Raw genomic sequence first — 230,686 nt, forward strand, 5'->3', positions numbered from 1 at the left:
GAGTGAAGGTTACTTCACCCGTTGAAGGATTAATCGTATAAGTTCCTTCCCCTTCAACTGTTACAGATGGCGCATCAGTAGTGAGACCTGTGGCAGGATCTACCAACTTAGCAGGATATTCTGCACTTGGAGTGATTGCAATCTTGTCACCATTTGAGTTAGTCGCAGTTGTGTTAAAGGCCGGAGTTTCTTTTTGAGTCGCACCTTGAACATCAGTTGAAGTTTTGTCAACTCCTTCGATTTCAATTGGAGTGACTGTTGGAACGTATTGACCATCCATGGTATTCAACTGACCATTAATGTTTGGTTCTTGATCTGGGAATTTTGTTGACCAACCAGTATCATAACCGTTGTTATCTGAGCGACGGATAGAAATACCATCAGCTGTTCCAAGGAAGTTATCTTCTGGGATAAATTCAACGTCTACGTCCTTACCGTTGGCAGTAATCTTGTACTTACCTTGTCCTGGAACGACATAGTAACCGTCCGCATCAAGAGTTGCACGGTTGCCATCTTTATCAACGATGTATGGTTCTACCATTTCGTCAATAACGGCACTAGAATTAAGCTCATACTTGTGTTCTCCACGTGCTGTAAAGATTACAGTTGCAGTTTGCTTCGCCCCTTGAAGACCACTTGTTTCCTTGAATTCCCCTTTTGGTGGGTGAGTGATTTGGGTTCTGAAGTCTTCTACTTCCCCTGAGAAGGCCATACCAGTTGGGCTCTCAATCTCGGTAGCTTTCTTGGCAATACGAACACGAGCACCTAGTTCTTTAACGCTAGGGTCGATATAAGTCTTGCTCTTTGCAAAGGTCAACTCAACGGTGCCGTCATTTGTGATTCTTGCAAGATCAGAGCGTTCATCTTCATCAAAGGTACCATTTTGGTTAAAGTCTATCCAACCGTAGATATAAGCTTCTGAAGCTCCATCTGTATGGGCTTCTATTGACAACTTGTAGTTACCTGGGCGTGTACGATCCATCTTGATCATCTCATTGGTTGTACCTTTAAGCTCATCTGGAAGCAATTGGTCAATTCCTTCATCGGCCGTAGTTGCCTTATCATCACCGAACCAGTCAAGAGCAGTATTCTCATCCATATCTGGGCTCACATTACCAAGATATGGTTGATTTACTTTAGCACCAGTTACACCATCTACAGTTGCAATGGTATGCATAGCTTTTCCGTATGACTCAGGAGCATCCCCTTCATCAATTGGGAAGAATCCTAGCATTGCTGACTGTTTACCACCTGAAGCGACATAAAGCCCCACTTCAGAGGCACCACGCGTCATCACAATTGGAACTGTTCTATTTCCTTCAGAAATGTTAGGTCCAAATATACCGGTTCCTAGACCACCCGTAACTTGGTCAGGATTTCCAAAATACTTCCAAGCTACTGGTTTCTTTTCTGGTCCAACTTCAGTAGATCTACGAAGTTGGTTTAAGTTGGTATTATTAAATTTAGGATTAGGTCCAAAAAGATTTTCAGTATCTTGTGGTTCATAAGTTACAGAAGTTTTTGGTCTGGTAAACTTTTTCCATTCTCCAATATGCTGCCAACCTTCTCCATTGGTAGTAAACATAACTAATTCACCTGGGTTAGCAGACTCCCCATCAGCCATAACAATAGCTGGCTTAACTGTCTTACCACGGAAGGTTGCAGAGATTTCAAACTGAACTCCAATATTTCCACCATTCAAAGCTGAACTTATGGTAGTCTTCTTGGTTTTCGTATCAATGTTCTCAAATCTGATTTCAGTCCAATTATTTTGCGCATCAGCTATGACTTTGGCCTCTTCACCATTGTTAAAAGCTTGCCTAGCAGCTGTTGAAGTGACTCCACTTACATAACCATTTTTTGCATTTGGATCATAGGTTGCTTTTTCTACTTCTGTAGCCCCTTGATTTTCCATCCGTTTCTTATAGATTTCAGTCGCTTGGAAAGGTTTCAAGGATTTGACTTTTACAGTAACTACATAACCAGGCATGATTTCCTTGGTATAGGTAGACCCAACTTGAAGAGCCAATTTTTCTTCTAAGTCCTCAGTTGGTTTAGTTTCACTTTTAGGAACTAATACTGTAGTAGTTCCTGTCCAGTTAGCTACATCTCCAAAGTCCAACCATGAGATTTGGCTAGCCATAGATTTGGCATCAATATCTGTTGTAAATCCTGGTTTTTCAACTTTTGGAGTTGAAGTTGCGTCTTCAACGTCATCCCCAATCAAGCTTGGATCATTTGGGTCACCCACAGCACGACGAGTACGACGGCGAGAAGTGTTGGCTGTCTCTTCCGTTGCGACTGTATTGTTTGCTGTTGCACCTTGTCCAGCTGAAAGAGTTGTTTCTTCTTTCTTATCTGTAGTGGTTGAAGCTGTTTCTGCTGCCTTGTTTGCTGGCGTAGCTGCTTCTAATTTTGGTGTTGCAGCGGTTGGTGTAGCTGCAGTTGCTGAGGCTGCTGTACTTGTGCTACTTGCTTCACTAGTTGAAGCAGGTGCTGTTGAAGTTGATGCTGCAGTAACAGCTGGGCTTGCTTCATACGTTGTGGCTACTGTGCTAGTTGTTTCAGAAGTTGATGCTGCTGAAGTAGCTGTTGAAGTTGCGGGCGTTTCTGACGCTGTTGCAACTGCTGCTACACTTTCACTTGTCGTATCTGTATTTTCTTCTGCTGCTGCACTTGCGGAAGTCCCAACCATGACAAGTGTCCCCAAAAGTACTGAGCAAACACCCACATTCAATTTACGAATCGAGAATCTGCTAATACGATCATTAAATAAGTCTTTCCCCAATTTAATAGGCCTCCATCTTTATCTATTAATTAACTTTCTTATTGTAATTGTTTTGTTTTTCAAAACCTTATCTATTTTAACAAAAACCGAACGATACTTAAAACATTTTAACTCAAAAATGAGTAAAAATTTTTAGCGCTGATTCTGTTTACTGTAAAATAAATTTCCTCATAGATAGAGGTATAAAAAGCATTAATTTATCACTAGATCGCAAGATCGAACTTCAATTGTGGCTTCACTGGATCGTAATCGACCAGTTCAAAATCTTCTGGTTTGATATCAAAGAAACTGGTTCCATCTGCTACATTTAAAACTAAGTGTGGCTGACAATCTGAAGGCTCCCGACGGAGTAACTCTTCAGCCTGTTCAAATTGATTATCATAGATATGAAGGTTATTAATGAAGTAAAAGAACTTTCCGACCTTCCAGCCAAAGTGCTTGGCAATCATCATCTGAAGAGCTACATATTGCATGGCATTGATATGGTGGGCTACCAACATATCATTTGAACGCTGGGTCAGGGTCGCATCTAGATAGATCTCTTCATCAACCCGACGCACGTCAAACATGGTCTGAAAAGCACATGGTAAGAGTCCTTCTGTCTCCTCAAAAGCATCATAATCCCAGAGCGAGATGATGTTGCGGCGATTCCAAGGATTGGCTTCTAATTGCTTGAGGATTTTATTCGTAATGTCATGCTTTTTGACAACAGCTCCGTAGCGTTGTCCAATCGTCCGGCTATCTCCCACTTCCCAGTCACTCCAGTAGTGGACATTGTACTTGTCTTCTAAAAGATCCAAGCTATTCGACTGATCCTGGTAGATCCAGAGCATCTCTTTGATGGCTGATTTAATCGCGATGGGACGAAGGGTCGTAATAGGGAACTCCCCTTTTGCGAGGTCGAATTCCATAAAGGCTCCCGTGATGTACTTGGAATTGGCTGTCCTGCCATCCTTGTACTTAGGACGGGCTTGCTCTGACCAGACTCCTTCTTCCATGATTTTTCGAATGTTTTCTTTAAAAATTGTATCTGCTTTTGTCATATACTCTCCTTGAATCCAGTTTTGTCTTCATTATATCACAGGAGACAGAAAAAAAGGAGATCCCAGCACGAGCCAGATCTCCATTTCATCTTATTGTAATACAAGGGATGCAGCACCGATAACACCGGCGTCATTTCCCAAAGTAGCAAGTGCCAATTGAGTAGATTCACGTACTTGTGGGAATGAGTTTTCTTCAAAGACCTTGCGCACACCATCCAAGAGGAAGTCTCCAGCAGCGGAAACCCCACCACCGATAACGATCTTAGATGGGTTCAAGGTTGAACCGATGTTTGCAGCAGCAAGTCCAAGGTAACGTGAGAAGTTCTTGTATACGATCAAAGCAAGAGCATCGCCTTCTTTTGCCAGGTCAAAGACCGTTTTAGCCGTTACTTCTTCTCCGTTGTCGATCAAGACTTTCAATTGAGAGTCCCCTTCGTACTCATCGGCATAACGACGAGTCAAGTTGACGATACCAGTTGCAGATGCAACCGTTTCAAGACAGCCTTTCTTACCACAGGTACATTGGATTGGATCATCAAAGTCAACAGTGATGTGACCAAGCTCCCCAGCAGCTCCACGTACACCGTGCAAGAGACGACCTTCAGCGACGATACCACCGCCGACACCTGTACCAAGTGTCATGAAGACGACATCTGGTTGGTTTTCACCAGCCCCTTTCCAACGTTCACCCAAAGCAGCAACGTTGGCATCATTATCGATAAAGAATGGAATATGAAGGGCACTTTCGATCTTTTCTTTGACTGGTTGAAGGGTCTTCCAGTTCAAGTTGTAGGCACCGATAACTGTACCTTTTTCACGGTCAACGACACCAGGTGATCCCATTCCAATTCCTTGGAATTCAGAAGCATCAAGCTCAAGCATCTTCAAACGATGCGCAATTGATTCGATCATATCATCTACGATATGGCTACCTTCATCCAAGATATTTGTTTTAATAGACCATTTTTCTTGAACTTCCCCATCCAAAGTAAGGATGGCAAACTTAATTGAAGTTCCCCCTAGGTCAATCCCAATAATTTTTTTAGACATCTGTAACTCCTTTCAAACTTGTAAACACTTACAGATCTATTATATCAGACTTTTTATCAAACGCAAAGGTTTGCACGTAACTTTTCTTAACTTTTTAACAAGAGACTAAAGGATTGAAATCCTAAAATGAGGAAAATCAAGCCAATAATATTTAATAGAAAGACGCTAATCGAAAGCGGACTAACAATTAAGAATAAACCGATGAAGAGCTGTAGCAAGGCAAAGAAAATATAACGCTTGGACAGTTCCTCAACCTTCCTCGAGTAGAAATTGGCTTTTCGGAAGTTTAGAATCGAACGGTAGATGAGCCAAATTCCTAAAGTGACTGGAAAGACAATCGGCAAGGTCTTGTAGCCATAGAGCAGTAAGTAGACCGCAAAAACCAAGGCGACCATACTGTGAAAGAGCTGTTGTTGCTGAATGATACCAGCTTGCCGCAATCGGTAATAGCGTGAAAAACGCGAAAGGGATATTAAAAAGAAGCCACAGGAAATCAACCAGCTAAAAGAGCCAATGTGCTCAATTGGATTAATAAACAAGACGATACCGATAATGGTAAAGATAATGGCTGAAATCCCAAGGGATATCCGGTTCAATTGATTCATAGGGCCTCCTTATTCATCTAATTCGCTCAGGTATTCATAGCGATCGTACTTCTCAAGTAGTCGCTCATTTTCCTTATCCAATTCCTTTTGAAGGGCTGACAATTTGCCAAAGTCAGAGCCGTTTTCATTCATCTCCACTTCAATCTCTGCGATCCGATTTTCAATGGCTTCGATATCTGCTTCAATGCTCGCCCACTCTTGCTTCTCTATATAGCTCATGCGTTTCTTCTCTTCTTTTGGCTTGACAGATTTCTCTTTTTCAACCTTGTGACTGGCCGTTACTTGAGATGCTTCAAAGGCTTTTTCATCTAGGTAATCCGTATAATTTCCAAAGAACTCACGAATGCCCCCATTTTCAAAAGCCAGGATCTTGCTTGCAACTTTGTCCAGGAAATAGCGGTCGTGGCTAACGGTAATGACGGGACCTCCAAAGTTTTGAAGGAAGTTTTCCAAAACCGTCAAGGTTGCGATATCCAAGTCATTGGTTGGCTCATCGAGGAGAAGCACATTGGATTTTTCGATCAAGAGTTTTAAGAGAAAGAGCCGCTTCTTCTCCCCACCGGAGAGTTTTTCAATTAAGGTTCCGTGCATGGAACGTGGGAAGAGAAATTGCTCCAAGAGATCTGTAATCGATGTCGTTCCAACGGTCGTCTTCACTTCCTCAGCAACTTCCTGGAGGAAATTAATCACGCGCTTACTCTCATCCAAACCATCAATCTGTTGAGAGAAATAAGCCACCCGCACAGTTTCCCCGATGATGACTTGCCCAGACTGTGGCTGTAGTCGCTCTGCGATCAAATTGAGTAGGGTGGACTTGCCGACGCCATTATCCCCAACGATCCCAATGCGATCCTTATTCTGCACCAAGAGGTTAAAATCCTGTAAAATCGGCTTGTTTTCAAAAGCAAAACTCACATCTTTAAACTCGATGACTTTCTTTCCAATTCGGCTGGTCTCAAAGTTCATCTCTAAATCCGTCTGGTTGCTTTGACCAGACAAGTCTTGCTTGAGATCATGGAATCGATTGATCCGCGCCTGTTGCTTGGTCGCACGCGCCTGGGGTTGACGCCGCATCCAGGTCAACTCCTGCTTATAGAGTTGCTGCTTCTTATGAAGAAGGGCCGCATCACGCTCGTCTTGCTCAGCCTTTAAGCGGACATAATCCTGGTAATTGCCCTGATACTCGATCAAGCCAGCTCGATCCAACTCAAAGATCCGCGTCGAGATATTATCCAAGAAATAGCGATCGTGGGTAATGAAAAGCACGGTTTTCTTAGCGTTCTTCAAGAAATTGGTCAACCATTCGATAGTATCAATGTCCAGGTGGTTGGTCGGCTCATCTAGTAAGAGCAGGTCGTGATGGGACAGCAAAACCTGTGCCAGTTGCACACGACGACGCAAGCCCCCAGATAGATCCCCAACTTTGGCGTTCAAGTCTTCAATTCCAAGCTTTGAAAGGACTGTCTTAACCTGACTCTCGATTTCCCAAGCATTGAGCGAATCCATCTCCGCCATGACCTTTTCAAGACGTGCTTGGTTCTCTTCTCGGTAATCCGCCATCAAGAACTCGTAATCGCGAATCAGCTGCATTTCGCGTAAATCACTAGATAACACTGTATCAAGAACCGTCTTTTGATCATCAAAGTCTGGTTCCTGCGTCAAATAACCAATCGTATAATCACTCTTTGCAGAAAAAGGACTCACATCTCCATCAAAGCCGGAGCGACCTGACAACACATCTAACAGAGTGGTCTTTCCAGTCCCATTGACCCCGATCAATCCAATCCGATCCAAGTCGTGAATGATAAAGGAAATCTCACGAAAGACGGTCTTATCTCCGACAGATTTGGTTAATTTATCGACAATAAAATCGCTCATTTTTCCTCCCCTTTTGCTTGTTGGATATAGGCGATGATGGCTTCTTTCTCATTGGCCAGTTCCCCATCGACAATGGCATATTCAATTTTTGTCAAAATCTCTCCCAAGGCTGGACCTGGTTGAAAACCATAGTCTTTGATCAACATACCGCCATTGACCACCACTTCATGCTTATCATGAATGGTCAAGCTATCATAAACACGCTCGATGGCCAAATAATCCACACTCAAGGCATACGCTTCCCGGAGCTCTTCTGCCACTAGCAACAAATGCTTCTCATACTTGTAGCAGGCACGCTTGTCTAGACTTCCATTTTCTCGGAGCTTAAGAATCTCCACGATCTGCTCCACCGTCTTGGCAAACTCTCTAGAGGTCTTCCATTTCTTAAAGAATCTTGGAATATCTTGAATCTCTAGTGCTAAGACCAAAGCAGCCCAGGCTTGCTCAGAAGTTGAAAAGGTATATTCCAACTCTATGTCAAACAAACGCTCGATCGCTTCTTTGCGATCCTTCATCTCTGGCAGATAGTGATAGGCTCCACTTGCTAGCATAGCCTCCAAGCCTTGTCTCCAGTATGGGGAAAGCAAGAGTTTATCAAACTCGATAAAAGTGCGCTCTACGGAAATCTTCTCTAGTAAGGGAGCACACTCCTTCATGGCATCAAAGGTCGCCTCTTCTAATTTAAAACCGAGACTGGCCTGAAAACGAAAGCCTCGCATGATCCGGAGCGCATCTTCGTTAAAGCGTTCATGAGGAAGCCCAACTGCCCGGAGGACCTTGTTTTCCAAATCTTCTAGTCCATGAAAGAGGTCAACAATTTCTCCTTTTTCATTTAAGGCAAAGGAATTAACCGTAAAATCACGACGCTTGAGGTCTTCTTCCAGCGAGCGCACAAAAGAGACGGAGCTTGGACGGCGATAATCGACATAGACATCCTCCGTCCGGAAGGTCGTAATTTCATATTCTTGCCCATTTTCAAGGACCAAAACGGTCCCATGTTCGATACCGACATCAACTGTTCGATCAAAAATCGCCTTGGTCTCTTCTGGGTATGAGGAGGAAGCGATATCGACATCGTGAATTGGACGATCCAAGAGGGCATCTCGGACAGAACCCCCTACAAAATAGGCCTCAAAACCAGCTGCTTTAATCTTCTCTAATATTGGTAAAGCCTCCTGAAACTCAGAAGGCATCTTTTCTAATCTCATAGTAAGTGTTCCAAACCATAAACAAGCTCATGACGCTTGACAACTTCTTTAATTCCTAGATTTACTCCTGTCATGAAGGAAACACGATCATAGGAATCATGTCGGAGAGTCAACCCTTCGCCTTGGCTACCAAAAATCACCTCTTGGTGAGCGACTAGGCCAGGCAATCTAACTGAATGGATGCGCATCCCTTCAAACTCTGCCCCTCTTGCTCCAGGCATCAACTCTTCTTCATCTGCTGCACCTTGCTGGATTTTCTCGCGCTTCTCAGAGATCAACTCAGCGGTTTTAATTGCTGTTCCACTCGGTGCATCTTTTTTCTTGTCGTGGTGCAATTCGATGATTTCCACATTCGGGAAATACTTGGCTGCTTGCGCTGCAAATTGCATCAAGAGCACAGCTCCGATAGCAAAGTTCGGCGCGATCAAGCCACCCAATCCCTTTTCACGTGAAAGGTCTGTCAATTCTTGGATCTGCTCAGAAGTGAATCCAGTCGTTCCCACAACAGGCGCAAAGCCATTCTCAATTGCAAAGCGAGTATTTTCGTAAGCGACCTTGGGCATGGTAAAGTCGACCCAAACATCTGCCTCTAGACTCACGACATCTTCTTTGCGGTTAAAGACAGGGACTCCTGCAACCTCTGTCTCATCAGTAAATGGATCGATCAAGCCAGCTAATTCTAACTCAGGATCTTCAGAAACCATCTTGTAGGCTGCTTGTCCCATTCTTCCCTTGAAACCTGCGATAATGACTTTAATGGACATAGAATTCTCCTTAAACGATAGGGATATACCCAACTGCTAAGCTATGGTCACCTAAGTGCGTCCCGATAACCCCTCCAAAGGTAGCAAAAGGAATGTCACCTTCTACTCCTTCTTCCATGAGTAGTTGGCGAAGTGCTTCTGCTTTTTCAGGGACATTGGCATGGATGACAAAGACTTGGTAATGACCATCTGCGATATCTGATACAACAATCTCTACCAAGCGTTTCATGGCTTTCTTTTCCGTCCGGACTTTCTCAAAGACCTCAATCACGCCTTCATCATTAAAATGAAGAATAGGCTTGATGCTCAAGAGGTTCCCAAGAATGGCAGCCCCATTTGACAGACGGCCACCTTTAACCAAGTGGTTCAAATCATCTACCATGATATAGGCAGAAGTTCCATCAATCTGGTGTTGGACATTGGCAACAATCTCATCGAAAGAACGACCTTCACCAGCCCATTTCAAGCAGTCTTCTGCCATCATTCCTAGAGGAGCACTGGTGATTTTTGAATCCGGAAATTCGACGGTCAAGGCTTCAAATTCGTCCTTCAAATATTGGATATTTTGGTAGAAACCAGAAATACCGGATGACAAGAAAAGACCGACAGCATGCGTATAGCCCTTAGCTGTCAAACCAGATAAGACTTCTTCTAACTCTGCAACACTCGGCTGGCTAGTCTTTGGCAATTCCTTAGAGGCAGACATCTTTTGGTAGAACTCATCGTGTGTCAGGTTCTTCCCTTCAACATAAGACTCCCCATCTATATAGATCGGGATCTCTAAAATAAATAAGTCGTCGTGATGGAGCACGTCTTGCGTTAAATAGGCAGACGAATCCGTGATCACTGCTAATTTCATTGATTAAAACTCCAAATTAATACCCGGTAAATCGAGGGCAATTTCTGTGACTTCATAAGTCAAACGGTTGAGCATATTCAAGCAAGGGCGAGCCAATTCTTCTACTTCGTCTTTGCTGAATTCGCTTGGTTCATTGACATAACGACCAAACAAGTGGTTGATTTGAGTGATGGTTCCGCTGATCACAAAACCGTCAAAAACGATCATGTAGCTCAAGATCACAATCAAAGAAGTCGTGTTTTGTTCTTGATCACGATTGATCAATTGAAAGTTTACATCTACTTTTGTTTCAGGGATGCCATTTTCTTTTTCCCACTCAAAATTACGAGCATCATAGTGGTATTGGCTGACAAATTCTTTTTCACGTTGAATATCCATTTTTATTCTCCTAAAAATATGCGATAGGCTTATTATATCATAATTCAGCTCAAGATACCAACGCCGAATGAGGGGATTTTTTCGCTAGTACAAGAAGAAAAGGCCGAGGAAGTTTGGCCTTTCATAAGACAGAGGATAACGAATTTTGCTCCACTAACACACAGCTTTATTAAGTCGATTATCTTTTTTAGTGTAGTAATGTTAATAGAATTTATATTTCGTTCTCGTTTCTTATTTTCTAAATTTTATTTTCTTCTAACTTTCTATAGAAATTTTTATTCTCTTTAGAACGTAAGTCCAATACATCTTCAATGCGAGCATTATACAATTTACGATAGTTATCCAAATTTTCCTCAATTTCAAAAATGTAGGATTGTATTTCAACAGCATACTCCCCTCTACATGCATAGGAAACAGACTCTATTATATTCTCTGTGTCTCTGTCAAACCTATGATAATAGTAATCTAAATCAAACTCCAGACGTTCTAACTCACGTAGTTTATACATGTGGTCGTCTTCTATTTTCTGTAGTTCTTTTTTATCCATTACTAACTTTCTCAACTTTCTTATTCAGGATTTAATAGGACTTTTTAGATCAGGCTTTTTCATTGTCTGAGTCAAATAGGTCTCTGTAGCTTCTGCTGCCTTCCCTTCAAATCCTCCCTTAATATTATTTACAAAAGTCTTAGACGTATACTCCTGCATCTCAGAAGCTATGTCATCTAATTTCTTTGATAACTCTACTCCTTTAGCTATAATCAGGAGTGTCTTAACTGCTATAATAGCACGAATCGCCTGGCGTTCCTGTTCTTTCATCCTTTCTCTATATTCTCTTTCTAGACTCTCTTTTGTTAGCAAAGAATCATCCAGCATCAACATTTTTACTCCTCCATTTATTTTTTACATCTGCTAGTAAACTATTAAAATCCTCTGCTTGTTGTGTATCCACAACTTCAAATGTACCACTAGCTCTCACCAAAGTTGTACCCAATTGCTCAATTTGCGTTAGAAAAGCTCCAGCTGCTTTTTCCGTTTTACCCTCAATTCCTTCATCCCAAAAACGTGAGATATTGAAATCAGAGAGCAAAGCTGTGACTTCTGAGCTCGTTAAATAAGTGGCTAACCCTATTGCTTCCGAGTTTGTATTATTTAAAATGGTTTGAATTTCTTCTTTAGCATTTGAAAGGTAACTCTTTACATTCTCAACCTTATCTTCTGTCTCAAAAATAGCTAACTGTGAGGATGTCTGAAGTAAACGAGCTCGAATCAAAATTCTTTCCTCACCTGTCAAATTTCCACTTCTCAGTTGTTCCTGATATCTAGGGATAGCTTCACGATCCCATTTAATAGATTCTAAACGTGCTTCCCTAACGATTTCTCCATACTGCTTTTTAAAATTCTCATAGACTGAAATTCCAAGAGGGAGCCTGATGCTAATGTCACCTGTAACAATTGAACTGAAAATATTTAAAGCTACATTTCCTTTAATTCCTAACTTTTTTGCAGCTTCTAATGACGATGCAATCAAACGAGCAAACTTTTCACCAGCCCTAAGCAACTCCGGATGAAAATCTTCTGAAGCTGTTAAGAAATTCCCTTTTCCATCCGGTTGATAAACACCAAAATCATGAGAACTTTCTGCATCAAAACTTTCAGTATAATAGAGGGGGACAATGATATTGACTTTACCAACAGGCTTTTTAAGAGGCTCATTCCCATCACCAGGTAATTTAGTAATAGTATGTTCTCGATTGAGCATACTTACCATATCAAAGGGATTGACATAGTATTCTACTTTATCACTGATTAATTTGATTTTTTCATCACTAAGGCCCATTTTCTTTAAACTCTTTGTCGTATCTGGACCATCAAGCAAAACTACTTTGCCAATTTTGTTCAACTCTTGATTACTTAGATCAGCTATTCCTTGGACAGAAACCATAGTCCCGAGTGAGTGAGCGGCAAGGTCCATTTGAGCATTTGGAGCTTTTTTGCTCATTTCAGCTATTTTTTCTTTCAATCCTTTTGTAGCCAACTTCGCTTGTGGTATATGACTATCATTAATCGCAAACTGAGCGTCGTTATCGACCCAGTCGTTCCAAGTAGACAATCTCATTCCATCACTTCCTCGAATGGCCATGTAGGTTTTCTTAGTATCTTTACCTAAGGTTGGAGTATCTGTTAAATAATAGGCATTAAACCCTGCTTTCTCATCAGTTAAAAGACCCTTCTGATAATGATTGACGGTATATGTTTCTTTATGATATCCACCATTAGGATTTGGGACCTGAAGATCCAACGTCTCTTCTACAGTATGCAAACCAGAATCTGGCTGTAAATAGACTTTTCCACCATTAGGAAGATTTTTACCTCCGGTGGTGATTTCCCATTCTTTTTTATCATCGTTATAAAATTTATTATCACGTGAAAAATCATATTCCAACGCTTTCCCTGAATCTAATACTTTTATTTCCTCTTTAGTCAATCTTTCATAAGCAAAAAGATTCGGACGTCCTCGATAAGCTGACTGAGCTAAATTTGAGTAAAAATTATCAAAAGTTCTTAAATTACTATTAGTCAAGCAGTTCACCTCCAATACGTAAAGGGCTACCCATTCCGATATAATCAATTAAAATTTTTTTATCCTTAAACTTAATAATCGCACTCCAGCTTGAGTTTGATATATTATTAAATCCTCCATAGACCTGAACAATTTCGCCACCTCCTTGTGGAGTACCATTTCCTATCTCATCCCATTTTGTCTCTTCCCAATCAATTTGAACTGATTCGATCTTTGGGTTTTGAGATTTTACAAAATTTTCGATTTTGTATTCGTGTTTCTGTAAATAAGCCAATTGCTTCTCTTTCGTGCTAAGTTGCTTGCTTTGTTGAGTACCATTTGAAAAGATATTTTGTTTCTGAATAGACATAATTGTACCTCCCACTAACACAGAAGTTATTGCAAAAAAAATGACAAGTTTTCTTTTTTTCATTATCTCGCCTCCTTGATAAAGAAAAGTTATTGCAATTATATCGAAATCTATAGAGATAAGCAACTTCATCACTAGTTGGTGTTTTTGTGCAATAAAAAGGGAGTGGGAAAGAACTCCGTAAAATAAAAAAAGTTGAAAAGGTTCCCCAAACCTTTTCAATCTTCCCACCCCCGCACAGTTGATTAGGTCATCTTTGGAGCTTTTAAAGTGAACAAAGATGCCAATCAACCACTGCGTCATATATTTATTTCTATCAGACTTCAAAGGCTGGACGATTTTTGCCCAGCCTCTTTTAGGTATGATTAGTTTTTAGGTTTGCGAAGCAATCCGAACAAGATACCACTTACAACTGCACCGATCAATACGAACAAGATGTAAAGAAGTGGATTTGATGTAAGGGCGATAACGAAGATTCCTCCGTGAGGAGCCATGAGTTTCAAGCCTGCAAGACCAACAAGAGCACCTGTCAATGCTGAACCTGCGATGAAGCTTGGGATGGCACGAGCTGGGTCAGCTGCACCAAATGGAATGGCACCTTCTGTGATGAAAGAAAGACCCATGACAATGTTTGTCAAACCAGAATCGCGTTCTTCTTGTGTGAATTTATCTTTAAACAATACAGTTGCTACGAATACTGCCAATGGAGGAACCATACCAGCTGCCATAACAATAGAACCACCTGAAGCAACAGATTCAGCAAGTGTACCTGTAGCGAAGACATAAGCGGCTTTGTTAACTGGTCCACCCATATCGACAGCCATCATACCGCCGACGAGAAGTCCAAGAAGGACAGCTGAGCTACCTGACAAGCTTGAAAGGAAGTTGTTAAGACCAGTATTGATAGCAGCCATTGGAATATTGATGAGGAACATCAAGAATCCTGTCAAACCAACACCAAGCAATGGCAAGAGAAGGATTGAACGGATACCATCAAGAGAACGTGGAAGACCTGCAAGAGCTTTACGAAGAACTAGAATCACTCCACCTGCTAGGAAACCACCAACTAAGGCTCCAAGGAAACCAGATGATACGGCTGCTGGTAATTCACCTTTAGCAGCACCGTAGGCGATATTTCCAAATGCTGACCCTGAGCTAGCAATAGATCCAGCGATAAACCCTGCTACAAAACCAGGTTTTTCAGCGATTGAGAATCCAATGTAACCTGCAAGTACAGGAAGCATGAAGCCAAAGGCTACTCCACCAATTGTTTTAAATTGTGCTGCTAATACATGATAAGAACCAAGACTAGACAATTGATCTTGAGGCACACCCAGAACTTGGTCAATCAAGAAGGCAAGGGCGATCAAGATACCACCACCGATAACGAATGGAAGCATTTGAGAAACCCCACTCATCAAGTGTTTGTAGAAGGCTCCACCTAAGCTCAATTTTTCTTGGCTAGCGCTAGCTTGTGCAGCATTTTCAGCGTGGAAGACATCTGCTTTGCCATCCAAGATGGTTTGGATCAATTCTTCTGTCTGACGGATACCGGCTGCGACTGGTTTAGAGATCAATTTTTTGCCATCAAAACGAGCGGTTTCAACTGCCTTATCCGCTGCAATGATGACCCCTTCAGCTTTTGCGATTTCTTCAGCTGTCAAGCGGTTGCCGACACCAGATGCACCGTTGGTTTCAACGCGGACTGTAACACCCATTTCTTCCCCTTTTTTGATGAGGGCTTCTTCTGCCATGTAAGTGTGGGCGATCCCTGTTGTACATGCTGTAACAGCAACGATGAGAGGTTTGTCAGATGAAGCTGCTTCTTTGACCGCTTCTGCTTTTTTCGCTTCTTCAGCTGCAGCTTCTTGCTCTTCTGCATCAAAGGCTGCGATCACTTGATCAGGAGTGCTGGCTTGGCGAAGTTTGTCCGCAAAACCTGGTTTCATCAAGTACTTAGACAATTCAGCAAGGGCTGCCAAGTGAGTGTCGTTTGCTCCTTCTGGAGCTGCGATCATGAAGAACAAGTCTGTTGGTTGGCCATCAAGTGATGCATAGTCCACACCCTTGTTTGATTTTGCAAACAAGACTGTTGCTTCTTTGACTGCTTCATTTTTGCTGTGGGGCATGGCAATTCCGTCACCCAAACCAGTTGAAGTTTGTGCTTCACGGTTCATGATTCCAGCCTTGAAGGTATCAAAATCTGTCACCACACCATTGTCAACGAGCGATTGAACCATCTCATTGATCACGCCCTCTTTATCTGTTGCTTGAAGATCAAACAACATCACGTTTTTATTTAAAACGTCTTGAATTTTCATAGTTTTTCTACCTCTACTTTTTCATAAGTTTCTTTTATATAGTCAGCTGTCGCCAAGTCATCCGAGAAGGTGGTCGCTGTTCCACAAGCCACGCCCCATTTGAAGGCTTCGATGACATCTCCTGTTGTTGCGAGCTTCCCAGTGAAGCCTGCCACCATGGAATCTCCAGCCCCAACAGAGTTCTTCACTTGTCCTTTGATTGGTTTTGCGAAGTAAGTTCCGCTTGGACTGACAAGGAGAGCACCATCACCCGCCATGGAAATAATGACGTTTTGTGCTCCTTTGGCCAAAATCTCTTTAGCATAACGTTCAATTTCTGGCAATTCCGTCAAGGTAACGCCAAAGATATCTCCCAATTCATGGTTGTTTGGTTTGACCAATTGGGGATTGAACTCTAAGGAATCAATCAAGGTTTGCCCTTCAAAGTCACAAACCACTTTCGCACCTGTCGCACGTGTTGCTGCGATCAATTGTTTGTAAACGGCATTCCCAAGTGAAGATGGGGCAGATCCTGCAAAGACTACCACATCATCCGCTGTTAAGCTCGATAAGATGTTGAGCAATTCTTTCAACTGAGCTTCCGTCACTTCTGGGCCATTCCCATTGATCTCTGTTTCTTCATCAGCTTTAATCTTGACATTGATCCGTGTATCTTGGTCCACTGTCACAAAGTTGGTTGAAATGGCCTCGCTAATCAGTACGTCTTCAATGAAGCGTCCTGTGAAACCACCGATAAATCCAGTCGCTGTGTTCTCGATATCGAGACGCTTCAAAACACGACTGACATTGATTCCCTTACCACCGGCGAATTTATCTTCTGAAGCCATCCGATTGACCGCTCCGGTCTCTACATGATCGAGACGGACAATATAGTCAATTGCTGGATTCAGTGTTACTGTATAAATCAAACCTCTATAACCTCCGTTTTTTCTTTTAAAACCTTTAATCGTTGCGGTTCACATTGATTGGTAATAATCATGGCTCGCTTGATAGGAGCCACTTTGACAAAGGATGTCACCCCAATTTTCGAATCATCCGCTAGGATATAGGTCTTTTTCGCATTTTCGATAATCGCACGCTTGACAGATCCTTCTTCCAGGTCTGGAGTGCTGTAAAATTCATCATCAATTCCATTCATTCCAAGAAAGGCCTTGTCAAAATTCAACTGACCGATCTGATTGAGCGCGATTCCTCCGATACTAGCATCTGTAGAAGATTTTACCTTCCCACCGATGATGACCGTTGGAACATTTCGCTCGACCAACTTGGTCGCATGGTGAATAGAGTTGGTCACCACGGTTACCGTTGGATTGACAATTTCTTGTACTAAAAGTTCATTGGTCGTCCCGGCATCGATAAAGATCACGTCATGATCTTTGATCAATTCCGCCGCTTTTACCGCGATTTTTGACTTAACTTGAATGTTTTTGATAGATTTTTCTTTATTGCTTTCTTCCTCTTGAAGAAAATGCAGGCTTTCCGCACCGCCGTGAACCCGGCGAAGTTTACTTTCAGCTTCTAATTCATCCAAGTCACGTCGAACCGTTGATTCAGACGTCCCCAACTCTTGTACAAGGGTTTCTAAGGAAACAAACTTTTCCTTCAGTACCTTCTCGAGGATGAATTGTTTTCGTTCAGACTTAAGCATTTCTCCTCCTTTTGCAATCGATTACAGGGACTATTATACTCCATATTCAAAAAATGTCAACACTTTTTATCATTTTCTATCATTTTCTTTCAAAAATTCTAAAATTGTACAAAAAAAGAGCAGGAAAGAACTCATTTTGTTAAGCGAGTTCTTTTCCCCCCCTCATCAATCTTCTTTGAAGAGTTTAAGCAATAAAGTGTCTAAGCATCCACTCTATCTTCGGTATGTCTTAATCATTTTTTGAAGATTGTTTCTTTTTCTTGAAACCAAACAATCCAGCAAGTAGCCCGACGGCAACACCTGTTGTTGCTGCTACATATTTGGAGGAATCAGATCCAGCCACAGCTTGGCTGTTTTCTTTTTTTGATTTGATTTCTTCTACTTTGGCTTCTTGTTTTGGAGCTGGAGTAGCTGTTGGTGCTTGCACTTGTGGACTATTGTTATTTGTTGGAAGAACCGTTGGTCTATCCGGGAAAGTTGTTGGATTGCTTGAGCGGATATCCATTGGCATATCTGCTGCTTCTAAAATAGCTGGATCTATCCGTGAGGCTAGATCTTCATATTGGGAATTCAACAGTTCCACGACACTTTGATAAGATTGAAGGGTTGTGAATTCTGCTTCCAATTTTTCTTTTTTATTCTCTAAATTAGCCACCGCAGCTGATAAAACGGATTGGGCTTTGACCAATAATTCTGGAGCATTTTTAAAGTCAGAAAGACGTTTTTCAGCAGCAACCAAGCGCTCTTGAGCCGCCTTCAAGCCCTCATGCGCTTCTTGAACGACTTGGGCTTTTTCTGCTTCTTCCGCTTTTAAAAGATCTAATTTCTCACGCGCAGCTGCTAACAAATCTTTCGCTTTTTGAAGTGCTGCTTCTTTTGGTTGGATAGTTGCTTCAATCCGACCTCGAGATACATCAAGAGTCGCCTTCGCCTTTTCAACCGCATGGTCCTTGCTAACAAGAAGAATCTTGTAATTTTGGATGGTCTTTTGGACATTGGCCATCTCCGCTTCCATCTTCGAATTTGCATGGTGGGCATCTTCTAGTTTGCCTTGCAAGATAATGATTTGAGACTCTTGATTGGCCTTGTCTAACTTGAGATTAGCTACTTCATCAGATTTTGCTTTCACATCTGATCTTGTCGTCGTTGCCCCAGCTCCCTGACGCAATTGGTAAGCGAGTGCACTGGTTGACACTGCTGAATTGACCGGGCTGTGTAAGAAAGCTGCTTCTGACATGGCATTGCTTGGGTCATAAGCGACTGATAAAGCTGTCGCTTTGTTGTCTACCATTTGGAGGTAGTGACCAACCTTAGCAAAGGCCTCAGCCCCAATTTTCATATAAATGTCATTGGCATCGATTTGTGTTTCGTCTGTTGGTAGACCATATTGAGCCGCTACTTCCTGATAAGCCGCTTTTTCATTGTACCAAAAGTCAACCGCACCAGCAGGTGAGAAGCCATAAGCGATGTTTTCATTTGGCAAATACTTAAACATATGCCAATTGGCTTTTTTGAAGTATTCCAACTGTACTTGACTGGCTGGAAGGGAATAGGGATCCAGTTCCAATTCAGGCAAGCCGGCATTGCGACGATAGCTATTGATGGCATCCGCAATTTCAAGAGCTCGGAGGTTAGCTTGCAAGGATCCAGACTCTCCAACCGTTAAGCCGTCTTCTTCCCGACCACGCTTGTAGAGGGCTAAAGCACTCGCTGCAGCTTCATTGCCATTGTCAGCTAAGTGTTGCAAATAACCTTCATAAGTCGCTTGACTCAACTGAACTGGGCTATTGGCCGCAGCTTGTTCTAAGGCTGCCAATTCTGCTTCCTTGGTTGCGATGACCGCTTTCAAATCTGTCAGACGCGTTTGAGCCAGTTGAATATCGCTCTCAATTTGAGCCACTGTATCTGAGCCAGTTTGCTGACTCGCTTGCAAGGTTGCAAGGTAATTCTGAGATTCTCGGATACTATGCTCGACTTGACTTTGCTCCAACAAGGCTTGGTTGAGCACATTCTCATCATTTGAAATCGGTGCTTTGGCTTGGTTCAATTCATTTTGTGCTACATCGACCAAAGATTCTTGAGCTGTAACTTGATTTTCCTGTTGACGAACAGCTTCTACGACTTGGTCATGGGCAGCTTCTGCTTCTCGAACCTTATTTTCTTCGATAGTCACATAGGCTTGAGCCACCTTGACGTCATTTTCTGCATTTTGAACTTGGGCATCTGAAGTCGTTGCGATCAGGTTTTCTGCATCCGTCACTACTGCTTTCTTTTCTTCCAGCTCTTGCCCAGCCACCTTGACTTCCGTTTGAGCATCGATCACTTTTTGCTCTTGGTAGTGGACATCTTTCACCACTTGGCCTTTTTGAGCTGTAATTTGCTTCAACTCATCAACCGTAATTGGTTTTTCGACTACTTCCGTACTATTGGTTTCTGCATTTTCATTTTGCTTCACCTCTTCCGCACTAGCCTTGTGATTAAACATACCAGATAGGACCGTTGTTGCGGCAATCCCAGTCGTGAAAACCGATTTTCCTAATTTCTTTCCCATTAAACTCACCCCCAAAACTGAATCATTTTCTTGAAGTTTCTCTACCCCTTAGCATACCACATTTTGTTACCAATAACTAGTAGGTTTAAAAAGTTTTTTTCATAAATTTTTGAGGCAAAAGAAAAACAGCTGACGCTGTTAGTCTTCTTGTTTAATTTGTTCCAACATCTTCTCTTCTTCTGCTGTCAACTCATAGTTTTCTAGCAAGTCTGGACGACGTTCTAAGGTCTTTTTCAAACTCTGATAGAGGCGCCACTGACGAATATTTTCATGGTGGCCACTCATGAGGACATCTGGAACTGTCATCCCTCTGTATTCATAAGGCCGTGTGTATTGAGGATATTCTAGAAGACCTGATGAGAAACTGTCGTCTTGATGACTGGACTCTTTTCCGATCACTTCTGGAATCAAGCGAACCGTCGCATCAATCATGGTCATGGCAGCTAGTTCGCCACCTGTTAGTACATAATCTCCAAGAGAAATCTCATCCGTCACCAAGGTCTTGATCCGCTCGTCGTAGCCCTCATAGTGACCACAGATAAAGATCAATTCTTCTTCCTGAGCCAACTCTTCTGCATAAGATTGATCAAAGGTCCGACCAGCAGGATCCAGCAGGATCACGCGCGGATGCTTTTTCTCAATGGCATCAAAGGCATCAAAAATCGGTTGAGCGCGTAGAAGCATGCCTTGCCCGCCCCCATAGGGTTCATCGTCCACATGGCGCGCTTTCTCCGCGTTTTCACGGAAATTATGGTAGTTGATCTCGAGAAGTCCCTTCTCACGCGCCTTTCCGACGATAGAATGCTCAAGAGGAGAGAACATCTCTGGAAAGAGGGTTAAAATATCAATCTTCATCGTCTAACCCTTCTAAGATTTCTACATCCACCCTGTTTCCTGGGATATCGATATTGAGCACCACTGGTGGGATATAAGGCAAGAGAAGGTCACGTTTGCCTTTTCGTTTCACGACCCAGACATCATTGGCACCTGGTTGCAGGATTTCCTTGATCTGACCGATTAGCTGGTCATTTTCGTAAACATCAAGGCCGATGATCTCATGGTAATAAAACTCGCCATCCTCCAAATCCGTCAAGTCTTCTTCTGCAACCTTGAGGCTAAAGCCCTTGAATTTTTCGATAGCATTGATATGGTACATATCCTTAAACTTGATGATGTCGAAGTTCTTGTGCTTGCGATGACTGGCAATGGTCACCGTCTGGACAAAACGATCCTTCTCATCAAAGAGGGCCAATTCAGCTCCTTTTTTAAAACGCTCTTCCGCAAAGTCTGTCACAGACAAGACCCGCATTTCACCTTGTAAGCCTTGGGTATTGACAATTTTCCCAACATTAAAGTAATTCATGATTTCTCCAGTGTAGTTTATTCACTCTATTTTATCACGTTCAGCAACAATTCTCAACGGTGCTCCCTGAGTGCTCCAACAAAAAAACGGGACAAAATCCCGCCTTTTTATTTTTCGTCAATAACAATTCTTACTTTTTTATCTTCAGTTGGGACAGAGTAGACAATCGTTCTTATCGCAGAAATGGTGCGACCTTTTCGACCGATTACACGACCAACATCGCTAGGATCAAGGTCAAGATGGTACTCCAAGAATTCAGGAGTATCTTCGATCTTGATGGTTAAGGCATCCGGTTGTGAAATCAAGGGTTTCACAATTGCAATAATGAGATTTTCAATCGTATCCATACATCAACCTACTTAAAAAATTATTTTGAGAATTTAGAATCGTGGAATTTCTTCATCACACCAGCTTTTGAAAGGATGTTGCGAACTGTATCTGAAGGTTGAGCTCCATCAGCCAACCATGCAAGAACGCGGTCTTCTTTCAAAGTTACTTGGTTTTCTTCAACAAGTGGATTGTAAGTTCCAACTGTTTCGATGAAACGTCCATCACGTGGTGAACGTGAATCTGCTACGTTAATACGGTAGTAAGGTTTTTTCTTAGAACCCATACGAGTCAAACGAATTTTAACTGCCATTTTTATAAGTCTCTTTTCTATATTTTAATTTTCGGTGAAATAGACAAGCTATTTAGCACATGATCTATTGTAACACATTTTATAGAGTTGTCAAGAAAAAAACTTGACAGTATTTAAAATTTTTTATTTTATCAGTAAATCGGCGATTTCTTGATAGTTGCTAACGGTATAAGTCGGCACTACCTGACTGGTATTTTCCTTATGATTTGGGTTATACCAGACGGTATCGATCCCCGCAGCATGGCCTCCTGCGATATCCGCCGTCAAGGAATCACCGATCATGAGGGTCTCTTCCTTGCTGAAACCTGGAATCAGTTGGCCGACCTTGTCAAAAAATGCAGGTTCTGGTTTCTGAGTATGAAGCTGCTCAGAGATAAAGACCTCTTTGAAATAAGGTACGATTGTAGAATGAACTAAGCGTCCTTCTTGAATGGCAGTCACTCCGTTCGTTGCACCATAGAGCTGGTAACCTGCTTTTTCAAGTCGAGCCAGTAAGTCCTCCGCACCGGGGAAAGACTGCCCCTGAAGACTAATGTAATCTTGGTAGCGAAGAGCTATCTCAGCCCCATCAACCGTAATCCCAAAGTGGGCAAACCCAATCGCAAACCGACTATCCACGAGCTCTTGCTTGGTTAATTTCTTTTGCTCCAAATCCTTCCAGAGCCCTTGGTTCATGGGTTTGTAGTAATCCTTAAAGGCCTGTACATCTGGAAAATTCATGTCTTCTAACATCTGCGTCAAGGCTGTCTCTTCAGCAGATTCAAAGTCCAACAAGGTATGGTCCAAATCAAAAAGTAAAAATGTATATGCCATTACAAACGATCCTTCAATTTTTCTACAAATAAATAAGCCGCTGGGCAAGTGAGGGTATTCTTGATGGTCAGATGGTTGATCTGGTAGATCTTCTTGCGATCTGTATGAGGAAATTCCCGACAGGCTTTCGGACGAACATCGTAGATGGAACAGAGATTGTCTCCACCAAGAAAGGGGCAAGGCATGGATTTAAAAACCTTGTCCCCATCTTCGTCAACTTGAAGAAATTCTGCCTCAAAAGCAGGAAGCTTCATCTTGAAATATTTGGCGATGCGCGTGATATCGGTTTCCTTAAAATCTGGACCTAAGGTTTTGCAGCAATTGGCACAAGCCGTACAATCGATTTCTTGGAAAACTTCATCGTGGATTTCTTGCGCTATTTTATCTAAATTCTTAGGTGGCTTCTTCTTGAGATTCGCCAATACCTTGCGGTGCTCCTTTTGCTTTTGGAGAGCTAACTGATGGTATTTTTCAATATCAATTTCCTGTGTCATCCTCTATTTCCTCTTCTAAACAATAGAAAGATTATACCACAAAGACTGTAAAAAAGGGAGTGGGACAGAACTCCGACTAATTAAGAAGAGTTCGTTTTCCCACCCCCGCACAGTTGATTAGGCTATCTTTGGAGCTTAAAATGCGAACAAAGACTTGGGAAACTTGCTTCGCAAGTCCTATCCACCACCTCAAAGCAGTGCTCTGAGCAATCAACCACTGCGTCATACTGTTATTCTTATCAAACATCGAAGACTGGATAGTTTAAGCCAAGCTTCCTCTTCATCAATCCTTTACAGCACCTGTTCCATCTAGACTCCAAGTGTTTTCGACATAAGGAGTAAATTGAGTTATTGTTTTCTCAAATCCTTCAACAACAATCAAATAAACCTTATCATCTTTTTGGAATACCCACCCAGAAGCCTGCAGGCCTGTCTTGAGAAATATATGTATTTTAAGCGATTCATTTCCTCCAACAGTCGTCGTAGATTTTGTCATTTTCTCAACAATTTTATAATCATTCCACCTGGTCTCAAATCTTTTAGCTATTAGCTCTGCATTAAATTCCACTCCTTCGGGGACATGTGCTTTTTCTCTAGTGGCAGCATTTAAAACAATAATATTGAAGGCATTTTTATCTGTGTACTGAATGTTATCCCCAACTTGGATATTGTCATTCTTTTTCCAGTCACTTGGAATATTAACATACCCATAATCTGCCGAACCAATTCGTTTCGTTTTCACATTCCCCTTATCACTATCTGATATTTGTTTCTTTACATTGCTACTTGATGTTGTTGTCTCTTTCACCACATTCGTAGAACTAGATGCTGCCGATGATTTACTAGGCTCTTTCTTTGGACTGGTACAAGCAGAAAGACTAACAACAGACAAAAACGTAACAGACGCGAGTAGAAACTTATTTTTCATATTCTCTCCTCAATGATGTATTATCTTTCCTCTAGTCTACCATGAAAGATGATATTTTAAAATAGGATAAGTGTTACATCTGATCAAACTTTTCTAATTCAGTCTATTTCTTTTGAACATAAAACAAAAGTGCCCCTTTGAGGCACTTTAAATGTTATTCTTCATCCATTGACAAGACAGATAAGAAGGCTTCCTGTGGTACTTCTACAGATCCAATGGCCTTCATCCGTTTCTTACCAGCTTTTTGCTTTTCAAGAAGCTTGCGTTTCCGTGAGACGTCCCCACCATAACACTTGGCCAAGACGTTCTTACGAAGGGCCTTGATATCTGTACGAGCCACGATCTTATGACCGATCGCTGCTTGGATAGGCACTTCAAACTGTTGACGAGGGATAATCTTCTTGAGTTTCTCAACAATCAACTTACCACGTTCATAGGCAAAGTCCTTATGAACAATAAAGCTGAGGGCATCGACGGTATCGCCATTGAGAAGGATATCCATTTTGACCAATTTAGAAGGACGGTATTCAGACAACTCGTAGTCAAAGCTCGCATAGCCACGAGTAGAGGATTTCAATTTATCAAAGAAATCAAAGACAATTTCCGCAAGTGGGATTTGATAGATGACATTAACCCGATTTTCATCGATGTAGTCCATGGTCACAAAGTCCCCACGTTTGCGTTGGGCCAATTCCATGACAGCCCCGACAAACTCTTGTGGCACCATGATTTGGGCTTTGACATACGGTTCTTCGATCGAAGCGATCTTGGTTGGATCTGGAAACTCAGAAGGGTTGGAAACATCCAGTACTTCTCCATCTGTCAAATTGACCTTGTAGATTACAGACGGAGCTGTCATGATCAAGTCAATATTGAACTCGCGCTCCAAGCGTTCTTGGATAACGTCCATATGAAGGAGACCCAAGAAACCACAACGGAAACCAAAACCAAGGGCTTGAGATGTTTCAGGCTCAAATTGAAGACTAGCGTCATTCAATTGCAATTTTTCCAAGGCTTCACGAAGATCGTTGTATTTGTTTGATTCGATTGGGTAAAGACCGGCAAAGACCATTGGGTTCATTTGCTTGTAACCATGAAGGGGCTCACTTGCTGGATTGGTCGCTAGGGTCACCGTATCCCCGACACGGGTATCCGCAACAGTCTTGATAGAGGCCGCAATATAACCAACATCTCCTGTCGCAAGGAAATCACGACCAACTGCTTTAGGAGTAAAGATTCCTACCTCAGTCACATCAAAGGTCTTACCATTGCTCATCAACTGGATGGTGTCGCCAGGCTTCACCATACCATTGACCACTCGGACCTGAAGGATTACTCCACGATAGGCATCATATACAGAGTCAAAGATCAAGGCTTGAAGAGGAGCTTCAACATCCCCAGTCGGTGCTGGAACTTTCTCAACAATCTGCTCCAAAATCTCTTCAATCCCGATACCAGCCTTGGCAGAAGCTAAGACTGCCTCACTAGCATCCAACCCGATGACATCTTCTACTTCTGTGCGCACACGTTCTGGATCTGCAGCTGGCAAGTCGATTTTATTGATAACTGGCAGGATTTCCAAATCATTGTCCAGCGCTAGGTAAACATTGGCTAGAGTCTGGGCTTCAATCCCTTGAGCGGCATCCACTACAAGAATTGCACCCTCACAGGCAGCGAGCGACCGCGAAACCTCATAGGTAAAGTCCACGTGTCCTGGTGTGTCAATCAAGTGGAAGATATAGGTTTCCCCATCTTTAGCCGTGTAGTTCAACTCGATAGCATTAAGCTTGATGGTAATCCCACGTTCCCGCTCCAGGTCCATACTATCTAAAAGTTGGGCTTGCATCTCCCGACTAGACACGGTTTCGGTTTTTTCTAAGATTCGATCGGCCAAGGTTGACTTTCCATGGTCAATATGGGCGATGATCGAGAAGTTCCGAATCTTCTCTTGTCGTTTTTTTAATTCTTCAAAATTTGGCATAATCATCTTCCTAGTAAATTTAATCGTACTCTTCATTATAACAAAAAAGATAGGCCTTTGCCTATCTTAATTCATTATTTTCAAAAATCGCTTCTGCGTTTTATTACCCTCATAGCCTATTCGTTCGTAAAAGAGATGAGCTTCTTTTCGATGAGAGGCAGAATTTAAACGGATAAAAGCAGAATGCTTACTTTTGGCAAGATCTTCTACTCGCTCCATCAATTGGCGACCGATCCCACGTCCTTGAGCAGATGGAAAAACCGCAAGGCCCAAAATATTTAAACCAGCATCACTATAGAGGCTTTCATAGACTTCCGCTTCCACATAACCAAGAATATTTCCTGTTTGGTCCTCTTCATAAACAAAGCAAAAATGATCCGAATCTGGCGAATTAAATTTATCAATCTGAGCTGCCACTTTTTCAAGGGTCGAATCATACCCCAATGCTTGGTGACATAAATCTCTAATTTGACCTGCATCTTTGACTTGAACGCTACGAATCATAGCTTCACCTCCATGAACTCTTTGGTATTATCTTAGACCTTTATCCTCAAAAAGTAAAGGAAGACCTGATAAAATTTAAAAAGATAATCCGATTTAGATCAAATTCGTCTTTTTTCACATTTTTCAGGGATTTCTATTTACTTTTTCGATTTAATTCATTATAATAGTAAGGGTAAATACAAGGAGGTGAGTACGTTGGCCAGAGGTCGTGGAAAAGCAAGCCCTCAAGACAAAGAGGCATTACGGATTATATCGGAAAAAATCAGAGAATTACTGAAAGAACAGGGAAAAAAACAGATCGAATTATCTCGTATTACTGGAATCCCTGCAAGTACCCTGACTGGATATGTAAAAGGAACTTCTCTTCCCGTTCCTGAAAATTTAGAGAAGATTGCAGCCTTTTTCCAGGTAGCAGTTGCTGAAATTGACCCTCGATTACGCAATGATTTTGTGGTTATTGATTCAGAGATTGAACGATTGTATAAACAGCTCGATGAAGGAAATCAAGAAAATCTTCTTTCTTATGGAAAAAGTCTCTTAACCCATCAGAAAGAAAGACAGAAGATTGAAAAGCAATACCACTCATATTCTGTCTATGATTCTTTTGCAACTTACCAAAATCAAAAACAAGCTGATATCGTTTGGTTTGATCAAAAGATTCCTTACGATTTGGCTTTTTGGATTCATACGGATTCCCTCGAGCCTAAATACGAAAAAGGGGCCGTTGTGTTAATCAAGCAAACCTATTACGATCAAGCAGGGGCTATTTATGCCATTGATTTTGATGGGCAAACGTTAATCAAACGTGTCTTTCGTGAGGCCAACGGTATTCGACTGGTTTCCCTCAATAAGAAATATAGTGATCAAATCATTCCACTAGATGAGGAACCTGGGGTGATTGGAAAAGTGATTGATGGCTTTGTTCCTCTTGATTTGGAGGAAATCAAATGATTCAATTAATCGCGATTGACTTGGACGGAACTCTTTTGCATGAGGATAAGACTCTATCTAAAGGCAATATTGAAGCTCTTCACCGAGCCCATGAAGCCGGCTATGATATTGTGATCTGTACTGGGCGACCCTTAGCAGGTGTACGGCCCATCTTTGAAGAGATTGGACTCCCTGACGGCAACTACTATATGATTATCAATAACGGGTGTACAACCTTGTCTACTAAGAATTGGGAAATCATTGGCAAGGAAGAATTGAGCCTTGAGGACATGCACCAGTTGCATGTTTTGACGGAAGATACAGACGTCCAGCTAACCTTATTTGACATGGATCACTACCTAGTGGTCGCACCTGAAGCCAGTGAACTTGTCACGATGGATGCGGGTATTGTTAATAGTAAACCGACACCTATCTCAGAAGAGGATCTACCCAACCTTGTTCCTATTTTTCAAGCTATGTACGTAGGAGATCCTTCTGCTATTGATGCCTTCCAAGCTCAGCACGAGGCTGCATTAGAAGCCGATTTTAACACTGTTCGTTCACAGGATATCTTGTTTGAAATCCTGCCAAAAGGCGCAAGCAAGGCTTCTGCTCTTCAAGCATTAAGTCAAACATTAGGCTACAGGAGAGACCAGGTCATGGCTCTTGGAGATGCCAATAATGACCTTGAAATGCTACGTTTTGCTGGTTACAGCGTCGCTATGGGAAATGGCAATGCTGCTGTCAAGGAAATAGCAGACTTCATCACCCTGACCAATGATGAGGATGGCGTGGCCTATGCTATTCACAAATTAATTGAATCTGAAAAAGGAGAATGATTATGAAATACCAAAATTTGTTGGACCGTTTTATTACCTATGTAAAGGTTAACACACGTTCAGACGAAAATTCTACAACCACTCCAAGTACCCAATCACAAGTTGATTTTGCAACAAACATCTTGATCCCTGAGATGAAACGCGTGGGTCTTCAAAACGTCTACTATTTACCAAACGGCTATGCTATTGGAACACTTCCAGCTAATGATCCAAGCTTTACACGCAAGATTGGATTTATCTCTCACATGGATACCGCTGACTTCAATGCCGAAAATGTTAATCCTCAAATCGTTGAGAATTATGATGGGGGTGTCATTGTCCTCGGTGACTCTGGTTTCACACTCGATCCAGCTGATTTTGCTCATTTGAACAACTACAAGGGACAAACCTTGATCACAACTGACGGTACTACTCTTCTGGGTGCAGACGATAAGTCAGGTATCGCTGAAATCATGACAGCTATTGAATACCTGACAGCTCATCCTGAAATCAAACACGGAGAAATCCGTGTCGGCTTTGGTCCCGATGAAGAAATCGGAGTTGGGGCAGATCAATTTGATGCAGAGGATTTTGACGTAGACTTTGCCTATACTGTCGATGGGGGTCCTCTTGGAGAGCTTCAATACGAAACCTTCTCAGCAGCTGGGGCTGAAATTACCTTCAAAGGACGCAATGTCCACCCAGGTACAGCCAAAGGTCAAATGATCAACGCTCTTCAATTGGCCATTGATTTCCATAACAAACTCCCTGAAGGAGCACGTCCAGAATTAACCGAAGGCTATGAAGGCTTCTACCACTTGATGAACATCGATGGAACTGTCGAGGAAGCAAGTGCCAGCTACATCATTCGGGACTTTGAAACTGAAAGTTTTGAAAAACGCAAAGACCTCATGAAATCTATTGCTGATCAGATGAATGCGGAGCTCGGTAGCGAACGCGTTCTCCTCACCCTCAAAGATCAGTACTACAACATGAAGCAAGTGATTGAAAAAGATATGACGCCGATTACCCTTGCTAAGGGAGTCATGGAAGATCTTGGTATCACTCCAATCATTGAACCGATCCGCGGTGGTACAGATGGATCTAAAATTTCCTTTATGGGAATTCCAACACCAAATATTTTTGCCGGTGGAGAAAACATGCATGGTCGCTTTGAATACGTAAGTCTCCAAACCATGGAACGCGCAGTTGATACCATTATCGGTATTGTGACCAAAAAATAAGAAACAAAAAAAGGATTCGGATAGGTTGTCCGGATCCTTTATTGTCTATTAGAAAGCTTGACAATATCTTTGACCTGATCAATTTTCTGAATCAGGCGAAGGCTTGTCTCATTGATCGAAAGATAATAGACTTTATCTACCAATGATTCTGTAAAAGGACGATTTGTGAGTAAGATAACCTGTTGTCCTTTTTCTTTCAGCTCTTTAGCCTTCTTTCGCACCTTTTGGTAAAAACTCTCATCGCAGATTTCTAGATCATCCACCAAGACACAAGCAGCCTCCAAAGCCAATGATTCATTGGTTCCGTTTTGGGTCAGATAATAGGCTGCTCCCGCTTTGACCTCATATAAGCCAGCTGATGGCTCAACCGGAAGAAAGGCTGGACTTGTCTCAGCCTCTACTCCTTTATCTAACTCCACTAGATTGGCCAAGACCTGCAAATAAACAGGTGCTAATTTACTCAAATCCAAGAGTTCCTCAAACTCAAAACCACGTTTTAAAGCTTCTAAGATATAGAAGAGCCGGTGTGGCATATGACGAGCAATTTTCTGGATTAATTCATCATCGCTCATTTCCTCAGGAAGGATGGTCAGCAAGTTCTTATCTTTAATGGTTTCTAGGGCTTGTTGATAAGCTTCATCGATTCTCTTCCCAAATCCATAAACTGCCCCATAAGAGTGAATTTGGGTATTGAGGCAGGCATTTTTAGCAGCATCAGAAAAAATCGGGATCTTAAAGAAGATATAGTCCAAACTCGGTTCGTAAACGGCCTTTAAATCCTTTAATAAGGGATGAGGCAAATGCTCGAGAGATCGCCCTAATTGTAGCTGAACTTCTTGCTCAAATAAGGAATAACCCAAGCCCATAGAGGCCATTGAGATACTGTCTGAAGCAAATGGATTAACTTCTAGGATATAAAAAGCATAACTCGTCGGATCTAGAGCAAACTTGATCGAAATGGCTCCTGTCAGCTTCAAATAGCGACTGATGTGGATCGCTGCTTCACGAAGATTTTGAAACTCTCGGTCAGTCAGGGTGACAGCTGGCATAAATTGATAAGAGTCACTAGAGTGGATCCCGACAGGATCAATGCTTTCAATAGAGGCCGCCAGGTAGTGATTGTCTTCGCGATCGCGCATGACGACAAAATCCAATTCCTTAAAGCCATAGGTCGAAAACTCTAGCAAACACTGCTGACTTGGAGAGACTGAAAGTCCCGTTTCCACTGCTTCGCACAGGTCATCTAGATTATGAGCAATCTTTCGTCCCTGCCCTTGCTTACTCGCTACCGGCCAGATCATAATGGGAAATTGAATGCCTTCAGAAAACTCAATGGCTTCTCGAACAGAACCAACCAGTGCGGAAGCGGGTACCTGATAGCCCAGCTCTTGAAAAAGGCGTCGTTGATCCGCTTGCTGATAAAAGGTCCGGTAGCGTTGGAGACTCGGCCCGACAATCATGATCGATACTTCTTTGAAAAATCCAATTTCTTCCAATCGGAACAAGAGATTTAAAATCTGTTTATCCGCAAAGGTTAGGAGCAAGCGAGATCCAGTATAGGAAAGAAGAGTCGTCCTAAGAGCATCCAGTTTGAGCTTACTGACTACAACCTGTTCTCCAGCTTCTTGTGTGATAGCATTTTCTTCTCCCAGATAAAGGACAAGAGCATTCCCATCCTTGGCATTGAGTTTTTGTGCTTCATTTACCGCAGCCAAGAGGCTAATATCCTGATAAGAATCTCCACATAGGAGAAGCAATTTCTGGTTTTCTTTCATCATTCCTTCTCCCTTCTACTTTCGTGAATTTTGGCATCAATCAATTCTAAAAATTCATCGTAAAAATAGAGATTTTCCCTTGTCCCTGGACTAGCATCCACTTGGAATTGAACCCCTAAAATCGGTTGGTAACGATGACGAAAAGCTTCAATACTATGGTCATTGACGTTTTCATGCGTGACCAATAAATCATGGGGTAGGCTATCGCGTGCGATACTATACAAGTGATTTTGACTCGTTATCTCGATTTTTCCTGTCGCAATTTCACGCACAGGAATATTTAAACCGAAATGCCCAACTTCCATGGGAGCTAGTTCAGCCCCGTAAGCTTGAGCCAGCAGCTGAGCTCCCAAGCCCATGCCCCAGATCGGAATCTGACCATTGAGCTTTTTGATCAAGCGGCAAAGCTTTTTCACCTGATGGGGATCTCCAGGCCCACTGGATAAAATAACGCCATCGGGCTGCTGTTCCATCAGTTCATCATAAGAGATATCATAGGGATAGACCGTGACATTACAGTCCCTTTGACTCAGCTGACGCAAGACAGAGTGCTTGACCCCTAGATCAATCAAGGCAATACTCTTTCCAAAACCCGGTACAGCATAGGCCGTTTTTGTCGAGACTTGACGCACTTGATCTTTGGGAAGGACTGTTGCTCGCAACTGATCCAGGATATGCTCGATCGAATCCCCCTTGTTAATGACAGTCGCCTTCATCCGTCCATACTTGCGGACAATTTTTGCCACCTGTCTCGTATCAATCCCTACAATACCAGGGATTTTTTTTCGCTTCAAGAATTCATCCAAGGTCATCTGTTGCCGCCAATTGCTTGGCATCTCCACTAGATGCTGAACAACTACTGCCAAACAGGTGGGCGTAATCGATTCAGAATCGTCCCGATTGATCCCTGTTGCGCCAATAACTGGAAAGGTAAAAGAGAGTATCTGGCCACTAAAAGCCTGATCCGTGATCAATTCTTGATAGCCTGTCATGGCTGTCGTAAAGACCAATTCACCAGTCACATATAGGTCTGCACCAAAGGCTTCCCCTTCAAATACAGTCCCATCCTCTAGGACCAATAATCGTTTCATCGAACCCCTCCCTTCTTTTACACTAGTCCAATTTTATCATAGTTCCTCAAAAAAAGGAAAGTCAGATTCCATGTAGCTCTCTACTCTGTCCTCTTCCTTTCCTTTCAATGAATTGTCAGTTATCTTATTTTGCACCGCGACCTTTAAGGACGGCTTCAATGATGGCCATACGAACAAAGACACCGTTGGTCATTTGTTCTACGATACGTGATTTAGGAGCTTCTACCAAGTGGTCCGCAATTTCAACGTCACGGTTGACTGGTGCTGGGTGCATCAGGATCGCTGTATCTTTCATACGGTCATAACGTTCTTGAGTCAAACCATGAAGACGGTGGTAGTTTTCTTTAGAGAAGAGTGATTCGTAATCATGACGTTCGTGTTGCACACGCAAGAACATCATCACATCTACTTCTTCAATGACTTCATCGATAGTGACGAAACTTCCATAGTCTTCAAATTCCGCACTTCTCCATTCGTCTGGACCTGCAAAGTAAAGGGTTGCTCCCAAACGTTTCAAGATTTGCATATTTGATTTTGCCACACGTGAATGATCCAAGTCCCCAGCGATACAAACTTTCAAGCCATCAAAGTGACCGAATTCTTGGTAAATGGTCATCAAATCAAGCAAGCTTTGGCTTGGGTGTTGACCTGAACCGTCCCCACCATTGACGATAGAGGCTGTGATCGTTGGGCTTTCAACCAATTCTTTGTAGTAGTCCACTTCAGGGTGACGGATGACACAGACATCTACTCCAAGAGCTGACATGGTCAAGATGGTATCGTAAAGTGTTTCCCCTTTGTTCACAGAACTTGTCTTCACATCAAAGTCAAGGAGATCACATCCCAATTTCAACTCTGCCACTTCAAAGGCTTTGTGGGTACGAGTTGAAGGTTCAAAGAAAAGGTTTGAGATGATGTGTTGGTCTTCGTAGGATGCTTTAGCTCCGTTTTTGAACTCAACCCCACGTTTGATCAGTGCCATTACTTCTTCATTGGTAAGAGTTTCCATTGAGACAAGGTTTTTAAGAGCGATTTGATTTTCAGACATGTTGATTCTCCTTTTATAATGTGAATGCAAATAATTTACAATTTGTTTAAGCTTCTTTGATGAGGACGCGGTCTTGGCCGTCTAGCTCCACCATCTCGACAATGATTTCCTCTGACTTACTTGTCGGGATATTTTTCCCAACAAAGTCCGGACGAATCGGCAACTCCCGATGCCCACGGTCGACGAGAACCGCCAGACTCACTCGAGCAGGACGACCGTGACTGACCAGGTTGTCAATGGCAGCGCGTATCGTGCGACCTGTATAGAGGACATCATCGATCAAAATGACTTCTCTATGAGCGATATCAACTGGTAAGACCGTCGTATCTTCTGTCGCCTTCATGTCATCTCGGAAAGGCTTGGTATCTAGTTCTGCTACAGGGACATCGATTTGTTCCAGCTGAGAGAGGCGTTCTTGGATCCGGCGAGCGATGTAAACACCACGCGTCTTGATCCCCACCAGCACAATCTGGCTCAAATCTTTGTTTCGTTCAATGATTTCGTAGGTGATCCGGGTAATGGCCCGTTTCATCGTCAAATCATCAACGACTTCTTTGGTTTTCATTCAGTCCTCCTTAGTTGTAAAAGAAAAACCTCCTTTTTCAAGGAGGTTCAGCAAATGGATGGTCTAAGAGGATAGAGTCTCGCCCTATGGTCCTAGCCATTGTTTTCACAGTCTCCTTGCCTGCCTCACGGGACAGGATTAAAGGATTTATTTAATTGAGATAACTATATCACAGTTTCAAATGACATGCAAGAAAAAACTCAACTTTTTTTCAAAAAAATTTAAAAACATGACTTTTCGTCTGAATAATGTTCGTCTTTTACTAAGAAACAGCCGATTTCCGCTTGATATTTTTAATCCCATAGAGCACATAGCCAGCCAAGAGGTAAGCGATAAAGATGATCACCACCCATTTGCCAACAAAGGCCCAGCCGTATTTATTAACATTGATAAAGAAATAGGCAAAGGGACTATCTTTTGCACCTGGAATTGGCCACTTCAAGACCAAACCATTGAGAAGAGCAAAGAGCATGTAAGCTAGGGGAATCAAGGTCCAAAGGAAGGGATCGAGCTTACGGTATTGCTTGGCTTTGTCAATCACTAGGGTATCAAAGAAGAACATCAAAGGAACGATGTAATGACAAAGGAAGTTTTCCAAACGATAAAACTTCTCTGGTGTCGCAATAGGCGCCAACATAAAGTGGTAGATGACACAGGTGATCATAATGGACATGGTAACTGCGCCTTTCATACGAAGGTAGCCCTGAGTCTGGGTCGAACGCCCTCGAACCATGCGCCAAACCATGTCTCCCATAAAGAACATGACCAACATGTTAGATAAAATGGTGTAATAGAGCATCATGCCAAAGCCACCATGCTTGGTGAGTTGCAGATAAACGCCAATAACACTTAAGATAAACAATAGAAAACGATAGCTAAATAATAATTTGAATTTCATAGTATTCTCCTGAAAGAAAAGAGGCAAGGCCCTCCTTCTTTTCTTTAGATTTTCTTCACAAATTCTGATTTTAGTTTCATTGCACCAAAGCCATCAATCTTACAATCAATGTTGTGGTCTCCTTCAACGATACGGATATTTTTCACGCGCGTACCTTGTTTCAAATCTTTCGGTGCACCCTTCACTTTCAAATCTTTGATCAAGGTCACTGTATCGCCATCAGCCAATTTGTTTCCGTTGGCATCAATCGCTACGACACCCTCTTCTTCTTCGATTTCAGCTGGGTTCCATTCATACGCACACTCTGGGCACACCAAGAGCGCTCCATCTTCATAGACGTATTCAGAGTTACATTTTGGACAGTTTGGTAAGTTATTCATTTTTATCTCCTTATTCAAATTAACTTTCATAGTATACCATGAAAGCGAAAATTTGACAAATTCTGTTCGACTGTAGCATTTTCATGGAAAAAGGAGGCGACTTGGCATCCCTACTTGGATGATATTTTTCAATCTTCCTGCAATTCTTGAATATCTCGAATCACGCGCACGCCTGCTTGATTCTTCTCGCGCAGTTCAGCATCAGAGTAGGGGAAGGTATTGATCAAGATACTCTCCATCCCGATACTTTGGGCAACAGCGACATCCGTCGTAAAGTCATTCCCCACCATGACCGTTTTCTCAGGGTTCAACTGGTGTTCTTTCATCACTTCCAAGAGAAACTCTGGTTGAGGTTTGCGAATACCTGCATCAGATGACAAGTAAATGTCATGGAAAAGTTCTCTCAAACCAACCAAATCAATCTCCGGATTGGTAAAATCTGCTTGGGCATTGGATAAGAGAAAGATTCGGCAACCTGCAGCTTTCATATCCTCTAATACTTCTTTCGTGTGAGGATAAAGCTCCAACCGTTTGCGAGAAAGGACACGGAAAGTCCGCGCAATCAAACGTCCCCACTCTTTGAGGTGGACAACACTATTCCCGCTTGGATAGCCTTCTAAATACAATTGCACAAAAATGACCGTTAGATCAATCTCTGGGTAGGCAACTTGTTTTTCCTTAGCCAAGTCTTCTTCGGCTTGTTGCACCAACTCTCTATAACGCAGGCGCAGACCTTCTCCTGTGTAGCTTGCCCCGTAGGATTGGTAAATCTGAGCCATGGTATCCCATAAAATGGGACTCGACTCATCCGTTTCGATGTCGACCAAGGTTCCATAAAAATCAAAAATATAGTTTTTAAATGCGTACTTGTGCGGATTCATCTCTCACTCCCGTAACAAACATCGTAAAGGTTGCCTTGCAGACATTTGCCCCGTCTTGATTGGTAATATCGACATCCACAACTCGGGTCGTCCGTCCACTATGGACACATTCGCCATGGATCGTGAGGACATCCCCCAGACGCCCTGCTTTCAAGTAATTGATCGAGGATTGCAAGGTCACCCCATCGACCCCTTGAGAAACCACGACCAAACCACTGACTTGGTCACACAGGGTAAAGAGATAGCCTCCGTGCGCATTTCCATAATAATTGAGCGAGGATTCCACGACCTTGGTTGTCACCACTACATGGCCATCTCTCATCTTTTCGATTTCGTAATTTTCAAATGCAGCAATTGCATCAAAGTGAAAATCTTTCATATACTTGCCACCTTTTCTAGCATCTTTTCAACTCCTCTATCATACTACAATTAAGGAGTAGATACAAGCGAAGGGGCAATTCCTTAGAAGCAGAAAAGGAGACTCCAACTAAGTAAGAAGACGATACTAGGAACAATATATTTTCTTGGGTGCTTCCAACATTCTCTCTTTAAATTCCATTTTCTTAAAGGGAAATAGATTTCAATAAGTAAGTGCAAAACAGCTTCAACAACTGCTAGAATCATCACTCCTAGTAAAAATAGGATCCCCAAGTCAGGCATGACCACCATTTTTAATAAAAGAGCAACAAATAGATTCACAGATAGGAAATAGGTCAGCAATACACGGTAATACATCAGGTAAAAGAACAGACTCTTAGGAAGAGACTTAACATGATCGATCAAATCTTTATCAGCGGAAATGAGGGTGGTTAATGGCGTATTGACAGAAGCAATCGTTAAAAGGATGATGATTTTTAATGGAGCCTCATAATCCTGTATCAGAATGAGTAAGAGGAAGATGAGAGTAAAGACAAAATTGATGGAAAAATAGCGCTCTTGAAACAAGGAAAGCCAAAAATAATTGCCACTTCTTCTCTTTGCGACAAGCAACTGATCATTTTTTGAAATCTCGACCAGGTCCTCGTTTTTAAAAATAAAGATAGCAACGAAGGTTGAAACTAAGATCATATAGGACACTTGTTGGACCCATAAAGAAGATACTGTAAGAACAGTCGTTACAGAAATGAGGACTCCTCCTAGAAAACTAGGCCTGGTATTGAACTGGATAAAGACATAAAACACACTCAATACCACCAGTAAAGAAAGGAGGACGAGCTTAAAGGATTGTAGCAGGTCTAACCTGACTCCCAAAAAGAGGATCAATAACAGCACGCGCTCTAGTAAATTGAGAAGAAAGGTTACCGTCAGAAAAGACCCTTTAAAACGATTGAGAGACAAAGGAAGCTGGTAGTAGGCCTGAACCCTGTCCATCGAAAAGTAGGAATAGAGCAATTGAAAGGTTGATAGAGCAGTAACAATAGCCGTACTGATCAGCAAGACTTGAAAGCTCGTAGAAAATTTTGCCCCAACAAGATGGTAATAAAGAGCAAAAGCTAAGGAAGTCAAGAACAAGAAGAGCCGATTTTTGGATACCAAATCTCTAAAAATAGCTAGTAGCATGCTCTACCCCCTCTGACGATTGACGTCACGAAACCAATCTTCTAAATTCGATTCGATCGCGTCTAGGTGACCATCATCAATAGAATAAGCTGTATCACACACCCGAACGATACTCTCTGCGATATGCGAACTCATCAGAATAGAGCCTTCTTCTTTATACTGCAATAGCAAACCATATAGAAATTCTGTCGCATCAAAATCTAGGCCATCAAATGGTTCGTCCAAAATAAGGAGGAGAGGTTTGAGATAAAAAGCTGTGATCAAGAAGACTTTCTTCTTATTCCCCGTTGACAAACTACCGATATCGGTGTTGAGAAATTCTTCAAAATGAAATCCTGAGATCAGGTCCTGCAATAACGTATCATCTCTCTTTCGATGATACAAACGACAGACAAAATTAAAATAGTGAACAAAATCCCAGTTTAAAAAACTATTGTTTTCAGTAAAAACTGTATAGGTACGGCTCTTATAGAAATTCGTATGAAAAGAGGTCGCCTTGTCTTCTATGGTAATAGACTCAACTACATACTGCCGATGATCAAAGACACTACTTAAAGCTTTTAACAAGGTTGTCTTCCCTGCTCCATTTCGACCAATCAACCCTACTACAGAATGATTGGACACAAGCAAATTCGTATCTTTTATAATGGGCTTGTCTTTTTTATACCAAACGTTTAGCCCCTTGATGTTTAAACACTCACTCTTCATCGACGCACTCCTTTATAAAGGTAAGAAGCCCCAACTAAAAGCAACAGCAAAGCGTATAACCATTCCTTTTGAAAAGCAAAGACTAAGGCACCTATCAAGAAGCAAATTCCTATAAGGATTCTAAATTGTAATTTCATATCTTGCCTTCTTTCTATTCACAGTATGAAAGATTACAATTGTATTTTATGCTTATACTATAGTACTTTTTCTGAGCAGATTCAAGCACGAATGAATATTCTTTCTTCTTTTACCTTACAAGCAAAAAAGCTAGATACCTCTAGCCCTTTGCTTAAAATCTTAATTTTTCCCAATCATCGTCTGTTCGTTTGCGATAATAGTACTCAGACAAATCTGGGTCTTCCATCACTTCCAGCAGAGGCAGCATATCGTAGGACAAGTCTAACTGATCTAATTGATCCTTCTCAACCCAAGAAACTTCTCCTTCTTCAGATGATCTGAGCTGGCCTGTAAATTCTGTCGCTTTGTAGCAAAAGACGATGTAGCGGCCGCCCTCATCTTGTGGCCAGTCTTTGACTGCGACCAGTTTTGGATTTGTAATTGTAAGTCCTGTCTCTTCGTAGATTTCACGAATGACGGATTCTACAAGGCTTTCTCCTTCTTCGATATGGCCACCTGGAAAAGCATAGCCAGCCCAGTGAGTCTTTTCAGGTGAGCGGTATTGGAGGACTACTTTCCCATTTTCAAGATCTTCGACCATGCAAAGATTGCACAGTGTAGTAGGCGTTGTACGTGACATATATTTCCTTTCTATTATTTATTCCTCTTTGTTTCGATATATTTCATAAGCAAAATCGTTAAAGCAGACACAGTAAAAAAGACCAGATAGGTTGCTATAGGGAACCAAATATAGCGGTGATCTAGGGATAAGAGTGAAGGCAGGAGCCCCTTACTATTTTTCCCACCAACCCCGATAAAAAGATGGACCACTAAACCGATACTATTAAGATAAATAAATAAATCTGCATATCTTTTTATTGTCATCCTTGTCCCAGATAAGTCTAGGAACCAATAGTCAAATAATCGATACACCAGACAAAAAAGATTTATATATAATGGAAAACTATAATTGATATCTCTATAGGGCGACGGAATAGGAAGACTCTTAAAAATAAGATTGATACCTATTCCTATTCCTAAGATTAGACCAAATACCAAGAAGAAGCCTAATAATTTATGCGAATCCATCCAAAACCGAAAACTTTCTCTCCTTGATAGATTCTTTTTTGTATTTGATTTTCTTTGATTATTTTTCATTTGTGTGGATTTAAACCATTTTCTTCTTCTCTCTTTTTATTATCAAGATGCTTGGAAATTAAAATTATCAACATAGCCACAAGAAAGAAGATTACATAGGTAAGAATAGGAAACCAGATATAGTGGTGGTCTAGAGTTAGCAGGGGAGGAATACTCTTTCTATTTCGACCCATTATTCCAAAAAACAAATGAAACAGAAAACCTACTCCATTTAGGTACAAGAATGGATCTGCAAAATCTTGTACTGTAAGCATTCCATCAAAAGTATCTCTAAAAACACCGTGATAAAGCATGTTCACTAAGAATACAAGATTCATATAAAGTGGAAAGACATAATAAAAGTTTTGATAGGGTTTTGGAACAAAAGTTGTCCCAAGCAAGAAATAGAGTATCCCAAAAGCTGATAAAAAAAATATACTACTATCTAATAGAAAAGCTATTTTTGAATGCTGTAGCAACCATAATTTTACTTTATCTAGCCAGCTCATTTTTCGATTTAGTTTATGGTATTTTTTTAATTTTTTCTGTGCCGTGACTTTCTTTTTCATTCGTTTCTTAATCTTTCGTTCCATTTACGCCTCCTTCTTCTCTTTTCTATCCGTATAACCAAAAGCAGAATGCCCAGCCCTAAGAAAAAGAAAAATAGATAACTTACAATAGGAATCCAGACATAGGCCGGATCCATAGAAATTATAGGAGGGAAATTCGTTGACTTACGACGTCCTAGCCAATTCAGTCCTACCAAGAGATGAAAAGGAAAAAGAGAACCATTGAAACCAATAAATATCCATGAAAAGTAACGCCATTTCTGAAGTGTATCACTTCCAGAATGAAAGACAAGGCAATAGGTTGAGAAGATCAGAAAGAAAAGATTGAAGCTTAAGGGAGAAAGATAGTTTAAGCTTGGGAGTTGATAACCAATGAAAGGGGCGGCAAGAAATGATACATACAAAGATCCAAATAACACACTCGTATCCAGGAGTTGACCAATCCTTCGGTGCCTTTCCATCCAAAGAGAAAACCTCTTAGTCCAAGAAGACTTTTCTTTTGTCTTGTACTTCATTTGTCTACTCATCTTCATTATCATCTACTCCTTTTTTTGAACCTTTAGAGAGAAAGAAGATTGCCAAAGTTAACATCAAGACTAGAAGGTAGATGACAATAGGAAACCAGATATAAGCTGAGTCAAGTGAAAATAAAGACGAAAGGACGACTTTCCCATTTTCAAGATCTTCGACCATACATAAGTTGGTCAATATAGTAGACGTTTTACGTGACATAAACTACCTTTCTATGATGGTAACAATTAATCAATATATACTTTCTTCTCTATTTCTTTTTTCATGACAAAGGGATTCACCAGCTCATGGTATTCATCAAAGGCATCTAAAAGGGAGCCTCTTTGAAAGACAATTGACTTCTCTTTTAAATAATATTCCGAGTGAATCGTTACCGAACCATGACCATCAAAACTAAAGAAAAACACAATGAATAATACTAGGAGCAGGCTAGCAAAGAAACTAAACAGTAGCCCCACTACATTCTTCCAATTGACTGTGTGAGTTCGATAGAAGCGATACCAGATGTGACTAAAAGCCGTTACAGCTCCTAGATACAGCCAGGGATTCCAAAGAAGTGGCGTAAATGCGTAGCCAAACAATTCTAAAAGGAAGTTGGCAAACACGAAAAGTAAAAGAATAAGATACACAATCCTAAACAGGTACAAATACTTTCCCATCATTGACCTCTCCTATGTAAATATTGGTTCAAAGCTAAAAATCCAATAATCTTCTTATCTTAGATAATGATCAAGAGTACATGGACTGCCAACCGTAGCCAATGATCAATTAGGGGCGCATCCGGATCACTTTTTTTGCTGTCTAAGAATAGACTTAGTGATAACAATAGTAATGCAAGGGCAATAACTAGTTTGAGAGATAACACCATACTACCAAGAACAAGAGAGGCTAGAAAACCAAAAAATGGCAAAGGGGAAAATAAAAATGCCAAAAACCTGAAATACATCATAATCAATGATAAAACCAATAAACCAAAGACGACAATCTTCGTAAAAATAGAGACTCTTTTTCCTTCTCTTTTCATTTTTGATAGTGAATAAATGACATAGATCATATAGATAAAAAGCAACATATGGAATCATTCCTACATTTTATAGATTATGTTAATAGTTTAACCAAAAGCCAATTAAAATACAACTAAAGACACTAACTTATCAGTAGTAACCCATCTCTGATCAAAGTTTCTTCACTTCTGCTGCTACCTTTTGGAGATGGTGTTCTCGAATGCTAGCGGTGTTCACATCCCGGCCGACTTCTCCCAAAATGCAGACACGCTTGGTTTTAATCCCACAGTGGTTCAAAACGGCATTCTTCAAAACAGAGATGCCATAACTATCCGGAATGTTGAAAGGACCTGAAAAGATCTTATACCACCAAGTAGGCGCCATGGAGGTCGCATAAATACTGGCCGTTTTTCCTTTGAGCAACTTATTGAATTGCTTGCCTCTCAGGTAATTCCAGATAAAGCTACCCTGATCATTGGCTGAGTAGGCAATCCCCGGTGTAAAGACCCGATCAATCCAGCCTTTCAGAAGGCTCGGCATACTACTCCACCAGATGGGATAGACAAAGATCAGGTGATCCGCCCACTGGATCCATTCTTGAGAACGAAGGATAAAGGGATCTTCTTCCATCCGTTTTCGGTAACCATAGCGAAGGACCGGATCAAAGTCCTCTTCATTGAGACTGATCACTTTAAGCTCGTGGCGATTTGAGTCAATAGTTTCGACAATGGTTTGAAAAATAGCCTGACAGTAACTTTCCTTATCTGGATGCCCATTGATGACTAGAATTTTCATTCGGCTTCTCCTTCATTTCTTTGGTTCTTTCTATCTCTTTTATTATTTTACTTGATTAATTGATAATGGTTCAAAGATTGATAGATACGTCCTTTAGGAATTTTTATTTGAAGAACACATCATCCGCAATTCCTTAACAGGTTTTCCAAGTTCAAGTATTTTTTCTTGGCCATCAAAAGTAAAACCCATTTTTTGATAGAAAGCAATGGCTCGCTTATTATCTTTCAATACCCATAAATAAATTTCAGAGAAATGATCGAGAACAGCAAATGCAGCATGCATTAACTGTTCACTCACACCTTTTCCATAGTAATCTTTTAAAACATATAAGGCGATGATTTCACCAGCTTGAATGGCATCATCACGAAAATTTCCATAGCTGATAAATCCAACGACCTTCTTTCCATCCATCGCAATCAAGGTATTTTCTGGATACTTTTGACTAAAGAAACGACATCTATCTAATGTCATCGTCTCCTGATATTCTGCGGGTAAAAGATTGTCATAAGCCTCTCTCCACGTTTGCCAATGAACGAGAGATTTTCCTTCTATCTCTTCAGGAGTTTCCATTGTTTTAATGATAATCTTCATTCGCCTTATCCTATCTAATCCAAGGCCTTAACTTCCAACATCATATCCCGGATTTGCGCTGCCAGCTCGAAATCAAGCACTTCGACAGCTTCTTGCATTTGGCCTTGCAGTTTCTTGACCAGTTCCTTGCGCTCTTGGCGGTTGAGACTGGTGATATCCATTTCCTTGTCTTCTTCCTTGGCCACCGCCTTGGTAACAGAGATCAGGTCACGGATTTCCTTCTTAATAGTTTGTGGCACAATGCCATGCTCTTCGTTATAAGCCATCTGGATTTTCCGACGACGGGCTGTTTCATCGATGGCTTTTTGCATAGACTGGGTCATGGTGTCCGCATACATGATCACATGTCCCTCACTATTACGGGCAGCACGACCGATGGTCTGGATGAGGCCACGTTCATTTCGGAGGAAACCTTCCTTGTCAGCATCGAGAATAGCAACTAGACTGACTTCAGGTACGTCAATCCCTTCGCGAAGAAGATTAATCCCAACCAAGACATCAAAAACGCCCAAACGCAAGTCACGGATAATCTCTGTCCGCTCCAAAGTCTTAATGTCCGAGTGCATGTATTTGACCTTAACCCCCATTTCCTTGAAGTAGTCGGTCAAGTCTTCTGCCATCTTCTTGGTCAAGGTGGTTACAAAAGTCCGCTCTCCACGTTCTACACGCGCATTGATCTCACCCAAGAGATCGTCCATTTGTCCCATGGTAGGGCGCACTTCCACCTCAGGATCGAGTAGTCCTGTAGGACGAATGATCTGCTCGATGATAGTATCGGTTTGTTCCATCTCATAATCACCCGGTGTCGCAGACACATAGACAATCTGATGGACATGGCTTTCAAACTCCTCCCGACGCAGTGGCCGGTTGTCCAAGGCAGACGGTAAACGGAAACCATAGTTGACCAGCATTTCCTTACGAGAACGGTCTCCATTGTACATGCCCTTGATCTGTCCCATGGTCATGTGACTTTCATCGATCATGATGAGGAAATCTTCTGGGAAGAAGTCAAGCAGGGTGTAAGGCGGCTCTCCTTCACTCCGGCCATCCATATGACGAGAGTAGTTTTCGACTCCATTGGTGTAGCCCATCTCCCGTAGCATTTCAATATCGTACTCGGTCCGTTGTTTCAAGCGTTGAGCTTCTAGCAACTTGCCTTCTTTTTCAAAGACTTTCAACTGCTCCTCAAGTTCTGCCTGAATCTTGGCAATGGCTACTTCCATATGGTCGTCGTTGGTCACGAAGTGAGTGGCTGGGAAAATTGCTAAGTGGTCCACATCTCCTAGAACTTGGCCCGTCAGAGCTTCAATCTCACGAATCCGCTCAATCTCATCCCCGAAAAACTCCACCCGGAAGGCATGTTCATCACGCGAAGCTGGGAAAATCTCGACCACATCCCCACGAACACGGAATTTTCCCCGTTGAAAGTCGATGTCATTACGCTCAAACTGGATATCCACCAGGTCATTGAGCAGTTTATCACGAGAAATCTCCAGACCTGGACGCAGACTCACCACGCTATCGGCATATTCCTTCGGCGAACCCAAACCATAAATACAAGAGACGGAAGCTACAACGATGACATCGTTACGCTCCAACAAAGCTGATGTCGCGGAGTGACGAAGCTTATCAATCTCATCATTGACCGAGCTATCCTTTTCGATATAGGTGTCGCTCGATGGCACATAGGCTTCTGGCTGGTAGTAATCATAGTAAGATACGAAGTACTCGACGGCATTTTCAGGGAAAAATTCCTTGAACTCTCCATAGAGTTGGCCTGCTAGGGTTTTATTGTGGGCGATGACCAGGGTCGGTTTATTGACCTGGGCAATGACCTGGCTCATGGTGTAGGTTTTCCCTGTACCAGTCGCCCCCATTAAGATTTGGGCCTTTTCTCCACCCTCGATATTATCCACCAACTGCTCAATGGCCTGCGGTTGATCCCCAGACGGTTGGTATTTTGATACTAGTTTAAATTTGTTATCTGTTACTCGATTAATCATACTTTCTTCCTTTGATTATACTTCCCTTATTTTACCACAATAGACAATATTTCACTGACTTTTGGGGATAGAATCCTCACATAGAAAAAGACCAGGCTCAAGTCCCGCTCTTCATTTTTATCATCAATTCTAGTCAATCATGACACACTTGTTCATTAACAACTCTTTCTCTCCTCTCCCCTAAGCGATAGACAATCACTAGGGATACAAGAAGAACTAGGGTGGTGATGATCGATCCTTCTGCACCAAATGTCCCACCGGTCAACCAATCAGGACCAGCTCCCATGATAAAGCTAAAGATAGACGCATCTGCGCCTGTGCCACTGACTTGAAAACCAAGGAGATTTCCTTGTACATAGTTCCAAGTGCCGTGTTGGGCGACCACTAGCCAGATACTATCGGTATAGATAAAAAGCAGACCAGCTAGCACCCCATCGAGGATGATATTCAGAACGGATAAGAAGGTCACTCCTGCATTTCCCATATGCAGAATGCCAAAGAGACTACTAGAAATCGCGATCGCTAAAGGCAGATTAGTTCTTGCAGCAATCCGAGTCAGAAGCCAACCTCGCGTCGCTACTTCTTCCGTCCCCCCTTGCAGAAGCCAAAATGGAAATAATCCTAGGATAAAAAGCAAGGGCTCTAAACTGAGCTCATTTAACACAAAAGACCCGATGCCACTTACTTGGTAGACAAGCGCTATCACTCCCATTTGAACAAGTGAAATCATGATCCCCCAGACTAGATACTTGAGCCAATTTCTTTTTACAAAGCCTAAGCTTGATAAAGCATTCTTCTCTATGATCTTCACCCAAAAAATAAAGAGAAATAGTATGATTACAAAACTGAAAAGCTCATAATAGAGAAGATAATGGTAGAAAAATTCTTGAATACTTGCTGTCCCATTTCCTGGCGAAAAGAACTCCACTAGAAAACCTATAACTAAGGAAAATGGCCCCACAAGTTCACTACCAATCCAAAGGCCTCCTTCTATAAAGAGAGATGCTAATAATACATAGAATAGTGTAGAAATAAGAACTGGCCATGAGGTGTTAGTTTTTATATCCTGAATCATCTTTCCTTTCTTCATGATCAACCTCCATTTATCTGATAGGTCCATTGTAGCAAAGAAAATCTAGAGCTGCAATATCGTTTCATGTTAGAAAACCTAACATCAAAACTGGATTTTTCTTGCAAAGCAAACTATTTTCTGATATAATAGCTTTTGTAGAAAAACATAAGACCATTCATACTCGTTTTGGTATGAATGATTTGTTTTTTTAAGGCCATCCTTTGGTCAATGTGCTCATGGGTCAAATACCCAAAGAGAAAAGAATTAAAAGGAGACAGAAATGAAGAAAAAATTACTAGCATGTTTGCTTTTCTTATTTCCATTCGTTGCATTCGCTGGTCATGCTCATGCTGAGACGATCAAGGTTGTTTTCGACACAGCATATGCACCGTTTGAATTTAAGGATTCAGATCAAACCTATAAAGGAATTGACGTAGAGATCTTGGACAAGGTCGCTGAAATCAATGGCTGGGATTTGGACAAATCCTTCCCGGGATTTGATGCAGCGGTCAATGCAGTTCAAGCTGGTCAAGCGGATGCCATCATGGCAGGGATGACCAAAACAACCGAACGTGAAAAAGTCTTCACCATGTCTGATACTTACTACGATACAAAAGTTGTCATCGCGACTACGAAAGCCGATAAAATCACGAAGTACAGCCAATTAAAAGGGAAGACAATCGGTGTTAAAAACGGAACTGCAGCCCAACGCTTCCTCGATAAAAACAAGGACAAGTACGGCTACAAGATCAAGACTTTTGATACCGGTGATCTCATGTACAACAGTTTATCAGCTGGTGCAGTGGATGCAGTCATGGATGACCAACCTGTTATTCAATACGCCATCCAAAAGGGTCAGGACCTAGCTATCAATATGGACGGGGAAGCAGTCGGTGGCTTTGCCTTTGGTGTTAAAAAAGGTGGATATCATGAAAAGTTGATCACCGAATTTAACAAGGCTCTCGCTCAAATGAAAGCTGACGGGACACTTGATGAGATCATCAAGAAATGGACAGGTGAAAGCCAATCATCAAGTAACAGTGCCGTTCCAGAAACCACTACTCCTGCCGGTCAAAAAGCAACTCCTAAAAAATTAAAATATAGTATTTCAAGTGATTCTTCCTTTGCACCATTTGTCTTCCAAAATGGAAAAAACAAATACACAGGAATCGATATGGACTTGATTAAGGCGATTGCCAAAGACCAAGGATTTACCATCGAGATTGATAACCCTGGATTTGACGCAGCGGTAAGTGATGTCCAATCCGGCCATGCTCAAGGAATGATCGCAGGGATGACTGTGACAGATGCTCGGAAAGAAACATTTGATTTTTCTGAACCATACTACACAGCCAATTCTATTCTAGCCGTTCAAGAAAGTAGCAAGATTGATTCATATGATGACCTAAAAGGGAAGACAGTCGGAGTTAAAAACGGTGCTTCCTCACAAAACTTCCTTGAAGAAAACCAAAAGAAATATGGTTACAAGATCAAAACCTTCTCTGATGGGGCTTCTATGTACGACAGTTTGAATTCTGGTTCTGTTGCAGCGATTATGGATGATGAACCTGTTATCAAATACGCTATTAAACAAGGACGTAAATTCAAAACACCTATCGAAGGAACTCCAAGTGGTCAACTAGCATTTGCCGTTAAGAAGGGTGAAAATCCTGAATTGATCGAAATGTTCAATAACGGTCTTGCAAACTTGAAGAAAAGTGGCCAATACCAAAAGATCCTCGATAAATATCTTAAAGCAGATAGCAAGTCAAGTACTTCAAGTACAACAGCAGATGAAACAACGATCTGGGGCTTGCTTCAAAACAACTACAAACAATTGTTAAGTGGTTTGGGTGTTACTCTTGCCCTTGCACTTCTCTCTTTCGCCATTGCTATGGTGATCGGTGTTATCTTTGGGATGTTTAGTGTTAGCCCTTATAAATGGCTCCGCTGGACAGCTGAGATCTTTGTCGATGTTATTCGTGGGATCCCACTCATGATCCTCGCCGCCTTCATCTTCTGGGGAATTCCAAACTTGATTGAATCGGTCACAGGTCATCAATCCCCAATCAACGACTTTGTCGCAGGTACCATCGCCCTCTCTCTAAATGCTGCTGCCTATATCGCAGAAATTGTTCGAGGAGGGATTCAAGCAGTGCCTGCTGGTCAGATGGAAGCCAGCCGAAGCCTTGGGATCTCTTATGGTAAGACCATGCGCAAGATCATCTTGCCACAAGCAACCAAGCTCATGCTTCCAAACTTTGTTAACCAATTTGTCATTGCGCTAAAAGATACGACGATCGTATCTGCGATCGGATTGGTGGAACTCTTCCAGACTGGTAAGATCATCATCGCCCGAAACTACCAAAGTTTCAAGATGTATGCGATCCTTGCCGTCTTCTACCTCGTGATTATCACCTTGCTAACACGATTTGCAAAAAAATTAGAAAAGAAGGTTAACTAATGGCTAAATTAAAAATTGATGTCCATGACCTCCACAAATACTATGGTGAAAATGAGGTCTTAAAAGGAATCTCAACAAAATTCTACGAAGGGGATGTGGTCTGTATTATCGGACCGTCCGGTTCTGGTAAATCGACCTTCCTTCGTAGTCTCAATCTCCTCGAAGAAGTTACAAAAGGTCAAATTACAGTTAATGGATATGATCTAACCGATCCGAAAACCAATGTTGATTTGGTCCGTGAAAATATCGGGATGGTTTTCCAACACTTCAACCTCTTCCCTCACATGAGCGTCCTTGAAAACATTATGTTTGCACCAGTAGAGCACAAACTGATGACCCGTGAAGAGGCTCAAAAAGTCGGGATGGAATTGTTGGAAAAAGTTGGACTCGCAGATAAAGCTGATGCCAATCCAAACAGCCTTTCCGGTGGTCAAAAACAACGTGTGGCCATTGCCCGTGGACTTGCCATGAATCCAGATATTATGCTCTTTGACGAACCGACTTCTGCCCTTGACCCTGAGATGGTTGGAGATGTATTGAACGTTATGAAAGAGTTGGCAGAGCAAGGCATGACCATGATCATCGTTACCCACGAGATGGGATTTGCCCGCCAAGTAGCCAACCGCGTCATCTTCACCGCAGACGGTGAATTCCTCGAAGACGGCAAACCAGACCAAATCTTCGACAACCCCCAACACCCACGCTTGAAAGAATTCTTGGATAAGGTTCTAAACGTTTAAAAAATAGTGGTTTTTGAAGCATCTAGCAATTTTGCTAGATGTTTTTTAGACCCAAAAAAGCATTTTCAAATCTGAAAATGCTTAGATTGAAGATAAAGACATATTAAAAACTTTCCTTAGGTGAGTACGGACGTCAGCGAACTTCTGCGAAGTTCCAAGACTAATTATTGAGCCTAAAGTCTCAATAATTCCGAGTGCCTAAAACTAAATTGTTTCAGGCACTTTTCTCACAGCGGAAAGTTTTAATGTTCTCTTAATTCGTTATACAAATTGGGTAGATATTTATTTCTTTGCAGAATCACTATACTTATTTTACATTAAAAATGGTTTGTTTACATTCTAACTAATCTGTTGCTGAGCTGTCTGCATCTTGTAGTAAACACCTTGCGCTTCCATTAGCTCTTCATGAGTGCCATGCTCAACAATATCGCCATCGACCATGACAAGGATCATATCAGCATTTTGAATGGTCGACAAGCGGTGAGCGATGATGAAGCTGGTCCGTCCCTTCATGAGCTGATGAAAGGCATCTTGAATCAAGACCTCAGTCCGAGTATCGATGGAGGATGTCGCCTCATCCAAGATTAAAATCTTAGGAACTGAAAGGAAAACCCGCGCAATCGTTAAGAGTTGGCGTTGTCCTTGAGACAAAGACTCTCCAGCATCTGAAAGATAGGTATCGTACCCTTGTGGCAACTGCCGGATAAAGAAATCTGCATTGGCTGCTTTGGCTGCTTCTATGACTTCTTCTCTAGTTGCATCTGGACGAGAAAAGGCAATATTTTCATGAATCGTTCCGACCTTGAGCCAGGTTTCTTGCAGGACCATACCAAACTGTTGGCGGTAAGAAGCAAGAGTGTAGTCCGTAATTGGTACCCCATCAATCGTGATCTCTCCAGAATTAACAGGGTAGAAACGCATGAGCAAATTAATCAAGGTCGATTTTCCTGCTCCTGTAGGCCCTACAATGGCAACCTTACTGGCAGCTGGAACCTGAATGGTTAGATCTTTGATCAAAGTCCGCCCCAAATCATAGCCAAATGTGACGTGTTCAAAACCAATCGCGCCTTTAACATCCTGACTTTCCAGAACCTGATGGCCTGTCTCTTCGACCTCAGCTTGATCCAAGACGCTGTACAAGCGCTCTGCACAGGCAAGAGCACTTTGGAGTTCTGACAAGACGGAGGAGATATCATTAAAGGGCTTGGTGTATTGGTTGACATAATTGAGGAAGGTCACCAATTGACCAACAGTAAAGTGAGATCCCGAAATAATGCGTACAGCACCAAATCCAGCCACTAATGCATAAATCAAGGAATTCACAAAACGAGTGGCAGGGTTGACAGTTGAAGAATAAAAGACAGCGGATTGGGAATAATTGGCATAGCTTTCATTAGTCCCCTTAAAAGCCTTACGGAAATGATCCTGAGCGTTAAAGGACTGGATCAAACTTTCCTGAGTCAAGGACTCTTCAATCAACTGAGTTTGAAGACCACGCGCCTTGGTCTGCTTTTGGAAAAGCGTATAAGAACGCTTGGCAATAAAACGAGCAATCAAGAGGGATAAAGGGGTCAAGACCAGAACCGCCACCATCATAAAGAAATCCAATTCTGCCATCGTCACGATGGTGACAAGAATGGTTAAGAGGCCAACAAAGAACTGGTTAAAGACCATCAGAAGACCGCTATTGAGTTGCTCTACATCGGTCGTGAGACGACTGACAAAGTCCCCGCTCCCTTGTTTATCTAGATAAGACAAGGGCAATCGATGTACTTTTTCCATCACTTCTGCTCTCAGACTTTGGCTAAACCGATAGACCAATTGATTGTATAACAAGGGATTGATCCATTGGATCAAGGTATTGGCCACAATGACCAGAACCATTTGGATCAAAACAGGCCATAAGACTGTCATCCCTTGAGGATTGATGGCTAAATCAACTGCATGTCCGATCAGGATCGGTAACCAGACCGTTAAGCCAACTTGAACGATAGTTCCGATACTGGCTAGAATCAAGAGCCCGGGATGGTGAGCAAAATCTCTAAACAGACGTTTTAAATAACTAGAACGTTTTTGACTCATGCTTCCTCCCTCCCGTGTTGTGAATAATGAATTTCTTGATAAATCTCATTGGTAGACAAAAGGAAATCGTGATTTCCCAGTCCTACTTGATGTCCCTTGTTCAAGACCAAAATCTGATCAGCAGACTTAAGACTATTGGTTCGTTGAGATACTAGGATCAAACTCGTATCACTCAATTCTTCTTTAATCGATTTTAAGAGACGAGCTTCCGTCAAATAATCCAAGGCGGAGGTCGAATCATCCAAAATCAAGAAAGGAGCCTTCTTCAAAAGGGCACGCGCAATGGTCAACCGCTGACGTTGGCCTCCTGAGAAATTTCGACCAAAGGCTTCCACTGGCTCATCGAGTTGTCCTTCTTTTTCACTGACAAAATCAGCCGCCTGAGCTGTTTCTAGTGCCCACCACAAATCATCATCCGATAGATTTTCTTCCATCCCTAGTAAGAGATTAGAGCGGATAGTCCCTCTAAAGAGCTCTGCCTTCTGTGGGACAACAGCTACCCACTCCCGCCACTCCTTGAGAGTTTTAGGAGAGTGACCTTGATGATAGAGGGCTAATTTCCCCTGACTCACGGTATACAAATGACTCAATAACTGAACCAGGGTAGACTTCCCAGAACCTGTACCACCGATAATTCCCAACATCTGTCCATGATCCAGATCAAAGGAAATATCTTCTAGGGCTGGGCTTGAAGCCGTTGGATAAGTGAAAGAAACTTTCTCTGTGCTGATCGCTTCTTGCTCTCTTGCAGTTTCTTCCGGCAAAGCTTCTAAGAGGTCTTCTTCCTTCAAATCAAAAATCTCTTGCACACGCTTGGCTGAAATATAGCTGACATTTAAAGACGTGACCAGCATCGCGAGTTTGATCAATTCTGTTAAAATTTGTAATAAATAATTGACCAAAGCGACCAACATCCCTTGGGTTAGAAGGCCAGCAGAGATATTCAATTGTCCTTGCCAAATGACACAAACCAAGGTCGTATTGACCACAAGGAAGGTCAAGGGACTCACCAAACTAGACCAGATACCAGCGCGAATTTGCCAGATCTTATAGTCTTGATTGACTTCTTTAAATTCGTCCAATTCACTCACTTGCTGTCCAAAGGCCCGAATCACCCGCATCCCTTGAAATTGCTGACGCGTCACCGTAACCATTCGGTCTGTGATATTCCGAATCTTAGCAAATAGCGGATTGACAATCCGTGACATGGTAACAATAATCAAGGTTAAAATCGCCACCATCCCCAAGAACCAAAGGGTTAATTTGGGACTGATGGTGAAGGCCATGATGATAGAACCAAAGACAATGATCGGTGCCCTCAAAAAGAGGCGCAAGAATTGGTTGATCCCAACCTGGATTTGATAGGTATCCGAAGTAAGACGGGTTACCAAACTAGAAGTCCCGATCCTATCTCGTTTGTCCTTTGGAAGCGACAAGATCTTCTCATACAAATCCTTGGTCATCTCGCGGGTAAAGCCGACAGCTGCTTTAGAAGAAAAATACTGGGCCGTAATAGCTACGACGACACCAAAGCTCGCAAATAAAAACAAAACACCGACCGTCATCACCACTGTGCTCGTTTCCTTTTTCGGAATGACCTGATCGACTAAGTGGGCGATGATTAAGGGGACACACAATTCAAAAATAGCTTCTAAAAGCTTAAACACGGGCCCTAGAAAAGTTTCCCATAGATAGCCCTTAAAATACTTCAATAATGATTTCATACGACTCGATTCTTTTTTTAATGGATATACATATTTTACCACAAATTCTTAAGATGAAAAAACTCTCCCTGCAGAGCAGAGAGAGTTGAATACTGACCAGATGAAGGTCAGCAATCTTATTCCTTCTTTGTTACCTTGCTTAAGATCTTGCCCATTTTCCCCAACCCAAACATCAAGAGAGGGAAAGAGAATAGCGTTATAAGGCCTAGCACAAGAAACACTGCTACAAATCCACAGCTATCAATGAACCACCCAGTCAGTGGGAAAATGACAATCATAGATAGACTAAACATCATAGAATTGATACTCAGCATGGTTGCTCGTACACTGGAAGGCAGATAAGCCTGTAAATCATTGTAGTAGATGGGTTGATAAACGGCATAAAGAGCATTGGTCAAGAGATAGACACTCAGATATGCGAATGGAGTCTTTACACCTACCAAAAACAAGGCCAACCCTGTCAGTGAAACTAGAATCGGAAAGACTTGATTACTATTCCATTTTTTCCCGATTTGACTGGCCAAATAAACCGCTAGGAGATTGAAGCCACTACCAATTAACATGATGAGCGAAACTTGCCAACTAGCTAAGTCACTAATTTTTTGTTGATAGTAAAAATAAAACATACACATGATGGTCCCTACCAACTGATAGGTGAGCATCCAATAAAACAAAACTGGTTTTTCCTGCCATTCTTGTTTCACTACCTCCAATATCCGCTTTAAGGTCAAGTGACTTCTTTCATCACTCTTGCTCTCAGGCTCCTTCATTAGAAAAATCAAGAGAATGGAAAGCAAGGAAAGCCCAATAGCAATATAATAGGTCCAAGCCAATGCTCCGTGAATAAAGAAGCTTGCCACAACTGTACCTAAAGTTCGGGTGACTTCGGCCACCCCAGACAAGAAGCTAGAAATCTGAAGATAACGGTCTTTTTGACCTGCTTCCACAGCTGAATCAAATAAGAAAGCTGTACTGGTCCCCGAGTCAAAATTATAAGACCAAGCATTAACCATCATGGCAATGGCATAGATCCAAAAATTCCCCCGGCCAAATAAAATCAAGATAGAAGATCCAATACTGGACAAGCGAGCCAAATAGAGATTGGTCTTGTAGCTAAAGCGATCGGCTAACATCCCAGATGGGATCTCACACAAGAGACTCGTCCCATGAAAGATACTCTCTAATAGACCAATCTGAAGTAAAGAAAGACCATTCTGAAAAAAAAATAAAATCCAAAAACTGGTAATTCCAAAATAAGATGTAAATTCCAAACCTGCTAGGAGTGGAATATTGCGTTTGTAAGTTCTTTTAAACATTGTTTTCTCTCTTTCAATATGTAATATGACTGTTTCTAAAAGACTTACTTAGATTTGCCTACATTTCATCCACCTCTTTCATTTAAAGTAAAAACGCCATCTGGCGTTTTTATGGTTATTAAGGTTTGATACGATGCAACATACGTGGGAATGGAATAGCTTCACGAATGTGTTTTGTACCAGCCGCGAAGGTAACCATACGTTCAATCCCGATACCAAATCCACCGTGTGGAACTGTACCGTATTTACGAAGGTCAAGGTAGAATTCATACTCTGTACGATCCATGCCAAGAGATTCCATCTTCGCAACAAGGGCGTCGTAATCTTCCTCACGCATAGATCCACCGATGATTTCTCCGTACCCTTCTGGTGCGAGCAAGTCTGCACAAAGCACGCGGTCTGGATTACCAGGGACTGGCTTCATGTAGAAGGCCTTGATGTCTGCTGGGTAGTTGATTACGAAGGTTGGTACACCAAAGTGGTTTGAAATCCATGTTTCATGTGGTGAACCAAAGTCATCTCCATGTTCCAGATGCTCATAATCCGCATCTTCATCATTTTCATGCTCTTGCAATAGATCAATCGCTTCATCATAAGTAATCCGTTTGAATGGCTCAGCAATGTAGCGTTTCAAGAGCTCCGTATCACGGTCCAATGTTTCCAAAGCTTGAGGAGCACGGTCCAAAACACCTTGAAGAAGAGCTTTGACATAAGCTTCTTGCAAGTCAAGTGACTCATCATGTGTCAAGTAAGAGTACTCAGCGTCCATCATCCAGAACTCAGTCAAGTGACGACGAGTTTTTGATTTTTCAGCACGGAATACTGGTCCAAAGTCAAAGACGCGACCAAGGGCCATAGCACCTGCTTCCAGATAAAGCTGACCTGATTGGCTCAAGTAAGCTGGCGTTCCAAAGTAGTCTGTTTCGAAAAGTTCGGTAGAATCTTCTGCAGCATTACCTGAAAGAATGGGGCTATCAAACTTCATGAAGCCATTCTTATCAAAGAACTCATAAGTTGCATAGATAATGGCATTACGGATTTGCATGACAGCGACTTGTTTGCGTGAACGCAACCACAAGTGGCGGTTGTCCATCAAGAAGTCTGTCCCGTGTTCTTTAGGAGTGATTGGGTAATCTTGGGATTCACCAATGACTTCGATGTCCGTAATATCCAACTCGTAGCCAAATTTAGAACGCTCGTCTTCTTTGACAATCCCTGTTACAAAGACAGAGGTTTCTTGGCTCAAGCGTTTGATGGTGTCAAATTTTTCAAGCCCCACTTCTTCGCCGAATTTTTCGATAAAGTTTGGTTTAAAAGCCACACCTTGGAAAAAGGCAGTCCCGTCACGCAATTGCAAGAAAGCAATTTTTCCTTTACCTGATTTATTGGCCACCCAAGCACCGATGGTCACTTCTTGACCAACGTAGTCTTTTACTTCGATAATTGTTACACGTTTTGTCATCATTTATCTTCCTTTTCTCGTTAAACTTGTCCGAAGACATTATCTTCTTAATTGTATCATAAAAAGGCTTTCAGTGCTAGGCTCTACCTGTGGAAACCAGATTTTTTTTAAAGAAAAAGATCCTCAGCTCATTACTAAGGATCTTACGATTTTATTTTTCCATAAAGGCCTTTAGTCGGCGAACAGCTTCTTTCAGGGTATCCAAATCTGTCGCATAAGACAAGCGAACATTTTCAGGGGCACCAAAGCCAGCTCCCGTTACTAAAGCAACCTCTGCTTCTTCTAAAATTGCTGTGGTAAATTCCGTCACATCCGTATAGCCCTTCATCTCCATGGCTTTCTTGACATTTGGGAAGAGATAGAAGGCTCCTTGAGGTTTGATGGCTTCAAAACCAGGTACTTCATTCAACAAAGGATAAATAGTATTCAAACGCTCCTCAAAAGCTTGGCGCATGATCTCAATAGAAGATTGGTCTCCTGTGAGGGCTTCGATTGCGGCATATTGGGAAACGGTTGTTAAGTTGGAAGTTGTTTGGCTGATCACCTTGGCCATAGCTCCGATAATCTCAGTATCTCCTACAGCAAAACCAACCCGCCAACCAGTCATAGCATAGGTTTTAGAAACTCCGTTAATCACGATGGTTTGCTTGCGAATCGCTTCAGAAAGGCTAGAAATTGGTGTAAAACTATTGCCATTATAAACCAAACGACCATAGATATCGTCTGCCAAAATCAAGATGTCATGTTCGACAGCCCAATTTCCGATTGCTTCGAGTTCTTCTTTACTGTAGATCATTCCTGTTGGATTGGATGGCGAATTCAGCAAGACAACTTTGGTCTTGTCTGTCCGAGCTGCTTCCAGTTGCTCAACCGTTGCCTTGAAGTGATTTTCTTCTGTTGTTTGGAAAGTAACAGGTGTGCCTTCTACCATCTTGACCTGGTCTACATAGGAAACCCAGCAAGGGGTTGGGATGATGACTTCATCACCTGGATTGATGACAGAAGTAAAGAAGGCATAGAGGATAAACTTAGCACCAGTACCGACCATAACCTCATTTCGGTTCACTGCATAGCCATAAAACTCTTTCATATAGTCGCTAATGGCATCCTTCAATTCTGGAAGTCCAGATGCGACCGTATAAAAGCTAGCGCGGCCATCCTCGATGGATGCGACTGCTGCTTCTTGAATATTTTTTGGAGTCGCAAAGTCAGGTTGACCCAGGGTCAAACTTAAGATATCACGACCTTCTGCTGCCAAAGCTTTGGCACGCGCATTTGCAGCCAAGGTCACACTTTCTTCCATTTCCAATACACGATTTGATAATTTCATATTTCCTCCTCAAATCTTAAAAAACACCGGTGACTTTCCCAGTCTTGAAATCCACCACATAATAAGAGCTCCCAGCCTTGACTTCCCAGATCGGTTTGCCTTTAAAGCGTCCAAAAGTTACCCCATCAATCGCGTCCTGACTCTTCTCTTTGACGACAAAAGCTGCCTCTTTAGAACTAACTCCTTCTTTCAAAGGGTAGGTATAGACTGCATCATCCACCTGCCCTACTAAGACCGCTAGTTCTTTCCCCTCTTGGTCCTTGCCAATAAAGGAAAGATAGGCTTCTTTGCCATGAAAGAAACTCTCCGTCTCAATGCTAGCAATCGAAGAGTGAGACAGAGCTATTTTTCTTGATTGCGCCATTTGATCCTGCAAGCGATCAGAAGTTTTTTCAGCAAGAAATAACCAAGAAAAAAGCACCGTCAGCACTAAGATACAGACTCCTATTATATGTTGCCATATGATAAAAAGATTATTTTTCTGTTTCACTCCCCCATTATACACCAAACCTACCTAGAATTCTATAGATTTTCAAGAAAGAATTGTTACTAATATTTCATACCTGTTACAATGTTTTAGTATAAAATTGTTTGATAAACAAACTAAAATTAACACCTTGTATATTTTATGTTCATAGTTCAATAAATTTGTCACAATTTTGTAACTAATTTGAAAATAAAATTAAACGACAGAAACACTATTTATTGATAAAATATAGATATGGAAAATTTAAAGAGATTATTCAAAGAAGCAAACGTAGATTTAAAAACCATGATCGTCTTCCACAAGGCAGAACGATTGATCCGTGCGTCTGAGGCTCATATCTTTAAAAAGCACCAGTTGACACCAACTCAATTCTCTGTTCTTGAGACCTTGTACAGCAAGGGCGATCTCCGCATTCAAGATCTGATTGATAGCATTCTTGCGACCTCTGGAAATATGACTGTGGTTATTCGTAATATGGTCCGCGATGGTTGGATTACACGCGAAACCGATCCAGAAGACCGCCGTGCATATGTTGTATCTATTACCGATGCCGGTCGTAAAAAGATCGAAGAAGCTCTTCCAGATCATATTAAAAATATTCAACGCTTGATGCAAGTCTTTAATAGTGGCGAGCAAGCTGAGTTGACAGAACTCTTGAAGAAATTCAAACACATCGCCTAAGCCTACTGCTCAAGACGATTCTGACTCCAAAATCCTTTATTTTGGAGTTTTCATCGTGCATTCTCTTTATCTAACAGATCAAAAAATATTCCTGACGCTTCTCAGGAATATTTTTATTTATTCTTTCACAAAGACCCATTCTTTCTCTTGCGATAAATCCTCACGATAAGAGAAACCTGCTACGTCTAATGATTTCAAATCTTCTAGATGGGTGATTTCTTCCTTCATCATAGCCGTCACCATGGCCCCACGTGCTTTCTTTGAAATCGTTGAGTGAACCTTCAGTGTCCCGCCACGATTCTCCATGAATTTGATCCGAATCATTCGCTCACGTATGGCTTTTGAAAAGACTTGTTCAAACTCAGAAGACAAAAGAGATAAGATCTGTTCTTCACCTTCTACTGCCCGATCATAGTCCTCTTTCCAGAGTGACTTTAGAGACTTTCCAGCTGGTTTTAGCTTCATCATAAAATCTAAGCGATGGGGAGCAATCCCTTCATAGACAGGTAGCACACCGTATAAAGCAGTCGTGATCAACAAATGCTCCTGCAGATAAGCCTGCTCTTTTTCAGATAAGCCTTGACGCTCGATGCTCCGATACATGAGGCCATCAAACAGTTCCAAAGCAGGATAGGTTTTAGCACTCCCATCTATCAGAGCCTCAATTCTTTCCTTTTCTACTAGGGCTCTTTCCTCTGAGATACCGTAAAAGGTCGCTAATTCTTCTAGCGAGAATGCCTTCAAAGCTTGGAGGATGGTTTTTGTGTTCTCTGACAAGGGTTGGGGCTCGACGATACGAGCCTGTTCGTTCAGTTCTTTGGCGGATGGAATTAATAGTTTCATAGGTCTATTGTACCATATTTTTCAAATTTTCTTGACAGGAGTTTTTATTAATGTTATTATCTAGTTATGAAAACTAGATTAAAGAAAGATGAAGATTTCGTGTCCACTTTTTCCTATCCAACGTGGGAGCAACTGCCTGAGCTAGACCTCTATCTCGATCAGGTCCTTCTTTATGTCAATAAAACCTGTGCACCTGTTCTCTCTTCTTCAGACAAGGGCTTGACGGCTGCCATGATCAACAATTACGTAAAACATGGCTATGTCGAGAAACCAGATAAGAAGAAATACCAGCGTAGACAGGTGGCCCGCTTGATCGCTATTACAACCTTAAAAACGGTCTTTTCTATTCAGGAGATTGCTTCTACCTTGAATTTCTTGCAGGACCAGGCAAGCTCAGATCTTCTCTATAATAGCTTTGTCGCTTATCTCAATGAGCAAAAAGAGCCAATCGCTCCTATCATTCGCTCTGCCTGTCAGACAGTTCAACTTTATCTTGAAACCCTATCTTATATTCAACCAGTAAAAACGGAGGAAGAAACTGATGAATTACACCATGAAACTAAGTAAAAAATTATCCTTTGGAGAAGAGATCGCAAATAGCGTAACCCATGCTGTTGGCGCCCTCCTCATGTTGATCTTACTTCCGATCTCAGCAGTCTATAGTTTTGAGCAACACGGTCTTCTCAGTGCTTTCGGGACTTCTATCTTTGTTATCAGTCTCTTTTTGATGTTTCTGTCTTCGACCGTCTACCATGCTATGTCTTACGATTCACCTCAAAAGTATGTGCTTCGTATTATCGACCATTCCATGATCTACATTGCGATCGCAGGCAGTTACACACCAGTTGTCCTCACCTTGATGAATAACTGGATGGGCTACAGCATTATCTTGATCCAATGGGGGACCACCATCTTTGGTATTCTCTACAAAATCTTTGCCAAAAGAGTCAATGAAAAGTTCAGTCTCGCTCTTTACTTGATCATGGGCTGGTTGGTCATCTTTATCATTCCCCAAATCGTTAGTCAAACCAATCCGATCTTCTGGGGTCTCATGCTCATGGGCGGCCTGTGCTACACGGTTGGAGCTGGCTTTTATGCTAAGAAAAAACCATACTTCCACATGATTTGGCACCTCTTTATACTGGCAGCTTCTGCTCTTCAGTATTTAGCCATCGTTTACTTTATGTAATACTGCTACCACTCTTGGGAGTGGTTTTTTTGTGTTTTTTTCTGTACAATAGAAAAAAACTGTATGGGGACAGTCAGAATGAAGACAAGCAAATACAAAGAAATTATTCATGTTTTAAAAAAAGGTATTCAAGATGGTGAACTAGAAACTGGACAGAAAATTCCTTCTGTTCGTCAATTAGCCAGTCAATTTTCTTGTAGTAAGGACACGGTGCAACGAGCCTTGCTGGACTTGACTTACCAGCACTTCCTCTATGCTAAGCCTCAAAGTGGCTACTATGTTTTGGAGCAAGAACCGAATCGACATGAGGATCTTCCACTAAAATTAGAGAAAGATCGCAACCAGTCTTTTGAGGACTTCCGAACCTGTATCAACGAAACCTTGATTGGACGGGAGAATTATCTCTTTAATAACTTTTCGGACCAAGCAGGGTTAGTTGAAGTACGCCAATCCATTCAAGGCTTATTGAAGGAAGAAGGTATTTATACGACTGCGGATCAGATTGTTTTGACTGCTGGTACCCAGCAGGCCCTTAATATCCTCAGCCAGATTGACTTTCCCAATAAAAAATCTCAGATCTTGATCGAGCAACCGACTTATCATCGGATGAACCAACTCTTAGATTCGCAGCAACTTGCCTACCGTACTATTCAACGTAATTTAACGGGGATTGATCTCGAGGAACTTGAAGAGATTTTCAAAAGTGGCCATATCAAATTCTTCTACACGATTCCTCGTTTTCACTATCCGCTAGGTCATAGCTATTCGACCAAGCAGAAAGAAGCGATCTTGCAACTAGCTGACCAATATGATGTCTACCTTGTTGAGGACGACTATTTGGGAGATCTTGATGGCAGTAATGCTCCATCTTTTCATTATTTGGATCAAAAGAACCGGGTGATCTACATCAAATCTTTTTCGACCAATCTCTTTTCTGCTCTTCGCATCACTTCCATGATCCTTCCTCAAGACCTTCTAAAGCCGGTCTTAACCTATAAGACGATTCTGGACTATGATAGCAATCTGATCATGCAAAAGGCCTTAAGTCTCTACATTGATAATGGTATGTATCTGACAAATAAAAAGCGACTCCTAGCCAGAAAAAAAGAGGAAGAAGCCAGTCTAAAGACCTTGATGGCCCAGTCTCCTCTTCTTCCCCATCTGACCCTGACCCACGATGGGATCCTTTTAGAACTCGGCCAAGTTCAATCACTTGCTGCCTTAAAACACAGTGGACTCCCGCTTGATTTCTTTGAAGCAGCCTACATCACTTCTTGTCCTTATCAACTCGCCAAGATCCAATCAGCAGATGTGGCCAACGTTTTACCAAAACTTACAACTTTTTTTGAATGAGAAACCCTCGTACAGATTATACGAGGGTCTTTCTTATTTCTTTAATTGCTCATAGATAAGTTTGGCATTTTGAAGGCCGATCCGATAATCGAGGCGAATCAGGCGAATCGCTTCCATCTCTGGTTCTTTGAGGTACTTCTCTCTTTGTTCCTTGGAAATACTACCTGGTATTAGAAGATAGTGGGTAAATTGATTTCTGACTTTAGTAAGCTCAACTTGAAGGGTGAAATAGAGTCCAAATAAGACAATCACAACTCCCATCAGGATCAGATCGTTTGACATGGTGTATGCTCCCTTTTTCTGTTCTTTTCTTTATTGTACAGCTTTCAAGAAAGAAAAACAAGGTTAAATTTGGATTTAGACCTTGTTTGTCCTTATTTCATCATACCGGCCTGGAGGTCATACATTTTTTTATACGTTCCTCCTAGAGCAATGAGTTGATCGTGATTGCCCGATTCGATGATTTTTCCTTTATCGAGAACATAGATGCAATCGGCATCTTGGATGGTAGAAAGACGATGGGCAATGGCAATGGTTGTCCGCCCTTGGCGCATCTTCCTCAGAGAATTTTGGATCATCTCTTCCGTCTCTTGGTCGATATTGGCAGTGGCCTCATCCAAAATGAGGATCTTAGGCTGGGCAGCAATCGTTCGGGCAAAAGCCAGAAGCTGACGCTGACCGGTCGATAAGGTAGAACCCCGTTCTGTTACCGGATGATCATAATCACCAGGTAGACTCTCAATAAAGTCTGCTACATCCACAAATGCAGCTGCTTGTCGGATTTCCTCATCTGTCAGTTCTTCATGATACATTCGGATATTAGAAGCAATGGTTCCATGATAGAGGAAGGGTTCCTGCAACACTAAACCGATGGACTTGCGCAAGGCTTCCTGGCTGTAGTCCTTGATATCCTGTCCATCAATTAAGATCTGGCCACGATCAAATTCATAAAAGCGCATGAAGAGATTGATAATAGAGGATTTACCAGAACCAGTATGACCAACAAAAGCGATGGTTTGTCCATTTTTGACATCAAAGGAGATATCTTTTAGGACATCCCGTTTGCCATCATAAGAAAAAGATACATGCTCAAAACGAATATCTCCCCGCTCAATTTCTTTCAGACTACCAGCTTGCTTGGGCTCGTAGTCGTCTCGATCCATCATCTCAAAGACACTACCAGCAGAAATGGTTGAGGTCTGCAAGGTTGCAAAATTTTGAGTGACATCAATCAAAGGCTGGAAAAGCTGGCTAACATACTGGATAAAGGCATAGATAAGACCTGCTGTAAAGCCAGAGGACTGCCAATTTAGGCCGAAAAAGGTTAGAATAACCGCATAAGCCAGGACCTGTAACAGGGTCATAGCTGGCCTCAAAAAGAGGGAATTGACATCCACAGATCGGTTGGCGTAATCCAAATGTTCCCCATTAATCTGTTCGAATTCATCCGTCAAGCGCTTTTCTTGACGAAAGGCCTGCACGATCCGCATTCCTTCAATGGATTCCGATAATTTCACATTGATATCTGATAATTTTTGTCGGGTCATCTTGACCAAGCGATTGGATAACTTGCGATAGAGACGAATAGAAAACCAAATGATGGGAAGAAAAGGCAGGATCCAAATGGTCAAATGCCAGTCCAAGCTAAACATAGTTACCAGGGTGACTAGAAAGAGTAAAAAGGATGAAATCAGGCTTGAAAAGACCGTAGAAAACATATCTGCGACTGCCTGTGTATCATTGGTCACACGTGAGACAATCGAACCTGCTGCTGTCTGGTCATAAAAGGACATGCCCAGCCTTTGAAGATTTTTGAAAATATCTAGACGAATGTCTCTTACGATAGAATTGGATACACGCGCAAAGGTTAATTGACTCAGATAAGTTGCTAGCACGCGCCCAATGAATAACCCATAGTAGAGAATCAAAAACTGAAAAGCTGTCATAACTGGTGAGCCTGCTTCTGTTGGATCCACTAGGTGGTCAATGTACCAGCGTGCTGCAAGAGGGATCGCAGTCAATAACAGACTAGTCAGGAAGGTAAAGGCTAAGGCTAGGGCTGTTAACCATTTATAACGCCACATATAAGTCAAGAGCCGCTTCATCACATGAACTTCAGATGTTTTCATTCAGCTCTCCCTCCATTTCTTCTGATAATTGTTGGGCTTGGTAGGTTTCATAATACCAACCTTTTTGAGCCATTAATTCCTCGTGATTTCCTCGCTCCTTGATCTGTCCATTCTCCATTACCAGAATCAAATCCGCATGAACGATCGCTGATAGGCGGTGGGCTGTGATGATGGTTGTTTTCCCTTTGCGTTCCTGCTTCATATTTTTAATGATCTGATGCTCCGTTTTAGCATCTACTGCAGACAGGGAATCATCCAAGATCAAGATCTCAGGATTCATGACCAAAGCACGACTCATGGCAATCCGTTGCTTTTGTCCGCCAGAAAGAGAGACCCCTCTCTCTCCCAGCACTGTCTCCATCTGGTCTGGCATGGCCAGAATATCTTCATAGACTCCACAAGTTCTCAGAGCTTTTATCACCTCTTCTTCCTTGATCTGTGGATCTGAAAAAGCGACATTCTCACGAATGGTCATGGCAAAGAGGATCTGATCTTGAGGGACATAGCCGATCAAGTTTCGAAGATCTTCTAAGCGATAATGTTTGATGGAGATCCCATTTAGCAAGATAGCTCCCTGCTCCAAGTCGTGCTCTCTAAGCAAGAGACGCAACAAGGTGGTCTTTCCAGATCCAGTTGGTCCTACAATTCCAAGGGTTTGTCCTTTTTCTAAATGAAAGGCAATCTTCTCAAGGACAGACTCTTTCTCATAGGCGAATTCTTCAATGTCATATTCCAAATCTCCGTTTTGAATGACTGTAACTGGTTGACTTGGATCTTGGATATCAGGTGTTTCTGCTAAAAGTGTCTCAATCCGATCATAGGAGACGCTAGCACGCTGACTAATATTAAACAAGAAGCCCATGGCTTGAAGGGGCCAGACGAGCATATTAAGATAGGTAATAAAGGTTACGATTTGTCCAACCGTCAGGCTCCCTTCCTGAACAAATAGCCCTCCAAAGTAGAGCGACAAAACATAGGAGAGACCGACAAAAAGAAGAGTAGTCGGATCAAACAAAGCATTGTAACCGGCTGAAGTCATATTCTTTGAAAAGACCATTTGATTGGTTTTTTCAAAAGCCCGAATCTCATCTGCCTGAAAACCAAATGATTTGGTCACCTTGACTCCTGATACGGATTCCTGAACAAAGTTGTTGAGCTCCGAGAAGCCTTCTTGGGCCTCTTTGAAGGCTTTGTGGTTTTTGCGTCCAATAGCTGAAGTCACTACCACCATAACCGGTAGGGGCAAAATAGCTAAGAGGGTTATGCGCCAATCAATCATAAAAAACATGCTGACCAGGGTCACCAAGGCTGTCACGGAAGCATCCACTGCAGACATAACCCCGCCACCGGCAAACATGGTTACCGCATTGATATCATTAGTAGCATGGGCCATGAGATCCCCTGTGCGATAACGCTGATAGAAAGATGGAGACATGAGCGTAAATTGCTTAAACAAACGGTAACGCAAGATCCGAGCCAACTTATTTGCCGTCCCAAAAATATAGCGTCTCCAGACAAAACGAAGGCCATACATAGAAAGAGCTGCTAGGACCAAAAGGGCAATATCCATAACTAACTGCCCCAGAGTCAACCTTCTTTTATCGATCAAATCGATCACAAGCCCCATGATTCTTGGAGGAATGAGGTTTAAAAAACTAACCAAGATCAAGGACCCTATCCCGATCAAGTATTGCTTCTTCTCTAAATTAAAAAACCAAAATAATTTCCTCAACAGATTCATCTTATTTCCCCTTTTTGGTGAGTTGCCAGCTACTATCCACCAGAGCAAACAAGTCCTCATCAGCAATTGTTCCATCTAAGGGGATACTCACCCAATATTTTTTATTCATATGAAAAGCTGGATAAATCCCTTTCTGCTGGATGATATGGGCTACTTGATCAGACTTAACATTCAAAACTTCTATTTTCCCAGACTTGCCAGCATCCAGTTTTTTCCAATCAATGGTCATAAAGACACCATACCACTTGAGGGTGTCTCGGTGGCGAATGGCACCGGATTCCGGAGATCTCTCCCACAAATACTCAATCGTTCCCTGATAGTGCAGGGAGATATAGGCCATGAGACGCTTGGCTTGAGGATAGAGAAATTCTTCTACCTCAAAACAAGCTTGCCGGATCCTTGCAAGACTTTCCTGACAGGCTTCCCTGACTTGGCCAACGAAATTTCCTTGTAGCTGTTCCAGATGGATCTGGATATACTCGTCCCCTGTATCCTGATCATAGACCTGAAAATAAATCTTCTGGTCGCAGACACGGACCTTTAAGAGAAAAGTGTCCGATAAGACGGGGCACTGGTACTCATAGCCTGCCCCTTTCTTCTCAAATCCGTAAGCCAATCCCTTTTCTGGCTGAAAGGTGTACCGGTCAAAATAATGCTCTAAAAACATTTTCTCTCCCTTATTCATTTTTGCACTAGAAGAGGCTGGAAACAACGTCCCCAACCTTGATAACGGATCTTCAAAACTACTTCAAGCAGTGATCGTTTCTTTTTTAAAACACAATGCGTGTGCCATGCAGTTGACAAACGCCCAATTGCTCCAAAAAGAGCTGACGATTGTCAAGGGTCACACCTCCACCTGGCAGGATCTGAATCTTTCCCTTAGCCGCATCTAATAAACGATGATAGTGTGCAAAACGTTGCTCTAGTGGGTCACCTGGACTTCCAGCTCGTGTTAAAATGCGGGCTACACCCTGATCAGAAAGCCACTCAATCGCTTCTAGCTGATCTGTATGAGCTAACTCATCAAAGGCCATATGAAAGACCACCTCTGCCTCTCCACAGGCTGCTAGTAAAAGCTGCATGACCCTCTGGTCCAACTTTCGATCGCTCGTCAGCGCACCCAGCACAAAACAAGTAACCCCTATTTCTTTCGCAGCACGAATATCCGTCAGCATAGTTTCGACTTCCAGATCAGTGTAGACAAAATCGCCACCACGGGGCCGGATAATGACACATAGATCCACGGACTTCTCTCGTGTCAGTTTGATTGCTTCATTGATCACACCTATACTCGGTGTGGTCCCTCCTACTGCCAAGTTGTCGCACAGTTCAATGCGACCTGCCCCAGCAGCAATCGCCTTATCAATATAAGTTAAATTCTCTGCACAAAATTCAAAGACTAGCATGACAACTCCATTTTCAAAGACTTAAAACAAGGATATACTAACGGTTACCTTCGCATTGGCATTTTCTACTCTCGCTTTTGAGATACTATAGCCCGCTTGAGGAATCTCAAGGGTGATTTGATCACCATTCACTGTGAAGCCGCCTCCATTTTGATTGGATTGATCCTTCAAATAGTTGAGAACCAAGAATTTTGGAATAGGCATTTTCCCTAATTTAGCACCTGTCACGGTCAAATTCATGACATTGTTTTCGATTTGACCGGTCATGGTTAAATCTAGATAGCTATCAACTGGCCCTAATGATACAGGAACTTTGACGTGAAGGTCATTGCCATCCATTCCTAGTGCCATCTTTTGATAGTCAGAATTGTCAAGGGCGGATCCAGCACTTGTTTTTACGACCTGACTCAATTGCACAGAATTGAGACTCAGCTCCGTTGAGAGTCCTTCAGTGCTCAAAGAGGCATTTGAAACCGCATTTTGAGCCAGTTCAATCAAAGAACTCCCTGCCTGCACATTTCTCAGCTGCTCCCCTTCAGGGATAGATCCAGGAACCAACAAGATCACTAATAAAATAAATAAAACGATCACCATGCCAATCAGGCGTCTCATCCACTTAAACATCTGCTCCTCCAATACGTGAAAAGTTGTATTCTTATTGTACCCTAAATCTAAAGAAATTGCGACTAAGAGGGGCCTTTACAAAGCAAAAGAGACCGAGGAAACCTCGCATCTCTCTGTGCATTATTTCGATTTAATGTAGTTAACACCATCTGCTTTTGGCGCAACTGCTTGTCCGAAGAAGGCTGCCAAGACAACCATAGTCAAGACGTACGGCGCAATTTGCAAGTAGATGGATGGGATACCTTTAAGCAAAGGCAATTGATTCCCGATAACTGCCAAACTTTGTGAGGCTCCAAAGAAGAGACTAGCCAGCATGGCCCCGATTGGGTTCCATTTCCCGAAAATCATAGCTGCGAGGGCGATGAACCCAGGACCAACAATAGTAGTCACCGCAAAGTTAACGGAAATAGATTGAGCGTATATGGCTCCTCCAATACCAGCTAGGGCACCTGAGATCATGACTCCTAAGTAGCGCATTTTATAAACATTGATTCCCAATGTATCTGCTGCTTGTGGGTGTTCCCCAACTGAACGAAGACGCAATCCAAATTTTGTCTTGAACATGATGAACCAAGCAAAGAATGAGAAGAGAATCGCAACCCAGCCGATGATGCTGGCATTGTTGAAGAAAATATCCCCAATTACCGGAATTTTAGATAAGACCGGAATGGAAGTTTTCCCAAAGGCAACTTTGATATTATCCGTTTGCCCCTTGTTGTACATTGCTTTAACAAGAAAGACGGCTAATGGAGGAGCCATCAAGTTTAATACTGTACCTGAGACAATATGGTCAGCACGGAAATGAATAGTTGCCACCGCGTGAATCAAGGAGAAGAGTACTCCAATCCCTGCAGCAACAATTAAGGACAACCATGGTGTCAAATTCCCTAAGGTAGGCTCAAAAGTCAAGTTAAAGATAATTCCTGAGAAGGCTCCCATAACCATGATTCCTTCAAGGCCAACGTTAACAACCCCAGCATGCTCTGAGTAAGCTCCTCCGATACTTGTGAAGATCAGCGGCGCCGCATACACAATCATAGAGGAAACAAGAATACTTAAAATCGTTACAATACTCATTAGTTTGCTCCTCCTTTTTTAGCTGAACGCATCGAGATCATCTTTTCGATAATGTAGTGAGCACATACGAAGAAGATAATGGATGCTGTCACAATTTGAACGACTTCTTCAGGGATTGCAGCTGGCTTCATACCAACTCCCCCAATTTGAAGTGCTCCAAACAAGAAGGCAGCAAATGGAATCCCAATTGGTGAATTCATCGCAAGAAGGGCAACGGCCATTCCGTTAAATCCAACACTCATCGAGCTGGTTTGAACGTAGACATTTGAGTAAATCCCCAGACCTTCTGCTACCCCACCGATACCAGCAAGAGCACCAGAAATGATCATAGAAAGGATAATGGTCCGTTTTGCAGACATCCCTGCGTATTCCGCCGCATTCGCATTGAGACCGACGGCACGGATTTCAAAACCAAGTGTTGTTTTCTTCATCAAGAACCAGATGACTACCACTGCGATGATAGCAAAGAAAATCCCAATGTTCATTTGTGATTTGTCCGTCAAATTACGCAACCACTCCGTCTGGTAGACAGCGTTGGCTCCCACATCAATAGTTGAGTCCTTGTTTTTCATCAAGGAAGCTGGGAAGCTATGGATCAAGGCATTCCCACCATAGAGAACAATATAGTTCATCATAATGGTGATGATGACCTCACTGGTTCCAAGATAGGCACGAAGGAAACCAGGAATCGCTCCAATAAATCCACCTGCGACAGCCGCAATCAAAACGGTCATCGGAATCATCAGTAAGCGAGGCATATTTGGGAAGGAAAGGGCAAACCAAGTCGCCATGATCCATCCAGCAAAAGCCTGACCAGGAAGTCCAACGTTAAAGAAGCCGGCCCGGCTAGCTACCGAAAATCCAAGAGCAACTAAAATCAGTGGCCCCATAGCACGGGAAATATTACCCCAACTCTTAATCGAACCAAAGGCTTTCTTAAACAGCAATTCATATCCCCAAAGGGCATCATAGCTGAAGGCCCACATAATAATGGCACCCAAGACCAATCCTAAAAGGACAGACACCAATGGAACGGCAATTTGTTTTAAATTCTTATTCATTTGATGCTCCTTCCTTTACTTGGCCTCCTGCCATGAGGATTCCAAGTTCTTGCTTATTCGTTGTTTCAGGGGTTACGATCCCTTGGATCTTCCCATCATGAATAACCGCAATACGGTCAGAAACATTCAAAATTTCATCTAATTCAAAGCTGACAACCAGAACAGCTTTTCCATTATCCCGTTCTTGAATCAAACGTTTGTGGATATATTCAATCGCTCCAACGTCCAATCCACGAGTTGGCTGGCTAACGATCAAGAGATCTGGATCGCGATCGATTTCCCGCGCGATAATGGCTTTTTGCTGGTTTCCTCCAGAGAGAGCCTTAGCTGGTACCACTTCACTAGCTGCACGAACGTCAAACTCTTCCATGAGCTTCTTGGCATAAGAGGTAATATTTGGATAATTCAAAATACCATTCTTGCTAAGAGGTTCTTTGTAGTAAGTTTGAAGAGCCATGTTTTCAGAGATCATCATATCAAGGACCAAACCATCCCGGTGACGGTCTTCAGGGACGTGCCCTACCTTCATTTCTGTGATTTGACGTGGACGTAGTCCTACAACATCCTTGCCTTTAATCTTAATTGAACCCGATTTTACCTTCCGTAGACCTGTAATGGCTTGGATCAACTCAGACTGACCATTTCCATCAATCCCTGCGATCCCAACGACTTCACCAGCACGAAGTTCTAGCGAAAGATTCTTAACAGCTGGGACTCCCCGGTTTTCGTTTACAACCAAGTTCTCAATCGACAAGACCACTTCTTTCGGTTCAGAAGGACCTTTTTCAGTCTTAAAGGAAACAGAACGACCGACCATCATTTCGGCCAAGTCTTGGTTCGTAGCTCCACCAATCTCGACTGTTTCAATAGATTTCCCGCGACGGATAACCGTTACGCGGTCTGAAACAGCACGGATTTCATCCAACTTGTGCGTAATCAAGATAATGGATTTTCCTTCATTCGCCAAGTTCTTCATGATTGTCATCAATTCTTCGATTTCAGCTGGTGTCAACACTGCAGTTGGTTCATCGAAGATCAGGATGTCGGCTCCACGATAAAGCGTCTTTAAGATTTCCACACGTTGCTGCGCACCAACGGAAATATCCTCAACTTTAGCATTTGGATCTACTGCCAAGCCATATTTTTTAGACAAGTCAAGGATATCTTGGCTGGCTTTTTTAAGGTCCAAAACACCATGTTTAGTGGTTTCAGAACCAAGGATGATATTTTCAACAACAGTGAAGGCTTCAACCAACATAAAGTGTTGGTGCACCATTCCAATTCCTAAAGAAGCTGCTTTTGAAGGTGAGTCTAGGTTAACAGTATTTCCATTTACCACAATGTCTCCGCTTGTTGGTTCCAACAAACCAGCCAGCATATTCATCAGGGTAGATTTCCCTGCACCATTTTCTCCAAGAAGTGCATGGATTTCACCTTTGCGCAACTGAAGATTAATCTTGTCATTTGCTACAAAGTCACCAAATTTTTTGGTAATCTCACGCATTTCGATGACATATTCATGTGTCATGTGGGTGTTTTCCTCTCAAAATTTTTTTATTTCAATAAAATCTGCTAGAGAACTAACAGATTTTATTGAGACAAAAATGTCTCACTTTAAAAGAAACGGCCCTTAAAGGGAGGGCCGCCCAATCAAATATTATTTTTCAGGAACTTTAAGAGATCCATCAAGGATTTTAGCTTTGGCATCTTCGACAGCTTTTTTAGCATCTGCAGAAAGGTTGTCAGTTGTCAAATCAACTCCACCATCTTTCAAGCTATAAGTAATCACTTTACCGCCAGGGAATTTACCGTCAGCAGCTTTCTTAGCCAAGTCTTTTACAGATTCTCCGACTTTCTTCAAGCTTGAAGCCAAGACAAAGTTAGATTTTTTACCATCTTTAGAAGTGTATTCACCTTCAGCTTTTTGGTCACGGTCAACACCAAGAACCCAAACTTTTTCGTCTTCATTTTTCTTCTCGTTCAAGTCTTTTGCTTCAGAGAAGACACCTGCTCCAGTACCACCAGCTACTTGGTAGATAACGTCTGCACCTGCAGCGTATTGTGCAGCAGCAATTGTTTTACCTTTAGCAGCGTCACCGAATGAACCAGCGTAGTCTACTTGAACTTTGATAGATGGGTCAACAGATTTAACACCAGCTTCAAATCCAGCGCGGAAACGAGTGATAACTTCACTTTCCATACCACCTACAAAACCAACTTGTTTAGTTTTTGTAGTTTTCGCAGCAGCGATACCAGCAAGGTAACCAGCTTCGTTGTCGGCAAAGACAGCAGATGCTACGTTCTTTTTACCTTCAATACGGTCGTCAATGATAACAAAGTTTGTTTCTTCGTTGTCAGAAGCCGCTTTTTCTACTGCATCACGCAAGGCAAAACCAACACCAAAGATCAATTTGTAGTCGTTAGAAACAGCTTCATCAAGGTTTGTCGCATATTGAGATTCATCTGTTGATTGGAAGTAGTCAAATCCGTTCCCTTTAGAAAGACCGTTTTCTTTCCCCCAAGCTTGCAAACCTTCCCAAGCAGATTGGTTGAATGATTTGTCATCCACACCACCAGTATCGGTAACGATAGCAGCTTTCAAATCAGTTTTTGATTCTGAGTTAGCGCTATCTTTTTTAGACGCACGATTTCCACATGCTGCAAGTCCGATAGCAGCGACAGTTACTAGACCAAGGCCTAGCCATTGTTTCTTGTTCATTACTGAACCTCCTAAATTATTGTGCAACATTGTTGCGAAGTATTGAAAGGGTCAAAAGACCGCCTCACAGACCTATTAAGTCAAGTCTGTAAAGGAATATGGAAGTAATTCCTTGACCGTCATCACGACCGTCGATTTATCTTTAGATACTAAGGTTACAGGAAGGTCTGGCTCAAAAAATTCAGCCATGACCTGGCGACAAGCACCACATGGAGAGATGGGCTTTTCTGTTTGCCCGTAGATAATGAGTTCTTGAAACTCGCGAGCTCCTTCAGAAACAGCTTTAAAAATGGCTGTCCGTTCTCCACAGTTGGTCAAACCAAAACTGGCATTTTCGATATTGACACCTGTATAGATTTCTCCATCCTTCGTTAGCAGTACAGCTCCAATTGGGAAATGAGAGTAAGGCACATAGGCTTGTTGACTCACTTCAACTGCTAAGTCAATCAACTCAGTAGTCGCCATGAGCCACCTTTCCTTCCATGATGGCTACACCAGAAGAAGTCCCGATACGGGTCGCACCTGCTTCGATAAAAGCAAGAGCATCTTCATAAGAGCGAGCACCACCAGAAGCCTTAACACCCATGTCGGGTCCAACAGTTTGACGCATTAAGGCTACATCTTCTACCGTTGCTCCTCCAGTTGAGAAGCCAGTTGAAGTCTTCACAAAGTCTGCGCCAGCTAACTTAGCAATTTGACAAACAACGATCTTTTCATCATCGGTTAAGAGACAAGTCTCAATGATGACTTTGACCAGCTTATCACCGCTCGCTTCGACTACAGCTTGGATATCTTCCTCAACTAGTGCTAAATTCTTAGACTTAAGAGCCCCGATATTAATGACCATGTCAATCTCATCAGCACCATTTTGAATCGCATTTTTTGTTTCACACGCTTTGACAAATGGTGTATTTGCTCCTAAAGGAAAACCAATGACGGTACAAACTTTAACATCTGAATCGCGCAAGCCCTCAGCCGCAAAATTCACCCATGTCGGGTTCACACAGACACTCGCAAAATCATAAGCCTTGGCTTCTTCGATCAGCTTTTCGATCTGTTCTTGTTGTGCATCTGGTTTTAAAAGAGTGTGATCGATATATTTATTTAACTTCATACAATCTCCTGAGCTGCTTAAGATATTATTTCAATAATTTCTTTAACGCTTTCAGCCCTTTCTAGTATTTTAACATTTTTTTTGAATTCTGTAACTCTTTCTTGTGAATTTTTTTCATTCATGAAAATGCGGGCAATGCGTTCCCCTTTTTTGACGTGCTCTCCCACTTTTTTGTCAAACACAATCCCTGTTTCATAATCGAGGGGATCCGATTTGACAGCACGACCAGCACCCAGCCGCATAGCAAACAAACCAAACTCCATGGCAGGTAAAGCAGCAATGACGCCATCTTTGTCCGCTGTTACTTCAAGGACCTTATCCACTTTAACGGGACGATGCAAATCTTCTAAGTCTCCACCTTGAGCCACGACCATTTCTTCAAACTTCGCTAAGGCTTGTCCATTGCTCAAGTGTTCATGGATGGCTTCAATCGATTGATCTACATTGGCTAATTTCAACATGATTTGCGCTAATTCACAAATAAACTCTGTCACATCAGCGCGTCCCTGTCCTTTTAGAATATCCAAGGCTTCCAAAATCTCTAAACGATTGCCAATGCTAGTTCCCAAAGGTTGGCTCATGTCTGTAATGACAGCGATAGTTTTCCGACCCACTGCATTTCCAAGATCCACCATGGTACGTGCTAAGCGACGAGCATCCTCAATATTCTTCATGAAGGCACCCTCGCCCACCGTCACGTCCAAAAGAATAGCATCCGCACCAGCAGCGATTTTCTTACTCATGACGGAGCTAGCAATCAAAGGAATGGTATCCACTGTCGCTGTCACATCACGCAGAGCATACAAGAGTTTGTCTGCCTTCACAAGTTGGTCGGATTGACCAATAACCGATAAGCCAATCTCCTGAACCTGCTGGATAAATTCCTCTTGGGTCCGTTCAATTTGGAAATCTTTAATGGATTCCAACTTATCGATGGTCCCACCTGTGTGGCCTAAGCCACGACCACTCATTTTAGCAACCGGCACTCCGAAACTTGCAACCAAAGGCACCAAGACCAAGGTCACCTTATCTCCAACACCACCAGTCGAGTGTTTGTCCACCTTGATCCCTGGAATAGCTGACAGATCAAACTGTTGCCCTGTTTGGACCATCTTCATGGTCATATGAGAAATTTCTTCCGTCGTCATCCCTTTAAAATAAACGGCCATAGCAAAAGCAGACATTTGGTAATCTGGTACTGTTCCAGCCACATAGCCCTCAATCAGCCATTCAATTTCTTCCTTGTTTAAAGCAAGACCATCTCTTTTTTTCTGAATGATATCTACTGCTCTCATGATTCTTTCTCACTTCTTAAAATATAATAGCCTTTGTCTTTTTTTACTGTCTCACAATTGCCAAACTTCTCTTCCATCTTGGCCTTAGCACTTGGAGCCCCTTGTTTTTTCTGAATGACAATAGTCAAGTCTCCACCTGGTTTCAAATGTTCAAAACTGCCGGTGATTACTTGGTGAACCACTTTCTTACCAGCTCGGATCGGAGGATTACTGATCACATGGTCAAAGACCCCTTCTACTGCTTCATAGACATCCGAAGAAAAGATCTGAGCTTCAACACCGTTTCGGCTGGCATTTTTCTTAGCCAAGTCCAGCGCCCGCTCATTAACATCGACCATGGTCACAGCGACTCCCTGGGCTTTAGCTAGAGAGAGGCCGATCGGACCATAGCCACAGCCAACATCGAGGACACTTTCTCCTTCTTGAAAATCCAGGGTTGATAAGAGCACCTGGCTTCCATAATCAATCATTTTTTTACTAAAGACGCCCGCGTCCGTATAGAAATTCATCTTTTGCCCCAATAAAACAACAGCCAGATCATGAATATCATGGGCTGCATCTGGGTTTACATCGAAATACATTTTACTCATAAGGTTATTTTATCATAATTCACTCCTTTTTTAAATCGTTTACATGGCCTCTAAAAATTGGTATACTAAAGACTACAATAGGAGTGACATATGGATAAAGAATTTCTACATTTTGAAAAAATCAATCGGGAAACCTGGCAAAATTTGCATCGCAAAACCACCCCGCCTCTCTCTCAAACAGAGCTTAATTCTATTAAAAGCTTTAACGACCGCATCAACCTCCAGGATGTGCGTGACGTCTACCTGCCTTTGACAAACTTGATCGGAATATACAAGCGTTCCAAAGAAGATTTGGCCTTCTCAAAAGGAATTTTTCTTCAAAAAACCAGTGAACGTCAACCCTTTATCATTGGGGTTTCTGGGAGTGTCGCTGTTGGGAAATCGACTACTAGCCGTCTTCTCCAAATCTTACTTTCGCGGACCTTCGAAGGCTCGACCGTAGAATTGGTGACAACAGATGGCTTTCTCTATCCAAATGCTATCTTAAAAGAACAAGAGCTCCTCAATCGAAAAGGATTTCCTGAAAGCTATGACATGGAATTGCTTCTTGATTTTCTCAACCAAATCAAAAACAACAAAAATGTAGAAATCCCTGTCTATTCCCACGAAATTTACGATATTGTCCCAGATGAGAAGCAAACGATTTTACCGGCTGATTTTGTCATTGTAGAAGGAATCAATGTCTTTCAAAATCCACAAAATGACAGTCTCTATATGACCGATTTCTTTGATTTTTCAATCTATGTGGATGCCGCAGTCGATGATATCGAATCTTGGTATATCGATCGCTTCCAAAAACTCCTGGCATTAGCTCAGAATGATCCCAATAACTACTACTATCGATTTACAGAGCAACCCCTAGAAGAAGTTTTAAGCATGGCCCATCAGGTCTGGGAATCCATTAATTTAGTCAACTTGCAACATTACATTCAACCAACCCGTAACCGGGCTGATCTGATTCTCCATAAGGCAACCAACCATGAAATCGACGACATTTATCTCAAACGCTAGAGAAAATGGCCTTTTACCGGTACTTTTTTAAGGAAAAGCTATTTTAGGCTTGTCAAATCATAACTTTTCATATATAATGAGATAGTTAGATTATCAATGGAGGTGAATAACTTGGCAAACATTAAATCAGCTATCAAACGCGCTGAATTGAACGTTAAACAAAACGAAAAAAACTCAGCTCAAAAATCAGCTATGCGTACTGCAATCAAAGCTTTTGAAGCAAACCCATCTGAAGAACTTTACCGCGCTGCTAGCTCAGCTATCGATAAAGCAGAAACTAAAGGTTTGATCCACAAGAACAAAGCTAGCCGTGATAAAGCACGTCTTGCAGCGAAACTTGGTTAATCAAGAACAGCATAAAAATCAAGCTCTCCGGAGCTTTTTTTGTTCCTAAATTTTTGAGAGGTGCTTATGAAAATTGTTATTATCGGCTATTCTGGATCTGGAAAATCTACCTTGGCTGGAGCCTTATCTCGCTACTACTCCATCCCCAAGCTTCATATGGATACCCTCCAATTTCAACCCGGCTGGATAGACAGTGAACGGGATTGGATGGAGGGACAGATGAAACAGTTTCTCAGCGCTAATAGAGACTGGGTCATTGATGGAAATTATTCATGGTGTTGCTATGAGGAAAGAATGGAGCAAGCAGACCACATTATCTTTCTCAATTTCTCTCGTTGGAACTGCCTCTATAGAGCCTGGAAACGATTCCGCCGTTATAAGGGACGCGTTCGCGAGAGTATGGCAGCAGGCTGCCCTGAACGCTTTGACTGGGAATTCATCCGTTGGATCCTTTGGGACGGTCGCCAAGCCAGACAGGTCATACGCTATCGGACTGTCAGCCAAACCTATCCAGACAAATTTATCTCTCTCAAGAATCAAAAAGAGCTAGATGCATTTCTAAAAACAATACGATAAAAAAGGTTGGGATTAAAATCCCAGCCTTTTCTTATTTATCAACGTAATCTCCGCCAGTGAAGCCATAGTATTCTTCCAGACTCAAGCCTGAATCAGCGATATCTTGTGCTTCTTTTCCGATATAGCGGAGATGCCAGCTTTCTGGCATGTAGCCTGTTACTTTTTCTTTTCCTTCTTGGTAACGAACCACAAAGCCATATTTAGCGGCATTCTTGAGCAACCACTTACTTGGTCCAGGTTCTGTCACCAGATTACCACTAGTATCGATCAAATCAAAGGTCAAACCAGTTTGGTGTTCACTATAGCCTGGTCTTGCGGAATAACGATCTGCGGCTTCTTGACCATCTTGATTGACATAGTTTTGATAGAGTCCAACTTGGGTATCGTAGCTACGAAAACCACTATATTGGTCACTGATCGGATAACCCTCTGCCTGCATGGCTGCAATCAATTCATGAAGGGCCGAAACAGCTTCAGGATCTTCACCTGGGTTAAAGTCCGGCGCCAAAGGATAATGTTTGTTGGCGATCATCACCTCACCATATTTTCCTTTAACACTATAATAAGAACCATTGTAGCTAACACCAGAGTCCACTTTCACATCTGACTTACCAGCTTTTGACGACTCTTCTTTGCCAGTCTCTTTTGACGTATCCTTTGCAGCAGACATTTCTTTGGAAGACTTGGTTTGCGTTTGCTTGGTTTCTTCTTTTGAAGAGGATGCTGAACTGCTGGATTGAGATTGGGAGCAAGCTGTCAGGGTTAACAAGGCAACTGTCACCAACGTTAATTTGGAAAATCTTGCTTTCATGGGGAATCTCCTATGATTCTTTTGTTACGACAATATCCGTAATCACATAACTTGCACCTACTTTTTTCAAGGTGTAGGTCTTGTACTTGCGGTTTTGTGAATCTGGATGACTATCTGTATAATGCACGGTAAAGTCTTCATAAGTCTTGATGGTCACCACACCATTTTCTTCAGTGACACTTTGAATATCCAAAGCTCCTGGAGTATAGTAGTCAATTTTAGCCTTTCGAACACCATCACCAGTTGTGAATTCTACCATGTCTTTGTAGGCTTGACTTTGTGTGTCATAGTATTTAGAGTAAGTGTTATTTCGATTTGAAACGGAGCTAAAGACAGCGTCGCGGTACTCTTTCAAGAACTCTTCTGCCAAGGTCCGATTTTGTTCTTCTTTGGCTGCTTGCGCTTTCTTAGCATCTTGAGCACTCTTGATGCGTTTTAAGGTATCTTTGGCTAGTTTGAGTTCGATTGGATCGTTCTCACCCTCTTCAATCGTCACCTTAGCCTTTTCAGTTGTGTAGGTTTCCCCATTCATATTGAAGACGGCATGTACTTCAATTTCTTGATAAGGGATGCTATCTACCTCAAAGGTCGTGCTGGTTCCGACTTCTTTGCCGTTGACCACAACCTTCACATCCGTTGGGTTTTCAACCTCATCTGGGAACTCAACTTCTAAATTGCGTTTTTCAGAATTCAACTGCAATTCTAAATTATTCTTGGTTGCTTTTTTAGGATTGAGATGGATCTTAGAAGTAACATTTCCGACTTCAGTTTTAGCAGTCAATTCCATTTCTTTTGTATTGTAATGGAAAGAACCAAGGTCTGTCACTGCATCTTTCTTCAAGGTCACCGTTTTATTGGCAGCCACTTTGAGTTTGGCTTGGTCCAAATTGGTCTTGACCTTGACTTGCACTGGATAGCTGGCCACACGATATTCTTGGAAGATCCCAAATTTCTTGTCCGCTTTTTCCAAACCAAAGATCTTGTTTCCAGATTTATCCGTATAGCTGCCTTCTCCATCATTATCAATGATCTTGTTCAACTCTGTGCCGATATCGACCCCTTGATCTTCCATGCTGGTAATAAAGCTTTCGGCTTCATCCTTTGTCCATTTATCGTTATCGGTTGAAAGCAGATCTGCTGCTTCGCGATAATCCTTGGTGTCCACTGCCTTGATGAATTTATCTGCAGTTACTTCGACACGCGTTGTTGACTGAAAGTAAAAGAAGGCTGCTACCAAAGCGATCACAAGGACTGCAATAGCAGAAATAATCCCAATTTTCTTCTTGGAAAGTTTCTTTCCACCCTTCGTTTTAGGAGCCTTTTGTTTTTTCTGAGCTGGAGCTGCTTCTGTAACATTTGGACCAGCAAAGACCTGCGTTTGCTCAGCAGCAAGTGGAGCCGTATACGCTTGAGTCGGCTGTTGAGGCACATATTCCTGTGTTACTTCTGTTGCATCTGGGTTCGCAAATTCTGCTTCAGGCACAGGTCCTACAAAAAACTCAAAGTTTTGACTTTTAGCCGCGGTAAATTCTTCTGCACTTGGCTTGCGCCCATAGGTTTCTTCAAAATGTTGCAACCAAGCCTGACGAGCTGCTAGAAGTGGATCAACATTCTTCACTTCTTCAACTGGTTCAACCACTGGTTCCTCAACAGGAGCTACTTCCTCTGCTGGGGCATTCCCTGCGATAGACTGAATTTGTTTCAAATCAAATCCACAAGCTTTACCAGCCATAAACTCTTCTGGTGACGGTTTGCGACCGATCACTTTTTCAAATAATTCAACCCATTTCTTTTGCATGGATCTCTTCTCCCTCATTATAAAATAGGGAAAGTGGGTCCCCCCACCTTCCGTTTTGTGATATTGTTAGAATCCAAAGTTAGAGAAATTTGGAGCACTAGGAATAAATCCTACGGCTACTTGTTCTAAAATACGAGCATTCACATAAATGACAAAGATGGAAATGAGAAGCAAGACAAAAGATGATGCTACTAGAATCAAGAATTTATCTGCTTTAAAGCTTGTCTTGTTCAATCCTTGATGAACAACATAGCATGTTCCAACAAAGAACAAGAAGAAAATAAGGAAGTTTACAAAGCCATAAAATTCATAAACTTTTACAAGACCTACTAGGAAAGCAAGGAGGGCAAGTGGCAAAGTGTAAACAGACAAACGTCCAAATTCTTCAAATGAACGACCATAACTGTATTCCTTATCTTGAAGAAGTACACGGCGAACAAAGAATCCTGCTACTTGGAAGGCGTAAACGCTAAAGAATAGGGAAATCAATGTCAACATAAAGGCACGGAAATCCATTCCATAACCGCCTGTAAATCCACTAGCAGTGAAGAAAGTTGATAGGGTCAAGACAAAGGCAGTTAAGACATACTGTAAAATTCCGTTAAGAGCTTTTGGATTTTCTACAGCTGTTGGACGTTTCAAAGCTGAAAGGAACCAATTCCAGTAACCCCCAACGGCTACACCAAATTGACTTGGTTGGGTAGGATAGGGTTGTCCTGGTTGACCTTGGTAAGGAGCTTGTTGATAAGCTGCTTGAGTAGGTTGTTGGTAGGCTTGTTGTGGAGCTTGTTGGAAAGCAGGTCCATTCGTTGGAGCAGCCTGAGGAGCCGGTTCTTGAACTGGAGCTACAACTGGTTCTTCTGCAGGAGCAGTTGGCGCTGCGACAAACTCTGGAGCTTGTGGAGCTGCGACTGGTTCTTCCACAGGTGCAGTTGGTGCTGCGACAAATTCTGGGGCTTGTGGCGCTGCGACTGGTTCTTCAACAGGGGCAGTTGGCGCTGCAACAAATTCTGGAGCTTGAGGAGTTGCGACTGGTTCTTCAACAGGGGCAGTTGGCGCTGCGACAAACTCTGGGGCTTGTGGAGCAGCAACTGGTTCTTCCACAGGAGCAGTTGGTGCTGCGACAAATTCTGGGGCTTGTGGGGTTTCTGGAACCACTACTTCTTCTTGAAATTCTCCTGCAGCCAGAGCTTGAGCAATTTCTTCTGCACCAGCAGAACGACCATTTACGGCTTCGAAATAATCCAGCCAATCTTGTTTTGACATAATGAATCTCCTTAACTATTGTTTATACTAGGGTATTATACAAAATTTCTGAACCATTTTCAATGAAAGACTGGAAAATCCCTGTAATATCTTTTGAAAAACATACAAATTCTATACATTTTTGGAAATTAGTAAAGAAAAACGCCTCTTTTCAGAGGTCGTTTCTTAGGATTCAAATGCATCCATGCCACCTTGGACATTGGTCACATCATAGCCTTGCTCTTCTAAAAATTGGCATGCGCGTGCTGAGCGTCGACCAGACTTGCAGATGACATAATAGGGCTGATCCAACTCTAGTTCTTGGTAGCGATCTGCTAACTCAGATAGGGGAAGAAGACGAACTCCATCTAAATGAAGCACATCATACTCCTCCTGCTCGCGTACATCAAGAACGTGTAAATCTCCTTTTTGATACGCTTGGTAAAAGCTTGAAAATAGAATTTCTTTCATGATTTCTCCTATATGGTATGTTATGGAAGGGTTAGAATTTCATAGTTAAAGCTAATTGACTCTAAAAAACGGAACAAGTCTTGGGTTTTAATAAAGATGGTTTTTTCATTGGTATTGGGATGGAAAGTCATGATCTCCTCTGACACAATGTCTTTATCGAAATAGACTCGAATATCTTTTTCTTCATTGTTTAATAAACCAAATGGAGAAACCGTTCCTGGCGGTAATTGCATTTTTTTAACTAAAGAATCTGCTGAAGCCATGCGGATCCGGTTGGCTTCCACTTGCTCTTTGAAATCATCCATATCCAATGGTTTCTTGTCGTCCATGATAAGGAGATAGAATTGGGTTTTCTTCTTGTTGGTCAAAAACATGGACTTGGTCCGGACACCTTCTAAGCCTTCAATGTAAGAATCGGCCTGCTCAGTTGTGAATGCAGGTGGGTGTTCCACCACATCAAATGAAATGCCGAGTTCTTCCAATTTGTCTTTAACTTGTTGGTATGCATCCATCTCCGATCTCCTTTATTTTTGAATGATCTCTTGTACTAATGATTGCAATTCTGGCACCACCTCTGCCTCAAACCAAGGATTCTTAGCCATCCAGATTTGATTGCGAGGGGAAGGATGAACTAGTGGAAAATAGGTTGGTAAATAGTTCTTAAAATGCTGAACCCGTTCGGTTACCTTGCCACTAACCTTTTCATGAAGGTAGTAAGCTTGCGCATATTGTCCAATCAGGAGGGTCAACTCAATATCCGGACACTCCTTGAGAAGTTGAGGGTGCCACTTTTCCGCAAAACCTTTGCGAGGGGGAAGGTCACCAGATTTTCCATGCCCTGGGAAATAAAAGTCCATGGGAATAACTGCAAACAAACCAGAATTGTAAAAGGTGTCTTCGTCAACTCCTAACCATTCGCGCAAGCGGTCACCACTCTTATCCTTCCAGTAAATCCCAGCTTCCTCCGTCTTCATCCCAGGAGCCTGTCCGATAATATTGATACGAGCAGTTTTTGGAGCTGCAAAGAGTGGCTCGATTCCTCTTTCCGTATAAGCTTTATTTTGAGGATCCATCATAATGGCTTGTTTAATAGTTTCAATCCTTGACATAAGTCCTCCTTCTATGGAAAAACTCAGCCAGAAAAACTGGCCGAGTAGTGGATTATTTGATTAATTCGTAGATGGCTTCTGCGTAAATAGCTGCTGCACGATAGAGATCTTCAACATCTGCGAATTCATTAGCTTGGTGCATGGTATTGACATAATCTGGGAACATAGCTCCAAAGGCAACACCACGTTTCAAGAGGCGACCAAAGGTACCACCACCGATCACTTGTTCGTGTCCTTTGAGACCAGTTTGTTTTTCATAAACACGCAAGAGAGTGGATACCAATTCATCATCCATCGGAACATAGTGAGGTGTGTGACCATGGGCTGACAAACTCACTGTAGCCACTCCATCGATCTTTTCAAGGATGGCTTTGATGGTTTCAGGATCTGTTCCTTGAGGGTAACGGATATTGAGGGCAATGGTATTGTCTGCTTGGCTTTCATCAAAATGGAAGACACCTGCATTCATACTCAATGGTCCCATTTTGGCATCTGTATGGGCAATACCTAATTTTTCGCCGGCAAAATCTTCGTGAAGAAGCGAAGCTGTCACATGAAGGTAAGCCTTAGCAGCGCCACCAAAATCAAATTGGTTCAACAAGAGCGCTAAGTAGGTTGCACCATTGATTCCATCTTCAGGAGTTGATCCGTGAGCCGATTTCCCAATAATCGTAACGGTATAGGTTTCTTCATCCACGGTTGAGATTTCATACTGAAGCTGGTGTTCCTTGGCAAAGGCATCTAAGAGGCCAGCAAGATCTGGAAGTTGTCCAGAAACGACTGCCGTCGCAGACTCTGGCACCATGTTTTCACGAAGACCACCTGTAAAGCTATGAAGTTTAGCCTTCCCAGTGTTGTCATTTCCAAAATGAAGGTACTCCGTGATGTTTCCTTTTTCCCCATTGATGATTGGGAATTCCGCATCTGGAGAGAAGCCAAAATCTGGCTCTGGAAGACCGACATGTTTGAAATAGTAGTCCATGTCAGCCCAACCTGATTCTTCATCCGTTCCGACTACAAAACGCACGCGCTTAGAAACTGGAAGTCCTAAGTCTTTAATGATCTTCAAACCATAGTAGCAAGCCATTGTAGGCCCTTTATCATCAGATGAGCCACGCGCATAGAGCTTGCCATCGATAATTTCAGGTTTGTAAGGGTCTGTCTTCCAACCACTACCTGCAGGCACGACGTCCATATGGGCAAAGATCCCGAGCTCTTCTTCTCCTTCACCAAAAGTAAAGTGACCGGCATAATTGTCCACATTCTTGGTCTCATAGCCATCACGATTAGCAATTTCCAAGAATTTTTCAAGAGCTTTTACAGGACCAGGTCCAAAAGGATGCTCTGCATCTGCCTTGCTGTCATCACGTTCCGAATTGATTTCCAAAAGGCTGTATAGGTCAGCCATCATCTCTTCGCGACGTTTTTCTACTTCTGCTTTAAAATCAACTGTTGTCATGCATTCCTCCTCTATCTTCTATTTGCTGAATGGCTTAGCGTTTTTCAATGATTTCGTCTACTGGCAAGCGGTAGCTAGGTTCTACCTTCTCAGCAGCATAGCCGACCGTAATCAAGACTTCTGGACGGAAACGCTCTTCAATGTCCAATACTTCATTGATTTTTGATTTATCAAATCCCAAGATAATATTGGTTCCAATACCTTGGTCCGTCAAAGCAAGTACCAAGTTCATAGCCACAAGACCGGCATTCAAAGCCAAGTAATCACTTGTTTGTTGGACATCATAGCGAGCAAATTCAGCAGGAAGATTTTGCATAAAGTATTGCAACTGCTCATCTGTGAAGTTCTTAACCCCACCGACACGCGCAATCTTGCGAGCCCGTTTTTGCAAATCGGTATCTGTAAAGAGGGCGATGGTCACAGGGGCTTCCATGACTTGATCGTAGTTTGCACCATAGGCTAATTTTGCCAATTCTGCATTTTTTTGACGAACGACCACAAATTTCCAAGGTTGGCTATTGTGAGCACTTGGAGCTAAGGTCGCAATTTCAATAGCGGTCCGTACATCCTTTGGATCGACCGGCTGGTCAGTAAAATGCTTGATCGCATGACGTTTTTTGTTGAGTTCTAGGAATTTCATAGTCAACTTCCTTTTCTAATTCTATTACCTCTATTTTAACACAAAATGAAAGAGCTTGCAGGGTTTTACAGCCCAAGATTGTGAAAAAAGAAGCGGACATTTTGAAGATCCGCCTCTTTTTGGAAAGGTTAAATACACAAGAGATCCACCTAGGATTCATTGGAAAGGTCAAAATAGGCAGCTACTTCCTTGGCATAGTTGTATTTCTCATTTAAGCTAGCTAGCAACTCACTATTATGGCCCCGATAGTTATCCTCGCGTCTCAATTCTTCGTACATTTCAATAAAAGGAAGTTCCTTGTCCTTGGCATCTTGGAGCTCTGCTTCATAGTCATAGGCTACCTTCCGAAATTGCAGGTTGGTCACCCCATCTTCTTCAACATCGATCAGCGCATACTGGGCTCTATGGTTTTGTAGGGGCATCCAGTCAAAATAAGGCATGCCAATGGTTCCTGGATTAAGAATCTGCTGGCCCTGACTGCCATAGCGAAGCAACTGCTTGTGGACATGACCGTAGATGGCCATATCTGTCTGGTCATCCAGCAGTTGGTCAAAGTTCTCCGTCGCATTAGCCGGACGCAAGTCCCCACCATAATTCTTTTCTGGCAAGTTGTGGCTTAGTGAAAAGCGAATACCATTGACCTCCTTCTTCTCTACCAATGGAAGGGAGCGAAGCCAATCGATCCGCTTGGGATCTAGTCCTTCCATGAGGTACTGAGTGAGGCGAAGAAGTTGGATCTCCTGCGGATCCTCAAGTCCGTACTCGCCATCCAAGGCCTCTAGGACACAATCATCCCAATTTCCACGAACAGCCGCTGTAATAGGTATCGCATCCAGCAATTCAAAAAGGTCATCTCTTCCAGGACCCGGAAGTAAAATGTCCCCTAAAAGCCAGAATTCCGTCGCGCCTAGAGCACGCGCATCCGCAATCACTGCCTTAAGGGCTCTTGTATCTCCGTGAATATCAGATAAAATAGCGATTCTATTGTTCATTATAAACTCCTTATGATTGGTATGGTTCAGAATCCTCCGCCACTTCCACCAAGGGACTTGCTTCTTCTTGCTTTCCTTGATGGAGCTTGGCTTGCACTGCCTCCGCGACTGGTCGTGGGATACCGACCGTGACGATCTCATCTACAGTAGCTTCTTTGATCTTGGTCAGTGATTTGAAGTGTTTCATCAGCAACTGCTTGCGTTTTGGTCCCAAGCCTTCGATGCCGTCCAGCTGGGAGGAGAAGGAATTCTTAGACCTTAGCTGGCGGTGAAATGTGATGGCGAAACGGTGGACTTCATCTTGGATCCGTTGGAGGAGGAAAAATTCCTGTGAGGTGCGCGAAAGTTCAATGATTTGGAGAGGATCGCCAAAGAGCAATTCATGGGTCTGGTGCTTGTCATTCTTTTGTAGGCCTGCAATGGGAATATCCAGCCCCAACTCTTCTTGGATCACCTGTTTAGCGATATTAACCTGGCCCTGACCCCCATCGATAACGATCAGATCAGGTGGCGTCAGGCCATCCCGCATGACACGGCTGTAGCGTCTGCGAATGACCTCCCGCATGCTGGCATAGTCATCTGGTCCGACGACGGTCTTGATCTTGTACTTGCGGTAGTCCTTTTTGCTTGGCTTCCCATTGACAAAGACCACCATGGCTGAAACTGGACTGGTCCCCATGATGTTGGAGTTGTCAAAGGACTCAATGCGCACAGGAGTTGGAATTTGCAGGAGTTTTCCAAGATTTTCAATGGCACCTTGGGTCTTTTCCATCGATTTTTCAAGGAGATTGAACTTCTGCTCCAGACTGACACGTGCATTCTTAATGGCCAGATTGACCAACTGCTTCTTCTCCCCACGCTGGGGCTTAAGGACCTTGGTATCTACTAGGGCCTTGACCGCTTCCTCATCGATGTCTTGAGGGATCAAGATTTCATTGGGGATCAGGTGAGATTTCTCCTGGTAAAACTGCCCCACATAGGTCAAGAAATCCTCGTCCGGATCATTATAGTAAGGGAAGAGATTGACGTCGCGCTCGATCAGCTTGCCCTGACGGACAAAGAAGACCTGCACACACATCCAGCCCTTGTCCACGTAGTAGCCAAAGACATCCCGGTTCTGCAAATCCTTGGCCATGACCCGCTGTTTGGTCCGCAGGGTCCCAATAGCCTGGATCAGATCCCGATACTCGGCTGCCCGCTCAAATTCCATGTTTTGCGCAGCGGTAGTCATCTTGAGCTTGAGCTCATCGATAATCTTGTCATCCTGCCCCTTGAGGAAATCAGAAACCTCCTGGGCCATGCCCTTAAAATAAGCCTCGTCCTTGTGGCAGACTGTGTGGGCCATACATTGCCCTAAATGGTAGTAAAAGCAGACCTTGGAAGGTGGATTGGTACACTTGCGGAATGGGAAAATCCGATCCAAAAGCCGCTTGATCTCATTGGCCGCTCCTACGTCTGGATAAGGACCGAAATAGAGCCCACCATCCTTTTTGACCTGGCGCGTGATGATGAGGCGCGGATAGCGCTCATTGGTAATCTTGATGAAGGGATAAGACTTGTCGTCCTTGAGCATGATATTGTATTTGGGCTTGTTCTCCTTGATGAGGTTGATCTCAAGAAGCAAGGCCTCAATATTGGACTCGGTGACGATAAATTCAAAATCCACAATCTCAGATACCAGCGCTTCTGTCTTGGTATCGTGGCTCCCTCTGAAATAGGAACGCACCCGATTGCGAAGATTCTTGGCCTTCCCCACATAGATGATGGTACCGTTCTTGTCTTTGTGAATGTAACAGCCCGGACTCGTCGGCAAGAGCTCGAGCTTGGATTTAATCAAGTTATTCATACTCTCTATTATAGCAAAAAAGGGAGGGGTTAGCCTCTCTCTAGTATGTTTGTATTATTGTTATCCACCTTCACCAAGTAAAAAATAATTATTAAATAGTATATCAGACCCTCATCCTCAATCCTTCATCTTCACTTGGCCTTTCTCATATGCTGAATACCAACTGCTATCTGGACTGACATACTCAGGTAATTCCTTTTGCGGCTGTTCTCCTGAAAGGGTTAGAAGCCCATCATGTATCAAACAAGTGTACTTCTCTGAGTCTCTAACAAATTCATCATTTTCAGGATCATATGAGTAAGTACGTTCTGAACTCCCTTCCTTCACAGTGATCTGCTCTCCTTCTATTTTAATCCATGAAGTTTTATCTAGTGAGGCTGTTTTAGTAGATTCATTTTTTACTGTCAGATAATAAATTCCATCCTTTGATTTCATCTCATCAAGAGTAGTCGTGATAATTCCTAAAATCATCAGTGCAGGGATTATCAACAGAAACCATTTCCATTTTTTAGATGTATTTTTCATCAGTAGACATTGCTCCATTTTAAATTTTCGTTACTATCTATTATAGCAAAAAGAGGGTGGGACAAAAGTCCTAGCCTCTTAATTGTTTTTAGATTGTCAAGCAAGACGCAGTGGTTGAGTGGACTCTACTACGCTGATTTCATCAGCTTTTACAGCCCTACTCAACTGTGCGGAGGTGGGACGACGAAATCGAATTCTAACGAATTACCGATTTCTGTCCCACTCTCTTGATAATACTTATCCTTTGAAATTTGCCATCTGGAAGAGCGGAATCACATAAGGAACAATAGACATCAGAATAGTGAATAGCACGAAGAACCAGAACCAGAAGGAAGCGAGGGCACGCTGGAAAACTCCTGGCTGTGGTTTATTGGCCTGAATATAAGCCTTGATAGCTGGCCATTTGGTCGCAAGAACCACTATCATGACAATGGAACCAATGGCTAAAACACCGATTTGGAGCCAATTCGCTAGTCCCTCGTCCACATGATAAGCTACATAATGCAAACCTTGGGAAATGACAAAGTTATTGAAAATGTGATAGAAAATTGCCCACCAGATATTGTATTCAAAGGCAATGTAGCCGAATCCTAGACCAATGATACCCGCGAAAAAGAGCTGGTCAAAATTGGCATGGAAGAGGCCGAATAAAATAGCCGTCATGACAATGGCAAAGATTTTGCCATACCGTTCCAAGCCTCGCAAGCCAGCCCCACGGAAGAAGAATTCCTCTGTGATAGGACCAAAAAAGCCAGCATACAAGAGCATGGTCCAAGATCGCTCAATCGTATCTCCTAGATCTGGTGTTGGAGAATGAAGGCCAATGGTCTCAAACATGCGCTCAATCACTTGTGTCATCACAGATGAAAAGACTTGAGAAAAGCCTAGAAAGGCGAGAAGAATAAAGAAGACTGAAAGTGTCATCTTACGTCCCTTGTGCTTAAGATCATATTTATAAAGGGCCTTCTTGCGATAGGCATTAAAAAGAAAGAGTCCAATGGAAATAGAGATGAGGTAGGGAATACCAGCCCAAACATTCAGGGCGTTTAGTTTCTCCGTTACTTGACTTGGATCTTTTCTGAGAGAGCCTGCTAGGGTTAAGCCTAAGAGGACTTCCCACAGGACGGTTACTAAGGTCATTACTAAGAGATAAATGGCAAGTGTCCCAGAATACCTTCCTATATCTTTTTTAGGGTCTAATAATCGGTTATATTGGTTCATTTCTTCCTCCTAGAAAATAGATAAAAACTCGCACAGACTCCTTCGTATAAGACAAAGAAAATCAAAAAGGCATGCATAAAGTAGTCTTCTGGTAATGCAAGAATAATCGAATCCACGCGCGGATCAAAGAGCCAAGTATTGTCCCCAGCAAATAAGACCTGATGAAAGAGCGTAAAGAATTGATCAAAGCCAATTATAACAGTCATCACTGCAAGCACTACTGGTAAAACCATCATCCAAAAGAAGAGACTACGGTACAGGGCCAGGTAGCCATTTTTGACGATTGTACGCATAAACTGGATAAAACCAGGTAGAGTGACCAAGAAAACGACCGTCACCAAATGAAACAGGTACTTGACGGCCTCAAAATGGTGCAAGCCATTTTTGGAAGAGGGGAATTGAGGCATCTTCAACACCCATTGAAAAGGATTGGTCAAGTAGTTCATCAAGACATTAAAATTCTTCATGATGACTGAAGCCGAAAAACCAGTTCGGCTTTGAATCCCCAACCAATGAATCTCCATGGGATAGAGGACCCAAGCCAGAGCAATGGTGAGAAGGATCGTAGCTGACAAGATAAAGAAAAATTGGTTGATTGATTTTAAACTTTTAAGCATCAAAATCCCACTCCGCTAAACTGGAAACAACATGTGTCGGTGCAATTGGTAAGGTCGGAACTTCTTCTGGTTTGGTAAAACCTGTCGTCACCAAAAGAGTTGGAATCCCATTGTCAATACCTGCACGAATATCTGTTAGATAATTGTCCCCGACCATAACGACTTCTTCTCTTTCAAGACCCAGGTGTTCAATTGCCTTATCCATGATAATGGCCTTTGGTTTTCCAATGATCACAGGCTCGACCCGTGTCGCTGCTTCGACAAGGGCAATCAGAGATCCTGCTCCTGGCATCAAGCCACGCTCTGTTGGAATGTTCAGGTCTGGATTTGTCCCAATAAAGTGAGCTCCTTTTTGAATCGCCAAGGTCGCAATAGCAAACTTCTCATAATCCACTTGCCAATCGAGGCCAATCACCACATAATCAGGTGCTTCTTCATCGATGATATAGCCAGCTTCTTCAATAGCATCTTTGAGCCCCGCTTCTCCGATCACATAGACCTTTTTGCCCAAATTTTGGTCATTCATGTAGTCAATGGTCGCAAGGGTAGCTGTATAGATAGTCGAAACTGGGGTTTCAATATTGAATTGAGTGGCCAGCATATCCCGGACAGTCTCTGGTGTGCGGGTTGTATTGTTGGTCACAAAGAGATAGGGAATCTCACGCGCCTGCAGTTCATGAACAAAAGCTTCTCCTGCAGGAATTCGTGATTTTCCTTTGTAAATAGTGCCATCCAAATCAATCAAATAGCCCTTATAGTGCATTTATTCTTCCCCTTCTGTGTTAGCTTCTTCATGCAACTTCTCTGCATCGACTCGTCCACCAGAACCATATAAGAGCAATGCTCCAGCATAGAGGACAAATTGTAACACCAAACCTGTAAAATTAATCCCTTGACTTCCCGATTGGGTGAACAAGAAGGATGCTACCATGAGGATCACAATGGTCAATAACAAGCCTATCACGGTTGCCTGATCCACACTGATTTGATAAACCGTGCGTTTGGTGCTCCGATTTTTCCCGTCAGACTTAGTTTCTGGTTGCAAATTCTCCACAAAATCCGTCACCAAGGTCGCAGCGAGGCTGACTGTTGTGCTAAAGAGCACGCCTTGGGACAAGCGGTGATAGAAATTGGACCAGAAGGATCCTGATTGGCTAGTAATCCCAATCGAGAAGATCATGACCGGTAAAAGAAAGGCCAAGGTGAAATGGATCCAGACCCGATACCAGCGTACATCTTCTCTTAAAAAGCGATTAAAACTCTCTAAATTCAAGCGATAGCGGAAAAATTTATAAATTTCCTCTACCAGGATGATGCCCAAAGCACAAAGAGTCAAGAGCCAATCTCCCAACATGTACAAAGGGTTCTTTTGACGCTTGGCATAGGCCACAACCCGTTTTTGATAGCTTTCAAGTTCCTGTTTTTTATTTTTTAATCTTCTACTTTCCATAAGTCCAACCCTTTTCTTCTACTTCTTCCCACTCAATTTCAGCTTGGGCATTGATCTGACCATCTGAAGTAATTTGGTGCTGAGTTTTCAAGCCCTCTTGTTCATATTGAGAGGTGATGAGACCTCCTGCTAGCACTTCTTTGACATATTTCAGATGAACTTTTTTAGGGACATGATGGGTCAAGAAGTCTGCTCCCATCACCTCAAAAACCCAGTCCAAGTACTTGCTATTGTTGACATGTCCGTTCATATCCAAGTCGTAAAACCGAACCCGGTATTCTTGTTCGACGCCGCCTTCTAATTCTTTGAAACGGGGACCGCGGAGCATGGTTTTTGAAAATTCAGAGTCAAAGGGATCCGTGATTTCACTCATAACAGGATGAACCTTGCGCGTATCCCGATCCATCAAGACAAAGGTCGCGACCATCTCAATGATGGTATTTCCTGCTCCGTCCTTGATATTAAAAGCCCGGTAGCAGAAAAGGCGATTGTGACTCTTGGCATAGGTTTCGATAGTGATTTTCTCATCAAAAACAGGGAGACGCTCGATCTTCATATTGTAATCCGTGATAATCCAGACCAGGTTGTAGTTCTCTAAAATGTACATATCACTCATACCCAGCTCAATCGATTGCATGCCCGATACCTGTAAAGACAGCAAGATCAATTGGGGAATCTTAATATAACCATTGACATCACTCATATCAAACGGAATTTTCATGCTGTATTCAAATGTTTTTGCCATCTTCTACTCCAAAATAAACTTCTCTGCTACAGTGTCTCCTAAAAAGAGACCTTTCTTGGTCATTCGAACAATGTCCTTGTCAGGTACCAAAAGTCCCTGCTGGGTCAATTCCTCAACCACTAGTCCATATTGTTGGTCAAAATTCACACCAAACTTTTCTTCAAAACGCTTCTTGGAAACGCCTGTTTTCTTACGTAGTCCTAGAAACATCTCTTCTTCCATCATTTCTGTCTGAGTCAAGTGCTCTTCTTGGACACGCGCATTTCCCTCGTCAACAGCCTGCATATAGTGACGGATAGGCCCATGATTCTTGTAGCGAACACCGTTGACATAGCCGGATGCACCAGCTCCTAAGCCATAATACTCGGCATTATCCCAATACATGAGGTTGTGGCGACTTTCAAAACCAGGCTTGGAGAAATTAGAAATTTCGTAATGCTCAAAGCCTGCACGCTCCAACTCCTGAATGATGTATTCAAACATCTCCGCTTCCAGCTCCTCTTTAGGTAGTGGAAGCTTGCCCCGTCTCATGCGGTTCATAAAGACTGTGTGATTCTCCAGAATCAAGCTATAAAGACTCATGTGGGGAATGTCAAGGGCAAGAGCCTTAGCGACATTTTCCTTGACCTGCTCCATGGTTTGCGTTGGAAGCGCATAAATGAGGTCGATCGAAATATTGTCAAAACCAGCCAGCTTCAGACGGTCGATATTGTCATAAATGTCCTGCTCTTGGTGGCTTCGACCAATCTTCTTGAGCAAGCGATTATCAAAAGTCTGCACGCCCAATGAAACCCGATTAACCGGCGAATCCTTCAAGACCGCAATCTTATCCGGATCCAAATCACCAGGATTGGCCTCGATGGTCAACTCCTCCATCTGAGAAAGATCAAGTGACTTGGTCAGCTCCTTGAGCAGATAGGCTAGCTGATCCGCAGTTAAGGCTGTCGGTGTCCCACCCCCAATATAGAGAGTCCGTAAATTTGTGATTTCTTCCCGACGAAATTCTTGGATCAAATGATCCAAATAAGCATCGACCGGTTGGTTCTTAATAAAGACCTTCGAAAAATCACAATAAAAACAAATCTGGGTACAAAATGGGATATGGACATAAGCGGACGTTGGTTTTGTATGCATACCTCTAATTATACCATAAAATCCCCCTAAGTCCGAGAAGAAAAGGGTGGATGACGCAAGGATTTCCTTGACAAGAAGGAATAAAAGGAATAGAATGAATTTAATCATATTCGGAGGTAAGGAGATATGAACAACTAAGTTTCGTTAAATAAAATACTTTATTTAGTGGACTGCTTGTTCTATCTCTTTTTGTGTACCCTCTTGCCTATTTTCCAACTTTTTTTGGCTAAATAAGGTCTTTTTCTGCCTGGGTTCCACTTGAATACAGCTCTACTAAATAGGTAGAGCTGTTTTTTTGCCCCAGTAGAAAGGAATCTTATGCTAAAACTATCCCACCTCACCATCCGCCATACAAAAGATTTACGCGATTTGGTTCGCGATCTGTCCTTAACCATTCATGAAGGAGAAAAAGTTGCCATTATTGGCGAAGAAGGAAATGGAAAATCTTCCTTACTTCACGTCCTCATGTCCCCAAAATCCCTACCGGATTATCTGACAATAGAAGGCGAAATCACCACTTCCTTTCACTCCTATGCCTATATTCCCCAGTCTTTGCCAGAAGCATTGAAGGGAAAAACATTGGAAGAATATTTTTTTGGAGAAGACGAGCTAGACTATGCCATCCTCTACAGACTGGCTGATCAATTGCAGTTTGATAGCGACCGCTTTGCAAGCGACCAAGCTGTTGGAAGTCTATCTGGAGGAGAAGCCCTCAAAGTCCAACTGCTTCACGAACTTTGTCGTCCTCATGAATTACTATTTTTAGATGAACCTTCAAACGATCTGGATTTGGAAACCCTAGACTGGCTCCAGCAGATGATCCAAACGAGCCCCCAAACCATTCTATTTATTTCCCATCATGAGGATTTTTTGACTCAGACAGCGGATACGATCATCCATCTAAGACAGGTCAAACACCGCAAGGAGGCTGAAACCATTGTAGAGCACCTAGGCTATCAAGACTACAGTAGCCAGAGGGAGCAACAATTCAAGCAGCAGTCCCAGCAAGCTGCAAACGATCAACGAACCTACCGAAAAACAATGGAGAAGCATCGTCGCGTCCGTCAGCAAGTTGAAACATCCTTACGAAACACCAAGGATAGCACTGCTGGACGTCTCCTGGCAAAGAAAATGAAGTCCCTCCTCTCACAAGAAAAGCGCTACGAGCGAGAATTCCAATCCATGACTCCCCAACCCTATGATGAGGAAGTCATCAATCTGCATTTCCCTCCCCTCACTCCCTTGTCTCCTCAAAAACGAGTCCTTCTATTAGATCAGGAAGAGCTCGCAATTGGTGACCGTGTCCTGATCAAGAACCTATCCCTTACACTTCTAGGACAGGATAAAATAGGGATTATCGGTTCCAACGGTGTGGGGAAATCCACTTTCCTAAAAATGATATGGAAAAGTCTACAGAAGAATGAAAGTATCCGCACTGCCTATATGCCTCAAGATTACACTGAATGCCTCCCTCTGACTCGGACACCAGTTCAATTCTTACAGCATTCAGGTGATCGCGAAGAAATCAATACCATTCAATTGCATTTAGCCTCTCTAAATTTTACCTATTCTGAAATGCACCATCCGATCTCTGAACTTTCTGGTGGCCAGCAAGGAAAACTCATTCTCCTTCAATTAGTGCTCACATGTCCCCAGTTTCTGCTCTTGGACGAGCCTACTCGCAATTTTTCCCCCACTTCCCAACCAGAAATTCGACGCCTATTCGCAGACTACCCAGGCGGACTAGTCACAGTCTCCCACGACCGGACCTTCCTCAAAGAAGTCTGCCAAAAAATCTATCGTCTGACCGAAAACGGTTTGGTAGAAATAGATTCGCTCTAACGTAAAAAAGATTGGCCAAAACCAATCTTGGAGAACATAGAAAAAATGTTCTATTATACAAATCCTATAAAAATATATTAGTCAGTGTTATCCAATCCTCAGTTGAAACTTTCCGCCGTGAGAAAAGTGCTAGAAACACTCTTGTTTCTAGCACTCGGAATTATTGAGACCTTAGGCTCAATAATTAGTCATGTCCTTCGTTGCCTCTTGTCCCATCTCTTGGGTGCGTTTATAGGCTGCTTCCACTCCTGCAATGATATCGCCCCGCAGGCCGACTTGTTCTAAGCGGTTGACTCCTGCGATGGTAGAGCCGCCTGGGCTACAAACTGCATCTCGCAAGTGGGCTGGGTGTTCTCCTGTTTCTAGGACCATACTCGCAGCTCCTTTGAAAGTCTGTGCAGCCATCTGCAAGGCTTGCTCTCGTGAAAGTCCTAAGCTTACTCCTGCATCTGCCATGGCTTCAATCATCTGATAGACAAAGGCTGGACCACAGCCTGCGACAGCCGTTGCAGGATCCATCAATTTTTCTTCGATCTCATAAAGAACTCCAGCTCCTGCTAAAAGCTGGTTGACTTTGGCTACTTGCTGGTCTGTCACTGCTTGGGAGCGGGCCAGACTGATGACACCCTGGCCAATGGCTACGGGCGTATTGGGCATGATGCGAATTAGCCCTAGATGGTCGTTCTGGATCACGTCAGCCATCTTTTCTAGTTCCAGGCCTGCAGCCATGGACACTAGCAAGAGATTAGAGTGTTGGGCCAAAATGCCTTGGTACTCTTCTAAGAGAGGGCAAATCTGATAGGGTTTGACACCTAAGAAGATGACCTCCGCCTCTTGAAAGACTTGTTCAAGATCAGACGCCGTTCCCCCATACTGGCTGATAAACTCTTCCACCTTTTGTGGGGAACGGTTGACCAAAAGCAGGTCTGTGCTAGCCACTTCTTTTACGACCGCTTTGGCCAGACTAGCTCCCATATTTCCAAGACCGATAAATGCTACTTTCATGACTTACCTCACTTGACCATTTCCACTGACGATATACTTGTAACTGGTCATCTCCCGCAGTCCCATTGGTCCACGCGCATGGAGTTTTTGGGTCGAGATCCCCATTTCACAACCTAGGCCAAATTGACCCCCGTCTGTAAAGCGTGTAGACGCATTGACATAAACGGCTGCTGAATCTACTTGCTTGGTAAAATAAGCGGCTGTCTCAGGATTTTCAGTCACAATGGCATCCGAATGATGGGTGCTATGAGCTTCTATGTGGCCTACCGCTTCCTCGACTCCATCAACAACCTTTACTGCTAATATATAATCTAAAAATTCGGTATCAAAATCCTGCTCCTGCGCTGCTGTCCCCGAAATGATAGCCTGTGCGTCCTCATCTAGACGCAACTCAACCGATCTTTCCCGCTCATCCACTAAGCGCTCTTTGACCAAGGGCAAGAAATCAGACGCGATCGCCTGATCGACCAACAAGACCTCCATAGCATTGCAGACGGATGGGCGACTGGTCTTGGCATTTTCAACAATCGCTAGGGCTTTCTGGAAATCAGCCTCCTTGTCCACATAGACATGGACAATACCAGTTCCTGTCTCGATCACGGTGACAATGGCATTTTCAACAACTGCTTGGATCAAGCCAGCACCACCACGTGGAATGAGCAAGTCCAGATAGCCCTTAGCCTTCATCATAGCAAGACTAGAAGCTCGACTCGTATCTTGGATCAATTGGAGAAGATCTGGATTGAGTCCAGCTTCTTCCAATCCAACCTTGAGGGCTGTTACGATCGCTTGGGCAGAATGAAAGGCATCCTTTCCCGTACGAAGAACCACTGCATTGCCACTCTTGATGGCAAGCGCTGCAGCGTCCGACGTCACATTTGGACGGCTTTCATAAATGATCCCAATGACGCCCATAGCGACTCGAACTTTCTGGATTTCAAGGCCATTTTCCAAAACTTCAGTATCCAGCACTTCCCCAATCGGATCTGGCAGATCGATTAAAGCACGGATACCTTGTGCCATCCCTGCAATCCGCTCTTGATCAAGAAAGAGGCGATCTAGCATGACTTCAGAGATCTTCCCGCGTGCCGCTTCCATATCGATCTGATTGGCTGCTAAAATGGCATCCGTCGCTTTCAGAAGCTGGCTGGCCATTGCTTCCAAGGCCTGATTTTTTTGGGCTGTATTAGCTGTATTGATGCTTTTCTTAGCTGATCTCGCTAAGGCTAATTGTTCTTGTGTTGTTTCCATACATTTTCCTTTAGAATTCTGTAAAGAGTAAGTCAATCTCAGGAGTTACCGAGATCCAATCATCCCGGTGGATGAGGATTCCCTTGGCTTTTTTAGATTGGAGCATATCGCGCACAGCCGACTGGCCGAGACGAACTTTCCCTTTCCCTAGTAATTGTCCTGACTCTTGATGATAGACACTGACGATGTCTTGATAAGAAAAATCCCCTTCTGCCTTGGTCACTCCAGAAATTAATAAGCTCTTTCCGTATTGCAACAAGGCCTCAGCCGCTCCAGCATCCACCCAAAGAGCTCCTTTACTTTCTGCATAAAAGGCTAGCCATTGCTTCTGGGTTTTTAACCCCTTGTCCTCTGCTAGGAAGTAACTGCCATCTGCTTGTTCTTGCGCCGCTTCGATCAAGGCATCAGGCTTGAGAGACGAGCAAATATAGACGGGAACTCCTGACTCTGTCGCCAGGGTCGCTGCCTTAAGTTTGGTCAGCATTCCGCCAGTTCCATTGCTACTACCCGCACCTCCAGCCATCTCGATCATCTCACGAGAAATGTGTTCGATTCGATCCAAGCGCTTAGCAGTTGGATCCTGAGAGGGATTGGCTGTATATAGGCCATCGACATCCGTCAACAGCACCAAAAGATCCGCTTGGGCCATGGCTGCAACCTGCGCACTCAAGGTATCGTTGTCACCAACTTTTAGCTCAGCGATAGAGACCGTATCATTTTCATTGATAATCGGAATCGCCCCACGGTTGAGCAAGACAGAAAGGGCCTGGTGGGCATTCTTATAGCGACGTTGATCCGCAAAGTCATCTTGGGTTAATAAAATTTGTGCAGAAACAATGTTGCGTAAAAGAAGATTAGAGGTATATTCTTCCATCAATAAGCCTTGACCAACTGCCGCAGAGGCTTGCTTGTCTGCCACCTTAGTCGGCCGTTTCTTAAAACCAAGGGCACCAAACCCAGCAGCAACCGCCCCCGATGAGACCAAGATCAACTCATAACCCGATTCGTGTAAGAGAGCCAACTGCTGGGTAATGACCTTGACCTTCTGTCTGGAGAGACTCCCATCGGGATTGGTCAAAGACGAGGTCCCTACTTTAAAGACGATTCGTTTTGCTTTCATCTCTATGTTTCTTTCTAATACTATTTATTTCGTATGTAATGAAAGTGACTGAATCTCCATTCAGCCATCTTCATTATCCTTTTCGAAGGTCTTCCAGCGTTTTCTCAAAGATTGCTGGCACTTCTGCTGTAAATTCCAAAGTCTCTCCTGTGCGAGGGTGGGTAAAGCCGAGTGTCCGCGCATGAAGAAACTGTCCTTTCCCTTTGAGTGTCTTCTTAGGACCATAAGCAGGATCTCCAGCTACTGGATGGCCAATATAGGCCATGTGCACCCGAATTTGGTGGGTCCGACCAGTCTCCAGTTGTAACTCTACCAGCGTGTAATCCCCAAAGCGCTCCAAGACTTGAAAACGGGTCACTGCAGGTTTTCCTTTAGCCGTAACCGCTTGTTTTTTCCGGTCCTTTTCACTGCGACCAATTGGTGCTTCGATCATGCCCCGATCGTTAGGAAGATTGCCATGGACAATGGCCCAATATTTCCGGAGAGATTTTTTGTCTTTTAGTTCCTCTGCTAAGGCGACGTGGGCTTGGTCATTTTTTGCGACCATCAAGAGGCCTGACGTGTCTTTATCAATCCGGTGGACGATTCCTGGACGCAATTCTCCATTGATCCCTGAAAGGTCTTTGACATGGTATAAGAGCGCATTGACCAAGGTCCCGCTGGTATGACCCGCACTGGGGTGAACAACCATGCCCTGTGGCTTATTGACCACCACAACATCCCGGTCCTCATAGACGATGTCTAAGGGCAGATCTTCTGCTTCATAGCTGACCTCTTCCACTTCTGGGACTTCATACTGGATGATGTCTCCTTCTTTGACCGTATACTTAGCCTTTTTCACAGTTCCATTGACCAGAACTTTTCCTTCTTTGATCTGCTCATTGGCTACAGCTCGTGACAAGGGAGTCAAATCCGCCAAAGCCTTATCCAGTCGCGCACCGGCTACTTCGATTTTAATTTCCATGCATTTCCTCTTTCAACATCAGGATCAGGAGCAAGAAAACTCCAACTGTCAAATAGCTATCCGCCACATTAAAAATGGCAAAATTCATAAAATCCAGGTGGAACATATCGACCACAAAGCCCTGACGCAGGCGATCGATAAAATTCCCCAAGCCACCTGCAATTACCAAGGTCAAGCCAGTCACCATCCAAAGCGATCCTTTGAGGTGCTTATAGAGATAGTAAAAGGCTCCCGCCATCACTAGGAGCGTGATGATGGTAAAGAACCATTGCTGATTTTCAAGAAGCGAAAAAGCTGCACCTGTGTTTTGAAGATAGGTCAGGCTGACCACATGGGGAATAAAAGACTTAACGATACCCAGTGGAATGTTCTTGACTACATACCATTTGACCAACTGATCCAGTAGGACCAATAGCACGATTGCTACCGGAACCATTGTTTTTCTCTTCATTTCTTACCTCTTTTGATCAAAATACTCTACCATGACCTCGACAAACTTCTCTGCTACAGGTGAGAGATCCACCTCTTCGCGTTTGACATAGACCATCTTATTGTCCAAGTTGTCTTCTAAAGGAATCACAGTAATGCCATTCACTGACTGGCTATCTAAAAAGCCTGATCCTGTCGCATAAGCATCTGTCCGCTCCAAGATCCCATTCAAGGTAGCCCGGTCGGTTACATTGAACATTTGGGAGCTCGAACTGGTATCGACAAAATTCTCTGAATAATAGAGATACTCATCTTTTTCTTGGGTAAAGCGAACAGTTGGCAACTGAGCTAGATCTTCCATGACCAGTTTTTTCTTCTTAGCCAGAGGGTGTCCCTTGCGAAGGTAAATATGAGTCTGAAAAGGAATCAAATCCACCACTTCAAGCCCTAATTTATCAACCCGTTGCATAATCCCCTTGGTATTTTGACGGTTGAGATAAATAATCCCCAACTCACTATGCCCTTGAGCCACTTCATCCAAAATTTGGACCGTCGTTGACTCAAAGATGCGGAAGTTTTTATTTTCCGGATAGCGGATCGAGAATTCCGTCATCAATGGTGGCAAGAAGTCATAGTGTTGACTAGAAATGGAGAATTCATTCTTCTCTTCTTCAGGACTAGCATATTGATTTTGAAAAATATCAAACCCTTTGACCACATCCTGCGCTTTTTCATAAAATTCCATTCCTCGACGGGTCAAAAAAGTCCCAGAACTGGTCCGACGAAAAATCTTAAAGCCCAGTTCTTTTTCCAGATCTCTGACGGATATGGACAAGCTCGGCTGACTCACATACATTTTTTCAGCAGCTTCACGAAAAGTACCACTATTGGCAATCGCCACTACATATCGTAATTGTTGTATATTCATTCTATTTTCCTTATTACAGTATCGATCTATTATACCATAAATTAGGGGCTGAAAGAAGAGATGGGTTTAAGAGACCTTCATCAAGTGAAAATAAAAAAACTGGAACTAAAACAGTTCCAGTTGATACTTATTCAATTACTTGAGTTTCAGCTAATTTCTTGTACCAATGAGCCGATTTCTTAGGATAACGTTCTTGTGTATCGAAATCAACGTAGAAGAGTCCGTAACGTTTTTCATAACCATTAGACCATGAGAAGACGTCCATGAGTGACCAGATGAAGTAGCCCTTGACGTTTGCACCATCAGCAATCGCATCCGACAAGACTTCCAAGTGTTGTTTCACATAATCAATCCGGCCATCATCGTAAACTGTGTTGTCCACAAATTCATCTTTGTATCCCAGTCCGTTTTCAGTGATGTAGATCTTCTTGTAGTTTGGATAATCTTTCTTGACGCGCATGATTTGGTCATACAAGCCTTGCGGATAGATGATCCAGTCCCAATCTGTCCGAGGGACATAGTCAGGAGCCACACGACGTCCAACACCTTTGATTTGGTACTTAGAGCTTCCTTTTTCCCCTTTACCATTGTGGATGATTTCAGTTTCGCCATCAAAGGCTTCCATCCAGTCACTCATGTAGTAGTTAATTCCAAGGAAGTCGTTCAAATCTTTAGCTGCTTCAAGTGCTGCAAAGTCTTCGTCCCGAAGATCCAAGCTACCACCATTGACGGATAAGATGTGGTTTACCCCTTCCATGGTTGCATCTGAGTAGTGTCCAAGGTAGGTTGCATCCAAGATAAATTTGTTGTGGATGATATCTTCCAACTCAGCCGCCCGAACGTCTGCAGGATTTTTAGGATCCAATGGATACTTAGTTGGAAGGGCGTGAACAACCCCGATTTCGCCTTTATAACCTTTGTCTTTATACAATTTCACAGCACGCGCATGCGAAACCATCATATTGTGGTGTGATTGGAAAACTTTGGCAAGGTCATACTGAATACCTGGTGGGAATTTACCGACTAAGTATTGACCATCACCGATTGGGCCAATTTCATTAAAGGTTGTCCAATAGTTGACTTCTGGGAATTCTTCAAAACAGAAAGCAGCATAATCTACAAAGTGTTCGATATTTTCACGATTTAAGAAGTCTCCATTTGAGTGAAGAGCTTCAGGAGTATCAAAGTGGTGAAGAGTTACGAATGGTTCTACATGACGTTTATGACATTCTGCAAATAACTTATGATAGAATTCTACCCCTTTTGGATTGACTTCACCATAGCCAGTTGGGAAAATACGTGACCAAGCAATAGAAATACGAATTCCGTTTACGCCATATTCTTCCGCCAACTGTAAGTCTACTGGATATTTATGGTAGAAATCACTCGCTGGTTCAGCAGTATACCAATAGTTGTCTGCTAAATATTTATCCCATGCAACTGGTCCTTTTCCGTCAGTATGAGTCGCACCTTCTGCCTGGTAAGCTGCTGTTGCGCCACCGAAAATAAAATCTTTAGGTAATGTTTTTGACATAAGTTTCCCCTTCTCAATCATAAAATAAAAATAAAGCAAGATGGAGAGGAGTAAGTGAGCAATCCTTCTCCATCTCACTTTAATCAACAGTAAATGTATTTATTATTGAAATTGTTCTTGAACGAATGCAAGAGCGCCTTTACCATCACGAGTCAACTTGATGTATTGAGCTCCTTCAGTCTTAGCCAATTTGATTCCAAGTTTATCTGTTTCAGCCTTCATATCTTCATAGTTTGAAGCTACTTGAGGAGCAAGAATAACAAGGTCAAATTCTGGCAACATTTCACGGTGAGCACCGTAACCACCAGCAGCAGCCTTCACAGGAACATTGTATTCTGCAGCAGCTTTATTCAAAGCGTTGGCAAGAAGTCCACTAGTTCCACCACCGGCACAAAGAACCAATACGTTAGTTTCTTTTGTGATATTGTTTTGAACTGGTTCACCTTCAACACCAGCTTTTTCAAGAATCGCATCTGCTTTTGCAGTGTTAAAGTTTGCAGCTACTTTTTCTTTTAATTCATCATTAGCTTTACCTGAACGTTCTTCTTCAAGAATTTGTTCATCATAAACCTTGAGGAATGGATAGTAGATAGCAATATCTACTACAATTAACAATGCTGCAAGAGCGAATGATAAGAACTGGAAGTTTGTACCAAGAACAATACCAAGAGGTCCTGGTGTAGTCCATGGAAGGTTGGCAGTAAATGAGTTCATGCCAAGTGTTTCAATAAAGAACTTAAAGATCCATACGTTTGCAATTGGTGCAAAGATGAATGGGATAAAGAAGATTGGGTTCAAAACAAGTGGTGCACCAAACAAGATTGGTTCGTTTACACCGAAGAATGTAGGAACTACTGAAGCGCGTCCAATAGCACGATTTCGTTTCGATTTACACAACCACATAAACATGAATGGAACCACAAGAGTTGCTCCTGTACCACCCATAGTGACGATGAACATTTGTGTACCAGATGTAAGGATCTTATCAGCGTGCATACCTTGTTGAAGGAGGTTCAAGTTGACTTCGGCATTTGCATAAGTGATCGCTGCAATCACAGGCTCAACGATAGATGGGCCGTGAATACCAATAAACCAGAAGAAGGCATAAGCACCAAAGATGAAAGTAATACCGAGGTATCCGTCTGCAGCTGAGAATAGTGGTGCAAGAAGAGTACCGATTGATTCAGCAACTGTTACATGAAGGCTTGCTTTCACAACTAATTCAAGTGCATACAAGAGAACAATTGAAACTGTAAATGGAATCAAGTCTTTAAATACTTGTGAAATATTTGGTGGAACCTCGTCCGGCATGCGAATCGTCACATTGTTTTTCACACAGACCTTATAAACATTAACTGTAACAAAGGCTGCAATAAAGGCTGTTAGCAACCCTTTAGTCCCCATGAATGCTGTTAAGAATCCGCCATCTTTAGCAGGTTCAGCAGCCATGAGCAAGAAGCCAACCATAGAAGCCAACATTGTAGAAATGAAGTTGATTTGGTTGGTTGCTGGGAGGTCACGGTTCATTGAATCAGTCAAAGCCTTAGCCGTTGTCCCACCAACGAAGAAGGCCAAGATGCCCATAGAATAGCTATATGGAGTCATCAAGAGAGTTTCAATATCTTTAGACCAATGGAATCCCCAAGCGTTTGGTACATACGCAATTAGGATGAAGATAGATGAGAATAAGATTACAGGCATCCCTGCAATGAAACCATCCCGAATCGCTCGCAAATATTTGTTTCGAGAAATCTTTTCAAAGAATGGTTTCCCTTTTTCAATCAGTTCAATCAGTTTATTCATTATTTCGCTCCTCTTTTATATAGTTCAATCAGATGGTGAATCACGTCTTTTAATAGGATTGTTGTCATGAGATGGTCTTGACCATGCATCATGGTAATGCTATAGGGGATTTCTTCTCCTGCTGCTTCATGCGCTAGCATGGTCGTTTGAGATTTGTGAGCCTCAGCGATACAAGACCCTGCTTCTTCTACTAAGGATTCTGCTTTAGCAAAATCACCATTTTCAGCAGCTTTTAAGGCTTCCACTAATTTTGATCGAGCGTCACCGGCATAAGCGACAATTTCAAACCCAAGTAATTGGACTTCTTCTTTATTCATGTTGGTTCCTCCTTATGATACCTTTTGAAAATTTTTATAATAGACGTTGAATATGAAGGGCTAAATAGACTCTTTCATTAGGAGATATCTTGGCTCCTGTCTGTTCAGCGATGGTTTGGTAGATTTGATGACTAATCTCATAAGCCTTTGGATAACTTAGCTGGATCAGTTGTTCCATCTCGCTCAAACCTTCTGGATCTTCTCTTCCCTTATCTAGCGAATCTAGGAAATAATTGAGATGGATCATAAAGCGATCATAGAAATGACTGTTTTCTTCTTTCCGTTTCAATCCATTTTGAGCTAGTTTTTCTTCTACAGCTTTCAAAATAACTTGTCGGTCCTGGACATCTGGATCTTGCTCATGAATCATTTCCCCTTGTGCATTAATGAAATGATAAGCGATGCGATTCACTTCATCGTCAGGAAATTGATCCAAGAGTCGCTTTCGAAAGATCTCAATCGCTTCTTTTGCGATTTTATAGGGAATTGGATGCATAGCAGACGCATCAGGAAGGTCACTGTGTTTGTATCTTCCCTGTTGAACTGCCTGGTAAGAACAAAAGATGTGATCTGTTAATGTCACATAGATATATTCTTGAACAGGATAGGCATATTTCTTAGACAAGGTATCAATCACTTCATAAGTGGTTGTAATGAAATCAAGAGGAACATCCTTTAGAAGGGCCATAAAGTTTTCTCTTGACTCATCCGTGTTTAAACGAAATACTTTTTCGACCTTATCATCAGCTACTAGATCATTTTTCTTTTTCCCAAAAGCAATCCCACTCCCAACAACAATTAACTCTTGTTGTAGTTCATTTTGAACCAAAGCAACATTATTGTTCATTGGATGGATAATACGATACATGAGGCTCTCCTTTGTAAAATTTGTTAAAAGCAAATAAAAATGACCACGAAGCAACTGAAAAAATTAGCCTACACTAATTGTTCAGTCTACTTGTGGTCACGCCTAATCTAACTTAGTAACGCTCACTGCTATTCAACTTTATAAACTTATTCTATCATAAGCTTTTTGTTTTGTAAACCCTTACAGCGAAAATTTTTAAACATTTTTTTATAAAAAAGAAACAAGACCTTAAAATAATGAAGAGGCTGGGACAAAAGTCCTAGCCTCTCAATCATCTTTGGATTGTCGAGCAAGACGCAGTGGTTGAGTGGGCTCTACTACGCTGATTTCATCAGCTTTTACAGCCCTACTCAACTGTGCGGAGGTGGGACGACGAAATCGAATTCTAACGAATTACCGATTTCTGTCCCACTCTCTAACTGTTGCTTTAGGAGGCAATCATCATTTGAATCTTATACGCGTTCTGTCCAAGGTGTCGCTACTTTAGCCAAGACGTCATTTAATTCTTCAATATTTTGTCGACCTTCTGTACGAAGCCATTCACGAGCAGCTGCTTCTCCATCTTTGATGTAGGCTTCTACTGAACCTGCCCATGTCGCACGTCCACAAAGAACACCGTTGAAGTTAGCACCAGACTCATGCGCAAATTCCAAGGTTTCTTGGAAGAGTTTTGCAGATACACCAGCACTGAGATAGATGTATGGAAGGTTAGTTGCTTCTTCTTGTTCTTTGAAGAAAGCAGCTGCTTCTTCACGACTATAGACTACTTCTCCTTCTCCAAATCCTTCCACGAAGTTCACATTAACTGGAACTTCCACTTTCAAGACATCGATATTGAAACGAGGATCTGAGAAGACTTTCATAGCCTCAATCACCTTACGAGGTTTCACTTTCGCATATTCAGCAGAGGTTGCATCTGCAATTCCTTCATCATAAGCCAAGATTTCAAGGAAGAATGGAATATCTTCAGCAGCGCATTCAGAACCGATGCGTTCGATATAAGCTTGTTTTTCTTGGTTGAGTTCATCTGCACTGTCTACATCATAGTAGAGCAAGAATTTCACAGCATCTGCGCCTTGTTCTTTGATGCGTTTTGCTGACCAAAGGTTCAAGCAGTCTGGCAAGCGCTTGGTGCTTGATGTATCGTAACCTGTTTTTTCATAGGCAAGTAAGAGACCAGCATCTTTGTCCAAGGCTTTTGTAGCAGGTAGACCATATTCTGGGTCCAATAACATAGATGAAGCATATTTTGTCAATTCATCAGCTACAAGGACTTTTAATTCTTCCATTTGTGCTACTGTTGGTTCTGTGTCTTGGTATTTGGCCATCAAGCGTTTCAAAGCCCCACGTTGGTCGAAAGCCAAAGCTGAAATAACACCGTCTTTTGTACTAAGACGTTCCAAATAGTTGCGTTTTTGTTCTGTTAATACCATTTTATACCTCTTTTACGATTAATTGTTGATACAAGGCATCATAGTGCCCCATGTTGACATGTCCTGTTTGTGCTTCTTGCGCATTTAACATTCCAAGAACATTTGCTTTCTTGAGCAAGTCTGCGTCACTCTCATGATGATAGAGACCAGATGCAATCCCTGCAACAGTCGAATCACCAGATCCGACTGGATTGACGACATCGATCTTAGGAATATCTACCTTATAGAAGACATCCCCATGCTTAGCGAAAGCGCCATTTGCACCAAGGGAGACAATCACCCATTCGATGCCATCAAAGAGAGAATCCTGAAGAACTTCTTTTAAATCTTCCACATTCTTACTCACTTCTTTTCCTAACAACTGTGATAATTCTTCATTGTTTGGTTTAATGACCGTAGGCTTGACAGCTGCTTGAATGGCAGCTTCTAAAGAAGCTCCCGAGCAATCAAGTACGACTGGTTTCCCAGCTTCCCTTGCAATCTTGACAAGGCTAGCATAGTAGTCCACTGGTAAACCAGCAGGAAGACTTCCAGAGATGGCAACAACCTCTACTTGTTCAACCAAGTGACGATAATGGTCGAGAAAGTCTTGGCCTTCTTTCTCAGAAATGGTTGGACCTTTTTCTAAGATTTCTGTTTGCTTGCCTTCGTGAAGGATGGCGATACAATTACGTGTATCACCAGCAATTTCAAAGAAACGTTCCTCTATCCCTTCTCCTAAATGATCGAGAATGAATTGCCCCGTTCGACCACCAAGTAGGCCAGTCGCTGCCACTGGATCCTTTATCTCAGAAAGTACACGAGTAACGTTAAGACCTTTCCCACCAGCTGTCTTACTCACCTCAGCCACACGATTGACAGTATCCAACTGGAGTACATCCAAAGGATAAGAAATATCAATCGAAGGGTTCATCGTGACCGTTAATATCATACGTCACCTCTTAGTCGTGGTATTCACCACGGTCCCATTTTTCAAGGAATTCTGTAAAGAAATCAGCATCCGCTTGATGAGCATTATGGGTTTCCACATGTTGGATCTTAGCGATCAATTTTTTATTTTCTTCAGTTGGTTTGTATTCAGCGTGGATGAATGCTTCAATGATATCGCACATGAGCAATTCACCAGTAATTTTACCACCAAATCCGATGACATTTGCGTTCAATTCTTCTTTAGCATAGAGAGCAGTTGTCATATCGCGTACCAAGGCAGAACGGATACCAGGTACTTTGTTAACCGCATTGTTAATCCCAACACCAGTACCACAGATACAAACACCAAGATCTGCTTGGCCACTTGCTACGGCTTCACCGACTTTCTTACCAAAGATTGGATAGTGGGTACGTGTATGGTCATAAGTCCCAAAGTCGAGCACTTCGTATCCTTTTGATTTCAAAAAATCAGAAACAGCCATTTTTTCATTTGTCACAATGTGATCACAACCAATTGCAATTCTCATTTGAATTCTCCTCTCATTAGCACATCTTATTCAACATATCAACACGGATTTGGTGACGGCCGCCGTCGTATTTACCATTGACGAAGCCTTTGGCAATGTTTTTCGCCAATTCATCTCCAACAATTTCAGCTCCCATGGTAATCATTCGAGAATTGTTGTGTCCACGTGTCATATAAGCAGAACGTTCATCTGAAACTTCTGCTGCCACCATTCCTTTGATTTTAGTCGCAACCATAAATGGACCAGCTCCATAAGCATCAATCACGATTCCAAGATTTTGATCGTTTTTGTTCACTTCGCTCGCAACTGCAAGTGTCACATCTACAAAATCTTGACCTTCAGCGGTTACATCTACAACATCGAAGTTTTCTTTTACAAGAAACTCTTTCACGAGATCTTTTAATCTTAATCCTGCAGCATCTGCACCAATTACAATAGACATGTCCTGTCCTCCTTTTGTTTGTTTCAGCAAATATTCCTGTTGTTAATTTTTCACAAAGAAACATTTTCTTACTTTTGATATTATATTACACCTATTTTGAACGAAAGTCAACATTAAATTGTTTATTTTCGAACATTTTTTAAAAATAAAAACACCATATCTAGAAAAGATATGGTGTCAGTTTTCAAACTACATGCAACGATTATTTTGCATTTGCAGCATATTCTTCGTTACGTTTGATCATTTGTTTTCTGTACCAAGCGAAGATTCCGATATAGAATGCCAAGAAGACAACTACACCAAGGATAGCTTTGATATCACCAGTTGTTGCGTTACCGATTGTCCAACCGAGCAATTTTTCAACTGGTCCTTCAAGAGTTGAGTGAGTGATCAATTGAGTAGAAGCTACCCCTTTAGGGAAGGCATCAACACTCTTAGCCAATTGAGTTGCAAATGGTGCAATCAATGTACCTGAAAGAAGGAAGAGTGGCAAGAGAAGGCTTCCGAAGATGATCATACGGATCAATTTACCGCGTGTTACAACCAACAAGGCTGGAGTTACACCCATAGCGATGATACCAGCAAGTGGCAAGATACCATTTCCGACTTTAGAAAGAAGCACTGCTTCGATCAACATGATTGGTGCAAGTACGTTGGCACAAGCCCAGATTTCAGCACGACCAGCGATAAATGGCCAGTCCAAACCGATGTTGAATTTACGTCCTTGAAGACGTTTCGTAGCAACGTTTGTAATACCTTGTGACAATGGTTCTACCGCTGCGATGAACCAAGAACCGATCAATGAGAACAATTCCAAGCAGACACCGGCAGTCAAACCAAGGCTCAACCAACCTTTAATAACTAATTCCCATTTGTCAGCATCTTGCACACCAGCAACTGGATGTGGAGTACCCATGATACCGATGACGATACCAAGAAGGAAACCGATGAAGAATTTAGATCCCCAGAAACCGATCTTCTTGTTCAATTTAGCAGCGTCGAAGTCGTATTTGTCAAGACCTGGGAAGAATTTGTCAAAGATTTTATCCAAGACCATGATGATTGGGTTCATCATGTAGTTCATGTGAGTAGATGTCATAGGTGATGAACTTGGTGCATTCAACAAATCATCAAATGTTGGTTTCATCAAGTCTGAGTTGATGATTTTCATAACCCCTACAAGGACAACGGCAAGAGTTGCAACGAAAAGTGAAACTCCTTGGCTGACACCGTTATTGTCAGCATACCATTTGATCAAAAGACCAGTGATAGACAAGTGCCAGATATCGAAGATATCGACGTCAAGTGTATCCGTTTTCTTGATCGCAAGCATGATAACGTTGACGATCAACATAATCAACAAGAAGTAAAGTGTCCAGGCAGACCCCCAAGTAATGGTCGCAAGAGGCGCCCAACCAACGTCTGTGATATTCAATTGAATACCAGTATTCTCAACGAATTTTGCAAGAGATGCTGAGAAAGCTCCATTCAACATACCGATGATAGCACCGATACCAGTAAGGGCGATGGCAAGTTTAATACCACCTTCAAGGGCTTTAGAGAATTTCACTCCAAATAAGAGAGCCAATAAAGTCAAGACGATCAACATGATGATCGGAGCACCCATGTCTAGGATGGGTTTGAAAAATTTATTGGCAAAATCAATAATGCCATTCATAATAAATCCTCCCGATTTATGAATTTTTTGTAATTTACAGCAGAAAGTGTTCCCAATTTTATAATTGGATAACGCTTACAATCACGTTTAAAAAAATATTAACTTAATCCATGTTCTTTAATGGCAGCTTCGATGTTATCGAAGACTGGCGCACTCATCGCTGGAATACGGAACAAGATTGGTCCTGCTTCTACCACTGGAATACCAGGATCGAATCCCAAATCAGTTGCAGCAATTGGAGTAAAGATGTCATAACCAGAAATCAAATCTTCATTGACGTCTTTGACCATGACAGCGTCACAACGCACATCATAACCACGGTTTGACAACTCTTCTTCCAACGCATTCTTAATTTGGTGGCTAGAGTTAACGCCTGCACCACAGGCAGCTAAAATTTTAATCATTTGGATGTCCTCCATTATAAATATTTACGAATGTTTTAGGAAATAGTTTCCGTAATGTATTGATAAAGCTTATCTTCACTATCTAATTTCGATAGAGCTTCGAGATTTCCATTGGATGTAAAGAAATCCATCAGCTGGGCCAAAATATTGGTTTGGCTTGAGCTCGTATTATTGATAATAAAGAATAAGAGTGAAACTTGAACTTCCTTATCTGGAGCAATCATATTATGGAAAGTTACGGGTTGATCCAAACGAACCACGACCACATTCTCAGTGAGATTATGGACAATGTCTGTATGCGGGATCGCCACATTTGGTAAGTCCTTACCAAGAAATTCCATGTCTAATCCAGTCGGGAAAGACTTTTCACGCTCAATCAAAGCGGAACGATAGGTTGGTGTCACAATCTGTCGCTCTTCCAATAAGCTTGCTACCTGCTCAAAGAGATCTGTTTGATCCTTGGCATGTAGGCAAAATACAAGATCTTTGTTAAAGAGTTGATTTAATCCCATTGTTGCCACCTCCTTATCTAACTATTTATTTTATAGCTTCAGTATATCACTATATTGATTGAGTGTCAATCATTTTTTGTCTAAATTTGTTTAATTTTGTTTGTATATCGCTCTAAAGCGCTTTCTATCCGTCATTTTCCAACATCATTAAATCAGTAAAAAGAGAGTGGGACAGAAATCGGTAATTCGTTAGAATTCGATTTCGTCGTCCCACCTCCGCACAGTTGAGTAGGGCTGTAAAAGCTGATGAAATCAGCGTAGTAGAGCCCACTCAACCACTGCGTCTTGCTCGACAATCCAAATACAATTGAGAGGCTAGGACTTTTGTCCCAGCCTCTCATTTTATATGATTTTCGTATACAAGGCATATTTGTCTTTGATCTTCTTTGGAATACTATCATCAGTAATAATGGCATTCAGGTCTTCCACTCGATAGAAACTATAGAAAGAATAGCTATCAAACTTACTGTTATCAGCAACCACATATTTCTCAATTGCGTTGTTTAGAATAATAGCATTACCATTTCCCTCTTCTTCATTGGCTGTGGAAACATGATGCCCATCGATGCCATTGACCCCGATGAAAGCTTTAGAAACCTTGATTTCTTTCAAGAGTTTATTGGCAAATTGACCGACAAAAGTTTGTGTCTTCACCCGGTAGCGACCTCCAACTAAGATCAAGTCATAATTTGGAAAATCTTTTAGCTTTTCAAAAATGGGGAGGGAATTGGTGACAATACTGATTTCCTTTCCTTCTAAATAGTCGCCGATAAAATCTGTTGTCGTACCAGACCCAATAAAGACGGTATCCCCATTTTCGATCAAGTCTGCACATTTTTTTGCAATGGTTCGTTTCTCATCAATATTGATGAGATTTTTCTCACTGTGAGAAGCCTCTAACAAGCTATCTTTTACCTTTTTGTGGGCTCCACCATGTACACGAACTAAAAGACCTTGTTTTTCAAGATCGATCAGATCACGACGAATGGTCATGTCTGTCACCCCAAAGAGTTCCTTGAGTTCTTTGACTGATACCACACTTTTTCGATCCAGTTCCTGAAGAATTTCAACATGTCTGCTATCTTTCATGGTACTACTTCCATTCCTACTATATTTGTCTCTATTATACTATATTTTTCAAAAAACACAAATTCAAACATTATATTAACAAGGGTAAACATGATATTTTTAAATAAATAAAAGAAAAAAGCCTTCTGATAAATCAGAAAGCTTTAATTTTGCTATTTCTAGCTTCCTCACCTTTGGATCAAGGCTCGGGACAAAAAGGTTTAGAAAACCTTTTTATTTTGCGATTGGGTAAACAGAAACTTGTTTTTTATCGCGACCTTTACGTTCGAAGCGTACTACGCCTTCAACTTTTGCGAACAAAGTATCGTCTCCACCACGTCCAACGTTCACACCTGGGTAGATGTGTGTTCCGCGTTGACGGTAAAGGATAGATCCACCTGTTACAGTTTGTCCATCAGCTGCTTTAGCTCCAAGACGTTTTGCTTGTGAATCACGTCCGTTTGATGTAGAACCTCCACCTTTTTTGTGGGCGAAAAGTTGCAAGTTAGCAAGATTCAATTTCAACATAATTGTTTTCCTCCATGTTAGTTTTCTGTGATAACTCTTGTTTGGACGAACTCTGAAGAGTTCTCCGATAAGTTTGCCATCCCTAAGAAAAATGATTCAAAGAATAGTTGGGTCATTTCTCTTTGATGTGGTGGAATATCTGTCGGGATTGTGACCCGAAGGAAGCCACCTTCTTCTTCGTTTAATTCTAGATCCGGTTCGTAGCCTGCAAATTTCTCAACAGAGTTGACAAAGTTAATGGCTAGAGTCGAAACCGATGCACACACGACATCAAAGCCATATTCACCGCTTCCAGCGTGCCCAGTGATTTCTGCACTCCTCAGCTCGCCATCTTCGGCTCGTTCAAAGACTGCTTGTATCATGTGTTCTCCTAAAAATTAAGCGTTGATAGCGTTGATGACAACTTTAGTGTAAGGTTGACGGTGACCTTGTTTACGGTGGCTACCTTTTTTAGGTTTGTACTTGTAAGTAACAACTTTCTTTTGTTTTCCTTGTTTTTCAACAGTTCCAACAACAGTAGCTCCTGAAACAAGTGGAGTTCCGACAACAGTGTTTTCACCACCAACAAGAACAACTTCGTTAAATGTAACTTCTTGACCAGCTTCAACGTTCAATTTTTCAACGTAGACTGCTTGACCAACTTCAACTTTAACTTGTTTTCCGCCAGTTTTAATGATTGCGTATGTGCTCATTATGCACCTCCTATGTATTTTTGGGTTTCCCCGTATTTTTGTGAAGACTCGCCTAGCATCGTGGGACGAACCACTTACTCTCATGGAAATGAGCGACGATGTTCGAGCGGTTGCACAGGCATGTGCATAGTCAACTCTCTAAGTATATCACTTCTATCAGACAAAGACAAGTATTTTTGCGCTTTGAAAGCGAATTTTCTTTGAAAAATCTATTTTTTGTATCTTGTAGTTTAAGATCGCATTCAAAACCTGCCTTCATCTACTTATCCTTAAATTTAAAGTCATTGAAGCTCATTTTGGCTTTAGACGAATCGTTCATCCCCTTCATTTTTTCTTCTTGTTCCTTAGTAATTTTTATCGGAATCGCTGCAGCAGTATTGGGTTTTAACACACCCGATTCGCTCACTTCATAGTCAACTGTGACATCTTTGAAAAGTGGCTCTCCATCATATTCCAAATTCAGGACAAAGGATCCATCACGATCGATGGTTGTGGTGGTGCGATTCACGATAAAGAACAAGGCGAAGCGGTTTTCCTCATTTCCAAAGGTATAGCCTGGGAAAAAGACAAATAATTTTCCAGGTTCTCCAAGCGTTGGATGTTCCTTGATAAATTTCTCAGATGCTTCCAAGACTTCGTTGTCCTGGTCTTTGTACTGGTCGGCTCTGACAAATGTGAGGGGTTCTTTTTTACTGCTGGTTGACTGGCTGGTCTTTTCTTCTTTTTTTGGGCCAGTAAATGATACTTTGACACAGCCTGTCAACAGTAACAAACTTGTCATTAAAACGATAATTTTTTTCATCTTGTCTCCTTTAAGTTGGTTAGAAAAAGAGGCTGGATACTCCCAGTCTCTCCTATAGCAAATCCTCGATCAGGTCATCGACCTCATCTTTTTCTGCTTTTGGTGTGATCTCTGTTACGATAATGCCTGCTACCGCACGCTCAACCAAAGCTTCCACATCCATCCGTTGCTCATACTGCTCCGCATTTTTGAGTTTCGGATTCGTCTTTGGACGGTCTGGCGCAAAGATGGTACAACAGTCTTCGAATGGCTGGATAGAAATTTCAAAGGTATCAATGGCTTGGGCAATATCGATGATTTCCAATTTGTCCATGGTCACTACCGGACGAATAACCGGCGTATTAGTCACTGCATTGATGGCCTGCATACTCTCTAAGGTTTGGCTAGCCACTTGTCCCAAGCTTTCACCATTGATAATCACCAAACCACCGCGAACCTCGCGAATGCGGTCTGTAATGCGCATCATAAAGCGACGAGTCAGGGTCATGAGGTAAGCTTCTGGCGCTTTTGCCTTGATTTCCTCTTGGATCTCTGTGAAGGGCACCTCGATAAATTGGATATTGCCCCCAAACTTGGTCAACTTCCGTGTTAAATCATGGGCTTTTTTAAGAGCTCCAGGGCTGGTATAAGGTGGGCTAGCAAAGTGTACTGCCTCAATGTCCACACCCCGCTTCAAGGCTAGGTAACCAGCTACTGGAGAGTCGATCCCACCAGAAAGCATGAGCATACCCTTGCCAGACGTACCAACAGGAAGGCCACCTGCTCCTTTAATGGTTTCATAAGAGATGTAGGCTGCTTCTTCTCGAATTTCAACTTGCAAGTTGATATCTGGTTTTTTCATCTGAGCTTGGATGGTTGGGATCGCTTCAAAGACCGCACCTCCCAAGGTTTGGTTGAGCTCGCGACTATCGAGTTCAAAGGTATGGTCACTGCGTTTACTTGAGATTTTAAAGGTCAAGCCTTCCTTGTAAATCTCCTTCATAATCTCTTGCACTGCCGCTTTTAAGGCTGGTACTGATTTTTCAATCTTGTAAACAGGTGAAAAATTTTGGATTCCAAAAACCTGCTTGAGGGATTCGGCTACTGGCTCATAATCCGTCCCATGCAGATAAGCATGCGCTCGATCGCGGTCCGCTGTCACTTTGACAGCTGGATAGATAGATAAAACATCTTGGATATTATTGCGAAGTTTATTGATAAAACGCATGCGGTTCTTTCCTTTAGTAGAAAGCTCTCCATAGCGAATCATAATTTCTGAATAGGTTAAGGTCATGTTGATTTCCTTCTAAAATTAACGTACTTTTCGTGTTTGTTCGTAAATCAGTTTGAACTTGGTCAAGAATTGCTCGACTTGGCTCATGTCATTTTCAAGATCGAGGCTCAAGCGGACAGCTGTCTGTGCAATGCTCTTGTCCACTCCCATAGCAATCAAGGTTCCAGCTGGCTTACCAGCTTTGGACGAGCAGGCACTGGTGGTCGAGATGTAAATATCAAACTCTTCAAAGGCATGGACCACTACTTCTCCACGAACTCCCTTGATCCCGAAAGTCAAGATGTGAGGCGCAAAGTGATCCTCACCAGAAAAGATAGTGACATCTGGATAGTTGGACAATTCTTTGCGAATGACTTCTTTCATCTGCTGGGTCTTGCTGGCAAAAGCTTCTTGGTTTTCCATGGCTAAGCGTAGGGATTTTGCTGTTGCTGCGATACCTGCCACGTTCTCGGTTGTCGAGCGCATTTCTTTTTCTTGACCACCTCCGGTTAAGAGAGGGGTGATCTTTTTACCTTCTTTGATGTAGACAAATCCAACTCCGCGAAGTCCATGGAATTTGTGACTAGAGAAGGTCGCAAAGTCCACGCGCTCTGGTAGATAAACTTCTGTAGCTACCTTTGCTAAAGCTTGAACCGCATCGACATGGAAACTAACCGTTGGACGATCTTCCAGAAGAGCCGCGATGTCATGGATGGGCTGGATGGAGCCAATCTCATTGTTGACGGCCATGACAGAAACCAAAGTCGTATCTGGACGGAGAAGGTTAGCCAAGGCATCCACCTTGACAAAGCCACGCGCATCCACAGGAGCGTAATCCACTTCGAATCCCTGTGTCTTTAACCAAGCAGCCGATTCCTTGATGGCAGGATGCTCGATGTCAGAGACAATGATATGCTTGCCATAAGGAGCTTTCTCAAAGGCGACACCTTTGAGGATCCAATTGTCCCCTTCTGTCCCACCAGACGTGAAGTAAATTTCCTCAGTTTTCTTGCCAATTAGCTCCGCAATTTGTTTCCGAGAAGCTTCCAAAATACGAGTAGCTTGACTACCTAGATTGTGCAAACTAGAAGGGTTGCCCCAGATCCGAGTCGCTACTTCTGTATAAGTCGCAAGGGCTTCTGGATAGGGTTTAGTCGTTGCTGAATTGTCAAAATAGATCATGTCCTACGCATCCATCACTTTCTTTTTACGTAACTTCTATTTTATCATTTCTAACCGCTTGGGACAAGGATTTGATAAAGAGAGACGCAGCAAAATCACTCTATAAAAATCAGTTCTTTTTAGACATTTTTCAGAAAATGACATATAATAGGAAAGTGTTAAAAAACAATTTTTGATAGAAAGAGAATGAACATGTCACAATATTCAAGAAGTAACAAAAACCAAAAACCTGAGGAAAAAGTTGATACAAGACCATCTCGCGGTGAGAAAGTCAAACAAGGTTTGTCCGTATTTCAAACGGTTGTAGCTACGATTGCCAGTCTCCTAGGGATTATCGTCACTTCCTTTACCATCATGAGCCTGCTCAATAAAGATAATCAAAAAACAGAAGACAAACCATCTAGTAGCACCAGCGTTGTCGTGGTTCACGATAAGGGATCTGACTCAAGCGCTACCAATACAGATACCAACACCAATACACAAACCAATTCAAGCAATACAGAAACAAGTTCACAAAAAGAAACCGATAGCTCATCTGCTACAGAAACCAGTTCATCTGCCGCACAAGACCAAGGTTCCACAGCAACAGACAGTGGCGCAGATACAGCCACATCTGGATCCAACTAAAAAATCAGTAAGGACAACCTTACTGATTTTTTTTGGCTTTCGATGCCAGCTTTTTCTGATTTTTATAGAAAGCATCTATCTCATTGTCGTACTCCCATTTGAGCGTTGAGTGATCTTCCTGGATTTGATCCAATTGTTTATATGGAAAGTTCATGGGCCTATCACGATAAGTTGATTCAGCTAATGAACCATATAGATTGTCAAAACTTCTCAAATGCCAATTACTCAAGTAATCTCCCCCCTATTCTAATGTCGGATCCTATATACATCTCATCTAAATTTAATGTATTGTCCTCATTAATTGGGATATCTACTCCCCAACTCGATTCTTCAATATTATTTATACCTCCATAAACATTCATATAATATTCAGGAGTTGTCAGTCCACCATCACTCCATTGTGTCTGATCCCAATCAATCTGAACGGATTCAACTTTTGAATTTTGTGCTTTGACTAAATCAATAACCTTCTGTTCGTGTTCTTTTAGGTAGTCAAGTTGTTCTTTTTTTATTTCTTCATCTGGTTTTTGTACGACTTTCTTCGAAGACGAGGCCGTTATCTTCTGTTCGGGTCTTTTGGTCAGGGTCATGATTTTTCCTCCAAGAAAAACCAGTCCTAGGATCGGTAACAAAATAATCAAAAATAGTTCCAGTTGTCTCTTCATAAATCCTCCTTACAGGCTTTGAATCTTCCAGTTCTTACTCAATATAATCACCCTTAATACTAATATTATAGCCCATACTGAAAGTCATCTTTTGATCAGAATCAAATACAACATCCACCCTCCATCCTGAATCTTCTAGCTGATTGACGGTACCAAAAATTTCTATGACCTCATCTCCACCTTGTGGTGTCCCATTTCCACCCTCAATCCATTGCGTTTCGTCCCAATAAATTTGAACAGATTCAATCTTTGAACTCTTCGATTTCACAAAATCGACGATTTCTTGCTCGTGCTCTTTGAGATAAGCGAGCCGTTTTTGTTTGATCACTTATATATCTTCTTTGGTGGAGGAAGTGGTGACAGTTTGTGCTTGTTTCTTATGAGCTTTTTGCTTTACAGTACAACCTCCAATACTTGTGAAAATAAGCATTAAAGCTAATAACTTAAGTGTACATTTCATTTTACTTTTCATTTTCCTCCTAACACTAATACTTCTATTTACTTAGGAAAAAATTTTCCAGCCACCATTTTCTTCGATATAGATATCATTAAGCATGCCCATTTTTTTGATAGTTGGTATGCTATTTTGATCTTCTAGGTAAAAATCAACGGAGAATTTTGTATTTTCTAATTGATTAATCTTACCAGAAATAGATAAATTGTATCCACCACCCTGAGGCGTTCCATTCCCAGACTCTTCAATTTGCATACTGTTCCAATCAATCTGAACGGATTTGATTTTCGGACTTTGACCTTTCACAAAATCAACAATTTCTTTTTCATGTTCTTTCAAATAGGCAATTTGTTTTTGCTTCGTCGCTTCTTTATCTTCCTTGGTTGTCGAAGGGGTTGCAATGGGTGCTGGTTTCGTTTGCTCTTTTGATTTTATTGTACATCCTCCTATACTTGCAAGGAGAGCTAATGTAGTGATTAATTTAAACGCCGTTTGTTTTATCATGTGCTATCTTTTTCTAAAACAGTTCTTTTTCAAAATGCATTATACTTGATCAGGAAATAGGCTTTCCGTCAATCGTAGGTTCATGGAGCATAAACATTTCTCGTAGCTTAATTGACTGATCATCATTAATTGGAATATCCACTCCCCATCCTGAGTTCTCGATATGATTAATGCGTCCAAAAATATTCATATAATATTCGGGAGTTGTAAGCCCACCATCACTCATCTGAGTTTCATCCCAATCAATCTGAACGGATTCGGCTTTCGGATTTTGGGCTTTCACAAAATCGATGATTTCTTGCTCGTGTTCCTTGAGAAAAGCGATTTGTTCTTTTTTTATTTCTTCTTCTGATTTTTGTACGACTTTCTTTGAAGAGGAGGCCGTTACCTTCTGTTCGGGTCTTTTGGTTAGATTCATGATTTTTCCGACAAGAAAAACCAGTCCTAGGATCGGTAACAGAATAATCAAAAATAGTTCCAGTCGTCTCTTCATCTCTTCTTCTCCAATCCTTCCTTTCATGACTGAATGGGACAGTCACTTTCCTTACTATTATAGCATCTTTCATTTGAATCTCAATCTAACTCACTAGTTAGAGACTATATGCAGCAATCATAAAAGAACTTTCGGGGTTCTTCTAGAATATAGGTAATCCTTTTTTACAAATAACAACCTAAGTGATGCTAAGAATTCAAATGTTGCATTTATGTAGAGTATCTAAATATATAATGAAACTTTCCGCTGTGAGAAAAGTGCTAGAAACACCATTGTTTCTAGCACTCGGGAGTTTTGAAACTTTAGGTTCAAAACTAAGTCATGGAACTTCGTGGATTGCTGAAATCATCCACTGGATAATTTCACCTAACGTCCGTATTCACTTAAGGAAAGTTTCTAAGAGGAGTTTATCTTCAATCAAAAAGGAACCCGAAGGTTCCTTTTTGTTATTTTCGATACATCTTGACCTGAAGGTAAAGATCGTTATAGACTCCAAGCAACTTCTTGCCTAATTGTTGATAGACTTCCAAATGGTCCAGTGTTTCATCGCTTGGATAGAAGGATTGGTCATCTTGGATTTCTTTTGGCAACATGGCTTTGGCTTTTTTATTTGGCGTTGAGTAGCCGACATAAAGAGCATTTTTCAAAGCATTTTTAGGACGAAGCATGAAGTTAATAAAGGCATATGCTGCTTCTTTATTTTTCACTGTTTTTGGAATGACAATGTTATCAAACCAAAGGTTGCTGGCTTCAGTTGGGACGACATAGCGAAGATCCTTATTGGCTTCGAGCATTTGGCTAGCCTCTCCTGAGAAAGTAACCCCAATAGCCGCATTGTTTTGGATCATATAGCCTTTCATCTCATCGGCCACCAAAGCTTTGATGTTTGGTGTCAAGGTGTAGAGTTTATCTACTGCCTCTTGCAATTTCTTTGGATCCTTTTCATTGAGGCTATAGCCCAAGGTATTGAGACCAATTCCCATGACCTCACGCGCACCATCGTACATCATGATGTCATTTCTGTACTCTTCACGCCAGAGATCTGACCAATGTTCAGGAGCATTTTTGACCATCTTGGTATTGTAGATAATCCCCAAGGTACCCCAGAAGTAAGGGACTGAATATTGGTTGCCCGGATCAAACGATTGGTTCAAGAGTTTTGGATCGATATTTTCCATCCCTTTGATCTTGGATTGGTCTAACTTTTCAACCAGATGCTCATCCATCATCTTAGCAATCATGTATTCACTAGGAATCGCAATATCGTAGGTGGTTCCCCCTTGCTTGATCTTAGTATACATGGCTTCGTTGGAATCAAAGGTATCATATTGCACCTGAATTCCTGTTTCTTTGGTAAATTCCTTGAGCAAGTCTGGATCGATATAATCTCCCCAGTTGTAAATGACCAGCTTGTCACTATTCTTGGTATTCATGCTCGCTTCGATCTGGTGGCTAATTCCCCAGAGGACCAGAATGACAAGGACAATCCCAGTTAGGAATGAATAAAGTTTTTTCATGCTGTTTCCTCCTTTTCACGGGTAATAAAGTAATAACCGATGACCAAGAGCACACTAAAGAGAAAGACGAGGGCGGACAAGGCATTGATACTGAGGGAGATCCCTTGACGCGCACGTGAGTAGATCTCTACAGACAAGGTTGTAAAGCCATTTCCGGTTACAAAGAAGGTCACGGCAAAGTCATCCAGAGAATAGGTAAAGGCCATAAAGTAGCCCGCAATAATGGCTGGTGTCAGATACGGCAACATGATCTCTTTGAGCATTTGCACTTGGGTAGCTCCCAAGTCATAGGCAGCATTGACCATATCCCGGTTCATTTCCTTAAGGCGCGGCAAAACCATCAAGACCACAATGGGAATCGAGAAGGCCACGTGACTAGCCAGAACTGATAAGAAACCTAGCTGGTACTTCACCGTCGTAAAGAGAATCAAGAAGCTGGCCCCGATCATAACGTCTGGCGCTACCATAAGAATGTTGTTGATGGAAAGCAATGGTCCTTCTAACTTCTTCTTAGATTGATAAATATAAATGGCTCCAAAGGTTCCGATCACCGTCGCAATCAAGGCTGACAAGAAGGCCAAGAGGAAAGTCTCTGATAAGATCAGCATCAGGCGACTATCTGCGAACAACTCATTGAAATGCTCAAGTGTGAAGCCTGTAAAGGCATTCATATCTCCCCCTTCATTGAAAGCATAAAAGATCAAATAGAAGATAGGAAGATAGAGAATCAGAAAGACGAACCCTAGATAGAAATGAGATACTTTTTTCATCGTTCTCTCCTTTCTCTCGTTGCCCACATGGTCAAGAGCATGGCAAGGATCAAAACAACTCCGATGGTAGAACCCATTCCCCAGTTTTGTGTGGTTAGGAAGTGCTGTTCAATCGCAGTCCCTAAGGTAATGACGCGGTTTCCACCGATCATCCGTGTCAACATGAAGAGACTCAGACTAGGAATAAAGACAGACTGCACACCTGAACGGACTCCATTCATGGACAAGGGGAAGACCACATGACGGAAGGTATCCCAACGATTGGCTCCCAAATCATAGCTGGCATTGATCAAGTTTGGATCTAAGTCATCTAAGACATTAAAGATTGGCAAAATCATAAAAGGCAACTCGATGTAGCTAGCTACAAAGATAAAGGAGAAATCGGTAAAGAGGATCTGCTGGGGAGCGACTCCGAGAAAGCTTAAAAAGCTATTAATAGAGCCGTCTTGACCAAAGATTCCGATAAAGGCATAGGCCTTGAGCAAGAGATTGACCCAGGTTGGCAAGACGATCAACATCAACCACAACTGCCGGTGTTTGAGCAGCGTCAAAAAGTAAGCAGTCGGGTAGGAGATCAAGAGCGTCACCAGGGTGACAATACCGGCATAAAGTACCGAATTAAAACTCATCTTTAAATAGGTCAAATTTTGCGAAGTAAAGAACTCTTTGTAGTTTTCAAGTGAGAACTGCCCTTCAACGTTAAAAAACGATTGAAAGATGATCATGACTACAGGAGCCAAAACAAAGAGAAAAATCCACAAGAAATAGGGGAGGATAAATAGATTAGAGGTTGTTTTCTTCATCTCTTTCCTCCTCAATGGCATTAATCAAACCAGCTTCTTGCTCTTCCACTTCAACGTACTCTTCGATCCGCGCATCGAATTCTTCTTCGGTTTCGTTGAGACGCATAACGTGGATATCTTCTGGTTCAAAGTCTAGCCCGATAACTTCTCCCACGATGGCCTTCCGAGTGGAGTGGATCATCCACTCATTTCCCAAATCATCATAGGCGATGATCTCGTAATGCACACCACGGAAGAGCTGGGTGTCCACCTTCACTTGGAGCTTGCCTTCTTCAGGAAGGGTGATTTGCAAGTCTTCAGGACGAATGACCACTTCAACGGGTTCATTTGGACGCATTCCCCCATCGACAGCTTCAAAGCGTTTGCCATTGAACTCAACCAAGTAGTCCTCGATCATGCGACCATCTAGAATGTTGGACTCCCCGATAAAGGTAGCTACAAAGTGGTTGATCGGTTCATCATAGATATCTACTGGTGTACCAGATTGGACGATCTCTCCTTCATTCATGACAAAGATCCAGTCACTCATGGCGAGAGCTTCTTCTTGGTCATGGGTAACAAAGACAAAGGTAATCCCCAAGCGTTGTTGCAATTCCCGCAACTCATACTGCATATCTGTCCGAAGTTTCAAGTCAAGTGCAGACAAGGGCTCATCTAAAAGGACCACTCGTGGTTCATTGATAATAGCCCGTGCAATGGCTACCCGCTGGCGTTGACCACCCGATAATTTTTGGATCGAGCGTTTTTCAAATCCTGCTAACTGGACCATTTTCAATACTTCTGAAACCCGACGTTCGATCTCAGCCTTGTCCAGCTTTTTCAAACGAAGGGGAAAAGCCACATTTTCAAAGACCGTCATATGCGGAAACAGGGCATAGGACTGAAAGACGGTGTGGACATCCCGCTTGTTGGTAGGGACATCATTGATCCGTTCCCCATCAAGGTAGACATCTCCAGAGCTAGCATCTAAAAGACCGGCAATTATATTAAGGATAGTTGATTTTCCTGATCCAGATGCACCGAGCAGGGTATAGAACTTCCCTTCTTCCAATTCAAAATTGATATCCTTTAGGACAACGGTTCCGCTATCTTCAAAGACCTTTGTAACATTTTTAAACTCAATAATTGGTTTTTTCAATTCACATAAATTCCTTCTTTACTACGATTACCAAACTGCTTTTCAAACGAAAACGCAGCGGCTGACAGGAAGACCTGTCAGGCCACCAATACCTCTCGGGGACTTACTAGACTGCCCCACCTATTTACGGTATCGATAGGCACTCACCCCCTTTCCGACTGATGCTATCGATGTTTACACTATCAATTATTCTTCAATACTAACGTTCTTAGGCTTGACCGATAATGCGAACTTCTGGTTCTAAACGAACGCCTGAGTGAGCCTCGACTGCTTCAATGACATGGGCGATCAGGTCTTCGTAGTCCTTAGCTGTTCCATTATCGACATTGACCATAAAGCCGGCATGTTTTTCAGACACTTCAACACCACCGATTCGATAGCCTTTCAAACCTGCTTCACTAATCAATTGACCTGCAAAATGACCGACAGGACGCTTAAAGACGGATCCACAAGAAGGGTATTCAAGGGGTTGTTTCAACTGACGAAGATGGGTCAACCGATCCATCTCCTGCTTGATTTGCTCGTGATTGCCAGGAGACAAAGCAAATTTGGCAGAGATGACGACAGCACCTGTCTCTTGAATCTTAGATTGACGGTAGCCAAAAGCTAGTTCACTCGCTGACAGAGTTTCGATCTCTCCGTCTTTGGTCAAGACCTTACAGGATACTAGGACATGCGCGATCTCTCCTCCATAGGCTCCCGCATTCATAAAGACTGCACCACCGACACTGCCTGGAATGCCACTAGCAAACTCAAAACCTTTCAAACTATGGTGCAAGGCCACATGGGTGGTGTCGATGAGTTTAGCACCTGCCTCTGCTTCGATCACATAACCATCCACACTGATGTCACGCAAGCGATCAAACATAATGACAAATCCCGGAATGCCCCCATCGCGGACAATGATATTGGATGCATTGCCCAGGACCATCCATGGAATTTGCTCTTGGTTGGCAAATTGAACGATGCGTTTTAATTCGTATTGGTTGCGGGGAAAGGCTAAAAATTCAGCATTCCCACCTACCTTTGTGAAGGTATAATGTTTTAAAGGTTCTTGAAAACGGATATCAATCCCTTCAAGAATTTGATTTATTTTTTCATTCATCTTTCTGTCTGTTCTCTCTCTATAAAAATACAAACTATTATACCAAATTTTTGACTATTTTTCGACCCTAAAAAACAAAAGAAGACCTATAATATTCAGGCCTTCCTTTTATCATTCATTATGCAATTTTACGAGCAATGGCACGATTCTTTTGTCCATCCAGAGCTGATTTGACCGAAATCCAAGCACCACCAAGAGTAAAGACAGCTAAGAGTGCTAGATTCAAGTAAAATTTATCAGGGACATCCCCTGAGAATGTCGCTTCATTGAGAAGCGTCCAGGACATATCAAATGGCAAATCCAGTTCACTCATAAGCGCCAAAGTATAATCTAATTGGTTGACCAAAAAGACGGTCAAGACCATCAAAATAGCTGAAACTACCACACCTTTTTTAGTCAATTTCTTACCAAGAATCTCATAACCTTTGATGGTACAATAACCGAGGGCAGCCCCTGCTAAAACAGATACATAGCCAAGACGCGCTACCAAGAGGGCAACTGCTCCACCGATGATTACACCGATCACAGCCCCTACAATCCCCAAAAGGAAGTTTTCTTCCCGCGCTTCATAAGCCTCAACTGTATCTTGCACTTCGGCTTGGTAGGCTCTAAAGGTTGCATCGTCGATTAAAAAGATCGCATCTCCAATTTGATACAGACCGATTGGTCCTTCCTCACCCGTTTCCGCATTCACTTGCACAAATTGGTGGTTGAGTAAGAAATCAACAATATCTTGGATAGCTGTCCATAAGGTTTCGACAGCCTTCCCTTTGATCATTCCACCTTTGACAACGATCGAGGTCAAGTAACCATCAGAAGAGATAGCATTAATGGCTTTTGATTGTTCTTTTAATTCATTCCAAAGAATTTCACTATCTTCGATCAAGTCTCCTTCGGAACCTTGTTTCACACTGAGTGAAATGGTAAATACATTCTTGGTTTGAGCGCCTTCAATGACCAACAAGAAGCCTTCACGCTCTCCATACATCACACGAGCTTCGCCATCAAATTGCAGACCAAGATCGGTAGCAATACTATATAAATATTCTGGTTTCATGTTTCCCCCTAGATTTTCAGGAAAGCTTGAGCTTTTCCCCATACTGTTCCCATTCTACCATAGGAGAAGCAAAAAGGACATATACATTCGTATACATCCTTCTTTCATTTGTGTTACATTCGGGTTTAATTCTCAACACGAACGCCAAATGTGTCAATTTTAAGTTGGAAAATCTGACCATCTAGCCCGAGTTTTTCGAGAGCTGCAACAAAGGCTGCTGCATGCTCTGGCGCTAAGAGGTTCATGATCGTTGGGCCTGCTCCCGACAGATAGGTGGCGTAAGCCCCATGCGCATGGGCGACTTCTTTGACCTGAGGAAACTCTTTGACAAGAGATTGACGGTAGCGCTCGTGGAAATGATCTAACTCAATGGAGCGACCAGCCGTCAGCAAATCTCCCTTGAGGAGAGCTGCGATGGCCACATTGGCTACACTACTAGCTGCAACAGCTTCCTTATAAGACCATTCTTTCGGTAGGACATTGCGGCTATCGCTGGTCTTCAATTGGTAGCTCGGTACAAAGGCCACAAGGTCACAGCTTGGGAAGTCAGCCGTGACATATTGGACATCCTCCCCGATATAGCTCGCAATGACCATATTCCCAAAGATAGCTGGAGCTACATTATCTGGATGCCCTTCGATCTCGGTCGCGATGCGTAATTTCTCAGCATCTGATAGCTGGAGATTAGCTAATTGATTGGCCAATTCAATCCCTGCTACAATGACCGAGCTAGAAGAACCAAGACCACGCGCCAAAGGCACTTCACTGGTCATCTTGATACGATATGGTTGAATAGCTGGGGCAATCGACAGGGCTGTTGAGAGCAAGAGGTTTTTCTCGTCTGTCGGAATCCCTGCTCCTAGATCATGCTCAATCAACCAAGCATCTGCTGGTTCAAGCACTTCAATGGTCAAATAACGAGTCACGGCAATCCCAACAGAATCAAATCCGGGCCCTACATTGGCACTGGTTGCTGGAACAATAATCTTCATGCTTATTCTCCCAAGACCTTAAAGGTATTCAAGAGTTCGAAATTCGGCTCTGAATCCAGTTTTTCAACCAAGTTCTTGAATTGTGTCTGGTTGACTTGGTGGGTAATGATCACGACGCTTGCATAGTGACCATCAGAGTCTTCTTGGAGGATTTGCTTGAAGGAAGCTCCTTCTGCATTAAAGATCTCCGCGAGACGCAAGATTTGACCAGTCGCATCTGGTGCCTTGATTGAGAAGTAATAATTGTTCTTCACATCTTCAGGCTTAGCCAATTGAAGAGGACGGCTGTATTCATTGAAGGCTTTGCCGATCGTTCCTTCTTTTAGACGACGGACAATGCGAACGAGGTCGGCTACAACACTGGTCGCAGTTGGTTTTTGACCAGCGCCTGGTCCATAGTACATAGACTCACCAATCCCGATGGATTCCACATAGACCGCATTCATGACGTCATTCACACCAGCAAGTGGGTGTTGTTTTGGAAGGAAGGTTGGTGTCACCTCTGCTGCAATCCCTGATTGCGTTTCAACGATCGAGCCGACCAGTTTGATCACATAACCAAGGCTTTGAGCGACAGAGACATCTTGTGGAGTGATCTGGCTGATCCCTTTGTGACCTACTTGGTCAAATTGGATGTTCATCCCAAAGGCAAATTGACTCAAGATCACCATCTTGTAGGCTGCATCAATCCCTTCGACGTCATTGGTTGGGTCACTTTCAGCGTAACCAAGGCGTTGCGCTTCTGCTAAAGCATCTTCATAAGTCCAGCCTTCTTCCACCATTTTGGTCATCATGAAGTTGGAGGTTCCATTGACTACACCGAGTACTTTGGTCACCTTGTCAGAAGCCAAAGAATTCACCAAGGTCCGAAGGATTGGGATCCCACCCGCTACAGCTGCTTCATAATAAAGAGCTACTTGGTGTTTTTGAGCAACCTCTAACAATTCACTTCCATGAACAGCTAGAAGGTCTTTGTTAGCAGAGACCACATGCTTACCCGCTTCAAGAGCACGGGTGATAAAGGTCTTCGCTGGCTCAATCCGGCCCATCAATTCAACCACGATGGCAATCTCTTTGTCTTCAATGATCTCATCGACATTGGTCACAAAGTTGTAGTCATGGCCAGCCGCTTGCAAGCTTTGCTTTTCCGCATCATCGCGAACCAAGACCTTGGCAATCTCGATTTCATCTTGAGCTGCCTGGGTGATTTTTTCATGGTTTTCTTTTAATAAAAATGGTACGCCACTTGCAACAGTACCAAATCCTAGTAAGGCAATCTTAACAGACATCCTATTGACTCCTTGAATTTTCTATAGTAGCTCCATTATAACAAAAACTTGAGCGTTTGACAGCCAATTGCCTTAAAAATTCTGAATTTTCATGACAGGATCTGCCTGTAGCAAGTTCTGGAAAAGAACCTAGAATTTGTGGTACAATAAAGAAAATAATGAAAACGGTGACACTATGAGTAAACGAAGAGTACCTAAAAAAATCAAAGCCCTACTTGGAATCAATGCCCTCCTACTGGTCTGTATCTTTATTTGTAGCTTTCTTCTGATCAAGCGGATCACTCAGCCGAATGAGGGGAATACCAGTGGCACTGCCATGACGCGTTCTCTCGAAGAAGGTAGCTCCTCTATCGAGTGGACTCGGGTGAAAAAGCCGGTCAAACTGCCCATCCTCATGTACCACTCCGTGCACAATATGGCCGAGTCTGAAGCTGCCAATGCTAATTTGATCGTTGATCCAGAAACCTTTGAAAGCCAACTAAAGGCCCTAAAAAAAGCGGGTTACTACACCCTGACACCTGGGGAAGCCTATCGCATCCTCGTCAAGAACGAAGTACCCAAAGGAAAGAAATTTGTCTGGCTGACCTTTGATGATGGCGTCGAAGATTTCTATACTATCGTCTATCCGCTTCTTAAGAAGTACAAGATGACCGCCACCAATAATATCATCACGGACTTTACCCAAAAGGAAAAAGAAAATGTCCTGACCTTTGACCAAATCAAAGAGATGAAAAGTGCTGGCTTGACCTTTGAAAGCCATACGGTCAATCATCCAGACCTAGCCAATTCCAGTCTTGAGACCCAAAAGAATGAGCTAGTTGCTTCTAAACGCCTGCTAGATAAGGTGCTGGATCAAAATACCAGCGTTATCGTCTACCCATCCGGTCGCTACAGCCAGGTCACGATCGACCAAGCCAAGAAAGCTGACTACAAACTAGGCCTCACCACTAAAAATGGACTAGCCAGCTCCGCTGATGGACTCTATTCCCTCAAACGAGTCCGGATCCTTCCAACCACTACAGGAGAGGATCTCCTAGCCATGATCCAAGAATAAAGAAAGAGAGTGGGACAGAAATCGGTAATTCGTTAGAATTCGATTTCGTCGTCCCACCTCCGCACAGTTGAGTAGGGCTGTAAAAGCTGATGAAATCAGCGTAGTAGAGCCCACTCAACCACTGCGTCTTGCTCGACAATCCAAAAATAATTGAGAGGCTAGGACTTTTGTCCCAGCCTCTTTTGTTAGAGTTACTTATAAAAAATTTTTTATCGTTGATTCATAAACTGTAATAGGATTCAAAAATTTTTAAAAGAGCTTCAACATTGATTTGCTATAGTCTTTGACTTTCTTTTATAAATGCTCAAAACAATTGCAAATGACAACAACTGCCAAAGAATAATTCTTACTATCTGCAAGCTATCTGATTCAGAATTTGAGACAACATGGACCAGATTTGAAGCAAGATTGTTGAAAAGATGATCTCCTAGTCCTAGCCACAAGGAACCTGTCATTTTGTAAAGTAAGGACCATTTGATGCTCATCATTCCCGCTAGGATAACATAGCCAATCCCCATGGTAATAAGATTTAAGAGTGACGATTCTCCTTGAAGATAATCTCTGAACGGCATTGCCAAGTGCCATATTCCAAATAGGAAGGCTATAAAGAATAGACTCTTACGGTAAGAAATCCCTTCAAGAATTTTGGTGAAAAGGCCACGAAAAACTCCTTCTTCCATCCACACGTTTATCAGGTTAAATAAGATACTTAACATGATAAACAAGATACCTGCTTGTGATCCTTTTTCGTTTGTTAAGGAAAAACCACTGGCATAAAACGATAAGTGAACATTGCCATGAAGAAACAAGAGAACAATACACTCAACTGTATATGCAAAGATGGAGCACACTAAACCAAAGAGCAGGCCATTTCCTATACCTCTTATAATTCCATTAGGTGTAAAACCAATATCTATCCATCTTAATTTGCTAATTGAAAGAATTCCCCACAATAAAAGTATTCCAAAAAGTTTGTGTAGAAAATTCTCCGATAAAAAAGTATCATCTGTCCTCATATACAAGTATTCGAATAGCCTTGCTACTGAGCAGATAACAAATATAATTGAACAACTTAAAATAGGTTTCTTTATTAGTTGATTTAGCATATCTTTCTTTCAAATAAGTCTTTTATAAAAGTTAATTTCAATATTTCACTCAGTCCAATTCCTTCTCTAGTTCTTTTAGAAAGGTGATTAAAAATTGATGGCGACTTTCTGCCATTTGTTTGGCAGTCTCCGTGTTCATTTCATCTTTTAAGAGGAGCAACTTGTCGTGGAAATGTTGGACGGTATCAGTAAGGGGTCTCCCTTTGTGGCCACCATAGGAAAAAGTTCGCGCAATTCCTACAGCTCCTATCGCATCGAGCCGGTCTGCATCCTGGACAATCTTGCCTTCTAAGGTTTCTGGATGTTTACCGCGATTTTTGCTGAAAGAAACAGCATTGATTACCCGACAAATCTGCTCGATTTGGTTTTTAGGAGTACCGATCTCTTCTAGAAACTTACGAGCATTCGCATGATTCTCTGTTTGAAACAATTTATCATCATCAGCATCGTGAAGAAGAGCTGACAAGCCCACTATCTCCAGATCACATGGCCCTTCTGCTTGTGCGATTCTCATAGCATTAGTATAGACGCGGAGGGTATGCTCTACATCATGGCCATCCGCTCGATCAGCAAATAAGGTTTTCACATACTGCTTAGCAGCAAGAATTCGTTCTTCCATCATCGTTCTTGTCCTTTGAATAATCTATGTATAGTTCTATCTATTCATTTGGGCTAGTTATGGAGAGGGGCAGTTTACTTTAAAACCACCTATCGGTGGTTCTTACTTCTTCTTTTGTGGGAAGAGAGGAAGGCCTAGGGTCGCGATTTTCTCAGCGGGAATCTTCATGCCATCCTTGATCCATTTGGAGATGACAGAGACAATGGCTGAGCTCCAGAAGGAATTGAGGTAGCTGCCAGCGCCATTTGATGAGCTGCCATTTCGTTTTTCTAAAAAGTCATAGACTGCCTTGGTCAAGAGCCGTTCAAAATTGTAATCAATGGCCAGGCTGATAATCTTAGCTTCTTTCTTAACTTCCTTAAAAAGATAGACCCAGACTTGGTAGAGATCTGTCTTGAGGTTGTAGCCATCTAAAGACTTGGTAATTTTTGCGATACTAGATTGAAAGATAGACTCAAGAATCTCTTCTTTTGATCCATAATTGCGGTAAAAGGCCGCGCGAGAGACCCCAGCACGCTGAACCAGCTCAGAGATGGTGATCTTTTTCAGATCTTTTTTCTCCAATAGTTGCAGGAGAGAGATTTCGATGGATTCTCGTGTAATCGCATTGTTTTCTTGGTTAAATCGTTTGAGATTTTCCAAGGATTTCTCGGATATTTTTCTTTCTGCCATAACATTTACTTTCTATCTGTCTCACCTGATGTTATCTGCTTGGATAGCATGGTACTTCATGATATAATTGTAAAAGAAGACAAACTACTTGTCAATGTACATTTTTATACAATTATGAGGTATGAACTGATGAAATGGAAAATTATTGCGGATTCAGGCTGTGACTACCGCTCTTTGGACAACCTGGCACCAGATACGGAGTTTGTCAGTGTCCCACTGACCATCCAAGTGGGAGAAACTATCTACACAGATGATGTCCAACTCAATATCGATCAGATGATGGAAGAGATGTATGCGACTACGACTGCTTCTAAGTCTGCCTGTCCGAGTCCCGATGATTATATGAAGTCCTTTGAAGGAGCTGAAAATATCGTCGTTGTGACCATCACTGGAACCCTTTCAGGTAGCTACAATAGTGCTGAGGTGGCCAAGAAGATTTATCTAGAAGAGCATCCGAATACCAATATCCACGTCATTAATAGCTTGTCAGCTGGGGGTGAGGTGGACCTGATCGTTCGCAAGCTCAATCAGTTGGTCGCTGAAGGCCTCGATTTTGATCAAGTAGTCGATGTGATCACGACCTACCAGTCTAAGACGAAGTTGCTCTTTGTTTTGGCCAAGGTTGATAATCTGGTCAAAAATGGGCGTCTCAGCAAATTGATCGGGACTGTTGTCGGACTCCTCAATATCCGTATGGTCGGGGAAGCTAGTAAGACGGGTACCCTTGAGCTGCTTCAAAAAGCACGGGGCCAAAAGAAAGCGATCAAAGCTGCTTTTGATGAATTGATCAAGGCGGGTTATGCTGGCGGTCATATCACCATCGCCCACCGCAACAATGAAAAATTTATTGAGCAATTCTCTGCATTGGTTCGTGAAAAATTTGCCCATGCAATGATCGAAGTCCTTCCTACTTCTGGACTTTGTAGTTTCTACGCCGAAGAAGGCGGCCTCCTCATGGGGTATGAAATTTAAGTTACCACTAAAAAGAGGCTAGGACAAAAGTCCTAGCCTCTCATTTGTTTTTGGATTGTCGAGCAAGACGCAGTGGTTGAGTGGGCTCTACTACACTGATTTCATCAGCTTTACAGCCCTACTCAACTGTGCGGAGGTGGGACGACGAAATTGAATTCTAACGAATGACCGATTTCTGTCCCACTCTCTTTTTTTATTCTCCGATCTCTTGGTAGAGGGTACGGATTTTTTTGCGGTAAATGGTATAGCTGATCCCAGCTCCGATTAGCAGGATGACACTATAAAGGATCACAGCCAGCAGGGTGCTGACGGAATGATAGGTCCAAATGAAGCTGACAATGATCAGGAGAAACATCACAAAGAGAAAGACAATCAAGAGGATAGACTGAAGAACTGCATTCCCACGATGACGGGTCATCAACTCTGTGATATTGGTCCAATTGGTGCTAAAGTTCTGAAAATCTTTGACATAGTCTCGGATGCAGATCGGAATGGTCGTTACAACCCAGATCAGTAACATGGCAAGGATAGCCAAGGGATGGACGCCAAAATAGAGACAAACGCCAACTAGAAGAATGACAGGAAGGATGGATTGCACCAGATAGAGCAACCAAAACTTCATAAAGAGATAGCGTTTGAAATCAACAGGGAGGGATCTCAAGTATTCAAAGTTTTCGCGCTCTAGCGAAATACCGATACTGGTCAAGCCTCCAAAACTATTGAAAACACCGATCAAGATGGCAACAAGGGTCAGTGGTACCAGATACTGGGGTGTCAAGTAAGGACTGAGGCCTCCTATATTTTTTGATGCTCCTGCTGCTCCACTGAGGAGGAAAATATATGGCAGAATACTCATCATCAATAGGACTTGCACCATAAGGGTTCCATCGCTCAAGAGTCTGCGATGATACTGAATGACAAACTGTCTAAAGGAGTCTTTCTGGCCCACATGGATGGCTTTCACGCGCTCTTTGACGGTTTGGTTGGTCGCAACCGCAAGGGCTGCATCATAGAATTGTGGGATCACGATTTTGCGAACCAGGCCGATCAAGACCAAAAGCACCGCTATCCAGCCCAGAAGGCCAAGGATCGCTCCACCATCAAAAGGATGGAGGATAAACTGATGAAAGGCTGTAAAAGGTGGAAATAGAATGGGAATATCCGCTCCACCCGACACCTCTACCCGATGGGTTTGGACTAGATTCAGATAGAGATAAGCTCCTAGGCTCAGAAGAGAACCAATTCCGACCATGATGTTGGAGACCAGGGTCGTGTGTTTTTTGAAAAAAAGGGTCTTAGTGATCAAATGAGCTAGTAAAATCGTCGCTAAAAAGAGAACGCCTAAGAGAATCACGGCACAAAAGAGGCCTAGCAGGATCCCTAACGGATTGAAGCCGCCTGCTTGGACAGGCAGGATCAAAAAATAGCTGATCAATGGAAGGATAGCCATGAGAAGGGTCAGGATGACCGAGATACTTTTTCCAGCAATGACTTCCGCATCTGAGAAAGCATAGGGCCGGTAAAACTGGAGGTCCTTGCTTTCATAAAAGACATTGTAAAAACTCATAAAGCCTTGGGAAATGGTCATCAAGGAAAAGAGGGCCACCATATTGACAAAGAAGGCTGGCTGATGGACAAAATCATAGATACTAAAGAGCAAGCCAAATATGAGGAAATAGACCAATCCTAAAAAGAGGTAGTTGAGCACCGATCTGCGGGCAACATTGAGTTTGACGTCCGGTTTTTTAGCCTGTTTGGCGCGTAATTTTGCGATCTGGGCCGGCTGACTAGCATAGATGATATTGACATTGACCAGCTGTTGGATGATCTTAAGACGCATGATCGCCACCTTCTTCCTTCCGCCCCGCTAGGCTGAGATAGATACTTTCCAGACTTTGTTCGGGATGTTGGCCCTTCAATTCCTCGATCGTCCCATAGAAGATGAGATTACCTTTTTTGAGAATGGCGATCTTATCACAGAGTTGTTCGGCCACTTCTAATACGTGGGTAGAGAAAATAACCGTCTTGCCGCGATCCGCATGTTGGCGCATCATTTGTTTTAAATCGTAAGAAGCCTGTGGATCCAAACCGGTCATGGGTTCGTCCAAGACCCAGATATCTGGATCCGACAAGAGGGCTGCAATGACAAAGACCTTCTGGCGCATCCCATGTGAAAAGGATTCAATCACTTCATAGCGGTGGCTCTGAAAATCAAAGATCGTAAGAAGCTCTTCCAAGCGTTGATCACAGTCTTTCTGACTCATATCATAAGAGGTCGCAACCAACTCCCAGAATTCATTGGCTGTGAGGCGCAAGAAAAGATCTGGTGAATCCGCTACATAACCGATCTTCTTTTTGATCGCCAGCCGATGGCTATAGAGGTCCTGACCATCCACTTCAATTGATCCAGTAGTTGGGGTGATGACACTGACCAGGCTCTTAATCGTCGTTGACTTTCCAGCTCCGTTGTGGCCAATCAAGCCGACAATTTGTCCATCTTCGATGGTCAGATCCAAGTGGTTGAGGGCAATGTGCCCATCGTAATCTTTGGTAACTCCGTGAAATGTAATCATGTTAACTCCCTAATGGATCCTCATTGGGACCGTTTTTTCTTATTCTGTTGATAAGCGATCATCGAAATGGTAGAGCAATTCTAGCAGATAGTTTGGAATGGTCTCTAAGAAGTCTTCTTTGTAGACCCGCTCTCCTCGCTTATGCAATTCTTTGCCCCAAGGGCCTAGATTGACCGCTGGAACCTGAATTTGGGCAATTTTTTCCAGATCCAGATCATAGACCTGGGCTGGTGTGGCTAGGCTATCCAAGACGACTTGATAAGAGGCCACATCCTTTTCCAAGGCACAATAACTGGTGTCGTTAATCCCCATAAAGTATTCTTCGACTTTTAAGAGGTAACCTCTTGTGTCCAGATACTCGCGGTAATCAGTGATGAGGGACACGATATTGAGATCGGTATTGTCCAAAAAGCGGCAGTTCATGGAAGGATAATAGGGGGGCGCAAAACCAATAACCACCATGGGATCCTTATCTCCGAGAAACTCTAGGAGTCGCTGGATTTGCTGGATTGCAAGGCTCTGGTAGCTGGTCCCATTACGAAAATCGTATTCCGCTTTTTGGTTAGAAGCTTCCCTAAAGGCTTGGTAACCTTCTATGGCTTGGCATCGTTCCTCTAGTTCTTGATAGGTGATGACTCTTGGCCTTGCAATCATATGGTCTTGGCCAGCCTGATCCTGCAAGTGCTCATACTTCTTGTAAAAGGCATCCAAGGCCTCCTGACTAAGCTCATAAATCCGCTGTAGGAGCTCTTGGGGTGTTTTCTTCAAATGCAGAACACTGAAATAACCAGCCGCATAGAGCACGGTCGATACATCGTACTGGTCCTTCAAATCTCTGAGATAGGACCAAGAAGGAAGGGGAGACGTTTCTCCCAGCGCCTGATCTGCCAGATCGGGATGAAGATCTAGCTGGCTTGCGATGGCCACTAAGAGTGACAAGGCATTGATCCCTTTAAGGGGCTCCTTCATATGGGACAAGACACCTTGTGCCACAACGACCGGCATGAGTTTGCCGACTGTGCCAATGTGAAGGACCTTTTCTTTTCCTACCTCTGATTCAAAGGGTTCTGAATCCACTGCTAATACATAATTCAGATCAAACTTCTCCTGCAAATCTGTGAGGAGGCCCAAAGCTCCACGCATCCCACGTGAATAGGATTCCTCATCTCCAACAGAGAGATAGAGCAGATTGACCTGACCTTCCACGGGATCTGCCGCATAGGCTTCCAGAACCCCCAATTGAAGGGCCAATGCTGCTTTCATATCGCAAGACCCTCTGCCAAATTTCCACTCCCCAGAAGCTAAGTCTTCCTGCATATCTGGTCGACTATCTAGTGTTTTCAAGGCTTCTGCTACTTTATCAGAATCGAGTGCGATTTCTGCCAAATTTCCATAGTCTTCTAAATCAACTGTATCATGGTGGTGGAAAAGGATAACTGTTTTTTTCTTGCCCTTATCAACTAAGGCCCAATTGACCGACCGATGCAAGTGGTCCTGTGGCACCATATAGCGCCCAAACTGGTTCGGATGTTCCTTGAAATAGGGGATCTGGGCAATCCGTTGATCCAGGTAGGCTTCGATTCCTTGCTCTGTCTCAGTGTTGGTAAAGCTTGGGATCGCCAAGGCTTCGGTAAAAATCGTTTCGATGCTCTCTCTATTGGTCGTTTTCACTTTCAAACCAATCCTCCTTTGATATAATCAAACTAAATGAATGGATAGAAATATATGTATCAGACTGATATTTCTACGTTGATAAAATGCTACTTTTTACATTCTCACTTCATTTCTTTCATGTATACGATTTCTTTTCCAGAAAGAGCTTGCTTCCAGCGCAAACGTTTGTCGCATCCAACTATTTTTGGTAAAATAGGGACATTCACATGAAAGAAGAAATAAAAATGGAAAATCAAACCTTAATGCAATATTTTGAGTGGTATTTGCCCGCTGATGGGAACCACTGGACGCGTCTTGCTGAAGATGCGCAACACTTAGCAGACTTGGGTATTCGTAAAGTCTGGATGCCACCTGCCTTTAAAGCTACTTCTAACAATGACGTTGGTTACGGAGTCTATGACCTCTTTGATTTGGGCGAGTTCGACCAAAAAGGAACAGTTCGTACCAAATATGGTTTCAAAGACGATTATCTTCAAGCCATTCAAGCCCTCAAAGATGCAGGGATTCAACCAATGGCCGATGTCGTTCTCAACCATAAGGCTGCTGCTGATGGCTTAGAGGAATTCGAGGTCGTTGAGGTCGATCCTATGGATCGAAACAAGGTTCTCACTGAGCCCTTCACTATTCAAGGATGGACCAAATTTACTTTTGATGGCCGAAATGGCGCCTATAATGACTTCCACTGGCACTGGTACCACTTCACCGGTACTGACTACGATGCTTCTCGTAATAAGAATGGAATCTACCAAATCCAAGGGGACAACAAAGGTTGGGCTCATGGAGATCTGGTAGACAAGGAAAACGGAAACTACGATTACCTCATGTATGCCGATATCGATTTCAAACATCCCGAAGTTGTTGAAAATCTCGACCAATGGGCTGAATGGTTTATCGAAACGACAGGGGTTGAGGGCTTCCGTCTGGATGCCGTCAAACACATAGACTCCTTCTTTATGAAGAATTTCATCCATAATATCACCAAAAAATATGGAGAAGATTTCTACGTTTTTGGTGAATTTTGGAATGGCGACACAGAAACCAACGATGAGTACTTGGAAAGCATTGACTACTTGTATGACTTGATCGATGTAGCCCTCCACCAAAATCTCTTCCGAGCTAGTCAAGAGGGTGAAAATTTCGACCTTCGAACTATTTTTGACGGAACACTAGCGCTCAATCATCCTGAAGAGGCCGTAACCTTTGTGGACAACCATGATACCCAACGAGGGCAAGCCTTGGAATCTACAATCCAAGAATGGTTCAAGCCTGCAGCCTATGCCTTGATCTTACTTCGTGAAGCTGGTTTGCCTTGTGTCTTCTATGGAGACTACTACGGTATCGAGGGCCAATTTGCGCAAGAAAGTTTCCAAGAGGTCCTCGATCGCCTCTTATGGGTTCGTAAAGATCTGGCCTACGGGGAACAAACGGACTACTTCGATGATCCTAATTGCATCGGTTGGACACGCTCAGGTACAGAAGAATCAGCACCAATCGCCTGCTTGGTTTCGAATAACCAAGCTGCTACAAAAGTCATGGAGATCGGCTCATCCTACTCAGGCCTCACCTACTATGATGTCCTAGAAAATTGTAGCGAAACTGTCCAAGTTCAAGAAGACGGTACTGCTGAATTCCCAGTGGCAGAACGCTCCGTCAGCGTCTGGGTAGCCCAAGATACAGAGGGCCAATAACTTTTATATGTAATTTTCTCCTAGGATCGACATCTTCCTAGGAGAATTTTTTCCCTGTAAAAATTTTATAGGAAATACAGTTTCATTTTAGCACTACAAGAAAGCGCTGTCAATGGGTGTCGCGTCTATTTAAAAGAAATAAAGAGCATCAAAAAAACTCGTTCCCCAGTTTGGAAAACGAGTCTTCTTTTTAGCTCAATTCTGCAATGATTTCTTTCAATTGGGCTTTCGTATGAACTCCAGCTACTTGTTTGACAACTTGTCCATCTTTTTTAAAGAGAAGAGTTGGAATCGACATAATACCGAATTGACGTGCTGTATTTGGATTTTCATCTACATCCATCTTACAGATTTTCAAATCATCTTCATGTACTTCTTCTGCCAACTGATCCAAGATTGGAGCTTGCATGCGGCATGGTCCACACCAAGTTGCCCAAAAGTCAATCATGACAAGTCCTTGGCTGGTTTCTTGTTCAAAAGTTGCATCTGTGATTACGTGTGCCATATTTCCTCCTTTTTCAGTAGTGACTACTGATTCTGCATTTCTACTTTTATTTTACACTAAAAGATGTCATTTTAGAAATATTTGCTACGGGGAGTCCTTAGGCATCTTCTCTCTTTTTGCGCCAAAAGATAAGGCTTGAAGCTGTTAGGCTGATCACACCTAAGAGACCCAGAGCATGGTCTTTGCTGCCTGTTTGTGGAAGCATATGGTCTGCTTGTTCTCCTTCTACTGCAGGAGTCGCAACCTTACGAGCTTCTATCAATCCTTGTGAAACAAATTGAGGGCCATAGGATACTGCTAGGGCACGATGAGGTTGCTCTTGTGTAGCTGATCCTGTCTTCATCTCCTCTACCTTGTCAGGAGTATTTGGACTTGGTTGGACAAGGTGTTCTGGGCTTGGAAGCCTATATTCTTCCTTGTAGTGCACTTCTGGAGCGACTAGAGCAGCTCCTTCTATTTCTGGCAATTTCGCATAGTCAGTATCTGTTGCACTTGGTACATAGGCTGCCTTTTGAACGCGGGTCTTTTCGACAATTGGAATCGCAGCCTGGATAGAATCTGTCTTGAAGGTCACTTCATATGGATGCTCCACCGTTAAATCAGACGGGTCATAGGTGTTGAAAACCAGCGCTAACTTGTGACCTTTCTTAACTGTATAAAGATTTGGTTGGAGATAAACCGTGTAATCGTGGTATTCACCAACTTTTGGCTCGATGCTTGCGCGTGAGCTTGCTGAATCGTAGCCAGACTCAGGATTCGCAAGGTTGATCCAGCCTTTTGCGATCACCTTGTACTTGGTCTTGATGGTTTCGTATTCGGCAACAGATAGGTTGCTTAAATTGCTTCCCATCCAGAAACCGTCTGCTGTTTTATCTTGCTTGACGCTACCATTTCCTACCACGTCAAAGTCCTCATCTGCCACATCAACTAAGAGGGCGTTGATTTGGAAATTCTTTCCTTGACCCTTGGCAAGAGCTGCCTTGAAATGAACAGGGATGTGGCCCTTGATCGTAGTGTCCTCAGTAACATCAGAAACGAATGTCAGATTGGCCTTAGAGGAGGCTTTGCTGACTGTTTCATTACGGTTAGCGATCTCAACACCTGCAGCCGCATAATCACTAGAAATGGTTTCTTCTAAACGTTTCGAGCTTGCATTCAAGAAGAGACGTTGATTGCTCTTCCAGTTATCATAGCTTGCCCACTTGCTTGGATCATAGTTGTTTTGAGCTAGAACCGCTGGTAAGCTTTCGACGTGATTGTCCACACCGTAGAGGTAATGGGTCAGCCAGGTATTGAGCAGGTCATAAAAATCCTGACCATTGGCGGTGATGCCGTATCCCCGTGACATAGCCGCTGGGTAGACGTGATCTCCTTGGTGGAGATAGAGCTTGACATCTTGCCCTGCTTTCTTGAGAGCATCATACATGAGTTCAAAGTGTTTGGTCTTGACATTGTCATCATTCAAGCCATGGACGATCAGGGCGCTGGTCTTGAGATTTTCCGGATGAAGGGTATAATCCCGCTCCTTCCAGACATCACTGTAGTTACGATCATGGGCGTACTGGTCCTTGTTCAATTGATTGATGTAGTTAGAATAGTTTTGCCAAATCCCTGCCCAGTCGTCTTGGTCCAACATCCGTGTGCTAACGTAGAGGGAGAGCCATGAAAGGTCACTATAAGGTGCATTGCCAAATTGGGTTCCTTGGCTATTGAAATAATCATACCAAGAGGCAATTCCTGCTGCCGGAACGATGGTCTTCAATCCTTCTACGCCTGTCGCTGCCACACCAAAGGTCGTTGTTCCAGCCCAGGACAGACCCGTCATGGCGACATTGCCTGTAGCCCAGTCGGCCTTGATTTCAACATTGCTAGTCTTATCGGTGTAGGCCTTGCGTTTGCCATTGACCCATTCGATGATATTCTTGAAGGCATTGATTTCGAGATCAGACCCCGTCGTGTTAAATCCTTCTGATCCCTTGGTACCAAGTCCAGCGCTAGAGATAAAGGCATAGCCTCTGACCAAGAAATAGTCGTACCAGTTCAGATCTTCGTAGTCATAGATATACTCGTAGGGACTGTAGTAATACCAATCCGATGCCTTGGCTTTTTTCGCTGCTTCTACTGTTGTTTCACTGCTTACTGGCTGTCTCTTTGCAGGTTGACTGTGCAGTTTCTTCATATCGTAGCTACCGTCTGTTGGAAGCCCCAAACTTTCAAGAGTCACGTAGTTTTCGTCTAGTGTCCCCGCTACGTAAGGGCGCGCTTCGAGAATAGTGGCTGCCTTAAAATCGCCTTGCGCGACTGCTTTTGGTAATTGAACAATGGCTTTGACCAAGTCTGGCTTGCCATCTGCATCGGTGTCATAGTCCGTTTCGACATAGACTGGGAAACGTACAATTTGGCTGTCTTCATATTTGTAGTCTTGGTCTTCTTTTTTTCCCGTCGTATAAGGAAAAATAGGCTGGGCACGACCATTTAAAAAGAGCGGACTTTTCTTTTCAGCCCGGTAGGCATCGTAGAGTTTCTTAGCTGTTTCATACATCTTGGCCAATTCTGGCTGACTGACCTTACGGGTCAGATCTTCTGATTTTTCAATCAAGCCTAAACTCTTGGCAAAGCGTTCGCGATCTGCTTGGCTTTGGCCCAATTGGCTAGGATCTGTTGCTGCCCATTGAAGCAAGCCATTAACAGCATCTTGGACCGTCAACTCATTAGAGGCCTGATCCGCTGCAAGGGTGCTACCTGTGACCTTTGCCAAATCCTGACTTGTTGCCGAAGCTTCTGAAGTAGGAGCAGATTGAGGTGCAGCTTCCCTGTTGGTTGCTGCTGGAGTTGCTACTGGGACAGTCGGCTCACTTTGTCTTGTGTGTTCTTCTGTTGCAGGGGTTGCTTGATTGGCACCTGCCGTCCGATCCAGCGATGCCTCATTCGAGCTTGCAGCTTCTTCACTAGTGGCAGTACTTGTTTCACTTGTTGTCGGTCTTGCTTCAGTAGCTGGAGCATGGACCACTTCTGTCGATGGGGCTAACTCTTCCGTTTGCTCGTCTGCTGCCGCTACTTGATGCAAGACTATCGGTGCGATCAATAAACTTGATGCGACAATGGAAACCATTGTTTTCTTTTTCATGTCAATCTCCTCACTTTTTGTAATCAACACTCCTATTATACTATGTAAGCGTTTTTATATCAAGTTGATATTCAAATGATCCCACAAAAAACCGAGGCATCAGCCTCGGTTATCGATCCTTATTTGACGTGTTTCTTAAGATCTTCTTGTGCTTTTTTGTTTGACTCTGCTTGTTCTTTTTGCCATTTTTCAAGGGCTTTGTTGTAGTCAGCAGTTGTCACAGCTTTATCTTGGAGTTTCATTCCTTTGTAGATCACGTGGTCTTTTCCTTTACCACCAGTCCATGCAAATGGAGCTGAGAATGGTTCGATACGTGTCAAGAATGGACGTCCAGTTGATGAAGAAGTTGGGATAACAAGGGCACTATCTGTCAACCAAGCTTGCGCTGCCGCATATTTTTCGTAGCGTTTGTTGACGTCTTGTGATTCTGCACCAGCATCTTTGATCATCTTTTCAAAATCGTAAAGACCAACTTTTTTAGCTGCTTCATTGTTTTCACTTGGGTCAAATCCAAGGAAAGTCTTAGTATTTTCACCAGATGAAGCTTTCAAGATATCCATGTAAGTTGATGGATCTTGGTAGTCAGGGTTCCAACCAACATTATCAGAGAGATCCCAATCTTCGCCAGCCGCATTTGGCGCAAAGAGGGTCACATTTTGAAGGTCTTCTTTCGAAAGCATTTGGATATCGATGACGATATTTTCTTTACCAAGTGCTTCTTCAACTGATTGTTTGAAGGATTGTACCCGTTGAACTCTTGATGGTGTGGTTTGGTCTACAGGCATATCGATGTGAATTGGGAATTTCACACCTTCTGCTTCCAAGGCAGTCTTCGCTTTTGCAAACTCTTCCTTCGCTTTCTTAGCATCGAAAAGACCATTTTGACCATCGTCTAGTTTAGTAGATTTCCACTCATCTCCGTAGGTATCCAATTGAGTTTTCACCATTTCACCAAAGGTCTTGCCATCAGCTTGGACAAATGTTGGTGGAATGTAGAGGTTACGGATGATCTTGCTTGCTCCGTCTTTTCCGTTCAATTGAGCAGCATACGCTTCACGGTTGAAGGCAAAGCTGATCGCTTGACGGAAGTCCTTGTTCAAGAGAGCTTTCTTAGTAGATTGTTTTTCTTCATCGGTCTTCTTAGCAGTGTGTTTGTAAGATTGACGATCGATGTTGGTACCAATAACATAAGAAGCGGCGTCTTGAGGAGTGTAGGTGATTTCATCTTTGAATTCTTTAGCTTGCTCTGAGTAACCAGATCCAGTTGGGAAGAGTTTTGCCAAGCTAAGAGCATTTTCTCCGAATGATTTGGCCAATTTACTTTGGTCTTGTCCATCGTAGAATTCCAATTTCACATCTGAGATGTAGACCTTGTCTTTATCCCAGTAGTTTTCATTCTTGGTCATTTCGATAGAAGATTTCGAAGTAAAGCTCTTCAAGATGTAAGGACCATTGTAAAGAAGGGAGCTAGTATCACTTGCTTGAGCGAATTTATCCCCTTTTGATTTCACGAATTTTTCGTTGACAGGGAAAGTGATCCCAAGAGTCAATTTAGAGTTCCAGTAAGATTCTGGTTGGTTCAAAGTGATTTGAAGGGTATGATCATCAACTGCTTTTACTCCTACAGCTGAGAAATCTTTATTTTTACCACTGACGTAGTCATTCAAGCCTTTGATAGAATCTTGGATGATGTAGAGCATTTCTGATTTGTTATCAGCCGCATATTTGATCCCTGTGACGAAATCTTTAGCTGTTACATCCGCATACTCTTCGCCTTCTGAATCATACCATTTAGCATCATCACGAAGTTTATAAGTATAAGTCAAGCCATCTTGCGAAACTGTCCAATCTTTTGCAAGAGATGGAATCAAGTTCCCGTATTTATCATTTTCAAACAAACCATCAATCAAGTTTCCTGTGATATCGTGGGTTGCTGCTTTACCAGATGTGATATAGTTTAGGTTTTCTGGCTCAGTCTCATAGACATATGAGAATTTTTGACCGTTGCTTGAGCTAGATGATTTAGAACCACCCGAACAAGCTGCTAGGATACCTGCTGAAAGGAGGGCAACTCCCGCAAGTGCAATGACATTTCTTTTTTTCATGTAAAACTCCTTAAGAAATTTTAAGTTTATTTTAAGATTATACCACAAAGATTTTCAGAAGAAAAGGAATTTTCAGAAAATTTTAGTTTATGAAAAAACTACTCCGGAGAGTAGTTCCATTTTTACTCTACCAAGTCACTCTTGAGGTAGGCATCGACCATGCGCTCTGTTGCGACTACAGAATCCAAGTGAGTCCGCTCATATGAGTGGCTAGATTCGATCCCTGCTCCGAGAAGGGCATGCTTGACTTCTGCTCCTGCGCTCATGGCTGCAGAAGCATCTGATCCATAGAAAGGATAGATATCCAACTTATAAGGGATTTCTTGGGCTTTTGCCAAGGCTACTAGATGCTGACGGAATTCGTAGTGATACGGTCCAGAAGCGTCTTTGACACAGATGGATACCGTGTATTCATCCGTCGCTTGGTCATCTCCCATAGCTCCCATGTCCACTGCCAAGTATTCGACCACTTCAGCTGGAATACTAGAATTAGCCCCATGCCCCACTTCTTCAAAGACTGAAAAGGCAAAGGTGGTCGTTACTGGCAATTGGATCTGTTCTTCCTTGTACACGCGCAGAAGATTCAAGAGAATCGCCGCACTCACCTTGTCATCTAAGTGACGAGATTTAATAAAGCCAGTATCTGTCACAATGGTCCGGGGATCAAAGCTGACAAAATCACCCACTTCAATGCCAAGGGCACGGGTTTCTTTTTCATTGGTTACTTTTTCGTCCAGACGGACTTCCATATTGTCCTGGGTCCGCTCGACAGTCCCCGCATCCTTGTAGACATGGCAAGAAGTCTGATGGACCAAAATCGTACCCGAGTGGTTTTTTCCTGTATTGGCTACATGGACTGTACAGTTTTCCCCTTCAATCATATTCCAAGGGAAACCACCGATTCGGTCTAGCTTGAGGCGGCCATCTGCTTTCACAGCGCGGACAATAGCTCCCAAGGTATCCACATGGGCTGTGACGTAACGTTGTTTGTCTGTGATCACACCAGGAACGGTCACATTCACCCCACCCTTAGCAGTCCGAGTTACTTCGTACCCAAAGCCTTCAATGGTGTTGACTAAGTAATCTGCAATCTCACGTGTATAACCGGTCGGTGAAGGAATGGCTGTCAATTCCTGCAAATAAGTCACTGTCTGATTCATAATGCCTCCAAATGTGTTTTTCTTTATTCTAGCATGAAATAGGTGGAATAGCTAGAGGAGAGGTTACAGGGTAGAGTTTTTGAACTCTTCTCACACTTGCATTAAGAGAAGGCCAGAGTTCTATTTATATTTTCAACACATTTTGGGAGAGATTCATCTAGTGCACCTAAAGTAAAAAAAGAAACTTGTCCACAACTAACGGTGTCTAAACAAGTTCCACGCAGGCTATTTCAATGGTGATACATAATCATCTGGAAGCTTGCCTCTCCAGTCAATCCATTTCTGTTCAGCAAGTGGAATTAATCTTTCAAGCTCTTCCTGAGTAAATAATTCCCAACTCTTAGGACTAGCTATTAAAGGAGTTAAGCCTTTTAATACAAATCGTTTCTCACTAGCCCTCTTTTCTTCTTCTGTCGGTGGCCAACAGTCATTCTGAACTTTCCAGGAAACTTCTTGGAGCGTTCTATCTCCACTCTCTAATAGAGCAAATAATTCTTGTGGGAGTTCATAGATTACTAACCAAGAAGCTACGGTGCCTTCTTCTAAAACTAAATAATATTTGTCCTCATTTTTCCAAATGGATTTTCCATATCCTTCAATTTCCTCAAATTGAATAACATCTTCCCATTCTAGTTTTGTTGGTTTCATTTATATCTTCCTTACTTAAGTGGTGATACATAATCATCTGGAAGTTCTCCTTCAGATTCAATCCACTGCTTCTCAGCAATCGGAATCAACTCTTCAAGTTCTTCCTTAGAAAAAAGTTTCCTATTTTTAGGGACATCTATCAAAGAAGCTGGATGTTTGCTTATAAATTTTCTTCTAGATTCTCTTCTCTCTTCTTCCGTTGGTGGCCAACGATCGTTCTGAAGTTTACTTAATACTTCTAACTCCGTTCTGTCCCCACTTTCTAATAAGGCAAATAACTCGTTTGGTAATTCATAAACAACACGCTGAGGGGCGATTCCTCCTTCCTCAGTAACGTAATAAAGAGTATTGCCATCTCTCCAAATGTGCTGACCATAACCTTTTACTTCTTCGAACTGGATAACATCTTCCCAGCCTAATTTACTATGTTCCATGTATGTTCTCCTCTCTTGGTACTAATATCTTCCATAACACCTTCTGGAATATCTCCTGGGAAAGTTCGTCCGGTTGGTCTCCACCAGTCATTGGCTCCAACTTCATTCCCGCTTGGTATTGAAATCCCTTTTTTCGCTACTACTTCTGGAGTGACATCCAAACGATAAAGTGGACCGTCTCCTAAATAACCTTCATCAAATCCTAATATAATTTCATAAAGACGATTATCTCCATTGGCAACCTTTTCAATGATATCTGCATGTTCTTTACTCAACCAGAAACTTGTTCCATCCTTACCTCCAACAATACCTCCATTCCAACTTTCGCTTGGTTGAAATTTTTGGAATCTGGATGCCCCATTCTTAAATTGTTGGTTATGCATTTTTAAATAAGTTGAATTATAAATATCTTCAGGGTTTGGTCTGTCCCCTTTATTTATTTCAAGTATTTCTTTTGGTGTTACTCCATTTTTATACTTAACCTTCGGTGAGTCCTTAGAAATATTAAAAATTAATTCCCTTTCTTCAGGAGTTAATTTGTCAAAGACTTTCTCTAGATATCTTTCTCGAGTTGCAAAATCTTTAAAACCTGAACTCTTCCTTGCAAGCTTACTTTCTTCTATATTTCGTAAAATGCGTTCACGATCATAGGTTTTTGCTGGTTCTGATATAGTTTTAACATTGGCTTCTACCTTAGGGTTTACCTCAGGAATTACTGGTTTCCTATTGAAGAATGGAACCTTCCCTTTTACTTTACTAAATACGTCCGAGAACGTTGTATAGGGTTTATTGTAATACTGATTGTATCCAACATAAGAGGTATACAGGGAGCTTGCCAGTTGCAAGCTCTCAGTAAAAGCCCTCACCTTCTTGATATCTTTTGCCCGATTGATTTCTTCCTGTGTAGCTGGTTTGCCTGTAAAAGGATTAATTCCTTCTTCAATTATATAATAATCATATTTAGTTTGAAAGGCGGGATCTCGCCAACTGAGCATTTTTTGACTATCTAAAAGGAAATAGCGGTCTAGTAGGTAATGATCATTAGCTCGATCTGTTTCAGATTTAAATAGTTGTGCATAGGGATTCACATAAGCCATGGAGATCAATGTTTTAAGTTCTGGGTAGGCCTCTTCTAACGCTTCTTGATCCATTGCATCGATACGTTTCTTAAATTTCGGGTCCACCTTGGCTAATTCTGAAGGCAATAATCCTAAGTGATCATCCTTCACTTCATTATACCGCTTCCATAACAATTTGAGATCATTCATATCCCATTTTGCAAGGATCGTATCACCTTGCCCCATATTCGTAAACCTTTTATAGGCTTTAATCACATCTCCGTATTCTTCCTCTAGTTCTGCACGTGACATTTTTGAGAGTTTGTCTTCAAACGTTTCAACCTTCGGATTCTTCACTTTGTTCAGGACTGCTTGTCGTTTTTGCCATCCTAAAGAGATTGTTTGCTTCCACGATAGATCAGTTCCACTACTTGGTGGCAAGTAAGTTCCACTAGCAGCATCCCATGATTGTGCAGCTTGGGCAAAACCATTTTGAACGGCCAATAAATACCGCTCTGAATTTAAAAAGATAGTTGGAGAGACTGCATTAAAAGTAAGCAGACTAATTAATATTTTCTGTAATTTTTGTTTTACTCCCTCTAATACGGCTATAGATACCGAAAGATTTAGAAAAGCTGAAATCTTATTATTCGATTTTGTTTCCATTAACTGTCGTAGGCTGGAAATCTTTTGATCTGCTTCCCTAATTTTTTCCTCTAAATCCACTTGACGCCAACTTTTACTATCTACGTCAGAGGTATATTGACTGACAAATTTTTGACACTCCTCCGCCAGTGATTCTTGGTATAAGACAATTCCTTGAATTAATGGAATTACAGTACTTGTAATATGCGCCTTTGCTGAGTCGTAAGCATGCCCTTTTAACTCTTCTTCAGCGACAAAATTTTCAAGAACTTTAATCAATTCAATATTCTGTTGCACGCACTGGGCGGATATACTAGATAAACTAATTGCCTGATTTCTGGCGGATTCTAGATACATATCTATACTCATGTGATTTCCTCCGTCACTAATCGTCTTTTTTCTTGATGAATCGAATCTAACTTCATTTCAATAGATTTATGTTCTTTCTGAAGTTTTTCTAATTCTTCATCCAGACTGTATTCCATTATTCTCACTTGATGCTGGAATTCTAACTGGTCATTCATCATTTGAATTTGATATCTACTACCTTCGAAAAGAAAATCTAGATCATTTAACCAATGTGAATCATTCAACAGCTGATCCATTACTTCCATTTTCTTCGAATCTAATTTTTCTATCCGCTGATATAAGTCCCACTCCTTCTCTGAAAGTTGTCGTTCTTTCTCATGGAGCTTATTCCATGTATCTTCTGCACTCATATCTAATCCTCTAATACATCTAAGTATTTTGATTTCGTTTCATTTGAGAATGATGGCTTAGACTGAATGGTATTCAAAATATTTAAATTTTGACGAATCATGGCGTCCTTATCTTCAAATTGCTCAGCTAAGCTATGGATATTTTGAATCATATTCACAATATGATTCGATAATTGAGCCTGAAGAGTCTCAAATTGACTAATACCATTTTTAGCACTAATATTACCAGCAACTGTCGTTTGCTCATCTCTTTGAACTGTTATAGCTGGATGATTATTGGCAGATCCTATTGCAGTAGCATGCTGAGCAGCCACCGAAAGATCACTTTTTACTGTGTATTTATCTCCCATTCATTTCTCCTTTAAATTTTTTCATATTATAACATCTTTCTCCGCTAGAAAAAAGCCTAGTTAGTGGTATTCCCAGCTCATTCACGCACATAAAAACCTCAAGCCAACTGACTTGAGGTTTCTTCTTATCGATCATTGTAGCCATTAGGGTGGTATTCATACCAAACCTAGGGTGTTAAGTGGAATAGCTAGAGGAGAGAAGGTTACAGCGTGAGTTTTACAACATTAATCCTCTAAAGTCACTGGAAAAATTTCTTCCCCTCTTTTCATTCTTTCTTCCATTTCTTTCCACTCAATAACTAATTTATATAGTTCATCAGTTGAGATAAAGCAATGTTCTCCAAGACTTTCATCATCCATTTGATAGTATACTTCTGTTTCTTCTTTACCTATATCAGTATTGAGCATATTACCGCCAAAGTCTGATTCTTCTTTTTGACCTGTTACAACTGCTTCCAATTCTTTATAAACATGAGGGTAAAAATTATGAACCTCAATGATAAAAAAATCACCTAAAGTTTGATAGTTTTCATCCAAAAATTTTATTGATAACCTAATATCACCATCAGGGTATTTAAATATTCCATATTCTCTTTTTAACATTCATAAGCCTTCCCATTCAAATTTTGTTGATTTCATTTTATACCTCTTTTACTTAAGTGGTGATACATAATCATCTGGAAGTTTGCTTCTTCAATCAATCCACATTTACTCAGCAATCGAAATTATACGAATTATTCATTCTCTATTTTGTACCATGAAGTATATAATGGACTGATCTTTTCAAATAATTCCATTTCATATCTATATCTATTCACTTGGGCTTTCTCAACTAATTGACTAACTTTTTCAAATTCATTATTTTTGATCAATTTATCAATTAAGTCTACATCCTTTTTATAAATGGTATGTGAGGAAATATTTTTAATGATTATCTTTAAAATTTGATATGTTACCTCATTATCATCTAATTTAGAAATCTCAGATGTTATTTTTCCTCGTTCAGTAAAAACTAGACTATATCTTCCATTTCCATCCTCAATTACAGAAATTCCTTCTAGAAAGTAGGGAGGTTGTTCGGAAAAATAAATTCCAAATTCATCTAATTTTAAATTTCCAATTTTTGCAACTTCGGATTCAATTTTGTTTTTTAATTTTATTAGCATTTTATTATTCCTATTTCAATCTAAGTAAAAAATTACCTTTGTATGCCAGTTATTCTGGAGTAACATCCAAATGATAAAGTGGACCATCTCCTAAGTCCCCCTCATCAAGTATTCTTTTAGATTCATATACAATTAATTGAATTGACTTTCCTGTTGCTTGAAATAATCTATTCTCTCACCATTCATTCTCGTGATAAAATTTATCAACTAATTCCCAATCATAATCAGAAATAGCTGAATGATTATCAACTTTCCTTACGTCAATTCCTAATTTTCTTAATACAGCTAAAGACATATGGCCCAAACAAATTGGACCTAAAACTGAATCATTGACAGACAGTCTGACAGAAATTTCTATTAATTTATCAATAACGTTAATATCATTGATCTTACGGTTAACAATTTCTTTGATAATATGGTAAGAAATTATAGGATTTAAATCTATGTTATTGATTAAGTCCTCATTTTGATATGTTTTATCTTCAATTTTTTTAAGAATATTCACCCTATACTCCTGCTATCATAATGACGTGTTCATCCATTTCACTATTTTCCTTAAATCCTATTCTACCAAAATATGCCCATGAATTCATACTAAAACAAAAAAGAGCAGCAAACTGAACTGCTCTCCATTTGGTTTATTTTTCGACCATACCGCCCTTGATAAGACTGTCTTTCGTTACTGAATAACTGACTGTTTTGTCATCTAGGGGATTAAATCCTGGTACGATTTCTTTTAATTTATTAAAATCGATTTTTGTGTAATCAATGGTATTGCGGATATAAAAGATTCCGTCTTTGTATTCTGATGTTAGTTCAAATCCATGTCCCATCAGATCTTTGAATTTTTCTTGGCTCTTGGCAACGGCTTCTTTCATGGTTTCAAGAGGGTTCTCACCAGGCACTTTTGAGACGTCGTAATCATCAACTTTTTCTTGTACTAACAAGGTATCTCCCTTGTAATACAAGGTGATAGTTGACTTACCAGCTTCATCACTCGTTTCGAGAACAGTTTTTTGAGCACCTGCTAGTGCATCTTCTTTTTTGCTTTCATCAGTTGATGACTCTTTTGTCTTTTCTTTAACGGATGATTTGCTTGTCGCTTTAGTAGACGATGGACTAGTAGATTTTGTACTCTCTTTCTGTGCGCAACCAGCTAAAAGAAGACCAGCTGTCAAGAAGACGGCTAACATTTTTGTGGTTTTATTCATTTTGAATACCTCACTTTTTATGATGGTTAGGGAAATGACTGACGTCTGAAACGAGTCATTTGGCAAGATCAACTGTCGTTTTAGATGTTATTAGAAAAGTCTCAAAAATGATGTTCGCAGTTCCTCCTTATCGATCATTGTAGCCATCTGGGTGGCTGGAATGCCAAGCCCAGGCTGTTTGGATAATGGTTTCGATATTGTCAAATTTTGGTTGCCAGCCGAGGATGGCACGCGCCTTCTCAGATGATGCAATCAAGGTATCTGGATCTCCTGGTCTGCGATCAGCCAGCTCAAGTGGGATCGGATGTCCCGTCACCTTGCGAGCTGCTTCAACGATTTGAAGATTGGAGAATCCAGTCGATGAGCCCAGATTAAAGGCAGTCGATGGATTGCCATTACGCAGATACTCCACTGCTAAAAGATGGGCATCTGCCAAATCAAATGGATGGACGTAGTCCCGAACATTGGTCCCATCTGGTGTCTTGTAGTCGTCCCCAAAAATGGAGATCTTCTCGCGTTTGCCTTGGGCCACTTGCAAGACGATCGGCAAGAGATGGGTCTCTGGTCCATGGTCTTCTCCGATGGATCCATCTGGCTTAGCACCCGCTACATTAAAGTAACGAAGGGGCACATACTTGATGCCGTAGGCTTGATCGGCCCAGCGCATGATGGTTTCCATCATGAGCTTACTTTCGCCATAGGGATTAATCGGTTTTTGTGGAGTGGTTTCAAGAATCGGAATTTCTTCTGGAATACCGTAGGTAGCAGCAGTTGAAGAAAAGACGATGTAGTGCACCCCACATTCATGCATGACTTCCAAGAGTTTGACCATGCCAGCTGTATTGTTGTCAAAATATTTCAATGGATCGGCCATAGACTCAGCGACCAGTGAGTAGGCAGCAAAGTGGATGACCGCATCGATATCGGCATGTTCCTTAAACACAGTGCGCATAAAGTCTTGATCTGCCAGGTCTCCTTGGTAAAAGACGGCATCTGGATGCACCGCTGCACGGTGGCCTGTGACTAAGCTATCGACCACGACGACTTTTTCCTGTCCTTCATTGACCAAGCGGTCCACCATGTGGGAACCGATATAGCCAGCTCCTCCGAGTACGAGTATTGCCATTTGTTTTCCTTTCGCTTCTTGTCTTCTCTCTTATTGTACCAAATTTCTGCCGCTTCTCCACACTTAAAGTGTCGCAACAAAGCGTCTAAAGGCCGCTTGTCCTTCTGCTGTTCGCTTGTAGACTCCAGCATCTTCCAGCACGCGCGCAAAGATCTGGCCGACTGATTCACGTACAAGGGCCTCTGCTTCTTCTGTGATAGCTGGGTGAGCGGCTTTCAAATCATCTGCCCAAGGCTGGTGGTAGATTGCCACTGTGCTCTCACGTCCAAGCAAATAGTCCTGAACCTGCTTGAGCTCTTCCTTGAGGCGAGGTGGCAAAATGGCCAAGCCCATGACTTCGATCAGGCCGATATTTTCTTTTTTAATGTGTTGCACATCTGCATGTGGGTGATAGATACCGTCTGGATTCTCTGGTGAGGTTTGGTTGTCACGGAGCACCAAGTCCAGTTCATAATGCCCATCACGAATCCGTGCAATGGGGGTAATGGTATGGTGGGGCTGACCATCGGATGCTGCTAAGACTTGAACGGCTGGATCCGAGTAGCCTCGCCAGGCTGTGAGGATATGGTCTGCCAGGGCAATCAATTGCGCCTTGTCATCTGATTGCAACCGGAGAACCGACATGGGCCAGTTAACAATTCCTAGCGATACAGCCTCAAATCCCTCAACGCTAAAGCTTTCCTCAACAGGAGCTAACTCCATAGGGAAGGTGTGGCGTCCCCCTTGGTAATGGTCATGAGTCAGGATGGATCCCCCTACAATGGGCAGGTCTGCATTAGACCCTGCAAAATAGCCTGGAAAAGTCTCGACAATGGTCAAGAGTCGCTCAAAGGTCTTGCGACTAATGGCCATAGGAACATGCTGGCTATCGAGGAAAATGCAGTGTTCATTGAAGTAGGCATAAGGGGAATACTGAAAGCCCCAGTCATGACCGTCCATGTCAAAACGGATAATCCGATGATTGGCCCGGGCTGGATGGTCTAGGCGACCTTGATAGCCTTCATTTTCAAAGCACAATTGGCAGGCTGGATAATGACTGGCTTTGGCAAGCTTGGCCGCTGCAATGTCTTTAGGATCTTTTTCAGGTTTTGACAGATTGATGGTGATTTCAAGAGAGCCGTAGGGAGTCTCTGCTTCAAAGGCAATATTTTGCGCAATCGCTTTGACCTTGATGTAATCATTGCGCTTAGAAAGGGCATAGAAATCCGCAATCGCGTCTTCTTTGGACTGGCGGTAAGTCTCCCAGAAACGATGGTTGACCTGACTAGGGCTAGGGGTGATCCAATCCATCAACTCCGCACCCAAGCTGTCTTTTGCCGCCATGCTGTCTTGGATCTTATTATTCGCAACCGCAATCTCCACCAGTTGATCTTTTAGTGCAATCAAGTCTGCCATATGAGCTGGAGCGTCTAGTCCTTCTTCTCCGACGCGACTCATAACGCGATTTTTTAGATAAATCCGATCCATCTCTTCGTAGTCACTGGCCTTAATGACGGCTGTAACAAATGCATCCAAAATTCCCTGACTCATTGATTCTCCTTCTTACTTTCTAAATAGTCTCTGACAGCATCCAAATCCTGAAAAACTTGTTCTGTTTTATTTAAGAAAGACTGTGCTGGGCATTTTAAGTCTGGAATACAAATAACTGGTATCCCAGCTCTATAGGCTGCTTCAATCCCTGCTTCACTGTCCTCTAATACTAAGCAATTCTCTGGTAAAACATTCAAATCACTACAGGCCTTTAAAAATATATCAGGGTAAGGTTTGCTTCGCTTGACATCTTTTGCAAAAACTAGATGGTCAAATAGGGACAGTATACCATTACTATCCAAAATCATTCTAGCCCGAGATTCAATACTTGAAGTTGCTAGGGCGATTGGAATACCTTCTCTTTTCAAAAAACTAAGCAAATTTTTAGCACCTTTTTTTAAATTGACACCTTGAGCTAAGATTCGAGCTTCCAGTTCATAAACTTTTTCCAAGGTTTGGTCAAAGTTCCAAGGTAAATCATAGGTATCTAAAAATCGTTGAACATTCTCCTCTTCCCTATGTCCACTGTAGTCTCTAGAATATGTTTCTTCTATGAAAGGAATTCCAAAATCTTTAAGCAATTCTTGATAAACTTTTAGAGAAATGATCTCAGTATCAGCTAATAAGCCATCTAAATCAAATATTACAGCTTCCATTTACCTCTCTCCTAATCTAAAACGCGACTGCCCCCTGCTACTTCAGCAATATAAAAACTTGGCGCATAGCCAACGATTTCCTCATAGCGTTTGCCGACAGCTTCCTCAAAAGCCTCAACCTTATCTTTGTTGACAAGGGCGATGGCGCAACCACCAAAGCCTGCTCCCGTCATACGAGCACCAAGCACTCCTTCTTGTTCCCAGGCTGTATGCACCAAGGTATCCAATTCTTGACCAGTCACTTGGTAGTCATGCTCCAAAGATACGTGGGAAGCATTCATGAGACGGCCAAAACCTTCCAAATCACCTGCTTCAAGTGCCCTGCGTGCTTGGAGGGTCCGTTGGTTTTCAAGTACAGCATGGCGAGCTCGTTTGATGCGATTTTCATCCTTGATCAAGTAGCTGTAAGCATCAAAAGTCCAGAGGTCCAATTCCCCTAAGGTTTGGATGTCTAGTTTTTCTTGGAGTTCAGAGACGGCGGTTTCACATTCCGCACGACGTTCATTGTATTTGGAATCCGCTAATTCCCGGCGTTTGTTGGTATTCATGATGACCACGACATTGTCTTTAAGGTCGAGCGGTACCAGATCATATTCTAGGGTGTTGGTATCGAGATAAATAGCCCGTTGATCAGCCCCCATACCGATGGCAAATTGGTCCATGATACCAGAATTAACCCCGATGAAGTGATTTTCGGTTTGTTTGCCGATCTTAACCAGATCTAAGCGGTCTAACTGAAGATCAAATAGTTTCTCAGCGATGACGCCAATCAAGAGCTCTAAGGAAGCTGAAGAAGAGAGGCCTGATCCATTAGGAATATTACCGTAGACATAGACGTCCATGCCTCTATCAATGACATGTCCCGCTTCTTGCAAGAAATGAAGCACACCTTTTGGATAGTTGGTCCAGTTGTGCTCTTTTTCAAAACGAAGATGATCCAGTGGGACTTCAATGATCCCTTTGTCTTCAAAATTCCCTGAGAAGAAACGCAAGACCTTATCCTCACGTTTTCTTGCAGCCCCGTAGGTACCAAGCGTAATGGCTGCTGGGAAGACATGCCCTCCGTTGTAGTCTGTGTGTTCACCGATCAAATTAATCCGTCCTGGTGAAAAGAAGGTATGATCTGCTTCTGCTCCAAAGACTGTTTGAAAAGCTTCCCGAAGTTCTTGAGTATTCATTGAGATTACCTCACTTATATAGTTATTTACCACTAGTGTAACCTCTTTCATGCAACAAATCAATTATTTTACTAAAGTTTTAGTAAAATTCGCTAATATGACGAAACCTATGATATACTAGAAGAAAGAAGGAGAAAACGAATGGCCACATTAAAGGATATTGCTAACCTCGCAGACGTATCCATCGCCACTGTCTCTCGTGTTCTGAACCAAGATGCCAGTCTTTCTGTAACGGAGGAAACCCGCCACAGAATTTTGACTGTTGCTGACGAACTAGGCTACACCAGACATCAGAAAAGTGGGAACTTTAAAAAAGAAAAACAGCAAATTGTCATCATCCAATGGAAAAGTGAAGAGGGAGAGCTGGACGACCTCTACTATTACAACATCCGCTTAGGCATTGAAAAAAGAGCACAGGATCTCGACTATGGGATTCTCCGCTATTTCAATGATATTCCTTTTCGATTAGGTGAGGAAGTTATTGGGATCCTTTGTATCGGAAAGTTTAGTAGGGTTCAGATTGTCGAGTTAGAAAGGCTAGACAAACCTCTGGTTTTTGTCGATAGTAATACCCTTAACCAAGGCCACCCTTGCGTCGCGACTGAATTTGAAAATGCTGTACAGACTGCTCTTTCCTATTTACGAAAACAAGGCTGTCAAACAATTGGGCTCCTAAGCGGTGAGGAAAAAACAACTGACCTATTGGAAAGTATTCCCGATCCTCGGCGACGAGCCTATCGAAACTATTGTATTGAAAGAAGTATTTATCACCCTGAACTCATCCTCACTGGAAATTTTACAGCTCAATCAGGCTATGACCTCATTTCCTCTAAGCTTCAGTCTGGCTTACCCTTACCTGATGCCTATTTTGCTGCGAGTGATAGTTTAGCCATTGGGGCTCTCCGGGCTTTTCAAGAGGCTGGCATTAAGGTCCCTGATGATATCCAACTCATTTCCTTTAATGATACCAGTTTAGCCAAGCAAGTCTTTCCTCCCCTCTCGACCATCACCGTTTTTACAGAAGAAATGGGACGAACCGCAATGGATGTCCTAAATAAACAAGTCCTATCTCCGAGAGAAATACCAACCCTCACTATGCTAGGAACCAAGCTAACTATTAGAGAAAGTACGAAGAATGGATGATCCTCCATCCTTTCCGAGAATAAAAAAACTATGAAAACACACGAAATCCTCTTTCAAACCCTTTCTCAGGCAGACGATTATGTCAATGGAGAGCAACTAGCAAAAGAATTAGGTGTTTCCCGCACCTCCATCTGGAAGGCTATTCAGCACCTGGAAAAAGATGGGGTCGTCATCGAATCCCTCAAAAAGAAGGGTTATAGACTGGTCTCAGGCGATATTTTGCTTCCTGAAGTGATCGCAAGCAATACCCAGTTGACCGTGTCCTTGAATGAAGAATGTAGTTCTACCCAATTGGACGCCAAATTAGGCATAGAAGTCCATCAAGAAGGCAAGGCCCTCTACCTAGCCAATTCGCAGTCCGCTGGAAAGGGCCGCTTTGGTCGTGATTACTACTGCCCTGATCAAGGGGGCATCTACATGTCCCTTCACCTAAAGCCCCAACTGCCACCTGCTGAGCTCCCCCCTTATACCCTGATGGTCGCTGGAGCTATTTACAAGGCTATTAAAAACCTGACCCTGATCGATATCGATATCAAGTGGGTCAACGATATTTATTATCGCCATAAAAAAATTGGGGGAATCTTAACTGAAGCTATCACGTCCATAGAGACTGGTCTTGTCACGGATGTCATTATCGGAGTCGGTTTCAATTTAGCCATCCCTACTTTTCCAGATGAGCTAGAAAGCAAGGCCGGTTCCTTATTTGAAGGACCTTGTCCCACCACCCGCAATGACCTCATCAGCGAGATCTGGAAAGAATTCTTCCAAACGGATATCGATGAACTGGTCTACCTCTACAAAGAGCGCTCCCTGGTCCTAGGACGAACTGTCACTTTCGAGCAAAATCAGCAAACCTATCAAGGCATCGCCAAAGATATCTCTGATACCGGCCAACTCTTGGTCCAATTAGAAAATCAAGAAGAAATCTGGCTCAATAGCGGAGAAATCTCCTTGACGAAATGGTGAAATGAAGTATAGAAAAAGCCACCTGAGGGTGGTTTTTTGATTGTTTCATCTACTTTCCATTATGCTCTCTTTGGAAAGCTTCCATAGCCTTGAACTGTTCAAGCTCTTTTTCATTCGCTTGTTGCTTGCCGAGATATTTAGCTGTTAATGAATGGGGTGGTAAAGATTTAGCTCGACGTGAAAATAGCATGGCTGGTCTTGCTTACTATGTGGTTGAAGTTGAGAATAAAGAGGAGTTGTTGAAAGTATTTGCTCAATCTCAAACTAACAAGGCGATAACTAAGTGGTTTTCGTCTGCAGAATTCAACGTGACTGACAAAGATGGTATTGTTACGCGAGTTAGAGTAGAGAACTAGGAGGCTTTATCTTTAAGAGAAGTGATACTTTTGACAAAGGGCTTTATTAGAGATATAATATAAAAAAATCGTTTAAGGATAAATAGATGACAAAATCAAAGTACATTACACGCCTCAAACGCTCAGAAGGTCAATTGCGGGGTATCCAAAAAATGATGGAGGAAGAGCGTGATTGTGTCGATATCATTACTCAATTAACAGCAGTGCGATCCAGTGTTGATCGTATTATTGAGTTGATGATAACCGAGAATTTAACAGCTTGTATTAATGAACCTTTAGGCGACCCTCAAGCGCAGAAGGAAAGATTGGAAAAGGCAGTTAAATACTTGATTAAACGGAAGTAACAGAATAAAGGCTTACTTGAAAAGTTGATAGAATAGTAAAAGAGCAGTTGGTTTTCTTTAGAGTAAACAAACTGCTTTTTTTGTATTTGATTTATTCTACATCACCGGGCCAGGCATTCATACCACCTTCTACATTGGTAACGGTGAGGCCTTGGGCGCTGAGAAATTGACAGGCAGAGGCAGAACGCGCTCCACCTTGACAGATGACATGGTATTCATGGTCAGGTTTGAGTTCTTTGTAGCCTTGCTCCAAGGTACTTAACGGAAGATTTTTGGCACCTGGTGCATGTCCTGCTTGGAATTCATGTACTTCACGGACATCGATAAGATCTAGATTTTCATTTTGATATTTTTCATAAAAGTCAGCCATACTGATATTAGTTACCATATTCTACTCCTTCTGGGTTAGCCATTTTGTATAGTGAATAAGCGCCGTCAAGGTTTTGGACGGTAAATCCTGCTTGCTTGAGGATACGCTCTGCGATATAGCTGCGTAAACCACTGTGGCAGCTGACGATGTAGTTTTGATTTTTGTCTAGTTCATCCAAGCGTTCCCGTAATTCGTTTAGGGGAATATGAATGGTATCGACTTTGAGTCGACCACTCTGGAATTCGCTACTTGTCCGTACATCCAGGAATTTCTTGCCAGTAGCTATTTCATCTTCTAGCTGGTACCACTGTATATTGTCGCTCAGACCTTCGATAAGGTTCAAAGCTGCGTATCCCAGCATATTGACGGGATCTTTGGCAGAACCAAATGGTGGTGCATAGGTGAACTCTAATTCTGGCAAGTCAAAGACGGTGAGATTAGCCTTGATAGCAGTTGCTAGGATATCGATTCGCTTGTCAACTCCTTTAGCTCCGACACCTTGGGCACCATAAATCTTACCACTGGTTGGGTCAAAGAGGAGCTTCAGGGTCATATCAGTAGCCCCTGGATAATAACCAGCGTGGTCTTTCCCACTGACATGAAGTGCCTTGTAAGGAAGTTGATTGTCACGAAGAGTGCGCTCGCTAAGACCTGTCGAAGCAGCGGATATACCAAAGGCGCGAACGATAGCAGTACCGATACTTCCCTTGTTTGTACGACCGAGTCCTGCAATGACGTCCGCCACTTGGCGGCCCTGACGATTGGCAGGAGAAGCGAGAGAGATGAGAGCATCTTGACCTGTAATCTCTTGCTTGACGACGATTGCATCCCCAACTGCAAAAATATCTTTTTGACTGGTTTCGTAGTTTTCGTTGACGAGGATACCACCTCGAAGTCCCAGCTCAATCCCCGCAGCTTTGGCCAGTCTGTTTTCAGGTTCAACACCGACAGAAAGGATGGTGAGGTCAGAAGTAATCTTTTGACCATTTTCGAGAACGATGATTTTTCCTTGTTCTTCAAATCGAGTCGCAGATTGGGAAGTGATAACACGAACGCTGTTTGTAACCAATTCTACTTGGACAAAGGCTGCCATTTCTTGATCTAATGGTGGCAAGACATGGGGCGCTTTTTCCACGATGGTGACATGCAAGCCACGCTTAGCAAGGTTTTCAGCCATTTCTAGTCCGATAAAACCTGCACCGATGACGACAGCTTCCTTTGGATGCTTGTCCAAGGCTGCCATAATTTCATCGAGATCAGGAACATTGCGGAGCGTGTAGGCATTCTTAGCTTCTTCCAAGCCATCAATGGCAGGAACAAATGGCTTAGCTCCTGGAGAGAGAATCAGCTTATCGTAGCTTTCTGTGAATTCCTGTCCATCATGTCGGACAGTGACAGTGTGATTTTCTGGAGAAATCTGAACGACCTCGTGAAATGGTCGCACATCGAGGTTAAACCGTGCCTTGAGACTTTCAGGAGTTTGGACTAATAAGCTGTCACGATTTGCAATTTCTCCTGAAACATAGTAAGGAAGTCCGCAGTTTGCAAAGGAAACAAAGGGCCCTTTCTCAAAAATAATGATCTCAGCGTCTTCCATGAGACGTCTGAGACGGGTTGCTGCTGACATACCGCCTGCAACTCCTCCGACAATGATAATTTTCATTGGCTTTCTCCTTTAAACTTTTAGATGACCTTACCTGTCCAAGCGCTCATACCACCTCGGACATTAATGACATCATAGCCTTTTTTCTTTAGCTTTTTAGCAGCCATCTTACTACGCACACCAGAATGACAAATGACATAAAGTGTTTCTTTTGTCGTGGGCCTATAAGAACCGATTTCAGTTAGGGGGACATTTTTTGCGTTTTTGATATGGCCTCTACGGAATTCTGTAGGCGTTCGAACGTCCAGTAGCTGAATAGGTTCCTTTAGTTTAGCTTCTAATTCGCTAGTAGAAATACTATCAATTTTTGTAAATAAGTGAAACATAGGCACCTCCAAATATACCCTTATGGGGTATATTAAACCACTAAGTAAAGCTTTTGTCAAGCAAGTTGCATTGATTAGTGTTATCTCTTTTTTATTAAATTGTTTTTATTCATTTTCAGTATACAAGATGCCAACTCACAACCTAAAGAGAGAAATTTTTAGTTGGTCGGTAGGTTCATTAATAGAACCTGTCCTATTTATTCAACAACTATTTCCTAGAAAATTACCTTTTCTGAAAACAGACCCCATGCCCTGTTGTAAAATGAAGTGCAACACAAAAGACATGTTCATTTTTAAATAAAACAAAAAGTAAAGAACGGGCTCGAATAATCACGAATGTCTGTAGCATCACCTATAACTGTCTATTTAGGCATATAAGATCCGATACATATTTTCCATAAAGCCGTCAATCTCTCCTCGAACAATTTTCAACAGACGCTCTTCTTCGGAATGTGAGATAGAGACTCCCTCTCTTTCTCCACTGTCGTTACCCTGAGAATAGGTCGATTACATTAAATTAAGTTTTTTATCTAACACGAAAGCCACAAAGGTTTGTTTTTCATTAATTTGTGTAGTAAAAAATAACTGAAAATCTTTTGCATCTTTTTGAGGAGGGCTGATTTTCAAATGTACTTCTCCTTCTATTTCAAGTGGATAAACAACTCCTTCTAGACGAATAGCACCATCAGATGGAATGATGTAACCCGCTTTACGTATTGAGATGAGTACTTTTCCGACCTCATTAAATAATGAAGAACTGCGATTCTATCCTGTTTTTCAAAAGCTGTTTTTAGAGTACTAGATTGTTGAGAATTTTTATAAGTGAGATAAAAAGGAATGACTAATAAGATAAAAGATACTATTATCAACCACTTAAACTGTTTCATTTTATCTAACACCTCTTTCCAAATAGTCAAAGAAGGCTTTCTACTTCTTCTTTTTCCCTATCTCTTCTTTTTAATCTGATAAAAAACAAAACTAATCGTAGCATCCAATAGAATCGAATAACCGAAAATTCTTATGATTCCTATGAGCCAACTTGGGCTATTTTCAGCATCTATATTCAATAGTTTTAAAGACACTGCTAGAGTCAAAAATAAGACAACTTCTGTAGTTAAGCGGTGCTTGGCCTTTTTGAAATCTATGGTTTTCAAGAAGAACTGACTCTGGTCTTCCTTCGGTCCTTCTTCCCAATAGGTCTTATCCTTACTTCTTAGATAAAGGAGATAGCCGACTTCGACGATTAACCTCGAAAAAGCTGAAGTAAACACTATGTTACTCACGATCCCAAATGTTTGCACATAATAACCGGATAAACTGGCCAGCCCTCCGCCTAACACAGTGATCCCGAAAATAAGCCAGAGGGAGGATCTGCTAAAGACACTGGAAGTGGCGATAAAGTTTCCTGCAGCTCGTTTTTCTGAAAAGCCTCGTCCTAGTTGCTTTTTTAACCAGCTGACATTATAAACCGTCAAACCGATAAATAAAACAGTGAAACTCAACCAATAAATCAGTGAGTAAATCAGCGAATCTTTTAGAACCTCATTCGTTAAAATAGTGAGAATATAATCCATTAAAACTAATGAGAGATGGATTCCATTGATTAGTACAAAGAGCATCGCAGTACTCAAGAGTTGATGTTTATAGATGAATGTCTTGCTGAATGACATAATCTGACAGCCCAGCATGAGCAATAGAAGAAGACATAGAAAAAGAAAAGGGACATTCGAAAAGGGATCTACTGTGAATTGCTCCTTGATAAAAAAGTATACATGAGTCAGGTCGATACTCAATACAAATAAACCAGCCCAAGCCAAACTTAACATTCTCACAGAAGCTCGTGTGGAACCCAGCGCTTGAAAATAGTCCTTATTTAATGCTTCTGACCGAAAGTCTTCTCCATATTTAATCACTTCCCACCTCCAAAGAAATTAGCAATAGAATCGCCTTCTTCTTTAAATCGTACTTTCCCTTGGCTGTATAGCTTCATAATCTTCACAAAACGAACTGGGTTGTTTTGGTTGTACACCAAAAAGAGCATATAGAACATAAATCCAGCCATCCAAAAATTATCATTAGTCTCAATAGGCTGACCAAATAACCGGATGTAACTATAAATAACATATATAGAATATAAATTCATAAGCACAAGAATCCATCGAACAATTCGGTAGACTGTGGCAGATGCCTTAGCTGGGTCAAAACTTTCTTCTTTACTTACCTAATTCTTTTGTCAAAATAGCTCCATCCGGTCCGACACTCATTTCTAAATATACATCAGGATTATCGTCAGCTCTACATACTACACTCAGTTTTCCAGCATAGAATAAATCCAATATATCAAAACTCTTGGTAAGATTATTTTGATTATATATTACAAAAGAAAGACCTAATAAAAGTCCAGTTGCAATAATTTTAAATATTTCTCCTCCAATAGGATTACCTAGCAAGTCTTTATAATTAAAAATAAAATCATAGGCATAGAAGAATCCAACCAAGGGGACTAGAAAAATCAATCCTTTTATCAGGCGTGTAGCATTGCGGCTATCTTTTTCACTCATCTCCATCTCTGCCTCCATGTCCTTGGCTTCGTCTGACTTTTCCATAGTCACCAGACAAACCGTTTGGGTAGTCACTTGAGCCCTGTTGACATTTCTATACAAGGCTCGTTCTACCAGGATAGTGATAAAAGCAAATTCTGCTATCCAGATAAGAATAACATTCCAAAAAGTTGTCATACTATAAGTTCCTTGTAAAAATAGACTAAAGAAGGAAGTAAGACCACCCCCGCTAAACATAAAGAAAACAACTAATTGAGGAATATGCCGATTCATCCTGCTCGATTTCTCTGTATCTAATAGTTTACTCTTTGGAGCTTCTAAAAGTTCGTGAGTCTTACGATCAAAATAAATTGCTTTATCACCATATTGATTAAAATACATACGACGTCTTCCCAAAAACATATCTCTCCTCTTTTCTAATTCTCAGAAAAATCCATCACCACAGCTTGGGCAGTTTCCACTCTCCATGTGAAAACTTATCCTCCAAATAATTTCTTTAAGTCAACTCTTCATATTCTGGATGCTTTCGGATGTAGATGGCTGCGTAAACGGCATCCACGATAACCGCTGGAAACGTTAGTGTGATTAACATCCCCAAAAAAAGACCGAAGATTCTCTCAACATAGCCTGTCATCACGGCTATGAACAGCAGCATAATCCCAATAACTCCCAAAATGTTGAAAAGCCATTCTTTTTTCTTACTATTCACCTTGTAGGTCTCCCATTGGTTAATCTTCCAAATTTTTCCTTGATTTTGAGGGAGGTAATACCAGGCATAAATCAAGATCATCCCAACGAATAGGAGCAAGAGGGGAATGAGATAAAACAAAGTGAAGCTAGAATCATTGACCGTTCGTGCACTAATAGAATCCTCGCCCGAGGTAAACATCAAGAGGCCAATAAAGGTGAAGCTGACGACTATTGTCCAAGCTACCAAGCCGATTAAGATGTAGGTCAGAGATTTAAAGCGATTCACTAAAGAGTTAAAAAGGCCAAAGATAATACTGAAGCCATTAATCAGAATACAAGAAAGAAATAGAACCTTGATAATACCAATCCTATCTTCGTAGCCACCCGCAAAATATAAAAATGTCGTAATCGGTAGCATGATCCTAGGAAAAAATTTAATATAGCTTAGACTAACCTCATTCGTGATCAAAGGGCCGTGGTAACGTTCTTCGATCACTACTTTCTTTTTCTTTGAAGTTTTTGACATGAACTCCCTCTCATCAACTCTCTGCTTCTTCTTTAAATCGTACTTTTCCTTGGCTGTACAGTTTCATAATTTTCACTAATCGAATTGGATTGTTTTGGTTGTACATCAATATAATCGTAAACCAGATGAGCCCCATTCCCCAAAAATCTTGGTTCAGCTCAATTGGCTGACCGAATGACTGAATATAGTGATAAATAACGTAGATAGAATATAGATTCATCGCTACCATAATCCATCGAACAATTCGAAAAATAGTAGCTGAGCACTTAGCCGGATCAAAATTTTCTTCGCCTATCATTAAATTATGAGAAGCTGCATAATGAAAAATCTTCTCTGTCGTAGGTTGTGCTTTGCGAACATTTTTATACAATCCCCGTTCTAGAATCGCAACCAAAAGCAAAAATTCAGCCAACCAAAATAGTAGGATATAGGTCAAACTGGTCCAGTTATAGACTCCAATGGACATAGCTGAAAAGAATCCAAAGAGCCCGGGCCCACCGGCCATGAAAAAAATCACCATTTCAGGAATGTAGGCGTTGGTCTTCCGAGCCCCTTCAGTATTGAGCAGAAAACTTTTGGGAGCGGCTAAAGCCTCTCCTGTCTGTTGGTCATAATAGACCGCCTGACCATCACATTCGCCGATAAAGACACGGCGCCGTCTAAGAAAAAACATACATACCTCTTTCTATTTATGAAAATAAGTTCTTAAAATCTCCTAACCATTAGGAACAAGTTTCAAAATGAAAAATCTACTCTTCATATTCTGGGTGTTTGCGTACATAGCGCGCCGCCTGAATTCCATCCACTATGAGAGCTGGGAAAGCGAAGTTCATCAAGATTCCCAAGAAAACACCAAAGATATTCTCAATGTAGCCAGTAATAATAGCTGGCGCTAACAATACAGCCACAAAAGCAACTCCAAAATTAAACAATCGCTCTTGCTTCTTGTCATTGTCATCGCCACCATAAGTCTCCCATCGGTTGAAAGCCCAGATTTTCCCCTGATTTTTAGGAAGATAATACCAGGAGTAGAGCCCTGTAGAAAAAAGCAGGATACAGAGAGCAACGAGATTGTAAATAAGTGCCCAGACTGAATAGATCCCGTCATTACCAACTAGCATAACCAAGCCAATAAAAGTCATGTCAATGTTTAAAATCAAAACAAGTATGGAAACAAAAAGATAGATAAAACTCTTAAATCTCACAATAAAACGATCAAAGAAAGAGAGTGGGATTGCTACACCACTAATAACCATGCAAACAATGAACAAGATTTTATAAATGCCGATATGATCGATATAGGTCGTCCCAAAATACGCCATAAAAGATACTGGTAGTGTAATCGAAGGTAGAAGCTTGATATAGCCTAGACTAACCCCATTTGTAATCAAAGGGCCGTGGTATCGTTCTTCGAGCACTGCTTTCTTTTTCTTTGAAGCTTTTGACATGAACTCCCTCTCCTTATCTGGTCAGATTGATTTTATACAAGAAAACTTTTTTCCACTCTCTACCTTCTACTTCAAAACTTGGTTTTCATCTTTCTGTAGTTCGGTGATGATAGGTTCTTGATCTGTTCCCATCCTCACTTCTAGATAGACATCTGGATCGTCATCAGCTCTACATATCACACTAATTTTTCCCTCCTCAAACCGTTGTGACAATTTCAAGATTCTAACGAAATTATTTTGATTGAACCCAACAAAAGCAACTCCCAACAAAAGACCTGCAAATATAATCTTAAAAATCTCTCCTCCAATCGGTTGCCCCAACAAGTCTTTAAAGCGGGAAATAAAATCATAGACATAGTAGAAACCTACTGCAGGAATAGTAAATAAGAGTGCATTAAAATATAAAAAAGCACCTTTACTAAAACCTTTTTCCGTCTTTTCCTCTTCGTCTTGATTTTCGTCATCGGGATAAATCATAGTAGTCAGACAAACCGTTTGGGTAGTCACTTGAGCTTTATTGACATTTCTATACAAGGCTCGTTCTACAAGGAGAGTGATAAAAGCAAATTCTGCTATCCAGATAAGAATAACACTCCAAAAAGTTGTCATGCTATAAGTTCCTTGTAAAAATAGACTAAAGAAGGAAGAAATGCCACTTCCGCTAGCTATAAAGAGAACAACTAATAGAGGAATATGTCGATTCATCTTATTTGACTTCTCTGTATCTAATAGTTTACTCTTTGGAGCTTCTAAAACTTCATGTGTCTTACGATCATAATAAATGGCTTTGTCGTAATACTGGTTCAAGTAAAAACGACGTCTTCTAAAAAACATATCTGTCCCTTTCTCACCCAAGTCTATTTCAAGTATTTTTTGCCATAGTCTTCGTAGCTTGGTTGCTCTTTTTTATTCATCGCATACAGCAAGAGTCCGCTCAAATCATCCTTTTCTGAACTCGGTTGGATCATGATGGCAATATTTCTATCCTGATCTGGGAAAATCACAGAATAAGACTCACCATGTTGCTCGATTTTGTAGTATACAAGATTCCCTTTTTTCTCAATAGACTTTTGTTTATAGGGATATTCTTTTCCGTCTACTGTCACAGTGTCTTTAGTAAAGACCAGCACACCATTTTTCTTATCGCCTGTTTGGACTTTCCATTCCCCTTCAAGCTTAGCCGAAGACGTACCACAAGCCGCTATCAGAACCAAAGAAAGAGACAGAAGAACCACAGCCATTATTTTTTTCATTTTACCCATTATGATTTTACACTCCTAAAATTTTATTATTTCCCTCTCCTACAAAAGAACTCGGACCCCTTTCACTCACTTGTAAAAACAGCCCTAGACTCATAGGATCGGAGAAATTTACATAGAACTAGTATACCATAAATACTAGGTGGCAACATTGATTTGAGCACAAGAAAACCACTTAAAAAGGTGGCTTTTGTCTCAATCATTCTAGTGGACTTTTTTATGTAGAATTCTTCCTCGCTGCTCATCCCTACAAGCCTTTTGCCAGCTCTCCTAATTTTTCAATCCGATCATGAAGGGTTTCTACATTGAGATTTTCGTTCTGGTAGTCGCACAACACACCATTCTCATAAAAAACTTGCTCGGGTAGCTGGACCTGCGGTGGCTGAGGACACTGAATCATGACTACACTGAAGACTCCACCAGGCCCAGTTTGCTCCAGGGTATTGCCTACTAAATGATAGGTAAAAGCTCTGAATTGCCAGTCCTTGTAGCATCTGAGATCACATAGGCTACCTTTCGTTCGTGACCACGGCCAAAGGGATAGTTCGTAAAGAGGGATTGTCAAGGCGATCCATATTATTATATGCACAAAAAACTTGAACTGTTTCATTCGTCTATAATTCCCAAACACCATCCCCCCATTCTCCCCCCACTTATGGTATGATGATAGAGTATGTTTAGGTGCCGAGCTACTCGAGCATCTCCGTACTAAAAGGAGAACGAATATGAAAATCGCATGGAATGAAATTAAATACCAACCCAAGAAGTTTATCCTGATTGAACTCCTCATTACCATCCTCATGTTTATGGTGGTGTTCTTATCTGGTCTGACAAATGGACTGGGCCGTTCGGTATCAGCTCAAATCGATAACTATGGGTCGCTGCACTACATCCTTTCGACGGATTCAGAAGGGATTATCCCCTTTTCAACCATTACGGCGAAAGATTTAGATGAGGTCCAAAAGATAGAGGGAATGGGCTATTCGGGTTTGTCCATCCAGCGGGCAACCGTCTCAAAATCAGAGGATTCCAACACTCTGGATATCACCTACTTCGCGACCGACCACAATGAAAAAGAGATCCTCAATCCAATCATGGAAGATACAGACCTCAAGATCTCCGACTTAAAGAAAAACGAGGTCATTCTGGACCATTCTTTCAAAGAGGATGAGGGAATCCAAGTCGGCGATCACGTGATCGATAAAACCTCTAAGCAAAAACTCAAGGTCGTGGCCTTTGCAAAAAATGCTAAATACGGCTATAGCGAGATTGGCTTTATCAGCTCTGAGACCTACACAGGTATGCGGCAAAAGACAGATCCAAGCTATCAATGGCAAGCCCAAACCCTAGTGACTAAAAAAAACATCCCTTCTAGTGATCTAGCCAGCAACTTAATGGTGGCGGATAAGAAGCAAGTGATCGATAAAATCCCTGGCTACAAGGCTCAAAACCTGACGCTACGGATGATCACCTGGGTGCTCTTACTCGCTTCTTCTGCTATCCTTGGGGTCTTCTTCTATATCCTCACCCTGCAGAAGTTGAAACAGTTCGGTGTCTTGAAGGCTATTGGCATGTCCATGAGCCAGATTACCTATGTCCAACTATCCCAGCTCACCATCATCTCCCTCATCGGAGTGCTGTTGGGGCTTGGCTTGGCAACTATGATGGCGCCATTTTTACCCAATAGCGTCCCTTCCTTTATGACCCTGAAGGACAACCTCACCATCTCGGTTAGCTTTATCCTGACCTCTATTTTGTGTGGTGCCTTGTCCCTTGTCAAAATCAAAAAAGTAGATCCAATCGAAGTCATTGGTGGAAATGGAGAATAAGATGGCCATTATCGAATTAGAAAATATCAGAAAATCCTACGCCGATGGCAGCCAGATGCACCATGTCCTCAACCAGCTTAATTTAAGCGTCGAACCCAACGAATTTGTCGCCATCTTGGGCCCTTCAGGATCTGGTAAGTCCACGCTTTTAGCCATCGCTGGCTTGCTTTTGTCAGCAGATGAGGGGCGGATTTCTATCGCTAGCCAAGACTTGACCGGTCTTAACCAAAGTCAGTGGACGCAAAAACGGCTGGAATTGCTCGGCTTTATCTTTCAAGATCACCAGCTCCTCTCCTACATGAAAATCGGTGACCAGTTAGAACTGGTGGCCAAATTAAAAGGAGAAAAGGACAAGAAAAAACGCCAAGAGGAAGTCAAAGCCTTGTTGGCAGATCTTGGCATCGAAGCTTGTTACCACCAATATCCGAATCAGATGTCCGGTGGGCAAAAGCAACGAGCAGCCATTGCTCGGGCCTTCATCGGAAATCCGCAGGTCATTTTAGCCGATGAACCAACGGCTAGCCTAGACCCAGATCGAGGGCTAGAAATCGCCCAGTTGATCCGGAAAGAAGTCAAATCCAAAAACAAGAGCGCCATCATGGTGACGCATGACCGCTCCATCCTGACCTATGTGGATACCATTTATGAATTAAAACACGGCCAGTTGCTAAAGGTAGAAAAGGTTGATTAAATACAAAAAGAGGCTGGGACAAAAGTCCTAGCCTCTCAATTGTCTTTGCATTGTCGAGCAAGACGCAGTGGTTGAGTGGGCTCTACTACGCTGATTTCATCAGCTTTTATAGCCCTACTCAACTGTGCGGAGGTGGGACGACGAAATCGAATTCTAACGAATTACCGATTTCTGTCCCACTCTCTATTTTTTTATTCTTGAGGCTCCTTGGGCAGTTCCATACGGAAGCGTAAGCCCATAGCCGTTTTATCAAATTGATAGGCCAGTTCTTCATGGTCTAGCAAGTGTTGGACCACGAAGAGTCCCAGGCCGCCTTCCTTCTTCTGACGGCTAGTGGTCATTGGCATTTCAGCAGTCTCTACCATTTCTTGACTGGTATTTTCAACCGCCAAATGCGTCCCTTCTTCGAGACGGATCTGGATCTCTCCACCGGCATCCGAATGCTTAACGGCATTGCTGATGACATTTGAGAGGACCAATTTCAGAATCGCTGGGTCCATATAGACTGGTTTGGCTGGGATCTGATTGTCAATCGTGAGCGAGCGAGATTGCGCCAAGACCTTGTACTGGTCGAGGATCTGCTCTAAGACCTGATCCAGCTGGATCCACTCCTTGTCTCCAGCCAATTCTTGGACAGAGGACAGGGACAGGATTTCTAGGACGATCTGGTTCATCTCATCGACGATATCGAGGGAGACCGACAGGTAGCGGTCCCGATCCTTGTAGCGGCCGATCTTATCCCGCATATTTTCAAGGATAATCTTCAAGCTGGCTAGAGGCGTCTTGAGCTCATGTGAGGCTCCACGTAGGAATTCGACCTTCATCTGCTCCAACTTCAGATTTTCTTGTTTTTGCTGCTCTAGATTGTCGATCACTTCTAGAAGATGGTGATAGAGGTCGTTGATCTGTTGCTTAAGAACACCGATCTCATCCTGCGAATGAATGGGAAGACTAGCTGTCCGATCCAAGCGCTTCATCCGCTTGGTCATCTGCTTGATCTCAAGGATCGGAGCAGAAATCAGGCGGGCATAGAGATAAGAGGCAAGCAGTGACAGGACAAAGGAAGCCAGAAGACTATAGGGAAGGAAGCCCAAACTGATGTCCCGCGCTTCCTTTTGGGAATCGACAGTTGCTAAGAATTGCAAGGTCAAGTCCTTCCCCTCTTTGGTCTCAATCTTTCGCTCTTCAATGACCAAGGAATTGTTCTGGCTGTTAGGGTTCAGGAGCAAGTCATCCTTGACCTCTAGGGCATTTTGTTTTTCCTTGCCCTTAATTGAGACCTTGATATCATTGGTCTTGGAATAAAGGTCGAGGACCGACTCAATGGTTCCTTCTTCCTGACCCTGGAAACTCTTGGCCAGGGCCTGTGATTTCTTCAAAATCGTCTGGCGCTGAGACTCGATATAGGTCGAGGGGAAAATAAAGTAAACCGAAGCATGTAGAAGGATGACTAAGCCACTGAAAAGGGCAAAGGTGATCAGAAAGATCTTTGCAAAGATACTCCGTTTGGTCATGGTCTCTCCAATTTATAGCCGACATTGCGTACCGTTACGATACAGTCCAGCTCTAGTTTTTTTCGTAGTTCCTTGATATAGACATCGATCACCCGGTCAAAAGGAATCTCCTCTGTCTCCTTCCAGACGGCATCGAGGATCTGAGAGCGGGTCCGGGCCTTGCCCTCATGCTGAAGCAAGTATTCCAAGATTTCCAACTCCTTGGCATTCATGGAGATGGCTTGCCCAGCTAGGCTGGCAGTGTAGCTCTCAAAATCCACCCGTGCCTCTCCATAGGTGAAGACCCGGGAAGGCTGGAGCTTTTTAAAAATAGCTTCGATACGGACCTTCAAGAGGGACAAGGAGAAGGGTTTTTCCAGGTAGCCATCTGCCAACTCTCCAAAGGCCGTCAACTTATAGTCCTCGTCATGAAAGGCCGTTAGCATGAGAACAGGGACTGAGCTGGTCTTGCGGATGGTCTTAAGGACTTCCAAACCATTGAGAATGGGAAGTTGGATATCTAGCAAGACTAGGTCCGGCGCTTCTCTGTGAAAGAGGTCCAGGGCCTCCTGCCCATCGCCTGCTTCAAAGACTTCATAGCCACATTCCATGAGATAGTCGCTCATCCCTTCTCGAATCAGGACTTCATCTTCTACGATTAGTATCTTCATACACTTTCCTTTTTATCTAAGAAACTTCTACCTCCTATTATACCCTATTTCTATTTTAGGAAACAATCTCTTATTCGACATCCACCAAAAGTTCTTTTGGTTTCTTATGCAAGAGCCATTGTGAAGAAAGGATGGATACGAGAATCAAGAGGAGCCCACCGACCAAAACAATCACCAGCAATTGGCTCGGTTGGATGTCCATATGGATATCTGTCAGGGTCTTACTGAAGCTTTCCGCCTCAGCTCCTCCACCAAGGTTGGCTGCAGAGGATTCTTGAGCCATTTGTTTGGCAATGCCACTGGTGACGTTTTTAAGCACCGTATCTCCCACGGCTTTGGCAAGAAGACCTGCGACTCCATAGGAGAGGAGGAAGGCTGGAATGGAAATCATGACCAACTCTGCCACAAATTGCCCTGCAATCTGTACCTTAGAAAGCCCTAGAGCCAGCAAGATACCCACTTCTCTACGACGGGCATTGAGCCACAAGACAAGGAGAAGAGTGAGAAGCAAGCTAGCAAAGATAAGGCTACCGATAAACAAGTAGTCCGCCACTTGGAACATGCTACTGATGGATTTTTGCAAGGCTGGGTAGTTGGAAGAACTCTTAACCAAGTCAAAGTAATTCCATGGGATATCCAAGGCTTTGATTTTTTCGATCAATTGATCGAGGTCCTGATCCCCCTTGGCAAAGAAGGTCGCATCCTCATAGGTAGCTGTTTGGACAGTATTGCCATAGAGCTTGGCAGCTGTATCTAGGTCAGAAATGAGGGTATCTTCATACAACTCTTGGGCGTAAGTTAGAGGAGCTTGGTTCTTCCCTGAGAACAGACCCTTAATGGTCACTTCGACAGTTTCATTGGCCCCTTTTTCATTGTCAGCGTCGTAGAGATTGGACTTGAGACGCACCTTATCGCCTACCTTGAGACCATTCTTTTTCGCCAAATCTTCGTGCATGAGGATTTGGTTTTTATCCTTGTCTGTCAGATGATCCCCTTGGACCAGTTTGTAGGCTCCAGAGACAAATTTATCTTCTTTTGAAGAGTCATTGACCCCTGTCACCATCAAGGTATTCTTAAAGTGCTTGGCCCGCTCTGGAGATTGATTTTGCAGGGTTTCTTCAGTCTCAATGATCTCGTGGTCTAGGATATCTGCGATGGCATTGATCCGCTTGATGGAGGAGGTGATCCCCTCTACCTGGCTGATTTTTTCGATATCTTCTCCTCTGAGATTCCCAGCTCCCCGAGGGGTTCCCGGATTGGTCCTGCGATTGATCTGCATGGAGAAGCTATTGGTGATGGATCCCAGGCTTTCCGATGAAGCTTTTTGGGTCGCCCCCTTCATAGAGAGTCCGATCAAGCTCAAGGTCCCCATGAGGAGAATGATGGCAAAGAGCAAGAGAGACTTGGGCCATTTACGTGTGATATAAGCAAAAGCATTGCGCAACATAGCATTCCCTCCTTACTTGCTCTTCTCAACGAGGCTACGGCGACTCAATTCCAAGACCACATCGGAGGCCTCTGCCACTTCCTTACTGTGGGTGACGACGATGACACATTTTTGGCGTTCCTTGGCCAACTTCTTCAAAATGGCAATGATGTCACCGGCTGTCTGTTCGTCAAGGTTTCCTGTCGGCTCATCAGCCAAGATGACAGGTGCTTCTGAAACGAGCGCACGCGCTATGGCCACCCGCTGTTGCTGCCCTCCGGATAGTTGCAGGACATTTCGTTTGATTTGCGTTTCGTCCAATCCCAACTCCAAGAGAATGTCTTTTCCAGCTTGTTTGTTGACCAGGCGAACATTTTCCAGTGGAGTCAAATAATCAATCAAATTGTAATTCTGAAAGACCAAGGAAACATGATGCTTGCGGTGGTAGCTAGACCCTTTGGTCTGGATGTCCTCCCCATCAAAGAGAACCTGCCCCTTCTTGGGATTATCTAGACCAGCCAAGAGGGAGAGGAGGGTCGATTTCCCAGCTCCAGACTGACCGATAATGCTGTAAAAAGTCCCATTTTTGAACTGATAGTTCACGTCTGAGAAGATCTCTTCTTGGTAGCTTTGGTAACTATAGGATACATGTTTGAGTTCTAACATAGATGTCATTTCTCCTTAACTCATTTTTGTTAATATTTCTTTTGGGGTCTTGCGCCAGATCATGCTGGTCGTTACACCGAGCGACAGAAGGATCAAGCACAAGAGGCTAGCATAGGCGATTCCTAAGGAAAGGCCTTGAGGGATTTGATGAAGCAAGTCTAGAGTCTGCTGTTGACCAGTCTGTCCGACAAATTGCTCTAAGAAACGATGGCTGATCATCCGCCCGATGAGAAAGGCCGGGATCAGTGCTAATAAGGATACCAGCACCACTTCTAAGAGGAACTGTCCAAAAATCCGGCCCTTGCTCTTCCCAATGGATAAGAGGACGCCGATTTCATGGATCCGCTCTCGTGTCCAGAGACTCAGTAAGAGAGATAGGGCACCGGCTCCCGTCACCAGAAGGACGATCATCATGATCCGTACCAGGCCTTCTAGGGTCTGAGAGGATTCTTTCATCTGGTCAAAAGCCTTGCGATCTTCGACCACGCGGAGAGACTGCCAATCCAGATCCAAGTTTTTGACTTGCTTCAAGAGGGCATCGATTTTCTCAGGATCTTTGACCCCAAAGGTGACCTGGGTCACTTCTTGCTGACTGAGACCAAGAAGCTTAGTCGCATCCTCATAAGGGAGGTAGACTTGATTCTCACTCAGATCAGAGGTCATCCCTGTGAATTTTTCCTGTTTCTTACCCGAAAAGATCCCAACGATTTTAAAGGTTTGCTCTTTGGCAGGAGTCTCTCCCATCTGAAAGCTGGATAAGGTCAAGGAATCTCCGACCTTTAGCTTGTTCTTCTTAGCCAACTCTTGGTGGATCAAGATCTGGCCGCGAGCCTTGTCGGATAAGTGCTTGCCTTGCACCAGTTGGAAACTACCACTGCGGAAATCCAAGTGCTGGTCTGTCTTCTGGGTAAAGACAGCGCCTAGCGCTTGCTTGGCTTCCTGCCCCAAATCGTCTCGCTCCACCGACTGCTGTCCCGTCACCGCTTCTTTATCAAGAATGCGAACGGGACTTTCATATTGAGGAACCATAGATCCAACTCCAGCTAGCAGCTGCACCTTTTCAGCTTCTTTCAGAGCAAAGGGAGTAGCCCCCTGCTTACTGGTCAGGGCAAAGCTGGTCCCAGCCGACTGTTTGATATGGTCCTCCAGCCTTCCTCCTACTTGCATCAGTGAAAAACAGAAATACAAGCAAGAGAGGATCAAGAGGAGAATTAGAAAGAGGACCAGATTCCTCGTTCTTTTTCGAGAAATATAGGCGATCGCCTGTTGTAAGAGCATGAACTCACCCTCCATTTCAAGGTCCACGGCAATGCCATGTGGACGCTTTCATCATTTGTTATAGTTATTATAGAAAAGAAATGTGAAATGTTTATGAAATAGAAAAAGTTTCCTAGAAAAATCTAGGAAAACTGAACAGTTGTTTAGAGTCACTTTATCTATTGACATAGAAAAAACCTTTGAAATAGAATTTCTTTTCAAAGGTTTTATTTTCTTTTCTTTCTGATTTCTTTTTCAATGGCACTAGCAATCTTCTCCACCATATAGACCGTCTGGAGATTGCGCAAGATCAAGAGGGCCCAAAAACATGCAAAGAGCATTTGACCCGCCATGGTCGCTTCATTGAAAAAGTATGTCTCCATAGCAGTAAAGACTGCTATCACTGCAAATTGTTTTCTATTCATAAAATTATTTTACCATGATTCAGTAAAAAATTCATGTATTAATCGTCTTGCAGGGTGATTTTATCGGATAAAAAGTGAAACTCGTCAGGGATGACACTTTCCTCTTCTTCTACCACTTCCGCTTTCTGTCCACGCGCCTTAGCCGAAAACTCTGCCCGAATTTGGGTCCATTCTTCCATCGAAACCGCTAAAATCTCTGGCGAGAAGCCAGCAGCATTGCTGAGGATATTTCCAAACATGGTATTGAGGTTGTCCCGCTTCATGGTCTGTTCAGCATTAAAGGCCGATTCAAAGGCTAAAATAGCGTGATTTTCATTGGCAGCGACCGGCTGAGATCCGATTAAGAGGGCCTTATCCGCACCTGTCAAGCTCTCGATAATTTCCCCCCAAGCATTCTGAAGACGGATCAAGTTGGTCCGTGCCAACTCTGGGTTTTCAACCGCCTCTTGTAAAATGGCGTTGACCTTGCTTCGATCTGCACGGTAGCCATTGCTAGACTTGATTGGACGCGTTACTGCTGGTTTTGAAGCAGGAAGACTGCTACCTGATTGCGCTAACTGTTGCTTGAGTTGAGCGACTTCCTTTTTCAAGTCTTTCAGCTGAGCTAGCACATTGGAAGGAACCTCCACAGCAGCTGAGTTAGAAACTTGGCCCGTACTTTCAGCCAATTTAATGGTCATCATTTCAGTGTAGATACGCGGTTGCAGACTATTTTTGATATCCGCTAGACTGGTCGTCGCTTGGTCAATCAGGGCAAAAAGACGGGCTTGATCGGCTTCAAGATTCGCCGCAAATAAATCACTAGCATGAGTGTTTTCTCCGCCTGTCTGAACAATCAAGAGATCTCTCAAATATTGAAGTAGGTCCGTAACGAAACGAGCCATATTCTTCCCATTATCAAAGATAATCGCCAGCTGATCCAGTGCTGCTGTTGCATCATGATCCAGGATGGCAGCCACATACTGATCGAGCGCAGCTAGACTGATGGAGCCTGTAATCTCTTCAGCGATTGCTGTCGTCAACTCACTACCCGCCGTCAGACTAAGGGCTTGGTCCAAAATGGACAAGGCATCCCGCATCCCACCTTCAGCGCGCCGAGCAATGATATGGACAGCATCTGCTTCATAGGCAATGCCTTCTGTAGCTAGGATGCTTTCCAAATGGTGAACGATATCCGGCAGTTTGATGGATTTGAATTCAAAGCGTTGCACCCGTGACAGAATAGTAGCGGGAATCTTGTGTAACTCCGTTGTTGCGAGGATAAAGACCACGTTCTCTGTCGGCTCTTCCAGCGTCTTCAACAAGGCATTAAAGGCTCCTGTTGAGAGCATGTGGACCTCATCGATAATGTAGACCTTGTGCTTGGCTAGACTCGGAGCATAAGTGGATTTGTCGCGAATATCCCGAATCTCATCCACCCCATTGTTGGATGCCGCATCGATTTCAATGACATCTTCTAAGCTCCCATTGGTAATGGATTCACAGATATAGCAGTCGTTACAAGGCTCCCCATTGACTTGATTAGGACAGTTCATAGCCTTAGCAAAGATCTTGGCCACACTGGTTTTCCCAGTACCACGAGGACCAGAAAAGAGATAGGCATGGCTGATCTTCTCCTGCTCGACGGCCTGTCTCAATGTCCGTGCCACCACTTGCTGGCCGACCAATTGGCCAAAGGTCTGGCTACGGTATTTCCGATATAAAGCTTGATACATTAGTTCTTAACTCCAAACATCTTAAAGTCCCAGTTTGTCTTATCGATCAAGAGAGCGACAAACTTTTCCAAATACTCTTGATCCAGCTGATCGTAGTCAGAGACACACTCCGAGTCCAGGTCTAAAACCCCAAGGAGCTGGCCGTCCTTGACCATAGGCACCACAATCTCACTCATAGCCCGGCTATCACAGGAAATATAGTTGGCATGCTGGCGCACATCTTCAACAATGATGGTTTCCTGCTTTTGAGCGGCTTCTCCACAGACACCCTTTCCAAGAGCGATATGGACACAAGAAACACCTCCCTGAAAAGGTCCCAGGATCAATTCCGTTTGGTCATACAAATAAAAACCCGCAAAGACCGAACGAGGTAGGGCTTGATTTAAAAGAGCACTGGCATTGGACAGATTAGCTAAGGCATTGCTTTCTCCTGTTAAGAGAGCGTCTAACTGAGCCAGCAAGAGCTGGTATTGTGATTCTTTTTCCGAATGTTTCATACCTTCCATTATACCAAATATTTGCCCAAAAATTAAGCTTCAAATAGCGAAAGAAAAGAGAGTGGGACAGAAATCGGTCATTCGTTAGAATTCGATTTCGTCGTCCCACCTCCGCACAGTTGAGTAGGGCTGTAAAAGTTGATGTAATCAGCGTAGTAGAGCCCACTCAACCACTGCGTCTTGCTCGACAATCCAAAAACAATTAAGAGGCTATGACTTTTGCCCCAGCCTCTGGAATATAGATAAACTAATTTTTAGTAAAATAACTTAAGCGATTCTGCAAAGAGATAAAATCGAGGTCTCATTAATTTAAATTGATAAAGAATATACTAAACTTTCCGCTGTGAGAAAAGTGCCTGAAGCTTAACTGCTTCAGGCACACGGAATTATTGAGAGTAAAACAGTTTGGAAAACTGTTTTAGCCTGAGCCAAGAAATCAAAAAGCGAAGGGGCTCAATACGAATTGAACACAGGCTGCGGATTGTGTCAAAAAGATAAGTTCTCCTAGAATCAAAAGATTCTGCATCAAACTTCCTATTTTGACTTTATCCGCAGACGCCCTTTGTATCTTGATTTAGTCATGGAACTTCTTAAAAGAAGTTCGCTGACGTCCGCACTCACCTAAGGAAAGTTATTTATGATACTTTTATCTATTCATGTCGCCGATTGAAGTGAAAGACTTCAAAATACTGGATGGCACGATAGATTAAAAAGATAGTCAAGATGATGGACACCAGCCAGATGGTCTCTAACCCATAAAACTGGATCAAATAGGTCGAAAAAATGGCCCCAAAGACAAAGCTCCCGATCAAACAGGTCATAAAAATGGCTTCCCAAAGGAATTTCTTTTCCTTTTCTCTGACAAAATTCCCATAAGCCACCATGGTTTTCTTGAGATTTCCCGTCATGAAGGAATGATTATAAGCGTAGCCATCCACTTCTCCAAAAGAGGTCGCTACGATTCCCAAACTCAGGCCAAAAAAAGGCACGATGAAGACATTTTTTACCGATGCTGGCAAAAATCCCGTCACCAAGGTTGTGAGGATAAAGGGTACCAAGGTACTGAGGCGCCAAACTGAGTTGTCAATCAAGCGACGCAAGACTGTCATCAAAAGGATTCCCAGCATAAAAGCCAGCATGGTCGCTAACTTGACTTCTACATCTGAGATCTGCTGGCCAATCAAGCCGACCGATAGAAAGACCACATTCCCCGTCTGGCCTGCCGCCAAGGTCCCACCCCGACAGATAAAGGTATAGGCATCTGAAAAACCAGCACACATGGTCAATAAACAAGCGAACGCCTTGGTCCGCGAATGAAACTCCCTTTTCATTTCCATTCTCCTTAGGAAAAAGAGGGAGTGGTACAGAACGTTACATAACGTTTTTCGTACCTCCCCCGCAACATTGATGGAGAACTCTTCTGAGTCTTTTAGCGAATGAAGAGTCTCATCAACTACTGAGACATTCCGTCACTCCTCATATCCGTAGACACTTGGTGACCAGTTGCCCTTCTTCTCTCTTTTTCTATTTTCCCTCACGCGCTTCGTTGAGGATTTTTTCAATCTTGGTTGTGATCAAATCAATCGCTACCGTGTTGGTCACTCCTTCAGGAATGATCACGTCCGCATAGCGCTTGGTTGGCTCAATGAACTGATGGTACATGGGTTTCACCACTCCAAGGTACTGCTCAATAACGCTATCGAGACTCCGACCACGCTCCTCCATATCGCGCTTGATCCGGCGAATGATCCGCACATCATCATCTGTATCGACAAAAATCTTGATGTCCATCAAGTCCCGAAGGCGCTTGTCTTCAAGGACTAAGATCCCTTCCACGATGAAGACATCCTGTGGTTCCTGACGATAGGTCTTGCTGCTGCGTGTATGTTCAGCATAGTCATAAGTTGGAATATCTACCGGACGACCCTCCAAGAGTTCATTGATCTGTGCAATCATCAAGTCCGTATCAAAGGCAAAAGGATGGTCATAGTTAGTCTTGATCCGCTCCTCAAAGGTCAAATGACTCTGGTCCTTGTAATAAGAATCATGCTCAATCATGGCAATCTTTTCATTCGGGAAATTGGCCAAAATGGCACGAGACACACTGGTCTTTCCACCACCAGAACCACCAGTAACACCAATAATAATAGGTCTATTTTGCATTTTCTACTCCATTACCTGTAGTCGCCTGAGAAGAAATAGACATCTCAGACACATCTTATCTATTCTACCATATTTTTGCCTAGACATGAATAGTTTTTCAGTCAGAAATTTGGAAACAAAAAGGACCTTGCGGTCCTTTGATTATTTCACTTTTTCTAATTTTGCGGCAAATTCATTACCACTACGTAAGACGAGTATATTTTTTCCACCGTTGACAGGTACGAAACAATAATTTGAATTAGCTTGTATATAGACTTCCTTAGCGCTCTTCACTTGATAGCCTTCTGATTTCACCGCTTCTTGAATTACTTCAAATGTGTGTTCAATCTCTTCTTTAGAAGTCGTGTCTCCATCATACTTTTCTGAATCAGCTAGAGAATAGAATGCGTAAGCCTTGCTATCGTAATACTTATCACTAATAATTCCGTGATCTGAAATCTGAACAGTTGTATTATCTCCTTCTGTCACATTCTTCCACTTTCCAACCATGGCCTTTGGTGTTTCAACCTTGTGATAGACCAAATTTTCTTCAAAGTTTCCTTCGTATGATTTATAAGTTTTCAAGTCAAATAAATCATTTCTTAAAATAATATTGCTTCCGTCTTTTTGGAGCAAATTATAGCGTGTGTTCCCACCAGATTTAATAACAACTATTTCTGTCGTTTTCAGGTTAAATTTCTTATCGACATCCGCAAGTGAATGCAAGTCAGTCGCATTTAACAAAGAAAGTGCGGTATTAAATTCTTTTTTCGCTTCATTGCCCTTGAGAACCTTTTTGATGGTCTCGCCACCATTGACTTTTTGTTTCTTTCCACTTAGTTCATAAGTGACCGGACTTGAATCCGTATTTCTCAACCAAACACCATCTAGACTTGGTCCACCTGAAAAGAAAAAGAACCAAGCAAAGGAAATCACTGCGACAAGTCCCGCAACTGCGGCCCCAATTTGGGGTTGTTTATTGAAAGAAAATGTCAATTTTTTCGGTCTTGGAACAGGTTGTAAGGTTTTCGCCGATGGCTGCGGTTGGACAAAAGCTTTCTGCTCTTGTGAAAGAGGTGCGCTAGATGCAACAGGTACTTCCTGAGCAGGAGCCTGTTCCTCAGTTGTTGGAGCTGGCGCTTCTTTTCGCTCTACGAAAAACTCCCCTTTTTCACGCGCTTCTTGAAATTCTTGCATACTTGGCTTTCGACCATTGACCGCTTCAAAGTATTCAACCCAATCTTTTTGATTCATAACATCCCCCTTATTGATTCATCCTAAAAACTAACCATATTATACCACAAATTCATTCTTAATTAGTGGTTTGCATGAAAATAAAAGAAAAAGTCCAAGCAATTTTCCACTTGGACTTTCTTCATTATTTCAAAACTTTTTGTGTTTTCGCGTAATTGGCTTCTACAGCTTCTTTTTCAGCCTTCCACCAGTCTTGGTGATCTGTGTACCACTTGATGGTGTCTTCCAAACCAGCTTCGAAGTTTGTGAATTGTGGTTCCCAACCTAATTCTTCACGCAATTTGGTTGAATCAATCGCGTAACGCAAATCGTGACCAGCACGGTCTGTTACACGGTCGTAGGCGTCTTTTGGTTGACCCATTTTTTCAAGGATCAACTCAAGCACTTCTTTGTTGTTCTTTTCACCATCGGCACCGATCAGGTAAGTTTCACCGATACGGCCCTTAGTGAGGATAGCCCAAACACCAGTTGAGTGGTCGTTGGTGTGGATCCAGTCACGGACGTTCTTCCCTTCACCATAAAGTTTTGGCTTGATGCCAGACAAGATATTGGTGATTTGACGTGGGATGAATTTTTCGATGTGTTGGTATGGCCCGTAGTTGTTTGAACAGTTAGAAATCGTTGCTTTGACACCAAAGGAACGTACCCAAGCTTTTACAATCAAGTCTGAAGCAGCTTTGGTTGATGAATAAGGTGATGATGGGTTGTATTTGGTTTCAGCAGTGAATTTTTCACCAGGACCTTCCCCATGTCCAGGAAGATCTTCACGCAATGGAAGGTCCCCATAGACTTCGTCTGTTGACACGTGGTGGAAACGAATGTCGTATTTACGAGCCGCTTCCAAGAGTGTGTAAGTTCCAACAAAGTTTGTGTAGATAAATGGAGATGGATCTTTGAGGGAGTTGTCATTGTGGCTTTCAGCCGCATAGTGAACGATAGCATCAGCCTTGGCAGCCAATTTGTCAACTAATTCAGCATCCGCGATGTCTCCCACCACCAACTCGACACGATCTCCAAGGATTTCTTCGATATTGGCACGGTTACCAGCGTAAGTGAGTTTGTCAAGGACAGTCACATGCACGTCTGGATGGTTGTTGTAGACATAGTGTACGAAGTTTGAACCGATGAAACCAGCTCCACCGGTTACGATGATATGTTTATATTCTGACATTTTTTCTCCAAATAGTTTTTGTTTTGATTGTTCCTTTAGCTAGTGAGGGACGCCAGCAACCCTTCGGTTTCATGGCTAAATCCGAAGCCTAAGTCTCCAGATTTTCCTACAAGATTCCCTGAGGGAATCTTGTTTTCACTAGGGCAGAAACTCTCTTATAACGCTCCTTGCAGTCGCGCTATTGCTTCGCAAAGTTCATTTTTACAAATCTTCTGCTTTTAGGGGTTTGACGTCTTTGAGCAATGGGTGGTTCTTGTCTGCTTCTGAGACTTCTGCTTCTTCTAGGTTTTCCCATTGGATGTCTAGGCTTGGGTCTGCATAGTTGACAAACGCATATTTTGGTTTGAGTTCCAGTGCCCAGTAATCATTGACTAAGTATGTATAGGCAACTTTGTCTGTCAAAACTTGGAACCCATTGGCAACACCACGAGGAACGAAGATGCCTTTTGAAGCATCGATCACGGTTTGGTAGGTGTTCCCAAAGCTATCGCCTTCACGAAGGTCTACCCAAGTTCCAAGAACCTTTCCTTCATCTGCTACAGAGATGTACTTGTCCCAAGGCTCTGCATGCAAGCCACGCAAAACATTTTTGCGAGAGAATGAAATATTGTTTTGCAACTTGCCTTCCGCAAAGAAGCTTTCAGGGAAGCCAAGAGGAAGCATTTTCTCTTTTTGGAAGTTTTCTTTAAACCAACCACGGTTATCTCCGCGCACAGGAATATCAAACTCCATCAAGCCTGGGATGGCTTCAATTTTGCGGGCTGCTAATTCTTTATCAAAAAATTGTTCCGTCATTATGCTTCTCCAATCAAACGGAGCAAATATTGTCCGTATTCGTTTTTCTTCAATGATTGCGCTAATTCATGAACTTGTTCCTTGGTGATATAACCCATGCGATAAGCAATTTCCTCAAGATTGGCTACTTGGACATTTTGCAAACGTTGAACAGTCTCGATATATTGAGAAGCTTGCAAGAGGCTTTCGTGAGTTCCTGTATCCAACCAGGCAAAACCACGGCCCATGAGCTCAACAGAAAGATCTCCACGCTCCAAATAGGCCTTGTTAACATCAGTGATTTCAAGCTCTCCACGAGGACTTGGTTTGATGTTTTTGGCAATCTCTACCACATCATTGTCATAGAAGTAAAGTCCTGTCACTGCAAAATTCGATTTTGGATGTTCTGGCTTTTCTTCGATAGAGATAGCATTCATATCCGCGTCAAACTCTACCACACCAAAGCGTTCTGGATCTTTGACTTGATAACCAAAGACAGTCGCTCCTTTTTCCTTTGCTTCTGCCCGTTGCAACATCTTGGTTAAGCCGTTTCCGTGGAAGATATTGTCCCCAAGGATGAGGGCAACGTGATCGTCCCCGATAAAGTCTTCCCCGATGATGAAGGCTTGCGCCAAACCATCTGGACTTGGTTGCTCTGCATAAGAGAGAGAAATTCCGAGCTCAGAACCATCTCCAAGAAGCTCTTCAAAACGAGGTAGGTCTTGAGGAGTCGAGATGATCAAGATATCTTTGATCCCAGCCAACATAAGGGTTGATAGCGGATAGTAGATCATTGGTTTGTCATAAATGGGCATCAATTGTTTAGAAGCCGCACGTGTCAATGGATACAAGCGAGTTCCTGAGCCCCCTGCTAAAATAATACCTTTCATAATGTTAGGCCTTTCTACGTAGTCATTACCCTTATTTTATCATGTTTATATAAAAAAGTCACCTTGCATTTATGTTCCAAGGTGATGACAGGATGTGAGCAATAGTCTCGTTAACGATCTTCATTATCGTGATTCAAATAGGGTACTTGGACTAGGACTCTTTGATATACTTTAATTCACTGATCACTGCTTCTCTTCTGAACCATCCGAATATCTTACCCTTACTCTTGATTTTGTCGTGCCTCTCCTAGAATCCATAAAGCTCTGAAATTCCTCATCTTCATTATGATAGACCCCTATCTTAATTTTATTCGCATCTTTATCATAAGCTAGTACATGTTCCTTGGAATTCCCATCAGAAAATGTGAGTTTTACATCTGCTCCCCATGCGTCTGAAGGAGTAGGGCTATAAGATGGGTTTTGAATCTCAATTTTCTCAATTCCCTCGTAAGAATGTTTCAAGGTCTTTACAAGGCTGACTTCATACTCTTTATTGCGTCTCTTCTCCTCCATTTTTTTGTTCATATGAAACAAAAAAATCCCAACTACTATAATGAGAGCCAAAGCGATGATCATCATCCTTTTGCTTTTCTTTTTAAATTTGATTTTGACCATAAGACGATACTCCTTACTAACGAAGATTCCTTTGAGCTGTATCTGACTATCTTTTTTCTCAAAGAAAATAACAGCAATCAAAAAGAGAGCTTGTCCTGACGCTCTCCTTTTCAGTTCCTTATCCCAAAGCGACGTCTAGGATCATCATAATGACAAAGCCAACCATGAGACCGAGGGTCGCAACATCTGTGTTGCCATTGGTCTGTGAGTCTGGGATCAACTCTTCCAACCACCACGAAGATCATCGCACCTGCCGCAAAGGAGAGGGCGTAAGGCAAGATAGCCGTCATGGACAAAACCGCTACTGCTCCTAGAAGGGCTCCGATGGGCTCGACGATAGCAGACATAGATCCCCAATAAAAGGCATTGAGACGGGATTTTCCATCTGTCCGAATCGGAATCGAAAGGGCAGCCCCTTCTGGGATATTTTGCAAGCCAATCCCAATGGCCAAACCAACCGCCCCGATAAAGGCTTCTGGACTTGGATTGCTAGCCAGAGCTCCAAAGGCCACTCCGACCGCCAAGCCTTCTGGGAAATTGTGGATGGTAATGGCGAGAAAGAGTAGAGTCGTTTTAGACAACTTCTTTTCTCTCGGCGTATGGATGCTCTCAGCATCCTCAATCTCCTTACTCATATGAAGGTGAGGGAAGATGGCGTCAATCAAGCGAAGGAAAAAACCTCCAGCTAGAAAACCGATCGTCGCTGGCAACCAAGCCAGGTTCCCATAAGAGTTTTCCGCATACTAAATCGACGGTTGCAAGAGGGACCAAAACGAAGCCGCAATCATGACTCCTGCCGCAAAGCCCATCATGATATCCAGTAATTTGCGACTAATATGCTTAAAGAAAAAGATGATAGCTGACCCTACAATGGTACAGCCCCATGTAAACAATCCTGCGATAAAGGCCTGCAAGACCACGGATTGCGATTGAAACCAATTCATAACAACTCCCATTTTCTTGATGATTCACTTCTTCTATTCTACTATTCTTAGCCAAATTAAGGAAGATCTTTCGAAAAAAAGAGAGTGGGACAGAAATCGGTAATTCGTTAGAATTCGATTTCGTCGTCCCACCTCCGCACAGTTGAGTAGGGCTGTAAAAGCTGATGAAATCAGCGTAGTAGAGCCCACTCAACCACTGCGTCTTGCTCGACAATCCAAAGACAATTGAGAGGCTAGGACTTTTGTCCCAGCCTACTTCTTCACATATTGTTCAACTGGATAATCTGCTGGATCTAAGCGCAGGTTTCCTCCTGCCACTAGTTGGGCTAGATGCCAACCAATGAGGGGACCTGTTGTGAGGCCCGACGAACCCAGTCCACTAGCGACATAGAGGCCTGCTCGATCAGGAACAGCTCCCCAAAATGGTGAAAAATCACTGGTGTAGGCACGGGTTCCCACGCGCTCCCCGACGACTTCCGCTTGAGCTAGTTCTGGATAGTAAGACAGAGCTTCTGTTTCCATCTGATTCAGCAAAGCCTGATCCACTGTCAGGTCAAAGCCCATCTCATTTTCATGGGTGGCTCCCATACTGATCTTGCCCTGCTGAAATGGAATGATATCCAGCTCTCCTTCAGGCATGACCACAGGATAATCAGCAGTATCTAAGTCTAGCTGATAATCCCGCAGTTGCCCCTTTTGCGGACGGACATCAACTTGGTAGCCAAGCGACTCGAGCATTTGCCCCAACCAGGCTCCTGTTGCCAGGATGACTTGGTCATAGCATTCACCAGCAATCTGATAGCCATCACTTGAGACTGAGAGAGCAGCCTCTTCCTTGATCACTCGTGCTCCGCTTGCTTTAAGGAGAGTTTCCGTTAGAAGGGCTCCCTCCACATGAGCACCACCTGAGGCATAAAGGAGCTTCTCAAAGCCTTGTAGATCAGGAAATTGCTGGGCCACCTCTTCTTTGGTTAAGATTGCCAAGTCCCCAATCAAGGGAGATTCTTCCCGACGACTCAGCGCCAACTGATATAGTTCGTCTAATTTGTCCTCCTTTTTCTTGAGGAGATAGACACCAGTCTGCTGGTAAAAATCTGTTTTGATTCCGTCCTTGGCCAGGTCTACTACCAATTCTTGGTAAAAATCAGCTCCCAGACGAGCCAGGCGATACCAGGCCTTATTCCGTCGTTTGGAAAACCAAGGGCTAATTATGCCTGCCGCCGCCTTGGTCGCTTGGCCGACTCCATGATCATAGACGATCACATCCACCTGTGCTTCCTTGGATAGATAATAGGCTGCAGTAGATCCCACGATCCCTGCACCGATAATGGCAACTTTCATGATGCCCCCTTAGATATGGTAAAAAGGATTGGTGCTGGCTTGACTGCTAATCACTTCAATCTCCCACGCCTCTTCAGCCTTCCACTGATTGAGCTTTTCTACTAGTTTCGACACAAAGAGAACCTCGATATGGTGTCCTGGATCCAAGGCCAAGAGCCCATCGCTCAGCATGTCCTGAGCCGTGTGGTAGTATATATCTCCTGTGATATAGACCTCTGCTCCCTTGGCGAGAGCATCCTTGTAAAAGGACTGGCCACTTCCTCCACAGATAGCGACACGCTCAATAACCCGATCCAAATCCGCCTGATCATAACTGACTATGCGCAAAGCATCTAGCCCAAAAGTTTCTTTGACCTTTTCAGCCAACTGACCAAAGGTTTGGGCGGACACCTGACCGATGCGCCCGATTCCGAGTCCTTCTCCTGTCATACTGAGGGGCTCTGTATCTTGAATTTCCAAGAGCTGGCAAAACCAATCGTTGAGACCATCTGGGACAATGTCATTATTAGTATGGCTGACATAGACCGCGATATCATGCTTGATCAAGTCGATATAGATCTGATTTTGAGCCCGGTCAGCTACCAAATCTTTAAGCGGGCGGAAAATCGGCGCATGCTTGACGATGATCAAGTCCACCCCATGGGCGATAGCTTCCGCCACCGTCTGCTCGCGGATATCTAAGGCCACCATGACCTTATGGATGTCTTTTTGCAAAGTGCCGACCTGTAAGCCACGAACATCTCCCTCCATGGATAGTTCCTGAGGACAGTAGGCTTCATAGCGTTTGATGACTTCACTTGCTAACATGTAGAACCTCCTTGATTTGTGCGATGCGCTCTTCTAGCGATGCTCTGGCAGATTGATTCTCAACTGGGACCTGCTCCAAGGCAAAACTTAATTTCTCTACTTCCTTGGACCACTTTTGGACAAAGGCTGGAGCTTGTTCCCGCATCAAATGGGGACCAAAGCGTAGTTCCTTGGCTGTCAACTCTTGAGAACCGTGTTCCACTACAATGATCTCATAAAACTTCTCATTTTCTTCCAAGATCGCTTCATCAACAATGCGGAAATCATGGTCGACTAACCAAGCCCGCAGTTCATCTTCCCGATTATTGGGTTGTAGGACCAAGCTAGAGACACTGGCTAATTTTTCTAGACCTGCGGCTAGAATATCTGCAATCAAGCGTCCTCCCATACCAGCAATGGTGATACAGGAAATGCCATCTGTTGGTTCAAAGGCAGTCAAACCATTGGCCAATCGGACTTCAATTTTGTCTTCTAAGCCATTATCCGTGACATTTTGTAGGGCAGACTGATAAGGTCCTTCTACTACTTCCCCTGCAATGGCAGCCTCAATCTTGCCTTCTTGTAAGAGGGCGATTGGGAGATAAGCATGGTCACTCCCCACATCCAACAGACGCGCACCAGCTGGGACGAAGCTAGCCACCAAGTCCAAGCGATTTGATAATTTTGTAAATTCCATGTGCTACTTTCTAAACTTTTATTCCACCCTTTAGTATACCATGTTTGCACCATTAAAAAAAGGCGCAACGGCGCCTTGTCTATTATGGAAAGGTATTACTTTAGACTTTCCTTAGGTGAGTCCGGACGTCAGCGAACTTCTTCAAAGTTCCATGACTAAGTTTTGAGTCTAATGTCTCAAAACTTCCGGGCACATGAAACTTATACGTTTCATGTGCTATGCTCACGGCGGAAACTCTCGCTATCATCCTCAACAAGCCGATATTAGACTTTAGTCAATTTCCTTATAGTCTACTTCCAAGCCACGTTTTACAGCTGGGCGATTGGCGATTTTCTCTGTCCAAGCCTGCAAATGCTTATATTCCTTCACATTTAGGAAAATTCCTGCACGATCCCAGACCTTGTCTTGGGCTAGACGGCCATACCAAGACCAGATGGCGATATCTGCAATGGTATAGTCACCTCCTGCAATATAAGGTTTAGTCGCCAATTCCTTGTCCAGTAGGTCCAATTGGCGTTTGGCTTCCATAGCAAATCGGTTGATGGCATACTCGATTTTTGCAGGAGCATAATGGAAGAAATGGCCAAATCCTCCGCCTAAAAAAGGCGCGGCACCTGTCTGCCAAAAGAGCCAGTTGAGAACTTCTGTCCGCTTAGCAGGATCTGTCGGGATTAATTGGCCAAATTTCTCAGCTAGATACAAGAGAATATTGGCTGATTCAAAGACCCGAATGTCTTGGTCGCCTGATTGATCCAACATAGCTGGAATTTTCGAGTTTGGATTGATGGCTACAAAGTCACTGCCAAATTGATCTCCCTCACCAATCTTGATACGATAAGCGTCGTAGCCTGCATCCACTCCCAGCTCTTTCAATTCCTCCAGCATAATGGTTACCTTAATCCCATTTGGAGTTGGAAGGGTATAGAGTTGGAAAGGCTGATCCCCTTTTGGAAGAGTTTGTTCAAAGCGGGCACCTGCTGTTGGTTGGTTCAGGCCACCCCAGGCTCCTCCCATCTGGCTCGGTGCTTCCCATACTTCTGGTAATTGATAATCTGACATCTCTTTTCTCCTTTGTCTATGTTACTACTAGCATATCAAATCTCAGACTCCCTTTCAAAGATCTGCTACACGAACGCTACTTGACTTTTTTTGTCAAAATGATAGTATAGAAAAAATACAAATTTAAGGAGAAAAAACATGTCCACGATCGACTTTCATAGTTTGGCAAAGACAGAACTTCACTGTCACTTAGACGGTTCCTTGTCTCTTTCGACCATTCGCCAGTTGGCAGCTATGGCCAATATTGACCTCCCTGCTAGCGATGAAGAGCTCAAACACCATGTCACTGCGCCTGCCCACTGTGAGAATCTTTTGGACTATTTAGAGGCCTTTGACTACATTCGGCCCCTTCTTCAAACCAAGGAGGCCTTGACCCTCGCTGCTTACGATGTGGCCAAGCAAGCTGCTCTCGAAAACGTCGTCTATATCGAAGTCCGCTTTGCGCCAGAATTGTCCATGGACCAAGGGCTCACCGTCCCAGAAACCATCGATGCTGTCTGCGATGGTCTACGCCAAGCCCAGGAGGAATTTGGCATTGTTGCAAAAGCCTTAGTCTGTGGCATGCGCCAGTCAGATCAAGAGGTCACCTCTCGCATTCTTGCAGAAGCCAACCAAGTTAGTGATCAGGATTTTGTTGGTTTTGACTTTGCCGGAGATGAGCACAACTACTCTCCAGAAGATATTCGACCTCTAATTGAGCAAGTCAAGAGTTACCATCGGCCCATGACGCTTCATGCAGGTGAGTGTCATTGCCCACACTTTGTTGCCCAATCGATTGCATTTGGCATCAAACGCAATGGCCACGTGACGGCTCTATCTCATGAACCAGCCTTACTCCAATCCTTTATTGAAAATGGGGTTACCGGTGAACTCTGCTTGACCAGCAACCTACAAACAAAAGCAGCACTGACTATAGAAGATTTTCCTTATTTGAAGATGAAGGCAGCCGGAGCTCGGATCAGTATCAATACCGATAACCGGACTGTATCTGATACCGACCTCACCAAGGAATACGCTCTCTACCATCAGCATTTCCAAACCAAGGAAACAGACTTTTACCAACACAATGTCGATGCCATCCAGGCTTCCTTTGCTAGTGAGGAGGAAAAACAAGAACTCCTTAGCAAACTAGAAAAAGCCTATGCAGACTATCTATAAACGAAAAATGCTAGCAATATATGACTGCTAGCTTTTTGTATGGTTAAAAATAATTTTTTCAATTAAGAACCTATTTGTTTCAGTAAAAATAATGTCTTATTTTTAAAACTATTCAAGTATAAACTAAAAACTTTCCGCCGTGAGAAAAGTGCCTGAAACACTATTGTTTCAGGCACTCGGGAGTTTTGAGACCTTAGGCTCAAAACTAAGTCATGGAGCTTCTTCGAAGTTCGCTGACGTCCGTACTCACCTAAGGAAAGTTTCTAGGAAGACTTTACCTTCCTTCTGCAGCTAGCACTCAAATAAGTGCTAGTTTTTTTAATCCTTCCACAAATCCATGGCCTTCAAGAAATCGTCTGAAACCGTCACATTGCGTGGGTTGGCTTGCTCGCGTTCTTGTAGTTTCACCTCTACTTGGGCTAGACTGTTGATGCCTTCACTGCGCCAGTTGCGTAAAATAGCCTGTATATATTTCCAGTGAGGCTTGCCGTTAAAAACAGCTTCTCGTAATGCTGCCTTGATCACATCTGGATCTGTCTGATCTTCTCGCACAGTTTTGGTCAGGTCTTCAATCTCAAAAGGCGTCAAGAGTCGTCCCAGTTCTTGTTGGAAGGTTTCCACCAGGTCCTTGATGACATTTCCCTTCGCAGGCGCGCTTTGTGCCTTCCCTTGTGTCTGGGCTTCTAAAATCTCATCCAAGCGCTCCAGGGCAATGGTCGCATCAAAGATGGCTTCAATCTCGCCATTGAGCTCAATGGTCCGGTATTGAAGAAGTCCCTTGGTGGTCAAATTGGACATAATCCGATTGACCTCTGTCACCGTTTTTCCTAGATGACTAGCAATCTGATTAGGTGTCAAAGCCTCTTGGCCAGTCGTATTTTGAAGGAAGAAAAACTGCCAAACCAAGTAGTCATCTGCTTGGTCAAACAATTCATGATAATGAAAAAGCAAGGTACTTGGAAGAACCAAGTTGCCATACTTAAATGCTTGTGAATATGTCATAATTCCCCTTTATAGGTAACCATAAAATGAAATATCTTTTTCCAATTCTTCCAAGCGGTAAGGTGTTTCTTGATAAACCGCATAGTTGATCCAATTACTAAAGAAGGTCGTCGCAGCTAGATTCCAACGAATGCGAGGCTCTGTATTAGCGTCATCACCATCAAAATAATTCTTAGGAACGTCCGGATCCAAGCCTGCCTTGACATCTCGGTGGTATTCTTTTGCCAGCGTATCGCGATCATACTCCAGATGGCCAAAGCTATACACCTCACGCATGTCTGGACTGGCAATGATGGAAAGCCCAACTTCATTTCCTTGAGCGATCACTTGAAGGTTGCTCTTTTCAAGGACTTCCTTCAAAGGAATATCTGTATAGCGAGAATGAGGGGCAAGGAAGCGATCGTCAAATCCTCTCATGAGCAGACTATCGGGACGCACCACTGCTTGGTCATAGATGCCCGATAGCTTGTCACAGAGCTCTACTTTTTGAATCCCGTAACGGTGGTACAGTCCAGCCTGCGCTCCCCAACAAAGGTGCAAGGTAGAAAAGACATGCCGCTTAGACCATTCAAAGACCTGGGTTAATTCTTCCCAGTAGTCTACTTCCTCAAAGTCCATCTTTTCGACAGGCGCTCCTGTCACAATCAAGCCGTCATAGTAATTATCCTTGATATCCTCAAAGGTCTTGTAGAAGCTCTCCAAATGCTCAGCCGCTGTATTCTTGGATTCATGGCTCGCCATATAGAGGAAATCTACATTGATCTGCAAGGGCGTGTTGGCAAGGAGGCGTAAGAGCTGGGTTTCTGTCGCAACCTTGGTCGGCATTAGATTAAGAATGAGAACATTCATCGGCCGAATATCCTGGTGAGTCGCCCGAACATCATCCATGACAAAAATATTTTCTGAACGAAGGATATCGACTGCTGGTAATTTTTTATCTAGAGTAATTGGCATAAAAAGCTCCCATCTTACAAGTTCTTAACTAACATTATATGATAGGAGCTTATAGTTTTCAATTATGGTTTTTCTGTAGCCAGTTATAGTATTAGACTATATTAGTAATGCATCAAGACTTTGTAGTCGTAATCGCCGATCGCTTCGCGACCTTTCAATTCATCCAACTCGATCAAGAAGGCACAACCTGCAACGACCCCACCGAGTTTTTCGATCATTTCGATGGTTGCTTTCACCGTACCACCAGTCGCTAAGAGGTCATCAACGATGAGGACACGTTGACCTGGTTTGATGGCATCTGCGTGCATGCAGAGGGTATCAACACCGTATTCTTTTTCGTAGTCAGCTGAGATGACTTCACGTGGCAATTTACCAGGCTTACGAACAGGCGCAAATCCAATTCCTAACTCAAAAGCGACCGGACATCCAACGATGAATCCACGCGCTTCAGGACCAACGATCATGTCGATTTTCTTATCCGTCGCGTATTGAACGATTTCACGAATCGCATAACTATAAGCATTGCCATCTGCCATCAAAGGGCTGATATCACGGAAGGTAATTCCTTCTTGTGGATAGTTTTCAATACTTGCAATGTAATCTTTTAAATTCATGGTTAACTTTCTTTCATAAAAAATTTTTTACATTCCATTATATCATGAATTCCACTAACTTGCATCATTTTTTGCCAAATCATTTTCCCAAGCTCTCGCGGCAAATGCAAAAATCCCACATCCAAAAAATGATGTGGGACTGGGTTCCCAAAAAACTTACTACTCTTCTATCAATTTGTTGTACTCGATTTTCATATCACCCAGGTTTTTCAGGGAATATCGGGAGCTTCCATTTTTGAACCAGGTACCAAGGATGTATTGCTCGGCCACTTTCTTACTTTGGTCTTGAAGCCAAGCACGGTCTTTGCCATAGGTGGCAAGTTTCTCAAGGAGTTGCTGGTCTTTGTAGCTTGTCTCATTGATTGTCAGATAGAGGTCACTTTGGTAAAAAATCTTTTTAGAGGCGTTATATTCAAATATCAGATTAACTGAGATACTTTCATCTAATTTGTATTTGTACATATAGAACCAATCTGCAGTGCCTCTAAACATAGTAACAGCTAGATGCTCCTTTCCACCAACGATTTTATCTGAATAGGGATACATTTGAAATCCTTCATCTTCTTTCCAGGTGCGATCACTACCGATTGTTTGAGTGTAGGACTTGACAATCATATTTCGCATCATCCCACCATTTTCAGAGTAAACAATCTACTCCATGGGATTTTTTAGACTCAGGTAGATTCCCAACCAATAAAGTCCAAAAAGCAGGAAGGGAGTGAGCCAGAGGAATTTTTTTAGGTGTTTTTTCATGAGTCCTGACCTGTCAGATAGTCATAAATTTCGCGAACCGTTCCAAGGGCCATCAACTCCTGCTCTTTCACCGTTTGTTTAAGGTTTTGGTAGATGCTGCTTTCCGCGATTTCGCGTTTTTCTGCTTCTTTATTAACCTTCATGATACCATTTTCAATGGTCACAAAGCCCAACTCTTGGAAGATCTGAATCATTTTGACCAAGAGGATCTGCTGGATCTTGAGATAGGCCGCTAAGTCTTTGAGTTTGTAGCGGACATCAAACTCTGGGTACTGATAGATGGTTTTATAGAGTTTGGCATACTGGTCCCTGCTACCGTATCCTGTCAGATAGTAGGCTTTGGCGATCTCATTTTTGAAATAAACGGCCTGGAAATCATGTTCTTGGAAGATTTGCCGTAGTTGCTCTAAATCCTCAGGGATATTTCCAACTACAACAGCGGATGCCCCTGTCAGATCTGGCAGTTCTTTAGTAAAATCAAGAACGGGAACACCTGCGGGGAGGCTGGCATTTTTAGAGCGGATATTAAAGAGCTGCACGCCGTCCACACGCGCATCAACCAGCATGAGCTGGAGAGTTGTTTGGCCATTCCATTGGTTGACCGATAATTGCACAGCTAGCTCCAGATCTTGCGCCTGGGCAAACTCTGCCTCTAGGATCCCCAAGCCAAAACCCACCACCTCAAAGGTCGCGTCTTCTTGAGAAATTTTGAGTTTCAAGTGGGTATTGCCGGCTCCCATCGAGCGTGCCCCTTCTACCTTAAAGTTACGGACTAGAAAGACCGGCTTTTTATTGTCCATGCCAAAAGGACTTAAGCGATCAAAGCTTTTCAAGGTCTCAAGCGTTAGTTCTGTTAGATGCAGTTCCTCGTCGATGGCTAAGTTAGACTTGCTGCTGAGATCAATCTCTTGTTCTGCAATGTAATCCGTAAGAGCCTGAGACAAGGCAGGAAGTTGGTCTACATCTAAGGTCATCCCTGCTGCACCGGCATGCCCTCCAAAGGCGACAAAGAGCGACCGGTGGGGATCGAGAGCCTCAAAGATATTGACCGACTCAGGACTCCGAGCGCTTCCTTTAGCCCGCCCATCTTCGATGTTTAAAACAACAACTGGCTGATGAAGCTCTTCTAATAGACGGCCGGCTACAATACCAAGGACCCCTGGATTCCAACCTTCTTTGGCCAAGACCTGGGCGGACAAACTTGGATCCACCATGGTTTTAGCTTCGTCATAGATAGCTTGGACAATCTCTTTTCGTTCTTCATTCTTTTGATGAATCATGAGAGCAATCTCGTGCGCCTCTTCATCGTCAAATCCTGTCAGGAGTTCAATGGCCGGATTGGGATCATCGAGGCGGCCAAGGGCATTGAGACGAGGAGCAATCTGAAAACCAACCGTTTCTTCATTGACATCCTCCGGACGAATCCCTGCGATCTCCAAGAGCTCCTGCAAGCCCATGCGCTGGGTATGTTGGAGAACACCCAGACCATATTTGACCAGAATCCGATTCTCATCTGTCAGGCTGACCATGTCAGCAATGGTCCCAATCGCTACCAAGTCTAAGAGATCGACTGGTACTTCCTCTAGGAGGGCACAGGCCAACTTAAAGGCCACACCACATCCTGCTAGATAATGGAAGGGATAATCCGCATCTGGATGCTCCGGATGAATGATCGCATATGCATCCGGTAAAACCTCTGGCATAGAGTGGTGGTCCGTCACGATGACATCGACTCCCATCGCTTGGGCCATGGCAATGGCTTGATTTCCCGCAACCCCATTGTCCACCGTGACAATCAGGGAAATGCCTTGCTGCTCGATAAAGTATTTGTAGACGCTCTCATTGGGACCGTAGCCGTCTGTGAAGCGGTTGGGTAGGTAGACTTGCACCTCTGCCCCCATCTGCTCCAAGATTTCCTTCATTATAGAGGCCGAGGTCATCCCATCCGCATCATAGTCTCCGTAGATCAGGATCTGCTCATAATCTTCGATGGCCCGTCGGATGCGCTCCACGGCTTTCTCCATATCATGGAGCAAATAAGGGTCATGGAGTTTCTCTAACTTGGGCTCTAAAAAGTCTTCTAAATCCTCTTTGGTCTGAATGCCACGCTCATACAACAAGGTTGCTACGGATGCTTCTAGCCCTGCTTTTTTAGCAAGGGATAAAAAGGCCTCATCTGCACTTGGCGAAGCTAACTGCCAATCGTATTTTGAAGTGATCATCTAGCTTTTGGTCTCCTCTTTTTCTTATCTGATTATTATATCATGAAAGCCGAAAATGGCGGGAAATAAAGGGTCAGGCAAAAGTTGGAATATTTGAAAATCCAAAATATTTAAAAATAGTTGCTATCGTATTACTTAACTCTATCCCTGTCGCCCTTTTATCAGTCAAATAGATAAGGGAGTGGGAAAGAACTCCAACAAATAAAAAAGGTTGAAAAGGTTCCCCGAACCTTTTCAATCTTCCCACCCCGCATAGCTTTAACAGTCTGGGAGACTGTTAAAGGTTGTGAATAAAGGAAACTTTGTTTCTCTCATTAGGTCATCTTTGGAGCTTTAAAGTGAACAACTTCTTAGGAAACTTGCTTCGCAAGTTTAATCCGCCACCTCAAAGCAATGCATTGAGCAATCAACCACTGCATCATATAGTTATTTCTATCAAACATCAAAGGCTGAACAGTTGTTGTCCAGCCTCTTTACTTCATATAAATCATCCCTGTACAGGCTTGCTCGGAAAGTTCAACAAAGCCGATTGACTGGTAAAAGGCTAGATTCTTCTCGCTACGTTCAGTGGCAAGAAGCCGTTGGTAGACATTTGGGAAAGTCCCTAAAGCCTCTTCTAAGAGTTTCTTTCCAATGCCTTGGCGCTGGTAATCTGGTCGTACCAAAAGGTCCTGCACAAAAATGACAGAGTGGCCATCTCCTACCAAGCGAATGTAGGCGACGAGCTCGTCCTCATCATAGACTGCTAACTGCCAGAGACTGGCTTTGACAGCTTCTTCTAGCATAGTTGGGTTGTTGGTATAATTGGTCCAACCGACTGAGCTGTATAGTGCGAGTAGATCTGTCATCGCTGGAATTTCTTTTTTATAACTTAACATCTTAACTCCTTTTTAACCTATAGTGCTGGAAGAAGGCGATATCCCGATAAGGGGACTCTTGGCAAACGGCCAGCTCCATCTCAAGCATAGACTCTCGCCAGCTTTCTTGGCCCTTGAAGCGATTGTCCTGTAAGGCATAAAAGACTCGAATTCCTTGGTAGTCCTGAACTTCAAGGGCTAGATCTTCAACAGCTAGATCGAGATCATAGGCCTGAGCCAAGCCCATGGAGTGGGTTTCCAGATCTTGGCCTGCTAGCAAATCGAGAGCCTTCTGAGTATCATTTTCAAAAACGACGGTCTGCAGGACGCGGCCAACCTCATTGTGCTTGACGATAGAGAGCAGGCCACCTGGTTTCAAGAGACGGGTGAATTCCTTGAGAACCACCTTGCGATCTTCTACATACTCCAAGACATTGTGGCAGAGGATGATATCAAAACTGGCCTCTTCAAAGCTCTTTATTTGGTCCAGACTCCCAACGAGTTGCTGGTAGGGATGGTCCTGAGCCCGCAAAGCCACCATTTCCTCATTAGGTTCCACAGCAAGGACCTCATTGTCTTTCGCTAGGTGGTTGGCCACCAGTCCAAAGCCACTGCCAAAATCAAGCACTCGCTTCCCCTTGATGTCCTGTAATTGTTCGAAAAGGATATCATAATAGATCTGTCCCCAGGGTTGCCGGAGGTTCTCTAAATAAGCTTGAATATTGGCTGCCATCTATCTCCTCCTATTTGAAATTGAACATCTTACTGGCTAGCTTGTCCGAGATACGTGGGAAAAGGGTATAGAGCTTGTGGGTCAGGTTCAAAAGCCAAGGAAGATTGAGCTCGCGTTTTGCTTTTCCAAAGTTCTTCACGATCTTCTTGGCTACAAAGTCAGGTTCCAAAATATAGCGATCCACAGCTTTGACATAGCTTCCGTCTGGGTCTGCCTGATCAAAGAAAGTGGTCCGAATGGGGCCTGGATTGACCGTCGTCACATGGACACCAAAGGGCATCAGTTCTAGCCGCAGGGCATTGGAGAAGCCAATGGCTGCAAACTTAGTGGCCGAATAAAGGCTGGATTTGGCTGTTGCAACGAGCCCCGCCATGCTGACGATGTTGACAATGTGCCCCTTACCCGCTTCCTTCATGTGCGCACCCATCAAGCGTGAAAACTGCATGAGGGCAAAGGTATTGACCTCAAACATCTCCTGCACCTGCTGGTCAGAAATACGATCAAAGGCCTCAAATATGCCATAGCCTGCATTATTGACCAAGATATCGATCTGTCCATAGCGCTGATAGAGCTCTTCTACCAAATATTGGACGGCTGAGGAATCCGTGATATCGATCCCGATGCATTCAGCTTGAAGATGACTGGCATAGAGCTTTTCCAGTTTTTCTTGATTTCTGCCTAGGAGAATCAGCCGGTCTTCAGGGAGGAGCTTGACCATTTCTTGGGCCAAACCTCCACTTGCTCCTGTTATGAGAATGGTTCGCATCTTAGATCTCCACTTCTTCCAAATCTTTGACCACATAGACATTTTCAAAAATGCTAGATGCATCCTTGCGCAATTGGCTGATGTCTTTTGATAAGAAGCGAGCACTGATGTGGTTGAGAAGAAGGCGCTTGGCTCCAGCTTCACGCGCTACTTCTGCCGCCTGCATATTGGTCGAGTGGCCGTGTTTCTTAGCAATCTTCTCATCGCCCTTGCCATAGGTGGACTCATGGACCAAGACATCCGCATTGACTCCAAGGCGGACGCTGGCATCCGTCTTTCTGGTATCTCCAAGGATCGTGATAATCTTACCAGGCCGAGGGGCTGAAATATAATCCGCTGCAATGATCTTAGTGCCATCTTCCAGGGTGACATCTTGTCCATTTTTGACCTGACCAAAGAGTGGACCAAAAGGAACCCCTGCTGCCTTGAGTTTGTCTGCATCGAGCGTCCCTTCAAGGTCCTTCTGCATGATCCGGTAACCCACACAGAAAATGGTGTGGTCCAAAGCTTCCGCATAAACTGTGAATTTATCAGTTTCTAAAATCTTGCCCAGAGAATGTTCATCGAATTCATGAAAATGGATGCGGTAAGGCAGGCGAGAGCCTGATACGCGAAGACTAGTCATCACAAAGGATTTGATCCCTACTGGTCCATATATATCCAGATCTGTCTGCTCTTCATTGGCCTGAAAGGCCCGACTAGATAGGAAACCTGGCAAACCAAAAATATGGTCTCCGTGTAGGTGAGTAATAAAGATCTTGCTAACCTTTCGTGGACGAATGGTCGTTTCTAAAATTTGATTCTGTGTCGCTTCACCACAATCAAAGAGCCAGACTTCATTGATCTCATCTAGCAATTTGAGCGCCAAGCTCGATACATTTCGGGCTTTTGAGGGTTGCCCAGCTCCCGTTCCTAAAAATTGAATGTCCATTGTCTACTTTCTATCTATATAAATCATGGCCGTCCGGTTCTCTGAACGGAAAGAAAGGTTGCCTGGGTAGGCTTGTGCTAGCTCAAGAAGCTCCTCTTGGTTATATCCTGACAGTTTCAAGCGTCCATCTTCCAAGCTCATCAAGTCAGTCAAGGCTGAGAGGGCTTCTATTTTAGTGACCACTTCTGGGCCGGCATCTTGCAAGCAGATCTTACCATCTTTTTCAAAGACCAAACAATGTGGAAAGATCTCTGCGACTTCAAATAAAATGGCAGGAGTGATATCTTCTGCTGGATGTTCAGCAAAGACACAGGTTAGCACTTCATTTACGTAAGCCAAGCCATAAGACTTCCCTGATAAATTGAGGCGGATAAAGGGCTTTCGTTCATCAAAGCTTTGCTGATCTGTGAATAAGTCAAATACCCGACTCAAGTCCAAGAAATAATCCATGGCCTCCTTGGGACTCTTCTTTTGGTAGAGCTCAGCGAAATAGGCGTTGATCACACTTGGCGGAGGCGTAATCACACGGAGACGCAATTCCTCAGGGATCGTGCTTAAAAGATTGGTCAGATAGACCCGATCGAGGCTGGTATAGCCTCCATATTTTATTGCTAAATCAACGTAATCCGTCATAAAATTCTTCCAACTTCCACTTATTTTTCTCTGCGATATAGCCTTGAATGACCTCGACATCCTCTTCAAATTCACGTTTGTCAATGATCGCGACCGTCTCTAGATCATGTGTCCGATAAGATTTTGAAAAAGGAATGCGAATGGTGAAGGGAACAAAGAGTTCTCTCAGTTTTTCTAGAAGCAAAGCCTGAAGGTCCTCTCGAGCTGTCTCAGAGCGTGCTGAAATCAAGCTAAAAGGTGTCTGGGTTGGTGTAAAGTCTGCTACCTTATCTGCTTTGTTGTAAAGCGTCAAGCGAGGGATCTCCAGCATATCCAGGTCCTTCATGATCGAAAGTACCGTCTTTTCATGCTCTTCATGATTGGGATCAGACGCATCGATGACATGGACCAGGAGGTCCACATTCTTACTTTCTTCCAAGGTCGACTTAAAGCTCGATACCAGCTCTGTTGGTAGATCTTGGATAAAGCCAACCGTATCGGTCAGCGTCACTTGCAGATTGCCTGTTAGATGGATGCTCTTGGTTGTGGCATCCAAGGTCGCAAAGAGTTCGTCTGCTTCATACTGGCTCTTACTGGTCAACTGATTCATAATGGTCGACTTTCCTGCATTGGTATAGCCGATCAAACCAATCTTGAAGACAGGTGATTCCAAGCGCTTTTCACGAAGGGTTTCCCTGTTCTTTTCAACTGCTTTGAGCTGGCGCTCGATATCGGTAATTTGATTGCGAACGCTCCGGCGGTTCAACTCCAGCTGACTTTCCCCTGGACCACGAGAACCAATTCCCCCAGCCTGACGGCTAAGCATGATCCCTTGACCGACAAGGCGTGGCAAAAGGTATTTGAGCTGGGCCAAGTGCACCTGCAACTTCCCTTCATGACTCCTAGCCCGCATGGCAAAGATATCTAAAATCAACTGCATCCGGTCAATGACCTTGACCCCAAGGATTTCTTCTAAGTTGACATTTTGACGGGGGGTCAGGCGATTATTGACCACTACGGTCGTAATCTCATCTGCTTCGACCATTTGCGCGATTTCTTCTAGTTTTCCTGAGCCGACAAAGGTCTTGGTATCGTATTTTTCCCGCTTTTGTGTATAGGAACCCCGGACATCTCCACCAGCTGTTTTAGCCAGGCTCGCCAACTCCTCCATAGACATGTCAAAATTGTCCATGCCTTGAAGTTCCACACCAATCAAAAGGATGCGTTCTTGTTTCTTTTCTGTTTCAATCATGTTGCAAAAACTCCTTTACATCTGCAAGAACCTGCTCCTTGAAGTGAGGTGCAGAAATGGCGTAAAAGGTCACTTCCATTCGATTTCGAAACCAAGTCAACTGCCGTTTGGCAAACCGCCGCGTATTGCGCTTGAGGATCTCACTGGCTTCCTCAAGGCTCTGCTCTCCCTTAAAGTAAGGAAAGAGTTCCTTGTACCCAATGCCTTTAGCTGCCTGAACCTCCGGATGGTCATCATAGAGCCAACGGGCTTCATCCAGCAAGCCTTCCTCTAGCATGCGATCTACTCGGCGATTGATGCGCTCATAGATCAAGGACCGTTCATCATCTAGACAGATGAGATAGGGTTCATAATCGGTCTCTTCGTTTGCAAGGTCCTGCCCAAAATGCGCAATTTCAAGAGCCCGCATGGCCCGACGGCGATTGAGCTGAGGAATCACAAGTCCTTGCTCCGCCACTCTTTGGTACAAGTCTTCGTCCGACAACAAGTCCAATTGAGCGCGATAGGCCAGAATCTCTTCATGAGGAACTTCACCACCTAAATGATAACCTTCGAGCAAACTTTGGATGTAAAGACCCGTCCCACCTGCAATGATAGGAAGCTTTCCTCGAGCTGTGATATCTTCAATGGCAGTCTTGGCTTCTCTCACAAAATCAAAAGCCGAGTAAGACTCGGTCACCTCCCGCACATCGATCAAATGATGGGGAGCTGCAGCTTGCTCTTCTGGTGTCGCCTTGGCTGTTCCAATATCTAGCTTGCGATAGACTTGCTGGCTATCGCCACTGATAATTTCACCATTGAGGGCTTGCGCCAAATCGATCGCAAGAGCTGTCTTTCCAACAGCAGTCGGTCCCACAATCACAATTATCTTGGTTTTCATCGTTTTTCCTTGCAAAATTCACGTTTTTTCGTTACCATATATTATAACATAAATATTTAAAGTTCAGAAAAGGAGAAATTCTCATGGCTAAAGGATTTGGTAAAGGTTTTGTTACTGGTGTTGCTGGTACAGTTGCTGCTGTCGCAGGTGCAGTTTACACATTCAAGAAAAAAGTAATCGAACCAGAAGAACAAAAAGCAGCTTTCATCGAAGAAAACCGCAAAAAAGCAGCACGTCGCCGTGTCTCACACTAATCATTCAAAAAGCTCCGGGCAACCGGAGCTTTTTTTGCTGAAGCAAAAGTCCATTTTGGAAAATTTTCTTTTACTGGTAGGGTTTGACACGATATGCTAACACAAGTAATGCTAAAAAAATTAGAATGATATATATTATGTTTGATTCAAACATATACTGAAACTTTCCGCCGTGAGAAAAGTGCTAGAAACACTTTTGTTTCTAGCACTCGGGAGTTTTGAAACTTTAGGTTCAAAACTAAGTCATGGAACTTCTTCGAAGTTCGCTGACGTCCGTACTCACCTAAGGAAAGTTTCTATGATGACGTTAGTCTTCAATCTAAAAGCTCCGGTTTCCCGGAGCTTTTAGATTGAAATTTCACCGTTCTTTGATCATCTTCGTTGCGATCTCCAAGAGTTCCACTCCCATCTGAAAATGCTCGTCTAACAAATCATAAACAGCATCTTCGGACAAGACACCACAAGGAAGATCTGCTGGAAAGTCAGCTTGATTGGATAGGTCCAAGTCATCAAAATAGGTCTGACTACTATAATAATCGCGCAGTTGGATATAGCTTTCTTGATGCTCTTTTAGCTGTTCCACTGCTTTTTTGGTTTCTTCCAAAGTCTTGGCATAGTCATTCAAATAACCTTCCATTCTTTGGATCCGTTCGATGTTTTCCTGTGCAATTGCCATGATTTACTCCACTTTCACCACTTCTAGATGGGGGCCACCTAGAAGCACGAGATATTTTTCTACTTGCTTTTTGCCATAAGAACGACGAAGAGCTTCTGCATAGAGATCGAGCTGATCCCGGTAGCGTTCGACCAATTGGCTAGGAACCTTGTAGTGATCCGTCTTATAATCAAAGAGCAAGATCCGGTCTTCTAGCACCAAGTAACCATCCAAGATCCCCCGCACGACAAAGTCCTCACCACTAGCTGGATCTTTCTTCAGCATGGCAAAGGGAGCTTCGCGACGGACTCGAGAGGCTTCTTTTTGAAGCAAGGTCCCCAAAGGCGTCTCATAGAAAGCAAGGATGGCCTCTAGCTTGATACGGGCTTTGACCGCTGGCTCTGCTTGAACTTGCTCCAAGGATTGACGCAGTGTATCTAGCGTGATTTCTTCTTCAAGAGGCACGCGCTGCATGAGTTCATGGACAGCACTACCGACCTGGGCTCCTGTCACGGCTTTTTCTTGACCAAAAGTTGGCAGCTCAAACTCAGGCGTCACAGTCTTTGCATCCATAATCTGGACGCCATTGGCATCCATGACCGGCTCGTAGAATTTCTTGATCTGACTAGGAGTACGGACACTTGGTAAATGAATGGCCGGAGCATAGAGCTGATTGAGCCGATCAACATTTTCCAAGATATCCAAGGCCCGACGAATATCCTCTGACTGACGGATATCCTTGAGCTGATCAAGCCGGGAATCCTTCTCCTTCTCTAGTGGTTCCAGCTGATCTGGTGTCAGGTCTTCGTCTGTCACAAAACGTGTGTCATAAGCCAGGGTATTCTTGGTAAACACATCTTGAATGGCAAAAAGCCAGTCCTGATAAGAGGTCCATTCTTTTCGTTTTCCCGGATCCAATTTGCCATTGCGACTAGTTCCCCAATCGGTATCACGCAGTTTGTCCTCACGGCCTTTTCCGACCAGGTAGAGCTTGAGCTCAGCCCGTGTCATGGCGACATAAAGAAGACGCATCTGCTCAGAAATTGTGGCCAATTTTGTTTCTTCCACATTGCGTTGGTAGCAAGGCGTTTCGATCTGCAGGCGAATGGATTCTGGAGCAGCAGGATTCTCTGTCTCAACCGGCAGGTTCGCAACATATTTAAAGCCAAGCCCTTTTTGACGACTGAGAATAATTGGTCCCGATTGATCCTTACGGTTAAAAGCCTTGTCCATATTGAGGATAAAGACATACTTGAATTCCAGCCCCTTACTCTTATGGACGGTCATGAGCTGGACGGCATCTTTTGGTGCTGCAAGAGGGACGCTGGCCAAATCGTGTTCATTTTCGATCACCTTGTCGATCATGGCAATGAAGCGCGACAAGCCCTTAAAGCTGGCTTTTTCATAATCATTGGCCCGAAGCGTCAAAGCGTAGAGATTGGCCTGGCGCTGGGCCCCATTTGGAAGGGCGCCGACATAGTCATAGTAATAGCGATCCTCATAGATTTTCCAAAGCAAATCATAGAGCGAATGGGTCTTGGCAGCAACCCGCCAAGTAGATAAAACCTTGAGGAAGTTCTCGATTTTAGCTAGGAGCTTGGCATCAATCAGATTTGCATGCTCTGCAGTCTTTTCAAGGGCTAACTGGGCCTTGTGGTAGAAGGCCACTTGCTTTTGCTCTGGAAGGGTCTGCAAGGAAATCCGTGCCAGCTCATCTTCATCAAAGTCAAACATGGGGGATTTCATAAGTGCTACTAAGGGATAATCATGCAAGGGATTGTTAATGGTCCGCAAGGTATCCAACATGACCATCACTTCCAGTGACTCAAGATAATGCGCCTGTCCGCTATCTGCCACAATCGGAATATGGTATTGGTCAAAAGCTTCCAGAATCGCATCATTTCGCGTTCGAGTCGCCGTTAAGAGCGTGATCTCTTTAAAGGGCACTTTTTCCACCCGATGGAGGCGTAAAATTTCTTTGATCACTAGGAGAATTTCTCCCTTGGAAAACGTCTCGAGTCCAGAAGCAGCTTCCTCGTCTTCGGCCTTTTCTTCCTGGTCTTGGCTGCCATCATAGAGCAAAAATTCTGCCCGATGTTGTGGCAAGGCCATCCGCTGCTTGTCGCTTCCTGCAACCAGATAATGGGTTTGATTGTAGTCAATCTCGCCCACCTCTTCGTCCATCAAATGACGAAAGACATCATTGGTCGCGTCCAATACCTCCACATGACTCCGGAAATTCTCCTTGAGGAGGATCAACCGCCCTTTCGCCCCTTCTTCTTGGTAGGCTTTAAATTTATCATTGAAAATCTGTGGATCTGCCTGACGGAAGCGATAAATGGATTGCTTGATATCCCCCACCATGAAGCGATTGTGGCCATTTGACAGCAAGTCCAACATCCGTTCTTGGGTGTGGTTGGTATCCTGGTACTCATCGACCATGACCTCATGATAACGCTCTTGAAAGGCTTGCCTCACCTCTGGGAATTGCTCTAAAATTTGAATCGCAAAATGACTAATATCCCCAAATTCATAAGCTTTTTCTTGGATTTTTCGCTCCAGATAAGCGCGAGCAAAGTCTCTGATAAAGTCCCGGAGCAAGGAGAGCATGGGGCCTTCTTCTTGGTGGAAGGTTTGTTGAAATTCCAGCTGATAGAGCTGATTTCCCAAGTCTCTGAGGCGATTGATATGTATGGTTTTATCCTGGTTATAGGCCGTAACTAGGTCTTTCAGCTCTTCTTTTCGGGCTCTATTGGTCAAGGCTCCCCCATTTGAAGCCCGGCTAATCGCCACGACTGCCTTTAGGACAGAGGTCAGTTGTTCTTTATTGGTGCGACCTGTCAGGCTTCCAATCTGATCGAGCACCTCTTCTACAGCTTCCAAATATTTGGCCTTGCCAAATGCTTGGCCTTCATTGGACAAATGAAAGGCAAAAAAGCTTTCTGCCTCATAGAGGGCCTGCTGGATGCTCTCCATCAGATCGCCTTCCACCTGGTCAAAATCGGTCTCCTCATAGCCTTTTAGGAAATGCTCCTCCAGCCATTTTTCCGGATCACTGGTCGACTGAAGAAAGTCATAGATCTGGTAGACCTGTTCTTTAAACAAGGTCAAATTTTTGCGCTGGCCGGTGAAATTCTTGACCATCTGGACAAAGGCTTCTTGGTTTTCTCCTTGGTAATAGCGGTCAAAAACAGCCTGAAAGACTTCATTTTGTAGGAGGCGTTGCTCACTGGCATTTTGTAAAATGCGAAACTGAGGCGCCAACCCAAGCAAATAGCCATAGCGCGTTAGGACCTTTTGGGTAAAAGAGTCCATGGTTCCGATATCGCTGGTGGCGACATCTGCGATTTGACGGGCCAGGTGTTGCTTGAGCTCTGGGTCATCGCTCGCTTGCAGGGCTTTTCCAAGTTCACTTTCCAAACGCTCCTTGAGCTCCCCTGCTGCCTTGACCGTAAAGGTCGAGATAAAGAGTTCCTTAATCGAAATGCCACGCTGGATCTGATCCAGTATCCGCTGCACCATGACAAAGGTCTTTCCTGATCCAGCAGAGGCTGACACCAGGATATTGGTCCCCGAACTATAGATGGCATCGATCTGTTCTGGTGTCCGCTTTTGCTCTTTGGTAGAAGCTGCCTCTTGGGCCTGAAGGGCCTTGATTTCTTCTCTTGTCAAAAATGCTTGTTTGATCATTTGTTCAAGACCTCCTTCATCTTCTCGATCCAAGCGGCTTTCACCTTTTCACCGCGTATTCCTTTTTGATCTAGTTTGGTCAAGAACCGTGCCTGACCTAGGTGACGATCCGCTTCAAAGCCTGTGATGGATTTAAACTGCTCCACGAATGGTGCGATATTGCGCCCATTTTCACTATAGGGATTGATGGCAAATTGTCCCTTGAGGATCCCTTCTGCTGCTGTTTTATAGAGATAAGCGTTGTACAAGAGGAGCAAGTCCAGTTCCTCCTTACTCAGCATCATAGCCTTGTTTTTATCATAGGCCTCGCCCAGATAAGGCGCCTGATCTTCCATAAAGAGCCCCTTGTACTGTTGACTTTTCATGGTTTGATTGATGGCATCCTCTACTGTCTTGGTCTTTTTCAGATCCACTACAGGATCTCCCATTTCCAAATACATGGCTCCGAATATCCCTTGCTCTTCTTGGTACTCCTTCAAATCCTGAATCGCAGAAAGATAGGTCGGCAATTGAGAATTTAGTCCATTAAAGAACTTGTCATAGTGGAACTGCGTCAGACTGGACTTGTAGTCCACGACTCCGAGGGCTCCCCGATCCCTCAATTGATCAATACGGTCCACCTTGCCTCGTAGCTGCAGGAGACGGCCATCGGACAATGGATAAGAGGTGTGGGTGCTTCCACCAAAGAGGGTCTCCTCACCGATGGTCTCGATGCCATTTTGCTGGGCGAGGACACGCCCCGCTGTTTTCGCGGTATCAAGAAGCAAGTTGCGAATAAACTCGGTCTCTCCACTTTCTCCATACAATTGCTGGAACTCTGCTTCTTGGCTGGTTTCTCGAATCGCCTCGTTTAAACGCCGATCAAACGCTTGATCGGAGCTATCTTTTAAGACTCGTTCAAAGATCCGGTGCAGAAAATTCCCATGACTGCGGGCGTCTGGCCGGATGGTTTCGTCTTCTTGTAAGCCCAAGACATAGCGCAGATAAAAAGCATACTGGTGCTTGTAGTATTCATTCAAGGCAGAAGCAGATAAGGTCAAGGCTTTGCCCTCAGGGTAGAGCGCTTGAAGCGTATCCGACTGAAGCTGACGGCTCTTTAATTCCGTTGAAATCTGAGGAATCTGAATGCCTTCAGCGGCTAATTTCTTGCGCAAGACCCGTACGGCCACACCCCAAAAGCTGGCTTCTTCAGGAGACAACTCACTCGTGATCTCCTCTTGATGGAGTTCGATCACGCGCGCTAAAAGGGATCGGTAGGTCCCAATGTCATCACTCGAAGCTTGTGCTTGTTTGGTTGTCCACTCGATGGCAATAGGTTCCTTGGCCAATTCTACAAGGTAAGGAGAGACACTATCTTCCATTTCATTGACTAAGCTAGGAGCCGATAAGACCAGTTGGCTGGTCGCCGCATTGAGGAGTGAAACTGCCACAAAGCGATTTTTCTTAAGATTTTCGCTGGTCACCACCTGGAGCTCTGCTCCTTCTTGGGTGGCCTCATTGAGCTGCTGGCGCTCTTCTTCACTGAGTAGAGAGGTGTTCTGAGCAATCTTTGGAAAACGCTCCTGGGTCAGCCCGATCGCGTAGACATAAGGCGCTGTCAAGGGTTCAATCAAGTCATAGGACTGAACCGTCACCACATCGACCGTAGCAGGAACTGTCCGGTATTGAGACAATTGCATCCCCGATAAAAGGAGGGCCAAAAAGTCATCCACGGTCAGCTCTTGGTCCTCAAAGACCAGGTTCAACTCCTCTAAGACATGGAGAAAGGCCTTCCAGACCTGGTCATAGCGCTCCTGCTCCTCCAAGGCTAGATCCTTGATCAAAGCTTGTAGATTCTGAGAAAGTTGAGCCTCTTGCAGAAACTCTGTAAAGGCGGTTAAGAGATGGGTCACCTTTTGTTTGCGCTGTGAAAAGAAGAGGGCTAGAGGTTCTACGACGCGTTCTCGGAGAGTATTGAGCTCTTCCAAATTAAACTTGCCCTGACGATTGCTGGTAAAAGGCTTGTAAAATTTTGTAGCACCCTTTACTTCCGCAAAGCGAAGGTATTGCTCAAAAGCATCGACTTCTTCTTGCGTCAGATCACTATACAGACCCGTTTTTAACAAGTTGATGACGTCTTCCGTCTGGTAATTGAACTGCTTGATCCGCCCTAGCGATTCAATGACCTGAATCAAGGGATGGTGGACCATGGCTTCACTTCGTCCTAAGTAAAAGGGAATTTGATACTGGTCAAAAATGGTCTTGAGTTGCAGTTGATAAGCTTCCACATCGCCTAACAAGACCCGAATATCCCGATAGCGAGCCCCATCGTGAAGATGCTGACGGATGGATTTGGCGACAAATTCCAACTCTTCTTTTTGTGTATTGGTCTGCCAGAGTTGAACCGCTGTTCGGTCTTGGTCCTCCAGCTCATTTTCCACTTGTGAAAAATCGTAGCGCGCTTCTAGCATGCGGCTAATGCGACTAAAGGAATCTTCGATCGCTTGCCCACAATACTGAGGCTGTACCTCAAATGTCTTTGCCAACTGAAGGAGAAAGTCAACACTGGCCTGGTAAAGATTTCCCTCTCTAAAGCTTGCTCGATAAGCTTTTTCACTGGCATAGACCCCGATGACAATCTCCACTCCTTTTCGATGAAGGAGACTAATCAAGGCCTCTTCTTCCGCAGAAAAACGCGTGAAGCCATCGACAACGATCGCCACATCCTTTAATTGCTCTTCCAGCTGCCCTTCTTCGACCTGATTGAGGAAAAAGGCCATCTTGGACTGGGATTCATACTGGTGCTTGACCAGAATCTCAGAGACCGCTTCAAAAATCGCCAAGAGGTCCTCTCTTTTTTCAGCTTCCTCGAGCAATTCCAAATCTGTAAAATCCATCTGGGCCGTCTGCAATTCATGATAGAGCTGGACCAGTTGCTGGATAAACTGAGGATCCTTACGCAGGGCCCCGTAAACTTTGAGATCCTGCTCTTTCATGTGGGAAAGAGCTTTAAAAAATAACATGCCGAGACCGATATCATCCAAGGGTTGCTCCTCAAAAACCTGATTCAGGATGAAATAACGAGCCATTTGGGCAAAGCGCGTGACGGTAATGGCAAAAGAAGCCTGACCTTCTAAATAGGACAAGACCTTGGCTTCTTTTTCAAAGGAAAGAGAGTTGGGCGCAATGTAAAACACACGCTTGCCCTGTTCTACTATCCCTACGGCTTCTTGTGTCAGGACCTGGGTCAAGGGGGTCCGAACATCCGTATAGAGTAATTTCATCCGATCCGTTCTCCTTTTGGCATTTTCTTGAGAGCTTGTTATCTTCTTATTATATCATTTTCACAGGAGGGACTAAAGCAAGAAGTCATGCTCCTCTTGGCCCAATTTTAGGAGATTTGTGCTACAATAAAAGTTGAAGAGACAGAAAGGATACCACCTATGAGCAGCATTTATGATTTTTCTTTAGAAAACCAGAATGGGGAGGAGATTCCCCTTTCTCACTACCAAGGTAAGGTTCTCATTGTGGTCAATACAGCAACAGGCTGTGGCTTGACCCCGCAATACCAAGGACTGCAAGATCTCTACCTGCGCTACCAGGAAAAGGGGCTGGAAATCCTAGACATTCCCTGTAACCAATTCATGGGGCAGGCACCAGGAACTGCAGAAGAAATCAATAGTTTCTGCAGCCTCAACTACCAGACCACCTTCCCACGATTCGCTAAAGCCAAGGTCAATGGTAAAGAAGCCCTTCCTCTCTATGACTGGCCCAAAAGTCAAGCAGCTGGGCCACTGGGCAAACGCATCGAATGGAACTTTGCAAAATTTGTCATCGACCGACAAGGCCAAGTCGCCCAACGCTTCTCCTCCAAAACAGAACCAGCTGCTATCGAAGACTTGATCCAAGAATTACTTGAGAAATAAGCAAAAAGCCTGAAAGTGTAGTCAGGATTTTTGATGAATGGCTATTTATTTTCGAGACTTTCCGCTGTGAGAAAAGTGCCTGAAACAATAACGTTTCAGGCACTCGGAATTATTGAGACCTTAGGCTCAATAATTAGTCATGGAACTTCCTGGATTGCTGAAATCATCCACTGGATAATTTCACCTAACGTCCGTACTCACCTAAGGAAAGTTTCTAAGAAGACATTATCCATAAGCCAAAAAAGCCTGAGCTAACGCTCAAGCTTTTTTTATTATTAATCAATTTCAAGTCCACCGGTGTAGAGGCGGTAATAGGTGCCACGTTCTGCCATCAAGGAAGCATGGTTGCCTCGCTCGATGATACGTCCGTGGTCCATTACCATAATCACATCGGAATTGACAATCGTCGATAGACGGTGGGCGATAACGAAGACAGTCCGGCCTTCCATCAAGCGGTCCATCCCTTCTTGCACCATCTTCTCTGTCCGTGAGTCAATCGAAGACGTCGCTTCATCCAAAATCAAGACAGGCGCATTGGCAAGGGCTGCACGGGCAATGGCGATCAATTGTCGTTGACCATTTGATAGGCCAGCCCCATCATCTGTCAAGACTGTCTCATAGCCCTGATCCAAGTGCTTGACAAAGGAATCCACATTGGCAATCCGAGCTGCTTCAAGGATTTCTTCCCGTGTTGCATCAGCACGGCCATAAGCGATGTTTTCCGCAATCGTACCAGTGAATAAGTGGGTATCTTGAAGAACGATTCCGAGAGAACGACGCAGAGAATCTTTCTCGATCAATTTAATATCGATTCCATCATAAGTAATCATTCCTGACTGGATGTCATAAAAGCGGTTGATCAAGTTGGTGATAGTTGTCTTTCCTGCACCAGTCGCTCCGACAAAGGCCACTTTTTGCCCCTTATCCGCGTACAAGTTGATACCATGAAGGATTTGTTTCTTCCCATCATAAGAGAAATCAACATCATCAAAGACCACATTTCCGACCATCTTCACAAGCTGGTAATCCCCATTTGGACGAGGGTGTTTCCAAGCCCATTTGTTGGTTTTCTGATCAGTTTCGACCATTTCTCCATCGACCAGTTCATAATTGACCAGCGTCACTTTTCCTTGGTCTACTTCTTCTTCTTCGTCTAAAAGATCAAAGACACGATCTCCACCAGCCAAGGCCATGAGGACAAAGTTCAATTGTTGAGAGACCTGGGCAATCGGACCTGTGAAGGAACGGTTCAATTGCAGAAAGGCCATAAGACCACCAATGGTTAAACCACCGACGCCGTTTAGCGCAAAGAGGCCCCCGATCAAGGCTGTTAGAACAAAGGAAACATTTCCCAAGTTCCCAAGAATCGGCATGAGGACATTGGCATAGCGGTTGGCTTGGTAGGAAGACTCAAAGAGTTGGTCATTGATCCGGTCAAAATCCTCAATGCTTTCTCTTTCATGCACAAAGGCCTTGACCACTTTTTGACCAGACATCATTTCTTCAATAAAGCCATTCTCAATCCCCAAGTTCTTTTGTTGGGCGCCAAAGTAACGACCTGACTTGCCAGAGACATCCTTGATGATAAAGACCATAACGATGACCATGAAAAGAACAATCAAGAACAAGAGCGGACTAACCGTCAGCATGGTAATCGTTACCCCAAGGATGGTAATCGCTGAGGATAAGAGTTGAGGAATGGATTGTTCAATCGCTTGGCGAAGAGCATCAATATCATTGGTATAGATAGACATGATGTCCCCGTGTTGGTGGGTATCAAAGTAACGAACTGGCAGTTTTTGCATGCGGGCAAACAACTGATTTCGAAGACTTCTAAGTGAGTCTTGTGAAACAGTCGCCATAATCAAGGTAAAGCCATAGTTGGCAAGGACCCCGATCAAACAGATCAAACCAACTCGTGTCAAGAAGGACAAGAGCGGTCCAAAATCATGGCTATTGCTTGTCAACATGGGCTCCACATAGACGTCAACCAAGGACTGAATCGAAGCTGTTACATTGACCGTCGCAAGTGACGATAGAATGATTAAGATAAAGGAAACAATCAAGGATACCTTGTAGTTTTTCCAAAGGAAGTCGAGCAGGCGAAGGATAGAGCCTAGATTTGCTTTTTTCTTAGTTTTCATCTGCTTCTCCTTTCCCTTGTGTTTGCATTTCATATACTTCTTGGTAGATGGCATTGGTCGCAAGCAATTCCTCGTGACGACCGATCGCATCAATTTGACCATCATTCATCACGATAATACGATCTGCATCTTGAATAGAGGAAATCCGTTGACCAATGATGATTTTGGTGGTCTCTTTCAAGCTGGTTGCCAATCCTTGACGGATCAAACTATCCGTCTTGGTATCGACCGCTGAAGTCGAATCATCCAAGATCAAGATCTTGGGATTCATGAGAAGGGCACGCGCGATACAAAGACGCTGGCGCTGACCACCTGAGACATTGGATCCCCCACGCTCAATCATGGTGTCATAACCCTCTTTGAAATCTTGAATAAATTCATCGGCTTGGGCGATCTTACAAGCTGCGATGATCTCTTCATCCGTCGCATCCTTATTTCCCCAGCGCATATTTTCTTTAATCGTACCAGAGAACAGGACATTGGTCTGAAGAACCATGGCCACTTGCTTACGAAGGGAATCAAGATCGTATTCTTTGACATCGTGGCCTGCTACTGTCACCCGACCAGACTCAACATCATAGAGACGAGGAATCAACTGAACCAAGCTTGATTTCCCTGATCCTGTTCCTCCCAAGATACCAATAACTTCCCCTGAACGAATGGAAAGATTAAACCCTTGTAAGACATGGGTCTTGTCGCCATTTTCATCGGTATAAGCAAAGGTCACATCCTCAAAGTTGATGGATCCATCAGCGACTTCTTTGATCCCATTTTCTGGAGAGTCAATCGTCGTTTTGGTCGTTAAGACTTCATTGATCCGCTCGACAGAAGCCATGGAAATCGACAACATGACAAAGATCATCATAAACATCATGAGCGACATGAGAATGGTCATGGTGTAACTAAACATAGAAGTCAAATTCCCAGTAGAGAGTTGACCACCAACGATCAGATGTGCCCCAATCCAAGAGATCAAAAGGAAAGAAGCATACATGGAAAGCATCATAGCTGGGCTACTCAAGACAACGACACGGATAGCCTTCATAAACATGTTATAAATCAAACGCGAAGCCTTCTTGAATTTAACGGTTTCATCTGCTTCCTTAACGTAGGACTTCACCACCCGCATATTGGTGATGTTTTCTTGAATGCTATTGTTGAGATTATCATAAGCTTCAAATACTTCTGTGAAGAGCGGATACACAATCTTCATGATGATGCTTAAGACAGCTGCCAAAAAGATGGTCACATAGACAAAGATCATGGCCATTTCCGGATTGATCAAGAAACAAGCAACAATGGCAAAGATCAAATTGAGCGGTGCCCGTACACAGATCCGGATCACCATTTGATAGGCATTTTGCACATTGGTTACGTCCGTCATCATCCGAGTGACTAACCCACCTGATGAGAACTGATCAATATTCTCAAATGAGAAGGTTTGAACCTTTTTGAAAATGGCCCGACGAAGGTTTTTGGCAAAACCAGCCGATGCATAGGCGCCATAACGGGCAGACTGCATCCCACAAAAGAGGGAGAGAAAGGCACAGACCAGCATGAGCCCACCGTAAAACAAAATATTGTTCATGTTTCTTTGTTGAACACCCTGGTCCAAAAGACTCGCCATGACAAAGGGAATCGAAATCTCAAACATGACTTCAAAGACCATGAACAAGGAAGCCAAAATCGAGGGCTTCTTGAATTCTTTGATCTCGGAAATTAAGGATCGAATCATTATTACCTCCAATGTTATTCATACTTTTTCCTGTGGTAGAAGCAAAGCTTCTTTCCACCGAAAATAGGTCAAAACACACAAAATTCCCTGAGGGAAAGACCCTAGGGATTACGCATTTTTTATAGTCTTCATTGTAACCTAAATTACAAAAAAATGCAAGATTTTTAGACAGTGTCATTTTTTCTGTTTATTCAGTGCAAAAGAGGCTGGGACAAAAGTCCTGGCCTCTCAATTGTCTTTAGATTGTCGAGCAAGACGCAGTAGTTGAGTGGGCTCTACTACGCTGATTTCATCAGCTTTTACAGCCCTACTCAACTGTGCGGAGGTGGGACGACGAAATCGAATTCTAACGAATTACCAATTTCTGTCCCACTCTCTTTTCTATTTATTCAGCTAAGAGCACTTCTTTAATCGTTTGTTTTTGGAGTTTTCTGTTGGATAGATAAAAGAGACTTTCGTAAACCACCGCAAAACCAAGCAAGGTCCAAAAGCACACATTCCCATCAAAGTGATGCTCAATCTTTTCAGGAACCGTATCTTTGATCACACCGATCAAGATTTCCATGATGCCATATTGATAAGCTGTCCCAAGAACAAATCCTAAATAAGCCCAGAAACGATAGGGAGCGAGAATATGACTTTGGCATTCACGATCGGTGTAGCCAAAAGCCTTCATAAGAGCCAAGGTTTCACGACTTTCTGAGACAACAATCCCCAATGACAAAAAGAGTATCGAGAAAGAAAGGATCAAGCCAATCATGATCATCATAGTTTGGATGATATCATCTGTGTAATCCCTGAGGCCAAAGGACAATTGAACCATGGCCGCAAAACACATGGAGCCAAAGACCACAAAAAACAAGATCGATTTTCTCCCCCATATCAGTGACGAGGATAGCTCTTTTAGGAAGTCTTTCTCTTTCTTAGGAGCCCTCTTTCTCCTTTGGACCTTGATCGGACTTGGAGATTTTTTCAATAAGCGAAGTGCCGGCGTTTGTAGTTGTCTTCTAGCATAGCCAATCGCGAGAACCATAAAGAAGGTCGTTGGTAGCATCACCAAAGCAAGCAAAAGCTGCCAGTGAAAGTGAATGGTAATTTCTGGCATGATTCCCTTCTCATTACGGAAGTCATAAAAATGTCCCATCATGAGAAATGAAGCGAAATAGCCAAGAAGCGCTCCAACTCCAAAACTGAGTCCAAAGGCCCAAAATCGTTTCGCCAACTGGCCATTGCTGTAGCCCAAAGCCTTTAAAATCCCTAATTGTTCCTTGTGGTCATCGACAAATTGTTTGATATAAAAACACATGAGAAGGACCGACATCAAGGACAAGACGACTCCACTGACCATGGCCACCATCCAGGAAAGCGAAACCTGGGCATCATAGTAGGTCTGAATCATGGGATTGATTTTCGAAATCTCCAACTGCTCGATATCTAGGTAAAAATTCAAGAAGAGATTAACCACAAAGACCGCACAAGCCCCAATGATACTGACGACAACTAATTTTCGAATATCTTTTACTGAAAACATAGCTTACCATCCAATCTCATAAGCAGTCTGAGGTTGATCATTGGTCACAACTTCGGTAATCTTGCCACTATTGACACGAATGATGGTTCTGGCCATATCCGCAATATTTTGGTTGTGCGTCACCATGATGAGGGTGAAGCCCAGCTTTTCCTTTAACTTCCAGATATAGTCCAGAATCTTGCGCCCTGTTTCTTCATCGAGAGCTCCCGTCGGCTCATCTAAGAAAAGAATCTCTGGCTTTTTGGCCAAGGCTCGGGCAATGGAGACTCTCTGCTGTTCCCCACCCGACAATTCACTCGGATATTTGTCCAGCTTATCGCCAAGCCCCAAATCCTCGATGATCTGCAAAAAATCATGATTGTCTGCCAGGTCAGCTCCCATCTTTACATTTTGTCTGACCGTTAGATTCGGCAATAGATAATACTGCTGGAAAATAAAGGCAATCTTCTCACGTCTAAAGGCTGTCAATTGAGCATCCGTGAGTTGTGATAAATCTTGTCCTTGAATGAGGATATGCCCCTCGTCTACCTTTTCTAATCCTGATAACACATTTAAGAGAGTTGATTTCCCCGATCCAGAAGGGCCAAGGATAACCACATCATCCTGGTCTTGAATCTGCAAATCAATCCCTTTTAAAACCTTAGTTTGGCCGTAACTTTTGTGCACATTTTCTAGTTGAATCATTTCTTTCCTACCATTTCTTTGATGAGAGATTGACAAACCTCTGTCAGTAATCCAATCACTTCTTCCATGCTGAACTGATAAATGCCAGAAGCAACCATAGAGGCCATCCCGTGTGAGTAGATAAATAAATGCTGGTACAAGCGACCAGCCTCCTCTACAGTCAAAGGATAGTCTGCAACGATCGAATCCAGAACCAATTGGTAACTATGATCCTTCATGGGAAGAAAATCTTGAAAGCGACGAATCGGCTCTTTGCTAGGATTTTGGAAAAGCAATTGAAAGAGTTGGGGCTCATTTGATGCGAAAAGGATATAAGCAACCCCGACAGATCGAAAAGGCTTTTCATCTTCTAAGGCCTTGCGAATATACTCCACAACCACCATCTCCGCAGCACCAATAACCTCTGCTTGTAACTCAGACATATTAGCAAATTGCCCAAAAATGACTCTTGGTGTGGCTCCCAGTTTCTCCGCTAATGCTCTAGCTGTTAAACCAGCCATTCCCTCTTCTCTTACCAATTGTAAAGCTGTCCCAATGATAGTCTCTTTACTAAATTTAACCTTGGGTGGCATAAAACTCCTTTCAAGCAACTTCCGTTGCGCAACACTTGTTGCATAAAGAATATCATAAAAAAGAAAGACTTGTCAAGAAAAATCTGAAAACTACCAAACAAAAAACCAGACCACCGATAAGAGTGGAATCTGGTTTACTAACAAGATTCTAAGGCAAATCATTCCCTGCAGCCAAGTAGATTTGGTACCATTCCTTGCGAGTCAAAGTAACTGTTGCTGCTTTTCCTGCTTCAAGGACATGCTGGGGCTTGGTCGTTCCGATGACGGCCTGCATCTTACCAGGATAGCGGAGGACCCAGGCAAGGGCGATAGCTGTCGGAGTGACCTGGTATTTTTTCGCCAAGTCATTGAGGACGTGATTGAGGGCCGCAAACTCTTCCTTGCCGACAAAATTCCCCTTGAAATAACCATGCTGGAGGACAGACCAGGCCTGAATCACCGTATCAGTTAAGCGACAATACTCAAAGACACTGCCATCTCGCACGGCTGCTTTTGGTCCTTCCATGTTGACATGAAAACCAGCTTCAAAGCTCGGTGTAAAGGCGGCACTCAACTGCAACTGGTTGACCTTGAGAGGTTGTTTGACAGCCGTCTTAAGCAATTCCATCATCATGGGATTTTGATTGGACACCCCAAAATGACGAACCTTGCCCGCTTGCTCCAAGTGATCAAAAGCTTCCGCCACCTCTTCAGGTTCCATGAGGGCATCCGGTCGGTGAAGGAGGAGACTATCCAAGCGCTCGATCTGCAGACGCTCGAGGATGCCATCGACGGAATCCAAAATATAGTCCTTAGAAAAATCAAAATAGGTAAAGCCATCTTTGCGAATCCCACACTTGGACTGGATCCACATCTGGTTCCGTAGATCCGGACGACGCTTGAGAACCTTCCCCAGCAGGACCTCACACTGGCCATCGCCATAGATATCCGCTAGGTCAAAGGTGTTAATTCCAATCGACAAGGCTGCTTCCACTAAGGCCTCCACCTCATCTTCACTCATCTGGCTGATCCGCATCATCCCAAGGACAATCGTGGACAGACGCTCATTTTCAGCAAACTCAATATAGTTCATGTCCGCCTCCTTTTCTGTAGTTCTATTGTAGTGAAAAGGCTTGCAAAAGTCAATTTGCAATCAAAAAGCCCCCAGCGATATCTGAGGGCTTGTTTGATTAGCGATAGCTAAGAGCACGTTTGATGGTCTTCCATGGTCCGAGGTCATCGGTCTGAAGGATCAGGCTCGCATAGATACGGGCAATGAGCACTGTTCCCACGATGGTAAAGAGAACCGCAATTCCTAAAGAACCCCAAGATTCAAGACCAGTCGCATAGCCATTAATGGTACGGAAAGGCATGAAGAAGGTTGAGAAGAAAGGAATGTAGGAACCAATCTTTAATAAGAAGACGTCACCGGCACTTCCCAAGGTGGTTACCCCAAGGAAGCTAAAGATAACTAACATCATCAGTGGTGAAATCGCTTTTCCTGAATCTTCAGGTCGTGCAACTGTGGAGCCTAAGAAGGCAGAGAGCACCACATACATAAAGATCCCAAGGATAATGAAGAAGACGGTATTAAGCGAGATCGCTTCTGCTAGGTGTTGGGTAATTGGAGAGTTTGGAGCAAGAATATCCTTGACAACTGGGATATCTGCTCTAAAGATCCAAACAGCTACTAGCCCAACGACGTAGACAAAAATATGGGTAAAAATCACTCCGAAGAGTCCGAGCATGCGTGCGAAGAAATAGTCGGTTGCTTTGATACTAGAGAAGACCACTTCCATGATCTTAGTTCCCTTTTCACTGGCTACTTCTTGGGCTGTGATACTAGAGTAGAAGATCAAAATCATATAAAGCAACATTCCCAAACCACCTGCAACCATGGTTTGCACCATTTTCAAGCCTTCTTTTTTCTCATCAATTTTTTCTTTGAGAGAAACCTGTTGAGACAAGGCTGTCAGTTGCTCTTTGCTTAGATTGGCACGCGCTAGATTGATTCCTTGTTGGACTTGGCTTAATTTCGCAGCGACAAGCGATTTCAAATCTGTTTTCATGGCTTGGTCGCCCACATAAGTGGCTTCTAGCTGCCCATCTTTTTCATCTACCGTTAGGTAAGCTGCTGCTTTCTCATCCTTGATAGCTTTTTTAGCTGCTGCTTCATCTTTGTAGTCCAAGGTCAAGCCATCGGTTCCTTTGAGGCTTTCTTTGACAGCTGGCACTTCTGTCACCAAGGCCACTTGGTTTTTGGCATCTGTAGAAGAACCTGTCAGATAACCGATTCCAATGCTCAATCCTAAAAAGAGGAAGGGACCGAAGACCATGAAGAGGAAACTCCATGATTTCACTTGTCTGATATAGGTTTCTTTCATTACGACAAACATCTGTTTCATACTTCTACTCCTGATTCAAGTTTAAAGATCTCATCAATAGTTGGGGCTTGGTGGTCAAAGGTTGCTAGGTAGTGGCCCTTGGTCAAGCGGTCAAATAATTCTGGACCAGCTGATGCATCATCCAAGATCAGCTTCCAAGTCCCTTGCTTGGTCATGCTGACCTTGGTCACGTGTGGCAGAGCTTCTAACTCTTCTTTGCTAAAGTCGTTTGAGACAAAGAGGCGAGTCTTGCCATAGCTATTCCGGACCTCTTGGACAGGCCCTGAAAGGACAACCGAACCATCACGGATCATTAGGATATCATCACACAACTCTTCGACATTGGTCATGACGTGGTCAGAAAAGATAATGGTTGCCCCACGCTCTTTTTCTTCAAAGATGACCTGCTTGAGCACTTCTGTATTGACCGGATCCAAGCCGCTAAAGGGTTCATCTAAAATGATCAATTTAGGCTCATGGATCAAGGTGATGATCAGTTGAACCTTCTGTTGGTTCCCTTTTGAGAGACTCTTGATTTTATCGGTCAATTTCCCTTTTACTTGGAGTTTTTCCATCCAGGTCGGTAATTTTTCCTTGACCTCAGCAGTGCTCATTCCTTTTAATGCAGCCAAATAGCGGACCTGCTCAAAAATCGTGAGTTTAGGCATGAGACTACGTTCTTCTGGCAAATAGCCAATTTCCTTGTAGGTTTCTTGGGTAATCGCTTTGCCACCTAGACGAATCTCACCGCTGTAGTCCAAAAAGTGCAAGATGCTGTGGAAAATAGTTGTTTTCCCGGCACCATTTTTCCCAACTAAGCCAAGGATATGACCTTGTTGTGCTGTCAGATCTACTCCGAAGAGAACCTGCTTATTCCCGAAGCTTTTTTCTAAATTTCTAATTTCTAACATGGATGACTCCTCTAATCTTTATAATAACGTTTGGTAATCTTGTATTGTGAGACCAAGATATAGATATAAATCAGTGATACAACAACTAAGGCTAATAATATATCTGTCTGGAAAATAATTCCAACTAAGAATATCACCATCAAGGATATTGGAAAGACATAATTGCTTAACTTAAAAACAATCTCGAAGTTCTCTTCATAGCAAATTTGTTTTTCTGCCTCATCCATCATACTCATCATTAATTCACGGGCTTCTGCACCACTAGCATTACGTGGAATCGCCTTTCCATAAATCTGTTTAAACGTTTTTCGAAACTGATGTTCCAGTCCAAAAGTGAGAACGATCAAGCCAAGGAAAACAATTGGGATGGTGTATTTTCCCAAAACACCTGATAGTTTTTCTTCATACACTAGTATTTGACAAGAAAAGAAAATCACTAATAGATATGGGACAATCATAACGCCTTTGAAAATCGTAGCCAAGTCATAGATTCTTCTCGTTTGACTTTCATAATGGTAGGCCTCCTCATCATCCTCTGTCTCCTCCATCTTCCGATGAGACTGGCGTGACAAGAATAGGAAGGTAGATGCAATTCCGAAGATGATTAGATATAAAATGGCAGACCCTATATAGAGCATTTCTCGATCAAAAAGTTTTTGAAATTCTATGGGATGATCTGAACCAACCAATCCTGTCAAAAATCCAATGATTCCTCCTAATAGGATCATAGCTATATTTCTCCAAAAACGGTAACGCGCTGACCTTTCTTTATATTTCTTTTTCATAATCATTCCTCTTCCTCTACTAGACTAAAGACATTTTCCACCGGTTCCCTGAAAATCTGGGCGATGGTGATGGCAATGATAACCGAAGGGGTGTATTCACCCCGCTCCAAGAGACTGATAGACTGGCGCGAGACTCCAGCTAGCTTGGCTAGCTCGGATTGGTTGAGACCATCGCGCGCCCTCAGCTCTTTCAGTCGATTTTTTAAAATCATGGCTTTCGCCCCCTTATAGTTGAATATCTTGAATATCTTCGATACGGACTAATTTGGTTTCTCTTTGTTGTTTATTGGTCTCACGACTCAATTTGACCCAATCTTCATCGATATCTATAATCTCATATTCGGTTCCAAATCCATTTACTGTCACCTTGACCGTTTGGCCTTTTAATTCTTCTAAAAGTCTAGACATTTCTTGATTTCCTTTCACTTGTTTTTCTAATCTTTTAATACGTTTGTTCAACTTTTTTATCTTCTTTTCTGAGCTTGCATAAATGATAACCAGAAAAGGGATAAATAGAATCCATATAGCTCCCATAAGAATACCTCCCCTTCTTTCAACTAAAATTATTGTAACACTTCTTTTTCTTTTTGACAAGTATACTTGTCAAAAAAATAAAAATATTTGTCAAAAATAGAAGGATGGTTGACATGGATATTTTGAGGTAAGAAATAAAAGGCCCGCATTTGCGCACCTTTTAAAGATTCTTTTCTCCCTGCTATGAATCTGAAAAGACTTCCATAGTAAGAAATATGACTTTGGTCGCTACAAGATAATCTTACACGTGTTTAATCTCGATGAAGTCTAAACTAGTAGGACTAGGCTAGCTCTGATCATTTTCATCATCCTTGTTCCCTGCATCTTCCACAAGCCACAGCAAAGTAATGATCAACTCATCAACTTAAAAAACTTATCTACCACTCATATCTAGGAGGTTACCATGTCAACTATTCTTATTACCGTCCTTATTTTTTTAGCTGGACAAGGTCTTCGCTCCTACCTCAAGGGAAAAGGATCCTGCGGAGACTGCGAGTGTTCCTGCCCTATCAAAGACGAAATGCACCAATCGCATCGCCATCAGTAAAGAATAGGTGTGTACCAGAAATCAGAAACGTAAAAAACCATTGGTCAATTGAACCAATGGTTTTTCTATCCTCCTATTTAATTCTCTACGATATTAAAATCTTGGGGAGCTTTGACTTCTTTTATCTGGTTAATATCTCGATAAGTAAATTCAAAATGGTCTTCATTGTTCACCGTTCGCCCTTTATCATTTTTCAATTTGGTATCTAGTTGAATCCTAGCCTCGCTAGGAACTAATTTTTCTTCTTTATTTGAGGAGTCTTTCTTCATAGACAAATAAATGTGCAACTTGACGGACTGAATCTCCTTTTTTCCTTTGGTGTAAAGCTCACTATCTAACAAAGTATTTTGAAATTCTCCAATTTGATCAATATCTTTCTTAACATCACCCTTAAATTCCAGATAGATATACTGACCATCGATAGTTTTTTTAAATCGATCCGCATACTTCTCATAAAGTTTCAAAATGAGCTCATGACGCCCCACTTCTGGATCTTTTCTATTTTTATATATTAGATCTGGATCTGTAGCTTCATCCACTCTTTTCCAAGTCCAACTATCGTCTCCCTTCTTTATTTTTTTATACAGAACCCCTTTTTCAGGAGAATATAGTCTCAAAATTTTCTCCCCATAACCTGTAGAACCTATTTTATTGGTAAGACCTCGAAAATGGTCTGAATCACTGTCTATCGTAGATCCATTTCCTCCATCTTTCGTATAAAATTCATTATATACTTGAGGGTCAAACTGAATTTTCCCATGTCGCAAGGTTGTTTCATACATTAGTGATTGTGAACCTTTTACCTCAAGTAGATTCTTTCGATAAATTTTACTGACATATTCCATGTTTTTTGCATCTCTCATGGCTTGGATAAACGTTTTCACATCTTTACTACCACTATCTTGTGTCGTATCCTTTGAAGGGGTTTTAGCTGATTGACAAGCTGAAAGGAATAGACAAGCAAGAAGAGATAAGAAAAACACTAATAATTTTCTTTTATGTTTCATATCTTCACTCCTTTTGAACTAAATACCACCTAATTTTTCAACAGCCTCTGGTACTTCTACTTGGACACCAGTATTTTGTTTTGAATAGGTAATTTTACACGTTAATTTTTCTTTCGCAAAAGATGAATTAGAAGTACAAGTATAAGTAACACCTAAAGGTGTCAAGTTCTCCTTAGAAACGATGAGGTCTATCTGGTAGCTCCCTTCTGAATTTTCAAAATAACTAACTCCTATGGGAACAGGGCCTTGCAACACGGCGTTATTTGGTTCTAGTAAATGATTGACATCCTTACTCTTATAGGTTAAGACATACTGGTCCTTTTTCTTGGTCACTTCAAACTTGTCTTTCTGTGTCTGAAAGAAGCGTATGGCTTCTTGATTTACCCCCACAGGTTGTTTATTCTCTTGAGAATAAGAAAACATTTCCCACTCTGATGAGTCTTTTGGTCTAGAATACTCATGAAAGGCATCGTAATACTCTTCTTGACTCGTACCGTTGTTCGTATATAGTCCACGTACCCTCACTGGTTTTAATTCAAAGGATCCTTCAAAAGTCGGAGTATATACTGTGTGTGTACTCCCATCACTTGTTGGTTCACTAAATTCTCTCTCAATCTTGTTCTCCAGTTTGATTTCCCCATCTTTGAGGTGTTCAAAAGCCTGGAGCCCCTTGTCGATGATTTGTTCTTGGCTTAGTTCCTTTGAATTTTCCTTCTTGCCCTCAGCCTGTTGACATCCAACTAGACTAACTACTGCCAATAAACCAACAAGTGACAAGATAGGTTTTCTCATATTTAACATCCCCATTCTCCTTCCTTTTTTCAGTAAATCTACTAATGTTTATTCTTCTATTATAAACGATTCTATGATCTTTGTAAATCCTTTCACAAGCTTGTAAAAAGATTGTCATTTTTTAAATACAAAACAAAAACAGCCAAGAGCATGTCTCAACTGTTTTGATCTAAACATTAACGCACTTCTGCATTGACTTTTTCTTCAAGTGATGCTTGGATTTTTTCCATGTAGCGAGCGACTTCTTCATCGGTCAAGCTATCTTCTGGATTTTGGAAGGTCAAACTGTAGGCCATAGACTTCATGCCAAGTCCTAGTTTTTCACCTGAGAAGACGTCAAAGAGTTTGATGTCTGTTAAGCGTTTCACACCAGCAGCTTGAATCGCATCAACCACTTCTTGGTGGGTCACTTCTGCTTTGAGGAGAAGGGCGATATCACGGATCACTGCTGGGAATTTAGTGATTTCCACAAAGGCTGCGGCTGGTTGAAGAGCTGCTTCAATAGCAGATAAGTTCAATTCTGCCACATAGGTTTCTGGGATATCATAAGCCTTAGCTGTTACAGGGTGGACTTGCCCCAAGACCCCAATTACTTGGTCACCAAGTGAGATTAGGGCTGTACGACCTGGGTGGAGACTCTTGATTTCAGAAGTTGCTGTATAAGTCACATCAAGGCCCAAACGAGCAAATAGGGCTTCCAAAATTCCCTTGGCATAGAAGAAGTCAACTGGAACAGCTGCAGTTTGGAAGTCTTTTTCAGCGACTAGGCCAGTTAAAGCAAAGGCAAAGCTGTTGATTTCGTTTGGTAAGTCTTCTTTTGGATTTCCTGTCTGTTCAAAGACTTTTCCGATCTCGTAGAGGGCCAAATCTTTGTTCTTACGAGCGACGTTGTAAGCTACGGTATCCAAGATTCCTGAGATCATATTTTGACGGAGGACTGACCGATCCACAGTCATTGGCCACATGAGCTCTGTTAAGTTACTTGGCGCAGTTGTGAATTCCACGGCTTTTTCAGGAGTTGTCAGCGCATAAGTGATGATTTCAGTCAAGCCTGCTCCTTCAGCAATGGTCCGAACTTGGCGACGGAGTTTTTGAGTCGCTGTCAATTCACCTGCTGTCCCGTCATCTTTTGGAAGAGTTGCTGGTAATTTGTCATAACCATAAATCCGTGCAATTTCTTCAAAGAGGTCCGCTTCGATGGTGATGTCCCAACGGCGACGTGGAACGCTGACAGTAAAGGCTTCAGCGTTTCCAGAAAGACCAAATCCAAGACGACGGAAGACATCTTCGACATCCGCGTAGGAAAGCTCTGTCCCTAGGACACGGTTAACGTCTGCAAGGGTAGAAGAAACTTCCACATCAGAAGTGTCGAGCTGGCCTGCTGAAACGATGCCCTTACGCACGGTTGCACCTGCAAGCTCTGCAATCATGCTCGCTGCCGCATCAAGGGCTTCATTGACAGTCGCCACATTGATCCCTTTTTCAAAACGTGAAGATGATTCAGAACGAAGGTTAAGGCGACCGCTGGTCTTACGGATCGATTTGCCATTGAAGACAGCTGCTTCAAGGACAACACGAGTAGATTTTTCAGAGATTTCTGTAGCTTCTCCACCCATGACACCTGCAAGGGCTACTGGTTTGTCCGCAACCGTAATCACGAGGTCACTTGTCTCCAACTCAGTTTCTTCACCGTCCAAGGTCACTAATTTCTCACCAGCACGCGCTTCACGCACACGGATATCGTTTCCTTCGAAGGTATCTAAGTCAAAGGCATGCATAGGTTGACCAAAGTAAAGCAGGATATAGTTGGTCACGTCGACCACATTGTTGATCGGACGGATACCTTCGTTCATGAGGAGGTTTTGCAACCATTGTGGACTTTGTGCGATGGTCACATTGTCCAAGATACGAGCTGCATAATAAGGAGCCTTGTCTGTATCAATGCTGACAGAAAGAGTATCGGCTGCAGCTTGGTCTGTTTCAGTCAAAGCAAAGTCTTTGAAGTTGACTGCCTTGTCATAGATCGCGGCTACTTCGTGCGCTACCCCACGCATAGAAAGAGCGTCTGCACGGTTAGGAGTGATGGAAAGTTCTATGATTTCATCATCCAAGTCGAGGTAAGAGAAGACTTCTTCTCCTGGAACAGCATCTTCTGGCAAGATTTGGATGCCATCTGCGAATTCTTTTGGTACAACAGAGTCAGAAATCCCTAATTCACCAAGTGAACAGATCATCCCAAGGGATTCCAAACCACGGATTTTCCCTTTTTTAATCTTGTAGTTGTCCGCGATGCGAGCACCTGGAAGAGCCACCATAACCTTGATGCCTGCTCGAACATTTGGTGCTCCACAGACGATTTGACGGGCTTCTTCTTCACCCACATTGACTTGGCAGACATGAAGATGAGTTTCTGGCACATCTTCGCAAGACAAGACTTCTCCGACGACAATTTTTGAGAGACCAGCAGCAGGCGATTCCACACCTTCTACTTCGATCCCTGTAGTTGACATTTTTTCAGCCAACTCTTCTGATGGCACATCCACGTCCACCAATTGTTTTAACCATTTATAACTAACTAACATATGTAAGATACCAAGGGCTAAGCAGAAATCTAGATATCTTTCCTAGATTTCCATCCACCCTCGTTTTGATCCTTTCATTTTGTGTTTTCCAGCTCGAGGCTGGCTTAGGAAGGTCTAGTAACCTCCCTTTCTCTAGAATAGAAGTCCTTGTTCCTTCTAGATCAATTTCTTTCTCAACAACCAGTCTATATCAACCGTATCACCGGTAGGATACTCGTGTTCACTAAATCGTTCAAATCCAAAGCGATAGTAAAAATCTTGCGCCTTAAAGTTGCGTTCCCAGACGCCCAGCCAAGCCCACTCAAATCCTCGGCTCTTGGCTTGATCCAACGCAAAGGTAAACATTTCCTTGCCAAAACCAGCCCCATGAAATTCCTTTTTGACATAGATCCGTTGGATCTCAAAGGCCTTGTCCATCTCTACTGGCTCGGTCTGTGCTTGGCCCCAGTTGATCTTGAGAAAACCACATATTTCTTGTTCTTCATTGAGGACAAAATAGGTTTCGGACTCCGGATCTAACAGATCCTTCTCGATTTGCTCCAAAGAGAGCACAGTGGAGAAGTAATCTTCCAAATCTTTCTCAACAATATAGGGACCAAAGGTATCCCGATAGGTTTCCACCTCTAGATCACGTAAGGTCTGTGCCTGGTCGATTTTTACTCTAACTAACATGATTATTTAAACTGTTCTGAGAAGCGAACATCTCCTTGATAGAAGCCACGGATATCATTGATTCCGTAACGAAGCATAGCCACACGCTCTTGACCAAGTCCAAAGGCAAATCCTGAATAAACTGTTGGGTCAATACCACTCATCTCAAGGACTCGTGGGTGAACCATACCGGCTCCCATGATTTCAATCCAACCAGTTTTCTTACATACGTTACATCCAGCTCCACCACATTTGAAGCAAGAAACATCCACCTCAACCGATGGCTCGGTAAATGGGAAGTAAGAAGGACGCAGACGGATTTGACGTTCTGCACCAAACATCTTTTGCACGATCAATTGAAGCGTTCCTTGAAGGTCTGCCATTGAGATGTTCTTCCCAACAACCAAGCCTTCGATCTGATGGAATTGGTGGCTGTGGGTCGCATCATCTGTATCCCGACGGAAAACACGCCCTGGAGAGATCATCTTCAATGGTCCCTTGCTAAAGTCATGCGCATCCATCGCCCGCGCCTGTACTGGCGAAGTGTGGGTTCGAAGCAAGATTTCTTCTGTGATATAGAAGGTATCCTGCATATCCCGCGCTGGGTGATCTTTAGGCAGATTCATACGTTCAAAGTTGTAGTAGTCTTGCTCCACTTCGAAGCCATCCACGACTTGGTAGCCCATCCCGATAAAGATATCTTCGATTTCTTCACTGGTTTGGGTCAAGATATGACGGTAACCACTAGCAACCGGACGACCAGGAAGCGTCACATCGATACTTTCGCTAGCTAGTTTAGCTTGGACTTTCTTTTCTTCCAAGAGTTTGGTTGTTTCTTCAAAGGCAGCCGTCAAGACATCGCGGGCTTCATTGACGTGTTTCCCGATAACCGGACGCATCTCAGCAGAGACATCTTTCATCCCTTTGAGGATCTCAGTCAGAGATCCTTTTTTCCCAAGGACAGAGACCCGTAGTTCTTGCAATTCTTTTTCACTTTCAGCAGAAATCTGCTTCAAAGCTGCCAGCGTTTCTTCACGAAGCGCTTTTAATTGTTCTTCAATCGTTGACATATTTCCTCCATCATGGTCCCTCTACAGACATAGAAAAAACCACGCGCCAACACCCACATTCGGAGCGTTGACACGCGGTACCATCCGTTTTTATCTGTAACCCAGACCTTAATTTCTAAATCCTTTACGCAAGTGAATTCACTCAGCTTTCATGCAAAGAGCTTTCAGTCACGGCTCTTCTCCCTGTCGCACTTCCCTTGAGATACTAGTCTTGCAGATTTCTATTCGATTACTATCTAGTTTAGCAGATTTTTTGTTAAAAAACAAGTTAGATGAGACTAATTTCAATAGACAAAGGAACAAGAGGCAGTGCACTATCTATTTGCCTTGTCTGTTTCATCTGCTTGCCTTTTCAATAGAAGAGTTGCTGCTTGGTTAAAACCATCACACCAGTTATACCATTTTGCTTCATACTCATCTTGAGGCAAGATACGATGTTTTAAATCCAAAACAGAGGTTATCTTTCTTTCCTCGCAAGCTTGCGCATAGAGAGCATACAACTCATCACCACCATCTCTATCAAACTCAGCAGTAATCGTATCCCGACCTGCCAATAAAGCCTGATAAGCCCTATGATGCCCGTCTGTAATCAAGAAGCGATTTCCAAATGCAAGAACACTAATTGGATCCACATTGATGATGTCTGCCGACTGATCCAGCATCTGGATAGCTTGTAACTTCTTTTCTGATAAATATAGCTGGGTCGGATGAAGATCTGTTATCTTGACTTCCATTTCTTTCTCCTCTACCAAGAGTAT

230 protein-coding genes, 4 pseudogenes and 1 other annotated feature (1 of these 235 running past the window's edge) are annotated in these 230,686 nt (G+C 42.9%); of the genes and pseudogenes, 26 read left to right on the plus strand and 208 right to left on the minus strand.

All coding sequences use genetic code 11. The annotated features are described in order from the left end of the window. From O3602_RS00240 to O3602_RS00365, 26 genes are all read right to left on the minus strand, one after another. Positions 1 to 2,788: the 5' portion of a CshA/CshB family fibrillar adhesin-related protein gene (locus O3602_RS00240; RefSeq protein ID WP_371610902.1), read on the minus strand. Its footprint begins 6,785 nt before the window's first position; 2,788 of the gene's 9,573 nt are visible here — the first part of the coding sequence; its start codon is at positions 2,786 to 2,788; the stop codon falls past the left edge of the window. A 203-nt stretch (positions 2,789 to 2,991) separates the two neighbouring features. Next, the gene (locus O3602_RS00245) at positions 2,992 to 3,831 is read right to left on the minus strand and encodes a thymidylate synthase (protein WP_155214236.1); all 840 of its coding nucleotides are present in this window, start codon (positions 3,829 to 3,831) and stop codon (positions 2,992 to 2,994) included. 90 nt (positions 3,832 to 3,921) lie between these two features. Beyond that, positions 3,922 to 4,881 (minus strand): ROK family glucokinase, encoded by a 960-nt coding sequence (locus O3602_RS00250; RefSeq protein WP_021153285.1) that lies wholly within the window; start codon positions 4,879 to 4,881, stop codon positions 3,922 to 3,924. Between the two features lie 86 nt (positions 4,882 to 4,967). After that, entirely contained in the window at positions 4,968 to 5,486 is a 519-nt protein-coding gene (locus O3602_RS00255) for a DUF308 domain-containing protein (protein WP_371610903.1), read from the minus strand. Between the two features lie 9 nt (positions 5,487 to 5,495). Beyond that, on the minus strand, positions 5,496 to 7,364 hold the full coding sequence (locus O3602_RS00260) for an ABC-F family ATP-binding cassette domain-containing protein (protein WP_371610904.1): 1,869 nt from the start codon (positions 7,362 to 7,364) through the stop codon (positions 5,496 to 5,498). After that, entirely contained in the window at positions 7,361 to 8,572 is a 1,212-nt protein-coding gene (locus tag O3602_RS00265; protein WP_371610905.1) for a CCA tRNA nucleotidyltransferase, read from the minus strand. The genes O3602_RS00260 and O3602_RS00265 overlap by 4 nt, the downstream gene beginning before the upstream one ends. Then, a complete protein-coding gene (gene dapB / locus O3602_RS00270; protein ID WP_371610906.1) occupies positions 8,569 to 9,336 on the minus strand; it encodes a 4-hydroxy-tetrahydrodipicolinate reductase in 768 nt (255 codons plus the stop codon). Before dapB ends, O3602_RS00265 begins: the two co-directional genes overlap by 4 nt. Before the next feature lie 10 nt (positions 9,337 to 9,346). Then, entirely contained in the window at positions 9,347 to 10,195 is an 849-nt protein-coding gene (locus O3602_RS00275) for a DegV family protein (RefSeq protein WP_371610907.1), read from the minus strand. A gap of 3 nt (positions 10,196 to 10,198) precedes the next feature. Next, a complete protein-coding gene (locus O3602_RS00280; RefSeq protein ID WP_003001888.1) occupies positions 10,199 to 10,573 on the minus strand; it encodes a DUF1149 family protein in 375 nt (124 codons plus the stop codon). 238 nt (positions 10,574 to 10,811) lie between these two features. Beyond that, positions 10,812 to 11,120, minus strand: a complete 309-nt coding sequence (locus tag O3602_RS00285; protein ID WP_371610908.1) for a hypothetical protein — start codon at positions 11,118 to 11,120, stop codon at positions 10,812 to 10,814. A 24-nt stretch (positions 11,121 to 11,144) separates the two neighbouring features. Then, positions 11,145 to 11,453 carry a hypothetical protein gene (locus O3602_RS00290; RefSeq protein WP_049514126.1) on the minus strand — a complete coding sequence of 103 codons (309 nt, stop codon included), beginning with the start codon at positions 11,451 to 11,453 and terminating at the stop codon, positions 11,145 to 11,147. After that, positions 11,437 to 13,155 carry a DUF2974 domain-containing protein gene (locus tag O3602_RS00295; RefSeq protein WP_371610909.1) on the minus strand — a complete coding sequence of 573 codons (1,719 nt, stop codon included), beginning with the start codon at positions 13,153 to 13,155 and terminating at the stop codon, positions 11,437 to 11,439. The genes O3602_RS00290 and O3602_RS00295 overlap by 17 nt, the downstream gene beginning before the upstream one ends. Beyond that, complete coding sequence (locus tag O3602_RS00300) at positions 13,148 to 13,567, minus strand: hypothetical protein (RefSeq protein WP_151378847.1); 420 nt, start codon at positions 13,565 to 13,567, stop codon at positions 13,148 to 13,150. Before O3602_RS00300 ends, O3602_RS00295 begins: the two co-directional genes overlap by 8 nt. A gap of 302 nt (positions 13,568 to 13,869) precedes the next feature. Further along, the gene (locus O3602_RS00305; RefSeq protein ID WP_371610910.1) at positions 13,870 to 15,825 is read right to left on the minus strand and encodes a fructose-specific PTS transporter subunit EIIC; all 1,956 of its coding nucleotides are present in this window, start codon (positions 15,823 to 15,825) and stop codon (positions 13,870 to 13,872) included. Continuing rightward, the gene (pfkB, locus tag O3602_RS00310; protein WP_371610911.1) at positions 15,822 to 16,733 is read right to left on the minus strand and encodes a 1-phosphofructokinase; all 912 of its coding nucleotides are present in this window, start codon (positions 16,731 to 16,733) and stop codon (positions 15,822 to 15,824) included. Before pfkB ends, O3602_RS00305 begins: the two co-directional genes overlap by 4 nt. Beyond that, positions 16,730 to 17,473: a DeoR/GlpR family DNA-binding transcription regulator gene (locus O3602_RS00315; protein ID WP_003001800.1), complete on the minus strand. Its 744-nt coding sequence runs from the start codon at positions 17,471 to 17,473 to the stop codon at positions 16,730 to 16,732. The genes pfkB and O3602_RS00315 overlap by 4 nt, the downstream gene beginning before the upstream one ends. 229 nt (positions 17,474 to 17,702) lie before the next feature. Beyond that, a complete protein-coding gene (locus tag O3602_RS00320; RefSeq protein ID WP_371610912.1) occupies positions 17,703 to 20,024 on the minus strand; it encodes a CAP domain-containing protein in 2,322 nt (773 codons plus the stop codon). Between the two features lie 138 nt (positions 20,025 to 20,162). After that, positions 20,163 to 20,879, minus strand: coding sequence for a tRNA (guanosine(37)-N1)-methyltransferase TrmD (trmD, locus tag O3602_RS00325; protein WP_003011380.1), 717 nt, complete (start codon positions 20,877 to 20,879; stop codon positions 20,163 to 20,165). Then, a complete protein-coding gene (rimM, locus tag O3602_RS00330; protein WP_003011300.1) occupies positions 20,869 to 21,387 on the minus strand; it encodes a ribosome maturation factor RimM in 519 nt (172 codons plus the stop codon). The genes trmD and rimM overlap by 11 nt, the downstream gene beginning before the upstream one ends. Before the next feature lie 107 nt (positions 21,388 to 21,494). Beyond that, positions 21,495 to 21,734: an RNA-binding protein KphA gene (gene kphA / locus O3602_RS00335; RefSeq protein WP_003001620.1), complete on the minus strand. Its 240-nt coding sequence runs from the start codon at positions 21,732 to 21,734 to the stop codon at positions 21,495 to 21,497. 20 nt (positions 21,735 to 21,754) lie between these two features. Next, positions 21,755 to 22,027 carry a 30S ribosomal protein S16 gene (gene rpsP, locus O3602_RS00340; RefSeq protein ID WP_003007475.1) on the minus strand — a complete coding sequence of 91 codons (273 nt, stop codon included), beginning with the start codon at positions 22,025 to 22,027 and terminating at the stop codon, positions 21,755 to 21,757. 123 nt (positions 22,028 to 22,150) lie between these two features. Continuing rightward, on the minus strand, positions 22,151 to 22,840 hold the full coding sequence (locus O3602_RS00345; RefSeq protein WP_003011200.1) for a YjjG family noncanonical pyrimidine nucleotidase: 690 nt from the start codon (positions 22,838 to 22,840) through the stop codon (positions 22,151 to 22,153). Then, complete coding sequence (locus O3602_RS00350; RefSeq protein ID WP_003011011.1) at positions 22,840 to 23,334, minus strand: YkgJ family cysteine cluster protein; 495 nt, start codon at positions 23,332 to 23,334, stop codon at positions 22,840 to 22,842. The genes O3602_RS00345 and O3602_RS00350 overlap by 1 nt, the downstream gene beginning before the upstream one ends. 283 nt (positions 23,335 to 23,617) lie before the next feature. Then, complete coding sequence (locus tag O3602_RS00355) at positions 23,618 to 24,262, minus strand: hypothetical protein (protein ID WP_371610913.1); 645 nt, start codon at positions 24,260 to 24,262, stop codon at positions 23,618 to 23,620. Positions 24,263 to 24,416: 154 nt separating this feature from the next. After that, complete coding sequence (gene lepA, locus O3602_RS00360; protein ID WP_371610914.1) at positions 24,417 to 26,243, minus strand: translation elongation factor 4; 1,827 nt, start codon at positions 26,241 to 26,243, stop codon at positions 24,417 to 24,419. A 66-nt stretch (positions 26,244 to 26,309) separates the two neighbouring features. Continuing rightward, positions 26,310 to 26,747, minus strand: a complete 438-nt coding sequence (locus O3602_RS00365) for a GNAT family N-acetyltransferase (RefSeq protein WP_003011154.1) — start codon at positions 26,745 to 26,747, stop codon at positions 26,310 to 26,312. Between the two features lie 195 nt (positions 26,748 to 26,942). Here O3602_RS00365 and O3602_RS00370 point away from each other — a divergent pair, with 195 nt between their 5' ends. Genes O3602_RS00370 through pepT form a run of 3 tightly spaced genes read left to right on the plus strand, consistent with a single transcriptional unit; the run spans position 26,943 to position 29,739 of the window. Further along, complete coding sequence (locus tag O3602_RS00370) at positions 26,943 to 27,698, plus strand: XRE family transcriptional regulator (protein WP_151378844.1); 756 nt, start codon at positions 26,943 to 26,945, stop codon at positions 27,696 to 27,698. Beyond that, positions 27,695 to 28,516, plus strand: a complete 822-nt coding sequence (locus tag O3602_RS00375; RefSeq protein WP_151378843.1) for a Cof-type HAD-IIB family hydrolase — start codon at positions 27,695 to 27,697, stop codon at positions 28,514 to 28,516. Before O3602_RS00370 ends, O3602_RS00375 begins: the two co-directional genes overlap by 4 nt. Positions 28,517 to 28,518: 2 nt before the next feature. Beyond that, positions 28,519 to 29,739 (plus strand): peptidase T, encoded by a 1,221-nt coding sequence (pepT, locus tag O3602_RS00380; RefSeq protein ID WP_371610915.1) that lies wholly within the window; start codon positions 28,519 to 28,521, stop codon positions 29,737 to 29,739. A 38-nt stretch (positions 29,740 to 29,777) separates the two neighbouring features. Here the strand turns inward: pepT and O3602_RS00385 are convergent, their stop codons facing one another. The 18 genes from O3602_RS00385 to O3602_RS00470 form a co-directional block, all read right to left on the minus strand. Next, positions 29,778 to 31,517, minus strand: coding sequence for an ATP-grasp domain-containing protein (locus O3602_RS00385; RefSeq protein ID WP_151378842.1), 1,740 nt, complete (start codon positions 31,515 to 31,517; stop codon positions 29,778 to 29,780). Further along, the gene (locus O3602_RS00390; RefSeq protein WP_003011173.1) at positions 31,514 to 32,605 is read right to left on the minus strand and encodes a carbamoyl phosphate synthase small subunit; all 1,092 of its coding nucleotides are present in this window, start codon (positions 32,603 to 32,605) and stop codon (positions 31,514 to 31,516) included. The genes O3602_RS00385 and O3602_RS00390 overlap by 4 nt, the downstream gene beginning before the upstream one ends. Positions 32,606 to 32,729: 124 nt before the next feature. Next, entirely contained in the window at positions 32,730 to 33,653 is a 924-nt protein-coding gene (locus O3602_RS00395; RefSeq protein ID WP_371610916.1) for an aspartate carbamoyltransferase catalytic subunit, read from the minus strand. 46 nt (positions 33,654 to 33,699) lie between these two features. Next, on the minus strand, positions 33,700 to 34,218 hold the full coding sequence (pyrR, locus tag O3602_RS00400) for a bifunctional pyr operon transcriptional regulator/uracil phosphoribosyltransferase PyrR (protein ID WP_003001719.1): 519 nt from the start codon (positions 34,216 to 34,218) through the stop codon (positions 33,700 to 33,702). A 262-nt stretch (positions 34,219 to 34,480) separates the two neighbouring features. Next, positions 34,481 to 35,116 carry a Pr6Pr family membrane protein gene (locus O3602_RS00405; RefSeq protein WP_371610917.1) on the minus strand — a complete coding sequence of 212 codons (636 nt, stop codon included), beginning with the start codon at positions 35,114 to 35,116 and terminating at the stop codon, positions 34,481 to 34,483. Between the two features lie 44 nt (positions 35,117 to 35,160). Continuing rightward, positions 35,161 to 35,496 carry a zinc ribbon domain-containing protein YjdM gene (locus tag O3602_RS00410; protein ID WP_003001648.1) on the minus strand — a complete coding sequence of 112 codons (336 nt, stop codon included), beginning with the start codon at positions 35,494 to 35,496 and terminating at the stop codon, positions 35,161 to 35,163. 128 nt (positions 35,497 to 35,624) lie between these two features. Further along, a complete protein-coding gene (locus O3602_RS00415; RefSeq protein ID WP_371610918.1) occupies positions 35,625 to 36,377 on the minus strand; it encodes an HAD family hydrolase in 753 nt (250 codons plus the stop codon). Beyond that, a complete protein-coding gene (locus O3602_RS00420) occupies positions 36,352 to 36,756 on the minus strand; it encodes a PaaI family thioesterase (protein WP_003016342.1) in 405 nt (134 codons plus the stop codon). Before O3602_RS00420 ends, O3602_RS00415 begins: the two co-directional genes overlap by 26 nt. Before the next feature lie 83 nt (positions 36,757 to 36,839). Further along, positions 36,840 to 37,937, minus strand: coding sequence for a hypothetical protein (locus O3602_RS00425; protein WP_003011349.1), 1,098 nt, complete (start codon positions 37,935 to 37,937; stop codon positions 36,840 to 36,842). Positions 37,938 to 37,940: 3 nt separating this feature from the next. Continuing rightward, positions 37,941 to 38,645, minus strand: coding sequence for an ATP-binding cassette domain-containing protein (locus tag O3602_RS00430; RefSeq protein WP_371610919.1), 705 nt, complete (start codon positions 38,643 to 38,645; stop codon positions 37,941 to 37,943). Positions 38,646 to 38,934: 289 nt separating this feature from the next. Then, on the minus strand, positions 38,935 to 39,402 hold the full coding sequence (locus O3602_RS00435; protein ID WP_176605539.1) for an 8-oxo-dGTP diphosphatase: 468 nt from the start codon (positions 39,400 to 39,402) through the stop codon (positions 38,935 to 38,937). A 514-nt stretch (positions 39,403 to 39,916) separates the two neighbouring features. Continuing rightward, positions 39,917 to 40,492, minus strand: coding sequence for a hypothetical protein (locus O3602_RS00440; protein ID WP_003011042.1), 576 nt, complete (start codon positions 40,490 to 40,492; stop codon positions 39,917 to 39,919). 495 nt (positions 40,493 to 40,987) lie between these two features. Beyond that, on the minus strand, positions 40,988 to 41,200 hold the full coding sequence (locus O3602_RS00445; protein ID WP_037606327.1) for a hypothetical protein: 213 nt from the start codon (positions 41,198 to 41,200) through the stop codon (positions 40,988 to 40,990). Between the two features lie 26 nt (positions 41,201 to 41,226). Continuing rightward, a complete protein-coding gene (locus O3602_RS00450; RefSeq protein WP_003011260.1) occupies positions 41,227 to 41,661 on the minus strand; it encodes a hypothetical protein in 435 nt (144 codons plus the stop codon). A gap of 513 nt (positions 41,662 to 42,174) precedes the next feature. Then, positions 42,175 to 42,798, minus strand: coding sequence for an NAD(P)H-dependent oxidoreductase (locus O3602_RS00455; protein ID WP_003011254.1), 624 nt, complete (start codon positions 42,796 to 42,798; stop codon positions 42,175 to 42,177). A gap of 93 nt (positions 42,799 to 42,891) precedes the next feature. Next, positions 42,892 to 43,389 (minus strand): N-acetyltransferase family protein, encoded by a 498-nt coding sequence (locus tag O3602_RS00460; protein ID WP_371610920.1) that lies wholly within the window; start codon positions 43,387 to 43,389, stop codon positions 42,892 to 42,894. Positions 43,390 to 43,403: 14 nt separating this feature from the next. Further along, entirely contained in the window at positions 43,404 to 45,392 is a 1,989-nt protein-coding gene (uvrB, locus tag O3602_RS00465; protein WP_371610921.1) for an excinuclease ABC subunit UvrB, read from the minus strand. Between the two features lie 133 nt (positions 45,393 to 45,525). Then, positions 45,526 to 46,482: a CPBP family intramembrane glutamic endopeptidase gene (locus tag O3602_RS00470; RefSeq protein WP_003011408.1), complete on the minus strand. Its 957-nt coding sequence runs from the start codon at positions 46,480 to 46,482 to the stop codon at positions 45,526 to 45,528. 262 nt (positions 46,483 to 46,744) lie between these two features. Here O3602_RS00470 and O3602_RS00475 point away from each other — a divergent pair, with 262 nt between their 5' ends. After that, positions 46,745 to 48,928 carry an amino acid ABC transporter substrate-binding protein/permease gene (locus O3602_RS00475; RefSeq protein WP_371610922.1) on the plus strand — a complete coding sequence of 728 codons (2,184 nt, stop codon included), beginning with the start codon at positions 46,745 to 46,747 and terminating at the stop codon, positions 48,926 to 48,928. After that, a complete protein-coding gene (locus O3602_RS00480) occupies positions 48,928 to 49,668 on the plus strand; it encodes an amino acid ABC transporter ATP-binding protein (RefSeq protein ID WP_003007564.1) in 741 nt (246 codons plus the stop codon). Before O3602_RS00475 ends, O3602_RS00480 begins: the two co-directional genes overlap by 1 nt. 339 nt (positions 49,669 to 50,007) lie before the next feature. Here the strand turns inward: O3602_RS00480 and O3602_RS00485 are convergent, their stop codons facing one another. From O3602_RS00485 to O3602_RS00510, 6 genes are all read right to left on the minus strand, one after another. Continuing rightward, complete coding sequence (locus O3602_RS00485) at positions 50,008 to 51,750, minus strand: ABC transporter ATP-binding protein (protein WP_371610923.1); 1,743 nt, start codon at positions 51,748 to 51,750, stop codon at positions 50,008 to 50,010. Then, a complete protein-coding gene (locus O3602_RS00490; RefSeq protein ID WP_371610924.1) occupies positions 51,747 to 53,474 on the minus strand; it encodes an ABC transporter ATP-binding protein in 1,728 nt (575 codons plus the stop codon). The genes O3602_RS00485 and O3602_RS00490 overlap by 4 nt, the downstream gene beginning before the upstream one ends. A gap of 116 nt (positions 53,475 to 53,590) precedes the next feature. Then, positions 53,591 to 54,790: an MFS transporter gene (locus O3602_RS00495; protein WP_371610925.1), complete on the minus strand. Its 1,200-nt coding sequence runs from the start codon at positions 54,788 to 54,790 to the stop codon at positions 53,591 to 53,593. A 118-nt stretch (positions 54,791 to 54,908) separates the two neighbouring features. Continuing rightward, on the minus strand, positions 54,909 to 56,252 hold the full coding sequence (asnS, locus tag O3602_RS00500; protein ID WP_371611097.1) for an asparagine--tRNA ligase: 1,344 nt from the start codon (positions 56,250 to 56,252) through the stop codon (positions 54,909 to 54,911). Between the two features lie 151 nt (positions 56,253 to 56,403). Further along, complete coding sequence (locus tag O3602_RS00505; protein WP_371610926.1) at positions 56,404 to 57,582, minus strand: pyridoxal phosphate-dependent aminotransferase; 1,179 nt, start codon at positions 57,580 to 57,582, stop codon at positions 56,404 to 56,406. 16 nt (positions 57,583 to 57,598) lie between these two features. Continuing rightward, on the minus strand, positions 57,599 to 58,012 hold the full coding sequence (locus O3602_RS00510) for a DUF5590 domain-containing protein (RefSeq protein ID WP_371610927.1): 414 nt from the start codon (positions 58,010 to 58,012) through the stop codon (positions 57,599 to 57,601). 291 nt (positions 58,013 to 58,303) lie between these two features. Here O3602_RS00510 and O3602_RS00515 point away from each other — a divergent pair, with 291 nt between their 5' ends. Continuing rightward, on the plus strand, positions 58,304 to 58,750 hold the full coding sequence (locus O3602_RS00515; protein ID WP_049514775.1) for a MarR family winged helix-turn-helix transcriptional regulator: 447 nt from the start codon (positions 58,304 to 58,306) through the stop codon (positions 58,748 to 58,750). Positions 58,751 to 58,867: 117 nt separating this feature from the next. Here O3602_RS00515 and yaaA read toward each other — a convergent pair whose 3' ends face one another. Next, positions 58,868 to 59,593, minus strand: coding sequence for a peroxide stress protein YaaA (yaaA, locus tag O3602_RS00520; protein ID WP_371610928.1), 726 nt, complete (start codon positions 59,591 to 59,593; stop codon positions 58,868 to 58,870). Between the two features lie 66 nt (positions 59,594 to 59,659). On the opposite strand from yaaA, the gene O3602_RS00525 reads away from it, so the two are divergent. The 3 genes from O3602_RS00525 to O3602_RS00535 all read left to right on the plus strand — a co-directional run bounded on the left by O3602_RS00525 (position 59,660) and on the right by O3602_RS00535 (position 62,135). Further along, positions 59,660 to 60,160: a DUF1836 domain-containing protein gene (locus O3602_RS00525; RefSeq protein WP_371610929.1), complete on the plus strand. Its 501-nt coding sequence runs from the start codon at positions 59,660 to 59,662 to the stop codon at positions 60,158 to 60,160. Beyond that, positions 60,135 to 60,782, plus strand: a complete 648-nt coding sequence (locus O3602_RS00530; protein WP_151378817.1) for a hemolysin III family protein — start codon at positions 60,135 to 60,137, stop codon at positions 60,780 to 60,782. The genes O3602_RS00525 and O3602_RS00530 overlap by 26 nt, the downstream gene beginning before the upstream one ends. Before the next feature lie 63 nt (positions 60,783 to 60,845). Then, positions 60,846 to 62,135 carry a PLP-dependent aminotransferase family protein gene (locus O3602_RS00535; RefSeq protein ID WP_371610930.1) on the plus strand — a complete coding sequence of 430 codons (1,290 nt, stop codon included), beginning with the start codon at positions 60,846 to 60,848 and terminating at the stop codon, positions 62,133 to 62,135. Positions 62,136 to 62,168: 33 nt separating this feature from the next. On the opposite strand, the gene O3602_RS00540 is transcribed toward O3602_RS00535, so the two are convergent. The 14 genes from O3602_RS00540 to O3602_RS00605 form a co-directional block, all read right to left on the minus strand. Further along, complete coding sequence (locus tag O3602_RS00540) at positions 62,169 to 62,417, minus strand: hypothetical protein (RefSeq protein ID WP_371610931.1); 249 nt, start codon at positions 62,415 to 62,417, stop codon at positions 62,169 to 62,171. Positions 62,418 to 62,509: 92 nt separating this feature from the next. After that, positions 62,510 to 64,264, minus strand: coding sequence for an ABC transporter ATP-binding protein (locus tag O3602_RS00545; protein WP_371610932.1), 1,755 nt, complete (start codon positions 64,262 to 64,264; stop codon positions 62,510 to 62,512). Continuing rightward, on the minus strand, positions 64,251 to 66,005 hold the full coding sequence (locus O3602_RS00550) for an ABC transporter ATP-binding protein (RefSeq protein ID WP_371610933.1): 1,755 nt from the start codon (positions 66,003 to 66,005) through the stop codon (positions 64,251 to 64,253). The genes O3602_RS00545 and O3602_RS00550 overlap by 14 nt, the downstream gene beginning before the upstream one ends. A 1-nt stretch (position 66,006) precedes the next feature. Next, a complete protein-coding gene (locus O3602_RS00555; RefSeq protein WP_371610934.1) occupies positions 66,007 to 66,672 on the minus strand; it encodes an MmcQ/YjbR family DNA-binding protein in 666 nt (221 codons plus the stop codon). A 103-nt stretch (positions 66,673 to 66,775) separates the two neighbouring features. Beyond that, a complete protein-coding gene (locus tag O3602_RS00560) occupies positions 66,776 to 67,411 on the minus strand; it encodes a copper homeostasis protein CutC (protein WP_155198884.1) in 636 nt (211 codons plus the stop codon). A gap of 21 nt (positions 67,412 to 67,432) precedes the next feature. Further along, on the minus strand, positions 67,433 to 68,035 hold the full coding sequence (locus O3602_RS00565) for a hypothetical protein (protein WP_371610935.1): 603 nt from the start codon (positions 68,033 to 68,035) through the stop codon (positions 67,433 to 67,435). A gap of 120 nt (positions 68,036 to 68,155) precedes the next feature. After that, positions 68,156 to 69,112, minus strand: coding sequence for an ABC transporter permease (locus O3602_RS00570; protein ID WP_003011503.1), 957 nt, complete (start codon positions 69,110 to 69,112; stop codon positions 68,156 to 68,158). After that, complete coding sequence (locus O3602_RS00575; protein WP_049489017.1) at positions 69,112 to 70,173, minus strand: ABC transporter permease; 1,062 nt, start codon at positions 70,171 to 70,173, stop codon at positions 69,112 to 69,114. The genes O3602_RS00570 and O3602_RS00575 overlap by 1 nt, the downstream gene beginning before the upstream one ends. Continuing rightward, complete coding sequence (locus O3602_RS00580) at positions 70,166 to 71,701, minus strand: ABC transporter ATP-binding protein (RefSeq protein WP_003001806.1); 1,536 nt, start codon at positions 71,699 to 71,701, stop codon at positions 70,166 to 70,168. Before O3602_RS00580 ends, O3602_RS00575 begins: the two co-directional genes overlap by 8 nt. A gap of 129 nt (positions 71,702 to 71,830) precedes the next feature. Next, positions 71,831 to 72,892, minus strand: coding sequence for a BMP family protein (locus tag O3602_RS00585; protein ID WP_003001669.1), 1,062 nt, complete (start codon positions 72,890 to 72,892; stop codon positions 71,831 to 71,833). Between the two features lie 75 nt (positions 72,893 to 72,967). Continuing rightward, positions 72,968 to 73,357 carry a cytidine deaminase gene (locus tag O3602_RS00590; RefSeq protein ID WP_003007631.1) on the minus strand — a complete coding sequence of 130 codons (390 nt, stop codon included), beginning with the start codon at positions 73,355 to 73,357 and terminating at the stop codon, positions 72,968 to 72,970. Then, on the minus strand, positions 73,344 to 74,006 hold the full coding sequence (gene deoC / locus O3602_RS00595; RefSeq protein ID WP_003011451.1) for a deoxyribose-phosphate aldolase: 663 nt from the start codon (positions 74,004 to 74,006) through the stop codon (positions 73,344 to 73,346). Before deoC ends, O3602_RS00590 begins: the two co-directional genes overlap by 14 nt. Positions 74,007 to 74,023: 17 nt before the next feature. Beyond that, positions 74,024 to 75,301, minus strand: coding sequence for a pyrimidine-nucleoside phosphorylase (locus tag O3602_RS00600; protein WP_371610936.1), 1,278 nt, complete (start codon positions 75,299 to 75,301; stop codon positions 74,024 to 74,026). After that, the gene (locus O3602_RS00605; RefSeq protein ID WP_037606319.1) at positions 75,298 to 75,891 is read right to left on the minus strand and encodes a class I SAM-dependent methyltransferase; all 594 of its coding nucleotides are present in this window, start codon (positions 75,889 to 75,891) and stop codon (positions 75,298 to 75,300) included. Before O3602_RS00605 ends, O3602_RS00600 begins: the two co-directional genes overlap by 4 nt. A 90-nt stretch (positions 75,892 to 75,981) precedes the next feature. Here O3602_RS00605 and coaA point away from each other — a divergent pair, with 90 nt between their 5' ends. The 3 genes from coaA (at position 75,982) to O3602_RS00620 (ending at position 77,823) form a co-directional block, all read left to right on the plus strand. Then, on the plus strand, positions 75,982 to 76,902 hold the full coding sequence (gene coaA / locus O3602_RS00610; RefSeq protein WP_371610937.1) for a type I pantothenate kinase: 921 nt from the start codon (positions 75,982 to 75,984) through the stop codon (positions 76,900 to 76,902). Positions 76,903 to 76,998: 96 nt separating this feature from the next. After that, positions 76,999 to 77,247, plus strand: a complete 249-nt coding sequence (gene rpsT, locus O3602_RS00615; RefSeq protein ID WP_003007640.1) for a 30S ribosomal protein S20 — start codon at positions 76,999 to 77,001, stop codon at positions 77,245 to 77,247. Positions 77,248 to 77,313: 66 nt separating this feature from the next. Then, positions 77,314 to 77,823, plus strand: a complete 510-nt coding sequence (locus O3602_RS00620; protein WP_371610938.1) for a DNA topology modulation protein — start codon at positions 77,314 to 77,316, stop codon at positions 77,821 to 77,823. A 31-nt stretch (positions 77,824 to 77,854) separates the two neighbouring features. On the opposite strand, the gene ldcB is transcribed toward O3602_RS00620, so the two are convergent. From ldcB to hemW, 17 genes are all read right to left on the minus strand, one after another. Continuing rightward, a complete protein-coding gene (ldcB, locus tag O3602_RS00625; RefSeq protein ID WP_371610939.1) occupies positions 77,855 to 78,634 on the minus strand; it encodes an LD-carboxypeptidase LdcB/DacB in 780 nt (259 codons plus the stop codon). 10 nt (positions 78,635 to 78,644) lie between these two features. Further along, positions 78,645 to 80,432, minus strand: coding sequence for a hypothetical protein (locus O3602_RS00630; RefSeq protein WP_371610940.1), 1,788 nt, complete (start codon positions 80,430 to 80,432; stop codon positions 78,645 to 78,647). Between the two features lie 66 nt (positions 80,433 to 80,498). Then, a complete protein-coding gene (locus O3602_RS00635) occupies positions 80,499 to 81,698 on the minus strand; it encodes a DUF6574 domain-containing protein (protein WP_371610941.1) in 1,200 nt (399 codons plus the stop codon). Between the two features lie 165 nt (positions 81,699 to 81,863). Beyond that, positions 81,864 to 82,148 carry a rhodanese-like domain-containing protein gene (locus tag O3602_RS00640; RefSeq protein WP_070587312.1) on the minus strand — a complete coding sequence of 95 codons (285 nt, stop codon included), beginning with the start codon at positions 82,146 to 82,148 and terminating at the stop codon, positions 81,864 to 81,866. A 20-nt stretch (positions 82,149 to 82,168) separates the two neighbouring features. Next, positions 82,169 to 82,660 carry a prolyl-tRNA synthetase associated domain-containing protein gene (locus O3602_RS00645; RefSeq protein ID WP_155126021.1) on the minus strand — a complete coding sequence of 164 codons (492 nt, stop codon included), beginning with the start codon at positions 82,658 to 82,660 and terminating at the stop codon, positions 82,169 to 82,171. 12 nt (positions 82,661 to 82,672) lie between these two features. Next, positions 82,673 to 83,257 carry a uracil-DNA glycosylase family protein gene (locus O3602_RS00650; RefSeq protein ID WP_155126023.1) on the minus strand — a complete coding sequence of 195 codons (585 nt, stop codon included), beginning with the start codon at positions 83,255 to 83,257 and terminating at the stop codon, positions 82,673 to 82,675. A 52-nt stretch (positions 83,258 to 83,309) separates the two neighbouring features. After that, positions 83,310 to 84,716, minus strand: a complete 1,407-nt coding sequence (pepV, locus tag O3602_RS00655) for a dipeptidase PepV (RefSeq protein ID WP_155126034.1) — start codon at positions 84,714 to 84,716, stop codon at positions 83,310 to 83,312. A 34-nt stretch (positions 84,717 to 84,750) separates the two neighbouring features. Continuing rightward, complete coding sequence (locus O3602_RS00660; RefSeq protein WP_155126036.1) at positions 84,751 to 85,356, minus strand: nitroreductase family protein; 606 nt, start codon at positions 85,354 to 85,356, stop codon at positions 84,751 to 84,753. A 149-nt stretch (positions 85,357 to 85,505) separates the two neighbouring features. Further along, positions 85,506 to 86,348, minus strand: coding sequence for a metallophosphoesterase (locus tag O3602_RS00665; protein WP_371610942.1), 843 nt, complete (start codon positions 86,346 to 86,348; stop codon positions 85,506 to 85,508). 10 nt (positions 86,349 to 86,358) lie between these two features. After that, positions 86,359 to 88,194, minus strand: a complete 1,836-nt coding sequence (uvrC, locus tag O3602_RS00670; RefSeq protein WP_049498260.1) for an excinuclease ABC subunit UvrC — start codon at positions 88,192 to 88,194, stop codon at positions 86,359 to 86,361. A gap of 117 nt (positions 88,195 to 88,311) precedes the next feature. Next, a complete protein-coding gene (locus O3602_RS00675) occupies positions 88,312 to 88,719 on the minus strand; it encodes a hypothetical protein (protein ID WP_371610943.1) in 408 nt (135 codons plus the stop codon). Positions 88,720 to 88,956: 237 nt separating this feature from the next. After that, positions 88,957 to 89,940: a lysostaphin resistance A-like protein gene (locus O3602_RS00680; RefSeq protein ID WP_371610944.1), complete on the minus strand. Its 984-nt coding sequence runs from the start codon at positions 89,938 to 89,940 to the stop codon at positions 88,957 to 88,959. Further along, positions 89,937 to 90,557: a TIGR01906 family membrane protein gene (locus tag O3602_RS00685; protein ID WP_315376348.1), complete on the minus strand. Its 621-nt coding sequence runs from the start codon at positions 90,555 to 90,557 to the stop codon at positions 89,937 to 89,939. Before O3602_RS00685 ends, O3602_RS00680 begins: the two co-directional genes overlap by 4 nt. Continuing rightward, positions 90,550 to 91,320, minus strand: a complete 771-nt coding sequence (locus O3602_RS00690; protein ID WP_371610945.1) for a TIGR01457 family HAD-type hydrolase — start codon at positions 91,318 to 91,320, stop codon at positions 90,550 to 90,552. Before O3602_RS00690 ends, O3602_RS00685 begins: the two co-directional genes overlap by 8 nt. Next, entirely contained in the window at positions 91,321 to 92,007 is a 687-nt protein-coding gene (locus O3602_RS00695) for a hypothetical protein (RefSeq protein ID WP_371610946.1), read from the minus strand. After that, a complete protein-coding gene (locus O3602_RS00700; protein ID WP_371610947.1) occupies positions 91,997 to 92,752 on the minus strand; it encodes an acyl-ACP thioesterase domain-containing protein in 756 nt (251 codons plus the stop codon). The genes O3602_RS00695 and O3602_RS00700 overlap by 11 nt, the downstream gene beginning before the upstream one ends. Before the next feature lie 3 nt (positions 92,753 to 92,755). Beyond that, positions 92,756 to 93,886, minus strand: a complete 1,131-nt coding sequence (gene hemW, locus O3602_RS00705) for a radical SAM family heme chaperone HemW (RefSeq protein WP_371610948.1) — start codon at positions 93,884 to 93,886, stop codon at positions 92,756 to 92,758. 318 nt (positions 93,887 to 94,204) lie between these two features. Here hemW and O3602_RS00710 point away from each other — a divergent pair, with 318 nt between their 5' ends. Then, the gene (locus tag O3602_RS00710) at positions 94,205 to 95,728 is read left to right on the plus strand and encodes an ATP-binding cassette domain-containing protein (RefSeq protein WP_371610949.1); all 1,524 of its coding nucleotides are present in this window, start codon (positions 94,205 to 94,207) and stop codon (positions 95,726 to 95,728) included. Positions 95,729 to 95,905: 177 nt separating this feature from the next. Here O3602_RS00710 and proC read toward each other — a convergent pair whose 3' ends face one another. From proC to O3602_RS00830, 24 genes are all read right to left on the minus strand, one after another. Beyond that, entirely contained in the window at positions 95,906 to 96,733 is an 828-nt protein-coding gene (gene proC, locus O3602_RS00715) for a pyrroline-5-carboxylate reductase (protein ID WP_371610950.1), read from the minus strand. 3 nt (positions 96,734 to 96,736) lie between these two features. After that, positions 96,737 to 97,984: a glutamate-5-semialdehyde dehydrogenase gene (locus O3602_RS00720; protein ID WP_371610951.1), complete on the minus strand. Its 1,248-nt coding sequence runs from the start codon at positions 97,982 to 97,984 to the stop codon at positions 96,737 to 96,739. A gap of 10 nt (positions 97,985 to 97,994) precedes the next feature. Continuing rightward, the gene (proB, locus tag O3602_RS00725; RefSeq protein WP_371610952.1) at positions 97,995 to 99,104 is read right to left on the minus strand and encodes a glutamate 5-kinase; all 1,110 of its coding nucleotides are present in this window, start codon (positions 99,102 to 99,104) and stop codon (positions 97,995 to 97,997) included. A gap of 73 nt (positions 99,105 to 99,177) precedes the next feature. After that, on the minus strand, positions 99,178 to 100,068 hold the full coding sequence (locus O3602_RS00730) for an RluA family pseudouridine synthase (RefSeq protein ID WP_049485459.1): 891 nt from the start codon (positions 100,066 to 100,068) through the stop codon (positions 99,178 to 99,180). Beyond that, positions 100,058 to 100,519, minus strand: coding sequence for a signal peptidase II (lspA, locus tag O3602_RS00735; protein WP_371610953.1), 462 nt, complete (start codon positions 100,517 to 100,519; stop codon positions 100,058 to 100,060). Before lspA ends, O3602_RS00730 begins: the two co-directional genes overlap by 11 nt. Positions 100,520 to 100,522: 3 nt before the next feature. Beyond that, on the minus strand, positions 100,523 to 101,425 hold the full coding sequence (locus O3602_RS00740; protein ID WP_371610954.1) for a LysR family transcriptional regulator: 903 nt from the start codon (positions 101,423 to 101,425) through the stop codon (positions 100,523 to 100,525). Between the two features lie 127 nt (positions 101,426 to 101,552). Beyond that, complete coding sequence (gene lacG, locus O3602_RS00745) at positions 101,553 to 102,959, minus strand: 6-phospho-beta-galactosidase (RefSeq protein ID WP_315377470.1); 1,407 nt, start codon at positions 102,957 to 102,959, stop codon at positions 101,553 to 101,555. Positions 102,960 to 103,061: 102 nt separating this feature from the next. Beyond that, positions 103,062 to 104,762, minus strand: a complete 1,701-nt coding sequence (locus O3602_RS00750) for a lactose-specific PTS transporter subunit EIIC (RefSeq protein WP_371610955.1) — start codon at positions 104,760 to 104,762, stop codon at positions 103,062 to 103,064. Beyond that, positions 104,762 to 105,079 (minus strand): PTS lactose/cellobiose transporter subunit IIA, encoded by a 318-nt coding sequence (locus O3602_RS00755; RefSeq protein WP_003007713.1) that lies wholly within the window; start codon positions 105,077 to 105,079, stop codon positions 104,762 to 104,764. The genes O3602_RS00750 and O3602_RS00755 overlap by 1 nt, the downstream gene beginning before the upstream one ends. 34 nt (positions 105,080 to 105,113) lie before the next feature. Continuing rightward, a complete protein-coding gene (locus tag O3602_RS00760) occupies positions 105,114 to 105,947 on the minus strand; it encodes a PRD domain-containing protein (protein WP_371610957.1) in 834 nt (277 codons plus the stop codon). A 452-nt stretch (positions 105,948 to 106,399) separates the two neighbouring features. Then, positions 106,400 to 107,380, minus strand: coding sequence for a tagatose-bisphosphate aldolase (lacD, locus tag O3602_RS00765; RefSeq protein WP_371610958.1), 981 nt, complete (start codon positions 107,378 to 107,380; stop codon positions 106,400 to 106,402). Between the two features lies 1 nt (position 107,381). Next, positions 107,382 to 108,311 (minus strand): tagatose-6-phosphate kinase, encoded by a 930-nt coding sequence (locus O3602_RS00770; protein WP_061455172.1) that lies wholly within the window; start codon positions 108,309 to 108,311, stop codon positions 107,382 to 107,384. Between the two features lie 10 nt (positions 108,312 to 108,321). Then, entirely contained in the window at positions 108,322 to 108,837 is a 516-nt protein-coding gene (gene lacB, locus O3602_RS00775; RefSeq protein ID WP_003002763.1) for a galactose-6-phosphate isomerase subunit LacB, read from the minus strand. A 16-nt stretch (positions 108,838 to 108,853) separates the two neighbouring features. Beyond that, complete coding sequence (lacA, locus tag O3602_RS00780) at positions 108,854 to 109,279, minus strand: galactose-6-phosphate isomerase subunit LacA (RefSeq protein ID WP_003007724.1); 426 nt, start codon at positions 109,277 to 109,279, stop codon at positions 108,854 to 108,856. A gap of 202 nt (positions 109,280 to 109,481) precedes the next feature. Next, positions 109,482 to 110,957 carry a PTS galactitol transporter subunit IIC gene (locus O3602_RS00785; RefSeq protein ID WP_049498245.1) on the minus strand — a complete coding sequence of 492 codons (1,476 nt, stop codon included), beginning with the start codon at positions 110,955 to 110,957 and terminating at the stop codon, positions 109,482 to 109,484. A 98-nt stretch (positions 110,958 to 111,055) separates the two neighbouring features. After that, the gene (locus tag O3602_RS00790) at positions 111,056 to 111,361 is read right to left on the minus strand and encodes a PTS sugar transporter subunit IIB (protein WP_003002828.1); all 306 of its coding nucleotides are present in this window, start codon (positions 111,359 to 111,361) and stop codon (positions 111,056 to 111,058) included. Positions 111,362 to 111,396: 35 nt separating this feature from the next. After that, complete coding sequence (locus O3602_RS00795; RefSeq protein WP_023918370.1) at positions 111,397 to 111,873, minus strand: PTS sugar transporter subunit IIA; 477 nt, start codon at positions 111,871 to 111,873, stop codon at positions 111,397 to 111,399. Positions 111,874 to 112,215: 342 nt separating this feature from the next. After that, positions 112,216 to 112,962, minus strand: coding sequence for a DeoR/GlpR family DNA-binding transcription regulator (locus tag O3602_RS00800; protein ID WP_371610871.1), 747 nt, complete (start codon positions 112,960 to 112,962; stop codon positions 112,216 to 112,218). Positions 112,963 to 113,175: 213 nt separating this feature from the next. Beyond that, positions 113,176 to 113,469, minus strand: a complete 294-nt coding sequence (gene rpmA, locus O3602_RS00805) for a 50S ribosomal protein L27 (RefSeq protein WP_003002805.1) — start codon at positions 113,467 to 113,469, stop codon at positions 113,176 to 113,178. A 17-nt stretch (positions 113,470 to 113,486) separates the two neighbouring features. Then, positions 113,487 to 113,831, minus strand: coding sequence for a ribosomal-processing cysteine protease Prp (locus tag O3602_RS00810; RefSeq protein WP_003002581.1), 345 nt, complete (start codon positions 113,829 to 113,831; stop codon positions 113,487 to 113,489). A gap of 15 nt (positions 113,832 to 113,846) precedes the next feature. Then, positions 113,847 to 114,161: a 50S ribosomal protein L21 gene (gene rplU, locus O3602_RS00815; protein ID WP_003007734.1), complete on the minus strand. Its 315-nt coding sequence runs from the start codon at positions 114,159 to 114,161 to the stop codon at positions 113,847 to 113,849. A 34-nt stretch (positions 114,162 to 114,195) separates the two neighbouring features. Next, positions 114,196 to 114,283: a sequence feature (ribosomal protein L21 leader region), on the minus strand. 137 nt (positions 114,284 to 114,420) lie between these two features. After that, positions 114,421 to 114,963: a membrane lipoprotein lipid attachment site-containing protein gene (locus tag O3602_RS00820; RefSeq protein ID WP_070588905.1), complete on the minus strand. Its 543-nt coding sequence runs from the start codon at positions 114,961 to 114,963 to the stop codon at positions 114,421 to 114,423. A gap of 52 nt (positions 114,964 to 115,015) precedes the next feature. Continuing rightward, on the minus strand, positions 115,016 to 116,236 hold the full coding sequence (gene thiI / locus O3602_RS00825; RefSeq protein ID WP_049492008.1) for a tRNA uracil 4-sulfurtransferase ThiI: 1,221 nt from the start codon (positions 116,234 to 116,236) through the stop codon (positions 115,016 to 115,018). Positions 116,237 to 116,254: 18 nt separating this feature from the next. Then, on the minus strand, positions 116,255 to 117,397 hold the full coding sequence (locus O3602_RS00830) for a cysteine desulfurase family protein (RefSeq protein WP_371610959.1): 1,143 nt from the start codon (positions 117,395 to 117,397) through the stop codon (positions 116,255 to 116,257). A 192-nt stretch (positions 117,398 to 117,589) separates the two neighbouring features. Here O3602_RS00830 and O3602_RS00835 point away from each other — a divergent pair, with 192 nt between their 5' ends. After that, positions 117,590 to 118,024: a DUF6556 family protein gene (locus O3602_RS00835; protein WP_371610960.1), complete on the plus strand. Its 435-nt coding sequence runs from the start codon at positions 117,590 to 117,592 to the stop codon at positions 118,022 to 118,024. A 19-nt stretch (positions 118,025 to 118,043) separates the two neighbouring features. Here O3602_RS00835 and O3602_RS00840 read toward each other — a convergent pair whose 3' ends face one another. The 14 genes from O3602_RS00840 to O3602_RS00905 all read right to left on the minus strand — a co-directional run bounded on the left by O3602_RS00840 (position 118,044) and on the right by O3602_RS00905 (position 128,811). Then, positions 118,044 to 118,253, minus strand: a complete 210-nt coding sequence (locus O3602_RS00840) for a hypothetical protein (protein WP_371610961.1) — start codon at positions 118,251 to 118,253, stop codon at positions 118,044 to 118,046. After that, on the minus strand, positions 118,246 to 118,689 hold the full coding sequence (locus O3602_RS00845) for a hypothetical protein (RefSeq protein ID WP_049515333.1): 444 nt from the start codon (positions 118,687 to 118,689) through the stop codon (positions 118,246 to 118,248). The genes O3602_RS00840 and O3602_RS00845 overlap by 8 nt, the downstream gene beginning before the upstream one ends. A gap of 34 nt (positions 118,690 to 118,723) precedes the next feature. Next, positions 118,724 to 119,017 carry a lipoprotein BUG3 gene (locus tag O3602_RS00850; protein WP_315940881.1) on the minus strand — a complete coding sequence of 98 codons (294 nt, stop codon included), beginning with the start codon at positions 119,015 to 119,017 and terminating at the stop codon, positions 118,724 to 118,726. Beyond that, entirely contained in the window at positions 119,018 to 119,161 is a 144-nt protein-coding gene (locus O3602_RS00855) for a hypothetical protein (RefSeq protein ID WP_315940882.1), read from the minus strand. It abuts the gene before it with no gap. A gap of 30 nt (positions 119,162 to 119,191) precedes the next feature. Beyond that, positions 119,192 to 119,647 carry a hypothetical protein gene (locus O3602_RS00860; protein WP_049515335.1) on the minus strand — a complete coding sequence of 152 codons (456 nt, stop codon included), beginning with the start codon at positions 119,645 to 119,647 and terminating at the stop codon, positions 119,192 to 119,194. Positions 119,648 to 119,696: 49 nt separating this feature from the next. Continuing rightward, positions 119,697 to 120,140: a hypothetical protein gene (locus tag O3602_RS00865; RefSeq protein ID WP_371610962.1), complete on the minus strand. Its 444-nt coding sequence runs from the start codon at positions 120,138 to 120,140 to the stop codon at positions 119,697 to 119,699. Positions 120,141 to 120,586: 446 nt separating this feature from the next. After that, positions 120,587 to 121,657, minus strand: a complete 1,071-nt coding sequence (locus O3602_RS00870; RefSeq protein WP_070506233.1) for a PotD/PotF family extracellular solute-binding protein — start codon at positions 121,655 to 121,657, stop codon at positions 120,587 to 120,589. Then, complete coding sequence (locus O3602_RS00875) at positions 121,654 to 122,427, minus strand: ABC transporter permease (RefSeq protein WP_371610963.1); 774 nt, start codon at positions 122,425 to 122,427, stop codon at positions 121,654 to 121,656. Before O3602_RS00875 ends, O3602_RS00870 begins: the two co-directional genes overlap by 4 nt. Next, positions 122,424 to 123,230 (minus strand): ABC transporter permease, encoded by an 807-nt coding sequence (locus tag O3602_RS00880; RefSeq protein ID WP_371610964.1) that lies wholly within the window; start codon positions 123,228 to 123,230, stop codon positions 122,424 to 122,426. Before O3602_RS00880 ends, O3602_RS00875 begins: the two co-directional genes overlap by 4 nt. Next, on the minus strand, positions 123,211 to 124,368 hold the full coding sequence (locus tag O3602_RS00885; RefSeq protein WP_045759571.1) for an ABC transporter ATP-binding protein: 1,158 nt from the start codon (positions 124,366 to 124,368) through the stop codon (positions 123,211 to 123,213). The genes O3602_RS00880 and O3602_RS00885 overlap by 20 nt, the downstream gene beginning before the upstream one ends. 208 nt (positions 124,369 to 124,576) lie before the next feature. Then, the gene (gene murB / locus O3602_RS00890; protein ID WP_049492025.1) at positions 124,577 to 125,473 is read right to left on the minus strand and encodes a UDP-N-acetylmuramate dehydrogenase; all 897 of its coding nucleotides are present in this window, start codon (positions 125,471 to 125,473) and stop codon (positions 124,577 to 124,579) included. A gap of 118 nt (positions 125,474 to 125,591) precedes the next feature. Continuing rightward, entirely contained in the window at positions 125,592 to 126,572 is a 981-nt protein-coding gene (locus tag O3602_RS00895) for a hypothetical protein (RefSeq protein ID WP_049492027.1), read from the minus strand. An 83-nt stretch (positions 126,573 to 126,655) separates the two neighbouring features. Then, a complete protein-coding gene (gene thrB, locus O3602_RS00900; protein ID WP_371610965.1) occupies positions 126,656 to 127,522 on the minus strand; it encodes a homoserine kinase in 867 nt (288 codons plus the stop codon). A gap of 2 nt (positions 127,523 to 127,524) precedes the next feature. Next, complete coding sequence (locus O3602_RS00905) at positions 127,525 to 128,811, minus strand: homoserine dehydrogenase (protein WP_049472560.1); 1,287 nt, start codon at positions 128,809 to 128,811, stop codon at positions 127,525 to 127,527. Positions 128,812 to 128,986: 175 nt separating this feature from the next. On the opposite strand from O3602_RS00905, the gene O3602_RS00910 reads away from it, so the two are divergent. Beyond that, positions 128,987 to 129,865 carry a polysaccharide deacetylase family protein gene (locus O3602_RS00910; protein ID WP_049492061.1) on the plus strand — a complete coding sequence of 293 codons (879 nt, stop codon included), beginning with the start codon at positions 128,987 to 128,989 and terminating at the stop codon, positions 129,863 to 129,865. Between the two features lie 260 nt (positions 129,866 to 130,125). Here the strand turns inward: O3602_RS00910 and O3602_RS00915 are convergent, their stop codons facing one another. From O3602_RS00915 to O3602_RS00925, 3 genes are all read right to left on the minus strand, one after another. Next, positions 130,126 to 130,971 (minus strand): CPBP family intramembrane glutamic endopeptidase, encoded by an 846-nt coding sequence (locus O3602_RS00915; RefSeq protein WP_049492035.1) that lies wholly within the window; start codon positions 130,969 to 130,971, stop codon positions 130,126 to 130,128. Between the two features lie 49 nt (positions 130,972 to 131,020). Next, on the minus strand, positions 131,021 to 131,593 hold the full coding sequence (locus O3602_RS00920; RefSeq protein WP_023918398.1) for an HD domain-containing protein: 573 nt from the start codon (positions 131,591 to 131,593) through the stop codon (positions 131,021 to 131,023). A 99-nt stretch (positions 131,594 to 131,692) separates the two neighbouring features. Further along, positions 131,693 to 132,262 (minus strand): TetR/AcrR family transcriptional regulator, encoded by a 570-nt coding sequence (locus O3602_RS00925; protein WP_037599347.1) that lies wholly within the window; start codon positions 132,260 to 132,262, stop codon positions 131,693 to 131,695. A 129-nt stretch (positions 132,263 to 132,391) separates the two neighbouring features. On the opposite strand from O3602_RS00925, the gene O3602_RS00930 reads away from it, so the two are divergent. Beyond that, entirely contained in the window at positions 132,392 to 133,234 is an 843-nt protein-coding gene (locus tag O3602_RS00930) for a DegV family protein (RefSeq protein ID WP_023918400.1), read from the plus strand. 193 nt (positions 133,235 to 133,427) lie between these two features. On the opposite strand, the gene O3602_RS00935 is transcribed toward O3602_RS00930, so the two are convergent. The 3 genes from O3602_RS00935 to O3602_RS00945 are packed head-to-tail and all read right to left on the minus strand — an operon-like array spanning position 133,428 to position 137,478. Further along, positions 133,428 to 135,074 (minus strand): hypothetical protein, encoded by a 1,647-nt coding sequence (locus tag O3602_RS00935; RefSeq protein WP_023918402.1) that lies wholly within the window; start codon positions 135,072 to 135,074, stop codon positions 133,428 to 133,430. Further along, on the minus strand, positions 135,064 to 135,807 hold the full coding sequence (locus O3602_RS00940; protein WP_014713507.1) for an ABC transporter ATP-binding protein: 744 nt from the start codon (positions 135,805 to 135,807) through the stop codon (positions 135,064 to 135,066). The genes O3602_RS00935 and O3602_RS00940 overlap by 11 nt, the downstream gene beginning before the upstream one ends. A gap of 39 nt (positions 135,808 to 135,846) precedes the next feature. Further along, positions 135,847 to 137,478 (minus strand): M20/M25/M40 family metallo-hydrolase, encoded by a 1,632-nt coding sequence (locus O3602_RS00945; RefSeq protein WP_371611098.1) that lies wholly within the window; start codon positions 137,476 to 137,478, stop codon positions 135,847 to 135,849. Between the two features lie 209 nt (positions 137,479 to 137,687). Between O3602_RS00945 and O3602_RS00950 the strand changes: the two genes are divergently transcribed. Beyond that, on the plus strand, positions 137,688 to 139,169 hold the full coding sequence (locus tag O3602_RS00950) for an alpha-amylase (RefSeq protein WP_371610966.1): 1,482 nt from the start codon (positions 137,688 to 137,690) through the stop codon (positions 139,167 to 139,169). Between the two features lie 190 nt (positions 139,170 to 139,359). Here O3602_RS00950 and trxA read toward each other — a convergent pair whose 3' ends face one another. From trxA to O3602_RS01035, 17 genes are all read right to left on the minus strand, one after another. Beyond that, positions 139,360 to 139,674 (minus strand): thioredoxin, encoded by a 315-nt coding sequence (gene trxA / locus O3602_RS00955; RefSeq protein ID WP_371610967.1) that lies wholly within the window; start codon positions 139,672 to 139,674, stop codon positions 139,360 to 139,362. Between the two features lie 97 nt (positions 139,675 to 139,771). Beyond that, on the minus strand, positions 139,772 to 142,801 hold the full coding sequence (locus O3602_RS00960; RefSeq protein WP_371610968.1) for a CocE/NonD family hydrolase: 3,030 nt from the start codon (positions 142,799 to 142,801) through the stop codon (positions 139,772 to 139,774). Between the two features lie 119 nt (positions 142,802 to 142,920). Next, positions 142,921 to 144,906 (minus strand): peptide ABC transporter substrate-binding protein, encoded by a 1,986-nt coding sequence (locus O3602_RS00965; protein ID WP_151378762.1) that lies wholly within the window; start codon positions 144,904 to 144,906, stop codon positions 142,921 to 142,923. 122 nt (positions 144,907 to 145,028) lie between these two features. Beyond that, the gene (locus tag O3602_RS00970; RefSeq protein WP_371610969.1) at positions 145,029 to 146,066 is read right to left on the minus strand and encodes a M42 family metallopeptidase; all 1,038 of its coding nucleotides are present in this window, start codon (positions 146,064 to 146,066) and stop codon (positions 145,029 to 145,031) included. Between the two features lie 225 nt (positions 146,067 to 146,291). Beyond that, the gene (locus O3602_RS00975) at positions 146,292 to 146,714 is read right to left on the minus strand and encodes a hypothetical protein (protein ID WP_371610970.1); all 423 of its coding nucleotides are present in this window, start codon (positions 146,712 to 146,714) and stop codon (positions 146,292 to 146,294) included. A gap of 11 nt (positions 146,715 to 146,725) precedes the next feature. Then, positions 146,726 to 147,148: a hypothetical protein gene (locus O3602_RS00980; protein WP_003011080.1), complete on the minus strand. Its 423-nt coding sequence runs from the start codon at positions 147,146 to 147,148 to the stop codon at positions 146,726 to 146,728. Next, positions 147,130 to 149,220, minus strand: a complete 2,091-nt coding sequence (locus O3602_RS00985) for a hypothetical protein (RefSeq protein WP_003011221.1) — start codon at positions 149,218 to 149,220, stop codon at positions 147,130 to 147,132. Before O3602_RS00985 ends, O3602_RS00980 begins: the two co-directional genes overlap by 19 nt. Beyond that, positions 149,217 to 149,570 (minus strand): DUF3958 family protein, encoded by a 354-nt coding sequence (locus tag O3602_RS00990; RefSeq protein WP_003011410.1) that lies wholly within the window; start codon positions 149,568 to 149,570, stop codon positions 149,217 to 149,219. The genes O3602_RS00985 and O3602_RS00990 overlap by 4 nt, the downstream gene beginning before the upstream one ends. 2 nt (positions 149,571 to 149,572) lie before the next feature. Then, positions 149,573 to 149,920, minus strand: coding sequence for a TIGR04197 family type VII secretion effector (locus O3602_RS00995; protein ID WP_003011317.1), 348 nt, complete (start codon positions 149,918 to 149,920; stop codon positions 149,573 to 149,575). A 225-nt stretch (positions 149,921 to 150,145) separates the two neighbouring features. After that, entirely contained in the window at positions 150,146 to 150,523 is a 378-nt protein-coding gene (locus O3602_RS01000; RefSeq protein WP_037606286.1) for a hypothetical protein, read from the minus strand. Positions 150,524 to 150,654: 131 nt separating this feature from the next. Beyond that, entirely contained in the window at positions 150,655 to 151,086 is a 432-nt protein-coding gene (locus O3602_RS01005; protein ID WP_003011031.1) for a hypothetical protein, read from the minus strand. A 175-nt stretch (positions 151,087 to 151,261) separates the two neighbouring features. Then, on the minus strand, positions 151,262 to 151,591 hold the full coding sequence (locus tag O3602_RS01010; RefSeq protein ID WP_003011169.1) for a hypothetical protein: 330 nt from the start codon (positions 151,589 to 151,591) through the stop codon (positions 151,262 to 151,264). 133 nt (positions 151,592 to 151,724) lie between these two features. Further along, positions 151,725 to 152,297, minus strand: coding sequence for a DUF1307 domain-containing protein (locus O3602_RS01015; RefSeq protein ID WP_371610971.1), 573 nt, complete (start codon positions 152,295 to 152,297; stop codon positions 151,725 to 151,727). Between the two features lie 127 nt (positions 152,298 to 152,424). Beyond that, positions 152,425 to 153,423 carry a UDP-glucose 4-epimerase GalE gene (galE, locus tag O3602_RS01020; protein ID WP_049517998.1) on the minus strand — a complete coding sequence of 333 codons (999 nt, stop codon included), beginning with the start codon at positions 153,421 to 153,423 and terminating at the stop codon, positions 152,425 to 152,427. Positions 153,424 to 153,486: 63 nt separating this feature from the next. Then, entirely contained in the window at positions 153,487 to 154,953 is a 1,467-nt protein-coding gene (gene galT / locus O3602_RS01025) for a UDP-glucose--hexose-1-phosphate uridylyltransferase (RefSeq protein WP_371610972.1), read from the minus strand. Continuing rightward, positions 154,950 to 155,609, minus strand: coding sequence for an HAD family hydrolase (locus O3602_RS01030; protein ID WP_371610973.1), 660 nt, complete (start codon positions 155,607 to 155,609; stop codon positions 154,950 to 154,952). The genes galT and O3602_RS01030 overlap by 4 nt, the downstream gene beginning before the upstream one ends. A gap of 11 nt (positions 155,610 to 155,620) precedes the next feature. Beyond that, on the minus strand, positions 155,621 to 156,787 hold the full coding sequence (locus tag O3602_RS01035) for a galactokinase (RefSeq protein ID WP_003011443.1): 1,167 nt from the start codon (positions 156,785 to 156,787) through the stop codon (positions 155,621 to 155,623). 141 nt (positions 156,788 to 156,928) lie between these two features. Here O3602_RS01035 and O3602_RS01040 point away from each other — a divergent pair, with 141 nt between their 5' ends. Both O3602_RS01040 and birA read left to right on the plus strand, forming a co-directional pair. Continuing rightward, positions 156,929 to 157,930, plus strand: a complete 1,002-nt coding sequence (locus O3602_RS01040) for a LacI family DNA-binding transcriptional regulator (protein ID WP_371610974.1) — start codon at positions 156,929 to 156,931, stop codon at positions 157,928 to 157,930. Between the two features lie 30 nt (positions 157,931 to 157,960). Next, positions 157,961 to 158,896, plus strand: coding sequence for a bifunctional biotin--[acetyl-CoA-carboxylase] ligase/biotin operon repressor BirA (gene birA, locus O3602_RS01045; protein WP_371610975.1), 936 nt, complete (start codon positions 157,961 to 157,963; stop codon positions 158,894 to 158,896). 49 nt (positions 158,897 to 158,945) lie between these two features. Here the strand turns inward: birA and O3602_RS01050 are convergent. Continuing rightward, positions 158,946 to 159,035 (minus strand): annotated as a pseudogene (locus O3602_RS01050) (TIGR01741 family protein); the annotation flags it as partial. A 303-nt stretch (positions 159,036 to 159,338) separates the two neighbouring features. On the opposite strand from O3602_RS01050, the gene O3602_RS01055 reads away from it, so the two are divergent. Further along, positions 159,339 to 159,596 carry a metal-sensitive transcriptional regulator gene (locus O3602_RS01055; protein ID WP_003002739.1) on the plus strand — a complete coding sequence of 86 codons (258 nt, stop codon included), beginning with the start codon at positions 159,339 to 159,341 and terminating at the stop codon, positions 159,594 to 159,596. Between the two features lie 91 nt (positions 159,597 to 159,687). On the opposite strand, the gene O3602_RS01060 is transcribed toward O3602_RS01055, so the two are convergent. From O3602_RS01060 to O3602_RS01115, 12 genes and pseudogenes are all read right to left on the minus strand, one after another. Beyond that, positions 159,688 to 159,984 (minus strand): rhodanese-like domain-containing protein, encoded by a 297-nt coding sequence (locus O3602_RS01060; protein WP_003011404.1) that lies wholly within the window; start codon positions 159,982 to 159,984, stop codon positions 159,688 to 159,690. Then, the gene (locus O3602_RS01065; protein ID WP_371610976.1) at positions 159,974 to 161,629 is read right to left on the minus strand and encodes an FAD-dependent oxidoreductase; all 1,656 of its coding nucleotides are present in this window, start codon (positions 161,627 to 161,629) and stop codon (positions 159,974 to 159,976) included. Before O3602_RS01065 ends, O3602_RS01060 begins: the two co-directional genes overlap by 11 nt. 20 nt (positions 161,630 to 161,649) lie before the next feature. Then, the gene (locus O3602_RS01070; protein WP_371610977.1) at positions 161,650 to 161,955 is read right to left on the minus strand and encodes a rhodanese-like domain-containing protein; all 306 of its coding nucleotides are present in this window, start codon (positions 161,953 to 161,955) and stop codon (positions 161,650 to 161,652) included. 944 nt (positions 161,956 to 162,899) lie between these two features. Next, the gene (locus O3602_RS01075) at positions 162,900 to 163,781 is read right to left on the minus strand and encodes a hypothetical protein (protein ID WP_371611099.1); all 882 of its coding nucleotides are present in this window, start codon (positions 163,779 to 163,781) and stop codon (positions 162,900 to 162,902) included. Positions 163,782 to 163,864: 83 nt separating this feature from the next. After that, a pseudogene (locus O3602_RS01080) lies at positions 163,865 to 164,170 on the minus strand (hypothetical protein); the annotation flags it as partial. After that, a complete protein-coding gene (locus O3602_RS01085; protein WP_151378863.1) occupies positions 164,169 to 164,897 on the minus strand; it encodes a hypothetical protein in 729 nt (242 codons plus the stop codon). The pseudogene O3602_RS01080 and the gene O3602_RS01085, both read right to left, overlap by 2 nt. A 115-nt stretch (positions 164,898 to 165,012) precedes the next feature. Continuing rightward, positions 165,013 to 165,732, minus strand: a complete 720-nt coding sequence (locus tag O3602_RS01090; protein WP_151378750.1) for a hypothetical protein — start codon at positions 165,730 to 165,732, stop codon at positions 165,013 to 165,015. 13 nt (positions 165,733 to 165,745) lie between these two features. Then, positions 165,746 to 166,405, minus strand: coding sequence for a hypothetical protein (locus O3602_RS01095; RefSeq protein WP_151378749.1), 660 nt, complete (start codon positions 166,403 to 166,405; stop codon positions 165,746 to 165,748). Between the two features lie 76 nt (positions 166,406 to 166,481). Further along, positions 166,482 to 167,180: a hypothetical protein gene (locus O3602_RS01100; protein WP_371610978.1), complete on the minus strand. Its 699-nt coding sequence runs from the start codon at positions 167,178 to 167,180 to the stop codon at positions 166,482 to 166,484. Between the two features lie 66 nt (positions 167,181 to 167,246). Then, the gene (locus tag O3602_RS01105; protein WP_151378748.1) at positions 167,247 to 168,014 is read right to left on the minus strand and encodes a hypothetical protein; all 768 of its coding nucleotides are present in this window, start codon (positions 168,012 to 168,014) and stop codon (positions 167,247 to 167,249) included. 23 nt (positions 168,015 to 168,037) lie between these two features. After that, positions 168,038 to 168,442, minus strand: coding sequence for a glycosyltransferase (locus tag O3602_RS01110; RefSeq protein ID WP_371610979.1), 405 nt, complete (start codon positions 168,440 to 168,442; stop codon positions 168,038 to 168,040). 244 nt (positions 168,443 to 168,686) lie between these two features. After that, a pseudogene (locus O3602_RS01115) lies at positions 168,687 to 168,991 on the minus strand (hypothetical protein); the annotation flags it as partial. A 173-nt stretch (positions 168,992 to 169,164) separates the two neighbouring features. On the opposite strand from O3602_RS01115, the gene O3602_RS01120 reads away from it, so the two are divergent. Together O3602_RS01120 and O3602_RS01125 are read left to right on the plus strand one after the other, a co-directional pair. Continuing rightward, positions 169,165 to 170,268: an ABC transporter permease gene (locus tag O3602_RS01120; RefSeq protein ID WP_371610980.1), complete on the plus strand. Its 1,104-nt coding sequence runs from the start codon at positions 169,165 to 169,167 to the stop codon at positions 170,266 to 170,268. Between the two features lies 1 nt (position 170,269). After that, positions 170,270 to 170,959, plus strand: a complete 690-nt coding sequence (locus O3602_RS01125) for an ABC transporter ATP-binding protein (RefSeq protein ID WP_371610981.1) — start codon at positions 170,270 to 170,272, stop codon at positions 170,957 to 170,959. Positions 170,960 to 171,150: 191 nt separating this feature from the next. Here O3602_RS01125 and O3602_RS01130 read toward each other — a convergent pair whose 3' ends face one another. From O3602_RS01130 to yghU, 20 genes and pseudogenes are all read right to left on the minus strand, one after another. After that, on the minus strand, positions 171,151 to 172,473 hold the full coding sequence (locus tag O3602_RS01130) for an ATP-binding protein (protein WP_371610982.1): 1,323 nt from the start codon (positions 172,471 to 172,473) through the stop codon (positions 171,151 to 171,153). Then, positions 172,470 to 173,123 carry a response regulator transcription factor gene (locus O3602_RS01135; RefSeq protein WP_009731294.1) on the minus strand — a complete coding sequence of 218 codons (654 nt, stop codon included), beginning with the start codon at positions 173,121 to 173,123 and terminating at the stop codon, positions 172,470 to 172,472. The genes O3602_RS01130 and O3602_RS01135 overlap by 4 nt, the downstream gene beginning before the upstream one ends. A gap of 70 nt (positions 173,124 to 173,193) precedes the next feature. Next, positions 173,194 to 174,570, minus strand: coding sequence for an ABC transporter permease (locus O3602_RS01140; RefSeq protein WP_371610983.1), 1,377 nt, complete (start codon positions 174,568 to 174,570; stop codon positions 173,194 to 173,196). Between the two features lie 12 nt (positions 174,571 to 174,582). Continuing rightward, complete coding sequence (locus O3602_RS01145; protein ID WP_003002612.1) at positions 174,583 to 175,224, minus strand: ABC transporter ATP-binding protein; 642 nt, start codon at positions 175,222 to 175,224, stop codon at positions 174,583 to 174,585. 6 nt (positions 175,225 to 175,230) lie between these two features. After that, positions 175,231 to 176,493, minus strand: coding sequence for an ABC transporter permease (locus O3602_RS01150; protein WP_371610984.1), 1,263 nt, complete (start codon positions 176,491 to 176,493; stop codon positions 175,231 to 175,233). A 206-nt stretch (positions 176,494 to 176,699) separates the two neighbouring features. Then, the gene (locus O3602_RS01155) at positions 176,700 to 176,897 is read right to left on the minus strand and encodes a DUF3272 family protein (RefSeq protein WP_037606279.1); all 198 of its coding nucleotides are present in this window, start codon (positions 176,895 to 176,897) and stop codon (positions 176,700 to 176,702) included. Positions 176,898 to 176,935: 38 nt separating this feature from the next. Continuing rightward, positions 176,936 to 178,612: a DNA polymerase III subunit gamma/tau gene (gene dnaX, locus O3602_RS01160; protein ID WP_003011378.1), complete on the minus strand. Its 1,677-nt coding sequence runs from the start codon at positions 178,610 to 178,612 to the stop codon at positions 176,936 to 176,938. Next, positions 178,612 to 179,109: a GAF domain-containing protein gene (locus O3602_RS01165; protein ID WP_003010938.1), complete on the minus strand. Its 498-nt coding sequence runs from the start codon at positions 179,107 to 179,109 to the stop codon at positions 178,612 to 178,614. Before O3602_RS01165 ends, dnaX begins: the two co-directional genes overlap by 1 nt. Positions 179,110 to 179,759: 650 nt before the next feature. Beyond that, positions 179,760 to 180,440, minus strand: coding sequence for a YoaK family protein (locus O3602_RS01170; RefSeq protein ID WP_003011406.1), 681 nt, complete (start codon positions 180,438 to 180,440; stop codon positions 179,760 to 179,762). Between the two features lie 193 nt (positions 180,441 to 180,633). Next, the gene (gene udk / locus O3602_RS01175) at positions 180,634 to 181,272 is read right to left on the minus strand and encodes a uridine kinase (protein WP_003002524.1); all 639 of its coding nucleotides are present in this window, start codon (positions 181,270 to 181,272) and stop codon (positions 180,634 to 180,636) included. Between the two features lie 141 nt (positions 181,273 to 181,413). Beyond that, a complete protein-coding gene (locus O3602_RS01180; RefSeq protein ID WP_371610985.1) occupies positions 181,414 to 182,505 on the minus strand; it encodes a hypothetical protein in 1,092 nt (363 codons plus the stop codon). Positions 182,506 to 182,629: 124 nt separating this feature from the next. Next, positions 182,630 to 183,676 carry a dTDP-glucose 4,6-dehydratase gene (gene rfbB / locus O3602_RS01185; protein ID WP_003002700.1) on the minus strand — a complete coding sequence of 349 codons (1,047 nt, stop codon included), beginning with the start codon at positions 183,674 to 183,676 and terminating at the stop codon, positions 182,630 to 182,632. Between the two features lie 201 nt (positions 183,677 to 183,877). Beyond that, positions 183,878 to 184,471, minus strand: a complete 594-nt coding sequence (locus O3602_RS01190; protein ID WP_023918495.1) for a dTDP-4-dehydrorhamnose 3,5-epimerase family protein — start codon at positions 184,469 to 184,471, stop codon at positions 183,878 to 183,880. Beyond that, positions 184,471 to 185,340: a glucose-1-phosphate thymidylyltransferase RfbA gene (gene rfbA / locus O3602_RS01195; RefSeq protein WP_003002772.1), complete on the minus strand. Its 870-nt coding sequence runs from the start codon at positions 185,338 to 185,340 to the stop codon at positions 184,471 to 184,473. The genes O3602_RS01190 and rfbA overlap by 1 nt, the downstream gene beginning before the upstream one ends. A gap of 183 nt (positions 185,341 to 185,523) precedes the next feature. Next, the gene (locus O3602_RS01200; protein WP_003011060.1) at positions 185,524 to 185,955 is read right to left on the minus strand and encodes a hypothetical protein; all 432 of its coding nucleotides are present in this window, start codon (positions 185,953 to 185,955) and stop codon (positions 185,524 to 185,526) included. A 118-nt stretch (positions 185,956 to 186,073) separates the two neighbouring features. Continuing rightward, positions 186,074 to 186,899: pseudogene (locus O3602_RS01205) on the minus strand (ZIP family metal transporter). Positions 186,900 to 187,151: 252 nt separating this feature from the next. Continuing rightward, the gene (locus tag O3602_RS01210; protein ID WP_037606276.1) at positions 187,152 to 188,243 is read right to left on the minus strand and encodes an FAD-binding oxidoreductase; all 1,092 of its coding nucleotides are present in this window, start codon (positions 188,241 to 188,243) and stop codon (positions 187,152 to 187,154) included. A 6-nt stretch (positions 188,244 to 188,249) separates the two neighbouring features. Further along, positions 188,250 to 189,047, minus strand: coding sequence for a Nif3-like dinuclear metal center hexameric protein (locus tag O3602_RS01215; RefSeq protein WP_371610986.1), 798 nt, complete (start codon positions 189,045 to 189,047; stop codon positions 188,250 to 188,252). Further along, a complete protein-coding gene (locus O3602_RS01220) occupies positions 189,034 to 189,723 on the minus strand; it encodes a tRNA (adenine(22)-N(1))-methyltransferase TrmK (protein ID WP_003011162.1) in 690 nt (229 codons plus the stop codon). The genes O3602_RS01215 and O3602_RS01220 overlap by 14 nt, the downstream gene beginning before the upstream one ends. Before the next feature lie 270 nt (positions 189,724 to 189,993). Next, complete coding sequence (yghU, locus tag O3602_RS01225) at positions 189,994 to 190,782, minus strand: glutathione-dependent disulfide-bond oxidoreductase (protein WP_371610987.1); 789 nt, start codon at positions 190,780 to 190,782, stop codon at positions 189,994 to 189,996. A gap of 138 nt (positions 190,783 to 190,920) precedes the next feature. Between yghU and add the strand changes: the two genes are divergently transcribed. Then, positions 190,921 to 191,940, plus strand: a complete 1,020-nt coding sequence (gene add / locus O3602_RS01230) for an adenosine deaminase (protein ID WP_151378604.1) — start codon at positions 190,921 to 190,923, stop codon at positions 191,938 to 191,940. 318 nt (positions 191,941 to 192,258) lie between these two features. Here add and O3602_RS01235 read toward each other — a convergent pair whose 3' ends face one another. From O3602_RS01235 to miaA, 12 genes are all read right to left on the minus strand, one after another. After that, positions 192,259 to 192,942 carry a DnaD domain-containing protein gene (locus O3602_RS01235; protein ID WP_371610988.1) on the minus strand — a complete coding sequence of 228 codons (684 nt, stop codon included), beginning with the start codon at positions 192,940 to 192,942 and terminating at the stop codon, positions 192,259 to 192,261. A gap of 9 nt (positions 192,943 to 192,951) precedes the next feature. Beyond that, on the minus strand, positions 192,952 to 193,896 hold the full coding sequence (gene metA / locus O3602_RS01240) for a homoserine O-succinyltransferase (protein WP_003011482.1): 945 nt from the start codon (positions 193,894 to 193,896) through the stop codon (positions 192,952 to 192,954). A 101-nt stretch (positions 193,897 to 193,997) separates the two neighbouring features. Continuing rightward, positions 193,998 to 194,510, minus strand: a complete 513-nt coding sequence (locus O3602_RS01245) for an adenine phosphoribosyltransferase (RefSeq protein WP_003007878.1) — start codon at positions 194,508 to 194,510, stop codon at positions 193,998 to 194,000. Between the two features lie 159 nt (positions 194,511 to 194,669). Further along, on the minus strand, positions 194,670 to 195,134 hold the full coding sequence (locus O3602_RS01250) for a TipC family immunity protein (RefSeq protein ID WP_003011230.1): 465 nt from the start codon (positions 195,132 to 195,134) through the stop codon (positions 194,670 to 194,672). A 125-nt stretch (positions 195,135 to 195,259) separates the two neighbouring features. Beyond that, positions 195,260 to 197,485, minus strand: coding sequence for a single-stranded-DNA-specific exonuclease RecJ (gene recJ, locus O3602_RS01255; RefSeq protein WP_003011402.1), 2,226 nt, complete (start codon positions 197,483 to 197,485; stop codon positions 195,260 to 195,262). Between the two features lie 473 nt (positions 197,486 to 197,958). Next, positions 197,959 to 198,363, minus strand: coding sequence for a GNAT family N-acetyltransferase (locus O3602_RS01260; protein ID WP_003010942.1), 405 nt, complete (start codon positions 198,361 to 198,363; stop codon positions 197,959 to 197,961). A 1-nt stretch (position 198,364) separates the two neighbouring features. Further along, positions 198,365 to 199,075 (minus strand): bifunctional 2-polyprenyl-6-hydroxyphenol methylase/3-demethylubiquinol 3-O-methyltransferase UbiG, encoded by a 711-nt coding sequence (locus tag O3602_RS01265; RefSeq protein ID WP_003011092.1) that lies wholly within the window; start codon positions 199,073 to 199,075, stop codon positions 198,365 to 198,367. A 10-nt stretch (positions 199,076 to 199,085) separates the two neighbouring features. Then, positions 199,086 to 199,841 carry an SDR family oxidoreductase gene (locus O3602_RS01270; protein ID WP_003011411.1) on the minus strand — a complete coding sequence of 252 codons (756 nt, stop codon included), beginning with the start codon at positions 199,839 to 199,841 and terminating at the stop codon, positions 199,086 to 199,088. 1 nt (position 199,842) lies between these two features. Further along, the gene (rnz, locus tag O3602_RS01275) at positions 199,843 to 200,772 is read right to left on the minus strand and encodes a ribonuclease Z (RefSeq protein ID WP_003011107.1); all 930 of its coding nucleotides are present in this window, start codon (positions 200,770 to 200,772) and stop codon (positions 199,843 to 199,845) included. A gap of 3 nt (positions 200,773 to 200,775) precedes the next feature. Next, positions 200,776 to 201,405, minus strand: coding sequence for a cystathionine beta-lyase (locus tag O3602_RS01280; RefSeq protein ID WP_003011294.1), 630 nt, complete (start codon positions 201,403 to 201,405; stop codon positions 200,776 to 200,778). Continuing rightward, positions 201,389 to 202,636 (minus strand): GTPase HflX, encoded by a 1,248-nt coding sequence (gene hflX / locus O3602_RS01285; RefSeq protein WP_003010978.1) that lies wholly within the window; start codon positions 202,634 to 202,636, stop codon positions 201,389 to 201,391. The genes O3602_RS01280 and hflX overlap by 17 nt, the downstream gene beginning before the upstream one ends. Continuing rightward, entirely contained in the window at positions 202,629 to 203,516 is an 888-nt protein-coding gene (gene miaA / locus O3602_RS01290) for a tRNA (adenosine(37)-N6)-dimethylallyltransferase MiaA (protein WP_003011212.1), read from the minus strand. The genes hflX and miaA overlap by 8 nt, the downstream gene beginning before the upstream one ends. A gap of 83 nt (positions 203,517 to 203,599) precedes the next feature. On the opposite strand from miaA, the gene O3602_RS01295 reads away from it, so the two are divergent. Continuing rightward, complete coding sequence (locus O3602_RS01295; protein ID WP_003002781.1) at positions 203,600 to 203,770, plus strand: DUF3042 family protein; 171 nt, start codon at positions 203,600 to 203,602, stop codon at positions 203,768 to 203,770. Positions 203,771 to 204,128: 358 nt separating this feature from the next. Here the strand turns inward: O3602_RS01295 and O3602_RS01300 are convergent, their stop codons facing one another. From O3602_RS01300 to rexB, 3 genes are read right to left on the minus strand one after another with little or no spacing between them, the layout of a single operon-like run. Further along, positions 204,129 to 204,446: a DUF4298 domain-containing protein gene (locus O3602_RS01300; RefSeq protein WP_003011216.1), complete on the minus strand. Its 318-nt coding sequence runs from the start codon at positions 204,444 to 204,446 to the stop codon at positions 204,129 to 204,131. 3 nt (positions 204,447 to 204,449) lie between these two features. After that, positions 204,450 to 208,115, minus strand: coding sequence for a helicase-exonuclease AddAB subunit AddA (gene addA, locus O3602_RS01305; protein ID WP_371610990.1), 3,666 nt, complete (start codon positions 208,113 to 208,115; stop codon positions 204,450 to 204,452). Beyond that, a complete protein-coding gene (rexB, locus tag O3602_RS01310; RefSeq protein WP_003011148.1) occupies positions 208,112 to 211,378 on the minus strand; it encodes an ATP-dependent nuclease subunit B in 3,267 nt (1,088 codons plus the stop codon). The genes addA and rexB overlap by 4 nt, the downstream gene beginning before the upstream one ends. Positions 211,379 to 211,537: 159 nt before the next feature. On the opposite strand from rexB, the gene O3602_RS01315 reads away from it, so the two are divergent. Continuing rightward, complete coding sequence (locus O3602_RS01315; RefSeq protein WP_371610991.1) at positions 211,538 to 212,020, plus strand: glutathione peroxidase; 483 nt, start codon at positions 211,538 to 211,540, stop codon at positions 212,018 to 212,020. Between the two features lie 275 nt (positions 212,021 to 212,295). On the opposite strand, the gene O3602_RS01320 is transcribed toward O3602_RS01315, so the two are convergent. The 11 genes from O3602_RS01320 to O3602_RS01370 form a co-directional block, all read right to left on the minus strand. Next, the gene (locus O3602_RS01320) at positions 212,296 to 214,164 is read right to left on the minus strand and encodes an ABC transporter ATP-binding protein (protein ID WP_061590967.1); all 1,869 of its coding nucleotides are present in this window, start codon (positions 214,162 to 214,164) and stop codon (positions 212,296 to 212,298) included. Continuing rightward, positions 214,154 to 215,899: an ABC transporter ATP-binding protein gene (locus tag O3602_RS01325; RefSeq protein ID WP_371610992.1), complete on the minus strand. Its 1,746-nt coding sequence runs from the start codon at positions 215,897 to 215,899 to the stop codon at positions 214,154 to 214,156. The genes O3602_RS01320 and O3602_RS01325 overlap by 11 nt, the downstream gene beginning before the upstream one ends. A gap of 385 nt (positions 215,900 to 216,284) precedes the next feature. After that, positions 216,285 to 217,430 (minus strand): FtsX-like permease family protein, encoded by a 1,146-nt coding sequence (locus O3602_RS01330; RefSeq protein WP_371610993.1) that lies wholly within the window; start codon positions 217,428 to 217,430, stop codon positions 216,285 to 216,287. 3 nt (positions 217,431 to 217,433) lie between these two features. Beyond that, positions 217,434 to 218,114: an ABC transporter ATP-binding protein gene (locus O3602_RS01335; RefSeq protein ID WP_003007931.1), complete on the minus strand. Its 681-nt coding sequence runs from the start codon at positions 218,112 to 218,114 to the stop codon at positions 217,434 to 217,436. After that, positions 218,111 to 218,686, minus strand: a complete 576-nt coding sequence (locus O3602_RS01340; RefSeq protein ID WP_371610994.1) for a TetR/AcrR family transcriptional regulator — start codon at positions 218,684 to 218,686, stop codon at positions 218,111 to 218,113. Before O3602_RS01340 ends, O3602_RS01335 begins: the two co-directional genes overlap by 4 nt. A gap of 148 nt (positions 218,687 to 218,834) precedes the next feature. Beyond that, entirely contained in the window at positions 218,835 to 219,758 is a 924-nt protein-coding gene (locus O3602_RS01345; RefSeq protein WP_003010982.1) for an aldo/keto reductase family oxidoreductase, read from the minus strand. 97 nt (positions 219,759 to 219,855) lie between these two features. Beyond that, positions 219,856 to 221,070, minus strand: coding sequence for an ABC transporter permease (locus O3602_RS01350; protein ID WP_003011195.1), 1,215 nt, complete (start codon positions 221,068 to 221,070; stop codon positions 219,856 to 219,858). Continuing rightward, complete coding sequence (locus O3602_RS01355; protein WP_003011119.1) at positions 221,067 to 221,960, minus strand: ABC transporter ATP-binding protein; 894 nt, start codon at positions 221,958 to 221,960, stop codon at positions 221,067 to 221,069. Before O3602_RS01355 ends, O3602_RS01350 begins: the two co-directional genes overlap by 4 nt. Before the next feature lie 11 nt (positions 221,961 to 221,971). Beyond that, the gene (locus O3602_RS01360; RefSeq protein WP_003011023.1) at positions 221,972 to 222,751 is read right to left on the minus strand and encodes a DUF3169 family protein; all 780 of its coding nucleotides are present in this window, start codon (positions 222,749 to 222,751) and stop codon (positions 221,972 to 221,974) included. Further along, a complete protein-coding gene (locus tag O3602_RS01365) occupies positions 222,748 to 222,957 on the minus strand; it encodes a helix-turn-helix transcriptional regulator (RefSeq protein ID WP_003011455.1) in 210 nt (69 codons plus the stop codon). The genes O3602_RS01360 and O3602_RS01365 overlap by 4 nt, the downstream gene beginning before the upstream one ends. Positions 222,958 to 222,970: 13 nt before the next feature. Next, complete coding sequence (locus O3602_RS01370) at positions 222,971 to 223,279, minus strand: hypothetical protein (protein WP_003011369.1); 309 nt, start codon at positions 223,277 to 223,279, stop codon at positions 222,971 to 222,973. A gap of 403 nt (positions 223,280 to 223,682) precedes the next feature. Between O3602_RS01370 and O3602_RS01375 the strand changes: the two genes are divergently transcribed. Further along, positions 223,683 to 223,826 (plus strand): FeoB-associated Cys-rich membrane protein, encoded by a 144-nt coding sequence (locus O3602_RS01375; protein WP_141561972.1) that lies wholly within the window; start codon positions 223,683 to 223,685, stop codon positions 223,824 to 223,826. 77 nt (positions 223,827 to 223,903) lie between these two features. On the opposite strand, the gene O3602_RS01380 is transcribed toward O3602_RS01375, so the two are convergent. From O3602_RS01380 to O3602_RS01405, 6 genes are all read right to left on the minus strand, one after another. Next, complete coding sequence (locus O3602_RS01380; protein ID WP_003011203.1) at positions 223,904 to 224,833, minus strand: hypothetical protein; 930 nt, start codon at positions 224,831 to 224,833, stop codon at positions 223,904 to 223,906. Positions 224,834 to 224,851: 18 nt separating this feature from the next. Beyond that, on the minus strand, positions 224,852 to 225,634 hold the full coding sequence (locus O3602_RS01385; protein ID WP_003011265.1) for a DUF6612 family protein: 783 nt from the start codon (positions 225,632 to 225,634) through the stop codon (positions 224,852 to 224,854). A 167-nt stretch (positions 225,635 to 225,801) separates the two neighbouring features. Then, entirely contained in the window at positions 225,802 to 228,207 is a 2,406-nt protein-coding gene (gene pheT, locus O3602_RS01390; protein ID WP_371610995.1) for a phenylalanine--tRNA ligase subunit beta, read from the minus strand. 156 nt (positions 228,208 to 228,363) lie between these two features. Continuing rightward, positions 228,364 to 228,879 carry an N-acetyltransferase gene (locus tag O3602_RS01395; protein ID WP_003011057.1) on the minus strand — a complete coding sequence of 172 codons (516 nt, stop codon included), beginning with the start codon at positions 228,877 to 228,879 and terminating at the stop codon, positions 228,364 to 228,366. 2 nt (positions 228,880 to 228,881) lie between these two features. Beyond that, positions 228,882 to 229,928: a phenylalanine--tRNA ligase subunit alpha gene (gene pheS, locus O3602_RS01400; protein ID WP_003011226.1), complete on the minus strand. Its 1,047-nt coding sequence runs from the start codon at positions 229,926 to 229,928 to the stop codon at positions 228,882 to 228,884. 314 nt (positions 229,929 to 230,242) lie between these two features. Then, positions 230,243 to 230,662, minus strand: coding sequence for a ParB-like protein (locus O3602_RS01405; RefSeq protein ID WP_003011356.1), 420 nt, complete (start codon positions 230,660 to 230,662; stop codon positions 230,243 to 230,245). Positions 230,663 to 230,686 lie beyond the last annotated feature (24 nt).

The organism is Streptococcus sp. 27098_8_186 (genome assembly GCF_041432055.1).
GTDB classification, from domain to species: Bacteria; Bacillota; Bacilli; order Lactobacillales; family Streptococcaceae; genus Streptococcus; species Streptococcus dentalis.

Coding starts and splice junctions, on each gene's coding strand:
- O3602_RS00665 (WP_371610942.1), bottom strand. CDS start 86,348: ATGAACAATAGAATCGCTATTTTATCTGATATTCACGGAGATACAAGA.
- ldcB (WP_371610939.1), bottom strand. CDS start 78,634: ATGAAAGCAAGATTTTCCAAATTAACGTTGGTGACAGTTGCCTTGTTA.
- O3602_RS01165 (WP_003010938.1), bottom strand. CDS start 179,109: ATGAAACATTCGGAAAAAGAATCACAATACCAGCTCTTGCTGGCTCAG.
- O3602_RS00470 (WP_003011408.1), bottom strand. CDS start 46,482: ATGAAGAAAGGAAAGATGATTCAGGATATAAAAACTAACACCTCATGG.
- O3602_RS00650 (WP_155126023.1), bottom strand. CDS start 83,257: ATGTCAAGGATTGAAACTATTAAACAAGCCATTATGATGGATCCTCAA.
- O3602_RS00620 (WP_371610938.1), top strand. CDS start 77,314: ATGAAAATTGTTATTATCGGCTATTCTGGATCTGGAAAATCTACCTTG.
- O3602_RS00255 (WP_371610903.1), bottom strand. CDS start 5,486: ATGAATCAATTGAACCGGATATCCCTTGGGATTTCAGCCATTATCTTT.
- O3602_RS00865 (WP_371610962.1), bottom strand. CDS start 120,140: ATGAAGAGACGACTGGAACTATTTTTGATTATTCTGTTACCGATCCTA.
- O3602_RS00410 (WP_003001648.1), bottom strand. CDS start 35,496: ATGAATAACTTACCAAACTGTCCAAAATGTAACTCTGAATACGTCTAT.
- pepT (WP_371610915.1), top strand. CDS start 28,519: ATGAAATACCAAAATTTGTTGGACCGTTTTATTACCTATGTAAAGGTT.
- O3602_RS01235 (WP_371610988.1), bottom strand. CDS start 192,942: ATGACATATTCACAAGCATTTAAGTATGGCAACTTGGTTCTTCCAAGT.
- O3602_RS00740 (WP_371610954.1), bottom strand. CDS start 101,425: ATGAATATACAACAATTACGATATGTAGTGGCGATTGCCAATAGTGGT.
- O3602_RS01015 (WP_371610971.1), bottom strand. CDS start 152,297: ATGAATAAAACCACAAAAATGTTAGCCGTCTTCTTGACAGCTGGTCTT.
- O3602_RS00405 (WP_371610917.1), bottom strand. CDS start 35,116: ATGAAATTCAAATTATTATTTAGCTATCGTTTTCTATTGTTTATCTTA.
- O3602_RS00685 (WP_315376348.1), bottom strand. CDS start 90,557: ATGCTTAAAAGTTTAAAATCAATCAACCAATTTTTCTTTATCTTGTCA.
- uvrC (WP_049498260.1), bottom strand. CDS start 88,194: ATGAATAACTTGATTAAATCCAAGCTCGAGCTCTTGCCGACGAGTCCG.
- O3602_RS00750 (WP_371610955.1), bottom strand. CDS start 104,762: ATGAATAAACTGATTGAACTGATTGAAAAAGGGAAACCATTCTTTGAA.
- O3602_RS00880 (WP_371610964.1), bottom strand. CDS start 123,230: ATGAAGAAAACAACCTCTAATCTATTTATCCTCCCCTATTTCTTGTGG.
- O3602_RS00910 (WP_049492061.1), top strand. CDS start 128,987: ATGAGTAAACGAAGAGTACCTAAAAAAATCAAAGCCCTACTTGGAATC.
- O3602_RS01265 (WP_003011092.1), bottom strand. CDS start 199,075: ATGGCAGCCAATATTCAAGCTTATTTAGAGAACCTCCGGCAACCCTGG.
- O3602_RS00355 (WP_371610913.1), bottom strand. CDS start 24,262: ATGAAAAATAAGTTTCTACTCGCGTCTGTTACGTTTTTGTCTGTTGTT.
- O3602_RS00245 (WP_155214236.1), bottom strand. CDS start 3,831: ATGACAAAAGCAGATACAATTTTTAAAGAAAACATTCGAAAAATCATG.
- O3602_RS00300 (WP_151378847.1), bottom strand. CDS start 13,567: ATGAAAAAAAGAAAACTTGTCATTTTTTTTGCAATAACTTCTGTGTTA.
- O3602_RS01295 (WP_003002781.1), top strand. CDS start 203,600: ATGGCTAAAGGATTTGGTAAAGGTTTTGTTACTGGTGTTGCTGGTACA.
- pheT (WP_371610995.1), bottom strand. CDS start 228,207: ATGTTAGTTAGTTATAAATGGTTAAAACAATTGGTGGACGTGGATGTG.
- O3602_RS00980 (WP_003011080.1), bottom strand. CDS start 147,148: ATGGAACATAGTAAATTAGGCTGGGAAGATGTTATCCAGTTCGAAGAA.
- O3602_RS01190 (WP_023918495.1), bottom strand. CDS start 184,471: ATGACGGAACAATTTTTTGATAAAGAATTAGCAGCCCGCAAAATTGAA.
- O3602_RS00870 (WP_070506233.1), bottom strand. CDS start 121,657: ATGAAAAAACTTTATTCATTCCTAACTGGGATTGTCCTTGTCATTCTG.
- O3602_RS01245 (WP_003007878.1), bottom strand. CDS start 194,510: ATGAATTTAAAAGATTACATTGCAAGTATTGAAAACTATCCACAAGAA.
- thiI (WP_049492008.1), bottom strand. CDS start 116,236: ATGACCTTAACCTATTCAGAAATTATGATTCGCTATGGAGAGCTTTCT.
- O3602_RS01005 (WP_003011031.1), bottom strand. CDS start 151,086: ATGCTAATAAAATTAAAAAACAAAATTGAATCCGAAGTTGCAAAAATT.
- recJ (WP_003011402.1), bottom strand. CDS start 197,485: ATGATCACTTCAAAATACGATTGGCAGTTAGCTTCGCCAAGTGCAGAT.
- coaA (WP_371610937.1), top strand. CDS start 75,982: ATGGATAAAGAATTTCTACATTTTGAAAAAATCAATCGGGAAACCTGG.
- rpsT (WP_003007640.1), top strand. CDS start 76,999: ATGGAGGTGAATAACTTGGCAAACATTAAATCAGCTATCAAACGCGCT.
- O3602_RS00530 (WP_151378817.1), top strand. CDS start 60,135: ATGAATTACACCATGAAACTAAGTAAAAAATTATCCTTTGGAGAAGAG.
- O3602_RS01360 (WP_003011023.1), bottom strand. CDS start 222,751: ATGATTATGAAAAAGAAATATAAAGAAAGGTCAGCGCGTTACCGTTTT.
- O3602_RS00700 (WP_371610947.1), bottom strand. CDS start 92,752: ATGGCAAAAACATTTGAATACAGCATGAAAATTCCGTTTGATATGAGT.
- hemW (WP_371610948.1), bottom strand. CDS start 93,886: ATGCATACAAAACCAACGTCCGCTTATGTCCATATCCCATTTTGTACC.
- rplU (WP_003007734.1), bottom strand. CDS start 114,161: ATGAGCACATACGCAATCATTAAAACTGGCGGAAAACAAGTTAAAGTT.
- O3602_RS00390 (WP_003011173.1), bottom strand. CDS start 32,605: ATGAAACGATTATTGGTCCTAGAGGATGGGACTGTATTTGAAGGGGAA.
- O3602_RS01070 (WP_371610977.1), bottom strand. CDS start 161,955: ATGTTTCACTTATTTACAAAAATTGATAGTATTTCTACTAGCGAATTA.
- O3602_RS00525 (WP_371610929.1), top strand. CDS start 59,660: ATGAAAACTAGATTAAAGAAAGATGAAGATTTCGTGTCCACTTTTTCC.
- lacG (WP_315377470.1), bottom strand. CDS start 102,959: ATGTCAAAAACATTACCTAAAGATTTTATTTTCGGTGGCGCAACAGCA.
- O3602_RS01035 (WP_003011443.1), bottom strand. CDS start 156,787: ATGAATACTCAAGAACTTCGGGAAGCTTTTCAAACAGTCTTTGGAGCA.
- O3602_RS00960 (WP_371610968.1), bottom strand. CDS start 142,801: ATGAAAAAGAAAACAATGGTTTCCATTGTCGCATCAAGTTTATTGATC.
- udk (WP_003002524.1), bottom strand. CDS start 181,272: ATGCAAAATAGACCTATTATTATTGGTGTTACTGGTGGTTCTGGTGGT.
- O3602_RS00630 (WP_371610940.1), bottom strand. CDS start 80,432: ATGCAAAAGAAATGGGTTGAATTATTTGAAAAAGTGATCGGTCGCAAA.
- O3602_RS01055 (WP_003002739.1), top strand. CDS start 159,339: ATGACAAAATCAAAGTACATTACACGCCTCAAACGCTCAGAAGGTCAA.
- O3602_RS01370 (WP_003011369.1), bottom strand. CDS start 223,279: ATGGGAGCTATATGGATTCTATTTATCCCTTTTCTGGTTATCATTTAT.
- O3602_RS00265 (WP_371610905.1), bottom strand. CDS start 8,572: ATGAGATTAGAAAAGATGCCTTCTGAGTTTCAGGAGGCTTTACCAATA.
- O3602_RS01060 (WP_003011404.1), bottom strand. CDS start 159,984: ATGGTAACTAATATCAGTATGGCTGACTTTTATGAAAAATATCAAAAT.
- O3602_RS00935 (WP_023918402.1), bottom strand. CDS start 135,074: ATGCGTCTTAAGATCATCCAACAGCTGGTCAATGTCAATATCATCTAT.
- O3602_RS00480 (WP_003007564.1), top strand. CDS start 48,928: ATGGCTAAATTAAAAATTGATGTCCATGACCTCCACAAATACTATGGT.
- rimM (WP_003011300.1), bottom strand. CDS start 21,387: ATGAATTACTTTAATGTTGGGAAAATTGTCAATACCCAAGGCTTACAA.
- O3602_RS00645 (WP_155126021.1), bottom strand. CDS start 82,660: ATGGATGCATACCAACAAGTTAAAGACAAATTGGAAGAACTCGGCATT.
- yghU (WP_371610987.1), bottom strand. CDS start 190,782: ATGTCAGATTATCAATTACCAGAAGTATGGGAAGCACCGAGCCAGATG.
- yaaA (WP_371610928.1), bottom strand. CDS start 59,593: ATGAAACTATTAATTCCATCCGCCAAAGAACTGAACGAACAGGCTCGT.
- O3602_RS00820 (WP_070588905.1), bottom strand. CDS start 114,963: ATGAAAAAAATTATCGTTTTAATGACAAGTTTGTTACTGTTGACAGGC.
- O3602_RS00350 (WP_003011011.1), bottom strand. CDS start 23,334: ATGACACAGGAAATTGATATTGAAAAATACCATCAGTTAGCTCTCCAA.
- O3602_RS01135 (WP_009731294.1), bottom strand. CDS start 173,123: ATGAAGATACTAATCGTAGAAGATGAAGTCCTGATTCGAGAAGGGATG.
- O3602_RS00275 (WP_371610907.1), bottom strand. CDS start 10,195: ATGAAATTAGCAGTGATCACGGATTCGTCTGCCTATTTAACGCAAGAC.
- O3602_RS00985 (WP_003011221.1), bottom strand. CDS start 149,220: ATGAGTATAGATATGTATCTAGAATCCGCCAGAAATCAGGCAATTAGT.
- O3602_RS00995 (WP_003011317.1), bottom strand. CDS start 149,920: ATGGGAGATAAATACACAGTAAAAAGTGATCTTTCGGTGGCTGCTCAG.
- O3602_RS00925 (WP_037599347.1), bottom strand. CDS start 132,262: ATGGCAGAAAGAAAAATATCCGAGAAATCCTTGGAAAATCTCAAACGA.
- O3602_RS01355 (WP_003011119.1), bottom strand. CDS start 221,960: ATGTTAGAAATTAGAAATTTAGAAAAAAGCTTCGGGAATAAGCAGGTT.
- O3602_RS01180 (WP_371610985.1), bottom strand. CDS start 182,505: ATGAATCAAAAAGATTGGGTTGAATACTTTGAAGCGGTCAATGGTCGA.
- O3602_RS01125 (WP_371610981.1), top strand. CDS start 170,270: ATGGCCATTATCGAATTAGAAAATATCAGAAAATCCTACGCCGATGGC.
- O3602_RS00695 (WP_371610946.1), bottom strand. CDS start 92,007: ATGGAAAGTAGAAGATTAAAAAATAAAAAACAGGAACTTGAAAGCTAT.
- O3602_RS00635 (WP_371610941.1), bottom strand. CDS start 81,698: ATGTCAAAACAAGATTGGCTGGATTATTTCGAAGCCGTAAATGGTCGT.
- O3602_RS01130 (WP_371610982.1), bottom strand. CDS start 172,473: ATGACCAAACGGAGTATCTTTGCAAAGATCTTTCTGATCACCTTTGCC.
- O3602_RS00855 (WP_315940882.1), bottom strand. CDS start 119,161: ATGAAAAGTAAAATGAAATGTACACTTAAGTTATTAGCTTTAATGCTT.
- O3602_RS00280 (WP_003001888.1), bottom strand. CDS start 10,573: ATGGATATTCAACGTGAAAAAGAATTTGTCAGCCAATACCACTATGAT.
- O3602_RS01145 (WP_003002612.1), bottom strand. CDS start 175,224: ATGACATCTATGTTAGAACTCAAACATGTATCCTATAGTTACCAAAGC.
- O3602_RS00690 (WP_371610945.1), bottom strand. CDS start 91,320: ATGCACTATAAGGGCTATTTGATTGATTTGGATGGCACTATTTACAAA.
- O3602_RS00505 (WP_371610926.1), bottom strand. CDS start 57,582: ATGAAATTATCAAATCGTGTATTGGAAATGGAAGAAAGTGTGACCTTG.
- trmD (WP_003011380.1), bottom strand. CDS start 20,879: ATGAAGATTGATATTTTAACCCTCTTTCCAGAGATGTTCTCTCCTCTT.
- O3602_RS00430 (WP_371610919.1), bottom strand. CDS start 38,645: ATGAAGAGTGAGTGTTTAAACATCAAGGGGCTAAACGTTTGGTATAAA.
- O3602_RS01140 (WP_371610983.1), bottom strand. CDS start 174,570: ATGTTGCGCAATGCTTTTGCTTATATCACACGTAAATGGCCCAAGTCT.
- O3602_RS00930 (WP_023918400.1), top strand. CDS start 132,392: ATGAAATGGAAAATTATTGCGGATTCAGGCTGTGACTACCGCTCTTTG.
- O3602_RS01250 (WP_003011230.1), bottom strand. CDS start 195,134: ATGCGAAATATGATTGTCAAGTCCTACACTCAAACAATCGGTAGTGAT.
- rnz (WP_003011107.1), bottom strand. CDS start 200,772: ATGGACATTCAATTTTTAGGAACGGGAGCTGGGCAACCCTCAAAAGCC.
- O3602_RS00445 (WP_037606327.1), bottom strand. CDS start 41,200: ATGTCACGTAAAACGTCTACTATATTGACCAACTTATGTATGGTCGAA.
- O3602_RS00950 (WP_371610966.1), top strand. CDS start 137,688: ATGAAAGAAGAAATAAAAATGGAAAATCAAACCTTAATGCAATATTTT.
- O3602_RS00415 (WP_371610918.1), bottom strand. CDS start 36,377: ATGAATCCGCACAAGTACGCATTTAAAAACTATATTTTTGATTTTTAT.
- lspA (WP_371610953.1), bottom strand. CDS start 100,519: ATGAAGAGAAAAACAATGGTTCCGGTAGCAATCGTGCTATTGGTCCTA.
- O3602_RS01150 (WP_371610984.1), bottom strand. CDS start 176,493: ATGCTCTTACAACAGGCGATCGCCTATATTTCTCGAAAAAGAACGAGG.
- O3602_RS01000 (WP_037606286.1), bottom strand. CDS start 150,523: ATGTTAAAAAGAGAATATGGAATATTTAAATACCCTGATGGTGATATT.
- O3602_RS01095 (WP_151378749.1), bottom strand. CDS start 166,405: ATGTTTTTTCTTAGACGGCGCCGTGTCTTTATCGGCGAATGTGATGGT.
- O3602_RS00660 (WP_155126036.1), bottom strand. CDS start 85,356: ATGAAATTCCTAGAACTCAACAAAAAACGTCATGCGATCAAGCATTTT.
- addA (WP_371610990.1), bottom strand. CDS start 208,115: ATGATCAAACAAGCATTTTTGACAAGAGAAGAAATCAAGGCCCTTCAG.
- O3602_RS00565 (WP_371610935.1), bottom strand. CDS start 68,035: ATGTTTAAGTGGATGAGACGCCTGATTGGCATGGTGATCGTTTTATTT.
- O3602_RS01345 (WP_003010982.1), bottom strand. CDS start 219,758: ATGAACTATATTGAGTTTGCTGAAAATGAGCGTCTGTCCACGATTGTC.
- trxA (WP_371610967.1), bottom strand. CDS start 139,674: ATGGCACACGTAATCACAGATGCAACTTTTGAACAAGAAACCAGCCAA.
- O3602_RS00795 (WP_023918370.1), bottom strand. CDS start 111,873: ATGGGATTAAATCAACTCTTTAACAAAGATCTTGTATTTTGCCTACAT.
- O3602_RS01260 (WP_003010942.1), bottom strand. CDS start 198,363: ATGTTAAGTTATAAAAAAGAAATTCCAGCGATGACAGATCTACTCGCA.
- O3602_RS00540 (WP_371610931.1), bottom strand. CDS start 62,417: ATGTCAAACGATCTGATCCTGATGGGAGTTGTGATTGTCTTATTTGGA.
- O3602_RS01085 (WP_151378863.1), bottom strand. CDS start 164,897: ATGTATTTTAATCAATATGGTGATAAAGCAATTTATTTTGATCGTAAG.
- asnS (WP_371611097.1), bottom strand. CDS start 56,252: ATGACAAAACGTGTAACAATTATCGAAGTAAAAGACTACGTTGGTCAA.
- pheS (WP_003011226.1), bottom strand. CDS start 229,928: ATGTCAACGATTGAAGAACAATTAAAAGCGCTTCGTGAAGAAACGCTG.
- lacB (WP_003002763.1), bottom strand. CDS start 108,837: ATGAGAATTGCAATTGGTTGTGATCACATTGTGACAAATGAAAAAATG.
- hflX (WP_003010978.1), bottom strand. CDS start 202,636: ATGATTGAAACAGAAAAGAAACAAGAACGCATCCTTTTGATTGGTGTG.
- O3602_RS00640 (WP_070587312.1), bottom strand. CDS start 82,148: ATGAAAGAAATTCTATTTTCAAGCTTTTACCAAGCGTATCAAAAAGGA.
- O3602_RS00710 (WP_371610949.1), top strand. CDS start 94,205: ATGCTAAAACTATCCCACCTCACCATCCGCCATACAAAAGATTTACGC.
- dnaX (WP_003011378.1), bottom strand. CDS start 178,612: ATGTATCAAGCTTTATATCGGAAATACCGTAGCCAGACCTTTGGCCAA.
- O3602_RS00545 (WP_371610932.1), bottom strand. CDS start 64,264: ATGAAAACATCTGAAGTTCATGTGATGAAGCGGCTCTTGACTTATATG.
- O3602_RS00575 (WP_049489017.1), bottom strand. CDS start 70,173: ATGAATAAGAATTTAAAACAAATTGCCGTTCCATTGGTGTCTGTCCTT.
- O3602_RS01330 (WP_371610993.1), bottom strand. CDS start 217,430: ATGTTTTCAGTAAAAGATATTCGAAAATTAGTTGTCGTCAGTATCATT.
- O3602_RS00590 (WP_003007631.1), bottom strand. CDS start 73,357: ATGGCGACTACTGAGTTGATTGACTTAGCAGTTGAAGTGAGTCAACAA.
- O3602_RS01385 (WP_003011265.1), bottom strand. CDS start 225,634: ATGTTAAATATGAGAAAACCTATCTTGTCACTTGTTGGTTTATTGGCA.
- O3602_RS00455 (WP_003011254.1), bottom strand. CDS start 42,798: ATGAAAATTCTAGTCATCAATGGGCATCCAGATAAGGAAAGTTACTGT.
- O3602_RS00875 (WP_371610963.1), bottom strand. CDS start 122,427: ATGAAAAAAGTATCTCATTTCTATCTAGGGTTCGTCTTTCTGATTCTC.
- O3602_RS00395 (WP_371610916.1), bottom strand. CDS start 33,653: ATGTCTGAAAATCAAATCGCTCTTAAAAACCTTGTCTCAATGGAAACT.
- miaA (WP_003011212.1), bottom strand. CDS start 203,516: ATGAAAACCAAGATAATTGTGATTGTGGGACCGACTGCTGTTGGAAAG.
- O3602_RS00495 (WP_371610925.1), bottom strand. CDS start 54,790: ATGTTTAAAAGAACTTACAAACGCAATATTCCACTCCTAGCAGGTTTG.
- O3602_RS01270 (WP_003011411.1), bottom strand. CDS start 199,841: ATGCGAACCATTCTCATAACAGGAGCAAGTGGAGGTTTGGCCCAAGAA.
- O3602_RS01335 (WP_003007931.1), bottom strand. CDS start 218,114: ATGATTCAACTAGAAAATGTGCACAAAAGTTACGGCCAAACTAAGGTT.
- add (WP_151378604.1), top strand. CDS start 190,921: ATGTCCACGATCGACTTTCATAGTTTGGCAAAGACAGAACTTCACTGT.
- O3602_RS01315 (WP_371610991.1), top strand. CDS start 211,538: ATGAGCAGCATTTATGATTTTTCTTTAGAAAACCAGAATGGGGAGGAG.
- O3602_RS01075 (WP_371611099.1), bottom strand. CDS start 163,781: ATGTTAAGTTTGGCTTGGGCTGGTTTATTTGTATTGAGTATCGACCTG.
- O3602_RS00440 (WP_003011042.1), bottom strand. CDS start 40,492: ATGGAACGAAAGATTAAGAAACGAATGAAAAAGAAAGTCACGGCACAG.
- O3602_RS00810 (WP_003002581.1), bottom strand. CDS start 113,831: ATGATACAAGCAGTCTTTGAACGAGCCGAAGATGGCGAGCTGAGGAGT.
- dapB (WP_371610906.1), bottom strand. CDS start 9,336: ATGTCCATTAAAGTCATTATCGCAGGTTTCAAGGGAAGAATGGGACAA.
- O3602_RS01105 (WP_151378748.1), bottom strand. CDS start 168,014: ATGTTTTTTAGAAGACGTCGTTTTTACTTGAACCAGTATTACGACAAA.
- rexB (WP_003011148.1), bottom strand. CDS start 211,378: ATGAAATTACTCTATACGGATGTTCGGACCCCCTTGACCCAGGTCCTG.
- O3602_RS00315 (WP_003001800.1), bottom strand. CDS start 17,473: ATGCTTAAGTCTGAACGAAAACAATTCATCCTCGAGAAGGTACTGAAG.
- O3602_RS01300 (WP_003011216.1), bottom strand. CDS start 204,446: ATGGCAATTGCACAGGAAAACATCGAACGGATCCAAAGAATGGAAGGT.
- O3602_RS00760 (WP_371610957.1), bottom strand. CDS start 105,947: ATGTATCGTATTATCCATCCAATGAACAATAATGTTGCTTTGGTTCAA.
- O3602_RS00515 (WP_049514775.1), top strand. CDS start 58,304: ATGGAAAATTTAAAGAGATTATTCAAAGAAGCAAACGTAGATTTAAAA.
- O3602_RS00860 (WP_049515335.1), bottom strand. CDS start 119,647: ATGATAAAACAAACGGCGTTTAAATTAATCACTACATTAGCTCTCCTT.
- O3602_RS00905 (WP_049472560.1), bottom strand. CDS start 128,811: ATGTCTGTTAAGATTGCCTTACTAGGATTTGGTACTGTTGCAAGTGGC.
- O3602_RS00535 (WP_371610930.1), top strand. CDS start 60,846: ATGGGGACAGTCAGAATGAAGACAAGCAAATACAAAGAAATTATTCAT.
- lepA (WP_371610914.1), bottom strand. CDS start 26,243: ATGCCAAATTTTGAAGAATTAAAAAAACGACAAGAGAAGATTCGGAAC.
- O3602_RS00680 (WP_371610944.1), bottom strand. CDS start 89,940: ATGAACCAATATAACCGATTATTAGACCCTAAAAAAGATATAGGAAGG.
- pyrR (WP_003001719.1), bottom strand. CDS start 34,218: ATGAAAACCAAAGAAGTCGTTGATGATTTGACGATGAAACGGGCCATT.
- O3602_RS01170 (WP_003011406.1), bottom strand. CDS start 180,440: ATGAAAAGGGAGTTTCATTCGCGGACCAAGGCGTTCGCTTGTTTATTG.
- O3602_RS00460 (WP_371610920.1), bottom strand. CDS start 43,389: ATGAAGATTATCATTAAAACAATGGAAACTCCTGAAGAGATAGAAGGA.
- O3602_RS01280 (WP_003011294.1), bottom strand. CDS start 201,405: ATGACGGATTACGTTGATTTAGCAATAAAATATGGAGGCTATACCAGC.
- O3602_RS00975 (WP_371610970.1), bottom strand. CDS start 146,714: ATGAAACCAACAAAACTAGAATGGGAAGATGTTATTCAATTTGAGGAA.
- O3602_RS00845 (WP_049515333.1), bottom strand. CDS start 118,689: ATGAAGAGACAACTGGAACTATTTTTGATTATTTTGTTACCGATCCTA.
- O3602_RS00420 (WP_003016342.1), bottom strand. CDS start 36,756: ATGAAAGATTTTCACTTTGATGCAATTGCTGCATTTGAAAATTACGAA.
- O3602_RS00755 (WP_003007713.1), bottom strand. CDS start 105,079: ATGAATAAAGAAGAAGTCCAATTACTTGGGTTTGAAATTGTCGCTTAT.
- O3602_RS00800 (WP_371610871.1), bottom strand. CDS start 112,962: ATGAAAGATAGCAGACATGTTGAAATTCTTCAGGAACTGGATCGAAAA.
- O3602_RS00435 (WP_176605539.1), bottom strand. CDS start 39,402: ATGTCACGTACAACGCCTACTACACTGTGCAATCTTTGCATGGTCGAA.
- O3602_RS00250 (WP_021153285.1), bottom strand. CDS start 4,881: ATGTCTAAAAAAATTATTGGGATTGACCTAGGGGGAACTTCAATTAAG.
- O3602_RS00365 (WP_003011154.1), bottom strand. CDS start 26,747: ATGATTCGTAGCGTTCAAGTCAAAGATGCAGGTCAAATTAGAGATTTA.
- O3602_RS00940 (WP_014713507.1), bottom strand. CDS start 135,807: ATGATTACATTTCACGGAGTTACCAAAGATTACGATGGGCACATTGCC.
- O3602_RS01040 (WP_371610974.1), top strand. CDS start 156,929: ATGGCCACATTAAAGGATATTGCTAACCTCGCAGACGTATCCATCGCC.
- O3602_RS00550 (WP_371610933.1), bottom strand. CDS start 66,005: ATGAATCTGTTGAGGAAATTATTTTGGTTTTTTAATTTAGAGAAGAAG.
- O3602_RS00830 (WP_371610959.1), bottom strand. CDS start 117,397: ATGATCTATTTTGACAATTCAGCAACGACTAAACCCTATCCAGAAGCC.
- O3602_RS01365 (WP_003011455.1), bottom strand. CDS start 222,957: ATGATTTTAAAAAATCGACTGAAAGAGCTGAGGGCGCGCGATGGTCTC.
- O3602_RS00485 (WP_371610923.1), bottom strand. CDS start 51,750: ATGAGTCAAAAACGTTCTAGTTATTTAAAACGTCTGTTTAGAGATTTT.
- O3602_RS00770 (WP_061455172.1), bottom strand. CDS start 108,311: ATGATATTAACGGTCACGATGAACCCTTCGATTGATATTTCTTATCCT.
- O3602_RS01200 (WP_003011060.1), bottom strand. CDS start 185,955: ATGGTCAAAATCAAATTTAAAAAGAAAAGCAAAAGGATGATGATCATC.
- metA (WP_003011482.1), bottom strand. CDS start 193,896: ATGCCAATTACTCTAGATAAAAAATTACCAGCAGTCGATATCCTTCGT.
- O3602_RS00675 (WP_371610943.1), bottom strand. CDS start 88,719: ATGAAAAATACATCTAAAAAATGGAAATGGTTTCTGTTGATAATCCCT.
- O3602_RS00730 (WP_049485459.1), bottom strand. CDS start 100,068: ATGGAAATTAAAATCGAAGTAGCCGGTGCGCGACTGGATAAGGCTTTG.
- O3602_RS00920 (WP_023918398.1), bottom strand. CDS start 131,593: ATGATGGAAGAACGAATTCTTGCTGCTAAGCAGTATGTGAAAACCTTA.
- O3602_RS00605 (WP_037606319.1), bottom strand. CDS start 75,891: ATGAGTAAAATGTATTTCGATGTAAACCCAGATGCAGCCCATGATATT.
- O3602_RS01380 (WP_003011203.1), bottom strand. CDS start 224,833: ATGAAACATAAAAGAAAATTATTAGTGTTTTTCTTATCTCTTCTTGCT.
- O3602_RS01395 (WP_003011057.1), bottom strand. CDS start 228,879: ATGTTAGTTAGAGTAAAAATCGACCAGGCACAGACCTTACGTGATCTA.
- deoC (WP_003011451.1), bottom strand. CDS start 74,006: ATGAAGTTAAATAAATATATCGATCACACTCTTTTAAAACCAGATGCA.
- O3602_RS00305 (WP_371610910.1), bottom strand. CDS start 15,825: ATGAAAATTCAAGACGTTTTAAATAAAAACGTGATGTTGTTTGATCTT.
- O3602_RS01320 (WP_061590967.1), bottom strand. CDS start 214,164: ATGAAAACTAAGAAAAAAGCAAATCTAGGCTCTATCCTTCGCCTGCTC.
- O3602_RS01155 (WP_037606279.1), bottom strand. CDS start 176,897: ATGAATAGAAAACAATTTGCAGTGATAGCAGTCTTTACTGCTATGGAG.
- rfbA (WP_003002772.1), bottom strand. CDS start 185,340: ATGAAAGGTATTATTTTAGCAGGGGGCTCAGGAACTCGCTTGTATCCA.
- O3602_RS00345 (WP_003011200.1), bottom strand. CDS start 22,840: ATGGCATATACATTTTTACTTTTTGATTTGGACCATACCTTGTTGGAC.
- galT (WP_371610972.1), bottom strand. CDS start 154,953: ATGAGTCAGGGAATTTTGGATGCATTTGTTACAGCCGTCATTAAGGCC.
- O3602_RS00720 (WP_371610951.1), bottom strand. CDS start 97,984: ATGGAAACAACACAAGAACAATTAGCCTTAGCGAGATCAGCTAAGAAA.
- O3602_RS00290 (WP_049514126.1), bottom strand. CDS start 11,453: ATGTTGATGCTGGATGATTCTTTGCTAACAAAAGAGAGTCTAGAAAGA.
- O3602_RS00425 (WP_003011349.1), bottom strand. CDS start 37,937: ATGCTACTAGCTATTTTTAGAGATTTGGTATCCAAAAATCGGCTCTTC.
- O3602_RS00580 (WP_003001806.1), bottom strand. CDS start 71,701: ATGACACATGAATATGTCATCGAAATGCGTGAGATTACCAAAAAATTT.
- O3602_RS01110 (WP_371610979.1), bottom strand. CDS start 168,442: ATGGGTAAAATGAAAAAAATAATGGCTGTGGTTCTTCTGTCTCTTTCT.
- O3602_RS01405 (WP_003011356.1), bottom strand. CDS start 230,662: ATGGAAGTCAAGATAACAGATCTTCATCCGACCCAGCTATATTTATCA.
- O3602_RS01030 (WP_371610973.1), bottom strand. CDS start 155,609: ATGGAAGCTGTAATATTTGATTTAGATGGCTTATTAGCTGATACTGAG.
- O3602_RS00790 (WP_003002828.1), bottom strand. CDS start 111,361: ATGATTAAAATTTTAGCTGCCTGTGGTGCAGGCGTTAACTCTAGCCAC.
- galE (WP_049517998.1), bottom strand. CDS start 153,423: ATGGCAATACTCGTACTCGGAGGAGCTGGCTATATCGGTTCCCACATG.
- O3602_RS00285 (WP_371610908.1), bottom strand. CDS start 11,120: ATGGATAAAAAAGAACTACAGAAAATAGAAGACGACCACATGTATAAA.
- O3602_RS00560 (WP_155198884.1), bottom strand. CDS start 67,411: ATGCTAGTCTTTGAATTTTGTGCAGAGAATTTAACTTATATTGATAAG.
- O3602_RS01100 (WP_371610978.1), bottom strand. CDS start 167,180: ATGTCAAAAGCTTCAAAGAAAAAGAAAGCAGTGCTCGAAGAACGATAC.
- thrB (WP_371610965.1), bottom strand. CDS start 127,522: ATGAAGATTATTGTTCCAGCAACCAGTGCCAATGTAGGGCCCGGATTT.
- O3602_RS01220 (WP_003011162.1), bottom strand. CDS start 189,723: ATGGAATTTACAAAATTATCAAATCGCTTGGACTTGGTGGCTAGCTTC.
- O3602_RS01090 (WP_151378750.1), bottom strand. CDS start 165,732: ATGTCAAAAACTTCAAAGAAAAAGAAAGTAGTGATCGAAGAACGTTAC.
- O3602_RS00785 (WP_049498245.1), bottom strand. CDS start 110,957: ATGAATGGCATTATTGATTTTGCCAATAAATTTTTCAAACCCATCCTA.
- O3602_RS00385 (WP_151378842.1), bottom strand. CDS start 31,517: ATGATGAAAGAAAACCAGAAATTGCTTCTCCTATGTGGAGATTCTTAT.
- O3602_RS00375 (WP_151378843.1), top strand. CDS start 27,695: ATGATTCAATTAATCGCGATTGACTTGGACGGAACTCTTTTGCATGAG.
- rpsP (WP_003007475.1), bottom strand. CDS start 22,027: ATGGCAGTTAAAATTCGTTTGACTCGTATGGGTTCTAAGAAAAAACCT.
- O3602_RS00965 (WP_151378762.1), bottom strand. CDS start 144,906: ATGAAAAAAAGAAATGTCATTGCACTTGCGGGAGTTGCCCTCCTTTCA.
- murB (WP_049492025.1), bottom strand. CDS start 125,473: ATGAATGAAAAAATAAATCAAATTCTTGAAGGGATTGATATCCGTTTT.
- O3602_RS01215 (WP_371610986.1), bottom strand. CDS start 189,047: ATGTTAGCAAGTGAAGTCATCAAACGCTATGAAGCCTACTGTCCTCAG.
- O3602_RS00320 (WP_371610912.1), bottom strand. CDS start 20,024: ATGGGAAAGAAATTAGGAAAATCGGTTTTCACGACTGGGATTGCCGCA.
- O3602_RS00895 (WP_049492027.1), bottom strand. CDS start 126,572: ATGGGGAAAAGCTCAAGCTTTCCTGAAAATCTAGGGGGAAACATGAAA.
- O3602_RS01375 (WP_141561972.1), top strand. CDS start 223,683: ATGTCAACTATTCTTATTACCGTCCTTATTTTTTTAGCTGGACAAGGT.
- O3602_RS01120 (WP_371610980.1), top strand. CDS start 169,165: ATGAAAATCGCATGGAATGAAATTAAATACCAACCCAAGAAGTTTATC.
- O3602_RS00835 (WP_371610960.1), top strand. CDS start 117,590: ATGTCACAATATTCAAGAAGTAACAAAAACCAAAAACCTGAGGAAAAA.
- rfbB (WP_003002700.1), bottom strand. CDS start 183,676: ATGTCAGAATATAAACATATCATCGTAACCGGTGGAGCTGGTTTCATC.
- O3602_RS00585 (WP_003001669.1), bottom strand. CDS start 72,892: ATGAACAAGAAACAATGGCTAGGCCTTGGTCTAGTAACTGTCGCTGCT.
- O3602_RS00970 (WP_371610969.1), bottom strand. CDS start 146,066: ATGAATCAGACAGTGACTTATTTGCAGGAATTGACAGCCATTCCTTCA.
- proC (WP_371610950.1), bottom strand. CDS start 96,733: ATGAAAGTAGCATTTATCGGTCTTGGAAATATGGGAGCTAGTCTGGCC.
- O3602_RS01065 (WP_371610976.1), bottom strand. CDS start 161,629: ATGAAAATTATCATTGTCGGAGGAGTTGCAGGCGGTATGTCAGCAGCA.
- rpmA (WP_003002805.1), bottom strand. CDS start 113,469: ATGTTGAAATTGAATCTTGCTAACTTGCAACTTTTCGCCCACAAAAAA.
- O3602_RS00570 (WP_003011503.1), bottom strand. CDS start 69,112: ATGAGTATTGTAACGATTTTAAGTATTCTTGTTTCCTCTATGATTGTG.
- O3602_RS00915 (WP_049492035.1), bottom strand. CDS start 130,971: ATGCTAAATCAACTAATAAAGAAACCTATTTTAAGTTGTTCAATTATA.
- O3602_RS01340 (WP_371610994.1), bottom strand. CDS start 218,686: ATGCCACCCAAGGTTAAATTTAGTAAAGAGACTATCATTGGGACAGCT.
- O3602_RS01325 (WP_371610992.1), bottom strand. CDS start 215,899: ATGATTCGATCCTTAATTTCCGAGATCAAAGAATTCAAGAAGCCCTCG.
- O3602_RS00490 (WP_371610924.1), bottom strand. CDS start 53,474: ATGAAATCATTATTGAAGTATTTTAAGGGCTATCTATGGGAAACTTTT.
- birA (WP_371610975.1), top strand. CDS start 157,961: ATGAAAACACACGAAATCCTCTTTCAAACCCTTTCTCAGGCAGACGAT.
- O3602_RS00260 (WP_371610904.1), bottom strand. CDS start 7,364: ATGAGCGATTTTATTGTCGATAAATTAACCAAATCTGTCGGAGATAAG.
- O3602_RS00475 (WP_371610922.1), top strand. CDS start 46,745: ATGAAGAAAAAATTACTAGCATGTTTGCTTTTCTTATTTCCATTCGTT.
- kphA (WP_003001620.1), bottom strand. CDS start 21,734: ATGGATACGATTGAAAATCTCATTATTGCAATTGTGAAACCCTTGATT.
- pepV (WP_155126034.1), bottom strand. CDS start 84,716: ATGACAACAGTTGATTTTAAAGCAGAAGTAGAAAAACGTCGCGAAGAG.
- proB (WP_371610952.1), bottom strand. CDS start 99,104: ATGAAAGCAAAACGAATCGTCTTTAAAGTAGGGACCTCGTCTTTGACC.
- O3602_RS01350 (WP_003011195.1), bottom strand. CDS start 221,070: ATGAAACAGATGTTTGTCGTAATGAAAGAAACCTATATCAGACAAGTG.
- O3602_RS00600 (WP_371610936.1), bottom strand. CDS start 75,301: ATGAGAGCAGTAGATATCATTCAGAAAAAAAGAGATGGTCTTGCTTTA.
- uvrB (WP_371610921.1), bottom strand. CDS start 45,392: ATGATTAATCGAGTAACAGATAACAAATTTAAACTAGTATCAAAATAC.
- O3602_RS00555 (WP_371610934.1), bottom strand. CDS start 66,672: ATGTTTTTAGAGCATTATTTTGACCGGTACACCTTTCAGCCAGAAAAG.
- lacD (WP_371610958.1), bottom strand. CDS start 107,380: ATGGTATTAACAGAACAAAAACGCAACTATTTGGAACGTCTTAGTACA.
- O3602_RS00450 (WP_003011260.1), bottom strand. CDS start 41,661: ATGATGGGAAAGTATTTGTACCTGTTTAGGATTGTGTATCTTATTCTT.
- O3602_RS00990 (WP_003011410.1), bottom strand. CDS start 149,570: ATGAGTGCAGAAGATACATGGAATAAGCTCCATGAGAAAGAACGACAA.
- lacA (WP_003007724.1), bottom strand. CDS start 109,279: ATGTCTATTGTAATTGGTGCAGATGCTGCAGGATTAAGATTAAAAGAT.